Origin of the sequence: Verrucosispora sp. NA02020, assembly GCF_013364215.1 — a bacterium.
Classification (GTDB): domain Bacteria; phylum Actinomycetota; class Actinomycetes; order Mycobacteriales; family Micromonosporaceae; genus Micromonospora.
In genome coordinates, this window is record NZ_CP054923.1 from 2,117,759 (window position 1) to 2,348,444 (window position 230,686).

Genomic DNA, 230,686 nt, shown 5'->3' on the forward strand with positions numbered 1-230,686 from the left:
AGCAGCTCGTCGGTCATCTGCGCGAACGCCTCGACCAGCGTGACCCCCGGATCGGAGACGTTGTGGTCGGTCCACTCCGGGCAGCGCTGCTGGATGAAGCGTTTGGCGTCGTCCACGAGGTGCTGGAAACGCCGGTCGTCGAGGTGGGGTGCGGGCAGGACCATCAGTACGTCGCCTCCACCTCGGCCCCGTCGTGCGACGGGATCACGTAGAACGGGAAGACCAGGTTGCGGGGATCGTTGGTCCCGCGCAGCACGTACCGCAGGTCGATGTAGAGGGTGCCGGCGGTCACCTCGTCGAAGCCCACGAGGACGTCGGTGACCTCGATCCGGGGCTCCCAGCGGTCGAGTGCGGCGCGTACCTCGAAGGCGACCTGCCCGGCGGTGTTCTCGTCGGCCGGCGCGAAGACGTAGTCGTGGATGGCGCAGCCGAACTCGGGGCGCATGGGTCGTTCGCCGGGGGCGGTGCCGAGGATGAGCCGGATCGCCTCGACGATCTCCCGCTCCCGGTTGACCAGTGCGATCCCGCCACCGGCGTCGAACCGGAGCGGGAACGCCCATCCAGCGCCGATGAACTGCTCCGCCACCTCGCTCAGCCCCCGATCGTGACGTTCAGGGCACCGGTCAGGATCGTCGCCGAGCAGGTGGTGCGGTCGCCGACCCGGGCGGCGGGGAAGCCGCCGATCAGCACCAGCCCGCCCGCCCGTGGCGGGCTGGGCATCACCACGTTGCCCGGGCCGAGGACCAGGTGCGGTGGCGGGACCGGGCAGGTGCACACGGTGCCGACCACCGCCGCCGGTCGGCCACCGATGAGCACGCTGGCCACGCCGAGCAGGGGACCGGGCGTCGGCGGTGGCACCCCGGGCAGACCTGCGGCGGGCGGGCCGACGCTTCCGGTGGGTACGCCGTGGCCGATCCTGTCCCCGACGCGGGCTGCTGCTGGCATCGCGTTTCCCTCCTCAGTTGATCCGGACGATCTGGCCGGAGATCGACACGCTGCCACCGGTGAGTTTCAGCTCGCCGCCGCCGGCGTCCACCGACACGCCCCGACCGGTGACCGAGACCGGCCCGCTCGACTCGACCGAGACACCCCCGGTGCCCCGGACGGTGAGGTCGGTCTTGGCCTCGATCACCACGCTGCCGTCGCTGCGGACGATCACCGAGGTGCCGGCCCGGTCCAGGTGCACCAGCAGGTTGTCGGTGCCGCTCTGGGTCCGCAGCCGGACCCCCTGGGCCGCTGCGGCGACGGTCGGCCCGTCGAGCAGTTCCACCCAGTTGCCGGTGGTCCGCCCGCCGGCCGCCCGGCCCTGACGGGAGGCGAACGAGAGCCGGTTCACCGCCCCGCTCGTCGGGTCGACGAGTGGCCCGTCGTGCGGCGACGGCTGGTCGACGCCGTTGTAGAGCCCACCGATGACGTACGGCCGGTCGAGTAGTCCCTGCTCGAACCCGACGAGCACCTCGTCGCCGACCTCGGGGCAGCAGACCCCGCCGCCGCCGGTCCCGCCCAGTTGCACCGTGCGGACCCAGTCGGTCTCGTACTCGTCGTCGAGCCAGGGGAAGCGCAGCTTGACCCAGCCCCGGTCCCGGCGTTCCGGGTGGTTGCGGTCACGGGTGGCGTTGGCGTCGGTGACCACGCCGATGGCCAGCCCCGGCATCCGTGACCGCAGCGCCGCCGGGGTGCCCCCGGTCAGGCCGCCGAGCGACCGGTCCTGGGCGCCGCTGACCGTCAGCCAGGTCTCGTAGAACCGCGCCGGTCCGAAGACGTGTCGGCTGGCGGTCACCGTGTACTTGCCGACGAAGGGCTTCCCGACGCCGCTGAGCGTGAACGGCACGCCGGTGCGCAGCAGCGGGTTGCCCCGGACCGCCACCTCGAGTTCGGCGAAGCCGGTCGCCACCTGGGCGGCCAGTGAGCGGGACACGGTGTCGACCTCGGCCGCCGTCTCGTACGGCACGTCGGCGACCAGCATCTCGGCGGTGCCGAACCCCTCCGCCACCTCGCCTGCGGTCACCGGCAGCCGCACCTCGTCGCTGTCGCGTACCCGGGTGCGGCCGATCACCGGCTGGCGGGTACGGCGGTCCCAGCCGCGTACCTCCACGTCGGTGAACTGGCCGACCGAGGTGACGGTGGCGTGCATGGTGAGCACGTTGCCGTTCACCTCCGCCACGAAGTCGCTGCGTTCGGCGGGTGTCTGCGGGCCGGGGGCGGAGGCGGCGCGGACCGGCCGGCGGAACTCGAACTCGCCGTCGACCATCGCCACCTCGGCGTCGTTGTCGGCGGCCAGCATCCGGAGGAACTCCCAGTCGCTGACGTTGGGCTGCGCCACCACCTCGTAGACCACGGTGGTGGGATCGATCCGGCCGATCGGCAGGCCGGCGAACCGGGCCAGCTCCCGGGCGATGTCGGACGCCTTCCGGTTGAGGTAGCGGGCCACCCGCCGGCCGCGCCGCAGCCGGTGTGACAGGTCCAGGGCCCGGATCGTGGTGTACGTGCCGGTGCCGTCGAACTCCGTCTCGACGGTGACCACCTCGCCGGTGAACAGCGCGGTCTCGCCGTTGCGGTCACCGGGCCGGACCGCCACGGTCACCTGCTGGCCGATCGTGATGCCGACCTTCTGCACCAGCAGCGAACCGGGGTCGCGGTAGCGCAGGGTGGCCACCGCCGGCATGTTGACGCCGTCCTCGACGCAGCCGTACGCCAACTCGTCCGGCCAGGGGTCGGGGAGTTCCGCCGAGGGCAGGCCGATTTTGAGGATGTTGGTGAGGGTTCCGGTGGGCACGGGCTACCTGCCTTCCGTCGCGGAGCCGGACCCGACGGGTGCCCGGGACAGTGCGGCGGGGACCTCGTCGGGGGCGGGCAACAGCAGCTCGGTGCCGGGCGGCAGCCGGCTCGGGTCGTCGATCTCGTTCGCCTCGGCGATCACCCGCCACACCGTCGGGTCCCCGTATTCACGATGGGCCAGCAGCGGCAACGAGTCGCCGTCCACCACCCGGTGCACGCGGCGCGCCGACCGGGTGCCGGAGGTCGGGTTCTGGGCCGGCTTGCTGCCGCTGATCTCGGTCAGGTTCACCGCGCAGGTCGCCCGCAACGGGGTCCCGGAGCTGTCGAACAGCGTGTACGTGGCGGTGACCTGGCTGACGTACGAGTAGAACGAGACGGTCTGGAACTGACCCCAGGTGAACTTCACCCACGGTGGCGAGGGCGCCTTCGCCGCGATGCTGGCGGTCGTCGGCGTACAGCAGGAGAGCAGGCTCTCGACCCGCTGCTGCACCGTACGGCTGTGCGTGTCGGTCACGTCGAGGAAGACGGTCAGCGCGAGGCTGCGCGGCTCCGAGCCGGTGAACTCCGGGATGCCGACCTGCTCGGCGCCCCGGACCACGTGTGGGATCCAGGAGGCCGACTTGGTCAACGTCAGCTCGTTCGGGTTGAACATGAAGGTGATCGGGCCGCCGAGCGACCCGCCGGGGCGGTTACCGCCGCCCAGCGGTGGGTTGTAGCGCTGGAGGAACGCGGAGACCTTGCCGGTCGGCACGTCAGCCCACCTCCAGGAAGCCGTGGTAGGCGAGTTCGATGCTCTCCGTCGCCGTCTCCGACCGGGACGGATCGAAGGACGGGCCGGTCCAGCGGACCAGGACGACATCGGCCAGTCCCCACTGGACCAGCAGGGCCCGGTCCGGCCGCAGCGCCGCGATCTGGGCGGTGCCCCGGGTGACGCCCTGCGGCAGTTTGGCGAGCATCCGGGCCACCTTGGCGGTGTCCGGGATCAGCGGTCGGGTGAGGGTGACGTTGGTGTAGCGCACCCGCGACGGCAGTTGCCAGACGAAGCCGTTGTTGCCGCCCTCCTGGTGCTGCTCCACCTCGACCTCGCAGCCGAGCCCGTCGCACGAGTTCCAGTCGCCGAGGTCGATGCCGTCGATGCGGAGCCGGAAGTGGACGCTGGTGCCGGGATCGATGTCGCTCACCGCCCACCGTCCAGCCACCGGCCGGAGCGTTCGCGTCCCCGTCGGAGTTCGGTCCGCAGCAGCCGGGAGATCGGTTCGACGAGGCGGTGGGCGAGTTCGTCCAGGGCCCGCCGGTCGAGGTGGTGGAACCGTTCGGCGCTGTCGCGGTCCTCGCGTCCCCCGTCGCGCCCCGTCTGGGTGGTGGCGTCCCGGGTCGTACCGGTCGAGCCGGCGGCGGCCGTCGCGGTACGGGTGGCGGTCGAGGAGCCGGCCGTCACCGGTCCGGTCCGTTGGACCGTCCGGGCGGGATGCGGCGCCGTCGACGTGCTGCCGCGCGGGGTGCGCTGGACCGGTGCCGCGGTGCCGGTGGACGTGCTGGTACTCGCCGCGCGGGTCACGACCGGGCGCGGAACCGGGCCGGCGGGCACCGACGCGGCGACCGTGAAGGGTGCCGGGCTCGGTCCGGCGACCTGTCGGGCCGGTGGTCGGCCCGGGGGCGGCGCGGTGGCCGCAGTGGTCCGGGTGCCGTGGCCGGCGACTGGTGCGACTGGTGCCGCCATCGTGGGCGCCTCCCTGGTGCTCGCCGGAGTTCGGCTGGTCGTGGTCGCCGGTCCGCCGCCGGGTGACCGCGTCCAGCGGACCGGCACCGCCGGTCCGGCCGAGGTGCGGGCTCCGGTCGGCGTTCGGTCCGGGCCGCGTCGGGGCGCCGCGCCGAGCCCGGACCGTTGCAGGACCGGTGTCAGGGGCCGCTCGCCGAGAAGCGGGGCGTGACGCGCCCGCCGGTGCGTCGGGCCGGGTGCTCCGTCCGTCGCACCGGCCCGCGTCGGCGCCGGACCGGCACCCGGAGCCGTCGGACCCCCTGCCGTCGTCGAGGCGGCGACCGGGGCGTGCGGTCGGACGACCGGCGTCCCCGGCACGACGGTCGGCGATCCGGGGCGCGGTCGCCCGGCCGCCGCCGGAGCGGACGGCTCGGCGGGGTACGACACGGGGCGCGTGGCCTGCTGTGCGCCGCCGGGACGGTCCGGGTGTGCCGGGGACATGTCCGTGGACGTACGGGCCGCCGGTGACGTGCCGTGTGGGCGGACCTGGGCCGTGCCCGCCGACGGCGTGATCGCGGCCGGTGCGGAGACCGCCGGCGGTGCCGGACGGTGGGCGGTGCCGCCGGAGCGGGGCGAGGGATCGGCGGTGGCCTGCCGGGGCGGGGCCGACGTGGCGGCTACCGGCCGGGCCACGATCCGTGGTGGGGGCGCGTCCGGGGCGAGCGGCGTCCCGAGGCCCACCGGCGGGTGGGGGGGAGGTACCGGCGGACCGCTCCGACCCGCCGGTACCTCCCGGAGCGGTGACCGACCCGGGCCGGACGGCCCCGCTCCGGCTTCCGACCTCGACGCTCCCGCACCGGGTGGCCGTGCCGCCGGATCGGTTTCCGGTCGGCCGGTCACGGTCCGGTCGGCCGGTGCGGCGGTCGGGGACTGCGGACCGGCCCCGGCGCGTACGGCGGGGCCGCCGTGCCGGTGCACCGGTGGTGTCGCGCCGCCTCGGGGCGCGGCCGGAACGGTGCCGGCCGCCGAACCTCCATGGTGGCCGGACGTGGACCGCTGTACGGCGGGTGCCGGGGTGCCGCCGGTCGTGCCGGACGGCGCGGCACCGGAGCCTCGCCCCCCTGCCCGGGGCCGTGGCTGGTCCGGGGCGGGACGACGCGCGGACAGCACCGCCGGTGGCGCGTCCGGATCGGGCGCCGGCATCACGACGGGCTCGCCGAGGCCGATTCGCGGGGGAGCACCACCGACCCGGGGCTCCCGCGAGACCGGGCCCGACCCAATCGACGGGCCCGACCCAATCGACGGGGCAGACCCGGCCGACGGGGCAGACGGCGGGCCGTGGCGGGTCGGTGTGGCAGTCGACGGGTCGCGGCGGACCGGTGCGGCGGGGGCCGGCGCGTTACCGGACGGCGCGGTGGGTGCCGAGGCAGCACCGGCCGGCGCGGGGTACGTCGAGGCGCTGCCCGTTGACGCGGGCGAGACGAAGACGCTGCCGGTCGGTGTGGGCGAGGGCGCGCCGCCGCCGGAGGGGGCGGGTGAGGGCGCGCCGCTGGCGGTCGACGTGGCAGTCGGCAGGTCCCGACGGGCCGGCGCGGTCTGCACCGGGACGCCTCCGGTCCGCGCGGCGGCGGGCAGCGGGTCGTGGTGGCGCGGCGCGGTCGGTGCCGGGGCGCGGTCGGTCGACGCGCGGGGCACCGGAGCGAGACGGGCCGACGCGGCACTGGTCGACGCGGCACTGGTCGACGAGGCGGCGGTCGGCGCGACGGTGGTCGGTGTGACGCTGGTCGTTGCGGTGCTGGTCGTTGCGGTGCCGGTCGGCGCGGCAGTCCTCGGCGAGGCGGAGGCCGGTGCTGCGGAGGTCGGTGTGGCCGAGCGGGGCACGGCGGGGGCGGTGCGCGCGGCGGTGCCGGGAGCCGGTGCGGCGGAGCCGGTGGAGTCCGGGCCGGACCGGGAGGCGGTGACGGGCGTTCGGGCGAGGTCGGTGGGGCCGGACTGCCGGGCGGGCACTCGACGCGGTGGCGTGGTGGCCGGGGCGAGCGTCAACGGCGTACCGGCGCGGCGGGCCGGGGCGGGGCGGACCGGTCGGGGCGCCACGGCGGTGGCCGGCGTCCGGGCCGGGCCGTCGGGCGACGGACCGTCCGCTCCGGGCGGCGAACCGGTGGCGGAGGCCGACGGTGTCCGCAGGTCCGCCGGGAGCGCCGGACCCGGAGCGGCCGGGGAACCGGCGGCGGCGTGGCGTTGCACCGGCAGGGCGGGACCGGCGGTGGCCGGGTGCTGCCCGGACCGGGGGGAGGCGGTGGCACGGACCGGCGTCGCCGCCGTCGCGGGCACCGGGCGGAGCAGGTCGTGTGCCAGCCCACTGGGCGCGTCGGGACTGACCAGGTGGTGCAGCGGACGTCGGGCGGTGGGGTCCTGCCAGGTGGCCAGCCGGTGCCGGAACCCGACCGGGTCGCTGATCGGCATCTCGACGCCGGTGACCAGGCCGTCCATCGGCGGTACGCTCCGCCAGCCCCGGCCGTCGACAACCGCTGCGGGGGGCGGGTCAGCGACCGGGGTCGGGTCGACCGCGAGGGGGTCGGGCCGGTCCGCTCCGCGCCACCGCCGGAGCAGGTCGCGTACGCCCATCGTCGATCACCGCCCCTCGTTGACACGCGTGTTGATGGCGGCGATCTCCGCGACGTAGCGCCGCCGTTCGTCGTGGCGCAGGTCGAGGATCTCGTCGCGGGACCAGTGGAAGTGGTAGGCGACGTACGCGACCTCCTCGTAGAGCCGGTCGGTCGCGTACGTCACGATTCCCCCGGGCGACCACCGGCCAGGTCCACCTCGAAGTCCGAGGTGCAGTGCGGGCAGGTGACCGCGGCGCGGGTGTGCCCCTCGGCGTTGATGCGGCGGTAGAAGTCCTGGAGGAAGGTCAGGTCCGAGGCGAACAGCCGTTCCACGTGTTCGGCCCGTACGTCGGTGATCGTGCCCAGCCGGGTGACGACCATGCTGAGCAGCACCACCGACAGGTATGCGGGGTTGTCCTTGACCCGCAGGTCGACCAGCGGACCGAGTTCGTCGCGGGCGGTCGCCAGCCGCATGGTGCCGTGCCGGTGCAGGGTGCCCGCCTCGTCGACGTAACCCCGGGGGAGTTCGAAGGAGAACTCGGTCTGGAGCCTCGGCGGCTCGGGCGGTGGTGCGGCCCGGCCGACCGGGGCGGCCCCGGGGTCGGAGTCCGAGCCGTCGAGCGGCTCCTCCGGGGCGGTGTACGAAACGGTTCGTCGTCTCATCCGACCTCACGGCGTGCGGACCCGGCCCGAGTCGGGCCGGGAGTGGCCGCCGCTACCTCCCTTCACGCGGTCCGTGGCGGTGCACCTCAGGAACTGGTGATTTCCTCGAAGACGATGGTGATCTTCTCGGTGGCCGGGGACGTGTCGCCGGCCCGCAGGCTGGGGCCTTCCCACCGGCTCACCCAGGCGTTGCTCAGGTCCCAGCGGCGCTGCTCAGAGTTCTCCGCGTCCACCACGATCACGCTGATGTTCTGTCGGGCCGTGTTGATCGCGCCCTTCTCGTACGTGTCCTTGATCCATTCGGTGAAGGCGCTGCTCTTGTCCAGGCCACGGGTGATGGTCACCTCGCCGCCCTTCCGGGCCCCCGGGATCTTGCGGATGATGTACTCCCCGGTCGGGGTGACCTGGGTGACCTCGATCGCGTCGAGTTCCACGGTGAGGCCGCTGACCTCCTGGACCGATTCGACCCGTGCCTTGCCCAGTTCCACCTGGAACCGGTGGGTTACGAAGGTGTCGCCCGTCTCCGCCATCGCTGGCTACCGTCCTTTCCTTGCCGTCACTTGGGTGGGTACGCGTCGGGTCATTCGGAGACGAGGCTGGTGCTGTCGGAGTACTGCGACATCCGGAAGACGACGAACTCGGCGGGCCGCACCGGGGAGACGCCGACCTCGCAGACCACCCGGCCGAGATTGACCGACTCCGGCGGGTTCGTCTCCCGGTCGCACTTGACGTAGAACGCCTCGGAGGCCGTGCTGCCGAAGAGTGCCCCGCCGCGCCACTCCTCGGTGAGGAAGGCGGCGATGTTGCGCCGGATCGTGCCCCAGAGCCGCTCGTCGTTCGGCTCGAAGACGGCCCACTGGGTGCCGAGCAGGATGGACTCCTCGATGTAGTTGAACAGCCGGCGCACGTTGATGTAGCGCCAGGCGGGGTCCGAGGAGAGGGTGCGGGCGCCCCACACCCGGATGCCGCGACCGGGGAAGGTCCGGATGCAGTTCACGCCGACCGGGTTGAGCAGGTCCTGCTCGCCCTTCGTCACCGAGTTCTGCACCTCGATCACGCCCCGGAGCACGTCGTTCGCCGGTGCCTTGTGGACGCCGCGCTCCGCGTCCGTACGCGACCACAGGCCGGCGACGTGCCCGCTCGGCGGCAGGAACCGGTGCTGCCCGCTGGCCGGGTCGAACACCTTGACCCAGGGGTAGTAGAGCGCGGCGAACCGGGAGTCGTACCCGGCCTCCTCCTGCCGCCAGGTGAGCACCTGCCGGGCGGTCAGCTCCGGCGGCGGATCGAGCAGCGCCATCCGGTCGCCCATCTGCTCGCAGTGCGAGATGACCGCCAGTTGGACCGCCTTGACGTCCTCCAGGCTGATCCGGCCCTGCTGGTACGCGCTCATCAGGTCGGGTACCGCGATCATGGTGATCTCGTCGACCGCCTCCAGCCCGCCGAAGCCGGTCCGGGCGTCGGCGTCACCGACGTAGTCGTCGGCGGAGATCCGGGCGGGCAGGCCGGCGTCCTCGGCCGGCACCGGCGGTACGCTCACCGACTGTTTGGAGGGCCGGGCCAGCGAACTCGCCGGTGCCGCCTCCTCGACCGCGATCAGCTTCGACCGTTCCCGCACCTGGTTGACCACGTACGCCTTGGTGTTGCGCTTCGCGGAGACGTCGAACGCCTCCCGTTCCGTGCCGCCCTGCCGGACGACCAACCGGAACCGGTCCTCCGGCACGGACTCGCCCTCGACGTCGGCCACCTCCACGGTCAGCTCACCGGCGTCACCGGAACCGGGCAGCGCGGTGACGGTGAAGGTGCCGAGCGCCACCGACGGCCCGGTGACCGTGCGGCCCGCCCTGGTCGACCCGGTCGCCTCGGTCGCCGCCTCCGGGGCACCGACCCGCACCACGTAGCAGATGCCGCCGCCGTTGGCGAAGTAGCCGTACACCGCGTGCGCGAGGTAGGCGTCGTCGAGCGCCTCCCCGAACGTCTGGACGAACTGGCTCCAGTTGGTCACCAGGGTCGCGGTGTGGAACGGCCCCCTGGCGGCGAAGCCCACGAAGGCGGCGACGGCGGTGCCCACACCCTCGATCGGGCGCGAACCGCTCGGCACCTCCTCCACGTACACCCCGGGTGACAGGTACGACGGCATGACACGCTCCCTCGGGCACGACGGCGATCCGTGAGGAGAAGTCTGGTCACGCCCGGTGGCGGCAACCATGACTCGACGGGCGGGCGGCGGGGAAGCGGCCACTACCCGAAGGGGCAGTCCACCGGGAGTGCCGTCAGATGGCGGATGTCTTTCCGGACGGGGGCCGGAGAGGCTCCGCGTACCCGGGGGACACCCCGGAGTCTCCGCCGCGTTCGCGGCCCGGATCCCGGGAGTGGTCGGATGCCCATCCTCAGGCGAGACGTCCCCGCCGGGATCGTGCTGGAACCCGCCGCCCGACGGTTCGCCGAGGCGACCGCGCGACCGCCGTACCTGCACGAGCTCGGGCCGGAGCGGGGCCGGCGGGTCCTGGACGACCTCCAGTCCGGGAACCTCGCCAGGCCCGACGCCGACCTGGACGAGCGGGTGGTGCCCGGCGGGCCGGGCGGCGAGATCGCGGTCCGGGTGGTCCGACCGGCCGGTGCCATCGGCCGGCTGCCGGTGATCCTCTATCTGCACGGCACCGGCTGGGTCCTCGGCAACTGCGGCACCCACGACCGGTTGGTCCGGGAGTTGGCCGTCGGCACCGGTGCCGCCGTGGTCTTCCCGTACTACAGCCTCGCGCCCGAGGCGTGCTACCCGGTGGCGGTCGAAGAGTGCCACGCGGTGCTGCGCTGGCTCGCCGGACCGGGTGCGGCCGACCTGGACGGTGAGCGGATCGCCGTGGCCGGTGACTCGGTGGGCGGCACCCTGGCGACGGCGGTGACGCTGCTGGCCAAGCGGCGCGGCACGCCACGACCGGTCGGGCAGGTGCTGTTCTATCCGGTCACCGACGCCCGCTTCGACACCGCGTCGTACCGGATGTTCGCCGAGGGCTTCCACCTGCGCCGGGACACCATGCGCTGGTTCTGGGACCAGTACGCGCCGGACGAGGCGGTGCGGGCCGAGGTGGCCGCCTCGCCGCTGCGGGCAGCCCCGGAACACCTCGCCGGACTGCCGCCTGCGCTGGTCGTCACCGCCGAGGCCGACGTGCTGCGGGACGAGGGCGAGGCGTACGCCCACCTGCTGCGGTCGGCCGGTGTGCAGGTCTCGGCGACCCGCTACCAGGGGGTCATCCACGACTTCGTGATGCTCGACGCGTTGCGCGGCACCGAGGCGGCCGAGGCGGCCATCCACCAGGCGGTCACCTTCCTCAAGCGGGTGCTGCGGCTGGCCTGAGCGGTGCGCCGCCGATGCCCGCCCGCGTCGCCGGCACTTCCCGATCCGACCCGGGTGCCTTTCCCGGAGATGTGCCCTCGCGGTCACCGTCACCTGCCCGTCCGGCCGCGAGACTTGTGGACGGCAGGACGTCCGGCGGGCCGGAAGGAGCACGATGCGGGCCGGAGAGTGGCGCCAGGACCAGGGCGAGCGCGGTACGGGAGGGTCGGTCCGTCGCGGTGGCACCGCGTCCGGTGCCCGGCCGGAACATCCGATCATGGCGCTTCAGCACGCCGCCGGGAACGCGGCCGTCGCTGCGGCACTCTCCGGTGAGCACGGCGGCGCACCCGCCCTGCCGGTGCAGCGGGCGCCTGGCGGTGCCCAGTCGGCCGCGACCGAGCAGGCGGCACCGGACTACACCCCGCGCCTGTCCCGGGGACCGCTGCTCAGCCCCGCTGAGCGGGATGCGATCGAGGCGGCCGGTCCCGGCAGTGCGGTGCAGGCCGAGACCGGGTCGCTCGAGGAGGCGAACAGGTACCTGGACACCGGCAAGTACTACGACTGGCTGCAACTGCCGCCGGGAAGGCGGCTGTTCGCCGCGACCGTGGCCTGGGATCGGCGGACGCAACCCGGGAACCGTCGCGACACCCCCGCGTACGTGCTGGCCCGGGGCATCAAGATGCGGTCCGTACCCGAGGGTGACCCGCTGCGTGCGGAACTGGAAGCGGAACTGACCACCGACGTGCGCGACACGTTCGCGGCCACCCTCGCCGCCCCGGATCTCCAGGCCGGCCAGGAGAGCACCGAGGGACTCAGTGCGCAGGAGATCGAGGCGTTCAACCGAAAGAACCAGCAGGCCAACACGCTGCTCCGGCGGCTGTTCGTGATCATCCAACAGGGTCTGGAGGTGGCCGGCGCCGAGGGCAAGTACTCGGCGGACCGGCAGTGGCGTCACCACACCGGAGCCGTGGCGCGGGCCCTCGCGCACGGCGGGCGGGTCAACGTCCGGGTGGAGATCCCCCGGGAGGAGACGGCGGAACCGATCGGTGGCAGGTCGCTGCCGGAGTGGTTGGGGATGCGGAACCTGCCGAAGCGGGCGTTCAGCACGCACGACATGACCGGCGGCAGCGAGGAGACGCTGCGCGAGGTCGGCGCTGTGAAGGCGACGGCCGGCAAACTCTTCAAGTACCCCCGTCGCGACGAGCGTGGCGCGGACATCGCGGCCGGTGGGATCGGCAGCCGTGACTTCAACGGTGACGTGGTGCTCCCCAACGGCGTGCACGGCCACATCCTGCTCGTCTACAAACCGCCCACCAGCAGCGATATCGGCTGGCTCCAGATCGGCCTGGAGACCACCGCCCCCGAATCGGTGGCGGACACGTTGCTGCATGCGATCGGGCTGTCCAAGTCGGATCCGAACGCCCCGCGGAATCCGGTCGGATACCGCCACACCGCCAAGTCCACCGAGGCGACCGCCAACCCGGCGTCCAGTGTCGGCGGGCTCAAGCAGGACAAGATCGGGGTGGGCAAGCTGGACACCATGCGGGTCACGCTCGGCGGCGACTGGCTGCGCAAGCTCAAGGCGGAGGACGCCAAGCTGACCGCGCAGATCAACCGGGCGGGCCAGGACGAGCGCCGGCTGCGGGAGATCTTCACCGCGCTGGTCGGCACCGGCGACGACTACGCACAGCTCGTCGCCGACGAGCCGACGGTCGCCGCGCCCGAGCCCGACGACCCGGACGAGATCAGACCCGCCCCCAGATGAGGCCGGACCGGCCGGACACCTTCGTCGAGGGGCCCAGGCCCCTCGACGAAGGTGCGCGGATCAGATGGCGCGGAATCCCTTCCTACCGTCCATGTTGTCCTCCAGTCGCACGGCGGGCACGTCGAGCAGTTCGTTGATGCCGGGGAACTCGTTGGGCAGTGCCGTGCCGCCCGCGACCGCCGGGGTCCCCGGGGAATTGGTGTGGGCTTTGGCGTGTGACTCGCCGGCCTGCATCAGGTACTTGCCCGGGTCGCCGCCCGAGGCGACGGTCTTCGCCCGGTCTCGCCGGACCACCTGTTCACCGTAGGTGTTCAGCAGGACGGCGCGATTGTGGATGTTCATGCCGACCTGGCGCGCGGGCCGACCGCCGGTGCCCTTGACCCGCATGCCCGTGCTCCGTGCCTCGGCCAGGAATCCGGCGAGGTCGACGGCGTGTGACCGCTGGTAGGTGTTGCAGAAGTTGGTCAGCTCCCGGCTCATCACGCCGCTGCCGAGATAAGCGTCGACCAGGTTCTGGTGCACGTCCTCCCGGAGCGACTCCAGATAGAGCGTCCGTACCCCGTTCTGGCGTAGCCGGGCCATATGGTCGACGGCCCAGGCGAAGAACGGCTCCGCACGGTGCGCTCCGCCGATGACCAGACCGTCGTTGAAGGTCAGCAGCATGTCCGTCGCGTCGGCCGCCGGCATCTGGATCCCGCGTAGCAGGGCCGTCGTGACATCCCGTCGGGCCTGCGCGTTCTCGGGCCCGGATTCGTTCTGGTACTGCGCCTCCCTGTTCACCGCGTCGGTGGCGAGCTGTTGGTCCCTGCCGTCCTGGGCCTGCCAGTACGGCAGGGAGGCCGGATCAAGACGACCAAGCTCCTCCATCATCTCCGCGTTGCTACGGGCACCTGTGACCCCGCCCGCCAACGTGATGCCCACCTGTTGCGCCACGTTGGTAAGCGCGGTGCCGAGCTGGTATCCCGTTCCCGGTGGACTCATCTCGCTCAGCGAGGTGAGGTCGGTGTCGAGGCGGATCCGCTCCTTGTGCGGGATCTGCCCGGTGGCTGCCCGGTAGGCGGCGTCCAGTGGGGTCCAGGCGGCCGCCTGGTCCACCTGGGTGGCGGGACGCCGGTTCGAGCGTGACCGGCGCGGCCCGCGCACCTGCACCGACGGACCGGGCGGCTCCCGGTGCAACTCGTCGGCGCTGACCCGCTGCACCGAGGGGGAACCCGCCGACGACTCGGTGGGCGCGGACATGCCCGCCTGCGGTGCCTGCTGGACGTCGTGCGCTGGCGGCGGCGCGCTCAGGGCCCGGTGGGCGTTCGCCTCGGCTGCCCGTTCGAAGGCGTCACCCGGGTCGGAGACCCGCTGGCCGTGACCGTTGTCGGTGCCGGCGACCGGGCCGGAGCGTTGCTGGATGACGTGGGTGAGTTCGTGGGCCAGGGTGTGCCGGTCGCTCCCGCCCCGGCCGATCACCACGTGCGATCCCGACGTGAAGGCGCGGGCCTCCACCTCCGCCGTCGAACGCTCGGCGAGCGCGCCGGTGTGCAGGCGTACGTCGGAGAAGTCCGCGCCCAGCCGGGCCTCCATGTCCTGCCGTACCGGCCCGGCCAGCGGGCTGCCGGCCGAACGCAGCACCTCGTTCACCGCCGACCGCTGGATCGGCTCCGACTCGTGGCCGTGGTCCGGGTCGGCGCACCGCATCCGCTGCACCGCCCGGGTGGCCGCCGCGTTGCCGGCCCGCTGTTGCAGGTCCAGGATGGTGGCCGCCGCACCACTCGGCCCGACGCCGACCGGCCCGACGGGCACCGCACCCGTCTCCGTTCGGGCCTGCTCGGCACCGGTGGTCTCCGGTTTGGCGGGCGTGACGGGGCGGGCCGAGACGTCGCGGCCGGCCGGGTCGTGTGCTCGCATCGCTGCCCCCTCGTCAGTGGACCCGCGCGGGTTCCCCGCGTGGTTGGTGCGCGCCGAACTCGCTCTCCAACAGCAGTCGGCCGAGCTTGCGGTACTCGCGCTGCACCGCACCGACCAGGTCCGCCATGCGTACCGGCCGGCCGGCCTGCGCCGCCAGGTAGGCGGCGGTCACCACGCAGGCCCGGATGCTGCCACCGGCCAGCTCGAAGCTGCCGGCGCAGAAGTCCAGGTCCAGGTCGGGGTCGCGGGGCAGCTCGGTGCCGAGGCAGCGGTCCCACAGCGCCCGCCGCTGCGCCACGTCCGGCATGGCGAAGTCGACGATCAGGTCGAGCCGCCGGGTGAACGCCTCGTCCAGGTTGGCGCGCAGGTTCGTGGTGAGCACCGCGACGCCGTCGAAGGACTCCATCCGTTGCAGCAGGTAGGCGCTCTCCAGGTTGGCGTACCGGTCCCGGGCGTCCTTGACCTCCGACCGCTTGCCGAAGATGGCGTCCGCCTCGTCGAAGAGCAGCAGGCCGTTGACACCGGCCGCCTCGGTGAAGATCCGCTCCAGGTTCTTCTCCGTCTGGCCGACGTACTTGTCCACCACCGTGGACAGGTCCACGACGTACAGGTCCAGGCCGAGATCGGCGGCGACCACCTCCGCCGACATGGTCTTGCCGGTGCCCGAGTCACCGGCGAACAGCGCCAGCACCCCACGCCCCCGCCCGCCGCCGGGACGCATCCGCCACCGGCCCAGCACCCGGTCCCGGTACCGCACCCGCAGGGCCAGCTCCCGCAACTGGTCGTGCACCCGGTCGGGCAGCACCAGATCGGGCCAGCCCACGCCGGGCTCGATCCGCCGGGACAGCCGGGCCAGGCCACCGGCGTTCTGTCCGCGTACCCCCGCGCGCAGGTGACCGGCGTCCACCCGGTCCGCGCCCTCGAAGAGCGCGAGTTGGTCGGCGGCCTGCGCGGCCCGCCGGATCTGGTCCGGACCGAGCAGGTACGCGGCCAGCTCGCGCGCCGGGTCCACGCCGTCGGTCCAGCCCTCGGGCCGGTCGGCGGCCCGCGCGGCACCCGCCGTGTGCCACAGTCGGGCCCGGCCCTGCTCGTCCAGGGGTGCGGCGGTGACCAGCAGCGGCGCCTGCCGACTCCAGTGCGGATCCCACTCGACCGTCCCGGTGAGCAGCACCGGCACCGGCTGCTCGGCGACCCGACGCAGCAGCCGGGCGTGTGCCGGCTGCCCGATCGGGTCGAGTGCCTGGACCGGCCCGGCGACCAGACCGCCACCACGCAGTCGGGCCTCCCGCGCCGCCGCCGTCAGCACGTCGGCCGGGGCCGGATCCGCCACCAGCGCGTCCAGGTCCAGCCGGAGCACCGCCCAGCCGGCCGAGAGCAGCGCCGCGACCCCCAGGTCGTCGGCGACGGCGCCGGGCTGTTCCCGCAGGTAGGCCAGGCGCACCCCGGCGCGTACCGCCGTGCCGAGGCGGTGCGCGGTGTCGGACGGCGGGGTCGTGTCGTCCCCGACGGGCCACGCCGACCCGGTGAGCCGGGCGTCGACGGTGTCGTCGCCGAGCAGGTACCCGGCCACCCGGTCGGGCACCCGCAACGGCCGGGACAGGTACGGCTGGTCCGGCTGCTCGACCAGCACCAACCCGCCACCGACCAGGGGCGCGGAGCCGGCGAACCGGGACCGTCCGGTGACCGCCGAGGCGGGGATCCCGCAGAGTTCCAGGGCCAGCCCGATGGTGGCCCGACGCCGGCTGACGTCGTCGTGGAGATAGCCGTAGAGCTTCTCGTACCGGGCTTCGACGTCGGGTAGCAGCGCGACCAGCAGGAAGTCCACGTCTAACGGGGTGAGTCCGAAACGGCGGGCCAGCCGGAGCAGTCGCGGCTCGTCCCCGCCGGGATGTAAGGAGGGGTCCCCTGCTAACGCCTCGTGTATAGCAGGGGACCCCTCCTTACATCCCACCCCGGTGCTCGCGACGGCGGCGAGGCGTTCGGCGTGGTCCGCTGACACGTACAGCCCTCGGAAGGCGTCGTCCGGATCGGGGTCGTTCCGGCGGCGCTCGGTCACCGCCTGCCGGACCCGGGCGGCGACCAGCGCGAGCCGCTCCGACAGGTACGCCGTGTCGTCCGTGCCGCTCACCGCAGACCGCCCGGCCCGGGGGACCGACCGTCGCCGTCCCGGCGGGGATCGGTCACCGTGTGCGTGCGCCGACTCACCCGTGCCCCGGTGAGGTCGCCGACCTGGACGGTCCGTTCCCGCACCGGCGGCGCGGCCGGCGACCGGCGGGTCGACACCGGGGCGGTGACCACCAGGTCCAGCGACGGTTTGAGTTCGCCGCCGAGCGCGGTCCACACGTCGGCCAGCGCCCGCCCCTCGCCGGGTGGTGCGGCGACCGACATCGGCACCGAGAGGCCCAGCGCGGCCAGCGAGCCGGTCATCCGCTCGGCCGGCAGCTCGTCGTACCGGATCAGACCGGCGAGCAGGGTGGCGAGCAGGCGGTGTTCGTCGGTGGGCCGGTTGGTCCACGCGGTGACCAGGTAGGACAGCGCGAAGAAGTGCGGCGAGTCGTGCCAGGCCACCGTCTGGCCGGTGGCGTCCCGCTCGGCGACCCGGCCCTGGAAGTACCGGGACCGGTCCTCCCGGATGTCGTAGAGGAACAGGTTCACCGTCGGTGCGTTGCGGCGGGTCGCCCAGTCCCGGGTGGGTGCGTCGAACGACACCTCCACGCCGGTGCCGGTCAGCTCCTCGGTGGCGACCAGCCCGCGTAGGGCCTCGTCGATCTCGTGTATCACGCGCCCGCTCCCATCGTCGTCACCAACTGCGGCGCAGCAGTCCGGGCGGTTGCTGGGCCGGCAGCACCACCAGGAACGGTGTGCTCACCGGGCGGAACCCGGTGCCGGTGGCCACCGCCCGGCGTTGGCCCAGCCGGTCCTTCGGCAGCACCAGCACCTGGGCGGTGAAGGTGCCGTCGGCGGCCGGTCGGACCGGTGCGGCGGTGGCGGTGATGCCGACGTCCCAGGCCAGGCGGACCGGTTGCCGGGGTGGGAAGTCGACTCCCCGGATCGCGGCGACGAAGCCGGGCGGCCCGATCTCCGGCACCGCCACGATCCGGGGCTGGAGCACGCGCAGCCGCGCGGTGGCGGTGTCGTTGTCGAGGTCGGCGTTGCCGCCGGTGGTGGAGACGGTGCCCCGGACGGTCGTGTCGAGGGCCGCGCCGGGGGCGAGTGTGCCCCCCACGGTGGCGGCGGCGCCGGGGGCGAGGTCCGGCACCGGGCAGCCGTCGTCGCGGCAGTCGGGCAGGAGCCCGCCGGCCGGTACCCCGTCGGGCAGGTCGGCGCGGACCCGCAGGCCGGTCGCGGTGGTCCCGCCCGCGTTGCGCACCGTGTAGCGGACGGTGACGACACCGCCGACGTATCCCGGCTGCGGGTCGACCGAGACGGTGATCGTCGGGTCGGCCGGGCTGCCCGCCGGCGCGGGCACGATCCGGACGGTGGTCACCGTGGCGTTGTCCGAGGGGTCCGCGTCGGTCGGGCTGGTCTCGACCGACCAGCCCACCTCGAAGCTGCCGGGAGCAGTACCCACCAGGTCGACCCGGACCTCGACGGTACGTCCCACCTCGACGCGGCCCAGCGCGCAGCGCAGGGTGGCGAGGTCGCACTCGCCGGCCGGTGTGTCGAGGCCGGTCACCGACAACCCGGCCGGTACGCGGAGGGTGCCCCGCACGTCGTCGGCGGCGGTCGGCCCCTGGTCGGTGACGGCGAGCCGCAGCGCGGTCCGGCCGCCGACCGTGGTGGTCGGCGCCGGTGCCGACACGGTGGTGGCGACGTCCACGCGACGCTGCCAGCTCGGCTCCTTCTGCCGTCCGGGCAGGTGCGCGGTGAGCGGGCCGACCGTGCCGTCGGCCAGGTCGTAGCTCCACAGTGCCTCGGGTGCGTTGTTGCCCTCGGCGCGGCGGGCCGAGAAGGCGAGCCGCTCGCCGTCCGGCGACCAGGCCACGTCGCGGGGCTGGTGCGGGGCGTCCTCGGAGTCGGGCACCGGCAGGGCGCAGGATCCGCCACCGGCGGGCAGCAGCAGGCGGCAGTCGCCGTCGTCCAGGTCGAGCAGGACCAGACCGTCGGCCTCCCGGTTGAAGACCAGCCGGGTGCCGTCCGGGGAGTACGCGGCGCTGTCGTCCACCACCGGGCATGCGACGCCGCAGATCGTCTCGGTCAGGTCGGTCTGGTCGAGGCCGTTGCCGGCGTTGGCGGTCCAGATGTGGGTGGACACCTCACCCCGGTAGGTGCCCCGGGTGAAGGCGATCTGGGTGCCGTCGGGCGACCAGGCCGGCTGGGTGTCGTCGAGTCCGGCCAGCGGGGCCGGGACCGGCAGGTCCAGCAGGAGTTCCCCGTCGACGGCGTCGACCACCTCGATCCGGGACGGGGTTCGTCCCCCCGGGCCGTCGCCCGGCGAGTTGCGGACCAGGGCCAGCCGGGTGCCGTCCGGCGACCACGCCGGGTCGGTCTCCCGGTCGCCGCTGCCCCGCCCGGCGATCGGCAGCAGGCGGGGTCGACCCCCGTCGGCGTCGACGATCCAGAGCCGTTCGGTCCGTACGCCGTCGACCGTCTCGAACCGCGTGACGGCGATCTGTCGCCCGTCCGGGGAGTACGCCTGCCGCTCGAACCACGGGTCACCGTCCTCCGGCTCCCAGAGCAGTAAGGAGTTGTCGAGCGCCCCCGGGTCCTCGCGGAGCACCGGTACGCCCAGGTCACGCGGGTCCACCCCGTCCGGCCGGATGTCCTGGAGGGTGGCGGTGGTCCGGTCGAGGGCGCTGGTCCGGCCGACCAGCAGGGACTCGGTGTCGCTGCCGGGGACGGTGTACCAGGTGGGATGAGTGACGTCCCGGTTCTCGTCGAGTCGTTGCACCACCACGCACTGGCACACGTCCTCCTGCACCAGCACCGAGTAGAGCCGGTCGACGTCTCCGGCCGATCCGCCGTCCGGCAGCGTCCGGCTGACGAACGCCACGGTCGCCCCGTCGGCGGTCCACGCGGGCTGTCGGGCCTGCCAGCCGCCGGGCAGCATCTGGGCCCGACCGGTGCCGTCCGGCGCGATCAGCCACACCTCGGGGGCCGGTTCGGCCGGTCCGACGGTGTAGGCGAGGCGCCCGTGCGCCGGGATCGGATCCCAGGCCGGCTCGGCGGCCCCGGTGGGCTCGGTGGTCACCTGCACGGCGGGGCCGCCGTCGGCGGAGATCCGGTAGACCTGCGGGACGGTGGCGTCGCCGCGCAGCCCGGCGAAGGCCAGCGTCGTACCCGCCGGCGACCAGGTCGGCCACCTGTTGTCGCCGGTGCCGTCGGTCACCCGTCGGCTGTCACCGCCCGCGACGTCGACCACGAAGACGTCGTGCGCGCCGTCGGCCCGCCCGGCGGCGGAGCTGTACGCGATCCGGGTGCCGTCGGGGGAGAGGACCGGCCGGGACTCGTCGGTCGAGTTCCGGGTGACCCGCTGCACCGGACCCGTGCCCCGGCGCAGGTAGACCTCGGTGGTGCGGGCGTCCCGCCGACCCACCCAGGTCACCGTCGACCCCCGGGCCGAGACCTCGTCGTCGAAGTGGCCCGGGCCGGGGCCGAAGAACGGTGCCGCCGTCGCCGCTGCGCCCTCGCCCGTGACGACACCGAGGCTGCGGTGCCCGGTGCCGGCGTACGCGATCCGCTGGCTCAGGGCGTCGTTCGGGGCCGGAGCGGGTGGCGTGGTCGGGGCCGGCGCGGGCGCGGCGACGGCGACCCCTGTGCCGGGTGGCGGCGCGGCGACGAGCAGCACGGCCAGGACGACAGGGATTCCGATCATGCGTCGCACGTGGACCTCGCGAGGCGGACGTCGTACGGGATGGCCACCGCCATCCTGCGGTGCCCCGGCGGCCGGCCGCCTCGGCCGGTGGGGCACCCGAGGGGGCAGCGGGGCCCGCCCGTTGAGGCAACCACGTCCTAGATCAGGCCGTTGCGCAGCGCGTACGCCACGGCGTGCGCCCGGTTGCGCAGTTGCAGCCGACTGGTGACGTCGTGCAGGACGTTCTTCACGGTCCGCTCCGAGTACGACAGCTTGCCGGCGATCTCCCGGGTGTCGAGCCCGTCCGCGACGAGCCGCAGCACGTCCACCTCGCGGGTGCTCAGCCCGAGCAGGGTGAGCCCGCGCGGTTCGAGGACCTGGCGCTGCAACCGCCCCATCTGGGCCATCAGCCGACCCAGCAGGTCCGCCGGGAGCGCACCCTCACCACGGGCCACGGCCAGCACGATGTGGCTGAGCCGTTCGGCGCTCGCCTCGGTGCGGCGGACCAGCCCCACCACGCCGTGCTCCACCGCCTGGGACAGGCCGGCGTCGTCGATCCGGGCCGGCACCAGCACCAGTTTGGCCGGGCCGGTGCGGTGCAGGCGGCGCAGCAGCCGGATGGCCGACTCGTCGAGCACGTCGACGACCACCAGCGAGACGCTCTCGGGCGTCTCCCGGCCCGGCTCGATCACCCACAGGTCCGGTCGGGCACGCAGTTGGCTCTCCACCCCCGACCGCGAGATCGGGTCCTCCGCGTGGACGCTCACCGTGACACGCTGCATCTCCAGCCTCCCCCACACCTCGACACCCGGTCCCGGTGGTCCGGCCCGGACGGCGCGGCGCAGCGGGTGCCACGCCGGTACGCAGAGCATGGTCGGTGTGACTTCGCGTGCACCTAACGTGGACCTAACGGGCAACCGTTCTGCCCGTGCCGGTTCCCCGCCGGACGGTAGGCAGGCGTCGACGCCCGCCTACCGTGGGCGGACATGAGCGTCTCGTTGGGCCTGGTGGACACCCCGACGGTGGTCGTACCGGGAGAAAGCGTCGACATCCCGGTGACGATCCGCAACTCGGGTGACGTCGTCGAAGCGTACGACCTCACCATCGTCGGCGTGCCCGACGCGTGGGCGACGTTCGATCCGCCCCGGGTCTCCCTCTATCCCGGCGCCAGCGAGACCGTCGTGCTCACCGTGCGCCCGCCCCGGTCCTCCGAGGTCCGCGCCGGGGACCTGCCCTACGGCGTACGGGTGGTCCCGTCCGAGGCGCCGGAGACCGCGACGGTCGAGGAAGGTCTGCTGACCATCGCGCCCTTCTCCGAGGTGGCCGCCGAACTCCGGCCGCAGGTGCGGCGGGCCCGGCTCGGTGCCCGCTACCGCCTCGCCGTGCTCAACGGCGGCAACATCGGGGAGGAGTTGACCGTCGCCGCGACCGACGGGGCGGAGCAACTGCACTTCGCGGCCCGCCCGACGGCGATGGTCCTGGCGGCGGGCGAGCAGTTCGAGGCCGGACTCCGGGTACGGGCGAAGCGGTTGCTCTGGCGCGGCACGCCCCGTCACCTGCCGTTCCGGGCCCTGCTGACCGACCGGGACGGTCGGGCGATCACCCTGGACGGCACCCTGGTGCAGCAGCCCGTCCTCTCCGGGTGGCTGCTCAAACTGTTGGCGCTGCTGTTGGCGTTGCTGCTGCTCCTGCTCGCGCTCTGGTTCGGCCTGCTGCGTCCGGCGGTGCAGTCGGCCGCCCAGGAGGCCGCCGACGAGCGGGTGGCGCAGGCCGCGACCCAGATGGAGGCGTCCGCGAACGAAGCCGCCGGCGAGGCGGCCCGGGAGGCCGTCGCGCAGGAACGCGCCGAGAACCCCGCCGCCCCGCCGTCGAGTCCGTCACCGACCCCGGCGGCCGCGACCGGCGGTGGACAGTTCGCCACCGCGCTGACGTTGCGGACCAGCCCCGGCAGCACGGCGTCCCGCAGCTACACCGTGCCCCGCAACCGGGTCCTCCTGCTCACGGACTTCCTGGTCGACAACCCGCAGGGGGACACCGGAACGTTGACCATCACCGCCGACGACGTGCGGGTGGTCACCTACGGCCTGGAGAACTTCCGTAACCAGGACTACCACTCGGTCACCCCGATCCGGGTACCGGCCGGATCGCGGGTGACCCTCACGGTCGAGTGCCGGCAACCCGGCACCCCGGTCGGTGCCGCCACGCCTGGGACCTGCCAGGAGGGGCTCTATCTGAACGGCGTCCTGAACCGGACCAGGCCCTAGTGCGGACAGCGACGGCGGCCACCGTTCCCGGTGGCCGCCATCGTCATGTGTGCCGGGCGACCGATCAGCTCCCTCGGCCGCCGCGCCGATCGTCGGGCGCCGCTCACAGCGGCGGCGCGACGTCCCGGCGCTCCTCGACCCGGCGGTACTCGGCCGGCTGCTCGGTGGCGACCACCTGGCGGCGGCGTCCCCAGACCAGGGTGGTCATGATCAGACCGAGTACGCCGGCGGCCATCAGGATCCAGCCGACCACGTCCAGGTCGAGACCACCGATGCTGGCGTTGACCGCGAAGGTGAGGATCGCGCCGAGCGCGAGCAGGAAAACACTGGTTCCGATACCCATGACAGCCTCCTTCTTCCAGGGGCGCGGGTGTGCTGTCGGGAAGGTCTGTACCCCGACGGTGACCGGCACAATCACTCCGGGAAGTGGGGTGGCCGATCGAGCGATCTTGTCATCGGGTAGAGTTGGCGCGTCCCCGGCACTTCGCGGGGGCACGCGGACGTAGCGCAGCTGGTAGCGCATCACCTTGCCAAGGTGAGGGTCGCGGGTTCGAATCCCGTCGTCCGCTCGCAGTCTGCCCGCACCTCTGGTGCCGGCGGTCTCCACGGGCGATTGGCGCAGTGGGAGCGCGCTTCCTTGACACGGAAGAGGTCACTGGTTCAAACCCAGTATCGCCCACCAGCCCGATCGGGCGTCAGCCGGTGACGGCCAACGCGAGCAGTCCCTGATCCAGCCCCACCATCAGCGTGTCCTCCACGGTGCAGCAGGCGAGCGCCGGGTGATAGACGGGGATGGTGCGGACCAGTCGACCCGTGGCCGGGTCCCAGATCCGCACCGTGCGATCCCTGCTGGTCGAGGCGAGCAGGTCACGACCGCCGATCCGGACGAGGCTCAGGCCGGTGACGGCTGCGGTGTGCCCGGTGAACCACCGCACCGGCTCGCCCCACTCGGCGTCCCACATCCGGATCGAGTGGTCCGCGCTGGCGGAGACGAGCATCGGGCGGCCGGCCACCGGGACGGCGCAGAGCGCGGTCACCGCGTCCTGATGACCCTGTCGGGTCCAGATCGGGGTGTCCCCGCCGGCCCAGAGCATCACGGTGCCGCTCTTGTCCGCCGAGGCGAGTGCCTCGATACCGGGCCAGGTCACCGTGGTCAGGGCCGTCACCCACGCCCGCGTGACATGTCCGAGCAGGACCCCGCGCACCGAGCCGGTGTGCGGATGCCACAGCCGGATGGCCTGGTCGTCGCCGGCCGAGGCGATCACCGTCTCGCCGTTGACCACGAGCGGGCAGACCGCCGCGACGGGGGCGTGGTGTTCGCTCATCTCGTGCACCGGCTGATCGTCCCGGGAGCCCCACGACCCGACGGTGGCGTCGTCCTGAGCCGTGAAGATGAGCGGCTCCTCGTCGTCCGCGATCGCGCACATGGCGTTGACCGGCCCGCCCGACGTGGTGAACTCCCGCACCCGCTCGCCGGTGCCGGCGTTCCAGACACGTACCCGGCCGTCGACACCACCCGAGGCGACCAGGACCCCCTGCGTGCCGGGCACCGGGCAGAGGGCGGCGACCGGACCGAACCGGTCCTGGTCGGCGACCGTGTCCGGCTGGCCGCCCGCCGGATCCCACAGCCGTACGGTGCCGTCGTCTCCGGCGGTGGCGAGCATCCGGTCCTTCGCCGTGCGCAGCTCGCACACCGCGCGGACCCAGTTCGCGTGTCCCCGCAGGCTGGGGCGGCTGGCCCAGGTCGGCACCTCCCACAGCCGGATGAGTCCGTCCTCGCCGGTGGACACCAGCAGGAGCCCCCCGTCGACCTCGACCGTGCAGAGGTCGGTGAGCGGCCCGCCGGTTTCGAGGACCTGCACCTGCCGGCCGGTCAGCGGATCCCAGAGGCGGACCGTGCCGTCGTATCCGGCCGAGGCGAGCAGCGTGCCGTCGGGTGTCCGGACCGCATAGAGAGTCGTGACCCAGCCGACGTGACCGGTGAGGGTCAGAGTCGGCCGGTCGTCGACGGTCGGCTCCCAGATCCGGATCACGCCGTCGTAGCCGGTCGAGGCGAGCAGGTGGCGGCCGGCGGCCGGCACGTACGTCACCGCCGTCACCCAGCCGGCGTGGCCGGTCAACTCGTACCGCTGGGTGCCGCTCACCGGGTCCCACACGCGGACGGTCCGGTCGTCGCCGGCCGAGGCGAGAAGGTCACCCGTCGGCAGCGGAATGGCGCAGATGTTGCGTACCCAGTCGTCGTGCCCGCGCAGCTCGTGCCGACGGTGGCCGGACCGTGGTTCCCAGAGCCCCACCGTGCCGTCGTGGCCGGCGGTGGCGATCAGCACCTCGCCGGCACCGGTGCGGACGGCGCACACCCCACGGACCGTGTCGTCGTGGCAGGTGAAGACCGACTCGACCTGGTTGGTCAGGGGGTCCCAGAGCCGGAGGGTGCCGTCGTCACCGACGGAGGCGAGGAGCCGCCGGTTGTCGATCTCGATGGCGGCGACGTCGTAGACGGCCTGCGAGTGGCCGTCCAACACGCTGCGTTCCTGGCGGGGCGGTGTGTGCGCCCACCGCGCCTGGTAAGGGGCCTGTGCCGCCGTGATCCCGCTGCGCAGACCGTCGAGGCGATCGACGACCGAGAAGAGCGCGGCCCGTTCGGCCGGTTCCGCCGCGACCGCCAGCGGGGTGCGTTGCAGCAGGCGGGCTCGGGCCTGCGGCAGTGGGGCCGTCGGGAGCTGTTCCGTGTCGACCACGGTGAGCAGGCGATCCAGGTGTGCGTGGAGCAGGTAGCCCTCGTCGGCGAGCAACCGGTCCACGAGCCCGGCCCGCGCGGCGTGTGGTGGCAGCGACCGGAGGAGGTAGTCGGGGGCACGGTCCCAGCCGTCGGCGGCGGCCCGGTCGACCCACGCGGAGACCAGTCGGCGTTGGTCCTCGCGTCGTGCGTCGCGGGCGTCGCGCTCGGCCAGCAACGCGTCGTTGAGGGCCTGGTGGAACAGCCGGTACGCGGGCTGCGCCCCGCCACCGGTCTCGACCAGGAAGTTCGCCGCCGAGGTGCGGGCGAACGCGAGCAGTTGCGCCTCCGTGACCCCACCGCCCAACGCCGTCACCGCCGTCTGCCACAGGGCGAGCGGCAGCCCCGGGGTCTCGGCGTACGCCAGTGCGGTGAGAGCCAGCCGGGCCGAGGTCGAACCCGCCGCCGGCAGACCCGCGAGGTACGCGTCCAACGCGTACGCCACGGTCGCCGTGAACGACACGGTGGCGGGATCGACCGCGTCGATGTCGCGCAACGCGTGCGCCCGTGCGACGAGACCGGCGACGAGGAAGTTCCCCTTGGCCAGGGCCGCGATGCGACGGGCGAGTGGCGCGGCGGCACCGGGTGCGGCGTACGGGTTGGCGGGCCTCTCGGCACCGAGGAGTTGCAACGTCGCCTCGGCGTAGTTGACGAGATCGGACTCGGCGAAGTACTCGGAGGTGTCCAGGTCGATCAACTCGGCCTGGTCGCCGAAGCAGGCGATGAGGTCACCACGGTCGTCGGAGCGGCGGGTGCCGACCACGACCCGGGCACCGTACCGGCCGCACTCCTGTGCCATCGGCAGCAGGATCTCGTCGATGATCTGGCGGGCGTGGCCGGGGTCCACGGCCTCGTCGAGCGCGTCGACGACCAGAGCGAAGGGGACGGGCCGGCGCTCCAGTCGTCGGCGTACCGCCGGGACCAGGTCGGCGGGCGCGGCCGGCAGGTCGACGGCGACCGCGCGGGCGATCTCGGTCGCCACCTCGTCGGCGGTCTTGCCCTTGACGTGCACGGCGCACGAGACGGAGCCGACCGTGGCGGTGACGGCGACGTCGTCGGCGGGAAGCGTGGCGCGGATCTGTCGGTCGGCGGTGGTGACGACCCGTCCCAGGACCGCGGACTTGCCGACGCCGGGTGACCCGGTGACGATCAGTGGACCGGTGACCGCCGTCGCACCGTCGATCCAGTCGACGATGCGACGGAGGGCGGTCTTCCGTCCCCGGAAGCGGGTGCCGCCCTCGGTGTCGACCGCCACTCCCCGGGCGCGGGGGAGCCAGTGCCGGCCGGCTTCGCCGTCGCCGCTGAGTGCCCAGCCCCAGGCGGATAGCGCGGTGTCGTCGGTGTCCTCGATCCGCCAGGCCGACAGCGTCCCGAGCTTCATCTCGGGTATCTGCTCGTCGGCGTAGTGGAGCGTCACCGCCTGTCCCCGGCCGTTGCCGTCGGCGGAGACGACGACGCCGATCACCGCCTGGTACTCCGGAGACCAGACGGCAGCGCCGCTGAACCCCTTCTTCAACGCTCCACCGGCACCGCTGTCGATCATGACGTGGCCGTATCCGCCGGTGTCGGTCACGGAGCCGGTGGCCGAGGTGCCGCCGATGATCTGTGCCGGGAATCCGAACGCCCAGAAGGGGCGATCCACCAGGGGCTTGGGTTCCAGGCAGCGCAGCCGTGCGGGGACGACGGTGGGCGGCACCGGCTCGACGAGTTCGAGCAGGACCAGGTCGACGTGGGCGGTCTGCCTGCCGTCGTGCAGGCACTGTCCGACCTTGCGCCGGTCGAAGTACGTGACCTTCGGGGCGAGCGGGAAGGCGACGTACAGGTCGTCGTGAAGGGTGCCGTCGGCGGCGAACGCCACGTGGTGACAGGTGAGGACGAGGTTCGTGTCGATGACGATGCCGGTGCCGACCGGGTGCTGCTGGTTCGCGCCGCGATGGAGGGCAGCGACCCAGGGGCTGTCGTCAGGGGCTGTGGTCACGGGTCGCCCGTTCGTCAGGGCCGCAGACCGGCGCCGAGATCCGGATTGTCGTGCGCGTGCCAGGCGAGGGTGACTTCGAAGTTCGCCTCTCCGGTCGCCTTCGCCACCACCCAGTTCGCCGTTCCGGTCGCCTTGATCCCGAACCGGACTTCGACCGAGTCGGGCGCGACGGATTTCACCTGTTCCAGCAGTTCCTTCGCAGCGGCGACCGCAGGGGCGGCCGATTCCCGCACCCAACCGGCGACATCGCCGAACCCGGCGGGCTGGAAACCTGCCGGCGGTTCGACCTCGATCAGTGCGACGGTCTGGTCATCGACCTGGTAGCGGACCACTTCAGACTGCACAGGTCACCTCCGTTGCCCTCTCCCCGGAACGGCAGGAGAGGTCGCGGCGTCACCCAATTGCCGGCGGGCCTCTCGCCGAACAGCCATGCTGCCTGTTGTCGTGGACATTTGGCAACGGCCGCTTAGTCGATCACGACTGGCAGCTCCGAACTGGTGTTCCAGTCATGCCGTCCACGCTGGACCGCTGAAGATCGACTCAGCCGGGTTGTCGGTTATCGGCAGCCCGATTGCTGACCTTGCGCTCGCTGGCCGCCGTCGGCAGAATCGGCCCGTGCGCGGGGCGAACCCGTTGCGGAACCTGGACCACGGCCACCCCTTCCGAGTCTTCGATCATCACCGTCAACGTGGTGAAAGCTCGTGCCACAGAGGAGCATCCGCATGCCGGAAAAGGAACTGACCCTCGTTGACCGGTGCATTCTCGTCACACTTATGATCAAGGCGGCGCCGCTGCCGCAGACCTACTTCACCAATGTCGCCGGGATCGGCCTGAAAGCGGATCATCGGCGTCGACTCCTCGCTCTCGACCTGATCGAGGTCTCCGAGAAGCCGATCACCCTGGCCCTGACCGACAAGGGATGGAGCCGGGCCGCCGAGGAATTGGGAGCCGAGGCACCGAAGGGCGCGGGTACGGCGGGCGGCACGCTCTATGTCGTACTGGACTTCCTGCGGCGGCTGATCGATCACTCGGGTACCCGTGCCGACGATCTGTTCCGCCTGCAGATCAAGGAGGACGACGTCGTCTCGGCCGTGGCCGTGTCACCGACCGGCACCGATCCGGCGAACTCCACGGTCGACGTGGTCTCCCTGATCCGGCAGGCGTACCAGGGACTAGCAGCCCGTCCCGGCGACTACGTCATGCTGGCCGACCTGCGCGCTGCGGTCGCGGATCTGCCCCGTACGCAGGTCGACGCCGCGTTGGTGCAGCTCAACCGGGAGCGCGACGTCCACCTGGTGCCGGAATCCAACCAGAAGGTGCTCCGGCCGGAGGAGCGCGCCGCCGCGGTGAGTATCGGCAACCAGGACAAGCACCTCATCGCCATCTCGTCATGATGGCCGCCGAGCAGCGGCGGGCCCTGGCTGCGCTGAGGTTCAACTGGGCGCCGACACCGGACGACGTCTGGAAGCCGACCCCGTTCCACGTCGAGGGTCTGCACCACGACGTCGTGCAGACGGTGCTGGACAGCTTCGCCGAGGCGGAGCAGAGCCCCGACTCCAGCCCGGTGGGCGTCGCCATCCTCGGTCAGCGTGGCACCGGCAAGACCCACCTGCTCGGTACGGTGCGTCAGGAGGTGCAACAGCGCGGCGGCTTCTTCTTCCTGGTGGAGTTGCTGGAGGCCCGGGCGTTCTGGCACAGCACCGCGATGTCGATGCTGACGGGCTTCGCCAGGGCGATGCCGGACGGGACGACGCAACTGCGGGCGTTCCTGCGCCGGCTGGCGGACCGCGTCGACGCGCCGCGAACGGTCCGCCGGGCGGTCACCGGTGAGACCGAACTCAGCCGATCGGCGCTCGACGCCTTCGTCGACCTGATCCGCAAGACCGATCGCCAGATCGGGACCGAGTGTCAGGACACCGCGCGGGCGTTGGTCCTGTACGCCGCCGAGCAGTCGGCCCCGCAGGACATCGGCTTCGACTTCCTCTGCTCCAGCGACGAGGAGGAACCGGGTCTGCGCGCCGGCTGGGGGCTGCGACGCACGCGGCGAGCGCCTCAGGAGGTGGTCCAGGACACCAGCCGCCTACTGGCCATGGTCGGCCCCACGGTGATCGCGGTCGACCAGATCGACCTGATGGTCGCGCAGTCGGTGAAGGCGACCAACCACGAGGTGCGAGGCGAGACCGACTGGCAGACCTCGTTGTTGCTGGAACAGGTGGCCAGCGGACTGATGGCCCTGCGGGAGACCACCCGTCGCTCGTTGTCGGTGGTGTCCTGTCTGCCGCAGACCTGGCAGAACATCAAGGAGCAGGCCACCGACACGGTGCAGGACCGGTTCCGGGAGGCCGCCTGGCTCAAGCACATCCCCTCCGCCGAGGTCGGGCGGGAACTCGTCGAGAAGCGATTCTCGATGTTGTTCGACGGACTCGGCTTCACCCCGCCGTATCCGTCCTGGCCGGTCCACCCGTCCACCTTCGAGGAGGTGGAGGGCTTCACCCCGCGCGAGTTGCTACGGAGCATCGACGCGCACGTCCGGGCCTGCCTGGCCGCCGGTGAGGTGCGGGAACTCCGGCATCTGCTGCACGCGGCGGCGGACCGACCCGGCGTCCCGAGCGGATCACCGGCGGGTGGTGCGTCGGCGACGGGTCGCGCGGACGAGTTCGGCAAGATCGACCTGAGGTACGCGGAACTCGTCGCCGGGGCCGATCCCGAGCCCGCCGTCCGCCAGAAGTCCGAGGACGCGCGGGTCCCGGAACTCCTCAGGGCCGGGCTGACCGCGTGGATCGCCGAGCAGGGCTCCGCGGTGGAGGCGTTCAGCCTCGACCCGATCCCGGCCGGGGGCAAGCCGGCCCTGCACGCCCGGCTGCGACACAGCCTCGACGAGGAGAGCGAGGACGAGGAGCACTGGTCCTTCCGGGCGATCTGCGCCCCGCACCACATCGCCGCGCTCAACCGGATCCGCAACGCGGTGACCACGGCCGGGCTCACCGAGGGCATCGCCAAGCGTCGGCTCTTCCTGCTGCGGAGCGCGGCGTGGTCGACGGGGGCCCGTACCCGGGAGGTGCTGGAGGCGTTCGAGCGGGCGGGCGGGCGGACGCTCGACTTTCCCGCCGCGGACATCCGCCGCCTGGCCGCCCTGGAGCAGCTCATCCAGACGTACGGCCTGGAGACCCTACGGCCGTGGTTCGCCGACCGCCGACCGGTGGCGGACATCGGTTGCCTGCGAGAGGCACTCGGTGTCCGGCCGGCCGATGCGCCGGTCACCGGTCCGCCCGCCGGTGCCGTTCCTGCCGGCGCCGTGCCCGCCGCTGTCGTGCCCGCCCTCGACGTGGCGCCGGGACCGGCGTCCCGGCCGGAGGCACCGCCGGACCGGGTGGTCGGGCGGGCTCCTGTTCCTGCGTCCCCCACCAGCGCGCCGTCGACGGCGGCGTACGCGGCGGTGCCGCAGACACCTGTCGCCGGTCCACCGCCCGTCGCCGGAGTCGACCCGCACCAGGTGGTTCTCGGTGTCGTGCCCGGTCGGCCGGGCCCGGTGCGGATCGGCCTCGAATCGCTGCGCCGGCACACCGTCGTCTTCGCCGGCTCCGGCTCGGGCAAGACCGTGCTGATCCGCCGGCTCGTCGAGGAGTGTGCCCTGCGCGGCGTCTCCGCCATCGTCCTGGACCCGAACAACGACCTGGCCAGACTCGGCGACGCCTGGCCGGCACCGCCGAACGGGTGGGGTCCGGGGGACCCGGACCTGGCTGCGGCGTACCTCTCCGGGACGGACGTGGTGATCTGGACGCCGGGCCGGCAGTCCGGGCGGCCGTTGACGTTCCAACCGTTGCCCAGGTTCGCCGATGTGCTCGACGATCCGGACGGCTTCACGGCCGCGGTGAACGCCGCCGTCGCCACGTTGGCCACGCATGCCCGGGTGGACGGCGGAACGGACAAGGCGCGCCTCGGACGGGCGGTGCTTCGTGAGGCGCTGATCAGTTACGCCCGGACCGGCGCCAACGACCTGCACGAGTTCACCGAGGTGCTCAACGAGCTACCCGACGGGGTCAGCCAACTCGACAGCGCGCCCAAGTTGGCGGCGAGCATGGCGCAGTTGCTCAAGGCGGCGCTGATCAACGACCCCTTGTTCGGTGGGGCCGGAACCCCGGTCGACCCCGGTGAGCTGCTCACGCCTCCGCCGGGTCGACGGGCCCGGATCTCGGTGATCAGCTTCGTCGGGCTTCCCGAGGACCAGCAGCGGCAGAGCTTCGTCAACCAGCTCCAGTTGGCACTCTTCACCTGGATCAAGCGCCATCCGGCCGGTGACCGGCCCCTGGGCGGGCTGCTGGTGATGGACGAGGCGCAGACGTTCGCACCGTCCGGTGCCGTCACCGCCTGCACCCAGAGCACCCTGGCGTTGACCTCGCAGGCCCGCAAGTACGGCCTGGGCCTGGTCTTCGCCACGCAGTCGCCGAAGGGGCTGCACAACCAGATCCCGGGCAACGCGGCCACCCAACTCTTCGGACTGCTGACCGCTCCGGTCCAGATCGAGGCGGCACGCGAGGTGGCCAGGGCGAAGGGCGCCGACGTGCCGGATGTGGGGAAGATGCGGACGGGGCAGTTCTACGCCGCCGTCGAAGGTGCCCGGTTCGTCAAGATGCAGGGCCCGATGTGCCTGAGCCACCATCCGCCCAGCCCGTTGACGACGGAGGAGGTCGTGCACCGTGCGGCCGTTGCCGACTCCGGCGTCTAGGTCGCCGGGTCGTCACCCCGCTGGTCCGTCAGCGACTCACGGTGCTGCCGGGTAGGGCGAAGGTCCACCCTGCGGTACGCGCCAACGGCACGAAACGGTCGACAGCGTCGACGGTCTGGCTCCGGTCTCCGCCCCCGTCGTGCAGGAGCACCACCGCGCCGGGTGCGGCACCGTCGGTGAGTCGCCGCAGCAGTTCGTCGGTGCCGGGCGGCTCCCAGTCGGTGACGGCGAGCCGCCAGCCCATCGGCCGCATGCCGAGCGCGGCGGCGACGGTGGGGGTCTGGCCCCAGGCGCCGTACGGGGCACGGAAGTAGCCGACGCGGGCGTACGGGACGGCCTGCCGGATCACCGCGTTGGTCTCCAGCAGGTCCGACGCGATGCGACCGGCGGCCCAGTCACTCATGTCGTCGTGCCGCATCCCGTGGTTGCCGAGCACGTGGCCCTCGGCGGTGATCCGGCGGACCACCTCGGGATACCTCACGACCTGGTCGCCCCGGAGGAAGAAGACCGCCCGGACGTCGTGGTGGGCCAGCACGTCGAGCAGGCGTGGGGTGTGCACCGGATGCGGCCCGTCGTCGAAGGTGAGGCAGAGGACCTGCCCGGTGTCGATCACCTCGACCGGTCGAGCCGGTGGGGGCCCGATGCCCGACCGGAACGTGACGGCGGGGTAGGGGGCGTGGCGGGGCTGGGTGGACGGTGGCATCACCGGTGGCCTTCCGACAAGGTGGTGCGGCGAGTAGGTCGCGTGGGGCGCGAACCCGCCCCACCTGGCACGGCGACGATGCTGCGGTGGCGATGCGGTCGTTCCGGGAGCGTCCGGTAACTTGGTCGAAACGTTACGGCCGTCGATGCCGAGGCGTCAATGGTCGATACGTCCGACTCTCGGCATCTTGCCTGTTCAGGGCGCTGGAAAGCGATATCGAGAACTTTCCGGACGCCGCGCAGGTCAGTGGTCGAGGTAGGTGGCGTGGTCGAAGTCCGCGTACCGTCCGTCGCCACCGATGTCCTGCACCCAGAGTCCGAGCAGTGACCCGGTGAAACCCCAGGCGGTGAACTCTCCGCCGACCATCTCGGTGGCGTGCTCGTCGGAGAGGATGGTGGCGTCCAACTCGACCGGCACCTGCTGCCAGCCGGCACCCAGGTCGTACTCGAAGCGCAACACCGGGCCGTCGAAGGTCACCCGCAGGCCGACCTGGCGGGCGCCGCCGGTGTCGACGGTGAGCTGCGGGTACGCGGTACGTCGTCCCCGGTCGCAGCTGAGCACCTCCAGCACCACGCGCCCGTCGTCGGCCCGGGTCAGATAGAGGTGGTGCCAGTTCCGGGTGTTGTAGTACCCGGTCACGCCGGCCAGGTGCCGGTGATCACGCGGGTCGAACTCGACGACCGTCTCCAGCGAGCAGTGCGACGTGCGGACCCGGCGGGCGACCAGGCTCGGGGTCTGCTTGCCGGTCGGCGACTGTCCACCGTGCACGCGCAGGTACGAGGGGCGCGAGCGCAGGTCGATCCAGTCGTCGTCGGCCGGTCGGCGCAGCGTCGACCAGCACACCGCCAGTTCGGGCGCGTCGAAGTGGTCGACGGCCGGCTCCGGCGGCCACGGCTGTGTCGGCAGGTCCGGGGCGGGGGTCTCGTCGGCCGGGATGCCGCCGTCGACGCGGGGCCACCCGCCGGACGGCCAGTCGACCTTCTGCAGCGCGGTCTCCCGCCCCAGCACGCACGCGCCGAGCGGGGTGTACGGGCGGCCGACGAGGTGTGCCATGTACCACTCGCCGTGCGGGGTCTGGACCAGGCTGCCGTGTCCGGCCTTCTGCAACCTGAGGTCGGGGCGGCCGACGGAGGTGAGCATCGGTCCGGCCGGGTCGACCTCGTACGGCCCGAACAGCTCGCGCGAGCGGGCCACCGTGACCTGGTGTTCCCAGCTCGTGCCGCCCTCGGCGGTGACCAGCCAGTACCAGCCGTCACGGCGGTACAGGTGCGGTCCCTCGGTGAGGCCGACCTCGGTGCCGGTGAAGATGATCCGCGGCTCACCGAGCATGCGCCTGCCGACCGGGTCGTACTGCTGGATCTCGATGCCGCCGAAGCGGTCGCGGCCCGGACGCCACTCGGCGCTGAGCGCGAGCACCCAGGTGGTGCCGTCGTCGTCGTGGAAGAGGGCCGCGTCGAAGCCGTGCGAGTGCAGCCGGACCGGCTCCGACCAGGGGCCGGTGATGCTCGGTGCGGTGGTGAGGAGGTTCTGTGCGTCCCAGTAGCCGCCCGCGAAGCTGGCCACGTCGCTGTAGACGAGGTGGAACAACCCGTCGTGATGGGTCAGGTCGGGTGCCCAGATACCGGCGGCGTCGTCGCAGCCGCGCAGGTCGAGCAGGCGGCGGTCGGTGACGATCCCGCCCGTGTCACGCCAGTGCACCAGGTCCGTGGAATGGTGCACGCGCACGCCCGGATACCACTCGAAGGTCGAGGTCGCCAGGTAGTAGTCGTCGTCGACGCGCAGGATCGACGGATCGGGATGGAATCCGGCGAGGATCGGGTTCCGGATCGACCGGGTGGTGGCCACGTCCGCGGTCTCGGCCGACATGCGCTGCTCCTTCAGGCTTCGAACCCGGTGGATTTCCGGAAGTGGGCTGCGGGAACCTCCCAAGATTCGGCTCACCGTAGCGGGTAGTGTCTGCATACGACAGCCCTCTTGACCGCGTACGTCGACGCGTCGTAACGTGCCGGCCATCACGACGAAAATACCGGCAACGGGTTGAAACTTTCGAACTGCCATTCGCGGCCTGTCGCCGATCGCAGTGCCTCTATGCGTACGTCACCGGTTGTCGAAGGGATACAGATGACAGCGCCCGTCTCCCGCAGGTCACTACTCGGCCTGGCCGGTCTCGGCGCCAGCGCCTTCCTGCTCGGAGGATGCGGAGGGGACGATTCCGACAGCCCCGGCACCCCGCAGACGGTCAAGTGGTGGCACATCCAGAACACCGAGCCGATGCTGCCGGTCTGGGCCGACCTGGCGCGGGTGTACTCGGGCCGGCACCCGAACGTGACGTTCGAGATCGAGCCGCTGGAGAACGAGGTCTTCAAGACCGAGCTGGCCGAGATCACCAAGAAGGGCACGCCACCGGACCTGTTCCAGTCGTGGGGCGGTGGCCTGTTGCAGCAGCAGGTGGAAGCGGGCCTGGTCAAGGACATCACCGCCGAGGTGGAGCCGTGGATCGGGCAGTTGCTGCCCGCCGCGTTGCAGCCGTACACGATCGACGGACGGATCTACGGCATCCCGTTCGACGTCGGCATGACCGGCTTCTGGTACAACCGGGACCACTTCTCCGACGCCGGCATCACCTCGCCGCCCACCACCTGGGCCGGGCTGCTGGAGGCGGTCGGCAAGCTCAAGGCGCGGGGCATCACCCCCATCGCGCTCGCCGGCAAGGACAAGTGGCCGGGGCACTTCTACTGGGCGTACCTCGCGATGCGCGTCGGTGGCCTGGAGGCCCTGCGCGTCGCGGGTGAGACCGGCAACTTCGACACCCCGGAGTTCGTCGCCGCGGGGGAGCGCCTGAAGGAGCTGGTCGATCTCAAGCCGTTCCAGCGGAACTGGCGCTCCGCGGAGTACGGCACGGCGGACGGGCAGGGCGCGGCGATGGGCAACGGCGAGGCCGCCATGGAGCTGATGGGCCAGTGGGCGCCCTCGATCCAGGCGTCGTCGTCGAACAGCAAGCTCGGCATCGGCAACCAGCTCGGCTTCTTCACCTTCCCGACGGTGGAGGGCGGTAAGGGTGCCGCCACCGACGCGTTCGGCGGCGGCAACGGCTTCGCGGTCGGCCGCGACGCTCCGCCCGCGACGGTGGACTTCCTGCGCATGCTGCTGCGGTCGGAGAACCAGCGCCGGGCCGCCGAGACCGGTGCCGTGCTCCCCACCAACCTGGCCGCCGTCGGCCGGATCAAGGACCCGAACAACCAGGTGGTGGCGGCGCACCTGGCGGTCGCGACCGGGTTCCAGCTCTACCTCGACCAGGCGTACCCGCCGGCGGTCGGTCAGCAGGTCAACAACAGCGTCGCCGAGCTGATGATCGGCCGTAAGCGGCCGGATCAGATCCTCAAGGACATCACCGCGGTGGCGAAGAGCCAGCAGTGACGCCTCCGTCGGCGGCGTCCATCGAGCGAGCAGATGGAGGCGCCGCGTGGCTGCCAGTGACAACCGCACAGTGACCATCGCGGCGATCGCCCGTCTGGCCGGCGTGTCGGTGCCGACCGTGTCGCGGGTGATCAACGGGCGTTCGGACGTGGCTCCGCAGACGCGTCAGCGGGTGGAGGAGTTACTCACGCGGCACGGGTACCGGCGGCGTCCGCCGAGTATGCGGGCGAGTTCGGGGTTGGTGGACCTGGTCTTCAACGATCTGGACAGTCCGTGGGCGGTGGAGATCATTCGGGGTGTGGAGGATGTCGCGCACGCCGCCGGGGTGGGCACGGTGGTCTCCGCCATCCACCGCCGTACCTCCTCGGCCAAGCAGTGGCTGGACAACATCCGGACCCGCTCCACCGAAGGGGTCATCTTCGTCACCTCCACCCTGGAGGCGCCGCAGCAGGCCGAGTTGCGTCGCCTCAACATCCCGGTGGTGATCGTCGACCCGGCCGGTGTCCCCGCCCAGGACGCGCCGACGATCGGTGCCACGAACTGGGCCGGCAGTCTGCGGGCCACCGAGTATCTGATCGGGCTGGGACACCGCCGGATCGGGTTCGTCGCCGGCCTGCCGCAGTTGATGTGCAGCCGGGCCCGGATGGACGGCTACCGCGCGGCACTGGAGACGGCCGGTATCCCCGTCGACGACCGGTTGATCCAGGTCGGTAACTTCTATCACGAGGCCGGGTTCTCCGGCGGGGTGCGGTTGCTCGGGCTGGCCGATCCGCCGACCGCGATCTTCGCGTCCAGCGACCAGATGGCGTTGGGGGTGTACGAGGCGGTCCGGCAGCGGGGTCTGCGGGTGCCGGACGACGTGAGCGTGGTGGGTTTCGACGACCTTCCCGAGGTGCGCTGGTCATCGCCGCCGATGACGACGGTGCGTCAGCCGTTGGCCGAGATGGGGATGCTGGCGGCGCGTACGGTGCTGCGGTTGGCCAAGGGCGAGAAGGTGGAGAGCCCCCGGATCGAGCTGGCCACCGAATTGGTCGTCCGGGACAGCGCGGCGGCACCGAGGAGCTGACCGCCGACGGCCCGACGGATCTGCCCCACCTCCCGGTATGCGGGTGAAAATTCCGGCACTAGGGTGGGGGTTGTCGGCTGCCTCGCCGGGTGGGTCGCCGTACCGGGTTGGGTGGGTGGAGCTGTGGTTGCCAGAGAGACCCCCAGGGTCACGATTTCGGCGATCGCCGATCTGGCCGGCGTGTCGGTGCCGACCGTGTCGCGGGTGATCAACGGGCGTTCGGACGTGGCTCCGCAGACGCGTCAGCGGGTGGAGGAGTTACTCACGCGGCACGGGTACCGGCGGCGTCCGCCGAGTATGCGGGCGAGTTCGGGGTTGGTGGACCTGGTCTTCAACGATCTGGACAGTCCGTGGGCGGTGGAGATCATTCGGGGTGTGGAGGATGTCGCGCACGCCGCCGGGGTGGGCACGGTGGTCTCCGCCATCCACCGGCAGGCCGCCTCCGCCGAGCAGTGGTTGACCAGCCTGCGCGGGCGGGGCACCGAGGGCGTCATCTTCGTGACCTCGATGGTCGAAGCGCCGATGCGGGCCGAGTTGCGCCGGATGGACGTCCCGGTGGTGATCGTCGACGCCGACGGCCTGCCGCCGCAGGACGCGCCGACGGTCGGCGCCACGAACTGGGCCGGAGGGCTGCGGGCCACCGAGTATCTGATCGGGCTGGGACACCGGCGGATCGGGTTCATCGCCGGGCCGCCGCAGTTGATGTGCAGCCGGGCCCGGATGGACGGCTACCGGGCGGCGCTGGAGGCCGCCGGGTTGGGCTTCGACGACGCGTTGGTCTGCCCGGGCGACTTCTATCACGAGTCCGGTTTCGTGGGCGGCACCCGGCTGCTGGGGTTGGCCGATCCACCGACGGCGATCTTCGCGTCCAGCGACCAGATGGCGTTGGGGGTGTACGAGGCGGTCCGGCAGCGGGGTCTGCGGGTGCCGGACGACGTGAGCGTGGTGGGTTTCGACGACCTTCCCGAGGTGCGCTGGTCATCGCCGCCGATGACGACGGTGCGTCAGCCGTTGGCCGAGATGGGGATGCTGGCGGCGCGTACGGTGCTGCGGTTGGCCAAGGGGGAGAGGGTGGAGAGCCCCCGGATCGAGCTGGCGACCGAGTTGGTGGTCCGGGACAGCGCCGCCGCCCGACCGACGATCGGTTGATCTACCGATATTTTTCCGGAAGTTGTTGACGGGCGTCTCGGTGGCGACGACGATTTAGCGTGCCAACCTTCGATGAAGGAGCCGGCCAGGGGTGCCCGCCGTGCCCGCGGCACCGCCCTGCCGAAGCCCGTGCCCGGCGCACGCCACTGGCGGACGCCGGGCACGGCACTGTCACGTCGGGCACGGTGCGGTCCGGCTTCTGCCCAGGGCAGATCCGCTGAGGGTGAACGATCTGTCCCACCACGCCCGACACCCGGCAGGGTGGACCACATGAGAATGCTCATGCTGGGCGGCAGCGGGTTCGTGGGCCGGGCGACGGTCGCCGAGGGCGTCCGTCGTGGATGGACGGTGGCCGTGTTCAACCGGGGGCGGCACGGGGCTCCTCCGGACGGCGTACGGCACCTGACCGGCGACCGCACCACAGCGGACGGGCTGGCCGCGCTGGCCGACGGCGAGTGGGACGTGGTGGTCGACACCTGGGACGGTGCGCCCCGGGACGCCCTCGCCGGCGCACGGATGCTCGCCGGGCGGGTCGGGCACTACGTCTACGTCTCCTCCGGATCGGTCTACGCGCCGCCGGTGCCCGCCGGGGTGACCGAGGACGACGCGGTGGTCGACGCCGACCCGGCCGCCGCCGACGGCGACTACCCGACACTCAAGCGCGGCAGCGAGCGGGCGGTCCAGGAGGTCTTCGGCGACCGGTCGTTGTTGGCCCGGGCCGGGCTGATCCTCGGCCCGGGCGAGGACATCGGTCGGCTGCCGTGGTGGTTGACCCGTGTCGCCCGGGGCGGTGACGTGCTCGCGCCCGGTCCCGCCGACCTGCCGGTGCAGTACGTCGACGTGCGCGACCTGGCCGTCTTCCTGCTCGACGCCGGGGCCGCCGGCCTCGCCGGCCCGGTCAACGTGGTGGACCGTCCCGGGCACACCACCATGGGTGGACTGCTCGCCGCCGCCGTCACGGCGACCGGTGCCGACGCCTCGCTGCGGTGGGTCGCGCCGGAGCGTCTGCGCGACGCGGGCGTGTCCCCGTGGAGCGAGTTGCCGGTGTGGCTGCCGCCCGGCCACGAATACCGGTGGATGCAGCAGATCGACGTCAGTCGGGCGTACGCCGCCGGGTTCACCGGTCGGCCGGTGTCCGACACCGTCACCGACACCTGGGAGTGGTTGCGCCGAGTGGGCGAGGTGCCCGCGCGGGCGGGGCGGCCGGCCCGAGAGCCGGTGGGTCTCGACCCGACCCGGGAGGCCGCCCTGCTCGCCGAGTTCGGCACGGGCGACCCGGCCCGCTGAGTGTCGGCCCGCTGAGCGTCGGCCCGGCCCTCCCCGCGACGTCGCCCGGTCCACCCCTCGTCGGCGGTCAGCCGAGGTGCACCGGCAGGTCCAGCGTCTCGTCGACCGGGCGGCGTGGGGTGGGCCGGCCGGGCCGACCGAACCCGATCCGCATCACCATCTGCGGGGTGCCGAACCGGCCCAACGACATCCGGAGCTGCTCACGGGCCGAGGGCACCTCGATCGGCTGGGACAGCATCGACACCGACAGCCCGGAGTCGGTGGCGGTGAGCAGGACCCGCTGCAACGCCTGTCCGGCGACGACCTGGTCGACGGCGGTGTTACCGGCCGAACCGAGTACCGCCACCAGGGGCTCCGGCTCGAAGTCGCGGCCGGGTGCGCGCGGGGCGCCGCCGAAGCCACGTGACGGCAGCAGGTCCTGCGGTTCGGCCTGCGGCCCGCCGGCCAGTGCCGGCACCCCGTCGGGCGCGGGCTCGGCGCGTACCCAGGTGAGGCGTTCGGCCCGGTAGGCGGGATCACGTTCGAGGACGCGGTGCGCGCCACGGGCGATCTCGGCGAAGGCGGTGACCGCGCTCACCCCGATCAGCAGTTCCAGCCAGCAGTACTCGGCGCGGGCCGCCTCGCCGAGGCGCCAGCGGGTGTCGGCGGGCACCGGGTCGGGCCAGAACCGGGCGCGGTTGCTGAACCGGCGGTGGATCGCCGCGTGCAGGTTCTGCTCGGTCGGGGTCGGTCGGCGCGGCAGGTCCGGCACCAACCGGGCCAGCACGGTCGGTTCCGCCGGGTACGGCCGCAGCCGGACGGTGGCCGGGTTTCCCGCCACCGCCAGCGCCAGACGCAGGTTGAACAGTGCCGCGCCACCGGCGACCCGGGCACCCCAGCCGCTCGGGTCGGTGGCGGGTAGTCCGCGTCGCGGGTCGAGAAGCACCTCGATGCCGCCGTCGCGCAGCCGGAACCGCCAGGGCTGGACGTTGTGCAGGGACGGCGCCCGCACCGCGTCGGCCGCGGCGACCCGAAGCTGCTCGACGGTGTAGCCGGTCTCCATGGTCCTGCCCCCTCACGCTCGCCGGTACCACCCCACGGTGCGCCTCGGCGACCCCCGCCCAGCAGGGCCACACGTCCCGAACCCCCGGGACACCCCGCCCCTCACCCGGGACCGTGCACCGGCGTCGACTCCATCTCCGACCAGGGGACGGTGGCGGGTCGGGACCTTCGGCCCGTGCGTGCGGTGGGGGAGAACGGGTAGAAACGAAGGATGATCCGGGTGTTCCTGCTCGACGACCACGAGGTCGTCCGTCGTGGCCTTGCCGACCTGCTCCAGGCCAGCGGCGACATAGAGGTGGTCGGCGAGTCCGGCTCCGCGCCGGAGGCCGCCCGCCGGATCCCGGCGCTCCGCCCCGACGTGGCGATCCTCGACGCCCGGCTACCCGACGGCAACGGCATCGACGTGTGCCGGGACGTGCGGGCCGTGGACTCCTCGATCAAGGGCCTGATCCTCACCTCGTACGAGGACGACGAGGCGCTGTTCGCGGCGATCATGGCCGGTGCCTCCGGGTACGTGCTCAAGCAGATCCGCGGCACCGACCTGGTCGACGCGGTGCGCCGGGTGGCGGGCGGGCAGTCGCTGCTCGACCCGGCGATCACCACCCGCGTCCTGGACCGCATCCGCAGCGGGGTGGAGCAGCCACGCGAGTTGCAGTCCCTCACCGAGCAGGAACGGCGGATCCTGGAGTACGTCGCCGAGGGCCTGACCAACCGGGAGATCGCCGGCAAGATGTTCCTGGCCGAGAAGACGGTCAAGAACTACGTCTCCAGCGTGCTGGCCAAGCTCGGCCTGGAACGGCGTACCCAGGCCGCTGTGCTCGCCACCCGGCTGCTCGGCAAGTCCCGCTGACCGTACGCGGGCACCCGCCGGTCAGTCCCGCAGCGGGATCGACCAGCGCAGTTCGGTGCCGTGCGGACGGGCCGGGCGTACCTCGAAGGTGCCGTCGTGGCGTTCCGCGCGCTCGCGCAGGTTCACCAGCCCGCCCCGGGCGGCGGCCGGGTCGCATCCCACCCCGTCGTCGGTGACGAGCACGGTCACCCGACCGCCGTCGACCCGTACCGACACCGTCACGGCCGACGCCTCGGCGTGGCGTACCGCGTTGGACAGGGCCTCGCGGAGCACGGCGGTGAGATCGGGGCGGACCGCGTCCGGGACGGCGCTGTCGACCGGGCCGTTCAGCTCCAGCCGGGGACGGAAGCCCAACGACTCGGCCGCCACCTCCACCGCCTCGCGGATCTCGGTGCGCAGCGCCGCGCTCACCGGACTGCGCAGCTCGAAGATGGTGCGGCGGATGTCGGAGATGGTGGCGTCCAGGTCGTCGACCGCCGCGTTGATGCGTTTGGTCAACTCGGGCCGCGTGGCCAGCGGCACCGCGCTCTGCAGGTGCAGGCCGGTGGCGAACAACCGCTGGATGACCACGTCGTGCAGGTCACGGGCGATGCGTTCGCGGTCCTCCAGGACCACCAACTGCTCGCGTTCCTCCTGGCCGCGTGCGCGTTCCATGGCCAGCGCGGCCTGCCCGGCGAAGCTGCCGAGCAGCGCCACGTCCTCGTCGGTGGCGCCACCGTGCTCGACGGCGTGCGCGATCACCAGGACGCCGTGCAGGGTGTCGGCGGTGGCCAGCGGCGAGATCACCGCCGGGCCGGTGTGCAGCACCGCCGGCCAGGGAGCGGCGTGGGCGAGGTCGTCCACCGAGTCGTGCCGGCCCTCGGCGATCGGCCCGGCGAAACTGGTGTCCGCCGCCGGCAGCACGGTGCCGACCAGCGCGCGGGCCTGGCTGCCGGCACCGTCGACCACCTCGACCGTGAAGTGGTCGGCCTCGTCGTCGTAGAGCAGCACCAGGGCCAGCTCGGCCTCGGCGACCTCGCGGGCCCGTCGCGCCACCAGCGTCAGCGCGTCGGTGCGGCGGACCTCGCCGAGCAACAGTGAGGTGATCTCGGCGGTGGCGGCGAGCCAGCGTTCCCGCCGGTGCGCCAGCGCGTACAACCGGGCGTTCTCGATCGCCACCCCGGCCGCCGCGGCGAGGGCCACGACGATCTCCTCGTCGTCGTCGGTGAACTGCGCGCCGCCCTGCTTCTCGGCCAGATAGAGGTTGCCGAAGACCTGGTCGCGGATGCGGACCGGCACGCCGAGGAAGGTGTGCATCGGCGGGTGGTGCGGCGGGAACCCGTAGGAGCGCGGATGCTGGGTGATGTCCGGCATCCGCAGCGGCTTCGGATCGTCGATCAGCAGGCCGAGCACGCCCCGGCCGTGCGGCAGATCACCGATGGTGGCGTGCAGCTCGGGGGAGATGCCGTGGGTGATGAAGTCGTGCAGCGTCCGGTCGGTGCCGATCACGCCGAGCGCGCCGTACCGGGCGCCGGCCAGGTCGCAGGCGGACTGCACGATCCGTTGCAGCGTGCTGCGCAGGTCCAGGTCGGTGCCGATGCCGACCACCGCGTCGAGCAGGGCCCGCAGCCGTTCCCGGCTGGTCATCACCTCCCCGACCCGGTCGAGCATCTCCTGGAGCAGCTCGTCCAGGTGGACGCGGGAGAGCGGGCTGAGGCCGAGGGAGGGCGGCTCGTGCCGGGGGTGGGGTTCGCCGACGGTCACCCGGCGATGCTAACCGGCGGGCGGCCGTCGGCTCATCCCGCTGTTCCCTCCACCGCCGAGGTGTCCACCACCTGCGCGCGATCCAGTCGCTGCGTGTGCGGCGGACCCGCGTGCGCCGGGTCCGCGACGCCGAGTCGCAGGACGAGGTACGGGTGGCCGAGCCCGGCCAGCACCCCCCGCAGGACCTGCCGGGTCGCCGGCACCTCGACCACCCCGCTCAGCGGCACCACCGAGACACTTAGCCGGGTGGCGGTCAGCCAGGCGGCGGAGAGCGCCTCACCGGCGCGCAGCCAGTCCACCGGCTCGTCCTCGTCGCCGTAGAGCACCGCGTACGACGCGGCCCGGTCGTGGCCCGGCCCCACCGGCAGCGTCCCCGGGCGTCCGAAGTCCCGGCCCGGCACGGTGGTCTGCGGGGCCTGCTCGGGCAGCACCTCGGAGGTCAACCCGGTCCCGGCGGCCCGGCTGGTCCAGTAGTCCAGTTCCTCGCGCAGCCGGGAGTCGTCGGCCTCGACGGTGGCGGCGCGCGAGGCGGCGGCGGCCAACTCCAGCACCTGGTCGCGATCGAGGATCTCCAACCGGGCGCCCTCCTGGCGGGCGGCCGTGCTGACCGCGTCCAGTCGCTCGTCGCCGACCGGCTCGTCGCTGACCGGTCGACGGTCGGTGTGCCTGACCTGCATGCACTGGACGGTCCGCATGGCGTCCGGGTCGGCCCCGCTGGGCCGCAGGTCGGTCAGCCGGGCGAGCAGCTCCGGCTCGGCCGGGTCGGGCATCCGCCGTACGGTCGCCGTCCACCCCTCGGCGGCCAGCGCCAACCGGGCGTGGTGCAGTGCCGCCCCGCAGCTCAACCGGACCAACTCGCCGTCCGGGTCGGTCGCCGCCAACTGCGGGTCGTGGACCATCCGCAGCTCCAGCGCGTCGGGCAGGACCCGCCAGCGCCACGGCTGCGCGTTGTGCACCGAGGGCGCCCGACCGGCCATCGTGGCGGCCTCCGCGAGCGCGGTGGGCAGCGGGCGATGCGTGGCCGGCGTCTGGTGGCTCATTGTCACGACCTTTCGTCTCTGCTCATCGTGCCGCACCTCGGTGCGGCCGTGGGCCGGGTCTGGCCCATCATGCGACATCCGCCGGGGGCACGCACGGTCCCAACGTCCCGGCACCGAGGGGTAGTTCGGCCCGGGATCTGGCCGGAGTGCCCGACGGTGGGGCGCGGTGCCTGCGACGATCCGCGCATGGCGGAACCGACGTCGAACGCGCCGGACCACGGTCCCCGCGAGTGCCTGGCGCCGCGCCCCGTGCCGTCGGGTGGACCACGGTGGTGGTGGCTGTGGGCGCCGCTGACCGCACTGACCGCGTTGGTCCTGGCCGGAGCGGCGGCACGACTGGCGGGACGGGTCGGGGTCGCTGACGCGCTGTGGGCGGCGGCCACTCTCGTCGCGTTGCTGCCGGCGGCCGCCTCGATGCTGCGCGAGCTGTGGCGGCGACGTTTCGGCGTGGACGTGATCGCCGTCCTCGCGTTGGCCGGGGCGCTCGTCGTCGGCGAGTACCTGGCCGGTGCGGTGGTCGCGCTGATGTTGGCGACCGGCCGGACGCTGGAGGCGTACGCGCACCGGCGGGCGACCCGTGACCTGCGCTCCCTGCTCGCCCGTGCCCCGCGTACCGCCCGTCGGCGTACCGCCGACGGCGGCGTCGAGGTGGTGCCGGTGGACCGGCTGGCGGCCGGGGACCGGTTGCTGGTCGGCCCCGGTGACGTGGTCGCCGTCGATGGTGTCGTGGAGTCCGCGGCGACCCTCGACGAGTCGGTGGTGACCGGGGAGTCCCGGCTGGTCGAGCGGGCGTCGGGCGAGCGGGTGGCCAGTGGGGTGGTCAACGCCGGGGCGGGCTTCGGACTGCGGGCCACCGAGAGCGCCACCCGCAGCACGTACGCGGGGATCGTCCGGTTGGCCGAGGAGGCGACCGCCCGCAAGGCGCCGACGGTGCGGCTGGCGGACCGCTACGCCGCCGCCTTCGTGCCGTTCACCCTCGTCGTGGCCGGTCTGGGCTGGTTGCTGTCCGGTGAGTTCCTGCGGGCGGTGGCGGTGCTGGTGGTGGCGACCCCGTGCCCGCTGCTGCTGGCCACCCCGATCGCCATCGTCAGCGGGCTGTCCCGGGTCGCCCGGCGGGGGATGCTGGTGCGCGACGGCGGTTCGCTGGAGGTGCTCGGTCGCGCCCGTACCCTGCTGGTCGACAAGACCGGCACGCTCACCCTGGGCCGACCGAGGGTGGCCGACCTGGTGGTGGCCCCCGGCGGCGACGCCGACGAGATGCTGCGTTCGGCCGCCTCGGTGGAACAACTCTCCCCGCACGTGTTGGCGGCGGCGCTGGTCCATGATGCCCGGGGACGCGGGATGCGGCTGGTGGCGCCGACGGAGGTGACCGAGGAGGCGGGCCGGGGAGTGCGCGGGCGGGTGGGTGGACGACGGATCCGCGTCGGTCAGCTCGACGCCGACCCGCCGCCGTGGGCGGTGCCGGTCCGGACCCGCGCCGAACAGGCCGGACACAGCGTGGTCTGGGTGTCCGACGAGACCGGGCCGTTCGGCGCGGTGGTGCTGGAGGATCCGGTACGCCCGGACGCCCGCCAGGTGGTGGACCGGCTGCGGAAGGCCGGGATGACCCGGATCGTGATGGTCACCGGCGACCGCCCGGAGACGGCGCACCGGGTCGCGCGGGACGTCGGCGTGGACGACGTGCTGGCCCGGTGCACCCCGACGGAGAAGGCGGCCCGGGTCCGCGCCGAGGCGGGGCGGGCGGTCACCGTGATGGTCGGCGACGGTGTCAACGACGCGCCCGCCCTGGCGGAGGCGCACGTCGGGGTGGCGATGGGCGCCACCGGGGCCACCGCCTCCGCCGACGTCGCCGACGCCGTGCTGAGCGTCGACCGGCTCGACCCGCTCGCCGACGCGGTGGAGGTGGCGCGTCGCGCCCGGCGGATCGCGGTGCAGAGTGCCACGGTGGGGATGGGCCTGGCGGTCGTCGCGATGGGGTTCGCGGCGGCCGGGAAGCTGCCACCGGTGGCCGGTGCGTTCCTCCAGGAGGGCATCGACGTGTTGGTGATCCTCAACGCCCTGCGGGCGCTGGGCGGCGGGCCGCGCCGACCGGCCTGACACCGGTCGGCGCGGATCGCCTCAGCGTTCCCGGACGACCGCCACCGGGCAGTGCGCGTGCTGGATGAGCTGCTGGCTGACCGAGCCGAGCAGCATGCCGCGCAGGCCGCCCCGGCCCCGGGTGCCGACCACCACCAGTTGCGACCGGCGGCTGGACTCGATCAGCAGCCCGGCCGGTGCGGAGGTGCCCGTCTCGACGCTCACCTCGACGTCGGGGAAGGTCTCCCGCCAGCGGCGCACCGCCTCGTCCAGTTCCGCGCGGTCCTCGGCCATGGCCGCGTCCCGGGCCTGCTCTCCGGTGAGGTTCGCCTGCTCGCCCCTGGGCTGCCAGGAACGCAGCACCCGCAGCGGCACCCTGCGCAGGGCGGCCTCCTCGACGGCGTAGCCGAGGGCCACCAGCGAGGGTTCGGAGCCGTCCACCCCGACGGTGACGTGCCCGGACCGGGCGGCGTCGGCGGTGTCGCGGCGAACCACCACCACCGGGCAGTGCGCGTGCGCGGTGACGCTGACCGCCGTGGATCCGGCGAGCAGGCCGGCGAAGCCGCCGTGTCCCCGGCCGCCCAGCACCACCAGGTCGGCCTCCGCCGAACTCTCCTCTAGCACCAGGGCGGGCGGGCCGTCGCGGACCTCACCGTGCACGGTCAGCTCGGGGTTGGCCGCACCGGCGTCCGCGGCGGCCTTGCCCACCAACTCCTCGACCTGCTGACGGGCCTGCTCGTCGGGCCACATGCCGGGCGTGACTCCGGGACCGACCCAGCCGGCCACGGTGAGCCACTCGAAGACGTACACCAGCCGGACCGGTCGGCCGGACCGGCGGGCCTGGTCCAGCGCCCAGTCCAGGGCCGCGGCCGCGTCCGGCGAGCCGTCGTAGCCCACCACGATCTCCGCGCCGTTCGTACTCCCGGTCATGGTGTCTCCTTCTCAGGGGTTGGTGGGGTCGGTCTCGCGGACCCAGCGCCACTCGGCGACCCGGGGGTCGTCCTCACCGAACCGGCGGGTGTGGTCGCGGGCCGCGTCGCGGGCGTCGGCCATCTCCTGCCGCAGGTACGCCACCCGGTCGCCGAGCCCCGGCACCCGGTCGATCACGTCGATGACGAGGTGGAACCGGTCCAGGTCGTTGAGCATCACCATGTCGAAGGGCGTGGTGGTGGTGCCCTCCTCCTTGTACCCGCGTACGTGCAGGTTGCGGTGGTTGGTGCGGCGGTAGGTGAGCCGGTGGATCAGCCACGGGTAGCCGTGGTAAGCGAAGATGATCGGCTTGTCGCGGGTGAACAGCGTGTCGAACTCGTTGTCCGGCAGGCCGTGCGGGTGCTCGCTCGACGGCTGGAGCCGCATCAGGTCGACCACGTTGATCACCCGGACCTTCAGGTCGGGCAGGTGCCGGCGCAGCAGGTCCGCCGCCGCCAGGGTCTCCAGGGTGGGCACGTCACCGGCGCAGGCGAGGACCACGTCCGGCTCGCTGCCGCCGTCGGTGCCGGCCCAGTCCCAGATGCCCACCCCGCGCCGGCAGTGCTGCACGGCCTCGTCCATGGTCAGCCAGTTCGGCGCGGGCTGCTTGCCGGCCACCACCACGTTGACGTAGTGCCGGCTGCGCAGGCAGTGGTCCATGGTGGAGAGCAGGGTGTTCGCGTCCGGCGGCAGGTACACCCGGACGACCTCGGCCTTCTTGTTCATCACGTGGTCGATGAAGCCCGGGTCCTGGTGCGAGAAGCCGTTGTGGTCCTGCCGCCAGACGTGGCTGGAGAGCAGATAGTTCAGCGATGCCACCGGCATCCGCCAGGGGATGTCCCGGGTCACCTTGAGCCACTTCGCGTGCTGGTTCACCATCGAGTCGACGATGTGGATGAACGCCTCGTAGCTGGTGAAGACGCCGTGCCGCCCGGTCAGCAGATAGCCCTCCAGCCAGCCCTGGCACAGATGCTCGGAGAGCACCTCCATCACCCGGCCGTCGGGGGAGAGGTGGTCGTCGCCGGGGACCGTGGCGCCCATCCAGGCCCGGTCGGTGACCTCGAAGGCCGCCTGGAGCCGGTTGGAGGCCACCTCGTCCGGCCCGAACAGCCGGAAGGTCTGCGGGTTCGCGGCGATCACGTCCCGGATCCACCGGCCCAGTACGCCGGTGGCGCCGGTGGCCGTCGCACCGGGACGTGGCACGTCCACCGCGTAGTCGCGGAAGTCCGGCAGGACCAGGTCACGCAGCACCGACCCGCCGTTGGCGACCGGGTTGGCGCTCATCCGCCGATCCCCGGTGGGCGGCTGGGCGGTCAGCTCCGGGACCGGGGCGCCGGTGGCGTCGAACAGCTCCTCCGGGCGGTAGCTGCGCAGCCAGCGCTCCAACTCGGCCAGGTGCTCCGGGTTGCTGCGGACGTTCGACAGGGGCACCTGGTGGGCGTGGTACGTGCCCTCGACCTGCTTGCCGTCGACCTCGCGCGGACCGGTCCAGCCCTTCGGCGTACGCAGCACGATCATCGGCCAGCGCGGACGCTCGGTGGTGGCTCCGGACCGGGCCCGACGCTGGATCTCGGCGATCTCGTCCAGCGCCCGGTCCAGAGTGGCGGCGAGTGCCTCGTGCACGGCGGCGGGTTCGTCACCGGCCACCACGTACGGCTGGTAGCCGAAGCCGCGCATCATGGCGAGCAGGTCGGACTCGGGGATCCGGTCCAGCACCGTCGGGTTGGCGATCTTGTAGCCGTTGAGGTGCAGGACGGGCAGCACCGCGCCGTCCCGGGCGGGGTTGAGGAACACGGTCGACAGCCAGCTCCCGGCCAACGGGCCGGTCTCCGCCTCGCCGTCCCCGATGACACAGGCCACCAGCAGGTCGGGGTTGTCGAACGCGGCACCGTAGGCGTGGCTGAGCGCGTACCCCAGCTCGCCGCCCTCGTGGATCGAGCCCGGCACCTCCGCCGCCACATGGCTGGGGATGCCGCCGGGGAAGGAGAACTGGCGGAACAGCCGGGCCATGCCGGCCTCGTCGCGGCCGACGCCCGGATACCGCTCGCTCCAGGTGCCCTCCAGCCAGGTGTTCGCGACGATCGCCGGACCGCCGTGACCGGGGCCGGTGACGAAGAGGGCCGACAGGTCCCGGTCGACGATCACCCGGTTCAGGTGGGCGTAGATCAGGTTCAGGCCGGGCGAGGTGCCCCAGTGCCCCAACAGCCGGGGCTTGACGTGCTCCGCCGTCAGCGGTTCGCGGAGCAGGGGATTGTCGAGCAGGTAGATCTGCCCGACGCTGAGATAGTTCGCGGCCCGCCAGTAGGCGTCGAGGCGGCGCAGTTCCTCGTCGGTCAGGGTGCTCGGGATGTCCACGGCCGTGTCCATACTGCTTGAGCCTCTCGCGGGTCGGTGGATTCTGCATCCGCAGCGCGGGTTTCCTGCCTCCAGCTTTCCGGGATCGGCGGGCGTGGATCAGGGCCGTTGGTCCCGCCCGGCCGGGTGTCCTGGCCCGTCGTCGGCGGGCGGCCCGGAGACGCCCCGGACCACCAGCACCGGGGCCGGGGCGTGGTAGAGCAGCGACTGGCTGACCGCGCCGAGCATGCCGCGCCACGGTTCGTCACCGCGCGCGGCGACCACCACCAACTGCGCGGCGCGCGACTGTTCGACCAGGACGTCACCCGGTTCGCCCCGGACGACCCGGCACTCCACCATGACGCCGCGCTGCCCGGCACCGTGTCGGGCCACGAGCGCGGCGAGCCGGTCGGCGGCCTCACCCACCGCCGCGTCGGACTCGACCACCCAGACCACCAGCAGGTGCGAACGGTGCCGGCTGGCGCAGGCGTACGCCCAGGCCAGGGCGATCTCGGCGGACGCCGAGCCGTCCACACCGACCAGGACCGGCCCGGTCGGCGGGGGTTCCTGGCGGGCGACCAGCACCGGGCAGTCGGCGCGGGCGGCCACCTGGACGGCGGGACTGTCGGCCGGGATGCAGCGGTCGCAGTGGGCCATGCCGCCGTCCCCGACGGCCACCAGGAACGCCGTCTCGGACTTGCGGACCAGCGTCGCCACCGCCGAACCCTCGATGATCTCGGCGGTGACCGGGACGTCCGGCTCGCTCTGGTTGGCCGCCACGGTGGCCTCGGCGAGTAGTTCCTCGGCGTGCGAGCGGGACGCGGTGACCGCGGGCGCCTCCATCGCGGCCCAGTTGAACGCGTGCATCAGGTGCAGCGCACGGCCGTGGGCGGCGGCCACCCGCGCGGCGGTACGGGCCACCGGCAGCGCGCCGTCCGGACCGACGCCGACCAGCACCGGCGTCGTCCCGCTGCCTAGGGCCATCCGCCATCACCCCCGCAGCTGCGTTCGGCCTGCTGTTGAGGCTAGTCGCGCCGGTGCGGCCCCGGGGCGTGATCGCCCGACGGCCGCCCTGCTCAGGACGCCGATCCCACCCGGAGCACGACCGCGCTGGCGGGTGGCGCGGACCGACGCCGGGTGTCAACCGGGATTGACAGGCTCGGGCTTGTCAATGTAAGTTGACGCCATGAGTCAGGCGACGGAACTCGCGGCCGCAGCGGGCAGCACCGACCCCAGGGTCGGGCTACGCGCGGTCCGCGCCCTGCGCCGGCTGCTCGAACGGCTCGAGGTGGTCCAGGTCGACAACGCCCGCCGACAGGGCTGGTCCTGGCAGGAGATCGCCGAGGCGCTCGAGGTCAGCCGGCAGGCGGTCCACAAGAAGCACGCCGGGCGACCGGCGGTCGGATCCTCCCGGGAGGCATGATGTTCGAACGGTTCACCGACCGCGCCCGCACCGTGGTGCGGCACGCACGCGACGAGGCGCGGGCCGAGGGGCGAGGACCCGTCGGCACCGAGCACCTGCTGCTCGGCATCCTCGCCGACGGCGACGCGCTGGCCGTCCGGGTGCTCCGCGACGTCGGGGTCACCGGTGACGACCTGCGGGAGCGGGTACGCCGCCACACCGTCCGGGGCGACGACGGGCTCGCCGAGGCCGACGCCGCCGCGCTGCGGGAGATCGGCATCGACCTGGCCGCGATCGTGGCCCGGATCGAGGAGTCCTTCGGCCCGGACGCGTTGCGTGAGGCCGTGCCGGCACCGCGTCGCCGCTGGGGTCGGCTCCGGCGGCACCCGGGCGGGCCGTTCTCCGCCCGCGCCAGGAAGGTGCTGGAGCTCTCCCTGCGCGAGGCGATGCGGCTGCGGCACCGGCACATCGGCACCGAGCACCTCCTGCTGGGGCTGCTCCGCGAGGGCAACGGGCTGGCCGCGCTGGTGCTCACCGAGGCCGGGGTGGACCTGGCCGACGTACGCCGCCGGGTGGAGACCGCGCTGCGGGCCGCCGCCTGAGCCGCCACGCCACGGGTCGGCGTCACACCTGTCGGGTGGGTGAACCTGGTCACCCGGCGTCGGGTCGCCGAACCGCCTACCGTGCCGCACACTGACGCCGTGGAAGCTGGACGAGACGGACAGGCCCTGCGCAGTGCGGTCGTGGTCAACCCGGTCAAGGTGGAGGATCTCGACACGTTCCGCCGCACGGTCGTCGACGCGCTCGCCGCCGCCGGCTGGCCCGAGCCGCTGTGGCTGGAGACCACCGTCGACGACCCCGGGCGCGGCCAGACCGAGCAGGCCCTGGCCGAGGGCGTCGACGTGGTCTTCGCCTGCGGCGGCGACGGCACCGTGATGGCCTGCGTCAGCGCGCTGGTCGGCACCGAGGTGGCCCTCGCCGTCCTTCCCCAGGGCACCGGGAACCTGCTCGCCGCCAACCTGGGACTCTCCACCGACCTGGCCGCCGGGATCGAGGTGGCCGTCGAGCGCGGACGGCGTCTGCTCGACGTCGGCGAGGTCGACGGGCAGCACTTCGCGGTGATGGCCGGCATGGGCTTCGACGCCCAGATGCTCGCCGCCACCAACGAGACGACGAAACGGCGGATCGGCTGGCCGGCGTACGTCGTGGGCGCCGCCCGGCACCTGCGCGACCGCCCGATGCGGGTGTCGATCTCGCTGGACGACCAGCCGCCGCTGCGCCGCCGCGCCCGCTCGGTGCTGGTCGCCAACGTCGGTCGGCTCCAGGGCGGCGTACGCCTGCTCACCGAGGCCGAACCCGACGACGGCTACCTCGACGTCGCCGTGCTCACCCCGCACCGGTTGCGACACTGGATCAGGCTCGGCTGGGCGGTGGTACGCCGCCGCGACCGGGTGCCCCGGATGGAGGTCTTCCGGGCCCGCCGGGTGACCATCACCAGCAACCGCCCCCAGCCGCGCGAACTGGACGGCGACCTGATCGAGCCCGGCCACGAGCTGAGCGTGCAGATCCGTCGACGGGCCCTGTGGCTGTGCGTACCGCAGCCGGAGAGCACACCCGACCTGGCCGAGGACGCGTCCGGCGCCGCCGAGCGGGGTGAGCGGCTCATCGAGGAGGGCCGGGGTGAGTAGCACCAAGATGGTGCCGGAGACCCGGCTGATGGCCGACGAGCAGCTCTGCGCCGACCACGCCTGGCAGACGCTGCGCCGCGAGGGCGGCTGGCACCTGCTGCACGACGCCTTCGTCCGGTTCCGCTACGGCGACGGGTTCAGCCACGCCCGCGCCTTCGCCTTCCAGCTCTGCCTGGCCGTGGTGCCGTTCCTGATCGCGCTGACCGGGCTCATCTCGGAGCTGGGGGCGGCCGAGGGCGGCGAGGTGGTGGCCGACACCGTCCTCGCGCTCACCCCCGGCGCCAGCGAGGCGGTCGTCGCCGATCTGCTCGGCGAGGGCGCGGGCGGCGAACGCGTCGAGGACATCGGCGAGGTGGCGCTGGCCCTCGGCCTCGGCACCGGGCTGGTCGCGCTGACCAGCACGATGGCGCAGATCGAGCGGGGCGCCAACCGGATCTACGGCGTCGAGCGAGACCGCCCCGCCCTGCGGAAGTACCTGCGCGCCGCGGTGCTCGCCGTCGTCGCCGGCATACCGGCGCTGACCGGGTTCCTCATCCTCGTCGGCGGCGGCCCGATGGGCGACTCGGTGGAACGCCGCTACGCCTGGGGCGAGTGGGCCGCCATCCTCTGGGACGTGGTGCGCTGGCCGCTCAGCCTCGCGCTGACCGTGCTGGCCGTCGCGGTGCTGTTCCGGTACGCCCCACGTCGCCGTCAACCCGGCCTGTCCTGGCTGCTCTTCGGCGCCGGCATCGCCACCGCGCTCTGGTGGCTGGCCAGCCTGCTGCTCGCCGGCTACGTGCGGTTCAGTGAGGACTTCGGCCAGACGTACGGCGCGCTGACCGGCATGATGGCGTTGTTGCTCTGGGCCAACCTCACCGGCATGGCGCTCTTCGGCGGGCTGGCCTTCGCCGCCCAACTGGAGGCGGTCCGCATCGGTGTGTCCGAGCCCGCCAAGCCGGACCTGTGGAAGCCGAACGCCCCACGTGCGGGTCTGCACGACACCGGCGAGATGACCGCGCTCTAGACGCCCGCCGTCCGGGCCGGAACGTCCTTCTCCACCCGGGCGGGTGTACGCACCCATCGACGCGGGTACAGCGCCACGCCAGAAGGCGTCGCCGTCGGTCGACGCCCCTGGCGAAGGAGGCTGCCGTGGGCGCGGTCCGGGACGTACTGCGACGACCACTCGGTCACTTCACCGAACGTACCCTCGCCGGGCTGCTGCTCGTCCTCGGCGCCGGGGTCGGTTTCGGGCTGCTCCTGGTGCTGGTCCGGGTGCAGTGGACCCCGCTATACGACGTGGACCACGGCGTGGCGGTCTGGCTCAACGAGCGGATCTCACCCATCGGTCCGCTGGTGACGGTGCTCACCGCCATCACCGACCTCGGCGGTCGACCGGTGATCGTCTGGCTGGTCACGGTGGCCGTGGTCGGGCTGCTGATCCGCAAGCAGGGTCGGCTCGCGGTCTTCCTGATCGTCACCGGGGCGGGCGCGCTGATCCTCGACCCGTCGCTCAAGACGCTCGTCGACCGGCTGCGCCCCGAGGTGGACGTGCCCATCGGCACGTACGCCGGGCAGAGCTTCCCCAGCGGACACGCCCTCGGGTCGATGGTCGCCTACGGCGCGCTGCTGCTGGTCTTCCTGCCGGCCATGGCGCCCCGCTGGCGCAAGCCGGCGATCGCCCTGGCCGCCACCGTCGTGGTCCTGATCGGATTCACCCGGGTCGCGCTCGGCGTGCACTTCCTCTCCGACGTGCTCGGCGCCTGGCTCCTCGGCGCGGCCTGGCTCGGCGTCACCGCGTACGCCTTCCGGCTGTGGCGGTTGGAACGCGGCCGCCCGGCCGTCCCACTGACCGACGGCCTGGAGCCCGAGGCGGCACACGAGGTGGCCCTGGCACCGGAGGAGGAGAAGCTGCTGCCGCACGCCCGTGCCGGCGTCGCCGAGATCGTGGTCGGCTGGGTGCTGGTCTTCGGCGCCCTCTACGGCTTCGGCATGCTCGTCAGCTACCACGCCGACGGCACCTTCCTGGCCCGGCTCGACGAGACCGTGCCGCAGTGGTTCGCCGACCGGGGCACCCCGTTCCTGGACGACCTGAGCTGGGTGTGGAGCAAGGTCGGCGACACCCACGCCATCCTGCTCATCTCGATGGTCTTCTGCCCGCTGGTGCTGGCGATCTGGCGACGCTGGCGGCCGGTGCTCTTCGTGGCGCTGACCATGTTCGGCGAGCTGACGCTCTTCCTCGCCTCCGCCGCCGCCGTGGACCGGCCGCGCCCGCCGGTGGAGAACCTGGACGGCCCGATGCCGACGTCCTCCTTCCCGTCCGGCCACATCGCGGCCACACTCTGCCTCTGGGTGGCGATCGCCGTGGTGGTCTTCCCGCGTACCGACCGGTGGTGGCGTTGGCTCTTCGTAGCGGCGGCGGTGATCATGCCGGTCGGTGTGGCAGTGTCCCGGATGTACCGGGGCATGCACCACCCGACCGACTTCATGGGCGCGATCATGCTGACCGGGCTCTGGATCGGGCTGCTCTACTGGGTGATTCGCCCCAACGAGGACGTACGGTCCGGCAACCAGCCGGAGATCGAGTCCGAGGACGTGGACACCCTCGACGACGAGCTGGCCAAGGCCGGCCAGCCGGGCTGAGGCGACCGTGTTGCGGATGATGACCTGGAACATCCGCAACGGCGGACAGGACCGGCACGGCCCGGACCGGCGCACCCTGCTGGCCCGGGTCGTCGCCGCACACCGCCCGGACGTCCTCGCCCTCCAGGAACTGCGCGGCCTCGACGTGGCCCGCTTCGCGTCGGACGCCGGCCTGACGCCCCACCTGGCCCGGTCGCCCTTCGGCCAGCCGGTCGCGTTACTCGTGCACCCGCGCTGGCCGACCACGGCGACCGGGCCGGTCCGTCGACCGTTCCACCACGCGGCACAGCGCGTCACACTGTCCACCGACGCCGGGCCGCTCGCCGTCCTCAGCACCCACTTCTATCCGTACCGTGGTGGCCGCCGCCTGGTCGAGGCCGGCTGGGCGGCCGCCGCGCTACGCCGGTCCCGCGCCGACCTCGCCCTGCTCGCCGGAGACCTGAACACCCTCGCCCCGTACGCCGACCACGCCGATGGTGTTGATCGCGCCGACCGTGCCGATGCAGTCGATCGCGCTGATCACGCCAGGAGTCTGGCCCGGCTGGCACCCGCGTACCGCCGTCGGCACCTGCGCCGCGACGGACGGACCGTGGACACCCGGGCGGTGGCCCGCCTGCTCGCCAGCGGTCTGGTCGACCTGGCCGCCACCGCCGGCCCGACCGTGCCCACCGGCTACGGACACACGCCGGAGTTCGCCGAGATGCGCCTGGACTACCTGCTGGCCACCCCCGCCCTGGCCGCCCACCTGGTCGACGTCCAGGTCATCCGCACCCCCGACACCCACCGGGCCTCCGACCACCACCCCATACAGGCCACCTTCACCCTCACCCCACCCACGTAGCGCCGCGTCGCCTCGTCCAGCCCCGCTCGCCTGTGCCCACCTGGCTCCTGCCCTGCCCCATCTCCGTAGTGGTCCCCACGTCCGGCACACCCCTACCTGTTCCGGTGCAGTGCGGAGGCACCCGCACACACGACGTCCCACGTCCCACGCCCCCGGCTCTCGCCCGCCCTCGCCTGCGGTGATCAAGGAGTTTTGGTCACGGAGAGGTCGTACGAAGGCACAAGCTTCTTGGTCATCGCCGGTGGACGCGGGCGGGATCCGGGAGTGCGTAGCGCTGGGCTACGGCGCCGAGATGGCCAGCGGCTACGGCGTCGGGCTGGTTGGCGGGAAGCGGATACGGTGTGGCCGTGATCGACTCGTCACCGCGCGATCGTGAGGCCGACACCAGGTCGGTGGTGTCCTCACCGGGAAGGGTTGCCGCACGGGCCGTCGCGCTGGTGGTGGTGTTGCCGTTCCGGCTGGCCTGGGAGTTGCTGGTCGCCGTCGGCGGGCTGCTGCACCGGTGGCTGGTCACGCCGACCCTGTGGTTCCTCGACCGGTGTGTATGGCGTCCGATCCACTGGCTGCTGCGCCACCTGGTCTGGATTCCGCTGCTCTGGACGCTGCGGGCCCTCGGATGGCTCTGGCACACCCTGGTGTGGACCCCGTCGAGCTGGATGTGGCGTCGTCTGGTCGAGTTCTGGCACGGCGTACTGTGGCCGCCGCTGCGCTGGTGCGGTCAGGGACTGGCCCGGATGCTGCGCTGGTGCGGCCGGGCGGTGGGCTGGCTGGTACGGGTCGTCGTGCTGGTGCCGTCCTACTACCTGGTGTGGGTGCCGCTGGTGTGGACCGTGCGGGTGTTCACTCCGCCCGCCCGACTGCTGGGCCGATGGCTCGCGGTGGTAGCCGGGCTGCTCGCTGCGGTGGTGGTCTGGGCCTGGCGGACGGCGGGGCGCATCCTCTGGTGGTGTGGGGTGTGGACGGTGCGCCCGGTGTTCCGGGCCGGGCTGTGGGTGTGGACGCACCTGCTGCTGCCCGTCTGCCGAGCCGTCGGTGCGGTCTGGCATGCGACGGTCGACTGGCTGCGTCGTGGCGTCCTGGACCCGATCGGCCAGGCCACCCGCGAGGTCCTCGTCGGCCTCGGCCTGCGCCGCTGACCGCGCAGGCGGACCGGCAACGCCGCGCGATCCTGCCCTCGGCGGCGCGCAGGCGAGCCGGCAACGCCCGCGCGATCATGCCCTCGGCGGCGCCCGGATGTTAGGAGGGGTCCCTTCCTATACACGAGGCGTTAGCAGGGGACCCCTCCTTACACACACAGCAGCAGCAGCGGGTGGTCAGAGCACCAGGTTCAGCAGGACGGTCAGCACGATCGAGGCGACGATCGAGAAGAGGATCATCAGAAGGCAGCCGAGGCCGCCGCCGGCCGGTCGGATCTCCGTGTTGCCGATACGCATCGCTGAATCACCTCCTGCCGGTCACAGTTCGCGCAGCCGGGGCAGCAACTGCTCCTGCGCCCAGTCGAGGAACATCGGTTGGTGGTCGCCGCCGACCTGCACCAGCGCCACGTGCGTGAAGCCGGCGTCGACGAACTTCTTGAACGCGGCCACGTGCGTGTCCACGTCCGGACCGCAGGAGATGCCGGCGGCCACGTCCTCTTCGCGTACGGACTGCGAGGCGGCCTCGAAGGCGTCGGCGTCGGGCAGTTCGGCGTTGACCTTCCAGCCGAGCCCGAACCAGCGGAACTGGTCGTGCGCGATCTTGCGGCACTCGGACTCGTCCGGGCCGTAGCAGATGGCCACCTGGCCGTAGCGGGGTTGTCCGGCGCCACCGGCCTCCTCGTACATCTCCACCAGGTGCGCTTCCGGCTCGGTGGCGATCATGCCGTCGGCGTACTCGGCGGCCAGGGTGGCGGACTGCCGTCCGGACGCGGCCACCGCCATCGGCACCGGCGTGTCGGGTCGGTCCCACAGGTACGCGTCGGGCACGTCGTAGTGGTTGCCGGAGAAGGTCAGCGTCTCGCCGTTGAGCAGCGGCCGGATGATCTGCAACGCCTCCTCGAACATCTCGTGCCGCTGCTGCACGTGCGGCCAGGCGCCCACCACGTGCTCGTTGAGGTTCTCCCCGGCGCCGAGGCCGAGGGTGAACCGCCCGTCGGAGAGGAGTCCGACGGTGGCGGCCTTCTGTGCCACCACGGCCGGGTGGTACCGCCGGATCGGGCAGGTCACGAACGACATCAGCTCCGCGCGGGAGGTGGCGTGGGCGACCGCGCCCAGCACCGACCAGGCGTACGGCGAGTGGCCCTGCGACTCCAGCCAGGGGTAGTAGTGGTCGGACATGACGAGCTGGTCGAAGCCGGCTGCCTCGGCCCGTACCGCGTGGTCGACGAGTTGCTTCGGGCCTGCCTGTTCGCACATCAACGTGTATCCGATGCTGACCATGCTGTCTCCTTCGCTACCCGGCGGTCCGTTTGCGGATACCCGGGCCCGGTTGGGTCAATCCTCATCGACGCTTGACGCGCTCTTCGGCGGCTGCCTACGGTTATCTGAACCGGTTCAGATGCAGGCCGGGAGCCCATCCTGTGGTGGGGATGGTCCGCCCGTGGTGGCCCGGCTTCTCATGGGTCACCACGGGTCGCCGCCCGTCGGCCGAGTTACTGAACCGGTTGCTTCCGAGGCTTCATCGGCCTACGCTGATGCCTGCCTCGCCGGGCCTCTCGCCGCGCGGCTGCCGGGCTACAGCCGCCGCATCTGCCACTCACCGCACTCCCTCCTGGGCACGGGGGAGAGAACTCCTGCGAGGAATCGATGAGAAGACTTTTCGGGGCCGTCGGCGCCGTGCTGCTGGCGACCGTCGCCGCAGTGTTCGCCTTCGGCCCGTCGGCGCACGCCGCCACCGGCTTCACCGTCAGCGGCGGCAAGCTGTACGACGCCAACGGCAACGAGTTCGTCATGCGCGGCGTCAACCACGCGCACACCTGGTACGCGAACCAGACCAGTTCGTTCGCGAACATCAAGGCGCTCGGCGCGAACACCGTCCGGGTGGTGCTCTCCAGCGGTGACCGGTGGACCCGCAACAGCGCCGACGACGTGTCGAACGTGATCCAGCTCTGCAAGACCAACCGGCTGATCTGCGTGCTGGAGGTGCACGACACCACCGGCTACGGCGAGCAGAGCGGTGCCGCCACCCTCGACCAGGCGGTCGACTACTGGCTGAGCATCGCCGGCGCGCTCAACGGCCAGGAACGGTACGTGATCGTCAACATCGGCAACGAGCCGTACGGCAACCAGAACTACTCGTCCTGGGCCACCGACACGTCGAACGCGATCCGGCGGCTGCGTACCGCCGGCATCGCGCACACGATCATGGTGGATGCCCCGAACTGGGGCCAGGACTGGTCCTTCACCATGCGGGACAACGCGCCGACGGTGTTCAACGCCGACCCGGCCCGCAACACCGTCTTCTCGGTCCACATGTACGGCGTCTTCGACACCGCCGCCGAGATCAGCGACTACCTGGGCCGATTCCGCAGCCGGGGCCTGCCGATCGTGGTCGGCGAGTTCGGCCACTACCACTCCGACGGCGACCCCGACGAGGACGCCATCCTCTCCTACACGCAGGCCAACGGCATCGGCTGGCTGGGCTGGTCGTGGAGCGGCAACAGCGGTGGCGTGGAGTACCTCGACATGGCCACCTCGTTCAACCCCAACCAGTTGACCAGTTGGGGCCAGCGCCTGTTCAACGGCACCAACGGCATCCGGCAGACCGCCCGGGAGGCCAGTGTCTTCGGCGGTACCCCGCCGCCGACCACGCCTCCGCCCACCACGCCTCCGCCCACCACGCCTCCGCCCACCACGCCTCCGCCCACCACGCCTCCGCCGACGACCCCGCCGCCCACGACGCCTCCGCCGACGACCCCGCCGCCGGGTGGCGGCTGCACGGCGACGTACTCGATCACCGGGCAGTGGCAGGGCGGCTTCCAGGGCGACGTCCGGGTGACCGCCGGCAGCAGCGCCATCACGGGCTGGACGGTGCGCTGGACCCTCGCCGGTGGCCAGTCGGTGAGCCAGTCCTGGAATGCCACGGTCACCAGCAGCGGTACCACCGTGACCGCTCGCAACGTCTCCTACAACGGCCAGCTCGGCGCCGGTGCCAGCACCAGCTTCGGCTTCCTCGGCAGTTGGAGCGGAAGCAACCCGGCCCCTGCGGTGACCTGCACCGCGAGCTGACGACCGCACCCCTGACGGTGGCCGGGCTCGACGCGGGCCCGGCCACCCGGGTCGCGCTGCCGGTAGTCCACCACGCCGCCTTTGCTCTGCTTCACCCCACGCACCGATGTGGCGTCCGAACCGTTGCGTCGGTTGAAGCAGAGCAAAGGGGGCCGAGGGGACACCTACCCGCGACGGCAGACCGGCACCGCACCTGTGGGCCGGACCGACAGCTTCCGCGTCCGGCTTCCCAGCGACCTTTCAGGGCCGCCCGATACGGTGCCGCCGTCAGCGTCCGTTCCTAAAGGGAGCCCGGGCACCAGACCCCGCAGGAGAACTGAATGGTCTTCAAGAAGATGTTGAGCGCGTTGGGCGTGGGCGGTCCGAGTGTGGACACCGTCCTGGCCAACCCGAACACCAGGCCCGGGTTGGCCCTCGACGGTCAGGTCAACCTGCTCGGCGGGGAGGCGGCGGCGAACATCGAGCAGATCGTCATCGGCCTGGTCACCCGGGTCGAGGTCGGCGAGCAGGCCGGGGTGATGGAGTTCCACCGGCAGGTGGTCAGCGGTCCGCTCCAACTCGCCGCGAAGCAGGCGCTGTCCATCCCGTTCCAGCTTCCGGTGCCGTGGGAGACCCCCATCACCGGGCTGTACGGCCAGCGGCTGCACGGCATGACGATGGGTCTGCGTACCGAGCTGGCGATCGCCCGCGCGGTCGACAAGGGCGACCTGGACGAGATCAACGTGCACCCGCTGCCGGTGCAGGAGCGGATCCTGGAGGCGTTCCTCCAGCTCGGCTTCCGTTTCAAGAAGGCCGACCTGGAGCGCGGCAGGATCCAGGGCGTACGCCAGACGCTGCCGTTCTACCAGGAGATCGAGTTCTTCGCCGCGCCGCAGTACGCGCAGACCGTCAACGAGCTCGAAGTGACGTTCGTGGCCAACCCGCACGGCGTGGACGTGGTGCTCGAATGCGACAAGCGGGGCGGATTCCTCGCGCCCGGCCAGGACGTGTTCGGCCGGTACCAGGTGGCCCACTCCGACGCCGAGCGGTCCGACTGGGTGGAGACGGTCGACGGCTGGATCCAGGAGACGATCGGGCGTTTCGGTGCACTGCGCGCCCAGGGGTTCGGCCCGCAGGGCTACGGCGCCCCCGGCTACGGTGCCCCCGGCTACGGCCCGCAGGGTTACGGCCAGCCGGGGTACGGGCCGCAGGGCTACGGCGCCCCGAACAAGTACGGCCAGCCGCAGCGGCGGGGCGGGGTCGGCATGGGCGGTGTGGTCGCCGGTGCGGCGCTCGGCGCGGCGGGCGGCATGCTCGCCGGTCACATGATCGGCAACGCCTTCGACGGTGCCGAGGAAGAGGTCACCGAGGCGGCCGGCGACTTCGGCGGTGACTTCGACGGCGGCGGTGACTTCGGGGGCTTCGAGGAGTTCTGAGCACGACGCCGCACCCCGCTCGGCGGGGCGCGGCGAGACAGGACGGTGGCCCTCCGGGAAGACTCCCGGAGGGCCACCGCACGCAAGGGGTCAGCGCCGCCCGCGCTGCTTGCGCTCCGCGGCCGAACGCCGCTGGCTACCGGCCTTGGCCAGGCCACGGCTACCCAGGTAACCGATGGTCAGCAGCGTGATGAAGAACCACGCCTGGCCGGGGTTGTTCAGGTTCAGGCCGTTCGCGGTGGTCCCGCGCCAGAAGGCAGAGATCACCACGAGGGTGACGGCTGCCGCGTAGATCCAGAACTCGGTCGTCAGGAACGACTGCTTGGTCTCCGTACCCGGAGACGGCATCTCCTCCCGGTGCCCGTCGTGCATCATCGGCATCGGGCGGGTGGCGGCCTCTTGCATGGCCTGCCGGTTCTGGGCGTCCTGCGCCGGACGGTTCATCGGCCTGGTCGATGCAGCCTGCGTGCTCATCTGTCCTCCTCAGGATGTGATGAGTCGTCACCTGCGGCCCTCGCCCCGCTACCGCGTGTCGGCCACGGCACGGTTCGCGCACCTGGCGGGGGCACCCGCCGTCTACCCCGCCGCCGGGAGGCAGTAACCCCCGGCGACCCGGCCGAATCCGTCCGGCGTGGGGATACCTGCCCGGCCCGGCGAATGCCCACCCGAACGGGCCCGATGTCCCGTTCCGACCGTGCCCGGACCACCATCGCTCTCCGCACCACGCGCGGCCGGTGGTTGCGCGACCGGATGCCGGCGCGCGGGCCCGGTGGACCGGTGGTGCGGGTTTGTCGGGCCGGTCACCGGGCACGCCATCAGGACCGACGCTTCTGCGAGGTGATGGATCGTGCGTGAGGACGACATGCGACAGGACGCCGCCCGCCGGGCCGAGGAGCGGATCGCCGGCGGCGTGTACGGCGAGGGTGCCGTGGACGAGGTGACCGTGCCGCCCACCGATGTGGAGAGTGAGATCCAGCGCGACGACCGGGACGATCCGGCGCACGTGCCGATCGACCCCACCGTGCTGCGCGACGGCGGCCCCACCCGGGGTCAGGGCGCGCTCACCACGACGGGCGGTACGGCCGGACCGGCCAGCGCCCGACGGGTGGCCCGCCAGCCGGAGCGGCACCGGGGCAAGGTGGCACCGACCACCACCGGCGACGCCACCACCGGCGGGATGAGTACCCCGTCCGGCGGCAGCACCAGCGACCAGTCCACTCCCGCCACCCACGTGGGCAGCTTCGACTGACCGACCACCCACCGCCCGGCCCGGCCCTCACGAGGGCCGGGCCGGGCGGTGGTCAGGGGGTGGGGGTGAGGGTGGTGAGGCGTTGGGTGGCGCGGGTGAGGGCCACGTAGAGGTCACTGCGCCCCCGGGGGGACTCGGCGACGATGCGGTTCGGGTCGACCACGATCACCGAGTCGAACTCCAGGCCCTTGGCCTCGGCGACGGTCAGCACCACCACCCGGCTCTCCAGGTCGGGCTGCTCGCCGACGGCCGCCTCCGGTAGCGCGGTGGTGAGCGCGGTGCCGAGGTCGTCGACGCGACCGGCCGGCACGATCACGCCGAGCCGTCCGTCGGTGAGCCCGGCGGCCTCGTCGGTGGCGACCTCGACCAGCTCCGTGGCCAGCCGGTCCGCCGGTACGTCCCGCGTGCCGGGCGGGAAGCCGCTGGCGCGTACGGCGCGGGGTGGGCGCAGGGCCGGGTCGATCTCGGCCAGTACGCGACCAGCCACCTCCATGATCTCGGCGGGGGTGCGGTAGCTGACGGTCAACTCGGTGAGCCGCCACCGGTCGGCCACGTACGGTGCCAACGCCTCCGACCAGGACGGGGTGCCGGCCAGGGCCCCGGTCTGGGCCACGTCGCCGACGATCGTCATGGAACGGCTCGGGCACCGGCGCATCAGCAGTCGCCAGGCCATCGGGGAGAGTTCCTGCGCCTCGTCGATGATGATGTGGCCGAACGCCCAGGAGCGGTCGGCGGCGGCGCGCTGGGCGGTGGTGAGCCGGTCGGCCTCCTCCTGCCGTTCCAGCAGCCGGTCGGCGTCGAGCAGGTCGGTCACGCCGAGGATCTCGCCGCCGTCGGCCTCGTCCTCGACGTCGATGGACCGGGAGCCCCGGGCGATCTCCAGTACGCCCTCGGCGTACTCGCGTTCCATGGCGCGGATGCGTTCCCGGCGGGCGGCGGCGGCCCGGTCGTCCTCGCCGAGCAGTTCCGCCGCCTCGTCCAGCAGCGGTACGTCGGCCGGGGTCCAGCCGCCGGGCTCGCGGTGCAGGGCGGCCCGCTCGTCGGCGGTGAGCATCGGCGCGGCGGTGGCGATGCGGTCGGTCGAGGCGTACAGGTCGGCGAGCAGGCGTTGCGGGGTGAGGACCGGCCACAGCTCGTCCAGCGCGGCGGTGATCTCGGGTTCTTCGCGCAGTTCCCGGCGGATCTCGGCGCGGTCGGCCTCTTCGAGCAGGTTGTCGCCGCCCAGCGGGTCGGCGCCGATCCGTTCGGCGATCTGGTCGGCCAGCGCGTGGATGACCTCGACGTCGAAGAGGGCGCGGGCCAGGTTGTGTGGGCGGTCGCTGTGGCGCACGCGGTCCCGGGCGGCCCGGACGGTCGCCGGGTCGAGCACGAGGACCTCCTGCTGCGGCAGCGTGATCTCCAGCGGCTCGTCGGGCACCCGCTGCCGGTCGCGGACCGCGTTGGCCAGCACCTCGGTCATCACCGGCCGTCCCTTGAGGGCTGCGGTGGTGGCCGGCTCCGCGCGCCGGGCGCTGACGCCGGGGAAGAGGTCCCCCTGGGTACGCAGCAGCACGCCGGTCTCGGCCAGCGCGGGCAGCACCTGCGAGATGTACCGCAGGAAGGTGACGTTCGGGCCGACCATCAGGACGCCCCGGGTGGAGAGTTCCCGACGGTGCGTGTAGAGCAGGTACGCGGCGCGGTGCAGTGCCACCGCGGTCTTGCCGGTGCCGGGGCCGCCCTGCACCACCAGTACGCCGGACAGGTCGGACCGGATGATCCGGTCCTGTTCGGCCTGGATGGTCTCGACGATGTCGCGCATCCGGCCGGTACGCCCGGCGTTGAGCGCGGCCAGCAGCGACGCCTCGCCGGTCAGCTCCTCGTGGGCGGTGGGGGAGGCGGTGGTCAGGTCCAGCACCTCGTCGTTGAGGGCGACCACCTTGCGCTGCCGGGTCCGCAGGTGACGCCGCCGCCGGATGCCCTGCGGGTTGGCGGCGGTGGCGAGGTAGAAGGCGCGGGCGGCGGGGGCCCGCCAGTCCATCAGCAGCGGGTCGTAGTCGCCGTCGGTGTCGAAGATGCCGATCCGGCCGATGTAGTGGCGCTCGTCGTCGTCGGTGTCGAGTCGACCGAAGCAGAGACCGTTCTCCACCGCCGCGAACTGCTCGACCTGTTCGGCGTACATGCGGACCGCGCTGTCGCGCTCGGAGCGTGCCTGGAGGGTGCCGCCCGCCGCCCGCAGTTCCTCGGTCAACCGCTGTGCCGCCTGGTCCCGCAGGTCGTCGAGGCGGTGGTAGAGCATCGAGACGTACTCCTGCTCGCGGCCGATCTCGTCGTCGGACGGCGAACCGCCGGAGTGCCTTGACAATCCGTCTCCCGGTGGGTTAGAGTTCGTTTAGGAACGGCTTTTACAGCCGTTCTTTTTTGTTGCCTGAACTGCCAAAGATACCGCGCGACGACCGCCGGAGCCAAGGCGGTCGGGCCCCGTCACACCACGGTGTGCGACGCCCGTGCCCCGACTCCGGGCGGTGTGGTCACCGGCGTTCGGTGCAGACCTCGTCGGATCGCGCGACCATGTCGGTGGACCAGGCGACCGCGACCGTGAAGCAGTAGTCGAGGCTGCGGTTGAGGCCGTAGACCACGAAACTGTCGGTGCCGGCGGGCAGGTCGGCGAAGGGGCTCTTCGGCTGCCCGGTCCGACCACCCGAGATGATCACCGGTCCCTCCGCCCCCGCCGGGTACGCCCAGCGCAGCGTCACGCTGTCCCGGTTGTCGCGCAGCGACAGCTCGGTGGGCGGCGCGCCGGGCGAGGCCGGTGGTGCCTCCGGTGCCGACGCGGACGGAGTCGCCGCCCCGCTCGGGGCGTCCCCGGCGGTGGGGGAGCCCGGTTCGCCCGGCCCGTCGACCCGGGACACCCCGGCGATCACCGCGGCGGCACCGAGCAGCACCACGACCACACCCGCCGCGATGATCGGCACCAGCCGGTTCGGGCGGGGGGAGGGCGCGGCCGGCGGCCGGCGTACCGGCACCGGCAGCAGGCGGGACGACGGACCGGTGCGTTCCGGTTCCAACCGGCGCAGCCGGTAGACCCCCGGCGCCTGCGGCGCCGGACCGGTCAGACCCATCACGCTCGGCGGTACGGCTGCCCCGCTCGACTCGGCCGACGGCGTCGGGGTGGGCCGGGCCGGGTGGGCGGGGTCGGGCGAGGCCGGCTCGGTCGGTTGCCCGGTCCACCAGTCCTGCGGCGGCCCGGCCGGACCGTCCGCCGGCTGCCGTGGGGTCGGCACCGGCGACGCCGCCCCGGCGGGCTGCTGACCGGCCGGGTGGCCCTGACCGGGGTGGTAGCCCTCGGGCGGGTGCTGCTCCCCGGCGTACCGGGCATCCGCCGGGTCGCCCGTCGCCGGCCAGCCCGCCGGACCGGTGCTCTCCGTGGGCCAGTCCGCCTGGTATCCCGCCGGCCAGGTCCGTCCGTCGGTGGCCTCGGCGGGCCAGCCCTGCGGACCGCCGGTCCCGTCCCACGCCGCGTCGTCGGCGGTCCAGTTCGGGGTGGCTCCCGTCGACGTCGTCCAGTCCCGGTCGACGTCGTCCGGGTCGGGCCAACCGCCCGGGTCCGCTCCGGACCCCGCAGGCCCGGACGCCGTCCAGTTCGGGGTGGTCCCGGCGTCGGGGGGTGCGGACGCCGTCCACGTCGGGTCGGGTGCCGGCGCGGACGATGCCGCCGTCCAGGTCGACGCCGGGCCGGAGGCCGGTGGGGTGGCGGTCGGCGGCCGGGTGGGATCGGTCCCGGACCAGTCCGCGCGGGGATCGTCCGGCCGGTCGTCGGTGTCGTGGTCGGACCAGTCGGGCGGGGCGGCGGCGGTGGCCGCCCAGTCGCCGCTGGGCGGGGCGTCACCCTGCGACGGGGTCCGCGCGGCCGGTACGACGGAGCCCTCCGCGCCCACCGGCGGGGTGTCGGCGCAGACGTGGTCGGGGTTGGCCGGGGCCCGGGACAGCGACGCCACCTGGGCGGTCAACGGGTCGTCCGGGGCGAGGTGCCGACGGGCGAGTTCCCGGGCCAGCGCGAGGTGGTCCTGCGCCTCGGTGAACTGCCCGCAGTCGCGTTGCATCGAGCCGAGCCGGGCGAGCATCTTGATGCCGCTGGGCTGCCCGTCGCCGTAGACCTCGCGGTGCAGCTCCCACGCGTCCTGGAGGCGGTCGCGGGCCACCTGGCACTGGCCACGGGCGTACTCCACGGTGGCCAGGTCGGCGTGTGCGGCGAGGACCCGCAGGGACTCCGGCCCGTCCGAGGCGGTCAGCTCGATGATGACTTCCTGGTACAGCCGGGCGGCGCGGGACCAACTGCCGACCCGGTGCAGCACCGCCGCGAGGGTGGCCGCGGCGGCGACCGTACGCGGGTCGGAGCGGCCGTGCAGACGGGTGGTGGCGGCGTACGCGTACGCCGCCCAGCCTCGTGCGGAGTGCGGCTCGCCGAGGGCGACCAGCACCCGCGCGTGCAGGCCGGCCGCCTCGGCCATCTCGGGTGTCGCGTTGGCCGGGCGCGGGTCGGCGCCGGTCAGCGCGTCGGCGAGGAGCCGTTGAGCGCCGGCGAGATCGCCGGAGGAGACCAGGTCGTGCGCCTGATCAGTCAGTTCACCGAAGCCGGAGGGCACGCCCCATCGTGCTCATCCGACGACGTTATGTACAAGACCCGCGCCGGAGTGGTTCGGTCAGGATCCGGTCAGGGGCGGGTCAGGCGATCGGCCAATGCCTCGCTGATCCGGCGTAACTGGTCGACCTGGGCGGGGCTGAGCGCGTCGAAGAGGTGGCGGCGTACCCCCTCGACGTGGCCAGGTGCGGCGGCGGCCAGTGCGGCGAAGCCGTCGTCGGTGAGCAGGGCGATCTGCCCTCGCCGGTCGGTCGGGCAGTCCTCCCGACGGACCCAGCCGGCGGCCTCCAGGCGGGCCACGGCGTGCGAGAGCCGGCTGCGGGAGGAGCCGCTCGCCTCGGCGAGGTCGCTCATCCGCAGTCGCCGCTCCGGGGCCTCGGAGAGTCGGACCAGGATCTCGTAGTAGGCGTGCGGCATCCCGGCGTCGCGTTGCAGCTCGCGGTCGAGCGCCTCCATCAACGCGCGGGACGCGGTCAGGAACGCTCGCCAGGTGCGCTGTTCGTCCGGGTCCAGCCAGCGGGTCATGACGCCCATCATAGCGGAGATAGTTGAACGTTCAACTAAAACGCGCTAGCCTCGGTGGCATGGGAATCCATCGCCTCAACCACGCCGTCCTCTACGTCAGTGACCTGGAGCGCAGCGTCGCCTTCTATCGCGACGTGCTGGGCTTCCGCCGGGTGCCGATGACCCCGGAGGGGTTCCGGGGCGCTGCCTTCCTCCAGGCACCCGACTCCACCAACGACCACGACCTCGGCCTCTTCGAGATCGGCGCGGGTGCCGGTCGGTCGACCGCCGGCCGGGCCACCGTCGGCCTCTACCACCTGGCCTGGGAGGTGGACACGCTCGACGAGCTGGCCGCCACCGCCCGCCGACTGGCCGGGGCCGGTGCCCTGGTCGGCACCTCCGACCACGGCACCACCAAGAGCCTCTACGGGCAGGACCCGGACGGGCTGGAGTTCGAGGTGGTCTGGCTGGTGCCGGCCGACCGGCTGGACGACGCCGCGCTCGACGCCCGTACCCGGATCGGCCGTCTCGACCTGGCCGCCGAGATCAGCAGGTACGGCGGCGAGACCCGGGGCGGCATCGGCATCTCCGTCCCGGCCGCCGCGTCGCACTGACCCGTCCCGGCCGCGTCGCGGCCGGGCGGTGCGGTAGAACGGCAGGGTGGCAGATGAGGTGGGGCGGCAGGTGGTGGTCCGGCACCTGAGGGTCTGGGTGCCGGGCGCGTTGCGACGCGCGCGCCGGGCGACGGTGGTCCTCGGGTACGACGGGCGTGACCCCGCCCTGGCCGAGGAGGTCGTCCGGGTGGCCGGCGAGTGCGCCGGTGACGTCCGTGGTGCCCGGTTGACCGTGCTGGTGCTGGCCGGCGGCACCGAGGAGCTGCCGGCGCGGCTGGGTGCCGCCGAGGCGGGGCTGCCGACCGAGGTCACGGTGCACCTGATGCCCGGCCCGACGGCCCTGCTGCCGGTGGCGCTGCGCGCGTGCGGGGCGTCCGGCGCGCCGGTGCTGTCCTACCTGGAGGTGGCGGACGCGGTCGATCCGGTGGCGCTCTCCGCCGCCGCCTCCGGTCGACCCGGCGAGGTGCTGGTGCCGGCCGGTCCGGGTACGCCGCTGCGGCCGGCGCTGGCCGACGCCGGCTTCCCGTTGGTCGCCGAGGTCGAGTTGTCCTCCGGTCGGCGGATCGGCTTCGGCACCGCCTCGGACCGCAGCCTGGAGTCGTTCAAGGAGAGTCTCTGGGAGGCGGGTGCCGGCCGGGTCGACCCGGCGCCGCTGGGCCGGGCGCTGCTCGCCGAGTTGTCCCGCACCGGCCCGCGTACGGTGACCGAGCTGCGCCGGTACGCGGTGACCGACACGGCGTACCGGGCCGTGGACGCGGTGCGGGCCCTGGACGCGTTGCTCGACGCGGGCGAGGTGCGGCGTGACCCGGAGCAGGGGAGGCTCGGCGGGGACGTGGTGATCACGGCCGCCGCTCGGTGAGCCGTTTGACCGCCAGCGACGCGCCGGTGGCGATCACCCCGATGCTGAAGACGAGCTGCGCGCAGACCAGCACCCGGGCGAACTGTCCCTGGGCGTGCACGTCGCCGTAGCCGACGGTGGTCAGCGTGGCGAGCGCGAAGTAGAGCGCGTCCACCCGGGTGTGCAGCGCGACGAACTGCTCCGGAGCGACCCGGGCGACGACGTAGTCGGCCAGGGCGAAGGCGAGCAGCCCGGCGACCAGGGCCACCACCAGGTGCAGCACCGAGGGTGGCTGCCGACCTCGCGCGACGGCGACGAGCTGTCGGCGTACTTGGCCGGTGACCAGGGCGGCGACCCCGCCCAGCAGCAGCAGGGTCAGGGCGACGCGCAGGCCGAGGCGGGCACCGTTCGGATCGGCCTCGACCGGGACGACGAAGTACACGACCAGGAGCAGCAGGCCGGCCAGCCATGCCCGCCGACGTTCGCGCCGATGGTCCGGTGTCGATTGCATGTCGCGATTGTCCGGTCCGGCGCGCCGCCGACCGGGCGGATCCGTCGATTCCGGGGGTGGCGGGCCGGGGTCGGGGTGGGCCGCCGGCACGTGCGAACGGGGCGTCGGAGTGCTCCGACGCCCCGCGCGACCTCCGGGCTCACGCCCGGGACTTGTCCTGCTTCCAGGAGAGCGGGCCGGGCAGGTCGACGCGGTGCGCCTTGGCCCGCGAGTTCCACGACCAGCGACCGATCTTGATGCTCCAGGACGAGAAACCGTTCTCGGTGAAGTTCAGGATCAGCGGCCCGTACTTCTTGCGTTTGCGGAACATCAGACCCATCGTGGGCCTCCCTTCGTCATCCCCGCGCGGCATCGAAGATTCCCGTATCGACGATCCGCCAAACCATGTCGTGCACAGTGGATGTGAGACGTCCCCGGTGGCCCGAATATCCTATTCATCAGATGGGTGTTGTCGGGCTCAAGATCCTGGTTGAATCATCAGTGTGTGGAGTGAAAGAGCGTTCATCCCAACTCATGGGAGGCGCGGAGTTGCCGACTCCACCTGGCGTTTCGGAGAGGACCCCGCATGCACCGCACCCCTCACCCCGTCGCACCGGCCACGCCGACCCGCCGCACGGCACCGGTGACGGCGTGACCACCGCGCAGCGCAGCCGCACCGACGAGCTGCGGCCGGTGGACCCGGAGCTGTTCCGCACGCTGCTGCGCCGCCAGGCCAGCACGGTCACCGTGGTCACCGCCGTGGCCCGGGGCACCCGACCCGCCTGCCTCGGTGACGTGGGCGCCCCGCTGCGGGCCGGGTTCACCGCGACCTCGTTCACCTCCGTGTCGCTGGACCCGCCGCTGGTGTCGTTCTGCCTCGGCGCGACCTCGTCCAGCTCACCGGTGCTCGACCGGGCCGAGCACGTCGCCGTGCACCTGCTCGCCGCGAACCAGACCGAGGCCGCCCGGATCTTCGCCGCCAAGGGCGTGGACCGCTTCGCCGCGTACCCCTACTGGGAGGCCGGTCCGTTCGGGCTGCCGCTGCTGACCGGGGTGCTGGCGCGGCTGCTCTGCCGGGTGGTGCACCGGGTGCCGGCGGGCGACCACTCGCTGGTGATCGCCGAGCCGCTGGCGCTCGCCGAAGGCGTCGACGGCGCGCCGCTGCTGCACCACCGGGGCGGCTACACCACGGCAGCCGCCGCGTGACCGACCGCGCCCGGCGCGGACCGCTGCGTCAGCGAGGTTCCCAGGCGTCGGGCGCGGTGGTCAGCCGTCGGACGTGGGCGGGCAACCGGCCGCCCACCACGTCGGCCAGGCTCACCTCGTCGACCACCCGGCGCAACGAGGCCCGCACCGCCACCCACAACCCGGGCAGGTGCTGCGCCACCCCGTCGTAGCTGGTCTCCTCCGGGCGCAGCCCGCGTACGCCGGCCAACGGTCCCTCCACCGCGCGCAGCACCGCCCCGATGGTCACCTCCCGGGGCGGCCGGGCCAGGGCGTACCCGCCCTCGGCGCCGCGCTGGGCGCGGACCAGGCCGGACCGACGCAGGTCAGCCAGGACCGCCTCAAGGAATTTGCGCGGCATGTCCTGCTCCGCGGAGATGGTCTGGGTGGACAGCAATGACGGGTACGCGGCGGCCAGGCTCAGCGCCGCTCGTACCGCGTAGTCGCCACGCGCGGAGATCTGCACCCTGCCATCATGCCCAACCGGCCCGTGCCTGGGCGTCGCCGGGCTGACGGAGTGACCGACCGGACGGGCGCTCTCACGCCTGACGGGCCTCGACCGGCGGGTGGGGCCGCAGCATCGGGGTCGGCTCGGCGGGTGACCGGGGACGGACGACCGGGCTCGGTCCGGGGTGTTCGCGGGCGGCCCGGAACGCCCCCGGGCTGACCCCGACCTCGCGGGTGAAGAACCGGCCGAAGTTGGTCGGTTCGGTGAAGCCGAGCTGCCGACCGATCCGGGCGATGGGCTCGTCGGTGGCGGCCAGCAACCGGCTGGCCTGGAGCGCGACCCGCTCGTCCACCACCTGCTTGGCGCTGCGCCCGGTCACCGCCAGGCAGGCCCGGGTGAGGGTACGCACCGAGCAGTTCAGCCGCTCGGCGTAGTCCTCGACCCGACGGGTGCGCTGGTAACCGCGTTCCACCTCGCGACAGAACCGGCGGAAGGTCTCCTCCTCGGGGCGACCCGCGCGGTGCGCCTCGGACGGCAGCATGCTCAGGCGCAGCAGCAGCACGGTGAGCTGGTGGCGCAGCAGACTGCGGCCGGCCGGCACGTCCTGGTGCCGACGGACGTCCACGGTCAACTGGGTCACCTCGTTGATGACCGCGTCCTCGTCCTCACCGGCGAGCTGCACCCGGGTGGGTACGTCGTCCACGTCGACGTCGAGCCCGCGCACCGCGTCCGGGTGCCAGCGGACCACGGTGGCGTCGAGACGGGGTGGCGGGCAGCGCAGCACCTGCCCGGCGCGTACGCGCAGTAGCGTGCCGGGCCGGCAGGGCTGGGCGCGGAAGTCCACCTCGGCGATGCCGTGACCGCCCGTGCTGAGCACGATCAGCTCGCGGTCGAGCAGGACCGGACGTCGCCACCGAGTGTCGGGCGCCAGATCACGCAGCGTGATCGTGTCGATCTCGGCCGGACCGGAGGCGGCGTCGGGCAGAACCCTGTCGAGGTGACCGGAAGGGACCATCACCTGCGACGTTAGCCCGCGACCGGCCGGTACGCACCTCTGGTGACGGGCGCGTCGCCGAGCCCGTGCCGTCGGCGTCCACCCCTCGACCGACCCGGATGGATGGCGCGCTCTTGTCGGCGTACCGGCCGGCGGTTACGTTACCGATCGGTAGTCATCTGGTCGCCGTGGCGGGCGAACCGTCCGCGTCGACGGGCCGGCCGCCGGGAGGTCGCGGCCGGCTCGCGAGGGGATGCGCATGCAGGATCTGTTCTCGGTCGACGGCAAGACTGTCCTGGTGACCGGCGGTTCGCGGGGAATCGGGCTGATGATCGCCCGAGGTTTCGTGGCGGCCGGCGCGCACGTCATCATCTCGTCCCGCAAGGCCGCCGCCTGCGAGGCGGTCGCGGCGGAGCTGTCCGCGCTCGGCCACTGCACCGCGATCCCCGCCGACCTCGGCAGCGACGACGGCGCACGGCGGTTGGCCGCCGCCGTCCGGGACCGGGTGGACCGGCTCGACGTGCTGGTCAACAACGCCGGGGCGACCTGGGGGGCGCCGCTTGAGGAGTATCCGGAGAGCGCGTTCGACAAGCTCTGGGCGGTCAACGTCAAGGCCGTCTTCCGACTCACCACCGAGCTGCTGCCGGTGCTGCGCACCGCCGCCAGCGCCGACGACCCGGCCCGCGTGATCAACATCGGCTCGGTCGACGGCATCCGGGTCCCGGCCATGGAGGTGTACGCCTACTCGGCGACGAAGGCGGCCCTGCACATGCTGACTCGCACCCTGGCGCACCAACTCGTCGGCGAACGGATCACCGTCAACGCGGTCGCCCCGGGACCGTTCGAGAGCAAGATGATGGCGTTCGTCCTGGACGACCCGGATGCCCGGGCCGCCGTCGAGGCGCAGGTGCCCCTCGGTCGGATCGGCCGCCCGGAGGACATGGCCGGCGTCGCGATCTTCCTGGCGTCGCGGGCCGGCGCGTACCTGACCGGCGCCGTGATCCCGGTCGACGGCGGCATCACCACGCACGGCTGACCGTCCGTGGTGCGGCCCTGGCCGTGGACCGGGTCGCGTGGCGCGGGCGGTGCGGGTGGTGTGCGTACCGCCGGACGAGCGGGGGCCGCGCGGACTCGGCAGATCCGCGCGGCCTCCGCCTACGTCGGTGGTCAGCGACCGGCGAGCAGCCGGTTCACCGCCGTGTCGACGTCCAGGTGCTCGGCCTCCCGGCCGCGCGGGACGACGACGTAGGTCCGCCGCAGGAAGCGCACCAACACGCTGCGCGGCACCTCGAACAGGGCGTTGCCGTCGGGCGACGACAGCGCCAGCGCGACGAAGTCGCCGCGCGGGGTGGCCCACGGCCAGACCCGCACATCACCGATGCCGGCCGGTTCGTCGAGGCCGGTGACCAGCAGTTCGCGAGCGAACGACCAGCTCACCGCCTCGCCACCCGCCGATTCGGCATGGAACAGGACATGGACCGCATACGGGTCAGCAGGGTCGTAGCGCAGACTGGCGCGCACCGGCAATGCGGTGGCGTCAGGCGCGACTAGCCTTAGCGACGTCTCGACCTCAACGGTCGTCGGTCGGATGACACTCATGGACGTTCTCCCCCCGGCACCGCGTGCGGAACGCGCGTGTCCCGCTTTTCCCATACTCAGGCGCTACCTCTGGCTACGCTCCGCCATACGCTGACTTCACCCAGTGGTGGGAGAGGGTTCGGAAAGGCCGCGAGAATGTGAAAATTCATCTAGGATTTCCGGTTCTGCCCAGTGCCTTGATCCCGCCCGATCATCGGGTAGCTCAGTCGTCGACTTACTCCGGTAACGTCCAGTCGGCCGTTGCAGTGACGGTCCCGCGCCACACTGGGCGTGAAATGATCGGTGAGCGATCCTCAGTGGATCAGCTGGCGAGGCGGGACCCGTCGAACGGCGCGGCCCGCAGAGCCGAACAGCGGGGGTACGGGTGCCGAACGAACAGCACGACTGGCACGGTCGGTCAGTAGTCGACCACGAACCGGTCGACAATCGCCGAACCGGCCGCAACGAACGAGGCTTCACCGATGGGAATAGCCCCGCCGGACGGGGAAACCCTCACCGCATGCGGAACGAGCGAACCGAGACGGACCGGACCGACGCCGGGCCGGACGCCACCGGCGTACCCGGGCGGCCCCGCTGGCGGCAACGCGTCTCCACCACCCTCGCGCTGATCCGCGCCAACCCCACCGGCCGCCTCGCCCTCCGGGTCGTCATCGGCATCCTCGGCGCACTCGTGGTCACCATCGGCATCGTGCTCATCCCGCTACCCGGCCCCGGCTGGCTCCTGGTGATCGCCGGCCTCGGCATCTGGGCCGTCGAGTTCCACTGGGCCAAACGCCTGCTCGCCTTCACCCGCCGCCACGTCCACGGCTGGACGGCCTGGGTGAAGCGACAGTCCCTGGTCCTCCGCCTGGTCATCGGCTCGGTCGGCCTCGTCTTCGTCGCCACCGTCGCGCTGCTCTCGATCAAATACAGCCTCGGCATCGACGTGATCGCCCAGGTCCTGCGCTACCTCGCCACGAACTGACCCCGGATTCGCGGGTCGGCCGCACGATCGGGTAGAGTCAGCCGCGCTGAGGGCGATTAGCTCAGCGGGAGAGCGCTTCGTTCACACCGAAGAGGTCACTGGTTCGATCCCAGTATCGCCCACAAGTCCCCAGGTGCCCCCTGTCCGCAGAATGCGCGGACCAGGGGGCCTTGTCATTTCTGCTCCGGGGGCCGAGCCCCCGGATACCCCGCGGTGCGGTGGGTGCGGTGCGTCGGTCCGCGCGGGGGCCGCGAGTTGATTTGCGTGGGTGCTGCGCGTTGGTTTGCGCGGGTGTGTCGGGCGTTGTGGACGGTGATCGGCTTCGTTGCCGCCTTGTCGCAGCGGGTCTGCCAGGAGCGCTGGAAGTTGCGCGGCTCGATGGGCGTGCCGTAGCGGGTGGTGAACACCAGGTCGTTGTCGTGCCACGCCTTAACGGCGGCTGCCCGTGCCTCGTCGCGCTGCTCGTTCCTCAGCTTGAGTGCGGCCAGGCAGATGTCGGGCAGGGGCAGGGTGGCGTCGGATGCCTGGGTCTTGGTGTCGCGGTGCAGGAGCTTTCCGCGTACGCGTTGCAGTTGGCGGCTCACTAGTATCGCCCACAAGTCCCCAGGTGCCCCCTGTCCGCAGAATGCGCGGACCAGGGGGCCTTGTCATTTCTGCTCCGGGGGCCGAGCCCCCGGATACCCCGCGGTGCGGTGGGTGCGGTGCGTCGGTCCGCGCGGGGGCCGCGAGTTGATTTGCGTGGGTGCTGCGCGTTGGTTTGCGCGGGTGTGTCGGGCGTTGTGGACGGTGATCGGCTTCGTTGCCGCCTTGTCGCAGCGGGTCTGCCAGGAGCGCTGGAAGTTGCGCGGCTCGATGGGCGTGCCGTAGCGGGTGGTGAACACCAGGTCGTTGTCGTGCCACGCCTTAACGGCGGCTGCCCGTGCCTCGTCGCGCTGCTCGTTCCTCAGCTTGAGTGCGGCCAGGCAGATGTCGGGCAGGGGCAGGGTGGCGTCGGATGCCTGGGTCTTGGTGTCGCGGTGCAGGAGCTTTCCGCGTACGCGTTGCAGTTGCCGGCCGATGGTCAGTTCCCCGGCGTCGAGGTCGACGTCGGCCCAGGTGAGGCCGAGGGCTTCGCCTTTGCGTAGGCCGGTGACGAGGACCAGGGCGTACGCGGCGTAGAGCGGATCGGCGTCGGCGCGGGCGGATTCGAGGAAGCGGCGTGCCTCGTCGCTGGACCAGGACTTGCCGCGTCGACGGCGGACGGTGGCGAGGGTGACCGGTACGGCCGGGTTGCGGGTGATGAGGTCTTCGGCCTGGGCGTGGGTGAGGGCGGCGCGCAGTGCGGCCCGGATGTCGCTGACCGTGCGCGTCGACGGGACCGCCTGGCAGCACCGGCCGACCGCGCAGCAGCGCCGTTTCTCCTTGCGGCGGGCGGCGTCCTTGCCCTGGGCGCAGCACTGGCAGGTGCGGGCCACCTGGTTCAGCCAGGTCTGCACGTCCCGCGCCTGGAGCCGGTCGAGCCGCTTGGACCCGAGGCCGGGGGAGAGGTAACGCCGGACGAACGTCTCGTAGGTGGCGAAGGTGAGCGGCGCCCGGTTCGGCTCGATGATCTCGGTCAGCCAGTAGGCGAGGAAGCTGCCCACGGTCGGCACACTGGTCGCCACCGGTCCGGCCTTGGCCTGCTGGTGCAGCTTGATCCACTTGTCGTGGACGGCGTCGCGGGTCTTGCCGTAGACGTACTTGCGGGTGCGTTTCCCGTCCGGCTTGGTCACCCAGACGTACGCGGCGAAGCCGTTGCGGTACGGGAAGATGGAGCCTTCGCCGTTGGCGCGGGCACGGGCGGGCATCAGGCGGCCTCCTGCCGGTCGATTTGCTCGCGGATGTAGTCGTCGACCCATTCGGGCAGGATGCGGCGGTACTTGCCGTCCTTGATGGAGCGCAGCTCGCCGGTGGCGATCTTCATCTTGACCTTGGAGATGCCGAAGCCGAGCAGCACGGCGACCTCGGCGGGGAAGTACCAGCGCGGGGTGAGGGGTCGGGTCACGCCGCCACCCCCGACCACAGCTCGTGGGCGAGTTCCTCCCGGCCGACGCGGCGGCGTTCCCGGTGCTGGGCGGCGGCGGTGTTGGCGAGCAGCGCGTCCCCGTCGGTCAGCCAACCGGAGCCGACGAAGGCAAGGGTGCCGACGGTGACGGAGCCGCCATCGGCGCGGCGGTAGGTGGCGCGGGTGTCGCGGAGCAGCCCGAAGGTGACCGAGTACCGGCGGGCCTTGGTGAGGAAGTGACCGCCGTAGCCGAGCATGTGCGCCCACCGTCGCAGCCCGGCGTAGACATCGGGTGTGGTGTCAAGGTCGCCTTGACGGTCCTCGGCCTGGGCGGCGGTGTCGCTGGTGCGGTGCCGGGTGGGGCGGCCGAGTCGCCAGCAGGCGTCGATGAGCCGGGCCAGGTGGTCACCCTCCGGATCGGCGTAGGCGTCGACAGTGCCCGGGGTGAGCCGGGTGGAGCAGTAGCCGGTGACCTCGGTGGCCTTGGTGGCGTACTTGGCCAGGTAGGCGGCCACCCTGGCGTCGGTCACGTCCCCGTCACCGGTGCCGATGCGGCGCACGTCGACCTGCTCACCCCAGGCGATCGACCAACCCTGCGGCCGGTCGGGATGCGGCGGGGTAGCGAAGACGATCTGCCGGGCGGCGGCGTGCACGGCGGCGTCGAGGTCATCCACGGTAATCCCGACCGGTGGCGGGACCAGGGCGTACCGGTCACCGGAATCGACCCCGTCGAGACGCAGCAGGACGTGGAAGTGCACCGCCCCCCGGCGCTGCATCTCGGCGACCTTCCCGTGCGACACCCGCACCGGCGGTACCCGCCGCACCCGGCCCGAGTCGGTGACAACCTCGACCCTCGGGATGCCGCGTCGACGGCAGAGCGCGGCAAGGTACCGCTCGACGGCCTGTTTGGTGCGTCGCCACAGCTCACCTGCGAAGACGTTCCAGACGACCTGGTGATCGTGGTCGTAGCAGTCCAGGCAGAGCGGCCGACCGAGCTGCGGATCGGCACCGTCGTGCCGGGCGAAGCAGGCCCCGGGCCGCCCGTGTGGGCAGGTGACAGCATCACGGCGAGCGTGGCAGGGGGCCGGTCGGCAGTCGCAGCGCCGCCGGTCGGTGCAGGTGTGGAGGGGTACGTGCCGGTGGTGGACCGGGCCGAACGACGGCGCGGTGAAGGTGGCGAAGACGACCGGGTGCCGGGCCACCGTGGCGGGGACGGTCTTGCCGCCGGTCAGGCCACAGCGGACGACCTGGAAGGCGTCACCGGCGTAGACCCAGGAGCAGTCCGGGCACTGGGCGGCCCGCCGGTTGCCGCACGCCTTGTAGAGCACCCGATCGGGCAGCTCGTCGGTGTGCTGCTCGCCCAGGACCCGCCCGGTGTCCCGGTCGACGGCGGTCATGGTGCCGGTCAGCCGGACAGGACGGGCACAACCGCCAGCGGACCGGGTGTGCTCCAACCAGCCGAAGTAGTCGGGGGTGGCGGCCCGGTGCAGGGCCTGGGCGGCACGACCGGCGGCGACGCCGGGACGGTGCAGGGTGGACACGATCTCTCCTCAGGGCGGGTGGCAGGGACGGGCGACGAAACGCCACCGGTCGCCGGAACGCCGTCCGTCGGTGGTGTTCGTGGTGTCTCCTGGCACCGCCGTGGAGGGCGGCTGACGCCGGAGGGCGGATGTGGTTGACCGCCGTTGGGGTGTGGTCCTTCCGGTTGCTGTGCTGGGTGAGGCCGGGACGGGTGGGGTGCCTGGGAGTCGGCATCCGGCGGGTTGCCGCAGGCGAACCCCACCCGTCGAAGAAAGCGAATCCGGGCCATCGTGACGGCGGGAAGACCGTGCTTGGCCACTCAACGGATTCCGGGGCCGACATCGCGGCCAAGGTGATCGAGAACTGGCGGGATCTGGCCCGCATCAGCGGCAGGAAGGCCGCTCAGCATCTCCGTGGTCAAGCCCAGCGATCCGGCAGGAAGGCCGCACTGGCGTGCTCGACGACCGCCAGAGTAGCACCGGGTACCGACTCGTCAACCCGTCGTGAACCCCGGTGCCGAGCGGGGGCGAACCGGCAAGCGGCCGGGGTGGGAGGACTTTCTGTACGTCTATCAAGGCGGCCCTGAACGGGCCGCACGCGCCGCCGCCAGGGCGAGCGTCCGTCGCTCCGCTGGCGCTCCGACTCCGGCCACGCAACACGCCCGGCGGCTGGCGCGGAGGGCGGGAAGCCCGGGGGCCGCCGCAGACGGTTACCTCCGAGTGGTGGAGGTTGCCGCCGGCAGATGGCCGCGCCGCGCCCGAGCAGCGCGGCGCAAGAGTGTGCGCGGCGGGTCTGCGCGGCAAGCACCAAGCATGGGGGCGGTGACCGCCGCGCGAGGCGTGCCGGTCGTCCAGGAGCCGGCTCCGTAGCCGCTTAGGGTCAGGTCAACTGCTCACCTGGGAGGGGAAGGTGCCCGCCGGTGGCCAGCTCCGTCCCGGGAGCCGGGTCCGTGCTGGTCGAGGTTTGGTCAACTGCGCCACTGTGGCGGTGTCCGCCGGGTGCGCGGCCCGTGACACGAGAGCCGACTCCGTCCGTCTGGCGGCGTCCGTACGTGTGTCAAGGCCGTCTTGACGTTGCGGACCTGGTGGCGCCCTACTCTCCAGGAGCATCGGCTTATGTCGCGGAACGCGTAGTCTCACAACGTGCGTCGCCTACTCCTGGACTCAAACGCCATCGATCCCTTTGCCGATGTTCCCGGCGCGTACGAGGCCGCAGAGAAGGCCGTAGTCGATGGTTCGCACGAGCTCATCTTCACTCACGTGAACGTCGACGAGCTGGCAGAGACCCCGGACGTAGACCGCAGGCAACACTTGCTGTTGGTGATGGTTGGCCTCGGTCGACTTGTTCCCACCGGCGCTACCGCCGTTGGCTACTCTCGCGTCAGTTGGTGCCGAGTCGTCGACGATGCAGACGTGTTCGATGCAGTGCAGTCCGGTAACATCGATCACACCCGAGACGCCCTGCTCGCAGCGACCGCCGTCTTCGAACGATGCCCGCTTGTGACCAACGACAAGAAGCTCCGGAACCGGGCAACTGGCCGTGGAGTACAAGTCTTTACGACCACAGAACTACTGGCCGAGCTTGGTGTCACCGTAGGACAGGTTGGCTGACTAACTGAGTGATGACCGAGGCCTAACTGAGTGATGACCGAGGCGAGCGACGCCGAGACACCCGTAGACCACCCGCGCAGGTAAGCTCCGCCACTCGCCCACCTTATCGACGGCTGACCATTCCCTTGGGATGAAGCGGCAATCGATAGGAAGTAGGCGCGAAGGAGAAAGATGGACGTCGGAAATTCAATACGTATCGCAATCAATGACTGGACAGTCGGCGAGTATGAGGCAGCGATGCTCCACGCCTGCAATGCGGTCGACGGTACCGCCAGGAAAGAATACCCAAACGAGGGAAGCAATTCCCGCTTCACTCGCCTACTTCGTGAAAACTACTTCATTTTTGGACCTATGGGAGTGCCTGGAATAGATATCGAAGCAACACGCTTCCCTGTCAGGGTCCCTCACCCGAAGGCTCCGGGCGGCCAGCCGGATATTGCAGATGTGATTTACGGTATCCATCGCTGCTCGCATGGTCATGGCGACGAACTTCCCGACGGCTTCAGCCTTCTCCCTGATGCTGCGGGATCAGCTCGAATCACTCGCATGGCCATCGAGGAAGGCAAGGTTCGGTTGAGTGATCGAACCATATTCGGATTGCTTGCCGTGGCTGCCTTGTCCCCAGTGAACGTTGGCCAATCTGTCCCGCTGGGATACTTCTTATCCTATGAGGATCGGATGTTTCCTATCAACGACTGGTGGGGCCGTCGGGACGATTTTAGAACGCTCATCGCGCCAGAGGGCTCATTGCCCTGCGTCAAGATGGACTTTGGTGATTGGATGCAGCAATGAGCAAAGCTTACTATCAGCTACTCGTCGCGACTGGTTGACTATTTGAGTGACGACCGTAGCTGACAGCGGCGGACAACCGTAGACGCAGAGGGATTCCGTCCGCAGCTCACCGGTGCAGGAAAGCAGGTCAGGTAGCTGCGTTGACCGCCCGAGGGTTAAGGGTCGCGTGGTTGACATCCACGGGAGCGCTGGGATGGCCACCAGGCCTGCCGCCCGCCGCCGCGCCTCTGGCCTTCGGCCGCCAGCACGCGGGTTCCAGCCCGCCGGCGACGCGATATACGACGAAGCCCCGGGCGGCCATGGGTACTGGCAGATCCGAGGCTTCGATTCTGGTCGTCACAAGGGCAGTGCCTCCGGCGGGGCCCCCGGGCGTTCCAGGATGGCTAGCGGGCGTTGCTGGCGACGGGCCGGGTCAAGTGTTGTGAGCAGGCAGCTGATACCTAGCTAGACGGCAGCTCACGGGGTGGCGGTCCGCTGCAAAAAGATCGGACTCGGGTCTGTGAACAGGGACTTGTCCAGCGGCAGCGCGTCGAACCCGTCAGCCTTAACCAAGATGATCGTCATGGGTGGGACTTCATCCGCCGAGTCGCGTGGATACAATGCTCGTTCGATCTCGACAAAGGCAGCATCTCGTAGCCTAGAGTTCTGTAGGTCAGACGAAACGAAGAAAATGACCGGACGAAAGGGTCCGTTAAATTCCTTGTGAGTCGAATAGCTTGCGGCTCGCGCCCATTCGATCGCCTGCGAAACCCGCCTGCGTACGGCTGTCGTGCTCGGGCCGCTGATTGTGGCAACGTCTACGGCCAAGTGTGGCATTTCGTCGGTGTCAGAGGTGACCACAAAATCTGCCCTGTCGCGACCGATCCGAACACCGCGAACGTAGTCGAGTTTGCCCTCGTATAGGCGTTCCAAGTATAGCAGGGCTTCTTCCTGCGCTTGGATATAAGCAAGCATTCCGCGGATTTCTTTAGTGCCTGCGTTCTTCTTGACGATCTGTAGCGCTTCAATGTTGGCGCGAGTGCCGCTCGATATCGTGGGGGTGGCGATGTCTTGACTCGCTGTATCGGAGTGCCTCCGAGGGTTGGGCACCTCCTCGGCCGTGCCGCTCTGTGGAGTGTTCTCGGTCGGCGCAATCTCTGCTACCTCTGAAGACTGACCGATCGCATCGACTGTCTCCTCGTCGGCCTCCTTGTTCTGGCGGATCAACGCCCGAATCTCGTGCCTGGTTCTCTCCTGTTCCAGATTTACTGACTTCAGGTCTGCGGACTCTCGTTCGTTCAGACGGTCTTGTCGTCTCTTCCATACGGTGCCGCCGACGAGAATCAGCACGACTCCCACTCCCGCGAGAAATATTGATGCACGGGGCCAGTGGTTAATCACCCACAAGGCTTGCCTCTGTTGTTCCAGGATGGCTGACTTGGAATCTGGGCTCAAATCGGAAAGCTGTTCTGGTGTCACCATGATCGCTCTTTGGGACCGCAGCAACAGTACGGGGAGCGCAACTGCCGAGGCTAGCGACAAGCCGTCAGCGCTCACGAGGAACTTGTGAAATTCGCTGAACTGAAGGCTAGGAAGCACGAGGCACAGTATCCTGTCCGCGGCCGGTCCAGTAACCTCGGTGGGTAGACGCTGGAGGTGAGGCCTCCTGCGGGTTGGCTCGGGTCGCATCAGGAGGGCCAGGGGCATGCCGAGTTCGGTGGGACATGTGGCCGCTGATTGCAATGTACGGCGGTGATGTACAGCAACCGACGGTGCCAAGCGAAACCATGGTGACCACCAGTAGACCGTCGACCAGCGATGGAACCCGAACGGACCGTGCTTCCTATCTCTGGGGGTCAAGGGTCCGATGCCGACGGCGTAACCCCGGCTAGCATGCACCTTTGGTCCATGCCGACGCCTACACTGTTAGCTAGTCCTCTTCCCTAGCCTGCCGCTTCTGGATGTTAGGGAGCGAGTTCGGATGCGCCTCTAAATATTCCCCGAGCTTATCGGCTGGAATAGTGGCCGCGCTAAGTCTTGCATATCGTTCGTTGTGAGTGTCCCAGTCTTGCTCTAAATGTGACCAGTTCGCATTGTGTACGTCGCTTGCGAGCTGCGCGAGGCCCTGTAGCCACCATCCGGGAAGAAAGTCCTGAGAAGCCATCGCCCTGCGCATCGCGAACAGCGTGAAGAGAGTCACGCCTGCGATCTCATGCAGTGTGTGTGCAGCGAAGTCAGCGTTGTATTGAGGATGCAATAGTGGCCTGAATTCTTGCGATGTTGGCTCGAACGCCAGATATGCTGAGGTTCTTGCGGTGGGGTGAGCGTTCGCTGATGACATTTTGTAGAAGGCCTGATACGGCGAGCCGCCGACAGGGTCTATTTGGCTCTCTATGTAATCGCGTGCGAGCTTGTCGGGAAACCAGTCGCCTTTGACGAGCCATTTCTCTGCCTTGTCGGGTAATTTGGCCAGCATCCGGGCAAGGCCCGCAGACTCGTATACAGTGCGAACAAGAGCGCGCGCATCGACGTAATACCCATGAACGGCGACGACTGTTGCAGCGCGTATTGCGCTAAACGCCCGAGTAAAGGCCACGCATGAGGCCACCTCGTTTACGCCTGCAGCGGCGACGTCTTCAATAGGGTTCTCGAGAAGGATGTGTGCAGCAAGAAAGAGTCCAAAGTTGATCTGATCTAGGTGGGCGGCGGAGACGTTGTCCGCAACTGTGGCATCAGTGTTTTCTGAGTGGTTGTGGGTCAGGTAGTTGGTCTCGTCTGCCGCGTCTGACATGCCCATGATTGTTGCAGCCTTGGGCATTGTCTGGGCACGTGCGAGCCCGGTTCCCGGGTCCTGCTGACGGGAGGGCCGAGGATCAGTTGAGAGTCGAAGCCAGCTCCACGACGGATCAACGCTCGACGTCGGGGACGTGCGCGGACAAGCCCCGCCAGAGCGCCCAGAACTTACAAGCGAGGGGTCCATGCCGAGCAGGTTGGGTGTAGGAGCCTCACTCGGCGACGAAGACGCCCACGCCTGGCAGTGTCTCGGTCATTCCCTTGATCCGTAGTACCTGCATGGCGCGGTCGATCACCGGCTCGGTGACCTCGTAGTGCTCGATCAGCTCTCGTCGGCTGGGCAGCTTGGAGCCCGGTGGGAACTCGCCGGATGCGATGCGTTCAGCGAGGTCGTCGGCGATCTGCTCGTAGCGGTAACGCGGTGGCACGTGGTTCTCCTCGGTTGGCAACACGAGTAGACCACCTACGTCAGCCCTTGACTACCCAACGCTACCCATGGGAGGTTGGTGGGGAGGTCGATTCCCTCGGTTGGCGCTGTTGGGCCGTCCTCGCCGACGTGGATGTCCGGCGCATTCCCCCGCGTTCGGGCATCCACGTCTTCAAGTAGCTGCGGCACAAGGAGGTGGCGGTGCTCCCTTCGACATGGCCGAGAGGAACGCGCTTGGACCGGGCGCGCAACGAGCCGGTCAATCGGGTCTCCTACGACGAGTACGTCCTAGCCGTCGCGCTGACCCTGGCCCGCCGACATCGGCCAGTGTGGTCCTGGCAGCACTGGCGGCGCATCTGTCAGTGCGGAGCCGACCTGCCGTGCCGTGCCCGGCACCGATTACCGATCAATCGTGGGCACTGGCCGCAGGCGGGTGAGCAATGAGCGGCGGATCGGAGTGGGTGATCCTCGCGGCGCATGTTCAAGGGCTCGCCGGCTTGTGTGTCGGTTGCCGGGTGGCTCACGCGAGCGTTGTCCGATTTCTGGGCGGTGCGCGATGACCACCCACGGCCCGGTCATGCCGATCTGGAGCTGTGGCGGCTGCGACCTGCCGTGGCCGTGTCCGACGCGGCGACGGGAGCTGCGCGCGGAGTACGCAGACGCGCCGGTGTCGCTGGCTCTCTACCTCGGGGCCTACCTCGTCCAGGCCGCCGAGGACATGCCCTGGGCACCAGCCGGCACCCTGCACCGCCGCTTCATCGGCTGGACCAGGCAGCCGTCGGAAGTACAGCAGCGAAGTACAGCAACCGTGCCAGCCGAACCCGACCGGAACGAGCGCCACCAGGTCGGATGACCTCGTACGACACCCGATCCGACCGGCCTGCCGTGAGTTCACACCGAAGAGGTCACTGGTTCGATCCCAGTATCGCCCACAAGTCCCCAGGTGCCCCCTGTCCGCAGAATGCGCGGACCAGGGGGCCTTGTCATTTCTGCTCCGGGGGCCGAGCCCCCGGATACCCCGCGGTGCGGTGGGTGCGGTGCGTCGGTCCGCGCGGGGGCCGCGAGTTGATTTGCGTGGGTGCTGCGCGTTGGTTTGCGCGGGTGTGTCGGGCGTTGTGGACGGTGATCGGCTTCGTTGCCGCCTTGTCGCAGCGGGTCTGCCAGGAGCGCTGGAAGTTGCGCGGCTCGATGGGCGTGCCGTAGCGGGTGGTGAACACCAGGTCGTTGTCGTGCCACGCCTTAACGGCGGCTGCCCGTGCCTCGTCGCGCTGCTCGTTCCTCAGCTTGAGTGCGGCCAGGCAGATGTCGGGCAGGGGCAGGGTGGCGTCGGATGCCTGGGTCTTGGTGTCGCGGTGCAGGAGCTTTCCGCGTACGCGTTGCAGTTGGCGGCTCACTCGCCGGTGGGGCGTACTCGGTCGACGCCGACCTGTTCCTGCGCACCCCGGCCGACGTGGCCGCGGGCGAGTACACCTCGACGCTGACCCTGTCCCTGTTCGAGTGATCCACCGGGTGGAGGCCGCCCGGCGTGGTGGCCTCCACCCGTACCCCTGCGGGGTGAAGGGCTCGTCGTGAGCGTGCCCAGGATCCCGAGGCGGCGCCGGCGCGCGGCGGCCGGGCGTCACACGCGCAGGGGCAGGCCGTCGTGATGAAGCCGGAACGCGTCCAGGTCGGTGGCGTCGACCGCCAGCCGCAGGCCGGGCAGGTGCCGTGCCACCCGGTCGAACAGGATACGGCTCTCCAACCGCGCCAGGTGCGCGCCGAGGCAGAAGTGGATGCCGTACCCGAAGGCGAGGTGCCGACGGACGTCGGTGCGCGCGATGTCGTACTCGTGCGGCCGGTCGAAGACCGCCGGGTCCCGGTTGGCCCCCCACACCGACAGCCCCACGCGGTCGAACGCGGGGATCCGCCCACCGGCCAGCTCGACGTCCGCGAAGGCGAACCGTGGCGGCACGATCTCCACCGGCCCCCGGAACCGCAGCGTCTCCTCCACCACCGCCTCGGCCAGGGTGGGATCGTCGCGCAGCGCCTCCCACTGCGCGGGGTGGGTGAGCAGCAGGCGGAGTCCGTTGACGATCAGGTCGACGGTGGTCTCCTGCCCGGCGATGAGCAGCAACTGCACCAGCGCCACCAACTCGTCGCGGTCCAGCCGGTCCGCCCGGTCCTCCGCCGCCACCAGCTCGGAGATCAGGTCGTCGGCCGGGTAGGCGCGGCGGCGCGCCGCCAGGTCGTCGAGGTACGCCGCGAACTCCAGGGTCGCCGTCGGGCCGTCGAACCCGGCCGACACGATCGCCGCCGACCAGGCCCGGAACTGCGGCCGGTCCGCCTCCGGTACGCCCACCAACTCGGCGATGACGTTGACCGGCACCGGATCGGCGAGGTCGGCCACCGCCTCCACGTGACCCCGCCGACGTGCCCGGTCGACGAGTCGGTCGGCGAGGTCACCGATCCACGGCTCCAGCCGGGCCACCGCCCGCGCGGTGAATCCGCCGCTGACCAGTCCCCGCAGGCGGGTGTGGTCGGGCGGATCGAGGCTGATGAGCTGCCGGGACTCGATCCTCGCCACCTCGGACAACGCCTCCGGGGCCGGGGCGGGGCCGTCCGGGCGGTGCCGGTGCACCTCGTGCCCGATCATCGGGTGCCGCAGGCCGTGCAGCACGTCGGCATGACCGGCGACCACCCACAGCCGGTTGCCGGCGGGGTCGATCTGGAGCACCGGTCCGCCGCTGTCCCGCACCCGGTCGTAGAACTCGTGCGGGTTCCGGCGTACCACCGGGTCCCACAGCTCCGAAAGGCCGAACGCGACCGCCACCTGGCCTCCTCGGATGAAAGGAAGGGTCCCCTGCTAACGCCTCGTGTATAGCAGGGGACCCCTCCTTACATTCGGGCAGCGAACGTTTCGGGGGAGTTTTCGGGAAGGGAGCACCGACGGGCCTTCCTGAGCCGAGTCGACGGGACGCATCGGTGTAGTGTTCCGCGCAGGTACGAGCGACAGTGCGGGTCGGGCAACGGTCCGAAACAACGCCGAAAACGTTTACAAGATCACGTCCACCGGGAGTGCCTGTACGGGCTTCCGGGGCAGCCTGTCGCCGCTGCGTCGCATCCGTGCCGGTCGTTGGGAGGGAGCACCGCATGACGTCCGAGCCCGAGGTCCCCGCCAACCGCACACCCACCCTCACCGACGTCGCCAAGCTGGCCGGTGTCTCGGTCGCTACCGCCTCCAAGGCCATCAACGGACGTGGCGAGGTGCGGGCGACCACCCGGGTACGCGTGCTGGAGGCCGCCGAGCTGCTCTCCTTCGCGCCGAACGCCCTGGCCCGAGGGCTGCTCAGCGGCCGGACCGGGACGGTCGGCCTGCTCACCAGCGATCTGGAGGGACGGTTCTCGATTCCCATCCTGATGGGGGCCGAGGACGCCTTCGGGGCGGGGCAGGTGTCGGTCTTCCTGTGCGACGCCCGGGGTGACGCGATCCGGGAGAAGCACCACGTCCGCGCGCTGCTGTCGCGCCGGGTGGACGGGCTGATCGTGGTCGGCTCGCGGACCGATCCCCGGCCGCCGCTGGCCGGCAACATCCCGGTGCCGGTGGTCTACGTGTACGCCCCCTCCTCGGACCCGGCCGACATCTCCATCACCGTCGACAACGTCGGTGGTGGCCGCCTCGCCATCGAGCACCTGCTGGCCTGCGGCCGGCGCAACATCGCCCACATCACCGGCGAGCCGGGGTTCCAGGCGGCCCGGGACCGGGCCGAGGGCGCGGCGGCGGCGCTCGCGGCGGCGGGCCTGGGCATGGTCGGTGACCGGCCCTACTACGGGTCGTGGGACGAGTCCTGGGGGCGCGCCGCCGCACGCATGATCGTGGAGCAGCGGCCCGAGGTGGACGCGATCTTCTGCGGCAGCGACCAGATCGCCCGGGGCGTCCTGGACGCGTTGCGTGATCTCGGGCGGGACGTGCCGGGGGCGATCTCGGTGATCGGATTCGACAACTGGGAGGCCATCTCCGCCGACTGCCGCCCCCGGCTGACCAGCGTCGACATGAACCTCCAACACCTCGGCGCGGTGGCCGGGCAGCGCCTCTTCGCGGCCATCGACGGTGCGGTGACGCACTCCGAGGAGTTCGCCAGCCGCCTGGTGATGCGCGAGTCGACGCTGCCCGTGCGCTGAGGGAGCCGGAGGTCCGGGGCTGAGGCGGCGGCCGACCGTCCGGGCGCTGAGGTGGCCGCCGGTGGATGGTGGCCCGGGTGGCTACCGGGTGGTGAGCCCGAGGCTGATCGTCTTGGTCAGCGTGGCGTTGTCGTCGTCGCCGTCGAGCGACCAGATCATCGCCCCGCCGAGCCCGGCGGTCCGGATGTAGAGCATCTTCTGGAGCACCACCGCCGGGTCGTCATACGTCCACAGGGTGGTGCCGTCGAACAGCCAGGCGTGCCCGGCGCGCAGGTCGCGGTGCACCGTGAATCCCTTGCCCGGCAACGTCTTGAGCTGCTTGTAGTCCTCGTAGCCGGCGGCGTGCGTGGCCGGTGCCGGGCCGGTGGCGGGGCGGAACAGGCCGGTGCCGCCGCCGGTGACGCCGGTCCAGCCCTGGCCGTAGTACGGGATGCCCAGCACCAGCTTGCCGCGTGGTGCGCCACGGGCGATCCAACCGTCGACCGCCACCTGTACGGAGAAGTCGGGGTCGTCCGGCGCGCCCCTGGGCACGCGCAACGCCGACTGCTGGTTGGTCACCGAGTCCCAGCTGCCGTGGAAGTCGTACCCCTGCACGGTCGCGAAGTCCAGGTACTTGAAGATCTTGCGGCCCTCGAATCCGGCGTCCATCGCGGCCGGGTTGGCCGGCAGGAAGGCGGTCAGTGGGTAATGCGTGCGGGTGGTCCGGCCGTGCGCGTCGAGCTGCCGACGGAACTCGGCGAGCAGCTTGGTGAAGTTCTCCCGGTCCTGCGGGCGGACCACGTTGCCCGGCTCACCCGGCGAGCCAGGCCACTCCCAGTCCAGGTCGATGCCGTCGAAGACCCCGGCGGCCGAGCCCGGTCCGCCGCTGCCGCCGTCCAGGATCGGCAGGTCGCCCTTGAGGTAGAGGTCGATGCAGGAGGCGACGAACGCTTTCCGGGAGGCGTCGGTGCGGGCCGCGTTGGAGAAGTACGTCGACCAGCTCCAGCCGCCCAGCGAGATCATCACCTTGAGGTGCGGGTGCTTGGCCTTGAGCTTCGCCAACTGGCCGAAGTTGCCGTTGAGCGGCTCGCCCCAGGCGTCGGCGACCCCGTCGACGCTCTCCTGCGCCGGGACCGGGCGCTGGTAGTCGGCCCAGGCGTCGCCCTCACCCGGCCCACCGTCCACGAAGCAGCGACCGTCCTCGCTGACGTTGCCGAAGGCGTAGTTGATGTGGGTCAACCGACTCGCCGCCCCGGAGGTGTCCAGCTTCTGCACCGGGAACGCCCGGCCGTAGATGCCCCACTGGGTGAAGTAGCCGACCCGGTGGTAGCCGGTGCCGCGCTGCGGAGCCGCGTTCGCGGCGACCGGTGGTGCGGCGGTGACCAGCAGCGTGGTCAGCGCCACGAGGGCGGTGAGGCGGCGGGGACGGAACGGTCGCATCGGCACTCCCGGGAGGTCCACGGCGATCAGTAAAGACACTTGCCTGATTGACGAAGTTAAGCTGATCACCGTTTCCGGTCAAGGGTTGGTCCGGTTCCCGTCGCCGCGCTCACGCAGGTCCCGCTCGGCGGCGGCGACCACCACCGGATCGGCGCATCCGGCCGCGTAACCGGCGATCCGGCGGCGGATGTCCCGGCCGAGCAGCCAGGTGCCGATCCGGTCCGCGAGCGGCCGCAGCAGCGCCGGACGGCAGCGGAAGTGGTATCGCCAGGTGGCGACCGAGTGGCCGGGCTCGGCGGCCGGCGCGAACCGCCAGCCGCCGGCGAACATCTCGAAGAACCACGGGCCACGCACCATCTTCATGCCAACGGTGGTCGGCGGTGCGTAGGAGACGTACTCACTGACCATCGAGAAGCCGTGCCGGGACCGGGTGAACGTGCGGACGCCCTTGTCCGGCCGGACGGCGCCGTCGACGAAGTGCTGACTGCGGACGAACGGGTCCCACCGCCGCCGGACCGGCATGGTGGTCTGCGAGATCGCGAACGCGAGATTCGGGGGTACGGGGACGACGGCCACCGCCTCAACCACGGGCATCGCCCCATTGTCCCCCGGTGCGACCGGTTCGGCCCGGGTGGCCGGGTGCCCGTCCGGCCCCGGGTGGATCGACTGGTCGTCCCTTGTATCGATGGTTCTCGAATGAAAAACTCTGCGTAGTCGCGTCCGGGGCCGGCGTGCGAACCATCGTCAGGGCGTGCGGGAATGCCACCCGCGCAGGGCAGCCCGTTTCCAGGCACCGGCCGCCGTGCTGCGCCCGGTGCTCCCACCACCCCGGAGGAGACACCGCATGTCGAAGAAGTACGCCCTGGCGACGATCGCCGCCGCGACGCTGGCCCTGGTGGGCGCGGCCGGCGTGGCGAGCAGCGCGGGCGCCGCCACGTCCCCGCCCGTCCCGCTCACCACCTCGCAGTCGCCGACGCCGACGGTGACGGTGTGTCCGCCCGCGCTGCCGTTGGCCGGAATGGTGGCCGGCACCACCACCACGACCGTCACCATCCGTTACTCGCTGACGTTCCGGCCGCCGTGCGGGTACGACCTGCCCATCACGGTGCACCTCTTCGCCACCCGGGAGGACGCCGAGCAGTGGCACAACCCGGTGGCCTCGGCGGACACCGGGCTGGAGAGCTACGGCAACGTAGTGGTCGAGGGGCTCACCCCGGACACCGAGTACTGGTTCCGGTTCAGCGATGCGAAGGGCCGGCGGGACCCGTACATCCTCGGCGGGCCGGCGCGCACGCAGGAGGTGCCGGTGTGTGCCGCGACGGCGACGATCGGCAGCGGCTGGGGGAGTGGCTTCGTCGCCACGGTCACCGTGCGCAACACCGGGACCGAGGTTCTCGACGGCTGGCGGGTCTCCTGGACCTGGCCCGGTGACCAGCGGGTCCAGTCGCTCTGGAACGGGACGGTGACCGAGGCGGGTAGCGAGGTGACCGTCCGCGACGCCGGCTGGAACGGCCGACTCGCCCCGGGCGGGTCGACGACGTTCGGCCTGCTCGCGTCGACCACCTTGGTGCCGGAGGGCTTCGCGCTCGCCTGTGGTCGCTGAGGCGGACGGCGGACCCCGGCCGCATGGAGGATTGTGAGTGCGTTACCGGGTGGTAACGATGTCGTGTCATGGACTCTGCCCTGACCCTGATCGGACTGCCCGTCGCCCTCGGCATCATCATGCTCGGTCTGGGTCTCGGCCTGACCGTCGCGGACTTCCGGCGGGTGGCCCAGCACCCGAAGGCCGCCGTCATCGCGCTGGCCTGCCAGGTGCTGCTGTTGCCGGCGCTCTGCTTCGGCCTGGTGCTCGCCTTCGACCTGCCGCCGGAACTGGCCGTCGGGATGATGCTGCTCGCAGCGTCGCCCGGCGGCACCACGGCCAACCTCTACAGCCACCTGTTCGGGGGACACGTGGCGCTGAACATCACCCTCACCGCGATCAACTCGGTGCTCGCCGTGCTCACCCTGCCGATCGTGGTCAACCTGTCGGCGGGCTACTTCCTGAGCGACGCGACGAGCATCGGCCTGCAGTTCGACAAGGTGGTGCAGGTGTTCGCCATCGTGCTCGTGCCGGTCGCGATCGGCATGCTGGTGCGGGCCCGGGTGCCGCGCGTCGCCGACCGGCTCGACCGGCCGGTCCGGATCATGTCCGTGGTGGTGCTCGTCGCGGTGATCCTCGGCGCGGTGCTCGGCGAGCGGGAGAACATCGCCGACTACTTCGTCGCGGTCGGTCTGGCGGTGCTGGCGTTCAACCTGCTCAGCCTCGCGATCGGCTACGGGGTGCCCCGTCTGGCCGGGATCGACCCGACCGCCGCGAAGGCGGCCGGTTTCGAGATCGGCATCCACAACAGCACCCTGGCCATCACGATCGCGCTCAGCCCGGCGCTGCTGAACAACACGCAGATGGCGATCCCGGCCGCCGTCTACGGCATTGTCATGTTCTTTACCGCAGCGGCTTTCGGATACCTGGTCAACCGCGTCGACGCGCGGCCCCGCAGCACTCGCGACGGTGCCACGACGACCTGAGAAAAGGGCGCTGAGCAGTCAGGACACGACGATCACCGGTCGCCGTGCGGGCACCGTCCACGCGCGATGCCGCATCGACGACTGGATCTGCCGTCGCGTTCCCTGCCTGTGCAACGATCGTTGAGCGTCATGCCGACCGCCCGGTCCCGCCGGCCTGCCTGTGCCTCGGTCACCGGCAGGGCTCGGCGGAACGGCGCCACACCTCGTACCCCTTGGAGAGCACGATGTCCTTCTCTCCGGCTCAGGTCTTCGCCGCGCTGAACGCGGTGCGGCCGCCCGACCAGCCGTCCCCGGTGCTCGGCACGGCCGTGGTGATCGGCGGCAGCGTCGCCGGTCTGCTGGCCGCCCGGGTGCTGTCCGACCACGCGGCGAGCGTGGTCGTGATCGACCGCGACGACCTGCACGTGCCCGGCGGACGGCCGGGCGTGCCACAGGGGACGCAGTTGCACGCGCTGCTGCCCGGCGGCTTCCTGCAACTGGAGCGTCTCTTCCCCGGGTTCCGGGAGCAGGCCCTGGCCCAGGGTGCGGTCGAGGCGCCCCCCGCCGCCCGGCGCAACTACCTCGACGGCCGTCCCAAGGTGACGGTGCCCGACGACGCAGACAGCCTGGCCGGGAGTCGGCCGCTGCTGGAGGGGCTGATCCGTCAGCAGGTTCTGCGGCTGCCCAACGTCAAGACGGTGACCGCCCGCGCCACCGGCCTGGTCGTCGACGGTTCGTCCGTGGTCGGGGTCCGCTGCGCCGTCGACGCCGCGTCCGGTGTCGAGAGCGCCGACCTGGTGGTGGACGCCATGGGCCGGTCGAGCCGGCTCTCCGACTGGTTGGTGGACGCCGGTTGGGAGCGACCCGCCCTGCGGCGGATGCCGGTGCACCTCAACTACGCCACCGCCCTGTTCCGCCGTCGCGAGGCGCACCCGGAGCACACCGTGGTGATGGCCCTGAACAGCATCAAGGCGTCCTCGGACGTGGCCGGGGCGGCGTACTTCGCCATCGAGGACGGCCGATGGATGGCGATGATGGCCGGTTACGGTGACAACCGTCCCGGCCGCACCGCCGAGGACTTCGTACGCCGGCTGCGCGAGCAGTTCCCACCCGAGTTCAGCGAGGTCGCCGACAGCGAGATGCTCGGCGAGGTGCAGACCTACCGCCACGCCGACAGTCGGCGGCGGGACTACCACGCGCTGCGGCGGATCCCGGCGGGCCTGGTCAGTGTCGGTGACGCGGTCGCCTCGTTCAACCCGGTATACGGCCAGGGGATCACGGCTGCCGCGCTGCACGCGGCCTGCCTGTCGGCGTACCTGCGCTCCGGGCCGGACCTGCGCTTCCCGGCCCGCCGCTTCTTCGAGCTGCAACGGGTGGTGGTGGACGCCGCCTGGTCGATCTCGACCTCCGCCGACCTGGCGTTGCCGCACGTCGACGGTCCCTATCCGCGCGGGTACCGGCTGTCGAGCTGGGTGAGCGGCCAGATCGTCCGGGCGACCATGACCGACGTGACGACGGCCCGCCGCTTCAACGACGTCGTCTCGATGCGGGAGCACCCCCGTGCGCTGGCCCGCCCCGGCGTGGTGCTGGGCGCGCTGTGGGCGAACTGGCGGGCACGCTGACCGCGCCCGACATCTAGCCCGAACGTCGGACCTGTCCGGTTAGCCGGACGCGGCACCATAGTTGCATCTATTGCAATGTCAGCATATGTTGCTGGTGGTGAGCGGAAGGAGTGCCGGATGGGTGCCGGGCACGATCACGGGCAGCAGGTCCTGCGCGCGGGGGAGAAGCACCGGGGGCGGCTCTGGGCGGCCTTCGCCCTGCTGGCCGTCTTCATGGTGGTCGAGGCGATCGGTGCCTGGGTGACCGGTTCGCTGGCGCTGCTGTCGGACGCCGGGCACATGTTCACCGACGTGCTCGGCATCGGCATGGCGCTGGCCGCGATCACGGCGGCGAGCCGGGCCTCCCGGGACGGGCAACGCACCTTCGGGCTCTATCGGATGGAGGTCCTGGCGGCGCTGGCCAACGCCGTGCTGCTCTCCGGGGTGGCGCTCTTCGTGCTGGTCGAGGCGGTACGCCGGCTCGGCGAACCGCCGGAGGTGCTGGTCGGGCCGATGCTGGCGGTGGCGGTGGCCGGGCTGATCGCCAACATCGTGGCGTTCCTGCTGCTGCGCTCCGGTGCCGAGGAGAGCCTCAACGTGCGGGGCGCGTACCTGGAGGTCTTCGGTGACCTGCTCGCCTCGATCGGGGTGATCGTCGCGGCCGGGGTGATCGCGCTGACCGGCTGGTGGTACGCCGACCCGATCGTGGCCGTGGCGGTCGGCTTCTTCATCCTGCCCCGCACCTACCGGCTGGCGCGGGCCGCCCTGCGGGTCCTGGTCCAGGCCGCGCCGCCGCACCTGGACGTCGCCGAGGTCCGCGACGCGCTGCGCGAGGTGGAGGGCGTGGCCGACGTGCACGACCTGCACGTCTGGACGCTGACCTCGGGCATGGAGGTGGCCTCGGCGCACCTGACCCTGGCCGGCGGGGCGGACCTGGCCCGGGTGCTCGCCGCCGCGCGCCGGCTCCTGCACGACCGCTTCGGGATCGAGCACGCCACGTTGCAGGTGGAGCCCGGGGACGCCGAGGACGTCTGCCACGGCGCCCATTGGTGACGGCCGGGAACCCGGAGCCCCGCCGCGCCGACTACCTGGGAAACCACCCGCACCGGGAGCCGTCGTTGAACCGCCCGCACCACCTCGTCCCGACCCTGATCCTGCGCCGTCCGGTGCTGGTGCCCGCCGCCATGGTCCTGGTCGCCGCCGGTGCCGCCGCCGTGCTGCTGTGGTGGGGCGGCGGCAGCGTACCGCCGACTCCGCCGGGGCTGCCCGACCCGGACCCGACCGCTGCCTGGCTGTTGCCGGCCGCCCGGCTCGGCATGCAGATCGGCGCGGTGGCCACCGTGGGACTGCTGGTGGCGGTCACCGTGCTGTCCCCGCGCGACGACGGCGGTCGACTCTCCGCGCTGGGCTACCGGCGGCTGCGCGCTGCGGCGTGGACCGCCGCCGCCTGGGCGGTGTCCGCCGGTGTCGCGGTCTGTTACACGCTCGTCGACCTGTTCGGGCTGCCCGCCACGCAGGTGTTGTCGGCCCGCGCGGTGCTGAACTTCGTGCGCAGCGTGTCGCTGGGCCAGTCCTTGGCGCTCAGCGGAGCGCTGGCGCTGGTCGCGGCCGTCGTCGCGGCCCGCAGTCTGCGTCCGTCCGGGGCGGTGGTGGCGCTGCTCGCCGCGCTGGCCGCAGTGGTGCCGCCGGTCTTCACCGGGCACGCCGCGTCGGCCAGCAACCACCAGGTGGCCGTCTCGGGCCTGCTGCTGCACGTGGTGCCGGTCACCGTCTGGGCCGGTGGCCTGTTCGCCCTGGCGATCACCGCCCGGGGCACCGCCGCCGACCTCGCGGTCGCGGTGCGCCGGTTCTCCCCGCTGGCGCTGGTCTGTCTGGTCGCGGTCGGTCTGTCCGGACTGCTGTCGGCGAGCGTACGACTGACCGGCCCGGCCGACCTGACCGGCACCGGGTACGGGCGGCTGGTGCTGGTCAAGACCACCGTGCTGGCCGTGATCGCGGTGCTGGGGCAGTGGCACCGGCGATCCACGATGCCGGCCCTGGCCGCCGGCCGGCGACGCCCGTTCGTGCGGGTCGCAGTCGTGGAGACGCTGCTGTTCGGGGCCGCCGTCGGGGCCGCCGTGGCGCTGTCGCGTACCCCCGTGCCGGCCGTCGGCGCCGACGAGGACGTGGCGACCGCCCTGCTCGGCTTCCCGATGCCGCCGCCGTTGAGCGTGGCCACGGTGGCCCGCCTCTGGCTGCCGGAACCCCTGGTCATCGCCGCCGTCCTGGGCGCGGCCGGACTCTACCTCGCGGGGGTGTGGCGGCTGCGGCGGCGCGGCGACGCCTGGCCCGCCGCGCGTACCGCGTTCTGGCTGCTCGGCTGCGTGGTGATCGTCGTCGCCACCTCCAGCGGCCTGGCCCGGTACGGCCCGGTGCTGTTCGCCGTGCACATGGTGCAGCACCTGCTGCTGATGATGGTCGCGCCGATCCTGCTGGTCCTGGCCGGACCGGTCACCCTCGCCCTGCGGGCGCTGCGACCGGCCACCGACCCGCGTTGGCCGGGTCCCCGGGAGTGGCTCCAGGCGGGCCTGCGCTCCCGGGCGTCCCGCGTGCTGACCCACCCGGTGGTGGCACTCGTCGTCTACGTGGCCAGCCTCTACGTGCTCTACTTCACCGGCCTGTACGAGCTGGCGGTCCGTTCGCACGCCGCCCACCTGGCGATGGTCGGGCACTTCCTCGCCGTCGGGTATCTCTTCTTCTGGGCGGTCATCGGCGTCGACCCGGCACCCCGCAAGGTGCCGTACCCGCTGAAGATGGTCCTGGTCCTGATCAGCATGGTGCTGCACGCCTTCCTCGGCGTCGCGCTCATGCAGTCGGCGACCGTGCTGGCCGCCGACTGGTGGATCGCGCTGGACCGGCCGTGGGGGCCGACCCCGCTGGCCGACCAGCAGGCCGCCGGGGGCATCGCCTGGTCCTTCGGTGAGCTGCCCACCGTGATCGTGATGGGGGCGCTGATGTTCCAGTGGATCCAGGCCGACCGGCGGGAGGCCCGTCGCCGCGACCGGGCCGCCGACCGTGCCGAGGCGGAGGGACGCGAGGACCCGGAGCTGGCCGCCTACAACCGGATGCTCGCCGAGCTGGCCGAACGCGACCGCCGGGTCCGCCGGTGAGGTCCCGTCCAGCCTGCTCCCAGCTATCTGCCAGCCGACCGGTGCAGCATGGGCTGCTCCCGCAGAGAAGGTTGACGCCCGCATGACGAGGAACCTGCGACTGACGTTGGCGATGATCCTGGTGGTGATCCTCGTCATGATCGGCCTGACCGCGATCAACCGGAACTCCGGCCCACGCGCCAGCGGCGAACCGGTCGATCCGGCCGTGCTGGTGCGCGACGACAGCCACCGGCTCTCCACCGCCACCGACGGCAGGGTCACCCTGGTGGAGTTCCTCGACTTCGAGTGCGAGGCGTGCGGCGCGGTCTACCCGGCGGTGAGCGAACTCCTGGACACCTACCAGGACCGGATCACGTTCGTCGTGCGGTACTTCCCGATCCCCAGCCACCCCAACGCCGAGCTGGCCGCCCGGGCCGCCCAGTCCGCCGCCAACCAGGGCCGGTTCGCCGAGATGTACACCGTGCTGTTCGAGAACCAGGAGACGTGGGGGCACCAGCGGACCCCGCAGACCGAGGCGTTCGTCGGGTACGCGCGCACCCTCGGCCTGGACGTCGAGGCGTTCCAGCGCGACCTCGACGCCCCGGCCACCGCCGAGCGGGTGGCCCGGGACCGCGCCGACGGGGAGGCCGCCGGGGTGCAGGGCACGCCGACGTTCTTCCTGAACGGTCGGCAGTTGACGAACGTGCGTACCCAGGCGGACATGGTGGCCGCCATCGACGCCGCGCTCGCCGGATGAGCGCCGACGCGGCGTGCCGGCCGACGGACACCGACGCACCGGACGCGGGATTCCTCGCCCGGGTCACCGCGTGGGTGCTCGCCGTCGGCGGTGCTGTGGGCCTGCTCGCGGCAGCCACGCTCACCGTCGAGAAGATCAACCTGCTGAGCGACCCGGACTACGTGCCGACGTGCAGCATCAACCCGATCCTCTCCTGCGGCTCGGTGATGACCACCCCGCAGGCCGCCGCCTTCGGCTTCCCGAACCCGCTGCTCGGCATCGCCGGTTTCGCGGTGGTCGCCACCGTCGGCGTGGTGCTGCTCGCCGGGGCGCGGCTGCCCGGCTGGTTCCGGGCCGGTCTCCAGGTCGGTGTCACGTTCGGCGTGATCTTCGTGCACTGGCTCATCTACCAGAGCCTGTACGTCATCGGCGCGCTCTGCCCGTACTGCATGGTGGTCTGGGTGGTGATGATCGCGATCTTCGTCTACACCACGCTGCACCACCTGCGCCGGGTGCCGCCGTCGTCGCCACCGGCCCGGCTGGCCGGGCTCGCCGGCTACCACAGCTTCGTCCTGGTCGCCTGGTACACGGTGATCCTGCTGGCGGTGCTGGTGCGCTTCTGGGACTACTGGTCCACCCTGCTCTGACCCCGGCCGCGCCACCGGGTCGACGGTGGCGCGGCACCGGCCGCGAGCGTCACGGCGCGGGGACGACCTCCTGCCCGAGCGGCCAGATCGCCGCCGGCACCAGCTTGAAGTTGGCCACCCCGAAGGGGATGCCGATGATGGTCAGGCAGAGGCTCACCCCGGCGACGATGTGCGACAGCGCGAGCCACCAGCCGGCCAGCACGACCCAGATCACGTTGGCGACGCCGGAGGCCACCCCGACACCCGGCTTGGGCACCAGGGTCCGGCCGAACGGCCACAGCGAGTACGACGCCAACCGCAGCGACGCGACGCCGAACGGGATGGTGACGACGAGCACGAAGCAGATCAGGGCCGCGATGCCGTACCCGACCGCCAGCACGATCCCGCCGCCGAAGATGAGCCACAACACGTTCAGCACGAATCGGATCATGACTCCATGATGACCGGTGGGTGCCACCGACCGCGAAGGGCGGCCGGTGGCACCGTCGTTCGGCCGGTGAGGCAGGTACTCAGCCGGTGACGCCGGTCACCGTCGTGCCGGACCTGGTGACGCGGTAGGTCGCCTGGGCACCGCTCCAGAAGTGGAAGGTGAGGGTGACCGGGGCACCGTCGCGGACCTCACCGAAGAAGGTGGAGGTCAGCGTGATCCGGTTGGCGGCGTAGTCAGGCGCGAAGGCGACGTCGAACTCCTTGTACGACGTCCAGTCGTGCGGGCCGGCGTTGCTGCCGTCGGCGTACCTCGCCTCCATGGTGGCGAGCTGGTCGCCCCGGAACTGGGTCGGGATGGCGAACGCGCCTGTCGTGCCGGTGGCGTTGGAGAGCACCGGCGGGTCGTACGTGACGATGTCGATCCGCCACGGCACGCCGGTGGAGAAACGGGCGTGCAGGGTGGCGTTGACGCCGTACGCCCGGCTGCCGACCAACCGGGTCAGCGCACTCGCGGTCAGCGTGAGCTGGTTGCCGGAGACGGTGTAGTCGGTGCCCTGCGTCAGGTTGGTGGTGCCCTGCCGCAGCCCGGAGAAGGTGGTGCCGTTCAGGTTCAGCGTCAGCGACTTGGCGGTGACCGCGCCGGTACGCGGCACGTACACCTGGTCTGCGGAGGCGGTGCCGGAGCGGGTCGTCCAGCTCGACTTGATCTGGGCGAACAGCTCCGCGTCCTTCCACCGGAAGGCGACCCGGTCGAAGTGCTGGCCGTTGTCCCAGAGCTGGGTGGTGAGCCGCTTGGTGCGGGCGTAGTGGCCGAGGAACTCGAAGAACTTGAGTTTCTCGCCCTGCTGCACGGTGCCGGTGTGCCGGTCGAAGCCGAGCAGCCCGTACTCGCCGATGACGACCGGGATGTTCCGGGCGACGAAGGCGTTGTGCACCCGGTCGAACCGGTCGACGAGGTCCTGCTGGGTGACCGCGTCGAACCGGGTGCCGCCGGCGACGTTCACGCTGAACGGCCAGTAGCCGTAGAAGTGCACGGTGGCGATCAGGTTGCGGTCGTTGAGCTGGGTGAAGGTGCTCACCAGCTCGTCGATGCGGGGCTGGTCGGAGGAGGTGTGCAGGGTCGGCAGGACCAGCATCCGGGTGGCGTTGTTGCCGCCGGAGGCGCGCACGATCCGGTGGAACGAGGTGTTCAGCTCGTGCAGGAGCTGCGCGTTCTGGGCGTCGCCGGAGCTGTTGGCGAACTGCGGCTCGTTGACGCTCTCGAAGTGCAGTTTCGGCCCGGCGTCCCGGAACGCGGCGGCGATCTGGGTCCAGAGCGCATTGTAACGGTTGAGGACCGTGGTGCGGTTGGTCGGCATCTCGTGGATCCACTGCCACGAGTCGTGGTGAATGTTGATCATCACGTAGAAGCCGTCGTCCAGGGCCCAGCCGACGACCTCCTTGATCCGGTTCAACCAGGCGGCGTCGATCGTGTACGAGGGTGCCGCGCCGTGCCGGTTGCTCCAGGTCACCGGGATGCGGATGCTGTTGAAGCCCTGGGCCCGGATGGCGTCGAGCTGTGCCGGGGTGACCCGGGGGTTGCCCCACGCGGTCTCGTCGGCGCCGACCGAGTCGAAGGTGTTGCCGAGGTTCCAGCCCGGCTGCATCGCGTCCACGTACGCCATGGCGTCACCGGCGGGCGGCGGGGTGGTCGGCGGCGGCGTGGTGGGGGGCGGGGTGGTCGGCGGCGGGGTGGTCGGGCCGACGCTCCCGGTGCAGGTGACCCCGTTGAGGGCGAACGAGGTCGGCGCGGTGTTGCTGGTGCCGGTGTAGGTGCCGTTGAAGCCGAACGAGACGCTCTGGTTGGTGCCGAGGGCGGCGTTGTAGCCGACGTTGGTGGCCGTCACGTCGTTGCCGGCGGAGGTGACGGTGGCGTTCCATGCCTGCGTCACCCGCTGGCCGGAGGGAAACGTCCAGGTCAGCCGCCAACCGTTGACCGCGTCGCCGAGGTTGGTCAGGTCGACGTTGGCGGTGAAGCCGCCGGGCCACTGGCTGGGGGCGGAGTAGACCACCCGGCAACCGGCGGCGGCGTGTGCGGCGCCCGCGTTGACCAGGCCGACGCCGGCCAGTAGGACCGCTATCCCGCTGGTGACCAGGCCGAACCGCCATCGTGTCCTGCGTAGTGTGCCTCTCAGCCCGGCCATGACGCTCCTCGGTGTGGTGATGGTGTCGACGGGTGCTGGCCGAGCGCCGCCGGGACCACCGGAAACGTCCGGCCGGCTCGCACCATAAGTTGGGATCAACAACTTTGTCAATCGACTGAGGCTGATATTGGCTGCTTCTGCGCAGGTAGGGGCGTTGTGTCGGAACGAGTGCCTCGCGGGTGTGAGTACCGGACTGTCGGACGCGTACCGGCGAATGAGCGCAGCCCGGGCGGGTAGTCGGCGGCGTGACGGCGACGGACGAACGGGACAGCGGATGGCTGCGGGGCGCCGTCGGGCGGGTGATCGGGATGGTCGCCCGCGTGGTCGGCGGGATCAGTGGACGGATCGGCTGGCGGGAACGGCGCCGGACGCTGGAGCTGTACGCCATCCTCGCCGTGCAGGCCGGAGCAGCCGCCGCCGTCGCCTGGACGGTCGCGCACCAGGTGCTCGGGCATCCGTCACCGGTCTTCGCGCCCAGCGCGGCGGTGGGCACGATCGCCGCCGCGATCGGCCGGCGGACCCGCCGCACCGTGGAACTGCTGATCGGCGTGCTGGCCGGGATCGTGGTCGGCGACGCCCTGATCTGGGTCATCGGCACCGGACCCTGGCAGATCGGCACCGTCGTGACGCTGGCCATCCTGCTCGCCCTCACGCTGAGCCGGGGCGGCCAGGTGGTGACCCAGGCCGGCGGCACGGCGGTCCTGATCGCCACGCTCGCGCCCGTGCAACGCGGGCTGGAGGTGCCCAGGATCATCGACGCCACGATCGGTGGGCTGGCCGCCGTGCTGGTGGTGGCCGTCCTGCCGGTGAACCCGGTGCGGCTCGTCCAGCGGGCGGCCCGTCCGCTGTTCACGGTGCTGATGGAGCAACTGCACGTGGGCGCGGACGGCTTGTCGGCCGGCGACGCCGAGGAGGTGGCCCGGGCCCGGGACGCCCTGACCGCCCTCGACCCGCAGGTCAAACTGATCTCCGACGCGGTCGCCGGAGCCCAGGAGGCGGTGGCGATCTCACCGGCCCGATGGCACCGCCGGACCGACTTCGAGCACTACGAACGCGGCGTCCGCTACCTCGACCTGGCCGTGCGGGGCTGCCAGGAGATGCTGCGTCGGGCCGCCACGGCGGTCCGCGACGACGAACCGGTGCCGGCCGGGCTGCCCGCGGCGGTGCACTACTTCGGCGACGCCCTCGCGCTGATGCAGATCGCGGCGGAGAGCGGGCACCACACCGGTCGCACCGAGCGGCTGATCCTCAAGGCGGTGGACCGGGCCGCCGAGGCGTACCACGAGGGGGTGGGCTTCTCCGGCAGCGTGGTGGTGGCACAGATCCGGACCGTCGCCACCGACCTGCTGCGCAGCCTCGGCCGCTCGGAGTCGCAGGCCAGCGAGTCGGTCCGGGAGCGGTTCGGGCGGCGGCAGGAGGAGGGCCGGCCACCCGGGGCGCAGCCCGATCGCGCGTGACCGGGCTGCGGCCGTGTCACAACCGCCCGGCCACCGTCCGGGCCACCTCGGTGAGGCGTCCCACGTACCCGGCCGGGTCGTCCAGCCGGACCAACCGGACGGCCACCCAGGTCCCGGAGACGCTGACGAACACCGCCCCCTCCTCCAGGTACGCCTCGTCGCCGATGCCGGAGAGCGTCTCGAACTCGTGGTCGAGTTCCCGGTCGATGTCGAGGATCTTCTTCGCCCCGTCGCCGACGAAGACCTCCACCTGGGCCAGCGGCCCCGAGACCGGCCCGGTGTACGTGCAGGTGTCCGCCACCGGCACCGGGTCCTCCAACGGCGTACCGGCCAACTCCTCGGCCTCCGCCCTGGTCACCAGCGCGCAGGCGTCCACCTCGGGCGGGTCCGGCGGCGCGGGCGTCTCGTTCGGCGGCTCCGGCGTTCCGGCCGGCTCCGGTGCCCCGGCCGGCGCGGGTGGCGGTGCTGCCGCCGGCTCGGCGGCCCCGCCACAGGCGGTGAGCACGGCCGCCAGGACCACCGTCCCGATGAGCCGGGCGGTGCTGGGCAGGTGCCTCATCGTCGTCTCCCTTCGCCGCGCCGTCACCGGGGCAGGGCGTCGAGCAGCCGACGTAGCGCCTGCGCGTACCCGTCGGGACGGGCACCGAGGCGGGCGAAGCTGCTCAGCGTCACGGTGTAGGCGCCGCCGGCGCCGACCAGCACCGCCTCGGCGCCGATGTCCTTGACGGCCAGGTAACCCTTCGCGCCGTTCCCGATCTCCGTCACCGTCGAATAGATCTGCCCGGCCTGCTGGCGCTGGTAGTCGTAGGTGCCCTCGCCGGTCGACCGGGAGGCCGTGGTCACGGTGAGCTGGGCCACCCCCTTGCCGTCGCCGAAGCTGCACGTGCCCTGGTCCACCATGGACTCGCCGACGAACTCGGAGACCTGTGCCGCGGTGAACGGGCAGGGCGGGCGTACCGTGTCGGCCGCGTCGACGGGCAGGTCGACGTCGGTGTCCGCGTCCGCGCCGGCTCCCGTGTCCGGCGCCGGTGCAGCCTCGGTGCCGCCGTCGCCGCATCCGGTCAACGCGAGCACCACCACGCAGAGCGCCGGCAGGATCTGTCGCCGCACGTGTCCTGCTCCCTTCTTCGGCCGACCACTGACTGTCTCGACGCTACGGTCGGCGGACCGGGAAGGAATCCGGTGTTTCCCTAGCTTTCGACGCCCGCCGCCGACGTCCGGGTGCCGGTCGCCGTGCGGGCGAGAGCGGCACCGAGCTCGGCCCGCCGGGAGATGCCCAGCTTCCGATAGACCCGGGAGAGGTTCGTCTCGACCGTCTTCGGGCTGACGAACAACTCGTCGGCGATGGCCCGACTGGTGCGCCCCTGGGAGGCGAGCCGGGCCACGCGTTCCTCGGTCGCGGTGAGGTCCGACGGCGCGGGCGGACGCCCACCGAGCCGGGCGGCCTCGGCGCGGGCCCGTGCCGCGAACGCCGCCGCCCCCAACGCGTCGAACTCCGCCGCCGCGGCCTGCAACGCCTCCCGGGCCTGCCGCTTGCGGCGCGACCGGCGGTGCACCACCCCGGCGACCAGCAGACACCGGGCGCGGTCCAGCGGCAGGACGTCGGGCGGCACCGTGGCCCGCGCGCTGTCGATCTCCGCCAGCGCGGCCGACGGGTCGACCCCACCGGCGCTGTCCACCAGGGCCCGGCTGCGCGCCAACCCGAGCAGCGTCCAGGGGCGCGGCAGCCGCCGGTGTCGCTGCGCCAGCCGCGCCAGCGTCGCCGCTGCGGTGACCAGGTCGCCGACCCCGACACACGCCTCGATCCAGTCCGGCTCGAAGCGTTGGGCCAGCGGCTCGGTCAGGCCCATCCGGTCGAACACCGCGGCGAGCCGCCGGAACCCGGCGGCGGCGTCGGCCGTCCGCCCGGCACTGAGCGCGACGAACGCACCCAGGTGCAGGTGGATCCGGCGGCACCAGTCGTCGTCGAGTTCCTCGCCGAGCCGGGCACCCGTCTCCGCCACCCGGGCTGCCGCGTCGAGCCGGCCCCGCAGCGCGTCGAGGAACGCGGCCAGCCAGGTCTCGGCGGTGAGTTCGGTGCCCAGCAACTCACCGAGCTCGCGGGCCGCCGCGATGTGCCGCTCCGCCGCCGCCCAGCGTCCGGCCAGCAGCTCGGTCTCGCCGAGGTGTTTGAGCAACTCGTGCTGGGACGGCTCGTCCCCGCGTGCGGTGGCCCGGTCCAGCAGCCCGGCCAGGCGCTGTCGGGCCCGGTCCAGGTCGTCGATGCCCTTCCACCAGACCGCCGGGATCGTGCCGGCCAGCCAGGACGGCTCCGCACCCTCCATGGCCAGCGCCCGGTCGAGCAGTTCGACGCGGGGCGGCACTCCGGCGCGTACCTCGTTGAAGAAGAGGTTCATCAGGGCGGCGGCCAGCAGCGGACGGTCGCCGCCGGGCCCGGTGAGCAGCCCGACCGCCGCCTCGGCGTGCGTGCGGGCCGGATCCGGCAGGTCGACGAAGAGTGCCAGGTGGGCGTGGATCCGGCCGGACAGGGGAGAGCCGGGTCGGGTCGCGGTCAGTGCCCGCGTCGCGGCCTCGACGGCGGTGCCGCCCGGCTCGTCGGCGCTCCACGCCACCACGGCCCGCAGCAGCAGCGCCTCGGCACGGACGTCGCCGCCGAACCCGTCGGCCACCGCCTCGGCGGCGAGTCGGGCACCCGGATGGTCACCGCAGTCGAACCGGCACCGGGCCGCCGCCAGCCGTCGCCGCCCCTGGGCCTCCCGGTCGTCCGCCGGAGTGAGCCGCGCCGAGGACTCGTAGAGCGTCACCGCCGCCTCCGGCGCGCCGCGCGCGTGCTGCCGTGCCGCAGCCGCCGCCAGGGCGTCGGCCACCACCGGGTCGGGCGTGGTGGTGCAGAGCGCCAGGTGCCGGACCCGCTCGTCCGGATCGGCCACCACCTGGGCCAGCCGGCGGTGCAGGGCACGCCGGACGCCGGGCGGGATGCCCGTGCGGACCGCCGCCGCGTACACCGGGTGGGTGAACTCGACCCGCTGCGGTGTCACCACCAGCAGCCCCGCCTCCTCGGCGGCGTCGAACGCGCCGGGACCGACGCCGGCGGCGGCCAGATCCCCGAGCAGCGGTACGCCGAGCAGAGCGGTCAACCGCACCGCGTCCCGGCAGCGGGGCGGCAGCCCGGCGAGGACGTCGTCGAGGAGATGGTGCATGGAGGCGGCCACCGGCAGGTCCTGCCCCGGCTCGGGCGGCTGCGGCAGGCGCTGCACCGCACGGGCCACCTCGATGGCGACCAGCGGGTTGCCGGCGGCCTCGCGGGCGATCCGGGCGAGCAGCGGACGGCTCAGCGGGGCACCGATCCGGTCCCGCAGCACGTGGTGCAGCGCGGCCACGTCGAGCGGGGCCAGGGCCAACCGCGTCAACCGCCGGGGACCGGTGTCGAGCCCGAGCGGAGCCGTCCGGGGCGCCGGCCCACCGGGAACGCGGCAACTCACCAGCGTGGCCGGCACCGGGTCGAGTCGGCGCAGCGCGAACCGCAGCGCGCGTTCGCTCGGCCGGTCCAACCAGGGCGCGTCGTCCACGGCGACCAGCACCGGCCGACCGGCGGCGAGCGCCGCCTCCAGCAGCGTCCGGGTCGCCGCGCCGACCACGCGTTCGTCGAACGTCTCGTCGCTGTCGCCGGTGAGCAGCACCACCTCGGCGGCGACCCGCTGCGGACGCGGCAGGTCCACCACCAGGTCGGCCAGCGGGCGGAGCAGGTCGGCGAGCGCGGCGAACGGCAGGTCGGTCTCGCACTCGGTCGGCGCGCAGGTGAGCACCGACCATCCGGCCCGGGTCGCCTCGGTGACCAGGGCCCGCAGCAGGGTCGTCTTGCCGATCCCGGCCGGACCTTCCAACAGCACCGGGCCGGGCTCGCCCAGCGTGCGCCAGGCCAGGTCGAACAGGTCGTCCCGGCCGACGAGCGAACGCGGCATGTGGCGATTGTGGCACCGGCCGGCGTCGATGGGCATCAGGCGCTCGGCGCGCCGGGGCGGTCGGTCGGCCGGGGTCCGTTCAGGCGTGTGGCGTCCGGCTCGGCGGGATGCCACAGGCGGTTCGTGCGTCGCGTCGGCCGGTGCTCGATCGTTGCCGAAGACGGGAGGCGTCGTCGTCGGGCGGCGCACCACGCCTCCGGGCGTGCGGTGCACGCGGCTGGATGATCACGATGGGTGTCCGAAGGAGAGGTAGCGGCACGACGTACGCCGGAGAGGGGTGGGGTGTTGGAGGGTAGTGATCCGACTGACGTCGTCCGCCGGGCGACGGCTGAAGCGCTCCGGCGGATCGCCGGGGAGACGGTCCTGATCGGCATCGTGGGGAGCCGGCTGGGGGCACTGGGGGACGGCCTGCGGGACGTCCTGCGCGCGGCGCTGGTGACGCAGCGGGTGGCGGCGCCGCTGCGGCTGATCGGGCTGTGTCGCGAACTCGACCTCGGGCCCGACGCGTTCGACCTGCTGGGACACCATCTGCTGGGAGCGCTGGTCGGGCACCGGCCCGGACCGGACGCACTGGTACGCGCCGGCGGTGCGCTGGGGTTGGCGCGACGGGAACTCTTCGTCCCCCACGGTGCGGAGTCGGACGACACGGTCCGGGTGCTCCGTCCGCACACCGGTCGCGGCAACAGCGCGAACGCCCGCTACCGCGCGACGAAACCGCCGGAGCACCTGCCCTCGCCGCCCGCCTGGACCTGCACCGGCTGCGGCCAGGAATGGCCGTGCCCGGTCAAGCAGAGCCAGTTGCTGGCGGAGTTCGGGGGAGCGCGGGCCGCGCTCGCGGTCTATCTGGGGTCGTGTCTGCTCGCGGCCGCCCGGGATCTGCCCGGGTTACCGCCGGCCCACGCCCGAGACCGGTTCCTCGGCTGGTTGCCGCGCCGACCGTGCTGAGCACGGTCACCGGTCGGGCCGGAGCGGAGACATTCCCGCACCGACCCGACCGGGTCTCTCAACGTGCGGTGGGCTCGGGCGCGGTGCCGTTGGCCGCGACGACCGGGTGCCCGGCCTCGTCCTCGGCGGGCGGGCCGGCGAACCAGTCGATGCCGCCCTTTCCGCCGGCCGCGACCACTGCCGCCGCCCGCGCCACCGGGTCGGTCAACGCCGCCGGGTCGGACTGCGTCGGCCCAGGGCCGGACCGGCCGGCGTCCGGGCCGCCGCCGGAGTCGACGCCCTCGGCTCCGGTCGGGGAGGCGGTGCCCTCCGGGCCCTGGGAGGACGTGTCCGCCGGGCCATCGGCGGAGCTGCCCGCCGGGCTGCTCTCCGCGCCGGCCTCGGCACGGGCAGCGTCCGAGCCCGCGCCGGAGCGGGGAGCGTCGGTGCCGGCACGAAGATCGCCCGCGCCGGGACGGTGGGCGTCGCCGCCGGGACGGTGGGCGTCCGCGCCGGGGCGCAGAGTGTGCGGACCGGCGGTGGTGCCGTCCTGGCCCGAGGCGACGGCACCGTTGGCCACCGGCCGCGCCGGACCGCCGTACTCGGCACCGGCCGCCTCGGCGCGACCGTCCCCGTTCCCGGTGGACGGCTGCGCGCCGGTCGCCGGGGCCGGCTCGCCGTTGACCCGGGCGGCCGGGCGGGCACCCACCATCGGGTACTCGGCGGTCTCGGTGCCGCCGGCCGCCGCGGCCATGACCGCCGCCGCCGCCAGGTCGGCGACCCGCTTGGCCTCCCGCTGCACCCGCGCCCGGGTCTCCTTGGCGTGCCGCTCGGCCGCCTCGACGGCCCGGCGCACCTCCTCCAGCCGCTGAGTCTCCGCCGCGAGGTCGCGTCCGGTCTCCTCCAACTGCCGGCGCAGCCGGGTCAGCTCGGCGTCGGTGGCGTCCCGGTCCCGCCGGGTCTCGTCGAGCTGCCCCCGGGCGCCGTCCAGTTCCTCCTGCAACCGGGCCAGCGCCTCCTGCTGCTCGCCGACCTGGAGCTGGACGGTGTGCAACTGCTCCTCGGCGGCGGCGGCCTGCTCGTCGCTGAACGTGCGGGTCTCGGCCGCCTGCTCGTCGGCGCGCTTACGGATCTCGGCGGAGTACTGCTGCGCGTCCGCGATCATCGAGCTGACCCGCTGCTCGGCGGCGGACCGCTGGGCGGCCAACTCGCGCTCGACCGACGCCCGCTGCTCGGCCAGGTCCTCCTCGGCGTTGGAGCGCCGCTCCGCGAGCTCCTCCTCCACGGTGGTCCGCCACTGGGTCAGTTCCTGCTGACTCTTGGACCGGGCCGCCTGGATCTCCTGGTGGATCTGGGTACGCGCGGACGTGGTGAGCGCCTCGGCCGCCGAGCGGGCCTGCTCGACCTGCTGGCGGCACTGCTCGCCGATGCGCTGCGCCTCCTGCTGGGCGCGCTCGTGCGCGGCCTCGCCCTCGGTCCGCAGCTTCTCGGCGCGTTCGCGGGTCTCGGCCAGTTCCGCCTCGGCCGTGGCGCGCTTCTCCTCGTACGTCCTGTCGTGCTCGGCCCGCCGGGAGGCCAGTTCCTCGTCGAGGTCGGCCAGCGCCTTGACGGTCCGCTCGCGCGCGTTGGCGAGCGTCTTCTCGGCCTCCGCCTGGAGCTTGGTGGCCCGCTGGGTGTGGGTGTCCACGATGGCCGTCGCCTGCTTCTCGGCGAGGTCCAGGATCTGGTCGACCATCGGGCCCAGGTCGCGGAAGGACGCCCGGTCCATCTGGGTCGGCCGCTGGCGCAGCTCGGTCACCTCGATCTGGAACGCCTGGAGCTTGCCGGTCAGGTCCCGTACGTGTGACGTGGCCCGGTCCCGGTCGGCGGCGACCGCGGCGATGCGGGCGTCGGCCTGCTCGACGTAGCGATCGACCTGCCGCTTGTCGTACCCCCGCATGGTGACCTCGAAGTTCGGCCGCGAGGCCAGGTCGTCGCGGGACGCGAACGGTTCCTCGCCGATGGACATGCCCATCCTCCGTACGATCGCGAGCGCCACACCGGCCGCCCGGCTGCGATGACGCGCAACGCTACCGCTGCTCGCGTTCGTCTGTCGTCCCACCCCGGTACCGATTACGCACCGGCTTGCGGGGTGCGCACGTCCCTCGGCCGCGCGGGCGGTCGGCGGGGTGTCCGAGTGGCCTGTCCCGGCGCTACGCCGGCCGGTTTTCATCGAGTCGCGTCGACCCGCGCCGGTGCGGTGACCGGCGTCAGGGGCCCCATCTTGACAGCGAGTTAGGTTAGGTTAGCCTAACCGCATGTCGAGCGCACTGGCGTCGGGTGACGTCGAGCAGAGCCTGCGTGGAGTCGATCTCCACCTGGGCTACCACGGCACGTCGGTGGTGCACGGTGCCGCGATCACGCTCCGCCCCGGTGCGGTGACGGCCCTGGTCGGGCCGAACGGCAGTGGTAAGTCCACCCTGTTGCGGGCGCTGGCCCGACTGCACCCGATCGACAGCGGCACGGTGCTCTTCGCCGACGGCTCCGCCGCCGCCGGTCTGCCCGCCAAGGAGTACGCCCGCCGCGTGACCCTGCTCGCGCAGAGCCGGCCGGTCCCCAACGGAGTCACGGTCCGTGACGTAGTCGGCTACGGTCGGCACCCGTACCGGGGACGCTGGCGCGCCGACGACCCGGACGGTCCCGCCGCGATCGGCCGGGCGATGGAGGTCACCGGGGTCACCGCGATGGCCGACCGGCCGGTGGACGAGCTGTCCGGCGGCGAGTTGCAGCGGGTCTGGCTGGCCACCTGCCTGGCCCAGGACACCCCGGTGCTGCTGCTCGACGAGCCGACCACCTTCCTCGACCTGCGCTACCAGGTCGAGATCCTCGACCTGATGCGTGACCTCGCCGACGACCACGGTGTCGCCGTCGGTGTGGTGCTGCACGACCTCAACCAGGCCGCCGCGGTGGCCGACGAGGTGGTGCTGCTGCACAGCGGCCGGGTCCGGGCCACCGGCACCCCCGCCGAGGTCTTCACCGAGCACGACCTGACCGATACCTACGGGATCCGGATCGAGGTCGTCGTCGACCCGCTCAGTGGTCTGGTCACCACCCGCCCGGTGGGCCGCCACCTCACCCGCGTCCCGGTCTGATCCCGGACCGACCCGAACAACCCATCCCGAGAAAGAACATCATGTCCCGTACCCGTGTCACGGCCCTGGTCGCCGCCGCCACCGTTCTGGTGCTGGCCGCCTGCGGCACCACCGAGAACACCTCTGATCCCGCCTCCACCCCCTCCGCCGCCGGCGGGCCGGTCACCCTGACCGACAGCCGGGGCAAGGAGATCACGCTCGACCAGCCCGCCACCAAGGTCGTCGGCCTGGAGTGGGGCGAGGTCGAGATGCTCGTCGGCCTCGGTGTCATGCCGGTCGGTGTCGCCGACCCCAAGGGCTACGCCACCTGGGTGACCGCCGCCAAGCTCGACGCGGACGTCAAGGACGTCGGCACCCGGGGCGAGCCGAGCGTCGACTCCATCGTCGCGCTGGAGCCGGACCTCGTGGTGATGACGGACGACCGTGGCGCCGGCACGATCGCGCAGCTGGAGAAGTACGTCCCGGTCGTCGTCACCAAGGGCAGCGACGCCAGGGACAACATCGGCCGGATGCGCGCCGACCTGAACATGATCGCCGCTGCGGTCGGCAGGACCGCCGAGGCGGAGAAGCTGCTCGCCGACTTCGACACCGCGATCGCCGACGGCAAGAAGAAGATCGCCGACGCCGGTGCCGCCGGCAAGCCGTTCGCCATCGCCGACGGCTGGAAGGAAGGCAGCACGGTCAGCATCCGGATGTTCGGTCAGGGCGCGCTCGTCTCCCAGATCGGCATCCAGCTCGGCCTCACCAACGCCTGGCAGGGCGAGGTCGACGAGGCGTGGGGCCTGGGCCAGACCGACGTCGAGGGCATGACCGTCCTCAAGAGCCCGGACCTGCACTTCTTCTACAACGCCTCGGACGGCGTCGACGTCTTCGCCGACGGCCTCGCCGACAACGCCATCTGGAAGTCGCTGCCCTTCGTCCAGCAGGGCAACCTGCACCGGATGCCGGACGGCATCTGGACGTTCGGCGGGCCGCTCTCCGGCAAGCAGTACATCGACCAGTTCGTCAACACCTACGCGGTGTGACCACCCTGTCCGCACCCCCGCGTTCGGAGCCGGCCCTCGGGCCGGCTCCGGCCGGGCGCGTCTCGGCCCCCCGCGTCGTAGGGGCCTTCGTCGCCGCCATCGCGCTGCTGCTGGTGGTCGCCGGTGTCCACCTCACCCAGGGCACCTCCGCCGTCGGCGCGCTCGACCTGCTGCGGCTGCTCACCGGCGGCGACGACGAGACGGCCCGGGTGCTCGTCGCCTCCCGGGTGCCCCGACTGCTCGCCGGGCTGGCCATCGGTGTCGCCCTCGGCTTCGCCGGTGCGGCCCTCCAGTCGATCGCCCGCAACCCGCTGGCCTCGCCGGACACGCTCGCCGTCAACGCGGGCGCCCACCTGGCCATCGTCTCGGTCTCCGCGTTCGGCATCGCGCTGCCCGCGCTGCCCGCCGGTGGCCTCGCCTTCTGCGGCGGGCTCGCCGCCGCCGGCCTGGTGATGGCGATGTCCTCCGGCGGGCAGGCCGGCACCACCCGGCTCATCCTCGCCGGTTCGGCCACCGCCATGGCGCTCAGCTCGGTGACCATGCTGCTGCTCCTGCTCTTCGAGCAGGCCACCATCGGCCTGTTCGCCTGGGGCAACGGCTCGCTGGTGCAGAGCGACCTGAACGCGCTCACCCAACTCGCCCCGGTGCTCGGCATCGCCGTCGTGGCCCTGATGCTGCTCGGACACCGCCTCGACATCCTCGCCCTCGGCGACGACACCGCCACCGTGCTCGGCCTGGACGTACGCCGTACCCGGCTGATCGTCACGGTGCTGGCCGTCCTGCTCGCCGCTTCGGCGGTGACCCTCACCGGGCCGGTCGGCTTCGTGGGCCTGTGCGCGCCGGTGATCGTCCGGCTGCTCGGCTCGGTGGTGCCCGGGGTGCACCGGCACCGGGTGCTGCTGCCGCTCTCCGGCATCGCCGGAGTGATCATCGTGCTCGGCTCCGACGTGCTGCTGCGGGCCGTCATGGGTGGCCAGGCCGGGGTGGACATCCCCACCGGCGTGGTGACCACCCTGCTCGGCGCGGCCGTGCTGATCTGGCTGGCCCGGCGGCACCGCGACGCCGGACCGACCCGCCGCCCGCCGGGCGGGCACGCGGCCGTACGCTCCGCCGGCTTCCACCGCACCGTGGTCGTCGTGGCGGCCACCGTCACCGCTGCGGCGGTGCTGCTCGGCATGCTCGCCGGGGACACCTGGGTGCTCGTCGGCGACATCGTCAACTGGTTCAACGGCACCACCGGGCCGGGGTACACGTTCGTGCTGGACCAGCGCTGGCCCCGGGTCGCCGCGGCGATGCTGGCCGGTGCGGCGCTGGCCGTGGCCGGCACCACCGTGCAGGCGGTCTGCCGCAACCCGTTGGCCGAGCCCGGCATCCTCGGCATCACCGCCGGAGCCGGCCTGGGCGCGGTCTCACTGCTCACCTTCGTGCCGCTGGCCGGGGTGTGGGCCGTCTCCGGGGTGGCCGGGCTGGGCGCGATGCTCGCCTTCGCCCTGGTCTACGGCGCGGCGTGGCGCGGCGGGCTCAGCTCCGACCGGCTGGTCCTGATCGGATTCGGGGCCTGGCAGGGCGGCATGGCGCTGATCACCTTCATGATCGTGGCCTTCGACCCGTGGAACACCGGCAAGGCGCTCACCTGGCTCTCCGGCTCCACCTACGGGCGTACCGCCACGCAGGTGCTGCCGGTGGTGATCGCGCTGCTGGTGCTCACCCCGGCGGTGGTCGCCGCCCGCCGCGAGCTGGACCTGATGACGCTGGACGACGACACTCCCCGGGTGCTCGGCGTCCGGCTGGAACGCACCCGGCTGATCGCGCTCGGCGCGGCGGCGCTGCTCACCTCGACCGCCGTCTCGGCCGTCGGTGTGATCGGCTTCGTCGGCCTGGTCGCCCCGCACGCGGCCCGCGCGCTCGTCGGCGGCCGGCACAGCCGGGTGCTCCCGGTCGCCGCGCTGCTCGGCGCGGCACTGGTCAGCCTCGCCGACACCCTCGGCCGCACCGTGATCGCCCCGGCACAGATCCCCGCCGGTCTGGTCACCGCCATGATCGGTACCCCGTACTTCGTCTGGCTGCTGTGGCGTTCCCGCGCCGCCGCGCCCCGATCCCGGTGACGCGCCGCCGCGCCACCGGTCCGCACCAGAGAGGCACCATGACCAACACCCTGCCGATCACGCCCTGGCGGTTGTTCGCCGTCGAGGTCCGCGCGGTACGCCGGCTCAGCCCCTCCTTCGTCCGGGTCACCTTCACCGGCCCGGACCTGGACCGCTTCGCCGACAATGGCTACGACCAGCGGATCAAGCTGGCGTTGCCGTTGCCCGGTCAGCGTGGGGCGGACCTGCCGCAGGGGCCGGACTGGTACGCGCAGTGGCGGGCCCTGCCCGAGCCGTTGCGCAACCCGATCCGCACCTACACCGCGCGGGCGGTCCGGCCCCACCTCAACGAGGTGGACGTCGACCTGGTGCTGCACGGCGACTCCGGCCCGGCGACCCGGTGGGCGCGGCGGGTACGCCCCGGCGACGAGATCGCCATCGCCGGCCCGGACGCCGGGTACGACGGCGACCACGGCGGACGGGAGTTCCGACCCCCGTCCACCGGTCGCCTGCTGCTCGCCGGGGACGAGACGGCGGTGCCGGCGATCGGCGGGATCTGCGAGCGGCTGCCGTCCGACGCCCGGGGCCGGGTGCTGCTGGAGGTGCCGTCGACGGCGGACGTGCTGCCGCTGGTGGCGCCGCCCGGCGTCGACGTGACCTGGCTGCCGCGCGACGGCGACCCGTACGGCGCCCGGCTGGTCCCCGCCGTGGCGGAGGCCGCCGAGGAACTGCTGGGCCGGGCGCTGCCGGTCGGGGCGGGCGTGTCGGGGGCGTACGCGTCCGGCGGTCAGCTCGTCGACGACGTGGACGTGGACCGCGCGATCCTCTGGGAGGTGCCCGACGCCCTGCCGTCCACGCCGCTGTACGCGTGGCTGGCGGGGGAGGCGGGTGTCATCCGTACCCTGCGCCGGCACCTGGTCGCCGAGTGCGGCCTGGACCGGCGGGCGGTGGCCTTCATGGGCTACTGGCGGCACGGCCGCGCCGACCCCTCCAGCTGAACCCGGGCGGCGCGGCGGTCAGGCCAGCGGGTGCGAGATGCCCCGGGCGTGGTCGGTCAGGGCCGCACCGACCACCGTCGCCTCCAGCGGCAGGACCTCCAGGCAGCGGCGGACCGCGATCGCCATCAGCGTGTTCGGCACCCGCATGGAGAGCGTGCAGTGCGGCACCCAGTGGCCCGGCCGGTAGTGCTCGACCAGCTCGACCCCGGCACCGGTGAGCCGGTCGTGCACCAGCCGGTGATGCGTCAGCAGCTCCGTGGTGGGTGTCGGACCCAGCCAGAGCACCCGGCCGACGAACTGACCGGCGTGCTGGAACGACAGCCGCAGCGGCGCCGCCACGACGGTCCCGGCCAGCGCCGCCGCCACCTGCTCCGGGTCGAGACGGGGCGCGACCGCCAGCGAGACGTGCGGCCGGTGCCGCTGCTCCAACAGGGACCGCAGGCTCTGCACCCCCTCGGCCTCCAGGGCGTCCCAGAGCACCCGGATGCGGCGGGTGGCGACGGTGTCCAGATAGAGCTCCAGCGCGGCGACCACATGATCACTGTAGGCGGACCGTCCCTCACGGCACGATGACCGCCCGACCCTCCAGCGTGCCGTCCTGCATCCGGCGGTACGCGTCCATCGCGTCCTCCAGGCCGAACGTGGTGGTCTTCGGACGGACCAGTCCGCGTGCCCCCAGGTCGAGCACCTCGATCAGCTCCGGCCGGCTGCCCCAGTACGTGGTCTGCACACTGGCCTCGTACGGGACCGTGAAGAAGCCCACGGTCAGCGAGCCGCCGCCGATACCCACGACGGTCAGGTCGCCGACGGTCCGCACCACCGAGACGGCGAGCTTCAGGGTGGGGTCCGCCCCGACGAAGTCGAGCACCACGTCGGCGCCCCTGCCTCCGGTGATCGTCCGGATCTCGTCGGCGGTGCCCGCACCGGAGCGCAGCGTCAGGTCCGCGCCGCACTCCTGCGCGAGCCGCAGCGCCTCGTCCCGGGTGTCCACCGCGACCACCCGGGTCGCGGTGGTGGCCTTGAGGATCTGCACCCCCACGTGCCCCAGACCGCCCACGCCGATCACCACCGCCGTACTGCCCGGCACCAGCTTCGGCCAGGACCGACGGATCGCGTGGTATGGCGTCAGCCCCGCATCGGTCAACGGTGCCGCCTGCGCCGGGTCCAGCCCGTCCGGCAGCGGCACCACGAGCCGGGCGGCGGGCACCAACTCGTACTCGGCCATGCCGCCGTCCAGACCCAGACCACCGCCGCCACCGGGCACCGGCGCGGCAGCCGGGTTCTCGCAGTAGTTCTCGGCGCCGACCCGGCAGCGGGCGCAGGTCCCGCAGCCCCACGGCCCGTACACCGCGACCGGCTGACCCACCTCCAACCCGGTCACCCCGGCACCGAGGGCGTGCACCCAGCCGGCGTTCTCGTGCCCCAGCACGAACGGCGGCCCCCACGGCAGGGTGTCCGAGTCGAAGTCGTGCATCAGGTGCAGATCGGAGTGGCAGGCACCGGCACCACCGATCTTCACCACCACCTGACCGGGGCCGGGCGTCGGCTCGTCGATCTCGACCAGTTCCGGCTCGCTCTTCCAGGCGGGCAGCCTCAGCGCGCGCATCTGTCGCCTCCTTCGTCCACCGGCTGCCTCCCCGGCGCGCGCCGGAACAAACCCGAGGACGACCGCGCGCCCCACCGGCTTGCCGAGCGGTCCGTGCCGTCCTGACCGGACGCTCCGGTGCCCGCCGCGTCGGCGACGGGCACCGGGACGCGGTGCGGTACTCAGCCGTGCCAGGACCCTTCGGTGTGCATGCCGGTCGCCTCTTCCAGCGCGTTGTCCGGCAGATCCTCGCCGGCCACGTCGTCCGGGAACGGCCGCCTCGGCGGCGCCGGGTCCGGAGGTGCGCCCGGTCCGGCCTCGGGCGTACGGGTCGGCTCCACCGACCCGAACCCGTGCCGACCCTCGGGCCACTGCCCGGCCCCGTCCGCCGCCCGCCGTTCGCCCCGCCGTCCCTCGGGCACCGCGGTCTCCTCGCTGCCCTCGTCCATCGGCGAGTGCTCGCCGGCACCCCACGGCGGGTCGGCGTCGAAGCCGTCGGTGGTGCCCCAGGGCGCGACGCTCCCCGGTCCCCGGTCCTGCCTGTCCCTGTCGGTCATGGCCACCTCGCCTGTCGGTACGCCCGGCGGTCGCGGTCGGAACGCGCGTCGTGCCGGTGGGCCGTCAGCGGCCGTTCATGGCCATGTGCCGCCGGACCGCGTGCATCGCCGCCATCCCGCCGGCACCCTTGCCCATCCGGCCCGGCGCGTGCGCCAGGCCGTTCGCCCGGCCGAAGATGCCGCGCAGCACCTGGCCGGGCTTCTGCTGCTCACCCATGTACGCGGTGACCACGATCAGCGCGCCGGTCAGCGCCGGGATGGCCCACTGGAGCATCCGCAACTGGCGCTGGCTGGCGGCCACGTGCGCCGGGGTCTGCCCGTTGGGCTCGGTGACGCCCTGCACCGACGGCGCACCGGCCTTGGCCAGACGCATGCCGAGCAGCCGGCTGTAGCCGGTCACCGCCAGCGCGCCGACGGTCAGCGCGGTCTTCACCGCGCTGGCCCGGCCGACGCCCCGCTGGGCGGCCATCCGCGGGCTCTCGGTCACCAGTTCACCGACCGCGCCGGCCAGGTGCGCGCCGATCGCGGCGGCGTTGACCGGCGTCCACCGGGTCCAGCCGGTCGAGGCCGTCGGAAGTCGTTTGGTCGAGTCGTCGATGCGGGCCGCGGCGCCGTTGACGCCGAACGCTCCCATCAGGGAGCCGCCGAACCAGGCCGCCAGGCCCAGGTCGTGCATCGAACGTAGTGCGGTGTGGTTGTCAGACATCAGGTCCCCCTCCGCCGTGTCGGGCGCAGCGGCTTACCCCGGTCCGCACCGGCTAATCCACGCCGGACGGGGCCGCCCCGACGCGCGGGTGGTCGCGTCGGGACGGCCCCTGGTGGTGACTCAGGAGACGCTGATTGTGCCGTTCGAGGCGCGTACGCAGGCCACCGAGCGGGCGGCGGTGGTGGACGCCCCGGTCAGGCACTGGCCGAGCACCTGGTGCCCGGCGGCGTTCGGGTGCCACGACTCCTGGCAGGTCTGGAAGTGGGTCACGCAGGTGTTGGCGATCCGCTGGATGGCGATCTTGTCCTTGCCGGAGAGGCTGGTGACGAAGGTGCCGTTGGGCGGGTTGTCCTGCAACCGGATCGGAGTGGCGAGGGTGCCGGTCGGGCTGTTGGTCCGCTCGCAGAGCCGGGCGCCGTCGAAGGCCCGTTGCACGTTGAGATAGACCAGGTCGGCGCCGGGGAACTCGGCGGCCAGCGTGCTCCGGGTGGAGCCGACGATGGTGCCGAGGCCCTGCGAGAAGCGGTGCCCGGGAGCCAGGCTGGCGCGGTGGATCGGGCAGCCGGCCGCGTACCGCTCGGCACCCAGCGCGCGGAACTTGTCCCGCGTGTCGTCCCGGCTGTCCTCGGAGTGGTACCCGGCCTCCAGCTCCAGCGGCAGCGGGTTGGTGTAGTCCTGGAGCACCACCCGGTGCTGGCCGTCGGCGTCCACCTCGCGCAGCGTGGTCAGGATCTGCCGTACGGCGGCGGTGGTCTCGGCGGTGGCGGCGCTGAGCTGCGCCGGGGTCGCCAGGTCGGCGTCGGTGCACGGCTTCTGCTCCACCGGCCCGTTCAGGTACGCCCAGAACTCCCACCAGCCCGTCCAGGCGTCCGCGATGAACCGGTTGGCGCACTTCTCGGCGACCCCGCCGAAGGTGAAGGAGCTGTTGTTGGAGCCGAGGCCGATCAGCACCAGGTCGATGTCGTGGGTCTGGGCGACCGTGCGGAGCTGGTCGAGCTGCGCGGCGACCTGACGCCCGTTGGCGCGGGCCGACGAGGCGGCGGCGATGTCGTGCGGCTGGCCGCCGGAGCAGGCCAGGTTGAACCGGGCCTGGATGCCGGGCAGTGACGCCTGGTGCAGCGAGGCGTTGCCGGAGCGGTGGCAGAAGAAGGCGTCACTGTTCGGCGCGGTCCACCCCGGGAATCCGCGCGCGACGCCGGTCGAGTCGACCACCGGCTGGTAGGCCCCGGCCCCTTCGCCGCTGATGAAGCTGTCGCCGAGGGCGACCGCCGCGGTGGGTAGGGCCGCCGCGGCGGGGGCGGACGCGGCGACGGTGGTGGTGAGGGCCGCTGTGGCGATGGCCAGGGCCAACGCGGCGGTACGACGCAACCCGGACATGGCTTCCCATCCGTTCATGGAAATATGAAAGATTCTCTTGAGCGGTGATGACATCACGCGGGTGTGACGCACGTCAACCATGGGAAACATGAGTGGCACCGGGACGCCAGGGACGGCGTGGGCGGACCCCCGGACCACCCGCACCGGCGGCCCGGGCATAACACCGGAGACCCGGACGTTGACCGCGGCAAGGTCCACCAGCAGCACCGCCACGCGGCGTGCCGCGTGGGTGTCCGCTCGGCTTGTCGGGGCGTGCGGCTACGCTCGCTGCGGCGTGCCCGCGCCGGGCCGACCGCCGACGGTGCGGTGCAGCACATCGCCGAGACCGGGGAGTACGACCAGTTGACCGCAGAGCCTGAGACCCTGTACGGGGCCGACGACCTCACCCACCTCGAGGGGCTGGACGCCGTTCGCAAGCGTCCCGGCATGTACATCGGTTCCACCGACAGCCGTGGCGTGGGCCACCTCGTCAACGAGATCCTCGACAACTCCACCGACGAGGGTGTGGCCGGTCACGCCACGAAGGTCGAGGTCATCCTGCATGCCGACGGCTCGGTGCAGGTCGACGACGACGGGCGTGGCATCCCCACCGACGTGCACGCCCGCTCCGGCATCTCCGGCGTCGAACTGGTCCTCACCCGGCTGCACGCCGGCGGCAAGTTCGGCGGCTCCGGCTACAAGACCTCCGGCGGCCTGCACGGGGTCGGCGCCTCGGCGGTCAACGCGCTCTCCCGCCGCTTCGACGTCACCGTCCGTCGGGGCGGCAAGGTGCACACCATGTCGTTCCGGCACGGTGTGCCGGGCATCTTCGACGGCGACGGCCCGGACGCGTCCTTCACCCCCGGCCCGGGGCTCCAGGTCGTCGGCGGGGTCAAGCGCGGCCAGCGCACCGGCACCTCGATCCGCTACTGGCACGACCCCCGCTACTTCGAGACCGGTGCCGCCCTCGACCACGACGCGGTCCGGGCCAAGCTGCGCCACACCGCGTTCCTGGTCCCCGGCGTCAGCTACCTCCTGCGCGACCACACCGGCGAGCAGCCCACCGAGGAGCGGTTCCACTACCCGAACGGGCTCACCGACATGGTGGACTTCCTCGCCCCGACCGGTGACCGGCCGGTCTCCGGCACCCTGCTGGTCACCGGCGAGGGGACCTACCGCGAGAACGCCGCCGACGCCAACGGTGTGATGCAGTCCAACGTGCAGCGGCGCGCCGAGATCGAGGTGGCCTTCCGCTGGGGCACCGGATACGAGCGCACCGTCGAGTGCTTCACCAACACCATCCGCAACGCGCACGGCGGGACACACCGCAAGGGCTTCGAGCGGGCGCTGGCGCGTACGCTCGCCGACGCCGTCCGCAACACCCGGGGTCTGCTCAAGGCCAAGGAGGACGCGCCCACCCTGGACGACGTCCTGGAGGGCATGACCGCGGTGGTGCACGTGCGGGTGCCCGAGCCGCAGTTCACCTCGCAGACCAAGGACGAGCTCTCCACCGCCGGTGTGGTCAAGGTGGTGCAGGGGCTGGTCGAGCAGCACGTCAAGTCCTGGCTGGACGACCGCAGGACCAAGACCGAGGCGCGGACGGTCCTCCAGAAGATCGTCGATGCGGCCCGGGTGCGGCTGACCCAGAAGCAGCAGAAGGACGCCGCCCGGCGCAAGACCGCCCTGGAGGGCGCGTCCATGCCGCCCAAGCTGGTCGACTGCCGCGCCGCAGGTATTGACAGGAGTGAGCTTTTCATCGTCGAGGGCGACAGCGCATTGGGCACAGGGCGACTTGCCCGCTCTGCGGAGTATCAGGCGCTACTGCCGATCCGGGGCAAGATCCTGAACGTGCAGAAGGCCAACCTCCAGCAGGTGCTGGACAACGCCGAGTGCGCCGCGATCGTGCAGGTCCTCGGCGCGGGGTCGGGGCGTACCTTCGACCTGTCCTCGCTGCGGTACGGCCGGGTGCTCATCATGGCCGACGCGGACGTCGACGGCGCGCACATCCGGACGCTGCTGATCACCCTCTTCGCCCGCTACATGCGACCGTTGATCGAGTCGGGCCGGCTCTACGCCGCGATGCCGCCCCTGCACAAGATCACCACCAAGGGGCGCAACCCCGAGACCATCTACACCTACACCCAGGCGGAGATGGAGGCGACGGTCCGCAAGCTCGCCTCGGCCGGCAAGCAGATCGTCACCCCGGTGCCGCGCTTCAAGGGTCTCGGTGAGATGGACGCCGACGAGTTGTGGGAGACCACGATGAACCCCGCCACCCGGTCGGTACGCCGGATCACCATCGACGACGTCGACGCCGCCGAACGGATCCTCGACCTGCTGATGGGGGAGAAGGTCGAGCCGCGCCGCAACTGGCTGATCGACTCCGCCGACCGCGTCGACCGCGACGCCATCGACGCCTGACCACCGGGTTCTGGAAGGAAAGCTGAGCCATGGCACGCCGCAAGGACACCAAGGTCGACCACTCCGCGTTCGACCGGGCCGGCGCGCGGATCGTCGACAACCCGCTGGTCACCGAGGTCTCCGACTCCTACCTGGAGTACGCCTTCTCGGTCATCCACTCGCGCGCCCTGCCGGACGCGCGGGACGGCCTCAAGCCGGTGCACCGGCGCATCCTCTGGTCGATGTACGAGCAGGGCTACCGGCCGGACCGGGCGCACGTGAAGTCGGCCCGCATCGTCGGCGACACGATGGGTAAGTACCACCCGCACGGCGACAGCGCCATCTACGACGCGATGGTGCGGTTGGCGCAGGACTTCTCGCTGAACACCCCGCTCATCGACGGGCATGGGAATTTTGGGAGCCCGGACGATGGACCGGCAGCGTCGCGTTACACCGAGGCTCGGATGTCGCGGGAGGCGATGCTGCTCGTCGGCGAGCTGGGTGAGGACACCGTCGACGTCGAGCCCAACTACGACGGCTCGCTGACCCAGCCCACCGTGTTGCCGGCCGCCTTCCCGAACCTGCTGGTCAACGGCGCCTCCGGCATCGCGGTCGGGATGGCGACGAACATGATCCCGCACAACCTCGGCGAGGTGGTCTCGGCGGCCCGCTGGCTGATCCGGCACCCGAACGCCACCCTCGACAAGCTGATGGAGTTCGTGCCCGGTCCCGACCTGCCCACCGGTGGTCTGCTGCTCGGCCTCGACGAGGTGCGCCGGGCGTACGAGACCGGGCGGGGTGTGGTGCGGATGCGCGGCAAGGTGGAGATCGGCCCGCTGGAGGGCAGCCGGGGACGGCAGGCGATCACCGTGGTCGAGCTGCCGTACGGCGTCGGTGCGGAGAAGGTCATCGCGGCGATCACCAACGAGGTGAACAAGACCAAGCGGCTGACCGGCATCGCCGACGTGAAGGACCTGACCGACCGGGAGAGCGGCACCCGCCTGGTGGTGGAGTGCAAGGTCGGGGTCAACCCGCAGGCGCTGCTCGCCGACCTCTACCGCCTCACCCCGCTGGAGCAGTCCTTCGGCGTGAACAACCTGGTGCTGGTCGACGGCCAGCCGCGCACCCTGGGGCTCAAGGAGCTGCTGGAGGTGTTCCTGGCGCACCGGTACGAGGTGGTGACCCGGCGCAGCGCGTACCGCAAGCGTAAGCGCGAGGAGCGGCTGCACCTGGTCGACGGCCTGCTGATCGCGCTGCTCGACATCGACAAGGTGGTCAAGCTGATCCGGGCCAGCGAGGACGCCCCGGCGGCCAAGAGCGGCCTGATGCGGCAGTTCACACTCTCCGAGATCCAGGCGACCTACATCCTGGACACTCCGTTGCGCCGGTTGACCAAGTTCGACCGGTTGGAGCTGGAGGCCGAGCAGGAGAAGCTGCGCGGGGAGATCGCCGAGCTGTCCACCATCCTGGACGACGAGAACGTGCTCAAGAAGGTCGTCTCCGACGAGCTTGCCGCGGTGGTGAAGCAGTTCGCGGCGCCGCGTCGGACGACGCTCGTCGACGGTGACCTCAAGGAGGTGCTGGCGGCGTCCGTGCCGGCCGGGCCGCTGGAGGTGGCCGACGACCCGTGTCAGGTGATCCTCTCCGCCACCGGGCTGGTGGCGCGTACCGCCGCCGAGTCGGAGGAGGCCGCCGAGGGGCGGCGTCGGCACGGCCGGGTCAAACACGACGCGGTACGCGCGCTGGTGCACTCCACCGCCCGGGGTCGGGTGTTGCTGGTGACCAGTGCGGGGCGGGCGTTCAAGGTCGACGTGCTGCCGCTGCCGGTGCTGCCGGAGCAGGCGGGCACGGTGTCGTTGCGGGGCGGGATGTCCGCCGCCGAGCTGGTGCCGTTGGCGCCGGGGGAGACGGTGGTGGGGCTGGCGCCGCTCGGTGCGACCGCCGAGGGTTCGCCCGGTCTGGCGCTGGGGACCCGGCAGGGTGTGGTCAAGGTCTGTGCTCCCGACTGGCCGGTGCGCTCGGACGAGTTCGAGGTGATCGGGCTGCGTGCGGGTGACGAGGTGGTCGGAGCGAGCTGGTTGACCGACGGTGCGGAGACGTTGGCGTTCCTGACCAGTGCGGCGTCGCTGCTGCGCTTCCCGGCGGGCACGGTGCGTCCGCAGGGGCTCAAGGGCGGCGGCATGGCGGGGATCGCGCTGCCGGGTGACGCGCAGGTGGTGTACTTCGGTGCGGTGCGCACCGACGATCCGGAGCACGGTGAGCCGATGGTGGTCACCTCCACCGGCGGCACGGTGAAGGTGACGCCGTTCGCGGCGTACCCGGTGAAGGGGCGGGCGACCGGCGGGGTGCGGGCGCAGCGGTTCCTCAAGGGGGAGACCGACGTGGTCGTCGGCTGGATCGGTCCGCGTCCGGTGGGTTCCACGGTGAACGGGGAGCCGGTGGAGTTGCCGGCCGCCGATCCGCGCCGGGACGGCTCCGGTTTCGCCGTCATGCTCGGCCCCACGGTCATCGGTCACCAGATCGACCGCGACTGATCCGCGCCGCCGGGTGCGGGTGAGCGGAATCTACGGCACCACCTCCACCGTGTGGAGGTGGTGCCGTGTCAGGTACGGCCGCTGTCGAGCTGAGAGCGCCAACGGATCGCGTTGCCCGGGCCGTCGGTGGGGCATCCGCGTCGCGTCCCTGACCTGCTGGTCGGTCGTCACCGGCCCCTGATAGCACGTACGGCTCAGCTCGACAGGGACCGAAGGAGACCATCCCCCCACACCTTGCTCCTGTCGGGATGCGGCGCTACGGGACCTGTGCGATCCACTGGTGGTCGAGGGCGTCGAGCATCGCGTCGACCACCCGACCCCGACCGCGCCCGTCCACGGCCGCGTGGGCCCGGGCCGAGAGGGCGGCCCGGTGTACGCCGCTGGTGAGCAGCTCGTCCAGGGTCCGGAGGGCGGCGGTCCGGGTGGTGTCGTCGGTGCGGAGGTCCGGCAGTTCGCCGAGTCCGGCGGCCAGCCCGGCGGCGGCCACCCGGCGGTACGACTCGCGTTGGTTGTCGACCACGCAGACCAGCGCCGACGGGGCACCGAGACAGCAGAGTTCCCAGGTCGAGGTGCCAGCCGCGCTGACCACCAGGTCGGCGGCGGCGATCATCTCCGGCAGGGCGCCGGTGGGCGGCACCGGCCGCAGCGACTGGCCCGGTCCGGTGGTCAGCGCGGTGAGTCGCCCGGTGACCTCGGGGCGCCCGACGACGACGGTGAGCGTCATCGGCCGCCCGGTGGCCAGCAGCAGCTCGGCCAGGACCGGTGCCGCTGCGGCCGCGTCGGTGCCGCCGAAGAAGGCCAGCACCGAGGGCCGGTCCACCTGCCTCGCCGGGCGGGGCGTCGCCGGCCGGGCGGCCAGCACCGAGTCGCGCAGCAGGGCGTACGCGCTGCCGGCCAGCAGCCGTCCGGAGGTCACCATGTCGGCGCCGAAGTTCTGGTCCAGGAACAGGTCGGCGTCCTGCCCCCGGGTGTCGCCGTCGACGACGGCCAGGGTCAGCACCCCGGCCCTCCGCAGCGCGTGCGCACCGGCCGGGTCGAGGTCGTACGAGTCGAGCACCAGCACGTCCAGGTCGTGCCGGCGGGCCGCGCTGACCAGTCCGTCCGGGGTGTCCGGGCCGGGACGCAGCGGGATGCCCCGGGCGGCGAGGTGACCGGCCGCCCAGCCGACGGTCACCGTGCCGAACACCTCGACGGTGGCACCCCGGGCCAGGAGTTCCTCGCCGAGGGCGAGACAGCGGACCAGGTGCCCGACGCCGCGTTGCGGGTCCGCGTCGCAGCGCAGACCGACTCGTACCGTGCTCAGCATTCCTCCAACCGCTTCTGCCGCACGTCGGCGTTGAGTGCCCGCACCTCCGGTCGCCGGTCGAGCCAGTCGGCGAGCGTGGCCAACGGCACGGCGACGTCGCCGAAGTGCGCCGCCACGGCGCTGACCAGTTGCCAGTCCGGCTCGGTGTCGAGGGTGAGCCGCAGCCGGGACCGGTCCGGTGGGAGGGTGACGCCGAGCACCCGGAAGCGCTCCGGATGAGCGTACGCGTACGAGGTGACGTGCACCCGGTCATGGCCGGTGGCGAGCGTGTCCACGGTCCGCAGCGCCTCCGTGCGGATGATCTCCACGTCCAGGCCGCGTGGCAGCGTACGGGCGATCGACGTGCTGGCGTAGTCCAGGCCGGGCACCGCCCGGTACACCGAGGCGACCAGCGTGACGATCTGCGGGTCGAGCAGCGGGCAGTCGGCGGTGAACCGCATCACCGCCTCGCCCGGGTGGGCGTCGAGCGCGCCGACGAAACGGGCCAGCACGTCGTCGACGGGTCCCCGGTGCCAGGCCGCCCCGAGCCGTTCGCACTCGGCGACCACCGCGTCGTCGCCGGGGTCGGTGCTGGTGGCGACCACCAGGTCGGCGAGGACTCCGCTGTCCTGCGCGGCCCGCACCACCCGGCCCAGTACGCTGCGTCCGGCGAGGGGACGCAGCACCTTGCCGGGCAGCCGGGAGGAGCCCATCCGGGCCTGCACCACGCCCACGATCCGTTCGGTCACGACTGGTCCGTCCGCTTGGGTTGCTGGGGCGTCAGGGCGGCACGGACGCGCCGCTTCGCGGCCCCCGCGCCCCGGCGGGCCAGCCGGGCCGGGGTGACGGCGAGCCGACCCACCCGGTAGCTGAGCGAACCGCTGAGCAGGTTGATCGTCGCCTCGGTCCGGCGCAGCGCGCGTTCCCGCGAGGTGAGCAGCTCCTCGGTCCAGGCCAGCAGCGCGGCCATCCGGGTGTTCTCCTCGCGCTGGCGTCGCCACGCCTCGTGGAGCTGCTGGTAGCTGCGGGGACCGGGCGGCGGGTCGGTCGGGGAGACCGCGCGCAGGTGGGCGTCGAGGTCGGCGCGTCCGGCGGCGTCCAGCCCCCGTCGCGCGGCGCCCACCGCGGCCTCGGTCTCCACCGCCGCGTCCACCACCGTGCGGTCGAAGTCCCGTCCGGCGACCCCGCCGAGCACCACGGTCAGGCCCGCCACGTCCAGCGTGGAGGTCCACGGGTGGGCGTACCCGCCGGTGACCAGTTCGGTGGCGAAGCGCCACAGCGTCCGGGCGAGGACCACGTCGACCGGGAGCGGGTCGCCGGCCCGCCAGCTCGGATCGAGCACCGCGAAGCGGTCACCGGCGACGACCAGGTTCTCCGCCCCGGCCAGCGCCACCGCCCCGCCGAGCCGACCCTGCTCGGCCTGCCCGGAGAGCCAGTCGGCGTACCCGCGCAGGAGGCGACGCAGCAGGCCGGTGTCGCGGCGCAGACAACCGTCGAGCAGCAGGGTCCGCAGCAGCCGCCCCGCCGGGACCGGCCAGTCCGGTGCCGCCGGGTCGCGGTGGGCGGCCTGTCGGCTCGCGTACGGTGCGGTGGCGGGTGTGGTCCGTCCGGTCGGTGCCGTGCCACGCCACCGCCAGCCCTGCGGGCCGTCGACCACCTCCAGGACCGTGTCGTCCGTGCCGTCGGAGCACACCAGCGCCACCGGCAGCCCGTCGGAGCGGGGGGCGGGTGTGTCGGTGCCCCGCTGGGCGAGCACCAGCCAGCACGGGGCCAGCTCGGCCGCCTTGCCGGCGTGCAACGCGTCCACGGCCAACCGGGCCGGATCGGCCAGCACGAACCGGCCGTCGAACCCTTCGGCGCAACTGCGCTGCAACACCGCGTCGAACAGCCCCGAGTCGGTGTGTCGGCTGAGTCGGTCGGTGGCGAGCAGCGCGGTGGTCAGGTCCGGCCGGGGATATCCGGCATAACAGCCGTCCACTCGCAGTCCGGCGTCGACCAGCCGGACGTGGAGCTGGTCCAGCCCGGCCGGGCGGTCCCCGTCGAGCGCCCCGCCGACGGTCCACGCCGCGTCGGCGCGGTCGGCGTACCAGGGGGAGTCGGCCACCAACCGGTGGACGCCGAGCGGGTTGTCCAGCCGCAGCAGCAGCGTCCCGCCGGGGCGCACGGCCGTCGCCAGGCGCCGCAGCCGGGCGTCCCACCCGAGCCGGGGCCCCTCGACCGACTCGATCGCGTCCAGCCCGGCGGCGGCGAGCACCAGGTCGTACTCCTCGTCGTCGGGCAGCCCCGACACACCGGCCACCACCACCCGGTCGACCTGACCGGCGAGCGCCGCCGCGTCGGGGTAGCCCCGCAGCAGCGCGGTGAGCCGGGTGTGCGCCAGCGCCGTGCGTACCGCCGGGTCGTGCGGCCCGGCCAGCAGCACCCGGGCGCCGTCGGGTGCCAGCCCGGCCACCAGCGTGGCGAGCGGGCCGGCGTCGGCGGCCCGGTCGGACCAGGCCGGCATCTCGCCGCCGGGCAGCGTCACGGCCGTCTCGGTCGTCACGTCGTCTCCTCGTCCGGGGTCGCCCAGCCCAGCAGTTCGCGCAGGGCGGCGGGCGGGTAGCGGTGGTCGGTGCCCAGTTCCGCGCGGGTGATCTCCACGGCGGTGGCCAGGTGCACCCGTTCGCCGTGCAGCTCCGGCCACTGGCGGCGGATCCGGGCGGTGCCGCCGAAGGTCGGGTCCTCGTCGGCCAGCGTCATCGGGTCGCCGTACACGGCCGGTTCGCACCCGGCCGCGACGCCGTAGAAGATGGCGCTGGTCAGCCGGTTCGACGCGACCCGCCGGTGGCGGCGCAGCTCGTCGAGCTGCCGGTCCAGGAACGACGGGTCGGTGTCTTTCCACCAGTGCCCCCGGTAGCCGTGGCAGACGACCCGGAACCCGGCGTTCTCGTAGAGCCGGCGGACCCGACGCATCCGGTGCTCGTGCCAGTAGAGGCAGACGGTGACCGGGCCGGGCTCGGTGTCCCGGATCCGGGCGATCAGCTCCCGGTGGTCACCCTTGACGTGCTGCCCCTCCCACCCGTGGAACGGGTACCAGATGGTGCCCTCCCGCTCGGGCGCGGGCTCGGCGGCCCGCATCGCCAGCAGGTACGCGAAGGGCGCCCCGATCACGGTGACGTTGCGTCGCCCCACCGACCAGGCCCGCCGCCGGGTCTGCTCGGACCAGAGCAGGCTGGGGGCGCGGTCGGCGTACGGGTGTCCGGGCGCCAACCCGTCGCCGATGTTCCAGCCGTGCTGCACGTACCCGTCGATCCGGGGCGGATGCCCGTCGCCCAGTCCGGCGTAGCGGGCCAGCACGTGCGCGTGCCCGTAGAAGTGGTTCGCGTGGTGCATCGGGTCCTCTCAGGCGGCCGACCGGACCCGGGTGCCGCGCAGCGCCGCAGCCAGCGCGTCCACGACCCGGTCCTGATCGGCGTCGCGCAGCCCGGGGTAGAGCGGCAGCGACAGTTGCTGGGCGTAGAACGCCTCCGCGACCGGGTGGGTGCCGCGCCGGTGGCCGAGGTCGGCGAAGACCGGGTGCCAGTGCACCGGGATGTAGTTCACCTGTACGCCGATGCCGGCGGCGCGCATCCGGTCGTACACCTGTCGACGGCGGCCGTCGCGCACCCGGATCGGGTACAGGTGCCAGGCCGGTGCGGCCCAGTCCCGCCGACCCGGGGTGAGTACGCCGGGCAGGTCGGCCAGGGCCTCGTCGTAGCGGGCCACCAGCTCGGCCCGGCGGGCCAGGAACGCGTCGAGGCGGCGAAGCTGGCTGCGACCGAGCGCGCAGAGTACGTCGGGCAGCCGGTAGTTCAGCCCGTACGAGTGCACCTCCTGGTGCCAGCCGCCCTCGTCCGGCCACCGCTGCTCGTCGGGTTCCCGCACCAGCCCGATGTTGCGGAACCGGCGGGCCCGGGTGAGCAGCTCCGGATCGTCGGTGACGACCGCGCCGCCCTCGGCGGTGGTCATGTTCTTGGTGGGGAAGAACGAGAACGTGGTCACGTCGGCGAGCGTGCCGACCGGCCGACCCCGGTAGGCGGCCCCGATCGAGTGCGCCGCGTCGGCGAGCAGCGTGGCGCCCGTACCCTCGATCGCGGCGCGCAGCGCGTCGTAGTCGGCCGGGTGTCCGGCGTAGTCCACGGCGGCGACGACCTTGGTCCGCTCGGTGACGGCGGCGGCCACCGCGGCCGGGTCCAGTGTGTACGTCTCCTCCTCGACGTCGGCGAAGACGATCCGCGCGCCCAGCGCCAGCGCGCTGCTCGCGGTCGCCACGAACGTCGTCGGCGGCACGATCACCTCGTCGCCGGGGCCGACACCCGCCGCCGCGTACGCCACGTGCAGCGCCGCCGTGCCGTTGGAGACCGTCGCCACCCCGGTGCCGCCGGCCCACCGGGACAGCTCCGCCTCGAACGCGGCGACCTCGGGGCCGGTGGTGAGCCAGTCGCTGCGCAGGGCCGCGACCACGGCGGCGACGTCCTCCTCGGTCACCGACTGTCGGCCGTACGGCAGCATGCTCATGCGGCGAGGGCGGTGAGGCCGAGCATGGCGCGCAACTGCGGCACGGTGAGCCACTCGTCGTTGGTGTCCGACTGGTACGCGAAGCCGTCCGACACCGGCTCGCAGTCGACGGGCGGCTGGTAGCCCCAGGTGGCGATGGTCGGCTGCACGATGAAGCGGTCCTTGGCGATCAGCGTCCGGCGGCTGTCGTCCGGCGCGATCATCTCCTCGTGCAGCTTCTCGCCCGGACGAATGCCGATCTCGTGTGTGGTGGCGTCCGGCGCGACGGCCTCGACCAGGTCGAGGATGCGCATGCTGGGGATACGCGGCACGAACAGCTCGCCGCCCTGCATCTGGTCGAACGAGTCCAGGACGAACTGCACCGCCTGGTCCAACGTGATCCAGAACCGGGTCATCCGCTTGTCGGTGATCGGCAGGCTGCGGCCCTCGGCGGCGAGGCGGCGGAACAGCGGCACCACCGAGCCCCGGCTGCCGACCACGTTGCCGTAGCGCACCACCGAGAAGCGGGTGGGGTGCTGGGCGGCGTAGTGGTTGGCGGAGACGAAGAGCTTGTCGCCGACCAGCTTGGTCGCGCCGTACAGGTTGATCGGGCTGGACGCCTTGTCGGTGGAGAGGGCGATGACCTTGCGTACGCCGGCCTCGATCGCCGCGTCGACGACGTGCTGCGACCCGGTGATGTTGGTGGCGATGAACTCCGACGGGTTGTACTCGGCGGTGTCGACCTGCTTGAGCGCGGCGGCGTGCACCACGTGGTCCACCCCGTGCATGGCCCGGGTCAGCCGGTGCCGGTCCCGGATGTCCCCGATGAACCAGCGCAGTCGCGGGTCGTCGCCGAGTTGCTGGCGCAGCTCGTACTGCTTCAGCTCGTCACGGGAGAAGACCACCACCCGGGCCGGGTCGACCTCGCTGAGGAGGTGCCGGAGGAAGGTCCGGCCGAAGGAACCCGTGCCCCCGGTGACGAGGATGGACGATCCGTTCAGCTCGCTCAATGTGGTGCTCCCGTGGTCGTCGGTGAGCCGGCGACACCGCAGCCGGTCGGGTGGGAACGCTAGGGGCGGTGGGTTAACGCGCCGACGCCCGGTGGTTAACCCGGGCCACTGCGGCCGTGAATGGCGGGCACCGTCGGGCTTGATTCCGGCGGTGTCGGAAACAGTCGTCGAACATGTCGTGAACGCGACGTGGACGGCATGCAGAATCAGTGTCGACGGCGATTTCCGCGCTCCAGTGAAATGGGGATCACGGTGATTTCCCGCCCGTCGTGCACCTCCGTGCGGCCCACGCCCTCCACGAACCGGAGACGACGGTTCATCTGCCGTACCACGGTGTTGTGGGCGAGCACCTCTCCGTCGAGTCGGTCCAGTGTCAGCACGTCGAAGGCGTACCCGAGCGCCGCCCGCGTCACGGCCAGCCAGACGGGCAGCGTCTCGCCCCGCTCGGCCAGCCCCTCGGCGTCCAGACAGAACCCCCACGACCCGGTACGCGGACCGTCGAACCGCAGGTCGAAGAAGGTGACCGCACCGCAGGGCACCCCGTCGTGCAGGTAGGTCAACACCCGGCGGGAAGGGTCGGTGCGGACTGCCGCCCACCACCGCCGGTGCTCCTCGACACTGATCACGTGACTGGTCTTGCTGGCCTGTCGATTGACGTCCTGATTACGCCAGGACAACATCAGGTTAACGTCGTCCCCGGTGGCGTCTCGCAGCACGTAACGCTCACTTTCTGTTCGCATTTCCAGGGTCATCGGGCACCCTAATCACGATTCATCCGGCTGTACACTCCGCGGCATGACGGAATTGAGTCGCGCGCAGATTCGCGACCTCATGGGGCAGGTGCTGGCCAATCAGGGAAAGGTACTGCCGGACGACGACGCGGCGGATCTGCGGGAGATCGGTTTCCGGTCGCTGGACTTCTCCGAACTGGCCCTGCGGGTCGAGGACGCCACGGGCGAGGAGTTGAACTTCGACGCCCCCGGGTTGCGGCGCATCGCCACCGTCGGCGACGTCCTCGACTTCCTCGCCGAACTCCAGCGGCAGTGAGCGTCCGGACCGCCGCCCGCCTCGGCCCGTACCCGGCCGGTGTGGACAACCGCGTCGTGGTCGGCGGCAGCGCGCTGACCTGGCGGGACCTGCCCGAACCGGTCCTGCCGGACCCGGTGGCGGTGCTCGCGCACTCCGCCCGCGACGCGCTCGCCGCCGCCCGGCACCACGCCGTGCACGGCACCGAACTGCTGCTCACCAGCGCCGGTCGGGTCGACACCGGAATGCGGGACGACCTGCGCGCCGCCGGCTTCACCCTGACCGCCGCCGACCCGACCCCGCTGGGTCATGGGGCCGCGCTGGGGGACGGTGCCGTCGTGGGCGGGGACGGCCTCGTCGTCCTCGCTCCGACCCGGCCCCGACCGGCCGAGCGCGGCCGGCTCTGGCTGTTGACCTCCGGCACCACCGGACGTCCGAAACGCGTCGGGCACACCCTGGAGTCGGTGACCACCGTCCGGGGTGCCCAACCGGGCCGCACCTGGCTCTGCCCGTACGCCCCCGGCACGTACGCGTGGTGGCAGGTGGTGACGCTGGCGCTGACCCAGCCGGGACAGCACCTGGTGGTGGTGGAGCCCGAGCGACTCGACGACTGGCCGGCGCTGGCCGCCGCGCACGGTGTCGACGCGGCCTCCGGTACGCCCACCTTCTGGCGTCGGGCGCTGCACCGCGACCCCGAGGCGCTGGCCCGGGTGCCGCTGCGTCAGCTCACCCTCGGCGGCGAGCCGGTCGACCAGGCGATCCTGGACCGGCTGCGCGAGGTCTTCCCGGCCGCCCGGATCTCCTGGATCTACGCCTCCTCCGAGGTCGGCGCGGCGATCGTGGTGCACGACGGGCGGGCCGGGTTCCCGGTCGAGTGGCTGGACCGCAGCGCCCCGGAACGCCCCATCATCGGGCTGCGCGACGGGGAACTCGTGATCACCTCGCCGCACCACGGGGTCGGGTTGGCCGGACCGGTCCGCACCGGGGACCGGGCGCAGGTCGTCGACGGCCGGGTCCTGATCAGCGGGCGGCTCGACACCGACGAGATCAACGTGGGCGGCAGCAAGGTCTCCGCCGGGCTGGTCCGTGACGTGCTCACCGCCCACCCCCGGGTGGCCTGGGCCCGGGTCACCGGCCGACGCGCTCCGCTACTCGGTCACATGGTCGTCGCCGAGGTCGTACCCGCCCCTCCGGTGTCCGGCGCGACCGGCCCGGACCTGGACGAGGCGGCGTTGGTGCGCTGGTGCACCGACCGGCTGCCCGAGTACGCCGTGCCCCGCCGGATCCGGCTGCACGCCGAGATCCCCGTCAAGGAGACGTTGAAGAGCGATGTCTGAATCCGCCGTCCCCGTTCCGCCCTCCACCGTGGTGCTCGTCTCCGGCGGTTCCCGGGGCCTGGGCCTCGCCATCGTCACCGACCTGCTCGACGCGGGAGTGAAGGTGGCCGCCTTCGCGCGTACCGTCACCCCGGACCTGGCGAAGCTCGCCGAGGCCCGTCCGGATCGGGTCCACGTCGACCCGGTCGACGTCACCGACCGGGCCGCCACGCAGGCGTTCCTCCGGGCGGCGGAGGAGCGGCTCGGGCCGGTCGACGGGGTGGTCAACAACGCGGCGGTCGGGCAGGACTCGCTGCACGTACACACCGCTGACGCCGACATCGCCCGGATCGTCGAGACCAACCTGACCGCCCCGTTGCAGCTGACCCGGCTCACCGTGCGGCGGATGCTGGCGCAGGGACGGCGCGGGCGGATCGTCAACGTCACCTCGATCTGCGCGCAGCGCGGCTTCCCCGGCCTGGTCGCGTACTCCGCCACCAAGGGCGGGATGGACGCCGCCACCCGCTCGCTGGCCCGGGAGTTGGGCGGCCGGATGCTGGTCAACGCCGTCGCTCCGGGCTTCTTCGCCTCGGAGATGTCAGCGGTGCTCGGCCCGACCCAACTCGACCAGATCGTGCGCCGCACCCCGACCGGCCACCTGACCGAGCCGCACGAGGTGGTACCCGTGGTGCGGATGCTGCTGCGCGACCAGACGAACATCAACGGCCAGGTCATCGTGGTCGACGGTGCCGCCTCGATCTGACCCGCGCGCCCCGTCCGCCCGCGTCGCCGTGGACGCGGGCGGACCGTCCGTGGCCACGCTCCTCGCCGCCGCGCCGCGACACCTGCGGGTCGCGTCGGCCACCGACTCGGGCGACGCCGTCACCCGCAGCCACCTGGCCGACGGACGGTGCGTCGGCTGGTACGCGCCACCGATCCCGGGTTGGCGGGTCGCGATCGACGCCGAGTACGCCGCTGCCGAGGTGCCGCCGATGCTGGCGCACCGGTTCGGCACCTCGAACTTCTGGGCCCGGTGGACCCGCACCGAGTGCGTGGCCAAACTCGCCGACGTGCCGATGGTCGCCCTCTGGCGCCGGTACGGCCTGAGTGTGCCCGCCGGCACGGTCTGGCTGTGGCGCACACTGGTCCTCGACCTCGACCTCGACCTCGATCTCGACCTCGGGCTCGACCTCGACCTCGGTCCTTCGGGCCTCGCCCGCGAGGTCGGCTCGGCGGACCGGGAGGCACTCTCCGACCTGGTCGTCACCGTCGCCTTCACCGTAATCCCGGGCCTGCCGTCTCCCGGTCCGGACCTACCGCCTCCTGACCTGGACCTACCGCCTCCTGGTCGGTCCCTATCGAGCTGAACCGTCTGCGCCGTCGTGCCGCCGACCGGCCCGGGCCTGCCGTCTCCCGGGCCTGCCGTCTCCTGGTCGGTCCCTTTCGAGCTGAACCGTCTGCGCCGTCGACGCCCCGACCGCCTCGCCCCATCCGATCGAGTCCAGAGCGGCCTGCCGGATCGCGGCATGTCGCTGGCTGCCGCTTCGGGGTGGGTAGATTTGTTGTCGCCCCAGCGACAACAAATCTACCCACCAACCGTCGGGGCGTTGTGCGGGACACCGACCGTCGGGGCGTTGTGCGAGGGACCGCAACGGCCGACCACATGCCGAGCTGGTGGCGGCGAGGGCCAACGCTCAGATCAGGTCCCAACTCAGCGGGGTGCCCCGGGCGACGTCGGTGGTGAAGTGGCGACCGAGGACCCGGTCGATCTCCACCGGGTGCAGCCCGCCGGCCGGCCGGATCGAGCGTACGGTGGCGGCGGTGACCTCGTCCCCGGCGCGCACGTCGGCCACCACGTAGAGCGAGCGGCGGAAACGCAGGCCCTCCCGTTCGGCGGGGGTGGGGCCGACTGCGGTGCCGCCGAGCGCCGCGTACGCCCGCTCCGATTCGACCACCAGCGCGGCAAGCTCGGACGGGTCCAGCGAGAAGTCGGAGTCCACGCCGCCGTCGGCGCGGTCCAGCGTGACGTGTTTCTCGATGAAGCATGCCCCGAGGGCCACCGACGCGACCGGCACGCCGATGCCGGGCGTGTGGTCGGAGAGACCGACGGGTACCCCGAACGCCTCGGCGAGCACCGGGATGCGGCGCAGGTTGCTGTCGGCGGGCGGGGCCGGGTACGAGGCGGTGCAGGCCAGCAGCACGATCCCACCGGCACCACCGTCGCGGGCGGTGCGGACGGCGGCGTCGATCTCGGCCAGCGTGGCCATCCCGGTGGAGATGACCATCGGCTTGCCGGTGGCCGCGACGAGCCGGATCAGCGGCAGGTCGACCAGCTCCGACGAGGCGATCTTGTACGCGGGCGCGTCCAGTTCCTCCAGCAGCTCCACGGCCGAGGCGTCGAAGGGGGAGGAGAAGACCGTCAGCCCGTGCTCACGGGCCCGTTCGAAGATCGGCCGGTGCCACTCGTACGGGGTGTGTGCCCGCTCGTAGAGCCGATAGAGGTTCTGCCCGCCCCACAGCTCGTGCCCGCCGGAGATGCGGAACGCCGGGGTGTCGACGTCGATGGTGATCGTGTCGGGCCGGTACGTCTGGAGCTTGAGCGCGTGTGCACCGGCCGCCGCGACGGCGTCCACGATGGACAGTGCCCGCCCCGGGTCGCCGTTGTGGTTGCCGGACATCTCGGCCACCACGAAGGGGCGCTCCCCGGCGCCGACCAGATGCGGGCCGATCTTCAACGTGGTCATCGTGTTCCGTTCTGACGAGTCCGCACCAGCGGGCGGGGTGACGTGGGGGCCGCTGCGCCGTCGGGCGGGGGCGGGGACGCGGCGGTCGCCGTGGCGGTCGGGGCCGATGCGTCGGGCGGGGGCGGGGCGGCGGGCGCCGCAGCGCGCAGCCGGGTGGCCATCCGGTGGGCCCGGCGCAGCGCGGCGTACGCCAGGTAACTGTCCCGGCCGACGAGGAGGTGCTTGAACCCGGCCACTCCGCCGGGCCGGGGGTACCCGCTGCCCGGCAGGTACCGGCGGTAGTGCTCGGCGACCCGGCGGAAGAAGTCGCGCCGCAGGTGCGGGTGCAGTCGGTCGTCGTTGCCCACCACCACCAGGAAATGGTTCACCATCAGGTCGAACAGCTCGCTGTGCCAGCGCCCGTCCGGGTGCCGCTCGTGCCGCCAGGTGAAGAGCCGGTCGTACTGGTCGAAGGCGTCGAAGTGCCGGCCGCTGCGGGTGGAGGTGATGGCGCCCTGGCGGCCCTGGCGGTACAGGTAACAGACCCGGTCCAGCACCGAGATGCGTGCCGCGCCGATCAGCAGCGGGTGGCTGAACGGGATGTCCTCGTACCAGCCGGGGTGGAAGCGCAGCCCCAGCTCGGCCAGGAACTCACGGCGGACCACCTTGTTCCAGGCGGTGTGCTGCACCCGCAGCAGCCGGGGCCGGTCGGCGAGCCGGAACACGCCGGGTGCGTCCCGCAGCAACCGGCTGCTGGGGTCCACCTCCCGGCGGCCACAGTCGTGCACCCGCAGGTGGTCGACCATCATCACGTCGGGGCGGTCCGCCCGCAGCCGGTCCAGCACCGCCGGGATCGTGCCCGGCGGCAGCCAGTCGTCGCTGTCGACGAACCAGACGTACCGGCCGGTCGCCACGTCCAGCCCGGCGTTGCGGGCCGGGCCGAGGCCGACGTTGGTCGCCAGGTGCCGCACGCATACGCCCGAATGCTCGGCCGCGTACGCGCGCAGCAGATCGCCGCACCCGTCCGGCGACGCGTCGTCCACCGCGACCAGTTCCACCTCGGCGGCCCGGTCGGCGGGCACGTCACCACGGATCGAGTCGAGGCACTGCCGCAGGTACGCCTCGACGCGGTAGACGGGTACCACGATGCTCAACAGCGGCGCGTGCGTCGGCTGAATGACCACGCCGCAACCATCGACCGCCCGGATGGACGGCCCTGGAACCCGACGTGGCCGGCGGTGGTGGAGTTTTTGAACAGCCGGGCAGCGCGGGGTTAACGGTTGAGCATGCGGCGCACCGAGCCGGGGACGGCCTTCTTGATCCGGGTCCGGATCCGCTCCGGCCGAGGCATCGCCTGTGACGCCTGCTCGCGAAGTACGGCCTCCTGGTCACGAAGCCACTCGATGCGCTTGACCAGCACCTCGGGCGAGGTGGCCAGCGCCGGGCGGACGGCCGGCGGGAAGGCGGTCGCCTGCCGGGTGGCGTCGAACACCGCCGCGCTGTCGGCGTCGTTGAAGGAGTTGCCCAGGTTGTGCTTGGTCAGGAACTGGAGCATCGTGTCGTACCGCTGCTTGTGGCCGTTGACCATGCCCGAGTAGTCGGCCTCGTCGTAGAGCTGGGCGGCGTCCACATCGGCCGGCACGTCGCGCATCACCCGGTGCGGGATCTCGAAGTAGCGGGCCAGCTCCAGGGTGCGCGAGTCGTGCGCGAAGAGGAAGCCCGGCGTGCCGGCGAGCAGCGAGACGATGGTGCCGTGGATGCGGGTGCCGAAGTTGAAGTCGAACCCGGAGAGGTAGTCGATCCACGTCCACGGGTCGACGAACATCCGCACCTTGTCCTCGGTGAACAGCGGGTGCGTGGTGTGGATCGGGATCTCGCTGGTCTTGCCACGGTCCTCGGGGGCGTCACCGAAGAGCAGGGTGCCCAGCGTCTTGAGGTCCTGCGGGATGTAGCGCAGGTTCTCGTAGCGCTGGTGGTGCGTCTTGATGATCTTCGCCATCGACTTGACGTACGGCGAGACGGTCAACGCGATCTTGTCGTACGGGCCGATGAACGTCTTGCGCTTCTCCACCGGCAGGGTGTCGCCGTGCAGGAACATCGACGGGCAGCCGATCACGTCGACGTTGGAGAAGCCGATCGTCCGCAGGTAGTCGGCGGTGATCTCACCCCGGACGCCGATGCTGGGCGAGCGGTCGAGGACGGCCCGGCAGAAGCGACTGACCTGGTCGTCGATCGGACGGAGGTATTCCCGGTCACCGTCGACGTTCGTCTGCACACCCACCCCGAGCACCACGACCGGGATCTTGAGTCGCTCGATCAGCCGGCTCATCGCGTCGAGCCGGTGGGCGTAGCTGCGCCGGAACGCGTTCGCCAGCGGGACCACGAAGACGTCGTACTCCTCGTTGATCCGGTCGCTGTCGCGCATGTTCACCGTGAAGCCGTTGGGCGTGATGGTGGCGGCGCGGGTGGCCAGCAGCTTGTTCGCGGCGTGACTGAAGACCAGGTTGCCCGCGTTCTCACCGATCAGGTTCCGCTCGAACGTCTCCTCGGGCGAGTTGACGTCGAAGGGACCCTTTCGGGCCCGCATCAGGATCCGCTGGTGCATCGCTGACTCTGCCTCTCGTCGGTGCCGGCCCCGCCTCGGCATGCCCGGCGCACCACCGAGCCGGATGGCGGGGTGGGTGCTCATCCAAGTCCCGGGAATACTAGGCCACCGGAGGACCGGTTGACACCTGCGCCGCATCCGCCCCTCCTGCCTCGCGTCGAGTGGGTGTGCCCGCACCGGTATGGTGCCCGGAATGACCAGCGCCACCGTCGTCGATAGGCAGCCCTCCACCACCCGACGCGGTGACGCCAGCCGATTGCCCTCGTTGACCGGACTGCGCTGGATCGCCGCGCTGCTGGTCTTCGGTTTCCACGCCGGCACCATGCGCATCATCGCCGAGCCCGGTCACCAGGCGGTGGTCAGCGAGATCTTCACCCTGGGCCTGTCCGGGGTGCAGTTCTTCTTCATCCTCAGCGGCTTCGTGCTGGTCTGGTCGGCCCGGGTCGGTGACTCCCGCCGCCGGTTCTGGCGTCGTCGGCTCGCCAAGATCTATCCGAACCACCTGGTGTTGTGGGCGCTGGCCATGCTCGCGGCGCTCTGGTTCGCCGACCCGATCAACCCGGTGGCCGCGCTGGAGAACCTCTTCCTGCTCCAGGCATGGGACCCGCGACCGGGCTACTTCTACAGCGTCAACAACGTGAGCTGGTCGCTCTCCTGCGAACTGTTCTTCTATCTGTGCCTGCCGTTGGCGTTGCCGCTGATCCGACGGGCCAGGCCGTGGATGCTGTGGGCCGTCGTGATCGCCATGCCGTTGCTGATCCTGGCGCTCTGGCCCGGACAGCAGTTGGTGCCGGAGCAGAGCCGGTGGTGGTTCGCCCAGATCTTCCCGCTGGTGCGGTCGCTGGAGTTCTGGATGGGTGTGGCCGCCGCCGAGCTGATGCTGCGCGGTCGCTGGCGCGGGCCCCGGCTGCCGCTGGCCACCGTTATCTTCGTCGCGACCTGGGTGGCGGCCTCGCAGTGGATCCGGGCCGAACTCTGGGCGGCACTGCTGTCGGTGGCGTACGTCCTGGTGATCGCGGCGGCGGCCGACGCGGACGTGCACGGTCGCCGTTCGCCGCTGCGTTCCCGGCTGATGGTCTGGCTGGGCGAGGTCTCGTTCGCCTTCTACCTGGTGCACGTCTTCGCGATCATGACGATCCTGCGGCTCACCGGAGACTGGGGCACCGGCCTGCCCGGCTGGTGGGGAGTACCGGCGGTGATCGGGTTCCTGCTGCTCACCCTGGCGCTGGCCGCGTTGCTGCACCGCTACGTGGAGCAACCGATGATGCGCCGACTCGCCCCGAGCCGCGCTGCCGCCGGCCCCGCCGCCCCGCCTGGTGGCGGGTCCGCCGAGCCTGCGGGACCGTCCGCAGATCCGCCCGCCGGATCGCCCGCTGGCCCGCCCGCCGGGCCGCCGAGGCAGCGGGTGCCGGGTGACGAGCCGAGTACGGCAGGTCTCCGCGACCGGGACCGCTGAGTCCACCGTGGACCGTTGTCGTCGACGCCCCGACCTGCTGTTTCGTGTGCCGATTACGGCGCGTCGTCTACCTGACACGCCCGCCGCCGATGCGGTGCGACAGTGGTGGCGGTAGCGTGACCGGGTGCTTCCCGTCGCGCCCGCCCGTCCCCTGTGGTGGCTGGCGCGCTGGGCGACGCGACTGCTGACCGGGTTCGCGGTCGCCGCCGCGTTCACCCTCGGCACCTGGGCGATGCCCGCACTGGCCGCGCCCGCACTGGCCACCCCCGCACTGGCCGCGCCCGCACAGGCCGCGCTCGTCGGGCACCCCGTCGCCGGCCGGTTCGGGTCGGCTCCTCTCCTCGTGCCCTCGCCCCGTGCCGACTGGCGCCCCTCGTCGACGGGTGCGCTGGTCACGGTGTCCGCCACGGGGGCCGTCGACCGCGCCGACGCGCTCGGCGTACCCGGGCTGCCGCCCGAGGCGGGCCTGGCGCAGCGGCCCGCCGTGACGGCGGTGGTGGGCGGCCCGGCGGCGTCCCTCCCGACGGCGGTCCCGCCGGGTGCCCACGGTGCCCGCGCCCCACCCGGCGACTGACCTCACGCCCCGCTGCGGCACACCGACCGGACTCCGCCGCAGCCCGTCCCGCAACGCCCGGGACCTCTGCCCCGCGAAACATCCCGTCACCGCCCCGCCCGGTTCCGACGCGCCGCCGTCGGGGGACCGGGTGCCGGCGGCCCGCTGTCAGCGCACCACGGCCCACGAGGTACCGCCATGGAGAAGACCGTCCTCTACCAGTTCCTGATCGAGGTGCCCCGGGCCGCCGCCATCTGGTCGGTGCTGCTCGTGCTCGCACTGGGCGTGCTCACCGTCCTGGTCGCCCGGCCCGAACCGTCCGGCCCCGACGAGACCGGCCCCGCCGACGACCCCGCCGAGGCCGAGACGGCCGACCTGCGCCGCTACGCCGGTGAGGTGGCGGTGGCCGCCGCCGGGGCCGCACAGAACGCCGCCCGGCGGCGGGACGCGTGGCGTACCGCCCAGACCGCCCTCGACCGTGCCTGGGCCCGCTTCGACGAGGCGGAGAGCCGGGCCCGACGGCTCGCCGGGACCACCGCGCTGCCCGCCCCCCGCACCCCCCGCACCGCCAGCGAGTACGCCGCCCGGGAACGCTGGCTGCACCACGCCGCGATGGTGGCGCACTGGCGCGGTGACCTGTCGGCGCGGCAGCTCACCGACGTGCTGGCCCGGCGGGCCGGCTGGGACCCCCGCCTGCACCCGGCCGCACAGGAGGTCGTGCTGGCCCGGGTCGTCCGGGACAACCACCGGGCCACCTACCGGGCCGCCGCCGAGCGGGAACGGGCCGCCTGGCGGGAGACGGAACGGGCCACCGAAGCGGCCCGGGTGCTCTCCGCCGAGGCGTACGCCGCCGCGCAGCGCCTGCGACCGAACCCGGTGCCGGCACCCGCCGTGACCACCGCCGCGCGTCCGGCCGCTGCGGCCCTGCGCTGGCGTCCGGCGCGCGTGGGGTGACTCGGGCGAGACGCGCGGAGCCCCGGTAATCCAGCCTGATCGGGTGAGCCCGGTCACACCGATCGCCGGAACGGACGGTGGTGCCGCAACCGCCCGAGACGTGACGTGATGTCCGGAGGCATTGTCCGGGGGTGGTCCGGTTGTCACCGCCCGTTACGTCGATCACCGTCGGTCCTGTTGCGGGACATCGATGACCGAACGCCCGAAAATCACTGAGCTGGATCATGTTTGCGCAGGTCAGAGCGGGTTGGCAGGGCAATGACCGACCAGTAATGTCGGCCCGTCCGATGCGGTAACCGATCGCAGGAGGCGACGCCGCATCGACCCGCCTAATCGTGGTCTCACGAACCGGGGACCCACCGCACCTCTGGGGTGAATCCGCGAGCCTCGGCTCGCGGTAGGGCCAACTTCCCGCCCGAACCCGTCAGCTAACCCGGTCGGCGGTGTCGGAAGGAGCTTTCCTCTCGTGCATCCCCTTGTGATACCCCTCTTGTTCCTCCACGGCACTGCGGTGCCCGCGCTCACCGGGCCGTCGGCCGCGAGCTGACTGCGGCCCCCGCCCGGCCCCGACCGGGCGAAGCCCCTCGCACGGCCCGTCCGCCCACTCGGGCGGTCCTCGGCATGTCCTGTCGAGCTGACCGCCGGAGCGGATCGCCGTGCCTCCCCGAGCCCCCGTGGAGGACTCCGTGAAGCAGACCCTGACGCGCCAGCTACGCCGGCTGGCCACCGAACGCCCCTACCAGGTCGTCGCCGCCTCGGCCGCCGCGCTGGCGCTGGCCACCGGCACCGGTGCCGTACTCGTCGGCACCGATGACGCCCCGACGACCGCGCACACCACGACCGCCGTCGCCGAGATGCGGGGCGACACCGTCGCCTCCCGCGCCGACACCCGCGCGGAGCCGACCCCGTCGACCCCGCCGGGCAGCGCGGCCCCGAGCAGCGCCGCACCGTCACCGTCGCCCTCGCCCACGCCGAAGGCCACCTCGGCGGCCCCCTCGCCGGTGGCCGTCAGCGAGAAGACCGCACCGAAGCCACCGACGCGCAAGGTCCTGGACTACGACTTCCAGGCCCAGACCACCGGCTACTACTGCGGCCCGGCCGCGGTACGCAACGCGCTCAGCGCCGCCGGGGTCGACCGTGACCAGGACACCCTGGCCGCCCAGCTCGGCACCACGTACGCCGGCACCAACTCGGCTCTGGACACCACCCGGGTGCTCAACGCCACGCTCAAGGGCGAGCCGTACTCGACCACGATGCTGCGGGGCGGCTCGGCCACCCCGACGCAGATGGACCAGCTCCAGGCCGACGTGGTGGAGGCGATCACCGACGGGCGCGGTGTGGTGGTGAACGTGGCCGGCAGCGCCACCGACACCGACGGTGGCTGGCACTCCTTCCCCGGCGGCCACTACGTCGCCGTGGTCGGTTACGCGGACGACGGTCGACTGGTCAAGATCGCGGACTCGGCCGACGCCTCGTACTACTCGTACTGGATGAGCACCACCGACCTCGCCCACTGGGCCGCCACCCGCGGCTACTCCTCCTGAGATGTAAGGACGAGATGTAAGGACCGGATGTAAGGAAGGGTCCCCTGCTATACACCAGGCGATAGCAGGGGACCCTTCCTTACTTCTCGGTCTACAGGTCTGACCGAGTACGCCCACCGCTCACCACGGCCGCTGCTGCGCGCTCAGGGGGCGGTCGGCAGCGCCGCGTCGTCGGTCGTGGTCCGTGGCGCCGGGGCGGTCCAGGCCGGGTCCAGTTCCCGCCGGGCGGCGGAGAGGAACGCCTCGGCGTACGAGTCGGCGGGGAAGTCGCCCAGGTAGCGCCGCCGGGTCGCCCAGCGTGCCTCGGCGAGCGGATCGGTGTCGAGCAGCCGCGTCAGCACGTCGTCCAGGTCGGCAATGTCCCGCCGCAGCACGTAGCCGGTGGCGGCGAGGGGGAACCGTTCGACGAACCGGTCACCGTCGACGCCGGTGTCGGTGACCGCGTAGGGCTTGCCCGAGTACAGCCAGTCGGAGACCACCCCGGAGACGTCGGAGACCAGCGCGTCCGCCCGGTTCACCGACTCGGCCAGGGTGAGCCGGCTGGCGGCGGCGCCGAAGACGTGCTGGCGGCCGGTGCGGGAGCGGTCGGCGGCGAGCAGTTCGTGCAGCCGGGCCAGGCGTCGGGCCGAGCCCGGGTGCTGGTTGGTGTAGGGGTGGGCGCGCAGGATCACCGTGGCGCCCCGGTCGAGCAGCCGCCGCAGCAGCGTCTCGGCCATCGGCAGGGAGCAGTAGTCGGCGTCGGCGTGGTGGCCGGTCCAGGTGGGGGTGTAGAGGACCGTGGGGTTCGTCAGCCCCCGGGTCGGCTGGTGGCGTACCTCGATCGCCTCGACCTGCGGGCGGCCCACCACCACGAACTTCTCGGCCGGGATCTCCACCCCGGCGCGGGCGTACCGGTCGACGGCGGCCTCGCCGGCCACGAAGATCCGGTCGAAGATCGCCGACACCGGGTTGGCGCTGGGCGCCTTGTCGCTGTCGCCGTGGTGCAGTTGGACGTGGGTGAGCTGGGTGAATCGGATGCAGTGGCTGTTCTTCGCGCCGTGGTTGACGTAGAACGCCACCCGCAGGCTCGGCACCAGCACCTCGTCCATGGTGCGCAGGGTGGGGCAGTAGACCACCGGTGCGGTGGTGGCCGCCGCGACGGCGGGCAGGAACTCCGGTTCCCGCAGCATCACCACGAACGGCCGTCCGATCCGTTCCAGGTACGGCAGCCACATGGTGACCTGGTACTCCGAGCCGGGCGGGGCGGAGAAGTGCAGCACGAACTCCGGCTGGTGCCGGCGTAGCGCCCGGGTGACCGCCGACCCGCCGGCCGTCGGCCGGAACCGGCGGCGGGCCAGGTCGAGGGCGACCGCCCCGGCGGCGGCACCGACCGGCAGGCAGACCAGCAGGGCGACCACGGCGGGCAGCCCGGCCAGGGCGGCCACGGCCAGGGCGGCGAGCAGCCCCGCCACCGCGTCGTCGAGCCGGGCGGCGACCTGCGGCACCCAGGTGCGTACCGGCAGGTTGGCGGCGCGGATCTCCAGGTTGCCGGCGGTCCGCAGCGGCCCGGTGACCAGCACCAGCCCGAGCAGCACGAGGGCGGTGACCGCCAGGATCGGGTCGAAGCCGCCGTCGAGCTGCCGGGCGTAGCCGACCAGGATCCCGGCGGCGAGCAGGGCGGTCTCCGCGACGCTGTCGGCGCCCGGTCGGACCCGGCGCTCCCAGACCGTGGCGGCGAGCGCGGCCACCGCCAGCCCGAGCCCCCAGGCGGTCGCGCCGGTGAGCGCGAGCACCAGGAACGCCAGGACCGCACCGCCGGTGGCCAGGCCCCGGGCGGCCAACTTCGTGACCAGGTCACCACGCATCTCGGCGCTGCCTTCGTGCTCGTCGTCGGCGGGTCAGCCGACGCGGGTGCCGCTGCGGGGGGCGTCGGCCTGGGTGGGTACCGGGGCGGGGGTCGACGCCTCGCCGGGCGGCCGGCGTACGTCGATGACCTGGCCGGTGAGTTCCGAGATCAGCACGTCCAGCGAGGCCTGGGCGACGGTCTCGGCGGCGAGCAGGGTGTTCTCGGGCTCCGCGCCGAACGCCTTGGTCCGCATCGGGGTGGCGGTCCGCTCCGGGTTGATGATGTTGACGCGTACGCCGAACTCGGCCCACTCGTCGGAGAGCGCCTGGGTGAGGTTGACCAGCGCGGCCTTGGTGGCCGAGTAGAGCGCGTAGTCGGCCCGGCCCCGGGTGTACGAGCTGGAGGTGTAGAGCAGGAGCTGGCCCTTGGTCTGCTGGAGGTAGGGCAGGGACTGCCGGGCGACGGTCACCGGGCCGACGAAGTTGACCTGGAGCACCCGGTCGATGGTCTCCTGGTCCATCTCGGCCAGCGCGCCCTTCTCCAGGATCCCGGCGGTGACCACGACGTGGTCGATCCGTCCGGTGGCCTCGAAGGCGGTCCGTAGCGCGGCCTCGACGTCCTCCGGCCGTTCCACGTGCGTGCCGGTGCTGGAGCGGCTGAACGGGAAGACCTGGGCGCCGTGGCGGCGGGCCAGCTCGGTCAGGTCGTGGCCGATGCCGTAGCTGCCGCCGAAGACGACGATCGTGCGGCCGGTGACCTCTTCGCTGTACGACCGGTGGTCGGTGAGCCGGGGCACCTTGGCGGCGGCGAGCTGGAACAGCTTGTCCGCCAGGTGCACGTCGACCGGGTGGGTGACCTTGATGTTCTCGTCCGAGCCGTCGATCACCTTGATCGGCACCTCGGGCAGGTAGCGCAGGACGACACCGCAGTCGTCTGTGGCGGCGAAGTTCGGGTCACCCTCGGCCAGCCGGTACGCCTCCCGGATGGTGGTCGACCGGAACGCCTGCGGGGTCTGGCCCCGGCGCAGCGTGGCGCGGACCGGGATGTCGGTGATGCACTCGTCCTCGTCGACCTGGATGATCGTGTCGGCCGACGGGATGGCCACGTCGACCGCCGCGTACGTCCAGAGGGCGTTCACGCACTCCCGGACGATCCGGCCGCTGAGCAGGGGTCGTACCGCGTCGTGGAAGAGGATGTTGCAGTCGGCCTCGCCGACGGCGTCCAGCGCGACCCGGGTGGTGGCGTTGCGGGTGTCGCCGCCCTCGATCACCTTGGTGACCTTGCGGAAGCCGGCCTTGTCGACGATCCGCTGCGCCTCGTCGACGTGCCCGGTGGCCATCAGCACGATGATCTCGTCGATCTCCGGCGCGGCCTCGAAGACGGCCAGGGTGTGCTCGATGATCGGCTTACCGGCGATCTTGAGGAGCTGCTTGGGGATGCCGAGGCCCAGTCGCGTGCCGGTGCCGCCGGCCAGCACCACGGCCACCGTCCGCGAGGGTCGCCACGGTGCCGGGCTCTCCGGCGGGCTGCCCGGGTCGGTGGTCTGGTCCTGCGTCATTGCCGGTCCTCGCTCTCGGGGGTACATGGCTCGGTGAGGTGGTGTGGGGTGGGGGGTGTCGCCGGCGCCGGCGACGGGTTGAACCTTAACGCGCGGACCGCGCCACCCCAACGGGCCGACGCGGTCCGCGCGACGCCGCACGGGCGTCGGACGTTCGCCCGGACTCTACTTGCCGTTCGTGAACGCCTCGTAGGCCTTCAATACCTCGGCGGTCGGTCCGTCCATCCGGATCAGGCCCGATTCCAGCCAGACTGTCCGTTCGCAGGTGTCCCGGACCGAGGAGAGTTGGTGGCTGACCAGGAACACCGTGCCGGCGCTCTCCCGCAGCTCGCGGACCCGCTTCTCGCTGCGCTTGCGGAACGCCTTGTCGCCGGTGGCCAGCGCCTCGTCGATCAGCAGCACGTCGTGCTGCTTGGCCGCCGCGATGGAGAAGCGCAGCCGGGCCGACATGCCGGAGGAGTACGTCCGCATCGGCAGGGAGGCGAAGTCGCCCCGCTGGTTGATCCCGGAGAACTCGATGATCTCCGGGAGCTTGCGCTGCACCTCGTCCGGGCGCATGCCCATGGCCAGGCAGCCGAGCGTGACGTTGCGCTCCCCGGGCAGGTCGTTGAGCAGCGCCGCGTTCACCCCGAGCAGCGACGGCTGCCCCTGGGTGTAAATCGCGCCGCGCTCCACCGGCAGCAGACCGGCGATGGCCCGCAGCAGCGTCGACTTGCCGGAGCCGTTGGTGCCGATCAGCCCGATCGCCTCACCCCGGTATGCGGTGAAGGTGACCCCGCGCACCGCGTGCACCTCGCGCACGTTCGGCGCCGAGGAGCGGCTCATCATCCGCTTGAGCGCGGCCACCGGGCTGGTGTTGCCGGCGGCGCCCTTGTGGATCCGATAGACGATGTGCGCGTCGTCCACCACCACGGTCGGGATCCGGTCCTGGATCCGGGGGAGGGTGACCGTCACGTCGTTGGACATCTCGAGGTGATCAACCACGACCGTACTCCTGTTCGCCGCGCCAGAAGTAGAGGTAACCGCCGATGCCCATCACGACCGCCCAGCCGACCGCGATCAGCCAGGTCAGCGGCAGCGAGTCGTTGAGCAACGGGGTCTCCTCCAGCAGGGCGCTCCGGGCCAGCTCGATGTAGACCAGCATCGGGTTGAACTGCACGATCCCGGTGGCCCAGCCGGGAAGGTTCTCGGAGAACAGCGTCACGCTGTAGAGCACCCCGGAGCCGTACATCCAGGCCCGGAGCACGAAGGGCATGACCTGCTTGAGGTCGGTGGCCTTGGCGCCCAGCCGGGCCACCACCATGGTCAGCCCGGCGTTGAAGACCGTCTGGAGCAGCACCGCCGGCACCAGCATCAGCCACATCAGCGTGATCGGCTCGCCGGTGGCCACCACGATGCAGACCAGCACCACCAGCGAGCCCAGGAGTTGCTGGAACTGGGTGGTGGTGATGGCCAGCGGCAGGCAGGCCCGGGGGAAGTGCAGGGCCCGGATCAGGCCGAGGTTGCCGCTGATCGCCTGGGTGCCCTGCTGCACCGTGGTCTGGGTGAAGTTGAAGATGAACAGACCGGTGGTGAGGTAGGCGATGAAGTTCGGGATGCCCCGGTTCTGCTCCAGCACCACGCCGAAGATCAGGTAGTAGACCGCCGCGTTGGTCAGCGGGGTGAGCACCTGCCAGAGCTGCCCGAGTCGGGCGTTGCTGAACGAGGCGGTCAGCTTGGCGTTGGCGTACGCGGCGATGAAGTGCCGGTAACGCCACAGCTCACCGCTGTAGCGGCGCAGTGAGGGCCGCTCGCCGGCCACCCGCAGGCCGTGGCGGGTCGCCAGCTGCGCGGGAGTGAGGCCGGAATCGGGGTCGGCCAGCGCGGTGTTGGCCATGGGGATGGGCGCTCCGATCTGTCGTGCGGCGGATACGTTCGCGACGATGGAATCTAGCGTGGAGCGCCGCCTCGCCGCTGCGTGGACAGTAGTCCGAAAGACGTCGGGACGCAACCGTACCGTCGTTGCGCTACATTGTTCCTCGTGACAGTCGAGAGAAGTCCCAGGTGACGACCGGGAAGAGGCGTACGCCGGCCGGTGCGGCAGTGCTCCGTGGCGAGATCACCACGGCCATTCGCCGTGCCCTCATGCAGGAACTCGCGGCGGTCGGCTACGGCCGGCTCTCCATCGAGGCGGTGGCGCGCCGGGCGGGCGTCAGCAAGACCGCCATCTACCGCCGGTGGAACTCGAAGCTCGACCTGGTGCTGGAGGTGGTGGCCGCCGCAGCCGGTGGTCGGCTGCCCGCGCTGGACACCGGCAGCCTCCGCAGCGACCTGGTGTTGCTGTTCCAGGTGGTGGCGCACGCCCTGCGACATCCGCTCGCCGTGCAGATCATCCCCGACCTGCTGGCCGAGGCGGCCCGCAACCCGACCATCGACGAGACCCTCCAGCAGGTGTTGCGCGCCCGGCAGCACGAGGTCGTCGGCCGGTTGATCGGCCGGGCGGTCGAGCGCGGCGAGGTGTCCGCCGACATCGACCGGGACGCCGCGGTCGACCTGATCGTGGGTCCGCTGTACTGGCGACTCGCCGTCGCCCGCGCCCCGCTCACCGACAGCTACCTGGAGACCCTGGTCGAGTCGGTGGCACGCGGGCTCGGCGGCCCCGACCCGCTGCCCCGGCCGAGGGCGGCCCCGACCGGGGGTTGAGCAGGCCCGACCCGGGGTACCGCTGGCGGGAGTCGGGCATCGGGTCCGCGCGTCGCTGCGCGTCGCCTCGACTCGACATCCGGGATGACTACGCTCGGTGTGGTTCGCGGGGTCTGCCAGGCGGCCGTGGAGTGTCCAGCCGCACCCGCCCGTACGACGACGACAAGGACGCAGTGTGTCGATGACCGACCAGACCGTCGCCGAGCCCGCTCCGGCAGCGGCCGACGGACCGACCGGTCCCGCCTCCCCACCACCCGGCCCGCAGCCGTCGCCCTGGCGGCACCTCCGGGCCGGGCTGCGCGGGCTCGGGGCCGGGATCGCCGCGATCCCGGCCGTGCTGACCGACGTCGCCGTGCTGGCCTTCGCGCTCTGGACGCTGCTCTATCACCTCGCCCTGCCGCTCGGCTGGGCCCCGTCGTCGACCCTGCGGATCTGGCTGGTGACCGGCCCGGCGCTGGCGCTGCTCGCGGTGCTGGTGCGGGTGGGCCAGTGGGCCTGGCGGCGTCGGGCCGTCCGGGCCGCGATGCCCACCGACGCCACCACGGATCCCGACGGCACGCCGGATCCGGACACCACCACGGATCTCGATCCCACGCCGGATCCGGAGAGCACGACCGGCGCGGACGCGCCGACGCGCGCCGGGACGACGCCGGCCGAGGGCGCGGACGGGTCTGCCGGTACGCCGACGGACCGGCCCAGCCGGATGCCGGTCGCCCAGCGCCTGGCGACGGCGGTCGTCCTGCTCTTCGGCGTGGCGGCGGCGGTCACCGCCGGCCTGGCCGGCACCCCGGCGGGCGAGAACATCTCCTGGTGGTGGCCCGCCTCGACCGGTGCGGTCGCCGCCGTCGGCATGGCGGTGCTGACCGTGTGGACCTGGCGGCGGGTGCCGCCGAGCCGGCCCTCGGCGCCCGCCCCGAACGCCTGGCAGGCGCTGTACGCGTTGCTGATCTCCGGTGTGGCGGCGGCGGCCTCGCTCTACATCGCCCGCAACACCCCCGACGACGTCTACTACGTGGGCCGGTCGGTGTGGGTGGCGGAACGCGACATCGTGCCGCTCAACGACTTCCTGTTCAGCGAGAACGTCCTCCCGGCGATGGCGTCGCTGCCGCCGACCGCCAGCATCGAGGTGCTGGCCGGCGCGCTGGGCCGGTTCCTCGACATGCACGCCTCCTCGGCGACCTGGTTCCTGCTGCTGCCGGTGATGGCGGTGCTCGCCGTCCTCGCGCTCTGGCGGGTGGTGCACCGGTGGGCGCCGCGCCGTCCGGTGCTGGCCTTCACCGTGGCCGCCGCGTTCCTCGCGCTGGTCGCCGGCTCGGACGCCGCGCTGGGCACCTTCCACCTGCCCCGGCTGTACGAGGGCAAGGGCATGTTCGTGTCGGCTGTCGTGCCGTTGATGTGGTACTACCTGACCCGCTGGTTCGAGGACGGGCGCAAGCGTCACCTGGTGCTCGTCTTCGCGCTGTCGGTCACCGCCATCGGGCTGACCACCACGGCGGCGATCATCCTGCCGATGCTGGTCGGCGGGGCGGCGCTGATGATGCTGTTGGTCGGGCGCTGGAAGTCGGCACTGCTGGTCGGCGTCGTCGCCCTGGCGTACCCGGTCGGCTCGGTGGTGTTGACCCAGATCGTGCTGGGGCAGGGCACCGCGGACGGGGCGGACGCGGTCGCCTACGACGCCGCGTACACCTACCGGCGCACCTTCGAGATCGGCATCGTCGGCGTGATCGGCGGACTCGCCCTGTGGTGCGGTCCGCTGCTGGCCCGTCGTCGTACGGCGGGGCTGCTGGCCGCCGGTGGTGCGCTGACGCTGAGCGTGCTGATGGTGCCCGGGGTGCTGGAGTGGCTCGGCTCGCTCACCGGCATCTCGGTGGTGCTCTGGCGGGTGCCGTGGCTGCTCGCCCTGCCCGCGCTGATCGGGCTGCTCTGCACGGTCTGGCTGCCTACCCGGTTCCGTTCGGTACGCGCCCTGGTGGGCGTGGTGCTGGCCGGCTCGATGATCGCGTCGTTCGCCGTCTACGCCACTCCGATGTGGTCCGAGCGGAGCTGGGTGGAGATGCGCGACCGGCCGAGCTGGAAGATCCCGGAGCGGCGGCAGGTCATCGCGGAGTGGATCGTGACCCTCGACCGGCCGGACGGCTTCCTGCTCGCGCCGGCCACCATCATGCGGGCCATGCCGATGGTGACCAGTCAGGTCCGCGTCGTGCTGCCGCGCGACTTCTACCTGGTCGAGTACGACCTGGAGTCGCAGTTCGCGAAGGACCGGCTGCTGTTGACCCGGTTCTCCGACGGGGGACCGGCGGAGGGTCGACCGACCCGGGACGAGGTGGCCGAGGCGCTGGAGCGGCTGGACGTCGGGACGATCTGTGTCTACAACGGCAACCGGTTCGCCCGACGGACCGCGGCCCGACTCGGGTACGCCGAGTTCGCCGAGTTGCCGCCGCCGGTGCCCGACCAGCCGGGCGGGGTCACCTGTCTGCGTCGGAACTGACGCGTCCGGCGGATTTCGGGTCGGTTACGTGGACCGTCCGTTTCGAGTGATCGACGGTTTGGGCGAAAGATGCCGGATACCCGAGCGTTGTCCCGGCGAGGTTTCGCGTTAAGGTCGCAGCTACGCTGGCGGCCGTTCGAGGCGTATCCAGCCGGTCATCGATCTCGTTAGGGAGCGTACTCGTTGTTCGGCATGTTGAGTTCACGCGTGGGCGTCGCCGCGCGTGGCGCCCTGCTGGTGGCGTCCTACCTGGTGTTACTCGCCGCTGGCGCGTTCGGGTGGGTGGCCCTCTTCGCCGTCGCCGGAATGGCGGCGGTGTTGGGCGAGTTCGCCGTGGAACGGTGGTCACCGGCCACCGCGACCCTCCTGCAGAAGGTCGGTATCAACCGGGTCTACCGGCAGTTGGGCCGGGACCTGTCGGTGGTGGTGCTGGTCGCCTCCCAGGTGTCGCTGACCGGCACCGAGCTGACACTGCTGCTCCTGCTGCCCGCCGCGGTCTGGTTGGTCGCCGTCTTCGCCGGGGCGTTCAACCGGATGATCGACCGGCGCAACCCGGTCTCGGCCCTGGTCCGCAACATCGACCTGGGCCGGATGCGGTCCGCCCCCCGCCCGCCGGAGTGGGCCTCCGAGGTGGCCGGTGACCGGTTGCCGTGGGCGAACGTCCTGCTCATCCCGGCCGCCGTGGTGGCCGTCGTCGCCGACGACGTGACGCCGGTCTTCGTGGCAGGTCTGGTGGCCGTCGGGCTGGCCGGGGTGGTCGGCGGCATCGTCGCCTTCACCTGGCTGCGCGGCCGGGGCACCGGGCAGAGCCCGCAACTGCCGGCCGTGCAGAACTGGCTCAACAGCTACCGCCCGGAGGTGGCGCTCTACTTCGCCGGCCCGGCCAAGGACGTCTACCAGGCGAACATGTGGCTGGCGCCGATCGAGGCGCTGGGCCGTCGCGGGGTGGTGCTGATGCGCAGCCGGGACGCCTTCCTGGAGCTGGCCGACACCCGGCTGCCGGTGATCTTCGTGCCGGCCGCGCCGGATTTCATGAACCTGGACAAGAGCAGCATCCGGGCCACCCTGTACGCCGCCAACGTCGGGCCGAACATCCACATGCTGCGTGAGCCGGGCATGAAGCACGTCTTCGTCGGTCACGGCGACAGTGACAAGGCGGCCAGCGTCAACCCGTACAGCAAGGTGTACGACGAGGTCTGGGTCGCCGGCCTGGCCGGTCGGGAGCGGTACGCGCGGGCCGGGGTGGGCGTGCTGGACGCCGACATCGTGGAGATCGGCCGCCCGCAGTTGGCCGGCCTGCACACCTTCGGCTCGGAGGCCGTCGAGCGCCCGTTCACCGTGCTGTACGCGCCGACCTGGGAGGGGTGGCTCGACGACGACCCGTACCACACCTCGCTGATGCTGATGGGCGACCGGATCGTGGCCACGCTGCTGGCCACCCGTCCGGCGGTCCGGCTGATCTACAAGCCGCACCCGTTGACCGGCACCCGCTCCAAGCAGGCCAAGGCGGTGCACCAGCGGATCGTCGAGCGGATCCGGGCGGCTGGCGGCGACGTCGACGCGTCCAGCCTGGACGGTCCGGCGCACCGGGTGGTCACCGGTCGGGTGCCCGCGCTGTTCGACTGCTTCAACGAGACCGACCTGCTGATCAGCGACGTCTCCAGCGTCGTCTCGGACTTCGTGCAGAGCCAGCGGCCGTACGTGGTGGCCAACCCGGCCGGGCTGCCCGAGGACGAGTTCCGGCGGACGTTCCCCACCTCGCGGGCGGCGTACCTGCTCGCGGCGGACTGCGGTGAGCTGGAGAAGATCGTCGCGGTGACCCGGGCCGGTGACGACCCGATGACCGAGGCCCGCCGGGACCTGAAGACCTATCTGCTCGGCCCGGCCGAGGCGAACCCGATGGACCGGTTCGCCGAGGAGATCGGGCGGCTCTGCCGCTGACCCGCATCACGACCGCCACGCGCCCGGGACGACCTGTCGTCCCGGGCGCGTCGCCGTCCGGCATCGGCGGGCCACCGTCCCGGGCCGCCGAGCGCCGCCGTCCGGGTCGGCGGCGGCACGCCGGGACCGGTTTTGTCCGGTACGGGCCCGGCCGGGCGTGCGGACGGGCATGCTCGGAGGCAGGCCGGTGGAGAGGGGATGGGCGTGGAGAGCTACCACGAGGACTGGACCGACAGCCAGCGGGCGCTCTACGACGAGTGCTACCGGGCCGGTACGGACTGGGCCGCCGACCCCGACACCGCCGCCGAGGACGTGCAGCAGGTGATCAACCTCGGCCAGGCCGACGACGACACGCTCGCCGACGCCGAGATCGACTTCCCGCCCCTGGTCGACGCGGTCACCGAGGCCACGGGTGAGCTGGTCACCACCGTGCCGGCGAGCCACGACGACCCGGCCTTCCGGGGTTTCGTCGACGGCGTACGCGACGCCACCGCCGACGAGGTCTTCGGCCTCTGAGTCACCGTCACCCGCCCTGGGCCTGTCACCCGGGGCGGTTGTCTGCCACCATCTAAGGTCAGTTCCGCCGACCGTGACGCCACGGGGCGGTGGAGTCGACCGGGACCATGCGGGGTCAGCGGGCAGACCGAACGGGGAGGCCGGGTGCGCATCCTGCTGGTCGAGGACGACCGTCGGGTGGCCGCCGCGTTGTCGTCCGCGCTGACGCGTCGCGGCTACGAGGTGGAGCACGCGGCGACCGTCACCGCCGCCCTGTCCGCCGCGCCGTGCGACCTGGTGCTGCTCGACCTGACCCTGCCCGACGGCGACGGCACCGACCTCTGCCGTGAACTGCGTCGCCGCAGCAACCAGCTCGGCATCATCGCGGTGACCGCCCGGGGCGAGGAGCGGGACCGGGTGCTCGGTCTGCGTCTCGGTGCCGACGACTACGTGGTCAAGCCCTTCTCGATGGTGGAGTTGCAGGCCCGCATCGAGGCGGTGCTGCGGCGCGCCTCGCACGCGGCACCGGAGCGCAACCTGATCGAGGCCGGGCGGCTGCGCATCGACGTGGCGGCCCGTACGGTCACCGTGGCCGAACGCCCGGTCGCGTTGACCCGCAAGGAGTTCGACGTGCTGGTCTCACTGGCCCGGCAGCCCGGTGTCGCGGTGCCCCGCGACCGGATCCTGCTCGACGCCTGGGGGACCACCTTCGCCGACCGGCACACGGTCGAGGTGCACGTCGGGTCGCTGCGGAGCAAGCTCGGCGACGCGCGGCTGGTGGAGACCGTGCGCGGCGTCGGCTACCGACTGCGGAGCGAGTGAGTGCGCCGCCGGCTGGTGATCAGCTACCTCCTGCTGATGGTGTTGGTGCTGGCCGCGTTGGGCCTGCCGCTGGGCATGACGCTGACCACGCGGGAGACCGAACGGGTCCGGGCGGACCGGATCGCCGACGCCACCCGGTTCGCCTCGCTGGCCGGTCCGGCGTTGCGCAGCGGTGTCTCCGGCCCCCTGGACGCCGAGTTGAGCAGCTACGACGAACTCTTCGGCATCGGCGCGGCGGTGGTCGACCGGGACCGGCGGGTGGTGGTCGCGTCGGGCGGCTTCCGTCCGGGTACGGGCACCCGCGAGGCGTTGGACGTCGCCCTCTCCGGCCAGCAGACCAGCGGACCGGAGTCGGTCTGGCCCTGGGTGCGCGGGCCGATCGTGGTGGCGGTGCCGATCAACGACGGTGGCGAGGTGCTCGGCGCGGTGGTGACCGCGACCCCGTCCGACGGGGTGCGCCGTACCGTGGTCACCTGGTGGCTGCTGCTCGCCGCGCTGGGCACGCTCGCGGTGCTGGCCTGCGTGCTCACCGCGTTCGGGCTGGCCGGTTGGGTGCTGCGCCCGGTCACCGAGCTGGACGCGGTCACCCACGAGATCGCCGAGGGGGACCGGGGTGCCCGGGTGCAGCACCAGGTGGGCCCGCCGGAGCTGCGGCGCCTGGCGGCGAGCTTCAACCACATGGCCGACGCCGTCTCCGACGTGATGGACCGTCAGCGCGCGTTCGTCGCGCACGCCAGTCACCAACTCCGTAACCCGTTGACCGCGCTGCGGCTGCGGGTCGAGGAGTTGGGCCCGAGCCTGACCGACGAGGACGGCCGCGCCGAGCACCGGTTGGCCCTGGAGGAGACCGACCGGCTGGCGCTGCTGCTCGACGCGCTGCTCACCCTGGCTCGGGCCGAGCGGCGGGAGAACCAGCGGGTGACCGTCGACGCGGTGGCGACGGCCGCGTCCCGGGTCGCCGCGTGGGAGCCGTTGGCCCGGCACCGCAAGGTGGCCCTGCGCCTGGCGGCAGACCCGACGCCGACGTACGCCCGGACCGTGCCGACCGCCATCGACCAGGCGCTGGACGCGCTGATCGACAACGCGGTGAAGTTCAGTGGCGTGGGCGGCGAGGTGACGGTCTCCGTCGCGACCCGGGAGGGCGGGATCGCCCTGGAGGTACGCGACACCGGCCCGGGTATGACCTCCGACCAGCTCGGCCAGGCGACCGAACGGTTCTGGCGGGCACCGGAGGTGCAGAACGTCGACGGCGCCGGGCTGGGGCTGACCATCGCCGCCGTGCTCGTCGACGCCTCCGACGGCCGGTTGACCATGCACCCGAACTCGCCACGGGGCCTGGTGGCCGCGCTGTGGTTCCCGGCGGCCACCGAGCCGGCCGACCTCGCCGCACCGGACGCGCCGCCCGGCCCGACGCCCACCGAGCCGGTGCCGCCCGCCTCGGTGGCCGGCGAGGGTCAGGGCTTGCTGGCGCGGTAGTAGTCGGCGGCGCCGGGGTGCAGCGGCAGGGGTGAGGTGGCGATCGCCGAGCGGGGGCTCATCCGTCCGGCCGCCGGGTGGGCGCTGGCCAGCTCGGAGCGCCGTTCCATCAGCAACCGGGTCACCTCGCGGACCAGCGGTTCCGGCAGGTCGGCGCGGACCAGCAGATAGTTGGGGTTGGCCACGGTGGTGACCGCGTCGATGCCGTACACCGAGCGGGGGATGTCCCGGGGCACGTACACCTCCGGGTTGCCCACCCGCAGCGGAGCGGTCCACTCGCCGAGATCGACGATGCGGGTCGGGGTGTCCTGGGCGAACTGGGCCACGGCCCGCACCGGCAACCCGCCGGAGAAGAAGAACGCGTCGATCCGCCCCTCCCGCAGCGCGGCCACCGAGTCGTCGAGGCCGAGCCGTTCCTGGCGTACCTGATCGCCGTCGAGTTCGGCGGCGGTGAGCAGCCGCTGCACGGTGATCTCGGTGCCGGAACCGGGCGCGCCCACCGACACCCGCCGCCCCCGCAGGTCGGTGAGGGTCTGCACCGGGCTGTTCGCGGTGGTGACCAGGTGCAGCAGATCGTCGTAGACCCGGGCGACGGCCACCACCTGCGGGTGCGGGCCGGGATCGGCGGGCAGCACGTCGGCCTGGGTGAAACCGAGTTCGGCCTCGCCGGCACCGAGGAGCCGGACGTTCTCCGCCGAGGCGGCGGTGACCATCACCTCGGCCCGGACGTCGGGTAGCTCCCGGTTGAGGATGGCGGCCAGGGACTCGCCGAAGGCGTGGTACACGGCGGTCGGGCTGCCGGTGGCGATCCTGATATGAACTGTCTTATCTGGAGATTCCCGGCAGGCGCTGAGGCCGGGCAGGGCCAGCAGCACGGTCAGCGCCAGCGTCGCGCGGGCGCCGCGTCGCCGGGCTCGGGCGGTGTACCGGGTACGGCTCACGGGCAGCACTGTGCGCCGCCGGACCCCTGTCACGCAAGCCCAGAGGCGGCGGAAGCGCTCTCCGGACGGCCCCGGCAGGTCTGCCGGGGCCGTCCGGGTGGGTCCGACCGGTGGCCGGCGAGCCGTTCCAGCCGTCCGGTCGGCCACGGATCAGGCCACGGGGCGGTGCGCCGCCTCCTCTCCGGCGTGGCGCAGGATCTGCTCCCGGTCCCGGCCGTGCGCGACACTGACCAGGAAGCAGCCGGTGCCCGGACGCAGCAGCGCCGGCACGTCCAGCAGTGCGGCGCCGCGCACCAGCACGGCGGCCAACTCCCGGTCGGTGATCCGGACGCCGAGGATGTGTCGGCGGACGTGCCGGCCACCGGCCAGCAGCGCGGACCGCCAGGCGGCGGCGGCCAACCGGGTACGCCACAACCGCCGGGCCGTCGAGGCACCGGGCACCGGGCCCCCGAGCAGCTCCCGGCGGCCGCGCCGCCAGCCGTTCTCCACCATCGCCGCGTACGCCGCACGGTGCTCGCGGGCGATGTGGATCTGGTGCAGTTCGTAGCGGCGGCGCAGCCCGCCCACCGCCGTCTCGTGCCGGACCGGGATGTGCAGGCGGTCGAGGAGTTGTCGGGTACGCCGCGCCGCCTCCTCCCGGTTGAACTCGATCGTCGCCGGGATGGCGGGCTGCTGGCCCACGTACCGGTGACCGGGAGCCGCCGGAGGCGGCATACAGCGCAGCAGGCAGGCTGTCTCGAACGCGTCGGCCAGCGTGGTCCAGTCCAACGGCGGGAGCGTCGTCGCCTGGCGATGCCGGTCGAGCAGAATGGGTGCGGCAACCACCGGAGTGCCTCCTTGTGGTGTCGGGTCCTCCTTACGGTGACCTGTGACACCCGTGGGTGGTACCGATCCGGCTCAGCCTTGAGGAAATCTTGCGCCTGGTTACAGTTCGGAAACCACAACGTCGATCTGACGTGGACGGCCCGGTGCGCCGGGCTGCTCGCACACCGTGTACTTGAGGTCCCGTACCGCTGCGACCAGCGCGTCCGTGCTGCGGGGCCGGGCACCGGCGAGGAGCAGGTCCCGCACCAAACGGCCCTTGGTGGCCTTGTTGAAATGACTGACCACCGACCGCACTGGCTGCCCGTCCACCTCACGTTCGTGCAGCACCCGCACCGTCACGACGCGCTCCGCCGACGCACCGCGCGGCGCCCAGGTGGCGGCGTACGCGCCGGACCTCAGGTCGAGCACCGGAGCGGTGCCGGCCGCCTCGGTCAACACCGGCCCCAGCACCCGCCGCCAGTACGCCGACAGCGCACCCGGGCCGGGCAGGCGGGCCCCGATGGCGCAGCGGTACGGCGGGATCCGGTCGGTGAGCCGGACCGCCCCCCACAGGCCGGAACTGACCAGCACCTGCCGGTCGGCCGCCCGTCGGGCGGTGGGCGGGAGCGTGGCCAGGTCGAGGGCCTCATAGAGCACGCCGGTGTAGATCCTCCCGGCGGGGGCGGTGGCCGCCACGGTCAGCCGGGTGTTGCGCCGCAGCTCGCCGTGCTGGCCGGCGCTGAGCCCGAGCGCGTCCAGTGCCGCCTCCGGTGGACCGGCGGAGAGTGCCACCAGAGCGTCCAGCACCTCCCGGCGGGCGGGGGTGAGCGCCGGCAGCGAGAGCCGGTCCAGGTCCAGCTTGCGGCCGGTGCCGGCGTCGGCCTTGCCCTCGGAGGGCGGCAGCAGGATGAGCATGGGTGACTCTAACGCCAGGGGCGCAGCGGCTCCGGCGGGTGGTAGACGCGGAAGCCACCGATCTCGGCGAGCAGGCTGCCGTCCGCGCGGTCGCCGAGCAGTTCCCGCAGCCGCCGGTCCGCCGGCGCGTCGGTCGCCAGCACGTACCCCGGCCGGGTGGCGCGGGCCAGCCGCCACCAGTACGCCGGATAGCGGTTCTGGCCCGGGTGCAGGTCGCCGTCGAGCACCCCGCAGACCACCTGCTCGGCGGTGTTGAAGATCAGCCGGTTGCAGGTCCAGTACTCGCCGTACACCTCGTGCAGACCGGCCGCCTGGACCGTGGCGGCGAGTTGTCGCGCGTACCGTTCCTCCCGCCGGCCGGGGTCCGCACCGGCGGTGGCGAACAGGACCGTGACCACCAGCGACGCCGCCGCCAGGGCGGCCAGGACGGCGGTGGCGAACGCGCCGGCCAGCCGTCCCCGCGCGCCGACGGTGCCCCGCCAGGCGGCCACCGCCGTCGACCAGAGCGGCCAGAGCACCGCCGGCAACGACAGTTGCAGCACCGACAGGTAGCGCGCGTTGCCCAGCGGGTCGGTCGCCGCGAGCGAACTGCGCACGTACGCCAGCAACGTCAACGCCGCACCGCCGAGCAGCGCGAGGTGCAGCACCGGCCCGACCCGGTCGGCCCGCCCGGCGGCCCGGCGGTACGCGAGCCCGGCGAGCACCGCCGCGACGACCAGCAGCACCGGATAGAGCAGCGCGAACCACTCCTGCCAGCGGGCGCAACCGGCGAGCGGGCAGAGTCCGCCCGCCAGCGACACCCCCTCCAGCAGTCCGCCGTCCAGCCGCTGCGGCCACGGCGGCGGCGCTCCGGTGGCACCGCTGATGGTGCGCAGCACCGAGAGGGAGTCCTGTCCCGGCGGCGCGACCAGGTTGTCGCGGATCATCGGGGCGATCCCGACGGTGAAGCCGACGAGCAGCAGCAGCCCGGCCCCGCCGAGCAACTCCCGACGCACCGCCCACACCAGCGCCAGCCCGGCCACCGCCAGGTACGGCACGATCAGCCAGTCCGACCAGACGGCCACCCCGGCGAGCAGCCCGAAGGCGCCGACGGCCAGCCGACGGTGGCGGACCGTGCCCTGGGCCAGCCCGGCGACCAGCAGCAGCATCGCCAACACCGCGACCTTGACCTCCGGACGGCCGCCGACGGTCGTCACCTGGTCCCGGATCACCCGTTCGGAGCCGAGCGCCAGCAGACCGACGACCAGGGTGGCGAACCAGGGCGACCCGATCCGCCGGGTCAGCCGGTGAATCAGCCAGAGGAACACCGCGTAGAGCGCGAGCACCGGCAGTCGCAGCAACGGCCAGCTCGGTCCGCCGACGGCGAGCAGGGGAGCGGCCAGGTACGACTGCAACATGCCCATGTACCGCTGGCCGTACAGGAAGACCGGGTGCTCCCGACCCTCGGCGATGTGCAGCGCGGCCAGGCCGAACGTCGCCTCGTCGCTGTTGGATACCGGCACGGTGTGCAGCACGAGGTACAGGCGGTAGCCGACCCCGGCCAGCCCGAGGAGCAGCGCGACGAAGGCCGGCCGGTCGAGCCGGAACCATCCCCGTCCGCGCTGTCGCCCTGATTGCGACCCTGCACGTGGCACGACCATCGCCCCCGTCGTCGTCCCGACCGGAGTCTCGCACGGTCGGACGCTGCTACGGGCCGGTTCGCCGCAGCCCGGCGGGGTGGGTCGTGCGGGGTGACCGACGGGGTGCCGGGGCGGCTCTCGCGTGGCCGTGGTCGCCGACGTGTGGCAGGGTTGCACCCGTGCCACCCACTCCCGCCGGCCAGTTGGCCATTCCGAACCTGCACCGGGCCGCACGGATCGAGGACGCGGTGCACGCCGTCGTCGAGCGTCGGCTCCGTCGGACGGGCTGGCGGATCAACATCATCGCGTACACCGGGTACGGCGCACCCGGCTGGGCGCGGGTGATGTGCCGGGTGCTGCTCGGGCGACCGGACACCCGCCAGCGGGGCCGGTTGGAGAAGGTCCGGGGCTGGCGCAGCTTCACCACGCTGCCCGCCAAGCACGTCACCGTGACGATCGAGACCGGTGGGGTGACCCACGAGGTGCGGGCCGACCGCAGCGGCTTCGTCGACACCGTCGTCGAGACGAACCTGCCACCCGGCTGGGGAACGGTACGCCTCAGCGTCCCGGACGCCGAGCCGGTCGAGGCCCCGGTCCGCATCCTCGATCCCGAGGTCCGCTTCGGCGTCCTCTCCGACATCGACGACACGGTCATGGTCACCGCACTGCCCCGTCCGCTGCTCGCCGCCTGGAACACCTTCGTGCTCGACGAGCACGCCCGGATGGCGGTACCCGGCATGGCCGTGCTCTACGAGCGCCTGGTCACCGCGCACCCCGGCGGACCGGTCTTCTACCTCTCCACCGGTGCGTGGAACGTCGCCCCGACGCTCACCCGCTTCCTCTCCCGGCACCTCTATCCGGCCGGGCCGCTGCTGCTGACCGACTGGGGCCCCACCCACGACCGCTGGTTCCGCAGCGGCCGGGAGCACAAACGCGCCACCCTGGCCCGGCTGGCCAAGGAGTTCCCCGACGTACGCTGGCTGCTCGTCGGCGACGACGGCCAGCACGACCCGGAGATCTACCGCGAGTTCGCCGCCGCCCACCCGGACAACGTGGCGGGCGTGGCGATCCGGCGGCTCTCACCCACCCAGGCGGTGCTGGCCGGTAGCCTCCCCGTCCCGCACGACAGCCCCACCGAGGGGCCGATCGGGCAGAAGTGGCTCTCCGCCCCCGACGGCGCGGGCCTCTGGACCCTGCTGCGCGGCGCCGGCCTCGTCTGAGCGGCCGTGCTGCTTCTCCCGAGCCTGCCGGATGCCAGCCGCCGGGCGTCAGCCGCCGGGCGTGAGCGTCACCTCGCCCGTGCAGCCGGCCAGGTGTCGGCGGTCTTCGAGCAGGTCGATGACGGCCTCCCGGTTGGCGATCCGGGCCTCCGACAGCGCATCCGGGTTCTGCCGCTGACCGGCGATGAAGGTCAGGTTGTTACGGACGGCGGTGTCCAGGCCGTCGCAGTTCTCCGCCGCGCCGCCGTTGAGCGCCGCGTTCGGGTCCGCGTCCGGCACCTCGACCTCGCCGGTGCAGCCGGCCGCCGCGCGCCGCTGTTCGAGCTGGTCGAGGACGGCCTGACGGTTGGCGATCCGGGCCTCCGACAGCGGGTCGGGGAAGACCAACTGGTCGGCGATGAAGGCGAGGTTGCTGCCCACGGCCGTGTCGAGACCCTCGCAGTTCTCGCTCGCCGAACTGGTCCCGGTCGCCGTCGCGAAGGCCACGCCGAGGGTCACCCCGATCGCCACGACCCCCGCGATCTTGCGCTGTCGCGGTGAGGTCCCGCGCCGACTGTTCCGGGTGGTACGCCTACTGCTCGCCATCGATTCTCTTCCCCTCGTCGTCAGCTACCTCGGAGGTACGGGCGCGCGGGCGCCGACGGTTCACCGCTCGGTGATCTACGTGCGAGCCCGGCGGATTGTTACCGACCTGGTGAGCGAGCTGTCACGCAGACATGAGGCGGTGCGGGTCCCGCGCCGCCCGCCCGCCGCCCGCCGTCCGCCCACCGCCCACCGCCCACCGCCCGCCGCCCGCCGTCCGCCCACCGCCCGACGGCCTGCCCCCGCGCGTGGCATGGCTGCGCGTGGCAAGGTCGGGGCCCGGCTGTGTGCAGCAGGGTCGGGTCTGACTGTGTGTAGCAGGGTCCGGGCCGGTCCTGTATAAGGTCTGGGCCCTTTCGAGCTGAGAGCAGGAACGGATCGCGGAAGGTGGCCACCAGGCTGCGGCATGTCGTGCCTGGCGACGCGATAGCGCGAACGGTTCAGCTCGACAGGAGCCGAGGAGGTATCCAGGGCCGAGGCCCGCAGGCCGTGATGGCCACGCCCTCGACGACGGCCACGTGTCACGACGGCCACGCCGTGACGGCGGCCATGCCGCACCGCGGCCATGCCGCACGACGGCCATGCCGCACGACGGCCATGCCGCACGACGGCCATGCCGCACGACGGCCATGCCCCGCAACGGCCATGCCCCACAACGGCTACGGCCGTGACGGCCACGGCCGCGACCGTCACGGCGGCCCGAGCAGGGTCAGGCCGGGCGGAGCCAGAGAGCGCCGAGCGGGGGGACACGCAGTGCCACCGAGGCGGGCAGCCCGTGCCAGGGGATGTCCTGGGCGTAGACGGTGCCGAAGTTGCCGACACCGGAGCCGCCGTAGTGGTGGGCGTCGGTGTTGAGCACCTCGGCCCAGGCGCCCGCCGCAGGCAGACCGACCCGGTAGTCGTCCACGGGCCGGGCGGAGAAGTTGGCGACGCAGACCAGGGTCGCGCCGTCGGGAGCGATCCGGACGAACGAGACGGTGTTGTTGGCGACGTCGTCACCGGCGAGCCAGCGGAAGCCGGCGGGCGAGGTGTCCTGCGCCCACAGGGCGGGAGTGTCCCGGTAGACCCGGTTGAGGTCGCCGACGAGGCGTTGCACGCCGGCCCGGGCCGGGTCGTGCAGGAGGTACCAGTCGAGGCCGCGCTCCTCGCTCCACTCCCGCTCGTCGGCCAACTCGCAGCCCATGAAGAGGAGCTGCTTGCCGGGGTGCGCCCACATGTACGCCAGCAGTGCGCGCACGTTGGCCAGGCGCTGCCACTGGTCGCCGGGCATCTTGGCGAGCAGCGAGCCCTTGCCGTGCACCACCTCGTCGTGGCTGATCGGCAGCACATAGTTCTCGCTCCAGGCGTACGCCAGGGAGAAGGTGAGCTGATGGTGGTGGTGCTGCCGGTAGATCGGGTCCTTCGAGGTGTAGAGCAGGGTGTCGTGCATCCAGCCCATGTTCCACTTGAAGCCGAAGCCCAGCCCGCCGTCGCTGGTCGGGCGGGTCACCCCCGGCCAGGCGGTGGACTCCTCGGCGATCATCACCACGCCGGGGTGGTGCTTGTAGACCGTCGCGTTGGTCTCCTGCATGAACGCGATGGCCTCCAGGTTCTCCCGGCCGCCGTACTGGTTGGGCACCCACTGCCCGTCGGCGCGGGAGTAGTCGAGGTAGAGCATCGAGGCGACCGCGTCCACCCGCAGCCCGTCGACGTGGAACTCCGCCAGCCAGTAGTGCGCGTTGGCGACCAGGAAGTTGCGCACCTCGCGGCGGCCGAAGTCGAAGACGTACGTGCCCCAGTCGGGGTGCTCGCCGCGACGCGGGTCGGGGTGCTCGTAGAGCGGGGTGCCGTCGAAGCGGGCCAGCGCCCACTCGTCCTTGGGGAAGTGCGCCGGCACCCAGTCCAGGATCACCCCGATGCCGGCGGCGTGCAGCCGGTCCACGAGGTAGCGGAAGTCGTCCGGGTCGCCGAACCGCGACGTCGGCGCGAAGTAGCCGGTCACCTGGTAGCCCCAGGAACCGCCGAACGGGTGCTCCATCACTGGCAGGAACTCCACGTGGGTGAAGCCCAGCTCCACCACGTACGCGGTCAACTGCTCGGCCAACTCCCGATAACCGAGGCCCGGCCGCCACGAGCCGAGGTGCACCTCGTACACGCTCATCGGCTCCTGGTGCGGCTGCTGCCTCGCCCGCCGGGCCAGCCAGTCCGCATCCGTCCACTCGTACGTCGAGCGATGCACCACCGACGCGGTGGCCGGCGGCACCTCCGCGTACGCGGCGAGCGGGTCGGCCTTGTCCCGCCAGTACCCGTCCGCGCCGAGGACGCGGTACTTGTACCGGGCGCCGGTCGACACCCCGGGCACGAAGATCTCCCACACGCCGGTGGAGCCCAGCGACCGCATCGGCCAGCCGTCGTCCGGTGCCCAGCCGGTGAAGTCGCCGACCACCCGGACACCCCGGGCGTTCGGCGCCCACACCGCGAACGCCACGCCGTCGTCGCGTACCCGGGCGCCGAGCGCCTCCCAGAGCCGCTCGTGTCGGCCCTCGCCGATCAGGTGCAGGTCCAGTTCGCCCAGGGTCGGCGGATGGCGGTACGGGTCGTCGTGCGGCTGCCCGTCCACCTCGATGCGGTAGTCGAGGACCTCGCCGGGGACGGTCGCCTCGAAGACGCCGACGTCGTGTACCCGGGTCATCGGGTACCGCCGTTCCCCGACCAGCAGACACGGATCGGCCGCGCCCCGACGCATCGTGCGGACCACCGTGCGCCCGTTCGCCGGGTGGGCCCCGAGCACGGCGTGCGGGTCGTGGGTCTCCCCGGAGATCAGCTGGTCCATCGGGCGTCGTCCTTCGTGGCGGAGTCGGTGCCGCTGCGGGGACGGGCGGCAGTGGTGGGGACGGTGGTGGCGATCGGAGCGGCGGCCGTGGCAGTGCCGGTGGTGCCGGGCGCGGCCGTGGCGGTGCCGGCCGTGTCGGGTGCGGTGGCGTCGGGGCGGCGCAGCACCAGCACGTGCGCGGGTTGCAGGTACGGGTCGAGGCGGACCGCGTTGCGTTGTCCCCAGTCGTAGGTGGCGCCGGTCAGCGCGTCGTGCACAGTGAACCGGTCGTGCCAGTCCAGGCCCAGTGCCGGCATGTCCAGCGTGGTGTTGCCCCACTGCACGGTGTGCGAGTCGAACGAGCAGACCACCAGCACCGTGTTGCCGGTCGTCGGGTCGTGCTTGGACCAGCAGAGGAGCGCCGGGTTGTCGATGTCGTGGAAGACCAGGTTCCGCAGCCGGTGCAGGGCCGGGTTCTCCCGGCGGACCTGGTTCAGGGTGGCGATGAACGGCGCCAGCGACCGCCCCTGCGCGAGCGCGCCGGCCCAGTCGCGGGGGCGCAGCTCGTACTTCTCGTTGTCGATGTACTCCTCCGCGCCGGGGCGCGCGACGTGCTCGAAGAGCTCGAACCCGGCGTACATGCCCCAGGAGGGGGAGAGCAGCGCGGCCAGCACCGCCCGGATCTTGAACATCGGCGGTCCACCGTGCTGCAACGAGGCGTGCAGGATGTCCGGCGTGTTCGGCCAGAAGTTCGGCCGCATGTAGTCGGCCGCCGCCACCAGTTCCTCGCAGTACTCCCGCATCTGCGCCGCCGAGGTCCGCCAGGTGAAGTACGTGTACGACTGGGTGAAGCCGACCTTTGCCAGCCCGTGCATCATCGCCGGTCGGGTGAACGCCTCGGCGAGGAACAACACGTCCGGGTCGACCTGCTTGACCTCGCCGATCAGCCAGTGCCAGAAGTCGACCGGCTTGGTGTGCGGGTTGTCCACCCGGAAGATCTTCACGCCCTCGCCGACCCAGTGCCGCACCACCCGCAGCACCTCGGCGCGGATGCCCTCCGGGTCGTTGTCGAAGTTCACCGGATAGATGTCCTGGTACTTCTTCGGCGGGTTCTCCGCGTACGCGATGCTGCCGTCGGCGCGGGTGGTGAACCACTCCGGGTGCTCGCTGACCCAGGGGTGGTCGGGGGCGCACTGCAACGCCAGGTCCATCGCCACCTCCAGGCCGTGTTCGGCGGCGGCGGCGACGAAGGCGCGGAAGTCCTCCGGCGTACCCAGATCGGGGTGGAGGGTGTCGTGCCCGCCCTCGGCGGCGCCGATGGCCCACGGCGAACCCACGTCGTCCGGCCCGGCGACCAGCGTGTTGTTGGGGCCCTTGCGGTTGACCCGGCCGATCGGGTGGATCGGCGGCAGATAGAGCACGTCGAAGCCCATCGCGGCGACCCCCGGCAGCCGCTGCGTGGCGGTGGCGAAGGTGCCGGAGCGGGCCGGCGCGTCGACGGTGGCCGGGATCGCGCCCTCGGAGCGGGGGAAGAATTCGTACCAGGCGGAGAAGAGGGCCCGCTCACGGTCCACCCAGATGCGGTACTCCTCGCCGGTGGTGACCAGCTCGCGCACCGGGTGCGCCCAGAGCAGATCGGCCAGCGCCAGCGCCGGAGCCACCCGCTGCGGCAGCGGCAGCGCGGTGTCGCGCAGCGCGCGGACCGCCTCGTCCAGGCCCGCCCCCTCGGCGGCCGGGACCAGGTCGGCGGCGGCCCGCAGCACGCGTACGCCCTCGGCCAGGTCGTTTGCCAGCTCGGTCGGCCCCTGGCCCGCGGCGATCTTCTTGGTCACCGCGTTGTGCCAGGTCAGGTACGGGTCGCTGAACGCCTCGACGGTGAACATCCACTCGCCGACGGCGTCCGGGACGATCGTGGCGTGCCACCGGTCCCGGCCCGGCTCACCCGGTCTCATCCGGGTGAACGGTCGCGCCAGCCCGTCCGGGCCCAGCCAGACCACGTTGCAGCCGAGCGCGTCGTGCCCCTCGCGGTAGGCGACTGCCGACACCGGCACCACCTCGCCGACGACCGCTCGGGCCGGGTAGCGACCGCAGGAGACGACGGGGGAGACGTCTTCGATCGGGAACCGTCCGCTCACCGCCTCAACCTACTGTGCGAGATCGGCTCGCGCTCGTTCGACCGCCGTACCGTGCCCCACTTGCCCCGCCGACGGCCGCGCAGTATCCGGCATCAGATCGGCGGTTGACTCGCCACGAACGAGCCCTTGCCCTGACGGGTGACGATCCAGCCCCGTTCCTCAAGAATGCGCAAGGCGTATCGGACCGGCCAGGCGCTCGACTCGTACTGCTCACGCAGCTCGGCGATGGACGGCAGCTTGTCGCCGGGCTTGAGCGTGCCCGCGCGGACTGCGGTCGAGACATCGTTGATGATCTGCTCGTAAAGCGGTGCTTGCGGCATGGGCGCGCCACCTCTCGTCAGCGCCTCGATCTTCGCACTCCGAGTGACACGCCGTGCATGCTCTGTTGACTGTGACGGCATAGCCTTCTAAGTTGAAGTTGCCGGAGGTTCTCTCGTCAGCAACGGAGTGCCTTTGACCAGGGCGGGGCGGTCCCCCCGGTGCCGCCCCGCCCTGCCTTCACCTCCCCGTCGTGCTCGTTCTGCCCCACCTCCCACTCGCAAGGAGGCACGGATGCGCCAGCCCCCGCCCGACATCCCGCGTCCGGTGTTCAGTCGTCGATCATGGAGTTGTGGCAGCAGGTTTGTGGCTATACGCGGCCTTTGGACGAACCGCAACTCCATGATCGGCGCGGTGGGTGGGGTGGGGTCGGGCGGCGGGGGTGTGGGGCGGTGAGTGAGGTGCCGGTGGGGCGGCGGATCGCGCAGTGGCGGGTCCGGCGGAACATGACGCAGCAGCAGTTCGCCGACCGGCTCGGCAAGTCCAAGAGCTGGGTGGACAAGATCGAGCGTGGGGCGCGCCGGGTGGAGCGGGTGTCGAACCTGCGGGAGGTGGCCGAGGCGCTGCGGATCGACCTGGCGACCCTGCTGCCGGACCGGGCCGGGCGGTCCGCCCCCGCAGTCGCCGGTGTGGAGCGGGTTCGGGCGGCCCTGGCCAGATACCACGTTCCGGCGTCGTCCCGGCCCGTCGACGTGGCACAGGTGCGGGCCCGGCTCGACCATGCCGAGCAGAGCTATCGGCATGCCCGGTACCCGGCCCTGCTCAGGCTGCTACCGGACCTGCTCGACGAGGTCCGGCAGGTACGGGTCGACCGTCCGGATCCGGCCGGCGACGAGTTGCTGGTCGGCGCGTACGGGCTGATTGCTCTGGCTTTGATCAAGCTGGACCAGCGGGAGTCGGCGTGGCTGGCGGCGGACCGGGGGATGGCCGTCGCCCTGGGGACCGGGAACGCGCTGCTGGTCGCCGTCGCGACCGTACCGCTGAGTCAGGCGCTGCGGGCGGTCGGGCGGCGACGGTCCGCGATGGATGCCACGGTGGTGGCCGCGCAACGGATCGCGCATCGGGGCGGCGACGCGGCGGCGCTGCGCACGACGTTGCTGGTCCAGGCGGGTCTGGCCGCCGGTGGGCGGGGCGACGGCCGCAGCGCACGCGAGCTGATCGACCAGGCTGCGGCGATCGTGCCCGAGTTGCCGGACGGCTACGGTACGGCGGCGGTGGAGGCGGCGCGGGTGGTGATCGCGGCCGACCTCGGGGACGTCGGGGTGGCGGCGGCCCGACACGTTCGGCTGACGGCGGGCAGCGGGTGGCGGTGGCTGCCGACCGAGCATCGGGCGGCGTACCTGCTCGACGTGGCCCGCGCGCACGCCCGCTGTGGCGACATGCTCCAGGCGGGGCGGGCGTTGTTGGACGCCGAGCGGACCGCTCCCGGTGAGGTACGCGACCGCCCGTCCGCCCGCGCCCTGGTCGCCGTGACGGCTCGCGCCGCCGCCGCTCCCGCCGCGCTCACCCGCCTCGCCACCAGCCTGCACGTCGGTGGCGACGGTGCGGGGTGAGCTGTGTCGGACGGTGCGGGGTGAGCTGGTGGGGGTGCGGGGTGAGCTGTGTTAGCAGGGGACCCCTGCTATGCACGAGGCGTTAATAAGGTGCCCTTCCTTACATCAAAGCCTTACCCCAGCAGCGAGCCGTACAGCTCCAGCGTCTGGCGCGCGATCGCGTCCCACGAGAAGTGCTCCACCGCGCGCCGTCGGCCGGCCCGCCCGAGTGCGGCGGCCTGCTCCGGGGCGGCGAGCAAGGTGTTCAGCCGGTCCGCAAGGTCGGCCTCGAAGCGGGCCGGGTCCAGCGGGCGGCCCGATCCGTCGGTGGCCTGCTCGATCGGGACCAGCAGGCCGGTCTCGCCGTCGGCGACCACCTCGGGGATGCCGCCGGTGGCGGTGGCGACGACGGCGGTCTCGCAGGCCATCGCCTCCAGGTTGACGATGCCCATCGGCTCGTACACGGACGGGCAGACGAAGATGGTGGCGTGGGTGAGCACCTGGATCACCTCGGACTTGGGCAGCATCTCGGCCACCCAGACCACCCCGGAGCGGCCGGACCGCAGCTCGGCGACCAGGCCCTCCACCTCGGCGGCGATCTCCGGCGTGTCCGGAGCGCCGGCCAGCAGCACGAGCTGCGTCTCCGGCGGCAGTTCGCGGGCGGCGCGCAGCAGGTGCGGCAGGCCCTTCTGGTGGGTGATGCGCCCGACGTAGACCACGCTGGGCAGCGCGGGGTCGATGCCGAGTCGCGCCAGCACGTCGGTGCCGGGGTCGGGGGCGTACTGCGCGGTGTCGATGCCGTTGTAGATCACCTTGACCCGGTCCGGGTCCACCGACGGGTACGCGGCCAGCACGTCCCGGCGCATGCCGGCGCTGACCGCCACGACCGCGTCGGCCGCCTCGTAGGCGGTGCGCTCGCACCAGGAGGAGAGCGCGTAGCCGCCGCCGAGCTGGTCGGCCTTCCACGGTCGCAGCGGCTCCAGGCTGTGCGCGGTCACCACGTGCGGCACCCCGTACAACAGCTTCGCGGTGTGTCCGGCCAGGTTGGCGTACCAGGTGTGGCTGTGCACCACGTCCGCGCCGGCACACCCGGCGGCCATCTCCAGGTCCACGCCCATGGTCCGCAGCGCGGCGTTCGTCCCGGCGAGGGCCGGCGGGTCCGCGTACGCCCGGACTCCCGGCTCGGTGCGCGGCGCGCCGAAGCAGTGCACCCGGACCTCGGCGATCCGGCGCAGTTCCCGGGCCAGGTACTCGACGTGGACCCCGGCGCCGCCGTACACCTCGGGCGGGTACTCGCGGGTGAGCAGGTCGACGCGAAGGTGGGCGGAGTCGGTCATGCCCGGCACCCTAGTGCAGAAGTGTGCCCGTACGAGTGGTGAAGCGGCACGGGGATGGATAGCGTCTGGTCATGGCTGCCAAGGTGCTCGCGATCGTCCTGGCCGGCGGAGAGGGCAAGCGCCTGATGCCGCTGACCACGGACCGGGCCAAGCCGGCCGTCCCGTTCGGCGGGATGTACCGCATGGTCGACTTCGTCCTCTCCAACCTGGCCAACGCCGGCTATCTGAAGATCGTCGTGCTGACCCAGTACAAGTCCCATTCCCTCGACCGGCACATCACCAAGACCTGGCGGATGTCGACGCTGCTCGGCAACTACGTGACGCCGGTGCCCGCGCAGCAGCGTCGGGGCCCCTGGTGGTTCGCCGGTTCCGCCGACGCGATCTATCAGAGCTTCAACCTGATCTACGACGAGCAGCCCGACTACGTGATCGTCTTCGGTGCCGACCACATCTACCGGATGGACCCCCGGCAGATGGTGGAGGACCACATCGCCTCCGGTGCCGGGGTGACGGTGGCCGGCATCCGGCAGCCGCTGCACACCGCCGACCAGTTCGGCGTCATCGAGGTCGGTGAGGACGGTCGGCGGATCCGGGCGTTCCGGGAGAAGCCCACCGACGCGATCGGGCTGCCCGACGCCCCCGACGAGATCTACGCCTCGATGGGCAACTACGTCTTCACCACCCGCACGCTGATCGAGGCGGTGGAGCGCGACGCCGAGGACAAGACCAGCAAGCACGACATGGGCGGCAGCATCATCCCGATGCTGGTGGAGCGCGGCGAGGCCAACGTCTACGACTTCCGCGACAACGAGGTGCCGGGCAGCACCGACCGGGACCGGGGCTACTGGCGCGACGTGGGGACGCTCGACTCCTTCTACGACGCCCACATGGACCTGATCAACGTCCACCCGGTGTTCAACCTCTACAACTTCGACTGGCCGATCTACACCGACCAGCCGCCGTACCCGCCGGCCAAGTTCGTGCACCAGTGGGGTGAGCGGGTCGGTCGCGCGGTCGCCTCGATGGTGTCGCCCGGCGCGGTGATCTCCGGCTCGCTGGTGGAGAACTCGATCGTCGCGCCGAAGGTCAAGGTGCACTCCTGGGCACACGTGGACGGCGCGGTGCTGATGGAGGGCGTCGAGGTCGGCCGGCACGCGGTGGTGCGCCGGGCCATCCTCGACAAGAACGTCTACGTGCCCGAGGGCGCGGAGATCGGCGTGGACCTGGAACGGGACCGGCAGCGGTACACCGTCTCGGACAACGGGATCGTGGTCATCGGCAAAGGACAGAAGGTGGAGCCGTGAGCAGTCACCCGCGCGCCGGTCAGCCGGCCCAGCCCGCCGACCTGGTCGACGTACCGCGGCTGGTGACGGCCTACTACGCCGAGCATCCCGACCCGGCCGACCCGGCGCAGCAGGTCTCCTTCGGCACCTCGGGGCACCGTGGGTCGAGCCTGCGCAACGCGTTCAACTCCGACCACATCCTGGCGGTCACCCAGGCGCTCTGTGACTACCGGCGGGAGCAGGGCGTCGACGGGCCGCTGTTCCTGGGCCGGGACACCCACGCGCTCTCCACCCCGGCGACCGTGGACGCCCTGGAGGTGCTCGCCGCCAACGAGGTCACCGTGCTGCTGGACAGCCGGGACGGCTACACCCCGACCCCGGCGGTCTCGCACGCCATCCTGACCCACAACCGGGGTCGCACCAGCGGGCTCGCCGACGGCATCGTGATCACCCCGTCGCACAATCCGCCGGGCGACGGCGGGTTCAAGTACAACCCGACCCACGGCGGTCCGGCGGACTCCGACGTCACCCGGTGGATCCAGGACCGCGCGAACGCGATCCTCGCCGCCGGGCTCAAGGAGGTGCGGCGCATCCCGTACGCGCGGGCCCGCGCCGTCGACACCACCGGCACGTACGACTTCCTCGGCGCGTACGTGGACGACCTGCCGGCGGTGATCGACCTGGACGCGATCCGCGACGCCGGGGTGCGGATCGGTGCCGACCCGCTCGGCGGGGCGAGTGTCGACTACTGGGGCGAGATCGCCCAGCGGCACCGGTTGGAGTTGACCGTGGTCAACCCGACCGTGGACCCGACGTGGCGGTTCATGACGCTGGACGGCGACGGCAAGATCCGGATGGACTGCTCGTCGCCGAACGCGATGGCCTCGCTGATCGCGATGCGCGCCGACTACCAGGTGGCCACCGGCAACGACGCGGACGCCGACCGGCACGGCATCGTCACGCCGGACGCCGGACTGATGAACCCGAACCACTACCTGGCGGTGGCGATCGCCCACCTGTTCCGGACCCGGGAGCAGTGGGGTCCGGACGCCGCCGTCGGCAAGACGCTGGTCTCCTCCTCGATGATCGACCGGGTCGCCGCCGACCTCGGGCGTCCACTGCTGGAGGTGCCGGTCGGCTTCAAGTGGTTCGTGCCCGGGCTGCTCGACGGCGCGGTGGGCTTCGGTGGCGAGGAGAGCGCGGGCGCCTCGTTCCTGCGTCGCGACGGCGGTACGTGGACCACCGACAAGGACGGCCTCCTGCTCTGCCTGCTCGCCGCCGAGATCATCGCGACCACCGGCCGGACGCCCAGCGAGCACTGGGCCGAGTTGGCCGACCGGTTCGGTGCGCCCGCGTACGCCCGGATCGACGCGCCGGCCACCCGGGAGCAGAAAGCCGTGCTCGGCAAGCTCTCCCCGGAGCGGGTACGCGCCACCGAGCTGGCCGGTGAGCCGATCACCGCCACGCTCACCTCGGCACCCGGCAACGGTGCGCCGATCGGCGGGCTCAAGGTGACGACCGCCTCGGGTTGGTTCGCCGCCCGCCCGTCGGGCACCGAGGACGTCTACAAGATCTACGCCGAGTCGTTCCAGGGGCCCGAGCACCTGGCCCGCGTCCAGCAGGAGGCGCAGGAACTGGTCACCGAGGTGCTGTCCGGCGCCTGAGGGCCCCGCGGGTACGCCGCGTGCCGTCACCCGGTGTGGGTGACGGCACGGTGGTGGCGCGTTCAGCGGGCCAGCGGGATGCCCGGCTGGCGTTCGCGGGCCGTACCCGGCAGGACGCCGCAGAGCGCGGCGAGTTGGTCGACGATCAGGCCCGGGTCGCCGAACGGGTCGAGGGCACTGACCTCAAGTGGGTCGAGGGCCGGCACCGTCACGTGCGAGATCAGCGGGTGCAGCGGCCGGTGGTCGGTCTCGCCGTGGCCCAGCAGGTCCTCGTGCAGCTTCTCGCCGGGGCGCAGTCCGGTGTAGACGACCTGCACCGGGCTGGCCGCCTGGGCGACCATGCGGCGTGCCAGGTCGTCGATGCGGACCGGCTCGCCCATGTCGAGCACCAGCGCCTCTCCGTCGCGTCCGATGCTGGCCGCCTGGAGGACCAGGTGCACCGCCTCCTGCACGGTCATCAGGTACCGCGTCACGTCGGGGTGCGTGACGGTCAACGGCTGTCCCGCCTCGATCTGCCGCTGGAAGGCGGTCACCACGGAGCCTCGGCTGCTGAGCACGTTGCCGAACCGGACGCTGAGGAAGGTGCCCGGGTGGGTCGCCGCCGCGTGGGCGGTGAGCATCTCGGTGAGGCGCTTGGAGTAGCCGAGCACGCTGATCGGGTTGGCGGCCTTGTCGGTGGAGATGTTGACGAAGCGGGCGACGTCCCGGCAGGCGTCGAGGACGGTGAGCGTGCCCCAGACGTTGGTCTTGATCGCCTCGCCGGGGTGCCGTTCCAGCAGGGTCAGGTGCTTCAGCGCGGCGGCGTGGAAGACGATCTCGGGGCGGCGGTCCCGCATGATCCGCCGGATCCCCTCGTCGTCGCGGAGGTCGGCGAGGATGAGTTCGGGGCCGTCGAGCAACGCCCGTCCGGTGAGGGACATCTGGAGGCTGTGCAGCGCGGACTCGTCCCGGTCGAGCATCATCAGCTCGCCCGGGTTGGCACGCATGATCTGTCGGCAGAGTTCCGCGCCGATCGAGCCCCCGGCGCCGGTGACCAGCACGCGGCGGCCGGCCAGGCCGTTGTCGTCGAGCGTCAGGTCGCCGACCACCTGGCGGCGGCCGAGCAGGTCACTGATCTGCACGTCGCGGACGTCGCTGACCCTGATCCGGTGGTCCACCAGTTCCCGGACCGGCGGAATGATCTTGAAAGCGGCGCCGGTCCGGAGGGTGATCTCCCGGATCTCCCGGATCAGCGTGGCGTCGGCGTTCGCCACCGAGAAGATCAGCGTGGTCGCGCCGGTGCGGCGGACCGCGTCGGCGAGATGCTGCCGGCCGCCGAGCACCGGGACACCGGCGATGCGCAGGTCACGCCGCTCCGGGTCGTCGTCCAACGCGCCGACCGGCAGGTAGCGTCCCTTCGGGTCGCCGAGCATGGCCCGGACCAGCCCCTGACCGGCCTCGCCGAGGCCGAAGAGGAGCACCGGCGTGGCCGAGCGGGCGTCCGGTCGCATCGCCCGGTCCCGGCGATGCCGGTGCAGCAGGCGCGAGCAGAGCATGAACAGCAGTGCCAGCGCGCCGCCGACAACCGGGATGCTGGCCGGAATCGGGCGGTCGCCGACGGCGAGCAGGGCGAGCAGTACCACTGCCGACGTGGTGGCGGTCGTGCCGGCGAGCCCGCGGACCTCCTCGATGGTGCCCAGCGGCTGCCGGCCGGAGTAGATCCGCCGTAGCGCGCTGATGCCGACGTGCAGCACGGCGGTGGCGGCACCGAGCAGCATCACGTCGGCGGCATGGTCGGCGGTGAGTACCTGTCCGTACCGGGCCCAACCGGCCACCGTGAAGCCGCCGACCCAGGCGAGGGCGTCGGCGGCGAGGAAGACGGCGGTACGGCGTCGGTTCACTCTGGTCCGGTCCTGGGGCGTCGGCGTTATCTCGGGTGGCATGACGATCTCCCCTGTCCTGTCCGTGGCCGGTGGAGACCCACATCAGGTCAGGAGCCACGTACGTCCCCTAACTGCTTAGTCGAATTAAGGTCGTGCGATTCCCTGTTTCACGTTTATCTGTCCGGTCGTTCATTTCCGGAAGCGCGAAGAATTGTCGCGTGCGGGGAAACGGGAAACATTCTCCTGATGCGGAGGCGTCAAATTCACTCCGGAGGTGGTATCCGGCGGTCGAGGCGGTGACGCAGTTCCTCGGGGAGTAGCTCCCGCAGTTGCTCGGGCAGCAGCGGCAGGTCCAGCAGGCTCAGCTTGAGCTGGCTGCGCTCCTGGAAGCGACCGGGGTCGAGGCGTACCACCAGGCCCGCGTCGTGCCGGTAGCGGATGTCGACCGCGCCGGAGGTCGACCTCTCGCGGATCAGCAGCCCGTCGACCTCCACCGCCACCGGCCCGGAGCCGGGCCGCAGCTCCAGCCGCACGTTCTCGTCGGGGGAGAGCACCACGGCACGGGAGATGCCGGACATCGGCGCGCTCGGGGTCACCACGACCGCCCGGGTGGCCGGGGAGATCAACGGCCCGCCTGCGGCATAGCTGTAGGCCGTCGACCCGGCCGGCGTGCTGACCACCACCGCGTCGCAGCGGTAGTAGCCGTAGCGGCGCCCGTCGACGGCCAGGGTGGCGGTGACGAAACCCTGGCCGGGCGCGCGGATCAGCGCGATGTCGTTGAACGCGACCACGTCGTCGCCGCACACGTCGCAGGCCAGGCAACTGTGCCCCGCCACGGTGTAGTCCCGGGTCAGCAGCCGGTCCAGTGCCGCCGGCACCTCCGGCGGCTCCACCTCGACCAGGAACCCGACCTTGCCCAGGTGCACGCCGAGCACCGGCTTGGGGTCGTTCACGGCCATCCGGAGCGCGCCCAGCATGGTGCCGTCCCCGCCGATGCTGATCAGCACGTCGGAGCGGGCGACGAGGTCCGCCGCCGACATCGCCTGGACCGAGTCGGGGACCCGGTGGCGGTCCTCGACGCGTACGGCCAGGGTGGCGTCGTGCCGGACGGCCCAGGCCGCGATGGTGTCCACCACGGGCGAGGTGTCCCGGGTGGGATGGAGCACCAGCCCGAGCCGGATTCCGTCCATGTGCTCAGCTCACCACAGTCCGGTCGGTCGCACCGGGCCTACCGGCCCACGTCCGTCAATTGCGTATGCGAGTTCTGTTGCCCGCGATGTGACGACCATTCGCGAATTCGCCTCGCGGTGTCGCCTGTCTGGCATTCGTCGACCACGATGCTATTTTGGCTATTCCGTCTCGACCCCGAACGAATATCGCGGAGGCCGACGTATGAGTGGTGAGCCGGGCCAGGTTCGCGTTCGAGAGGCGACGTTTCCACCGCCCGGTCGGCAACCGGCGGGTCATGGTGCGAACGGACGCCGTCCCGTCGTGCCGCCGCGCCGACGGGTCGCCCTGGTGACGCACGGACTGCACCGCAACGGCGGGGTGGGCTCGGTGGTCGACTGGCTGTACGAGGGGTTGACCGCCTCCGGCCGGTACACCGTGGACGTGCACGACCTGGCGACGTCCGTCCGGGACACCGCCAGCCGGCGGTTGCTGGCACCCCGGTCCTGGCGGCGCGCCAGCCTGCTGCGTCGATGCGACACGGTGCCGCACGAGCGGTACTGGGGCGCCAACGCGGTCGAGGTGGAGGCCATGCGGTACCGGCCCCGGTCGGAGCTGACCGCCGCGTTGTCCGGATACGACTGCATCCAGGTCGTCTGCGGTACGCCCGCCTGGGCTGCTCCGGTGCTCGCCGCCGGTCCGCCGGTCGTGGTGCAGATGGCGACGCTCGTCGCGTGGGAACGGGCCCACCGTCCACTGCGGCCCTGGCGTCCGGCGGACCTCTGGCGCGCGGCGATGACCCGGCTCACCTCCCGGATCGAGCGGTCGGCGCTCGGCGCGGCGGACGCGGTCCTGGTGGAGAACCAGGTGATCTTCGACTGGGTGGAGTCGCTCGGACTGCCGAACGTGCTGCTCGCGCCCCCCGGCGTGGACACCGCCCGGTTCGTCCCGTCGCCGTCCGGCTGGCGTGCCGACGGATACCTGCTCTCGGTCTGCCGGCTCGGCGATCCCCGCAAGGGGCTCGACCGGATGGTCCGGGCCTATACCGAGGCCCTACGACGTCGGCCGGACCTGCCACCGCTCGTCCTCGCCGGCAGGGGGCGCCTCACCCCGGGCGTCGCGGCGCTCGTCGCGGGGACCGGACTGGGTGATCGGGTCCAGGTACGGGCCGACGTCCCCGCCGACGAACTCGTGGCGTTGTACCAGGGCGCGTCCGTCTTCCTCCAGACCTCCTACGAGGAGGGACTCGGCCTCTCCGCCGTGGAGGCGATGGCGTGTGGTCTGCCGACGGTGATCACGGCCACCCACGGCGCGCGCGAGTGCGTCGCCGACGGCCGGACCGGCTGGTTGGTACCCCTCGAACCCGCCGACGAGGTGAGCGACGCCGTCGCGGCCCGGCTGCTGGACATCCTGGACACCTCCGGTCCGGCGATGGCGGAGGCCGCACGTCGTCGCTGCGAGCGACTCTTCTCCCGCCGGACCGCCCTGCGCCGGTTCACCGACACCTACGATCGCCTGCTGGCCGACGGGACGGCTGACCGGTGACCTGCTCGACGTCGTACCGCGTGGCCGAGGACCGACCCGCGACTCCGGCGACGGACCCGACGAGGCCCCTGCGCGGCCGTCGCCGCAAGCTGCCCCGGCTGAACTGGCTCCTGCAACTCTTCCCGGTGAGCACGATGGTGGTGGCCCCGTACGCCGTGCTCGTCGTCCCGATGGCGGTGCTCAACGGCAATCCGGACCTCGGCTTCATCGTCATGCTGCTGGCCCTGGCATTGCCGGGGTGCCTGCTCGTCGAACTGGCCTTCCTGCGGCGGGTGGGCCGGCGCGGTGAGTGGCAACGCGGCCTGAACCGGGCCAGTGCCGGTCACCCCCGCCTGTTCACGATCGCCCGGGCGGTGACGCTGGGCAGTGTCTCCGCCGACCTCGTCGGCGTCTGGGCCGGTCGTGGCACGATCTTCAGCCAACTCACCGGTGAGGTGGCTTCGTCCCCGGCGGCCATGCTCAGCTCCCTGTTCATGGGCTGGCGGTACCTCGCCTTCGCCCTGCTGGTCGCGAGCCTGCTCGCCGGACAGGCTGGTCGACTCGCCTGCCTGCGCTGGGCGACCTGTCTCATCGGCACCCAGGTGGTGGTGGCGGTGACCACCGCGTTGACCGCTCCCCTGATGGGCTACCTGACCTTCGTGGTGGCGCTGGCGGCGCTCTGCGGGTTGCTGCACACCCGTTTCGTGGTGATCGCCGTCGTCGCGCTGTTCCTGATCTGGCCGACGATGTACGCCGCCCGCAACGAGATCCGGACCGACGGTGGCGTGGCGGTCGACGAGGAGGTCACCTCCGCCGACCGGCTCCGCTTCGACCTGCAGGTGACCCGCGCGAGCGAGTACGACGTGCCGGTCGACATCGAGCGTCCCGGCCCGTCCGAGATTGTGCGGTACGGACTGCTGCCTCGGGCACTCGACCCGGACCGGCCGGCCCTGTCGACCGGCGCGCGGATCAACGAGTATCTCGGTGGGACGTCGACGTCCGCGTACACCTTCCTCGCGCTCGGCACGATCTACTTCCTCGACGGTCCGTGGGGTGTGGTGGTGTTCTACACCGGTTGGGCGCTCGTCGGGGTCCTGCTGCTGCGGGCCGGTGGCCCACCCGGACCGATCCGTCTCGCGCTCTTCGGTTTCGTGGTGGCCAGTCCACTGATGTGGTCGAAGGTCTATCCGGAGTCGATGATCTCGTTCGTCCAGTTCTCCGTCGCCGCGCTGCCGGTGCTGCTGCTCCTGCGGCTGACCCGGGACCGGACGCCGACGTCGGCGCGAACGCCGCGTACCCGGCTCCCGACGTGACGACCCGCGCGGCGTCGCGGCCCGGCCCGCCGGCCGGGAACGAGATCACCCGGGCGGGCGGGCGGCGGGCGTTCGTCCGGCGCACGGTGGTGGCGCTGTCGGTGAACGGGCTGTCCAGCGTGGGCAACCTGATGGTGTCGGTGTCCGTCGCGCGCGGTGAGTCGCTGTCGAGACTGGGGCAGTTCGCCCTGGCCTTCTCGATCTACGTACTCGTCATCGGCCTGGTGCGGACGGCGGTCACCGAGGCGGTGCTGGCCGCGCGGACCGGGCCGGCACGGCACGAGATCACGCGGGGGGCGCGTCGGGCAGGTGCCGTCGCCGTGCTGGCCGGGTTGCTCACCGCTGGCACCGGAGTGGTGGTCGGCGCCGACTACCTCACCGTCACCGGCCTGGCTCTGCCGGGACTGGTGGTCTACGACTACGTCAAGGCGATCAGCATCGGTGTCGGCGGTGCCCGGGTCGCGCTGGCCCAGGAAGGTGTCTGGCTGGGCTGCACCGCGCTGGCCGTCGGGGCGGCCGTGGTCGCCTCGGTGCCGCCGTTCATGATCTTCGTCTGCTGGGCGTTCTCCGGTGCCGTCATCGGCGTCGTGGTCGCCCTGCGGCTGCGGTACGACGTGGTGCCCGGCTGGGGGCTCGACCGTCGTGGCACCCGCGTGGCCGCCTCCTTCGCCGCGCAGTTCCTGGTCACCACCGGTTCGGCGCAACTGGCTCTGAGCGCGCTGGCCGCCACGGCGGGGGTGGCGGTGGTCGGCGCCCTCGGCGCGGCCCGGACGGTCTTCGGGCCGGTCACCCTGCTGATGACGACGCTCTCCTCGCTGATCGTGCCGTACCTGGCCCAGACACGTCCGGAGACGGGACGGGCCCGGCTGCGGGTGGCCGGTTCGGTCGTCGCGCTGACCGTCGGCGTGATGCTCCCGCTGGTGCTGATGGTGTGCCTGTTGCCGGACGACATCGGGCGGGCCGTGCTGGGCGACAACTGGCACGCGGCCCGTCCGCTGCTGCCGCTGCTCTCCGTCGAGGCGTTGCTGGCCCCCATCGCCCTCGTCGCCTTCGCCGGGCACCGGGTGGCCCACGCCGGTGGGCGCGCGTTGGCGATCGGTGTGGTCCTCGGACCGCTGCGGATCGCGACGATCGTCGCCGGTGGTGTCCTGTTCGGAGCCGGTGGCGCAGCCGGCGCCCTGGCCGTACTCGCCCTGGTCAGCGCCGTGTGCTGGTGGTCCAGCTATCTGCGGCTGGGCGGGCGGAAGGGAGTTGTGCGGTGACCCGTACAGTCGGACTGGTCTGCCTCGGTGAGGCCGGCAACTTCGGTGACGACCTGATCCTGATCGCCGCGGTGGCCGCCGCCGGCGAGGTGGACGAGGAGACCGAGGTGCGATATCTCAGCTTCGGTCGCCCCATCGACTGGACGGCGATCTCGGCCCGGCTCGGTGCCGCACTGCGCCCGCGACCGGTGCGTCCGGGACGGGACCTGCCCGGTTCCCGCCGCAGCGAACTGAGCTTCCAGGGCTGCCACGCGGTGCTGTTCGGCGGCGGTGGTCTGCTCCAGACCAGCCACCATCCGCACACCCCCTACCGGTGGCTGAGTTTCCTGCCCCGACACCTGCCGGCGGTGCCGGTGCTCGCCGTCGGACTCGGACTCGGCCCGCTCAGCGCGGACTGGGAACACCGGCTGCGGGCACTCGGTTCCCCGTTCGACGAGTGCTATCTGCGCGACGGCGACTCGGTGACCCTGGCGGAGCAGCGGCTGGGGTGGCGGGCCCGGCGCTGCCGGGACTTCGTCGACCGGACCTTCCTGGACGGGTTGGGGGTACGCCCCGCGGCCGCGCCCGACCGCCCGAAGGTGCTGGGTGTGGCGCTGCGACGGTGGCCGGGGCTGGACGTGACCGTCACCGCCCGCCACGTGGCCCGGGTCGCCGAGCGGTACGGCGTCGACGCGGTGCGCCTCTTCGTCCTGGAGGCGGGGACCGGGGGACCCGACGTGACCTTCACCGAACAGGTGCGCCGGCACCTGGCCGGCGCAGACGCGACGGTGCTGCCGTACGAGGGCGTGGACCTGCTCGACTTCGCCGCCGCGATGGCCGAGTGCACGGTCGCCGTCTCGATGAAGCTGCATTCGAGCGCGCTCTGGGCAGCCCTGGACGTGCCGATCCTGCCCATCTCGTACGCGCCGAAGACGGCGGCCTTCTTCGACCGTCCCTTCGACGGGCTGCGGATCTACGACCGGGTGCTGCCGCCCGCCGTCGACCCGGACGCGGTGCCACGGGCGGCCGAGGTGGTCGGACCGTGGTTGCGGCGGGCGTTCGCCGGGCGGGTGCCCGGCACCCGCGCGATGTTGAGCACCGGGGACAGGCTCAGGTTCCAGACCTCCGGCACGGCGGTCAACATCTACCGGCGTCTCGGTCGTACGGTCCGGAGCACGATCGGCGCCGGCTCGCGGTAGCCTGCGCCGATCGTCCCGGCCGGATCCGGGCGCTCAGTCGGCCAGGGCGGCGCGGACCCGCTCCACCACCGTCTTGACCTCCGCCTCGCCCAGTTCCGCGTGGGTGGGCAGGTTGATGCCCCGACGGCTGAGGTCGGTGGTCACCGGGCAGTCCGCCGCCGGATCGTGGTGTGCGGGCAACTCGGGGATCGGCACGAAGAAGGGTCGGGTCTCGACTCCGCGCCGGTCGAGCGCGCGGGCCAGCGCGTCCCGCGACGTGGCGTCGCCCTCGGCACCGACCAGGAACGCGGCCATCCACGCCCCCCGGCGTACCCCGGGCAGCACCGGTTGGCGGGTCAGCGCCGGCTCGTCGGCCAACTGCTCCTCGTAGCCGGTGATCACCCGGTCGCGCCGGGCGATGATCTCGTCGGCCCGGTCGAGCTGGGCGCAGAGCAACGCCGCGCTCAGGTTGGTCATCCGGTAGTTGTAGCCCAGCACCGGGAAGTAGTAGCGGCGGTGCGGGTCCATGCCCTGGTTGCGCAGCAGACGCATCCGGTCGGCCAGGGCGTCGTCGGAGGTGGTCACGCAGCCACCCTCGCCCGAGGTGATCACCTTGTTGCCGAAGAACGAGAACGTGGTGACGTCGGCCAGCGACCCGGTGGGATGCCCGTCGAGCGTGGCGCCGAACGACTCGGCCGCGTCGGCGACCAGGAGCAGCCCGTGCCGGTGGCAGAGATCGCGCAGGGCGGGGTAGTCGGCCGGGTGGCCGTACAGGTCGACGGCGATGACCGCCCGGGTACGCGGGCCGATCGCCGCGCGGACGGCGGCCGGGTCGACGCACCAGCTCTGTGGCAGCACGTCCACGCAGACCGCGCGGGCACCGCAGTACGCGACCGCGTTCGCCGTCGCCACGTAGGTCAGTGCCGGGACGATCACCTCGTCGCCCGGCCCGATGCCGGCGGCGGCGAGCGCGAGGTGCAGGGCCACCGTGCCGTTGCCGGTGGAGACGGCGGCGTCCACGCCGCAGCGGCGCGCGAAGCGTTCCTCGAACTCCCGCAGGTAGGGGCCGTGCGACGAGATCCAGCCGCTCCGGATCGCGTCGACGACGTAGCGCTCCTCCAACTCGGTGATGCTGGGCCGGGCGACCGGGAAGCGCTCCGGCGCGCTCACGACACCACCTCCGGATCGAGGGCGGTGGCGAACGCGGACCGGGGCACCGGGCCGGGCTGCCCGTCCGCCGCCCAGCGCAGCACGTCCAGGTAGTCGCGGCCGGTGGCCGCCCAGGTGCGGGTGGCGAGCCGACCGTCGGCCCGGCGGGACGCGGCGGCGTAGTGCGCGCGGTCGTCCGACAGCCGGCGGACCGCGTCGGCCAGCGAGGACGGGTCGGTGGCCCGGAACACCGCCGCCTGCGCCCCGGTGAACTCCAGTTGGGCCAGCAGCGGTTCGGCGTCGGCACAGGCCACCGGCAGCCCCCAACTGAACGCCTCCAGCATCGTCCCGCTGGCCGCCTCCCAGAGCGAGGGCACCACCACCGCGTCGGCGCGGGCGTAGAGCGCGTTGAGGTCGTCCAGGCTGACGAAGCCGGGGAACGACACCCGGCCGCGCAGGTCCGGCTGGGCGGCCCGCGCGAGCAGGCGACTCGCCTCGGGCTCGACGAGCGGCCCCGGACAGACCAGGCGGTACTCCGGCAGCAGTGCCATCGCCTCCAGCAGCGTCGCGTGGTTCTTGTGCGTCGCGGTCGACGACGGATAGATGAGCAGGCCCGGTTCGGGTCGGGCGCTCGCGCGCTCCGGCGCGGGCTGGAAGGTGGGCGTCGGGATGAGCACGGTGCGCTGCGCCGCCTCCGGGAACAGGCGCAGCGCCTGCCGGTACGGGTGCGGCCAGGTCACCACGACGGCGCTGGCCCTCGCCACGTTCTCGCGGACCACGGCCGCGTACCCGGGGGAGTGGAAGTCGGCGTGCAGGTGCCGCAGGTCGTGCAGGACGACCACCGACCTGCCGGACCCGGTGGGCGCACAGTGGAACGGGTACAACGTCACGTCCGCGCCCGACGACGGCGGTTCGGAGCGCTGACGCAGCAGGTTGACCGTCCGCCGGACGGTCACCGAGTTGCGGACCCGGGTCGGGGTCCAGCGCCGCAGCAACTGTCCGGCCGGGTTGTCCGACCGCAGCGGCTGGGCCACCTCGGTCCAGTCGATCCGGTCGGTGGGCAGGTGCCCGCGCCACTGGTCCAGGGTGCCGCGCAGGACGGTGACCCGCAGGTCGCAGGAGTCGTCGGCGGCCATCCCGGCCAGCAGGCCGTACGCGAACGCCTCGACACCGGCCGCGTGGCCGGGCCGGATCGGGGTGGCCTCGACGGTGACCCTCATCGGTCCACCCGCACCAGACGTCCCATCCGTTCGTCCTCGAGCAGTTGACGGTCGGCGTCGACCATCACCCGCACCAGGTCCCCGAAGAGGGTCTTGGGTGCCCAGCCGAGGCGGCGGCGGGCCTTGCCGTAGTCGCCGATCAGGGCGTCGACCTCGGCGGGCCGGTAGTAGGCCGGGTCGATCTCGACGTACTGCTCCCAGTCCAGGCCCACCTGGTCGAAGGCAGCCTCGACGAACTGGCGGACGGTGTGTCCCTCGCCGGTGGCGACCACGTAGTCGTCCGGGCTGTCCTGTTGCAGGGCCAGCCACATCGCCTCGACGTACTCCGGGGCGTAGCCCCAGTCCCGTACCGCGTCGAGGTTGCCCAGGTAGAGCCGGTCCTGAAGGCCCGCCTCGATGCGGGCGACCGCTCGGGTGACCTTGCGGGTGACGAAGTTCTCGCCGCGCCGGGGGCTCTCGTGGTTGAACAGGATGCCGTTGACGCAGAACATGTCCCACGACTCGCGGTAGTTCACCGCCGACCAGTACGCGTAGACCTTGGCGCACGCGTACGGACTGCGCGGGTGGAACGGTGTCTCCTCGCGCTGCGGGGGCGGCGTCGAGCCGAACATCTCCGAGGAGGACGCTTGGTAGTAGCGGCAGTCGATGCCGGCGGCGCGGACGGCCTCCAGCATGTGCAGGGCGCCGAGCGCGGTGACGTCGGCCGTGTAGCCGGGGATGTCGAAGGAGACCCGGACGTGGCTCTGCGCGCCGAGGTTGTAGATCTCGTCCGGCCGGACGTCGCGGATCAGCGAGGTCAGCGTGGCCGGGTCGGTGAGGTCACCGTAGTGCAGGAACAAGCGGGCGTCCGAGTTGCGCGGGTGCACGTCGATGCGGTCGAGCCGATCGGTGTTGAACGACGACGAGCGCCGTTTGATCCCGTGCACCGTGTATCCCTTGTCGAGCAGGAACTCGGTCAGGTAACTGCCGTCCTGCCCGGTGATTCCGGATATGAGTGCCACTCGTGACATTAAGTCCCCTAGTGCTGTGTCGGCGGTGTGGTCGCCTGGCTTTTATAGCGTTTTTCGGGGTCTGGATTTCCTGTTTACGCATACTGTTCGGAAGGTGTCGCCTGCCGCCTTCGGCAGTCACCGCTAAAGCGTTCGATCGTTGGGCCAAGCAGTCCCGTGCGCCGGCGAGGAGCTGAAGATGGTCAACGACACCACCCCCGTGTCGCAATTCCGGGAAGAACTCTCGGAATACGACGAGAAACAATTCCGTGTTCTCGTCACGGCGGAGTACTTCGTTCCCGGATGGCGGGCCGGCGGCCCCGTACGCTCGATCTCGGACGTGCTCGCCAAGGCCAGCGACGACATCGAGACGACGATGTTGACCCGCGACCACGACCTCGGTTCGCCCGACCCCTATCCCGGTCTCTCCGGCCGGTGGGCGCGATTCGGCCGCACCAACATCTTCTACCTCGGAGTACGCCGTCCGGCGCACTGGCGACAGCTCTGGCGTGCGTTGCGCACGGTCCGGTTCGACCTGCTCTACGTGAACAGCGTCTGGTCGACCTTCTCCATCCTTCCCATCGTCGCGGCCCGGCTCGGCCTGCTGCGGGTGCGGCGCGTGCTGGTGGCCCCCCGGGGCGAGTTCGGGTCGGCCGCGCTGCGGCTGCACGGCCTGCGCAAGCGGATCTTCCTGGCCGGCTGGCGGTGGATGCTCGGGCAGCCGCGGGTGCTGTGGCACGCCACCACTCCGGCCGAGGCCGCCGACATCCGGCGGGTGCTGCCCCGGGCCCGGATCGGGGTGGTCGCCGTCGCCAGCGGCCCCGAACCGGAGCCGGAACCGGTCGCGCTGCCGCCGACCGCGCGGGCGCGGCTGGTCTTCATCGGACGGATCTCCCCGATGAAGAACCTCGACCTGGTGCTCCGCGCGCTCGCCCACGTGCCGGTGCCGGTCCGGCTGGACGTCTACGGTCCGGTGGAGGACCCGGGGTACTGGCGGCGCTGCCAGGAGCTGATCGCGGCCCTGCCCGAAACGGCCACCGTCTCCTATCGCGGGGAGCTGCATCCCGACCACGTCCGCGAGACCTTCTCCCGGTACGAGGCGTTCGTGCTGCCGACCCGGGGCGAGAACTTCGGCAACGCCATCGCGGAGAGCCTGTCGGCGCACTGCCCGGTGGTCTGCTCCGACCGCACCCCCTGGACCGCCGTGCTGCGTGACGGCGGCGGGCTGGTGCTGACCGAACTGACCCCGTCGGCCCTGGGTGCCCTGGTCACGCAGGTCGCCACCGCCGCGCCGGAGCAGCGGTACGCGGCCCGGGTGGCCGCCGGGGCGGCGTACCGGCGCTGGCGGGCGAGCCTGACCCGGGTCAGCGTGCTCGACCAGGCGCGGCACGTGATCCGTGACCCGGCGTACCGGGTGCCCCCGCAGGGGCGTACGTCCTGAGCCGGTGGCCCTGCCGCCCACCGCACCGTTCATCTGCAAACCGCTGTGAGGAGATGCCCGTGACCCGGGTGATGACCGTTGTCGGGACCAGGCCGGAGATCATCCGGTTGGCCCGGGTGATCGACGCGCTGGACCGGACCGTGGAGCACACGTTGGTGCACACGGGACAGAACTGGGACCCGGCCCTTTCCGACATCTTCTTCACCGAGCTGGGTGTCCGCGCACCGGACCGGTTCCTGCGGGCGGACACCAGTTCGCTCGGCAGTCTGCTCGGTGCGGTCCTGGTCGGCACCGAGGCCGCGATCGCCGAGACGCGTCCGGACGCGCTGCTGGTGCTCGGTGACACCAACAGTGCGATCTCGGCGCTGATGGCCCGGCGGATGAAGGTGCCGGTCTACCACATGGAGGCCGGCAACCGCTGCTTCGACCTGAACGTGCCGGAGGAGACCAACCGGCGGATGGTCGACCACGTCGCCGACTTCAACCTGGTCTACTCCGAGCACGCCCGGCGCAACCTGCTCGCCGAGGGTCTGCACCCCCGGCGCATCCTGCACACCGGTTCGCCCATGCGCGAGGTGCTCGATCACTACCGGCCGCAGATCGACGCCTCCACCGTGCTGGCACGGCTCGACCTGGAGCCCGGCGGCTACGTCGTGGTCAGCGCCCACCGGGAGGAGAACGTCGACCACCCGGACCGGCTCCGACGACTGCTGGACTGCCTCTGCGCCGTCCGCGACGAGTGGGGCCTGCCGTTGCTGGTCTCCACCCATCCACGCACCCGCAAGCGGCTGGAGTCCCTCGCCGTGGACGGTACGCGGCTGGAGTCGATCGCCTTCCACGAGCCGTTCGGCTTCTTCGACTACGTCACCCTGCAACGGCACGCCCGGTGCACGCTCTCGGACAGCGGCACGGTCAGCGAGGAGTCGGCGATCCTCGGCTTCCCGGCGGTGACCCTGCGCGAGTCCATCGAGCGTCCGGAGGCGCTGGACACCGGGGCGATCGTGATGACCGGTCTGGACCCGGCCGGGGTGGTGGAGGCGGTCCGCGTCGTGGTGGCGCAGGCCGCCGCCGGTGCCGCCGGGTGTCCGCTGGACTACCAGGTCCCGGACACCTCACGCCGGGTGGTCGACTTCCTCCTGTCGACCGTGCGCCGCCATCACGACTGGGCGGGCATCCGGCACTGAGGACGGCGTCGGCCGGGCCGGTACGCCGGTGACCACGACACCGGCCGGGACGTCGCGGGTCACGCAGGCCCCGGCTCCGACGACGGCGTCCCGGCCGACCGTCAGCCGGGGCAGGACGGCGGCGGTGGTGCCGACCATCACGCCCTCGGCGAGGCGACAGTGGCCGGAGACGGCGGCCAGCGGGTTGACCGAGACGTAGTCGCCCAGCACCGCGTCGTGCCCCACCGTGCAGTTCTGGTTGAGATGGACGTGTCGGCCGAGGACGACGTTGGTCGTCACGCGCGCGCCGCCGGCCGCGAACAGTCCCTCGCCGACCACGCAGTCCGTGCCGATCTCGGCATCCGGGTGGATCACCGTGGCGGCGGTCAGCCCGTGGTGGGCGATGGCCTCGGCGGTCTCCCGGCGCAGCCGTGGTCGGCCGACGCCGAGCGCCACCCGTGTCCGGGTCGGAAGTTCGCCCAACCGGCGGGTCGGGCCGAGGAAGGGCACCCCGAGACGGTGCACCAGGGCCACGTCGGGCTCGGTGGGGTAGTCGTCGACGAATCCGAGCACCCGCCATCGCGGCGAGTCGGACACCGGCGTGTTGAGTAGACAAATTACCCGATATACCTCACGGCCCATCCCGCCGACTCCTACGATCACTACGTCGGTCGTCACCCGTGGCTCCCTCGCCCGCGGAGAACGCCGGTCGCTCTCCGCCATCTGAACCGTCCCGGCGCGTCGATGGTGACGGCCGTGCCGGCATCCGGCCCCAGGGTCCACTTCGGACCGGACGGCGCGGCTGCGGCCTGCGGTGACGGCATCCGCTCTCTGAAGGTGAGCCACACAGTGACCAAGCTGGTGAGGACCCGTCCGCCCGACGTCGCCGGCATGCCCCGGTCGGCGTCGCGGTCCGCCGTCGAGGCGGCGGGCTACCGGGTCGTCGCGACCGCCGGTGTGTTCGAGCCCGGTTTCCGGGGCGGCGGGCCGATCCGCTCCCTGCGGTACATCCTGGACACCCTGCCGGAGGGGATCGACGTCACCCTGGTCACCCGGGACCGCGACCTGCGCTCACCGGTGTCCTACCCGGGGCTGTCCGGGCGGCTGCTGCACCGCGACGCCCGCGCCGCCGTGTTCTACCTCGACCCGTTCGCCCTCCGGCACTGGGCCCGGCTGCTGCGGCACGTCCGCTCCCGGCCGGTCGACCTGCTCTATCTCAACAGCCTCTGGTCGGCGTTCTCGGTGGTGTCGATCCTCGCGGTCGCCTCGGGCGTGCTGCGCGCCGGGGCGATCCTGCTCGCGCCGCGCGGTGAACTGGCGCCGGCCGCCCTCGACATCAGGTCGCGCAAGAAGCGACTCTTCCTGTCGGTGTGGGCGCCGCTGCTGCGTCGGCTCGACGTGCGCTGGCAGGCGTGCAGCCGGCGGGAGGAGGAGCAGATCCGGGCGGCCGTGCCGTGGGCCCAGGTGATGGTCAACGGCAACGAGTGCGCCGTGCCGGAGGATCCCGCCCCACCCGCCGAGCCGCGCGAGGGGCCGCTGCGACTGGTCTTCGTCGGCCGGATCTCGCCGATGAAGAACCTGGTCACCGCGCTGGAGGCGGTGGCCGGTACGACCCGGCCGATCGAGTTCGACATCTTCGGGCCGGTGGAGGACGAAGAGTACTGGGCACGGTGTCGCGGGATCGTCGAGTCGATGCCCGGACACGTCCGGGTCGCCTACCGGGGCGAACTCCCGGCGGCGCAGGTGCTGGACACCTTCGGCCGGTACGACGCGTTCCTCTTCCCGACGCTGGGCGAGAACTACGGTCACGTGATCGTCGAGAGTCTGGCCGCCGGCTGCCCGGTGATCTGCTCCGACGAGACGCCGTTCAGCGCGCTGATCGCCGAGGCCGGGGGAGCGGTGGTACGCCCCGCGACACCGGCCGCGTTCAGCGCCGTGCTCGACCGGCTCGCCGCCCGGCCGGTGGCCGCTCGTGCCGAGGCGAAACGGCTCGCCGCCCGGAAGTACCGGCTGTGGCGGCGGCAGAACCGGGAACTCCACGTGCTGGAGCACGCCCGTCGGTTCTGCCGCTGATTGTCGAGTCGCCGGGTCCGTCACCCGTACCCGGTCCGGCTCGTTAAGAGGGTGTCCGGCGGTGCGGGCGCGCCCGCCCGTCGCCGCGTACTTCGTCAGGTGAGGACGTCAGGTGTCTCGTCGCGTTCGTACGCTGGTCCAGCGGGTGCGGGACCATCTCGCCGCCACCCGTGACCCGGAGGCGTTCGCCCGTTCCCTCGGGGTGAACCTGACCGGCCGGGTCCGGTTCTATGGGATCAGCCGGGCGATGTTCGGCTCGGAGCCCTGGCTGATCACCATCGGCGACAACGTCTTCATCACCTCCGAGGTGCAGTTCGTCACGCACGACGGCGGCACGCTGATCCTCCGCAAGGAGCACCCGGACCTCGACTGGACCGCGCCGATCGTGATCGGCGACGACGTCTACATCGGGATGCGGTCGATGATCCTCGCGGGGGTCACCATCGGCAACCGGTGCGTGATCGGGGCGGGCTCGATCGTCACCCGGGACATCCCGGACAACACCGTGGCCGCCGGGGTGCCGGCGCGACCGCTGCGGACGACCGACGAGTACCTCGCGCGGTTGCAGGCCAAGTCGTTGGGGATCGGCCACCTGCCGGTGCCCGCCAAACACGAGGCGATGAAGCGGATCTACGGGGTGACCACGGTCTGACGGCCGTCAGGCCCGCCGGTAGGCCACGCGGGGTGGCGGGAACTGGTGTACGCCGCCGACCGTGATCGCGCCCAGGACGCCGGTCACGCCGGACACCTGGTAGCCGTACCGGTCGCCGGACATCGCTGTCCGGTCGGTGCCGATGTTGAGCGCCGTCTCGCCCGCCGCCTCGGCCAGCAGCGTCGGCGCGGTGCTGCCGGTGCCCTGCCAGACGAGTGCGTACCAGTGCCAGCCGCCGGGCAGCATGACCGGCGTGCTCAGCACCGACTCCTTGATCCCGGAGGTGGTCACCGCCAGCGTGCCGAAGTCGGCGATCGGGCCGAGGAGCGCGGGCCGCCCGGTCGTCGGGTCGTGGGCGTACACGCCGTGGCGCAACACGCCGGTGCCGGCTGTGGTCACCTCGACGCAGGCCCGGTCGACCGGCGTCGGCTCGGCCAGGTAAACCGGGTGCAGCAGGAGTCGCTGGAACGCGCCGGTGTACGTGCAGGTCCGGGTCGGACCGGCCAGCGGCAGGAAGTAGCTGCCGACGCCGAGCGTCACGCCGGGCACCTGCGGTGGTGCCGGCGGTGCGGGCTGGGCGCGCCACATGCCGTAACCGGGCGAGACCGGTACCGAGTACGGGATGCCGTCGACGGCGACCCGGTCCGGCACGGCGAGGTTGGTCGGACCGTCCGCGACCAGTCGCCGGTGGAACAGTTCGGGCGCCGCCATCCGGGTCTGGGCGGCCGGGTCGACCCGCTCGATCACCACCACGTCGTGGGTGCCGGTGGAGACGACGATCTCGGTGGCGGTCGAGGGCGGTGCCAGGTAGCGACGGTACGCCGTGCCGGTCACCGAGTCGTTCGGCTCCAACGTCCGTCCCCACACCAGTTGCGGGTAGTTCTTCTTGAGACTGGAGCTGACGAACCAGCACTTCGCCGTGGTGTGCCGGGCCCGCGTCGCCGGCTGCCCGTCGTCGAAGGGCAGCAGTCCGACGGCGATGCCCCACTTCTGCACCCCACCGGAGTCCACCACCCACTGGGTCATGCTGGCGGCCGGTGTCAGCGGGTCCCGCAGCGTGGCCGGGGTGATGTCGGTGAGGACGGTCAGGGTGTCGAGCTTCGCCCAGGTCGACCAGTTGAGTGAGCCGGCGACCCCCACGTTCGCCATGAACTGCCGGCGGCTGCCGCCGGTCGGCACGGTCAGCGCGGAGCACTGGGTGACCCCGGCGTTCAGGGCGAAGCGGCTCAGCGCGGTGACCGTCTGCGAGATCAGCAGCCCGTCCGTGCTCCAGCGGTACAGGTTGTCGATCCGGCACAGCGACGGGATCCGCGACATGATCGTGGCGATCGGCGTGCCGATGTTCGCCTGGGCGGTGTCGATCATCCCCTGGTAGGAGGGGATCAGGTACGACTCCCGGATCCGCAGTTCCTGGCCGGTACGCCGACCGTCCGGCAGCGCCCGACCGTCGAGTTCGACACTGACCACGTGGGTGTGGGTGGCCGGACGGATCTGCACGTCCGGCGTGAGTCCGGTGATCGGCACGGTGGTGCGGTTCGTGGCGCCAGAAAGGTGGGTCAGGGGTGCCGCCGGCCGGACCCGCGCGCCCTGGGCGATGCCGTCCACGATCACGTACGGGTTGCCGAAGAGCAGGCTGTTGGCGTTGGTGATGGCGAGCAGGGTGAACACCCGGGTGCCGTCGGTCCACCGGGAACCCACGTCGGCGGTGGTCTTGCCGTGGTTGGTCACGGCGATCTGGTTGCCCACGTTGTACCCGTGGTTGCCGCCCACGTACGACCAGCCGGTGTTGATCGGGCAGTTGTCGTCGGAGGTGTCGTGGATCGGGGTGCCCACGGCCGACGGGGAGGGCCACACCTGCGCGTCGGTCGCCGTCGACGGGACGAGCGTGACCTGCGGCAGGCTGGAGTGCCACATGCCGACCATGCCCAGGGGATAGGCGATGTTCGCCGGCATCAGCACGTCCCGGGTGGCGTCGAATCGCGACCGGACGGTCATCAGGGCGTTGGAACGGTAGACGATCAGTTCTCCCATGGCCGGCACCTCCGCCGTGATGCGTACCGATGATGTCACTGTGCGCCACGTATCCCCTGGTCGGCGGCGCACGGTCGGCTCCCGGACAGCAGTACGGAATTCCGCGAACGCGGGACGCTGACCCAGATGAGTGGATATACATAGCTTCGACATTCATTCGGGGGTTTTGTCCATGCGCATTCTGGTCACCGGCGGGGCCGGTTTCATCGGATCCAATCTGGCCCGCGCCGCGTTGGCGGATCCCGCCGTCAAAGAGGTGACCGTCCTCGACGACCTCTCCGTCGGGCTCCCCGGCAACCTGGACGGACTCGGCGTCGACCTGGTCGAGGGCTCCATCCTGGACCCGGTCGCCCTGGACACGGCGATGGCGGGCCGGGACGCGGTGGTCCACCTGGCCGCCCTGCCGAGCGTGCCCCGCTCCCTGCGGGACCCGGTGGCCTCCCACCACGCGAACGCGACCGGCACGCTGATGGTGCTGGAGGCGGCCCGCCGACACCACGTCGGACACGTCGTCGTCGCCTCCTCGTCGTCGGTGTACGGCACGAATCCCGCGCTGCCCAAGGCGGAGCTGACCTGGACCCGCCCGATGAGCCCCTACGCGGCGAGCAAGCTCTCCGCCGAGGCGTACGCGTTGGCGTACCAGGCGTCGTACGGCCTGTCCACGCTGGCCTTCCGGTTCTTCAACGTGTTCGGGCCCGGGCAGCGGCACGACCACGCGTACGCGGCGGTGATCCCGCGCTTCGTGTACGCCGCCCTGCACGGCGAGCCGGTCGTGGTGCACGGCGACGGCACCCAGTCCCGCGACTTCACCTACGTCGGCACGGTCTGCCAGGTCATCCTGGACGCGCTGCGCCGTCGGGTGCAGCACCCGCACCCGGTCAACCTCGCCTTCGGGGCGCGAGCCACCCTGCTGGAGGTCGTCGACGAGCTGGAGGGCCTGCTCGGGCGGCCGATCGCCCGCGAGTACGCCGCACCGCGCGCCGGCGACGTGCCGCACTCCCTGGCCGACGACGCCCGCCTGCGGGACCTGTTCCCCGACGTGATCCCGGTCGACCGACTCGACGGCCTGCGCGCCACCGTCGAGTGGATGTCCGGGCGGCGCGACGTCGCTTCCGCCGGGACCCGGTGAACCGGGCGGCGAGCCGGACCGGACCGGGGCGGTCGACCGCCCCGAGCGTCCCGGTCGACCCCGCCACGACGCCGCCCGCCGTCGACACACCGCCCGCCGTCGAGACTCTGGCGGCGGCGGGTGACCGGGACCGCCGCGTCACGGTCGGCATCGCCACCGCGATGGCGGCGAAGGGGATCGGCCTGGCCGCGCCGCTCGTCGTCACCCCGGCCTGCTTCGGCTACCTCGGCGACCAGCGGTACGGCCTCTGGATGGCGGTCACCGCGCTGACCGGCATGGCCTGGTTCGCCGACCTGGGGCTGGGCAACGGTCTGCTGACCCGGCTGAGCCACCACGTCCACGACGTCCGGGCGCAGGCGCGGGAGATCTCCAGTGCCTTCGCCACCCTCGGCGCGGTCGCCGTGGTGCTGGTCGTCGCGCTGGTGGTGGTCGTACCCACGGTGGGATGGGCCGGGCTCTTCGGCGTGACCGACGCCCGGGTCGCCGCGGACGCCACCACGATGGTGCTGCTCTGCTTCGGGGCCTTCGCCGTCAACATCCCGCTCTCGCTGATCCAGCGGATCCAGTACGCCCGGGGCCAGGTGGTGCAGAGCAACGTCTGGCAGTCGGCCGGTGCGCTGGTGGCGATGGGCGCGGTGCTCGGCGCCATCGCCGCCGGATGGAGTCCGCTGGTGGTGATCGGCTGCGCGGTGCTGGCCGTCCCGCTGACCAACCTGCTCAACACGGTGGCCTACTTCTGGTTCCAGGAGCCCGCGCTGCGGCCCGGTCCGGCCCTGGTGGACCGGGCCACCGCCGTCGGCCTGCTCCGGCTCGGCCTCCAGTTCTTCGCGCTCACCACGATGTCGTCGATCGCGCTCAACATGGACAGCCCGCTCGTCGCGTACCTGCTCGGGCCCGTGGTGGCGGCCCACTACGCGGTGGTCGGGAAGCTCTTCGGCGTACTGTCGATCTTCGTCGGGCTGGTCGGTATGACGATCTGGCCGGTCAACGGCACCGCCCTGGCCCGGGGCGAGGTCGCCTGGGTACGCCGCAACACCCGGCGCATGGTGCTCCTCTACGGCGTCGTCGTCGGTGTCGTCGGCGGTGCGCTGGTCGGCGTCGGCCCCCGGCTGGTCGAGCTGTGGGTGAGCGACATCGACCGCGCCTCGGTGTCGGTCGCGCTCCTGGCCGGGCTGGCCGCCTGGTCCTTCCTGGTCGCCGTCACCTCCCCGTTGATCATGGTGCAGAACAGCGTCGGCCTGCTCCGGCCGCAGTTCGTCGGCTGGGCGACGTTCCTGGTGCTGGCGGCCGGGCTCAAGGTCTGGGGACTGCGGCAGTTCGGGCTCGTCGGCCTGCCGGTCGCAGCCTGCCTCGCGTACGTGCTGACCATGTGGCCGGCGGTGTTCGTGGGCTACCGGCGGGCGCTCGCCGGAGACCGGCCCCGTCGACCGGCCCGACGAGCGAAGGAGCCCGCAGGTGTCCAGCTTCCCGGATGACCCGACGACGCCGGGTACGCGCCGACCCGACCGCCCGTGCCGGGTGCTGCGGATCGTCGGTGAACTGAACTTCGGCGGCACGGAGATGCGCACCGCCGAGCTGCTGCCCCGGCTGGCCGCCGCCGGTGTCGAGGTGCACCTGGTGACGCTCAGCGACCGGATCGGCCCCGGTCCGCTGGCCGAGACGGTCACCCGGCACGGCGGCACGGTCACCCCGGTCGCACTGGACGCGCACTTCGTCCCGCGCCTGGTCGGGCTGCTGCGGCGGTGGCGTCCGGACGTGGTGCACGTCGACTGCGCCAACTTCTCCGGCGTACCGCTGGCACTGGCCCGGCTCTGCGGCGTACCCGTCCGGGTGGCGCACTTCCGGGGCGACGACAACGTCCGCCGCAGCCTGCGGCGGCGCGTCTACCGGCGGCTCTGCGGTCGCCTGCTGCGGCACAGCGCCACCGACATCCTCGGCGTCTCGCCCAGTTCGCTCACCTTCGGCTACGACCCGCGGTGGCAGCACGACCGGCGTTGCCGGGTGGTGCTCAACGGCCTCGACCTCGACCGGCTGCGGGCACCCGGCCGCGACGACCTGCGGACGCTGGTCGGTGCCGAACCGGGCGCCCTCGTCTGCGTCAGCGTCGGGCGTGCCTCGCCGGAGAAGCGGCGCTGGCTGCTGCCGCCGATCCTGGCCGAGCTGCGGTCGCTGGGCGTGCCGGCGCACGCCGTCCTGGTCGGTCCCGGCGACGGCGCGGACGACGACGCACGGCTCCGCGCCGAGGCGCACGCCGCCGGCCTCGCCGACCGGGTGCACCTGCTCGGTGCCCGGGACGACGTGGGTCACCTGCTGCGTCAGGCCGACGTGGTGGTGCACCCCTCCTGCCTGGAAGGGCTGCCCGGGGGAGTGCTGGAACCCGTCGCGCTGGGCGTCGGCACCGTCGCGGCCGACCTGCCCGGGGTGCGGTTCATCGAGGCGCACCTGCCCGGCGTGACGGTCGTCGACACCGACGCGCCGCCGGGAGTCTGGGCCGAGGCGGTGCGGACCGCCGCCGCGTACACCGCGACGACGACACCGCAGACGGCCGCCGCGCGCTTCACCGACAGCGTCTTCGCCATCGACGCCGCACTCGCCGCCCACCTCGCCGTCTATCGACCTCAGGAACAACCGACAGCGCAGCGGAGCCGGCAGACCGCCGGCTCGGAACGGTGATCGAGATGAACGACAGGATCCTGGTACGCGGCCCGGAGCAACGCCGTCCGGCGACCACCCGGGTACGCCCGGTCCGGCCACTGCTCGTCGGCGCGTACGCCTTCCCGTACGGCGACGCCACCTCCAACCGCCTGCGGCAGCTCGCCCGCAGCGCCGCGCCGGAGGGGGAGCGGACCCTGGTGGTGAACGACTGGCCCTGCGAGGTCCCCTTCCCCGGCCCCTTCGGCGACGTCGCCGGCATCGACCTGATCACGCTGCGGGTCCGGGGCGGCAACCGGCTCACCCGGATGGCGGCCCGCCTCGCCCGACCGGTACGCGTGCTGCGTGCCCTGCGTCGCGAGGGTGTCGACCGCGACGACGTCGGCGTGGTGCTGCTGCCGATGGCGATGATGACGCTCGGCAACTGGGCGGTGCTGCGGCTCGTGCTGCGCGCACCGGTGGTGGTGGACGCCAGCGAACGCCACGACCGGCACCAGTTCGCGCACGGCTGGCTCACCCCGTACTTCGTGCGGCACCGCTGGTCCACCTTCCTGACCACCCGGCTGGTGCGCCGGGCCACGGCGGTGACCGGTGCACTCGCCGACCACCTCGGCGCGTACGGCCTCGACGTGCTCGTGGTGCCGCCGCAGGTGGACTGTGCCGAGTTCGCGCCACCCCGGACACCGTCGCTGGCCGACGGGCTACGGCTGCTCTACGCCGGCACCCCGGGTCGCAAGGACATGCTCGACGTGATCGTGCGCGGCATCAGCCGGCTCGCCCCGGCGGACCAGCGGCGGGTGAGTCTGACCATCGCGGGCATCACCCGCGAGCAGGCCGCCACCGGGTCGGACCTGGACCCGGCGCTGCTGGACCGGGTCGCCGCCGAGGTGACCTTCCTCGGCCGGGTGCCCCGCGACACCGTGTTGACGCTGCTCGGCGGCGCGCACTTCTCGATGCTGGTCCGGCCCACCGGCGGGTACGCCGCGCACGGCTTCCCGTCGAAGGTGCCGGAGAGCCTCGCCGCCGGGTGCCCGGTGCTGCTCAACCACACCAGCGACCTGGCCGCGTACGTGCGGGACGGCGTCGAGGGTCTGGTGCTCGACGGGAACGGTCCGGACGACGTGCGTCGCGGGATCGAGCGGGCGCTTCGCCTGCGGGACGAGGACTGGACGGCGATGAGCCGGGCCGCGCTGTCCCGGGCCCGTGAGTCGTTCGACCACCGGGCCTGGCAGTCCCGGGTCACCGCGTTCCTGACCGCCGAGGGCCGTCGCTGATCAGCCGGGCAGCCCGGCCGGTGCCCGCCGGCCGGGCCGGGTGCGTACGCCCTCGGTGACACCGGCCTTCTCGTCCGGGTCGGCGGTGGGCCGGTGCAGCAGGGCGGCCACGGCGAGCCAGAACACGTACGGGTACGGCTGCCCGGTGCCGAAGATGGCCGACTCGGTCAACTGCACCATCACCCCGCTGACCACGAGCCAGACCAGGCCCGAGTTGGCCCCGCGCACCGGTGCGCGCAGCGCGCCGCGCCCGGCGGCCAGCAGCAGTGCCACCAGCGGGACGACGGCGGTGAGCCCCAGCTCCAGCAGCAGTTGCAGGTAGCTGTTGTGCACCACGCTGACGCCCGCCCCGAAGAACTCGTCGTAACTGGCGAGTTCGAACAGGTGGTTGCGGGACGCGTACCCGAAGCCCAGCGTGGGCCGGTTCTGCCACCACAGGTCGACGGTGGCCTGCCACATCTCGGTGCGGCCGTTGGACAGGTCGGCGCCCTCGGGATCGGTGAAGCGCAGCACGATCCGCTGCATCCACGGCGCCGAGAAGATCACCGGCAGCAGGTTGAACAGGTGCGCCACCAGCAGTGTCGCGGCCAGCGCCGTGACGGTGCGGACCACCGGCCCGAGCCCGTGCCGCAGCAGGACCCAGGCGGCGCCGACGAGCACGGCGACGATCGCGGTCCGCGACTGCGACAGCAGCAGGCAGACGCCGGCCGGCAGGACGCCGAGCAGCAGGACGGGTCGGCGGTACTCCTGGTACACCGCCCAGCCCAGCGGGATGGCCAGGGCGCACACGATCCCGAGCATGTTCGGGTTGTTGTAGATGCCCTGGAACCGCTGGCTGCTGGACAGCGCGGCGGTCAGCACGCCGCCGCTGACCCCGTACCCGAGGCTGACCAGGGCGGAGACGCTGAGGACCAGGTAGACCGTCCGCAGGTCGGCCAGCATCACCCCGCGCGCGGACCACCGCCTGCGCACCAGTACGTGCACCAGGGCGGCAAGCAGCACCAGGGCCACACCACGCTGGAAGGTCTCCATCGGGACCACCGACCAGACGGTGCTGAGCGTGGCGAGCCCGGCGACCGACCAGAGCGCGACGACGAGGACGCCGGTCCACGGCGCGAGCCGGACCGGGGCCCGGACCGGCCGGCACAGCCCCCACACCACCAGGGCGGCGACCGCGGCGTAGCGCGGATAGAAGCTCAGCTCGACCAGGGCCGGGAGGTCCGACGAGGCGCAGACCAGCAGCGCCGTGGTCAGACCCAGCAACCACCGCCAGCCGTCCACCCGACGGACCAGGGCGACCAGCAGGAGAAGCAGGGTCAGTCCGATCGCGACCAGCGGGGCGTCGACCGCGACGAGGGTCGTGACCACGACGAGTGCCGCCGCCCCCGCGACGACGCCCCACTGGGCCAGACGGTTCAACACGTGGTGTCCTTCGGTTCGCGGCCGGCCCGCGCACCACGCGGCCGGCGGGTCGTCCTCGTCCGCCGTCAGACCCGGATGCCGGGCCGGTCCGTCGACGCCTCGGTCCAGCGGGTGCGGGCCGCGTGCATGGCCCGGACCATCTCCGGCCAGTCCGGCGGCCGGTAGCCGGTGGCTCCGGCGAGCGCGTCGGCCCGCATCGAGCGGTCGCAGACGAACCCGTCGTCCGGCACCAGCTCACCCGGCCATCCGTACACGTCGGCGACCAACCGCAGCAGGTCGTGCTTGGTGATCGGGTCGGCCGCGACGTGGTAGAGCCCGGTCAGGTCCTCGCGGGGCAGCACCACGGTGCGCAGCAGCCGGGCGAACTCGACGGTCGTCACGCCGGTGTAGACGGCCCGGGTGAAACCGCGTACCTGGCCCCGTTGGGCGAGGAACCAGTCCACCAGGGAACGGTGGGTGGCCAGCTCGTGCCCGACGATCGACGTGCGCAGGGTGAGCGCGGACGGCCCGGTCGCCTCGCCGAGCAGCTTGGACCGCCCGTACAGGTCGGGCGGATCGGGCAGGTCGTTCTCGGCGTAGCCACCCCGTCGACCGGAGAAGACACAGTCGGTGCTGACGTGCACCAGCCGGGCGCCGAGGTCGGCGCAGGCGTCGGCGAGCAGGTGCGGCAGGAGCGCGTTGAGCGTGACGGTCGGCACCGCCTCCTGCACGTCCGGCCGCTGCTTGATGACGCCGACGCAGTTGATCACCACGTCCGGCCGCAGCAGGTCGAGGAAGCGGCGGACCTCGGCGAACCCGGTGGCGTCGACACCCGTGGTGATCCGGTCGCGCAGGTGCGCCGGGAACCACCCCGCGTCGTCGTCGACGCGCCGGGCCAGGCCGTGCACGTCCAGGTCGGGGTCCTCGCTCAGCTCGCGCAGGAGAGCGTGGCCGAGCATGCCGGTCACCCCGACGACGAGTACCCGCCGGGTGGCCGGGCGCGACGCGGCGTCGGCCTGGTCGCGCCGCCGGGGCACCCGTTCCGTCGCGCCGCCGCCCGCGACCGGGTCGGCACCGCGCCGCTCGGTCATGCGGGTACGACGGCGGCCGCCGCGGCCTCGAGCTGCGCCCGCACCTCGGGCAGGGTCCGCAACAGCGCCTCGATCTCCGGTACGGAGAGCCGGCGGGCGTTGTGCGAGTGGAAGTCGGCCAGCGCGCCCCGCTCGACGTTGCCCTCCTCGAAATAGAGGGCGTAGTTCAGGTCGCGGCTGTCCACCGGCACCCGGAGGAATTCCCCCAGGTCCTCGGCGTGGGCGAGTTCCTCCCGGCTGGCCAGGGTCTCGTAGAGCTTCTCCCCGTGCCGGATGCCGAGCACGTCGAACTTGGCGGGCACCCCGAACAGGTTGCACAGGGCGGTGGCCAGGTCGCCGATGGTGCAGGCGTCGGCCTTGCGGATGAACACGTCGCCCGGCTGTCCGTGGCGGAAGGCGTGCTCGACCAGGTCGACCGACTGCGCCAACGACATCAGGAAGCGGGTCATCGACGGTTCGGTGACGGTCGGCAGCGCGCCCCGGCGGATCTGCTCGATGAACAGCGGGATGACCGAGCCGCGCGAGTACATCACGTTGCCGTAGCGCACACAGCAGACCCGGGTCCGGGCCTGTGCGTTGTTCCGGGCGTGCGCCTGGGCCACCTTCTCCATCAGGGCCTTGGTCATCCCCATCGCGTTCACCGGGTAGACGGCCTTGTCGGTGCTGAGCAGCACCAGCGTCTCGACGCCGACCCGTTCGCAGGCCTCGACCACGTTCGCGCTGCCGAGCACGTTCGTGCGCAGCGCCTCCAGCGGAAAGAACTCGCAGGACGGGACCTGCTTCAGGGCGGCGGCGTGGAAGACGAACTCCATGCCCCGGGCAGCCTTGAGCACACTGTCGTAGTCGCGGACGTCACCCACGTAGTAGCGGACCCGGTCGTCGCGCAGACGGTGCCGCATCGCGTCCTGCTTGGATTCGTCGCGGCTGAGGACCCGTACCTCGGTGGCGCCGGCGTCGAGCAGCCGGGAGACCATCGTCTGGCCGAATGACCCGGTGCCACCGGTAATCAGAAATCGCCTGTCCGAAAGCGAGGAAATCACATCTGGCCCTGCCTGTTCCCTGTCGAGTGTTCCGCGGTGAGTCGGGACAGCATCCACCGGCGAACATACCGATTCACGAACTGGTCCGGGTCGGCTTTACCGAATTTGAAAAGGAGTCTCGTTCGGATTTCCGGAGTGGGTGGATCAAAGCGAGCGCCATTCATTCCACCGTACGGTCCGAACCGCGCGCCACAAAATGTGAAAGCGCGATCCGGTGCAGTGGAGAATGATATGCGTATCGCATGCCAAAAGTTGCTCTCCATGCGACGCACACGCGTGCCGGGGCTCCCGGCGAGGCCAGCGACCGGCGCGGAATCGCCGAGGACCCGGCGCTCCGGCGACCCTACGACCGGTGGAAGCGGCTGCTCGACGTCGTGGGCGCCCTCCTCGTCCTGGTCCTGGGCGCACCGTTGATGGCCCTGGTGGCCCTCGTGGTGCTGATCGCCCACGGTCGGCCGGTGCTGTTCCGGCACAAGCGTCCCGGCCTGCACGGCGAGCTGTTCGAGATGGTCAAGTTCCGGACCATGCGGCACCCCGACCCGGACCGGGGGCTGGTCACCGACGCGCAACGCCTGACCCGGGTCGGCCGCTGGCTGCGGGCCAGCAGCCTGGACGAACTGCCGGAGTTCTGGAACGTGCTGCGGGGCGAGATGAGCGTCGTCGGCCCCCGCCCGCACCTGGTGCAGTACCTCGACCTCTACAGCCCGGAGCAGGCCCGCCGGCACGACGTACGGCCCGGCATCACCGGGCTCGCGCAGGTCCGTGGCCGCAACGCGCTGGAGTGGCAGGCCAAGTTCGCCCACGACGTCGAGTACGTCGACCGGTGCTCCTTCCTGCTGGACCTGAAGATCGTGCTGGCCACCGTCTGGGTGGTGGCAAGCCGCCAGGGCATCTCCGCGCCGGGGGCGGCCACCTGGCACGAGTTCACCGGCAATCCACCACAGTCGTCGGTCTCCGAGGCGGATCCCGCGTACCGCCGATGAACCGGGTCCTGCTGCTCGGTGCCGGCGGGTTCCTCGGGCGGCACGTCCGGGCCCTGCTCGCCGCGCACGCCGACGTCCGGGCGCCCGACCGGATGGCCTGCGACCTGGTCCGCATCGAGCTGCCGGCGCTGATCGCGCTGCTGGCCCGGGAACGGCCCGACGTGGTGGTGTCCGCCGCCGGCCGGATCGTCGGCTCCGGGTACGACTTCGTGCGCGCGCACGTGCTGGCCACCGCCAAGCTCGTCGAGGCGATGGCCGAGGCCGTACCGGCGGCCCGGCTGGTCCGGATCGGGTCGGCCGCCGAGTACGGTGCCGTGCCGTACGGCCTCGCGGTGTCCGAGGACCACCCGTGCGCGCCGGTCAGCGAGTACGGGCTCAGTCACCTGACCGCGACCCGGCTGGCGGAACTGGCCGGTGCGGCCGGCCGGGTCGACACGGTCGTGCTGCGGGTCTTCAACCCGGTCGGACCCGGCATCCCCGCAGGCAACGTGCTCGGTCGGGTCACCGGGCTGATCAGGTCGGCGCACGCCGCCGGGGACGACGGGATCGCGCTGGGCCTGCACGACACGTACCGCGACTTCGTCGACGTGCGGGACGTGGCGTCGGCGGTCCTGGCGGCGGCGCGCAGCGCGCCCACGACCGACCGCGTCGTCAACGTCGGCAGTGGCCGGGCGGTGGCCGTCCGCGACGTGGTCCGCCTGCTGGCCGAGGTGGCCGGGTTCACCGGTGACATCCGGGACGGCGGCTTCGCCGCCGACGCCGGGCGCTCCGCCACCGTGCCGTGGATGTGCGCGGACACCACACGTGCCGGGCGGGTGCTCGGCTGGGCGCCCGCGTACGACCTGCGCGAGTCGCTGACCGCGCTGTGGCGCACCGACGGTGCCGCGCCGCCGGTACGCCCGCTGGCCCAGGTGGAGACGGGATGAGGCACATGCGGATCGGCCTGCTCACGCAATGGTTCGACCCGGAGCCCGGCCCGGCCGCACTGCCCGGGATGCTCGCCACCGCCCTCGCCGGCCGGGGGCACGAGGTGCAGGTGCTCACCGGCTTCCCCAACTACCCGACCGGGCGGCTGGCCCCTGGCTACCGGATGGCCCGCCGCCGGGACGAGACCGTCGGCGCGACCAGGATCCGGCGGGTCGCGCTCTATCCGAGCCACGACCGTTCCGCGCTGCGCCGGGTGGCCAACTACGGCTCCTTCGCGGTCTCCGCGCTGGCCTCCGGCACGCCGGTGCTGCGCGGGCTGGACGCGCTCTGGGTGGGCAACTCGCCGATCAGCGTCGCGCTCCCGATGTGGTTCGCCCGGTACGCGCACCGGGTGCCCGTGCTGCTGCACGTCCTCGACCTCTGGCCGGACAGCGTGGTGGCCAGCGGCTTCCTCGGCACCGGGCGGCTGTCTCGGACCGTCGAGCGGGGCATGGCCGGCTGGTGCGACGCGATGTACCGCAGCGCCGCCCGCGTCGCCTGCGTCTCGCCCGGCGCCGTGGACCTGCTCGCCGGTCGTGGCGTACCCCGGGAGAAGCTGCGGCACATCCCGATGTGGGCCGACGAGACGCCCCGGCCCCGCGCCGGTGACCTGCGCGCGGAGCTGGGCCTGCGACCCGACCAGGTGGTCCTGGTGTACGCCGGTGCGCTCGGCGAGGCACAGGGGCTGGACTCGCTCGTCGACGCCTGCGCCCGGGTGGCCGACCCCCGGCTGGTCTGCGTGATCGCCGGCTCCGGCACCACCGAGGAACGGCTGCGTCGCCGGGCCGAGGAACTGGGCGCGGCCCACGTGCGTTTCCTCGGGCAACTGCCCCGGGAGCGGATGCCCGCGCTGATGGCCACCGGCGACGTGCACTACGTGAGCCTGCGGCCGGGCGGCATGTCGGCGTACACGATGCCGAGCAAGGTGCAGGCCACCCTGGCCGCCGGACGGGCGCTGCTGGTGGCCGCCGAGGGCGACGCCGCCGACGTGGCCCGCGACAGCGGAGCCGGGATCACCGCCCGGCCCGGCGACCCCGACTCGATCGCCGCCGCGCTGCGCGAACTCTGCGACCTGGGCCGGGAGAAGCTCGACCTGCTCGGACAGGCCGGTCGGCAGCACTACGAGCGGGTCTTCTCGGTCTCCGCCGGTGCGCAACGGGTGGAGCAGGCGCTCTCCGAGGTGGTCGACACCCACCGACGCTGAGAGGGTCGGCGGCGAGGAGCGTCAGGGCCAGTCGTCACCGGCGTCCAGGCGTCGGTCCAGCAGCTCCGTCAGGGGCAGCGACTCGCCGTCCCGGCCACCCCGGCCGACCACCAGCGGCGGTGGGACCGGCGGGCAGACCGTGCCGAACAGCAGCGCACGCAGACTGTTCGGCACGGTCAGCAGATAGAAGTTCCCCCTGGTGTCCACCGCCCGCGAGCGGCCCCGGTCGACGTACCAGCCGGTCAGCCCGGTGCGGTAGCGGTGCCGCCCGTCGTACGACGTCACCCGCAGCCGCTCCGGGCGCAGACCGCGCGCGGTCGCGTCGGCGGCGAAGCGGTGCACCAGCTCCGCCGCCGCGGCCTGCTCCACGGCCCGGGCCCGGGACTCGGCCTCGGCGTGCGCGTGCACCGCCCGCCGCCGCTGCTCCCGCCAGTCCTCGTCGCCCGCCATGGCGCTCACCGTACGCCGCCCACCGGGGGAGGGCTCAGGCCAGTCCGGCCCGACGCAACGCCTCGGCCATCGCGTCGTTCGCCGGCCCGGCCGGACCCCGGCCCTGCCGCTGCTGCGGCCCGCCACGCTGTCCACCCCGGTCACCGCGACCGCCGCCGCGTCCACCCTGGCCACCACTGCCCTGCCCGCCGCCGTCCCGGCCGCCCCGGTTCTCCCGACCGGCCTGGTTCTCCGGACGGCCCGGGTTCTCCCGACCACCGCGCTCGCGCGTGCCGCCCCGGGCGGCCTCCGCGTCGTCGTCCAGCCGCAGCGTCAACGAGATGCGCTTGCGCGGCACGTCCACGTCCAGCACCTTGACCTTCACCACGTCGCCGGACTTCACCACCTCGCGCGGGTCCTTGACGAAGGTGCGCGACATCGCCGACACGTGCACCAGACCGTCCTGGTGCACCCCGACGTCGACGAAGGCGCCGAAGGCGGCCACGTTGGTGACCACGCCCTCCAGCACCATCCCCGGCGTCAGGTCACCGATCTTCTCGACGCCCTCGACGAAGGTGGCGGTCCTGAACTCCGGACGCGGGTCGCGCCCCGGCTTCTCCAACTCGGCGAGGATGTCGGTGACCGTCGGCAGACCGAACGTCTCGTCGACGAAGTCGGTGGCCCGCAGACCGCGCAGGATCGCCGACCGGCCGATCAGCGTCCGCAGGTCCTGCCCGGTGGTCGCCAGGATCCGGCGCACCACCGGGTACGCCTCGGGGTGCACGCTGGAGGAGTCCAGCGGGTCGTCGCCGTCGGGGATGCGCAGGAAGCCGGCGCACTGCTCGAACGCCTTCGGCCCGAGCCGGGGCACCTTGCGCAGGTCGGAGCGGCTGCGGAACGGCCCGTTGGCGTCCCGGTGCAGCACGATGTTCTCGGCCAGCCCGGCACCGATCCCGGAGACCCGGGTCAGCAGCGGCGCGGAAGCGGTGTTCACGTCCACCCCGACGCCGTTGACGCAGTCCTCCACCACCGTGTCCAGCGAACGGGAGAGCTTCACCTCCGACAGGTCGTGCTGGTACTGCCCGACGCCGATGGACTTCGGGTCGATCTTCACCAGCTCGGCGAGCGGGTCCTGCAACCGGCGCGCGATGGAGACCGCGCCACGCAGCGACACGTCCATCCCGGGCAGCTCCTGCGCCGCGTACGCGGACGCGGAGTAGACCGAGGCACCCGCCTCGGAGACCATCACCTTGGTCAACCCGAGCTGCGGGAAACGCTTGATCAGGTCACCGGCGAGCTTGTCGGTCTCCCGGCTGGCCGTACCGTTGCCGATCGCCACCAGCTCCACCCGGTGCGCCGTGGCGAGCCGGGCCAGCGTCTCGATCGAGGCGTCCCACTGCCGGCGCGGCTCGTGCGGATAGATCGTGTCGGTGGCGACCACCTTGCCGGTGGCGTCCACCACCGCCACCTTCACCCCGGTCCGCAGACCCGGGTCCAGACCCATCGTGGGCCGGGCCCCGGCCGGCGCGGCCAGCAGCAGGTCGCGCAGGTTGGTGGCGAAGACCCGGACGGCCTCCTCCTCGGCCGCCTGCCACAACCGCATCCGCAGGTCCGCGCCGAGGTGGATGAGGATCCGGGTACGCCACGCCCAGCGCACCGTGTCGGCCAGCCACCGATCCGCCGGCCGCCCCTGGTCGGTGACCCCGAACCGGCCGGCGATCGCCGCCTCGTACCGGGTCGGTCCGGTGACCGTGTCGGCGTCGCCGTCGGCCTCCGGGTCCATGGTCAGGTCGAGCACACCCTCCTTCTCGCCCCGGAACATGGCCAGGATGCGGTGCGAGGGCAGCTTCGGGTACGGCTCGGCGAAGTCGAAGTAGTCGGCGAACTTCGCGCCGGCCGACTCCTGCCCCTCGCGTACCCGGGCCACCAGCCGGCCGCGCGACCACATCTGCTCGCGCAGCGTGCCGATCAGGTCGGCGTCCTCGGCGAACCGCTCGATCAGGATGGCCCGCGCCCCGTCCAGCGCGGCGGCGGCGTCGGCCACCCCCTTGTCCGCATCGACGTAGCCGGCGGCGGTCTCCCGGGGGTCCCGGGCCGGGTCGCCGAGCAGCGTGTCGGCCAGCGGCTCCAGCCCCGCCTCGCGGGCGATCTGCGCCCGGGTCCGCCGCTTGGGCTTGTACGGCAGGTAGATGTCCTCCAGTCGGGACTTCGAGTCGGCCGCCATGATCTGCGCTTCCAGGGCCTCGTCCAGCTTGCCCTGGGAGCGGATCGACTCCAGCACCGCCGCCCGCCGCTCGTCCAGCTCCCGCAGGTAGCGCAGGCGCTCCTCGAGCGTCCGCAGCTGGGTGTCGTCGAGCAGCCCGGTGGCCTCCTTGCGGTACCGCGCGATGAACGGCACCGTGGCGCCGCCGTCGAGCAGCTCCACGGCCGCGCGTACCTGGCGCTCGGCGACGCCGAGCTCCTCGGCGATGCGCTGATCAACTGAGAGGGTCACGATGGGCTCCGCCTTCTGGTGTGGGTTCCGTGGTGCATTCTGCCGGGCTACCGTGGCGATCATGGAACCACCTGTGGAGCCGCGCGCCCGACGTCTCTTCGGCGGCAGCGCGCGCACCCTCGGCGACCTCGCGAGCAGCCCGTTCCGCGCGGACCGGGACCGCATCGTCGGCTCGCCGTTCTTCACCCGTCTGGGCGGCGTCACCCAGGTGGTCAGCCCCGGCGGGTCCGGGCTGCTGGTGCACAACCGGCTCACGCACAGCCTCAAGGTCGCCCAGGTGGCCCGCGCGATCGCCGAACGCCTCACCGCCGACGGATGGCAGCGTGACCTGGTGGAGAAGCTGGGCGGCTGCGACCCGGACGTGGTGGAGGCCGCCGCGCTCGCCCACGACCTCGGCCACCCGCCCTTCGGGCACCTGGGCGAACGGGTGCTGGACCGGCTGGCCCGGCACCGGCTCGGCCTCACCGACGGCTTCGAGGGCAACGCCCAGTCGTACCGGATCGTCACCTCGACCGAGATCCGGGGCGCGGCCACCACCGGTCTGGACCTGACCGCGGCGGTCCGGGCGGCGATGCTGAAGTACCCGTGGACCCGACTCGACCACCCGGACCCGCACCCGCGCCTGATGGACCCGCCGCCGCGCGGCGCCACCCCGCCCCCGGACGACCCGGACAGCGGTTCGGCCAAGTTCGGTGCGTACCGCACCGAGCTGGAGGACCTGCGGCAGGCCCGCGCGCCGTTCGCCGGTCGGATCGCCGACTGGCAGCAGACCGTCGAGGCGTCGGTGATGGACACCGCCGACGACGTCGCGTACGCCATCCACGACGTGGAGGACTTCTATCGCGTCGGGGTGCTCCAGCAGGGCGCGGTCGCCGCCGAGCTGATGGCCTGGCAGCGGGAGGGCGGCAGCCTGCGGGCCATCACCGACGCGGCGTTGCAGACCTCGGCCCGCCGGCCCGGCTCGGCGATCGAGCGGCTGCGCCGCCAACTGCACCGCAAGGACGCCTGGATCGCCGACGACGACGCCTTCGCGGCGGCCGTCGAACACGTCCGGGAGGAACTGGTCGAGGGCCTGCTGGCGGTGCCCTTCGACGGCTCGATCGAGGCCGAACAGTACGTCGCCCGGTTCTCCGCCCGGTGGACCGACCGTTTCGTGGACGCGATCACCGTGGTCGAGCAGCCCGGCATGCGCTCCGGGCACGTGCTGCTGGCCCCGGCGCAGTGGCACGAGGTGCAGGTGCTCAAGTTCGTCCATCACCGGTTCGTGCTGGCCCGCCCCGACCTGGCACTGCACCAGCGGGGTCAGGCCCGGCTGCTCGGCACCCTGGTCGAGGCGCTGTTGGAGTGGCTGCTCGACCCGGAGGAGGAGTCCCGCCTGCCCCGGCGGCTGCACGACCTGGTCGAGTTGGCCGAGGCGGAGCTGCACCCGCGTACCCCGGACCGGCTCGGCAAGGCGCGGGGCCGCGCCATCGTGGACTTCGTCGCCCAGCTCACCGACGGTCAGGCGGTGGCGATGCTGGACGCCCTCTCCGGTCGCTCCGGCGCCCTCTGGACCGACGCCTTCGTCCTCTGACAGGTGCAAGGAGGGGTCCCTTCCTAACGCCTACGGCATAGGAAGGGACCCCTCCTAACAACAGCGAAGAGCTCAGGCGACCGCCTGCCACCAGCCGTCGACCGGCGGCGGGTCGTCCACCACGACCCGCTCGCCGGGTCGGGGCACGGCCAGCCGGACGTCGCGGGCCTTCGCCTCGGCCCAGAGCCGGTCCACCGGCTCGGACCAGTCGTGCAGCGCGAGGTTGAAGGTCGCCCAGTGCACCGGCACGAACAGCCCGCCGCGCAGGTCGAGGTGGGCGGCGACGGCCTCCTCCGGGAACATGTGGATGCCCGGCCAGGCCCGGTCGTACGCGCCGATCTGCACCAGCGTCGCGTCGAACGGCCCGTGCGCCGCCCCGATCTCGGCGTACCCGTCGAAGTAGCCGGAGTCCCCGGTGTAGTAGACCTTCCGCTGCCGACCGGCGACCACCCAGGAACTCCAGAGCGTGCCGTTGCGTCGCAGTCCCCGGCCGGAGAAGTGCTGCGCGGCGGTGCAGGTGATCTCCAGGTCGGCCACCCGGTGCGTCTGCGACCAGTCCAGTTCGATCACCCGGTGCGCCGGCACGCCCCACCGGTCGAGGTGCGCGCCGACGCCGAGCGGCACCAGGAACGGCGCCGACTGGCGGGCGGTCAGCTCCCGCACGGTGGCCATGTCGAGGTGGTCGTAGTGGTCGTGGGAGATCAGGATCGCGTCGAGCTGCGGCAGTTCGTCGAGGCGTACCGGCGGCTCGTGCAGGCGACGCGGACCGACCGCGTCCGACGGCGAGCACCTGTCGCTCCAGACCGGGTCGAGCAGCACCCGCCGGCCCTCGATCTCGATCAGCGTGGAGGCGTGGCCGTACCAGACGAGGTTCAGCTCGCGGGCCCGGTCGACGTCCGGCGCGGGCGTCGGGCGGACCAGCGGCACGGCACCGGTCGGCCGGCGCTGCTGCTTACCGAAGATCATCTCGCGGAACAGGTTGCTGTCCGGGACGGGCGCCGTCCGGGTGCTCGCCCGGTTGTGGAACGTCCCGTCGTGGAACTGCGGCGACCGGGCCGCCCGTTCCGCCCGCGCCCCGGCCAGTCGGCCACCGAGCGCGGCCGGTACGCCCCGGGCCGCCCACGCGAGTCCGGCCAGTCCGGCCAGCGCGGCCACCCCGGCCACCGATCCCGCGATCCGTCGGCCGGTGACTCGTCCCGTCTGCTCCTTCGGCGCGCGCATGGTTGCCCCCCTCTGCTGATCCCCGCCGTCCACGGTAGCCCTCGCCGTCCGGTTCAGCCGTGGATGCCGGGGCGGAGGGGGCGAGGCTCGCCGGGGCCCAGCCGGTCGGCCAGGTCCAGCAGCCGCCGACCCAACCGGGCCCGGGCCTGCACGGCGGGGTGGGTCGCCCCGAAGTCGTCCGCCCCCGGTTGGCCGGCAGCGAAGAAGGCGTACGTCAGCCGGGGCGTCCCGGCCGTGTCGAAGATCACCCCGGCCTCGTGCCGGGCGTCGCGGAACCAGCCGGCCTTGGTGGCGATCCGGGATCGCTCGGCCGAGGACATGGTGCGCCGGATGCCGTCGGTGAACGCCACCGGTGAGCGCAGCGACCGCAGCACGAACGCCGTCGAGGCGGGGGAGAGCAGGGTGCCGCCGACGAGCGCCCGCAGCAGGTCGTGCGTCTCGCGGGCCGTACTGGTGCCGAGGTGGAACCGGGGCGAGTCGGCCACCGGCTGCACGGACGTGTCCGGGAAGCCCTTCGCCACCAGGATCCGGTTGACCTCGACGGCCGGGCAGACCAGCGCGCAGAGCCGCACCGCGACGTCGTCGGAGACGGTCAGCAGGTTCGCCAGGACGAGCCCCACCGTCACCCGGCTGGGGTACGCGCCGGCCAACCCGAAGATGCCGTCGCCGCCCGGCGTGACGGTCTCGGCGGTCACCTCGACCTGCTGGTCGAGGGCGAGCCGGCCCCGGTCGACCGTGTCGAGCACCGCCGTCGCCACCGCGATCTTGTTGACGCTGTACGCCTCGACCGGCAGGCTCGCCGACTCGTCCACCGCGACCACCGGGCCGCCTGGTCCGGCGAGACTGACGTACGCCTGCCAGTCGCCGCCGGCCCGGACCCGCTCCCGCCGGTACGCCGCCCGGACCCGTGCCGCGATCCGGCTCAGGTCGGCCTGCGTTTCGTCCGGATCGCGAATGACCCACTCCCGTCGGCCCGGGGCCCGTCACGGACACCCTAGACCCGGCCCGTGGCGACCGGTCACGGAGTGAGGACCGCCTTGACGCAGCCGTCCTCCTTGCGCTGGAACATCTCGTACGCCTGCGGGGCCTGGTCCAGCGGCAGCCGGTGGGTGCGCAGGTCCGAGACACCGAGCGGGTCCTCGTCGGTGAGCAGCGGGACGATCTCGTCGATCCACCGGCGTACGTGGCACTGGCCCATCCGCAACTGGATGCCCCGGTCGAACATCTCCATCAACGGCAGCGGGTCGACCTCGCCGCCGTACACCCCCGAGATGGAGACCGTGCCGCCGCGCCGGACGGCCTTCAGCGCGGCCTTGAGCACGACCAGCCGGTCCACCCCGGCCTTGTCGATCATCGGGTCGGCCAGCTTGTCCGGGAGCAGCCCGGCGGCGGCCTGGGCGAACTTGCCCAGCGGCGCGCCGTGCGCCTCCATGCCCACCGCGTCGATGACCGCGTCCGGGCCGCGCCCGTCCACCAGCTCGATCAGGGCACCGGGTACGTCGTCGAGCTGGGACACGTCGAGCACCTCCACCCCGTGCCGACGGGCCATCTCCAGCCGCTCCGGCACCAGGTCCAGCCCGATCACCCGCTCGGCACCGAGCTGCCGGCCGACCCGCGTGCAGAACTGACCCACCGGGCCGAGACCGAAGACGGCCAGCGTGCCGCCGGGCGGCGTGTCCGCGTACCGGACGGCCTGCCAGGCGGTGGGCAGGATGTCCGACAGATAGAGCCAGCGTTCGTCCGGGCCGTGGTCCGGCACCGTGATCGGACCGAAGTCGGCGTGCGGCACCCGCAGGAACTCGGCCTGCCCACCGGGCACCGAACCGTAGAGGGAGGTGTAGCCGAACAGGGCCGCGCCCTTGCCCTCGGCGGTCACCTGGGTGGTCTCACACTGGGCGTACAACTGGCGCTGACACATCCAGCACGACCCGCAGGCGATGTTGAACGGCACCACCACCCGGTCGCCGGGCTTGAGCCGGGTCACCCCCGACCCGACCTCCTCGACGATTCCCATCGGCTCGTGCCCCAACACGTCACCCGGCTTCAGGTACGGCCCCAGCACCTCGTACAGGTGCAGGTCCGAGCCGCAGATGGCGGTGGAGGTGATCCGTACGATCGCGTCGGTCGGCTCCTCGATCCTCGGGTCGGGCACGGTCTCCACCCGTACGTCCCGCTTGCCCTGCCACGTCAACGCCCGCATGTCGGTACCCCCTGAGTCGTCGCCTGAGGGGCTGCTACCCGACCCGACGCGCTTCAACCGACCCCGACCCCGACCCCGCCTCCCTCCCGCTTCGTCATGATCCGCACAACTACCTGTCTCGCCCTCGTCGACCGAGGGGCGTCGATCATGGAGTGGTGGTGCCAGTAAAGCCGTCCAAATCGCCACAGAACCGCAGCCACAACTCCATGATCGGCGCATGCTGCGGGGTGTCGTGGTGCGGGTGCGGGGTGGGTGTGCGAACGGCCGCCGTGCCGGGGGTGGCAGGGCGGCCGTTCGACGTGGCCAGGTGCGGGGGCGGGCCCGACAGGTCGGGACCCGGCGGGTCAGGTGCCGGGGGTGTCGTTGCGCTTGGTGGTGGCGGCCAGGTAGTCGCGGTTCAGGCGGCCGATGGTGGTCAGCGGGATGCCCTTCGGGCAGACCACGGTGCACTCGCCCGCGTTGGTGCAGCCGCCGAAGCCGGCCTCGTCGTGCGCGTCCACCATGCCGATGACCCGGGTGTACCGCTCGGGCTGGCCCTGGGGGAGCAGCGAGAGCTGGGTGACCTTGGCGGCGGTGAAGAGCATGCCGGAGCCGTTCGGGCAGGCGGCCACGCAGGCGCCGCAGCCGATGCAGGCGGCCGACTCGAAGGCGGCGTCGGCGTCGGCCTTGGCCACCGGGACCGAGTGGGCCTCCGGCGCGCTGCCGGTGGGGGCGGTGATGTACCCGCCGGCAGCGATGATCTCGTCGAACGAGTTGCGGTTGACCACCAGGTCCTTGATGACCGGGAAGGCCCGGGCCCGCCACGGCTCGATGTCGATCGTCTCGCCGTCGGAGAACTGGCGCATGTGCAACTGGCAGGCGGTGGTGCCGCGCTGCGGCCCGTGCGCGTCACCGTTGATCATCAGGCCGCACATGCCGCAGATGCCCTCGCGGCAGTCGTGGTCGAAGGCGACCGGCTCCTCGCCGGAGAGGATGAGCCGCTCGTTGAGGACGTCGAGCATCTCCAGGAAGGACATGTCCGGTGAGACGTCCTCGACCTGGTAGGTCACCATCCGCCCCTTGTCCTGGGGGCTGGACTGACGCCAGATGCGCAGGGTCAGGTTCACTTGTAGCTCCGCTGCGTGGGGTGGACGTATTCGAAGTTCAGGTCTTCCTTGTGCAGCACCGACGGCTGCCCGGTGGCGGTGAACTCCCACGCGGCGACGTACGCGAAGTGCTCGTCGTCGCGCTGGGCCTCACCGTCGGGAGTCTGGTGCTCGGCGCGGAAGTGGCCGCCGCAGGACTCCTCCCGGTGCAGGGCGTCGATGCACATCAGCTCGGCCAGCTCGAAGAAGTCGGCGACCCGGCCGGCCTTCTCCAGCGACTGGTTCAGCCCCTCGCCGTCGCCGGGCACCCGTACCCGCTGCCAGAACTGGTCACGCAGCGCGCGGATCTCGTCGATCGCCTTGCGTAGCCCGGCCTCGGAGCGCTCCATGCCGCAGTGCTCCCACATGATCTGGCCCAGCTCGCGGTGGAACGAGTCCACCGTGCGGTCGCCGTCGATCGCGAGCAGCCGCTGGATCCGGTCCTCGACGTCGCGACGCGCCTCGACGGCCGCCGGGTGGCTGCCGTCGACCTGCTCGAACGGGCCGGCGGCCAGGTAGTTGGCGACCGTGTTCGGCAGCACGAAGTAGCCGTCGGCCAGCCCCTGCATCAGCGCCGAGGCGCCGAGCCGGTTCGCGCCGTGGTCGGAGAAGTTCGCCTCGCCGATCACGAACAGGCCGGGGATGGTGGACTGGAGGTCGTAGTCGACCCAGAGGCCGCCCATCGTGTAGTGCACGGCGGGGTAGATGCGCATCGGGACCGCGTACGGGTCCTCGCCGGTGATCCGCTCGTACATCTCGAAGAGGTTGCCGTACTTGGCCTCGATGGCCTTGCGGCCGAGACGCCCGATGGCGTCGGCGAAGTCGAGGTAGACGCCGAGCTTGGTCGGGCCCACGCCACGGCCCTCGTCGCAGACGTACTTCGCGGCCCGGGAGGCGATGTCCCGGGGCACCAGGTTGCCGAAGGAGGGGTAGATCCGCTCCAGGTAGTAGTCCCGCTCGTCCTCCGGGATGTCCTGCGGGTTGCGGTCGTCGCCCTTGGTCTTCGGCACCCACACCCGGCCGTCGTTGCGCAGCGACTCGCTCATCAGGGTCAGCTTCGACTGGTGGTCGCCGGAGACCGGGATGCAGGTCGGGTGGATCTGGGTGTAGCACGGGTTGGCGAAGTACGCGCCCTTGCGGTGTGCCCGCCAGGTGGCGGTGACGTTGCAGCCCTTGGCGTTGGTGGAGAGGTAGAAGACGTTGCCGTAGCCGCCGGAGGCGAGCACCACCGCGTCGGCGAACTCGGTGCTGATCTCGCCGGTGACCATGTCCCGGACGACGATGCCCCGGGCCTTGCCGTCGATGATGATCAGCTCCAGCATCTCGTGCCGGGCGTTCATCTCCACGTTGCCCAGGCCGATCTGCCGCTCCAGCGCCTGGTACGCGCCGAGCAGCAACTGCTGGCCCGTCTGGCCACGGGCGTAGAAGGTGCGCTGCACCTGGGCGCCGCCGAAGGAGCGGGTGTCCAGCAGGCCGCCGTACTCGCGGGCGAACGGGACGCCCTGGGCGACGCACTGGTCGATGATGTTCACCGACATCTCGGCCAGCCGGTGCACGTTCGACTCGCGGGAGCGGAAGTCGCCGCCCTTGACGGTGTCGTAGAAGAGGCGGTGCACCGAGTCGCCGTCGTTGCGGTAGTTCTTGGCGGCGTTGATGCCACCCTGCGCGGCGATCGAGTGGGCCCGGCGCGGGCTGTCCTGGTAGCAGTACGACTTGACCCGGTAGCCCTGCTCGCCCAGCGTGGCGGCGGCGGCACCGCCGGCCAGCCCGGTGCCGACCACGATGACGGTCATCTTGCGCCGGTTGGCCGGGTTGACCAGCTTGGCCTCGAAACGGCGGCGTTCCCAGCGGGTCTCGATCGGCCCGTCGGGAGCCCGGGTGTCGGCGACCGGGTCGCCCTCGGTGAACAGATCCATGGTCAGGACACCAATCCGGTGAGTACGGCGAACGGGACCAGGAGGTAGCCGGCGCAGAGCACGACGGCGAAGGTCAACGCCACCAGGCGGGCCCGCTGCTCGCCACGGGGCGTCTGCTGCCCGAGGCTGCGCAGCGCGCTGAAGATGCCGTGCCGCAGGTGGAAGCCGAGCGCGACGATCGCCAGCGTGTAGAAGAGCGTGACGTACCAGCGCGCGGGCGCGAAGTCGGCTACCACGTTGGCGTACGGCCGGGACGGGTCACCGACCGGGTTCAGCGTGCCGGTGGTCAGGTCCAGGATGTGGTAGATCACGAAGAGCAGGATGATCACGCCGCCCCAGCGCATGGTGCGGGCGGCGTAGCTGCCCCGGACCTTCTTGCGGTGGGCGTAGCGCACCGGGCGGGCGGCGCGGGCCCGCAGCGCGAGGACGGTGGCCGCCCAGATGTGGCCGAGCACCGAGACCAGCAGGCCGATCCGCATGATCCAGAGGAACCAGGCGTGCGGCAGCACCGGGCCGCCGATTCCGCGCAGCCAGTGCGCGTAGTCGTTGAACGACGTGTCGCCCGCGAAGACCTTGAGATTGCCCAGCATGTGCGCGATGAGGAAGAGCACCAGGAAGATGCCCGTCACCGCCATGACCGCCTTCAGTCCGACATTGGATCGGATGGGCGACCGCGTTCTCGTCGTGACTACCACGAGCCCGACGCTAGGAGCACTTTGATCAGTCGTCCAATGCATCGACACCGCAGTCTTGATAGCCATAAGCTATGTAGATGCAGCTCCATCAGCTGAAGTACTTCGTAGCAGTGGCAGAAGTACGACATTTCACCCAGGCAGCCGACATCGTCGGCATAACTCAGCCCTCGTTGAGTAAGCAAATTCACGCCCTGGAGGACAGCCTCGGTGCGCCGCTGTTCGAGCGGGTAAGGGGGAACATCACGCTCACCGCCGCCGGCGAGGTGCTGCTCCCGCTGGCCAAGCGGATCCTGGCCGACGTCGACACCGCCACCCGGGAGGTGCAGGAGCTGGTCGGCCTGCGGCGCGGCCGGGTACGCCTCGGCGCCACTCCCAGCCTGGCCACCTCGCTGGCCCCGCCGGTGCTGCGCCTGTTCCGCGACGCGCACCCCACCATCGACCTGCGGGTGGAGGAGGGCGGCTCTCAGGACCTGGTCCGTGACCTGCTCCGCGGCGACCTCGACCTGGCGTTGATCATTATGCCGGCCCAGGGCACCGACCCCGGGCTGCGCGCCGACCCGATCCTGCGGGAGAGCCTGGTGGTCGCCTCCGTCGACCCGCTGCCGACCGCCTCGACCGGCGACGACCTGCGCATCACCGACCTGCGCGACCAGCCGCTGGTGATGTTCCGCGAGGGCTACGACCTGCGCGACGCCACCCTCCAGGCGTGCCGTGCCGCCGGGTTCGAGCCGACGCTCTCCGTCGACGGCGGCGAGATGGACGCCGTCCTCAGCTTCGTCGAGGCCGGGCTGGGCGTCGCCCTCGTACCCGGCATCGTGGTGGCCCGGCGACCCGGCATCCGGGTCACCCGGCTCGCGCCCCCCGGGGTCCGCCGCACCATCGCGGTGGCCCGCCGCCGCGACGTGGTGCCGACGCACGCCGGCCGCGAACTCCGCCGCATCCTGCTGGAGTACGTGCAGACCGCCACCGCCGACGCGCAACTCCCGCCCGGCGTGGAACCCCTGGCCTAGCCGCTCTCCGCGTCGTCCATGGCGCGATAGATGCGCTGCTCGGAGACCGGGTACGGGGTGCCCAGCGCCTGGGCGAAGACGTTCACCCGCAACTCCTCGATCATCCAGGGGATCTGCCGCACCGCAGCCGAGGTCCGCCGGGCCACCGGCAGCGCCGCGACCATCTCGTCGTACTCCCGTTGCACCACCGCGACCCGGTCCTGCTGCTGCTTGTCCCGCTGCGGGTTCGCCGCCAGCCGGTCCATCCGCCGCTCGATCGCGGTCAGGTAGCGCAGCAGGTCGGGCAGGCGGGCGTACCCGGCCTCGGTGATGAACCCGGCGTGCACCAGGCGGGTGAGCTGGGCACGGATGTCAGCCAGGGCGGCCACCACGGCCAGGTTCCGGGTCGCGCCGAGCCGCTGCTGCACCGCGTACGCCGCGCCGAGCACCGCCCTGACCCGGTCCATCACCTCCACCACCGTGTCCACCAGCCCGGCCCGCACGGTGTCCCGCAGCGCGGCGAAACCCTCGGCGTCCCAGGCCGGTCCACCGGCGTCGCCGACCAGCTTGTCGATCGCCGCCCCGGCCGCGTCCTCGATCAACGCCTGCACCCCGCCGTGCGGGTTGCGGGACAGCGACAGCTTCGCCTCGTTGGAGAGCCGCCCCTGGAGGAACTTCGCCGGTGACGGCACGGTCAACCGCAGCAGCCGTCGGGTGCCCGCCCAGTGCGCGGCCTCCTGCTCGCCGGCCGAGTCGAAGACGCGTACGCCCACCGTGGCGCCCTCGTCCACAAGCGCCGGGTACGCGGTCACCGCGTACCCGGCCCGGACCTGCTCGATGGTGCGCGGCAGGGTGCCGATCTCCCACCCGGTCAGCCCGGTACGCGCCACGTCCGGTGCGGCGGCGGCCACCACCTGGCGTACCTCCGCCTTGAGCCGGCGTTGCAGCTCCGGCAGGTTCTTGCCCTCGGCGACCGGCTTGTCGTCCTCGCCGAGCACCCGGAACGTGACCCGCAGGTGTGCCGGCAGCCGGCTCAGGTCCCAGGCGTCGCGGGGGACCGTCACCCCGGTCATCCGCCGCAACTGCCGGGTCAGCGCGTCCAGCAGCGGCTCCTCGCCGGGGGTGATCGCGGCCAGCGCGGCGCGGGCGTAGTCCGGCACCGGTACGAAGTTGCGGCGCACCGGCTTCGGCAGCGACCGGATCAGCGCGATCACCAACTCCTCGCGCAGCCCCGGCACCTGCCAGTCGAAGCTCTCCGCCGGCACCTGGTTGAGCAGCGGCAACGGGATGTCCACGGTCACGCCGTCGGTCGGGGTGCCCGGCTCGAAGGTGTACGTCACCGGCAGGCTGACCCCGTCGGCACTCCACGAGTCCGGGAAGTCGGCCTCGTCCACCCCGCCCCGACCGGCGTTGACCAGCAGTTCCCGGGTGAACGTCAGCAGGTCCGGCCGCTCGCGCCGCGCCGTCTTCCACCAACTGTCGAAGTGCCGCCCGGAGACCACGTCGGCGGGGATCCGCTCGTCGTAGAACTGGAAGATCGTCTCGTCGTCGACCAGGATGTCCCGCCGCCGGGCCCGGTTCTCCAACTCCTCCACCTCGGTCAGCAGCCGCTGGTTGTCCCGCCAGAACTGGTGGTGGGTGGACCAGTCGCCCTCGACCAGCGCGTGCCGGATGAACAGCTCCCGGCTCAGCGCCGGATCGATCCGACCGAAGGTGATCTTGCGGGAGGTGACCAGCGGTACGCCGTAGAGCGTCACCTTCTCGTACGCCATCACCGCCGCCTGCTTCTTCTCCCAGTGCGGCTCGCTGTAACTGCGTTTCACCAGGTGCTGGGCGAGCGGCTCGACCCACTCCGGCTCGATCCGGCCGTTCACCCGCCCCCACAGCCGGGACGTCTCCACCAGCTCGGCGGCCATCACCCAACGCGGCGGTTTACGGAACAGCGCCGACCCCGGGAACAGCCCGAACTTCGCCCCCCGGGCCCCCAGGTACTCGTGCTTCTGAGCGTCCTTCAGGCCGATGTGGGAGAGCAGCCCGGGCAACAGCGACTGGTGCACCCGGGGCGTGTCGATCTCCTCCGGCAGGTCCGCGTTCGGCGTACGCAACACCTGGCGCAACTGGCTGACGATGTCCTGCCACTCGCGTACCCGCAGGTAGTTGAGGTACTCGGCCTTGCACATCCGGCGGAACGCGCTCGACGACAGGGCCCGTTGCTGCTCGCGCAGATGACGCCAGAGATTGAGGTACGCGACGAAGTCCGACTCGGAGTCGGCGAACCGGGCGTGCGCCTGGTCCGCCTGCGCCTGCCGGTCGGCGGGCCGCTCCCGGGGATCCTGGATCGACAGCGCCGCGGCGATCACCATCACCTCGACGGCACACCCGTTGCGCTCGCCCTCCAGCACCATCCGGGCCAGCCGGGGGTCGACCGGAAGCTGGGCGAGACGCCGCCCGAGCGCGGTCAGCCGGCGGTCCGGGTCGGACTCCGTCGGGTCCAGGGCACCCAACTCGTGCAGCAGGTTCACGCCGTCGGCGATGTTGCGCCGATCCGGCGGGTCGATGAACGGGAAGGCGGCGATGTCGCCCAGCCCGATGGCGGTCATCTGGAGGATGACCGAGGCCAGGTTGGTGCGCAGGATCTCCGGGTCGGTGAACTCGGGGCGGGCCAGGAAGTCCTGCTCGTCGTAGAGCCGGATGCAGATGCCGTCCGAGGTACGCCCGCAGCGGCCCTTGCGCTGGTTGGCGCTGGCCTGCGAGACCGGCTCGATCGGCAGCCGCTGCACCTTGAGCCGCTGCGAGTAGCGGGAGATCCGCGCGGTCCCCGGATCCACCACGTACTTGATGCCCGGCACGGTCAGCGAGGTCTCCGCCACGTTGGTCGCCAGCACCACCCGCCGCCCACCGTGCGGGGCGAAGACACGGTGCTGCTCGGCGATGCTGAGCCGGGCGTACAGCGGCAGGATCTCGGTGTGCCGCAACGCCGGGCGGTTCTCGACGAGCCTGCCCAGCGCGTCGGCGGTGTCCCGGATCTCCCGCTCGCCGCTGAGGAACACCAGGACGTCGCCGGGCCCCTCGGCGGCCAGTTCCTGCACCGCGTCACCGATGGCCTGGACCTGGTCGCGGACGTTCTCCTCGTCCGTGTCGTCGGCGTCCTCGTCGACCTCGACCAGCGGCCTGTACCGCACCTCGACCGGGTACGTCCGGCCGGACACCTCGACCACCGGCGCCGGCACCCCGTCCGGGTGCTCGGCGGTGGGCGGCCCCGCGAAGTGCCGGGCGAACCGGTCGGTCTCGATGGTCGCCGAGGTGATGATCACCTTGAGGTCGGGGCGACGCGGCAGGAGCTGCCGGAGGTAGCCGAGAATGAAGTCGATGTTGAGGCTGCGCTCGTGCGCCTCGTCGATGATCAACGTGTCGTACTGGCGCAGCATCCGGTCGGTCTGCAACTCGGCCAGCAGAATGCCGTCGGTCATCAGCTTGACCAGACTGTTCTCGCCCACCTGATCGGAGAAGCGCACCTTAAAGCCGACCACGTCACCGAGCTGCGTGCCCAACTCCTCGGCGATCCGGTCCGCGACCGTACGCGCCGCCAACCGCCTCGGCTGGGTGTGCCCGATCAGCCCGTGCACCCCACGGCCCAACTCCAGGCAGATCTTCGGCAACTGGGTGGTCTTGCCCGACCCGGTCTCCCCGGCCACGATCACCACCTGGTGATCACGGATCGCCGCCGCGATGTCGGCCGCACGCTCGCTGACCGGCAACTGCGGCGGGTACGTCACCGTCGGCACCGCCGCGCGTCGGGCCGCCAGGCGCGCCTCCGCCTCGGCCACCTCGACCACGATCTCGGCGAGCGTCTCCTCCCGACGCTGCGGATCGCGCACCTTCCGCAACCCGTCCAGCCGCCGACGCAGCCGACGCTGGTCGCGGAACATCAACGGCGAGAGACGACGGTGCACCTCGCGAACCGGATCGGTCGCGGCGGTGGTGGCTTGATTCTGCATGTCGTGCCCAAGGATAGGCAGCGACCCGCCGACCCGCCTCCTGGTTACCCACCCACCCCCTCCCACCCGCCCGCGTGAAAGGAAGGGCCCCTTCCTAACGCCTCAGGTATAGGAAGGGTCCCCTCCTAACACCGAGCGCGCCTGCGTCGTGCGTGCCCTGCGTCGTGCGTGCCCTGCGCCGTGCGCGCCTGCGTGGAGCGCGCCTGCGTCGAGCGCGTACAGCGCGGTGCGCGTCCTGCGTCATGTGTGCCTGCGCCGCGTGGGCGTAAGAGGAGCGGCGGTCTATCGTTGACCGCCGAGCCGGAGCGAGTACGGGAACGCCGATGACGATGCGTGACACCGACCGGGCGCTGGTGCAGGCCGCCAGCGCCGTGGCCAAGCTGCGCTGTCGCAGCGCCGCCCACACCCTTGCGGCGGCGGCCCGCACCGTCGACGGGCGGATAGTCTCCGGCGTGAACGTCGTGCACCCCACCGGGGGTGCCTGCGCCGAGGTGGTCGTGGTGGGCACCGCAGCGACCCAGCTCGCGGGCGACCTGGAGACCATCGTCACTGTGGGCGATCGTGGTCGGAGTCTGGTTGCCCCCTGCGACCGGTGCCGGCGGCTGCTCGCCGATCACTTCCCGGCGCTCCGGGTGATCGCCGGCCCGCTGGACGCCCCGCAGGTGTACGAGATCACCGATTCACCCACCACGCCCGAGTAACTCACGCGCCCGAGTCACCCACCTGGCCGCGCGAAGCGCGCATCGTCATGATCCGCGCAACTTCGTTGATACTGCTGCCTCCGGGAGTGGATGAGGCAGCAATATCGGTGAAGTTGCGCGGATCTTCGGAGCCTCGGAAGAGTCGCCCGCGTAGTTCCGGGGGCCGTCTGGGAGATACCGGCATCGGCACACCCTGGACGGGCGCGCGGCGTCTCCGCTGTCCCTGTGGACAACCTGTCGCCCGCTGACAGCCCCCGCCTGTGGACAACGGCAGCCGACATCGGAGCAACGTGGTGCCCTCGGCGGCCAGTGGACCTGTCGGCGGCCACTGCGTCGCCGGGCCTGATCCGCCGCTGGGCTGGATCCCGGTGGGCCGTGGCAGCGGTGCACCCCGACTCGGCGGGCGGGTGGTCCGGCACCGGCTGGCACCGGACCACCACCGAGTCCGAAGAGAAGCGGAGAACAGACCGACAACAACGGGATGATCAATTGCGGACGTGCGGACGTGCGGACGAGAGGGGTGGGGGAGGGGACGTCAGGCGGCGGCGGACCAGATGGCGCGGAAGGCGGCGGCCTCACCGGCCAGCCAGCGTTCGATCTCGTCGGGCTTGGCGCTGTCGGGCATCCGGTAGGTGGTGCCGCGCCGGACGTCGACCAGGACCGGCTTGGCGTGCGGCAGGACGGCGTCCATGTGGCGGGCGGTCAGGTGCAGGGCGGCCAGGGTCGCCTCCTCGCTGGGCGGCGCCTCGTCGAAGTGCAGGCGGACCGCTTGGGCGTGGCCGTCGGCGTACCGGATGCCGAAGTGGGGGTTGATCTTGATCGGTAGGTCGCCGAGCATGGCCAGGGCGTCGCGGGTCTGGGCCAGGTTGATGGTGGCCGGCTCGCCGAGCGAGTGCAGCCAGGCGGTCGCGCCGGGGATCAGGGCCTGGTAGAGCGGTCGCCAGCGGGGCTTGACCACGTCGACCACCTGGGTCAGGTGGGTGCCGCCGGTGTGGAAGGCGATGTCGGCCTTGAGTGCCTTGACGAACTGGCCGTGCGGGTTGAACCCGGAGCGGCTGGCCCGCTGCCGACGCAGGCCGCCGACGAAGCTGGCCTTGGTGGGCCCGGTGCGGCCGACGTACCGGGTGAAGCCGAGGAGGGTGGCGTACGGCGTGAGGGGGGCGGAGGTGGGCGCTGTCACGAGCATCCTCCCAGGTCAGGAACTAGATTAGTACATACATTCTAATCGACGGGTCTGACATCGCCCAGAGGAGATAAGGGGCTGATCGGACTGCTATGGCGGGTGCGTACCGGCCAGGTTCGGAACCCTGACCGGAGCGGCGCGAACGGAGCGGTCCGCACCGTGGGTCGACGCGGCGTGGGTGCTGTCCGGCGGGCCGGCGGCGGCGTCCGGCGCGGCCCCGCCGCCACCGGGGCCGGCATCGAGGCCGCTGGCGGTGCCGGCGTCGGTGCCGGGGTGGGCGGTCGGGTCACGAGCAGCAGCGCCACCAGCAACCAGACCACCGTCGCCACCCGGTTGACCGTGGTGGTGGGTAGTCCCAGCGACCCGACGACGACCACGACCAGCAGCCCGGCGCCGAAGCGCACCACCGCGCGGTCGGTCCGGCGGCGGGACCGCCACCAGAGTACGACCAGCATGGTCAGGATCGCGGACTGCGCCACCACGCCGAGGACGCCCGCCATCACCAGTGCCTCCACCCACACCGAGTCGTAGGCGACCCGCAGGCCGTCCATGCCGAAGCCGGTCCACGGCGAGTGGGTGAACACGATCCCGGCGGCGTCGGCGAGCGTCGAGTTCTCACCGAACCGGCGGGCCGAGTACAGCGACAGGAGGCTGCCGGACTGCTCGCCGGGGGTGAGCCACGCGTCGAGGAGCATGCCGCCGATCGGCGAGTCGGGCCGCCGCGCCTGATGATCGAAGACGGCCAGGACGCCGCCGACGGCGAGGGCGGCGCCGACGCGGGTACGCCACGGCGAACCGGCCCAGGTCTGCCAGATCGCCACCGGCAGCCCGACCAGCAGGAAGATCTTGGACGCGGTGAGGAGGCCGCCGATGGTGAGGAGCACCCCGGCGGCGGCGAGCGGGACGGGTCGGCGACGCAGCAGGAACACGGCGGCGACCAGCCCGAGGCTGTACATGACCCCGGCCTCGGCGGGCTGGTTGAAGACGCCCGAGTAGCGGCCCATCGTGGCGGCCCGTTCGGCGGTGGTCACCGTGCCGGCGTCGCCGCTCCACCAGGCGGTCAGGATGTGGTCGTACGCGCCGGGGTCCATCAGCATCGCGTACGCCAGGATCGCGTTGGCGGCGAGGACGGTGACGAGCGTCCCGGCGGCGAACCGCAGCAATCGCAGCCGGTCGACGTCGCCCGAGACGATCAGATAGCCGGCGGCCAGGACGATCGCCGGCAGGAGCAGGTTGTCCAGCCCGGCCCAGAAACCGACCGTGCGCATTCCGGTGGAGAGGTGGGCGTCGCCGATCGACGCCACGGCGGCGACGACCGGATAGGCGACGAGCAGGGCGGCGAGCGCCACGACCGGCCCGGGGGCGGTCGGTAGGCGTCGGGCACGGGCCAGGAACGCGAGCACCGCGACGGCGCAGACGGCGAGCTGCTCGGTGCGGACCCCGGAGACCACGTACGGGCCGAAGGACGCCGCCACGAGCACCACGACGGCGCTGTCGGCGGAGCGCTGCCCGGGTTTGATCCGTCGCCTATGTGATGGCATGTGAGCGTCGACCCCCACTGTTGAGGAACGCCCCATTTTGTGCCGACAATCCCTGGGCACGCCGACGCCCCGGAACGCTCGGCGCGTCGCGCTGCCGGTGCCCGTGGGATGGAGCGGATTCCTACAGTTGGCCGACGTCGGTGACGCGTACCACCGCTGCCCCCGCCTCGTCGGAGGCGACCAGGTCGACCTCGGCGCTGATGCCCCAGTCGTGGTCGCCGTCCGGATCGTCGAGGATCTGCCGGACGGTCCACCGCTCGCGGCCCTGTTCGATCATGAGCAACGCGGGCCCACGGGCGTTCGGGCCGGTGCCGATCTCCGGGTACGACTCGAAGTACGGCTCCAGCGCGTCCGCCCAGGCGTCGGCGTTCCAGCCGGACTCGACGTCCAGCTCGCCGAGGGCGTCCCAGTGCCGCAACGCCGCCAGTTCCACCCGCCGGAACAGGGCGTTGCGCACCAGCACCCGGAACGCCCGCGCGTTGCGGGTCACCGCGACCGGACGGTCGTCCAGGGCGGCGGCGACGTCGGGCAGGTCGCCCGGGTTGCGCAACCGCTCCCACTCGTCGATCAGGCTGGAGTCGACCTGCCGGACCAACTCGCCGAGCCACTCGATCAGGTCGACGAGTTCCTCGGTCTTGGCCTCCTCGGGCACCGTCTGCCGCAACGTCTTGTACGCGTCCGCGAGGTAGCGCAGCACCAGCCCCTCGGACCGGGACAGCCCATAGAACTGCACGAACTCGGTGAACGTCATCGCCCGCTCGTACATGTCCCGGACCACGGACTTGGGGGAGAGCTGGTGGTCGGCCACCCACGGATGCCCCTGCCGGTACATCTCGTACGCGTTCTCCAGCAACTCGGCCAACGGCTTCGGCCAGGTCACCTCGTCGAGCAGTGCGATGCGGGCCTCGTACTCGATGCCGTCGGCCTTCATCGCGGCGACCGCCTCGCCACGGGCCTTGAACTGCTGCGCGGAGAGCACCTGGCGCGGGTCGTCGAGGATCGACTCGATCACCGACAGCACGTCGAGCGCGTACGACGGGGACTCGGTGTCCAGCAGCTCGATGGTGGCCAGCGCGAGCGGCGACAGCGGCTGGTTGAGCGCGAAGTCCAGCTGGAGGTCGACGGTGAGTCGTACCCGTCGCCCGGTCTCGTCCGGCTCGGGCAGTTCCTCGACCACGCCACCGGCCCGCAGCGCCCGGTAGATGGCGATCGCCCGGCGGATGTGCCGGCGCTGCGCCGCCGCGTCCTCGTGGTTGTCGGTGAGCAGGTGCCGCATCGCGGCGAACGCGTCACCGGGGCGGCCGATGACGTTGAGCAGCATCGAGTGGCTGACCTTGAAGCTGGAGGTCAGCGGCTCCGGCTCGGCCGACACCAGGCGGTCGAAGGTGGGCTGGCCCCACCCGATCGACCCCTCCGGCGGCTTCTTCTTGACCACCTTGCGGCGCTTCTTGGGGTCGTCACCGGCCTTGGCGAGCGCCTTCTCGTTCTCGATCACGTGCTCGGGGGCCTGCACGACGACCCGGCCGAGAGTGTCGAAACCGGCCCGCCCGGCGCGGCCGGCGATCTGGTGGAACTCACGGGCCTTGAGCAGCCGGGTACGCACACCGTCGTACTTGGAGAGGCCGGTGAAGAGCACGGTGCGGATCGGCACGTTGATGCCGACGCCGAGGGTGTCCGTACCGCAGATGACCTTGAGCAGTCCCGCCTGGGCGAGCGTCTCCACCAGCCGGCGGTACTTGGGCAGCATGCCGGCGTGGTGCACGCCGATGCCGTGGCGGACCAGCCGGGACAGCGTCTTGCCGAAGCCGGAGGTGAACCGGAAGCCGCCGATGGCCTGGGCGATCATGTCCTTCTCGGCGCGGGTGCAGACGTTGACGCTCATCAGCGCCTGTGCGCGCTCCAGCGCGGCGGCCTGGGTGAAGTGCACGACGTACACCGGGGCCTGCTTGGTCTGCAGCAACTCTTCGAGCGTCTCGTGCAGCGGCGTCATCGCGTACGAGAAGAGCAGCGGGACCGGCCGCTCGGCCGAGCGGACGACGGCGGTCGGCCGACCGGTGCGCCGGGCCATGTCGTCCACGAACCGGGTGGTGTCGCCCAGCGTGGCCGACATCAGCACGAACTGCGCCTGCGGCAGCTCGATCAGCGGCACCTGCCAGGCCCACCCCCGGTCGGGCTCGGCGTAGAAGTGGAACTCGTCCATGACGACCTGCCCGACGTCGGCGCGGCTGCCCTCGCGCAGCGCCAGGTTGGCCAGGATCTCCGCCGTGCAGCAGATGATCGGCGCGTCGGCGTTGACGCTCGCGTCGCCGGTGAGCATGCCGACGTTCTCCGCGCCGAACACCTCGCAGAGCGCGAAGAACTTCTCCGACACCAGGGCCTTGATCGGCGCGGTGTAGAACGTCGTCCGGCTGTCGGCCAGCGCGGCGAAGTGCGCGGCGATCGCCACCAGGCTCTTGCCGGAGCCGGTCGGCGTATTCATGATCACGTTCGCGCCGGAGACGATCTCGATGACCGCCTCCTCCTGGTGGGGATAGAGGTCCAGACCGCGCTCGGACGCCCAGCTGGCGAACGCGTCGTAGAGGGTGTCGGGGTCGGCGGTCTTCGGCAGCGCGGCGGTGAGTGTCATGGCCGGTCCATCGTGCCTTCCGTAACCCCACAAACGCCAACCGGCCCCGACCCCCGCACCCGCGACGGCGGCGGCTCAGCGGCGGCGGTACATCAGGTCGGCGATCGGGCGTCCCGCCCGCAGCGCCCGCCGTTCGAACCGGGTCACCGGTCGGTGTGCCGGCCGGGGCGCGAACCCGTCGTAGAGGTTGACCAGGCCCGGGTCGGCGTCGAGCGTCACCCGCATCGACGCCGCGTACTCCGCCCAGTCGGTCGCGCAGTGCAGCGTGCCGCCCGGCGCCAACCGGGACCGCAGCACCGCCACGTGCGCGGGCTGGATCAGCCGCCGCTTGTGGTGCCGCGACTTCGGCCACGGATCCGGGAAGAACACGTGCACCGCGTCCAGCGAGTCGGTCGGCAGCAGGCGGAGAAGGTCCAGCGCGTCGCCCTCGGCGATCCGGAGATTGCCCAGCTCACGCTGGTGCACGAGGTCCAGGAGGTTCGCGATTCCCGGCGTGTGCACCTCGACCGCCAGATAGTCTCGATCCGGGTCGGCGGCGGCCATGTCGGCGGTCGTGTCGCCCATGCCGGACCCGATCTCGACCACCAGCGGTGCCCGCCGGCCGAAGAGGTCGACCGGGTCGAGTCGGTCGACGTCGGCCACCCGCAGGGCGTACCTCGGCCACAGATGCGTCAACGCCGCCGTCTGACGGTCGCTCATCCGGCCGCCACGCGGGTGGAAGGTGCGGATCGGTCGCGCCGGGTACGGCGGCGCGGACGCGGTGGGATGCGGGTCGGTGGAGGTCACAGCGAACCGAGCCTACGCGAGCTTCGCGCCGGATCGGATGTGAGGTACGACCGGGAGTGAGACCATCATCCCGTACGGCAGACCGGGTGTCCGCAGCGGCGCCCGGCGACTGCTCCGGCGCGCCGGGAGGGGGCATCGTGTCAGGGACGCGTACTCGTCGGGTGCCCTCGGTCGCCGCCCCGCTGCTGCTCGCCGCCGCCCTGCCACTGCTCGCGGCCGTCCTCGTCGCGCCGGTGCTGCCGGCCGGCCCCGCGCGGGCCGCCGCCCCACAGCCCGGCCCGAACGTCTTCGTCGAGGTCATGCCCAGCACCGTCGAACCGGGGCACCTGGTCGGCCTGCGGGCGAGCTGTCAGGACAACTCGGTCGGCGCGATCGTCGTCTCGGACGCCTTCGGCCGGGTCGCGGTGCAGCCGCAACGCGGCCTGCTGCACGGGACGGCCATGGTCAAGGACCGGGTGCTCCCCGGCAACTACCGGGTCAAGCTGGAGTGCCGGGGCGGCGAGACCGCGTCCACGATGGTCCAGGTGGTACGCCAGATGAAGCCCAGCCGAGGCCCGGCTACCGGATTCGGCGGCGGTGCCGGTGGGGTTGCCTCCGGTCTGCTGCTGCCCGGCGGGCTCGCGCTGACCGTCACCGGCATGGTCGTCTGGGTCGCCGCCACCCGTCGGCGCGGCGCGGGCGGGTGAGCCCGCCGTGCCCGCCCCTCGCGCGCCCCGACCCACCGGCTCCGGCGGTACGCCCCGAACCGGCCGTCCGTCGCCCGTCGCCGGTGCTCCGCGCACCCGACCGGTAGGCAGCCCGCCCCGTTTCGAACTCTTCGTGCCCGATCCGCCGCGTCCGTGGGCACGCCTTCCCGTCGACACCCCGCCGCCGGGTCCGGGCGTACCGCCGCCGGGCGTGCCACGGCCGGGTCCGGGCGTTCCACCTCCGGGGCGGGCGTACCCGACCGACCTGGACGGGCCGATCCCGCCGGATGTGGAGGGTCGGGCCCCGGTCGGCGCCGCCGCCCGCGTCCGGACCCGTCGCGTGGAACGGGTCGAGCGGTCCGGCCGTCGCCCGTGGTCGCTGCCGCTGGCCGTGGTGCTGGTGCTGGTCGGTGTCTTCGCCACCGGGGCCGGGTTGGGGCGGACCGCCGGTTCCCCGCTGGGCTGGGCCGCGACCGGCGGCGATCAGACGTCGGCCTCGGCACCCGTGGCGCGGACCGCGGCCCGACCGGTGAGCCTCTCGGTGCCCTCGATCGACGTCTCCGCCCCGGTGAAGCCGGTCGGCGACGCACCGGACGGCACGATCGGGGTGCCGCCGCTGAGCCGGCACCAGGAGACCGGCTGGTACGACCGGGGGCCGGTCCCCGGCGACCCCGGCCCGGCGGTGATCGTCGGGCACGTGGACACCAAGAGCGGCCCCTCGGTCTTCTACGACCTGGGCAGGCTCCGGGTGGGCGACACGGTCGAGGTGAATCGGGAGGACGGCTCGGTGGCGGTCTTCACCGTGGACTCCGTCGAGCGCTTCCCCAAGGACCAGTTGCCGGCCGACCGCGTCTACGGTCACGACGGTCCACCGACTCTGCGGCTGATCACCTGCGGCGGCGAGTGGCTCGGTGGGCCGGACGGCTACGCCGACAACGTGATCGCCTTCGCCAGCCTCACCACCACCCGCCCCGCCTGACCACTGTGCCGGCGTCGTCGTCGGCGCGGCCCGACCCGGCCTCGCTCTCCCTCGGTGCCACGCGCCAGAAAGCGGGCGGCTGCGGTCAGGGAACCTGCTGGACGACCTCGAACTCCAGGAGGCTGGCGCCGGAGGCGACCGGGGGACGCTGCTCGGAACCGGGCGGGGCGGCGTGGGCGGCACGGGCGGGACCGTTGGCCCAGTCCTGGTACGCCTGCTCGGTCTCCCACCGCGTGTACACGAAGTAGCGGCTCTCGCCGGCCACCGGGCGCAGCAGCTCGAAGCCGAGGAAACCGGGGGAGTTCTCCACGGCGCGGGCGCGGGCGGCGAAGCGCTTCTCCAGTTCCTCGCCGGCACCGGGTGGGACGTCGATCGCGTTGATCTTCACAACTGCCATGTCTTCACCCTAGACCTGGATGAGCGCAGCAGATCTTGGTACTCGGATGCCCCACGAGGGGCCGTCGCGTACCAGGATCGGCGGGAGAGGTCGCCGGGCGGTGGGGGAGGTCAGAAGGACTCGACCGTCGGGACGAGGTCGACGTCGACCACGATCGGCGCGTGGTCGGAGGGACCCTTGCCCTTGCGGGCCTCCCGGTCCACGTACGCGGAGCGGACCGCACGGGCCACCGGCGCCGAGGCGTACACCAGGTCGATTCGCATGCCCTTGTTCTGGTAGAACATCCCGGCCCGGTAGTCCCAGTAGGTGTACGGGTGCGGCCCCTTCATCGGGGTCGGCACGACGTCGGTGAGACCGAGGTCCCGCAGCGCCGCCAGCGCGGCCCGCTCGGCGGGCGTGACGTGGGTGGAGGTCGCGAACAGGGCCGGGTCCCACACGTCCTCGTCGGTCGGGGCCACGTTGAAGTCGCCGCAGACCGCCAGCGCCGGCCCGCCGGTGAGTTCCGCGTCCAGCGCGTCCCGCAGCGCCGCCAGCCAGGCCAGCTTGTACGCGTAGTGCGGATCGTCGGTGGCGCGGCCGTTCGGCACGTACACCGACCAGACCCGCAGCCCGTCG

At 72.3% G+C, this 230,686-nt stretch carries 188 protein-coding genes, 3 tRNA genes, 2 pseudogenes and 1 riboswitch (2 of these 194 cut by a window edge); of the genes and pseudogenes, 86 read left to right on the top strand and 107 right to left on the bottom strand.

Going from position 1 to position 230,686, the window contains the following annotated elements; all coding sequences use genetic code 11:
• The 11 genes from HUT12_RS09295 to HUT12_RS09345 all read right to left on the bottom strand — a co-directional run.
• Positions 1-164: the beginning of a putative baseplate assembly protein gene (locus HUT12_RS09295; protein WP_131055026.1), read on the bottom strand. It extends 1,786 nt beyond the left edge of the window; 164 of the gene's 1,950 nt are visible here — the first part of the coding sequence; it begins with the start codon at positions 162-164; the stop codon falls past the left edge of the window.
• Complete coding sequence (locus HUT12_RS09300; RefSeq protein ID WP_176093116.1) at positions 164-586, bottom strand: GPW/gp25 family protein; 423 nt, start codon at positions 584-586, stop codon at positions 164-166. Before HUT12_RS09300 ends, HUT12_RS09295 begins: the two co-directional genes overlap by 1 nt.
• A gap of 5 nt (positions 587-591) precedes the next feature.
• Entirely contained in the window at positions 592-945 is a 354-nt protein-coding gene (locus HUT12_RS09305) for a PAAR domain-containing protein (protein ID WP_176093117.1), read from the bottom strand.
• 13 nt (positions 946-958) lie between these two features.
• Complete coding sequence (locus tag HUT12_RS09310; protein WP_176093118.1) at positions 959-2,776, bottom strand: VgrG-related protein; 1,818 nt, start codon at positions 2,774-2,776, stop codon at positions 959-961.
• Positions 2,777-2,779: 3 nt separating this feature from the next.
• The gene (locus HUT12_RS09315; protein WP_217705965.1) at positions 2,780-3,529 is read right to left on the bottom strand and encodes a LysM peptidoglycan-binding domain-containing protein; all 750 of its coding nucleotides are present in this window, start codon (positions 3,527-3,529) and stop codon (positions 2,780-2,782) included.
• A gap of 1 nt (position 3,530) precedes the next feature.
• Positions 3,531-3,959: a phage tail protein gene (locus HUT12_RS09320; protein WP_131055016.1), complete on the bottom strand. Its 429-nt coding sequence runs from the start codon at positions 3,957-3,959 to the stop codon at positions 3,531-3,533.
• Positions 3,956-7,102 carry a hypothetical protein gene (locus tag HUT12_RS09325; RefSeq protein WP_176093120.1) on the bottom strand — a complete coding sequence of 1,049 codons (3,147 nt, stop codon included), beginning with the start codon at positions 7,100-7,102 and terminating at the stop codon, positions 3,956-3,958. The genes HUT12_RS09320 and HUT12_RS09325 overlap by 4 nt, the downstream gene beginning before the upstream one ends.
• Positions 7,103-7,108: 6 nt before the next feature.
• Complete coding sequence (locus HUT12_RS09330) at positions 7,109-7,267, bottom strand: DUF6760 family protein (RefSeq protein ID WP_162854369.1); 159 nt, start codon at positions 7,265-7,267, stop codon at positions 7,109-7,111.
• Positions 7,264-7,746 carry a hypothetical protein gene (locus HUT12_RS09335; protein WP_131054090.1) on the bottom strand — a complete coding sequence of 161 codons (483 nt, stop codon included), beginning with the start codon at positions 7,744-7,746 and terminating at the stop codon, positions 7,264-7,266. The genes HUT12_RS09330 and HUT12_RS09335 overlap by 4 nt, the downstream gene beginning before the upstream one ends.
• A gap of 86 nt (positions 7,747-7,832) precedes the next feature.
• Complete coding sequence (locus tag HUT12_RS09340) at positions 7,833-8,276, bottom strand: phage tail protein (protein ID WP_131054089.1); 444 nt, start codon at positions 8,274-8,276, stop codon at positions 7,833-7,835.
• Positions 8,277-8,326: 50 nt separating this feature from the next.
• Positions 8,327-9,883 carry a phage tail sheath subtilisin-like domain-containing protein gene (locus HUT12_RS09345; RefSeq protein ID WP_176093121.1) on the bottom strand — a complete coding sequence of 519 codons (1,557 nt, stop codon included), beginning with the start codon at positions 9,881-9,883 and terminating at the stop codon, positions 8,327-8,329.
• Between the two features lie 240 nt (positions 9,884-10,123).
• Between HUT12_RS09345 and HUT12_RS09350 the strand changes: the two genes are divergently transcribed.
• Both HUT12_RS09350 and HUT12_RS09355 read left to right on the top strand, forming a co-directional pair.
• Entirely contained in the window at positions 10,124-11,098 is a 975-nt protein-coding gene (locus tag HUT12_RS09350; protein WP_131054087.1) for an alpha/beta hydrolase, read from the top strand.
• Between the two features lie 256 nt (positions 11,099-11,354).
• Positions 11,355-12,842 carry a hypothetical protein gene (locus HUT12_RS09355; protein ID WP_217705966.1) on the top strand — a complete coding sequence of 496 codons (1,488 nt, stop codon included), beginning with the start codon at positions 11,355-11,357 and terminating at the stop codon, positions 12,840-12,842.
• A gap of 60 nt (positions 12,843-12,902) precedes the next feature.
• Here HUT12_RS09355 and HUT12_RS32580 read toward each other — a convergent pair whose 3' ends face one another.
• The 5 genes from HUT12_RS32580 to HUT12_RS09380 all read right to left on the bottom strand — a co-directional run bounded on the left by HUT12_RS32580 (position 12,903) and on the right by HUT12_RS09380 (position 21,299).
• Positions 12,903-14,738, bottom strand: coding sequence for a DUF4157 domain-containing protein (locus HUT12_RS32580; RefSeq protein WP_254876756.1), 1,836 nt, complete (start codon positions 14,736-14,738; stop codon positions 12,903-12,905).
• Positions 14,739-14,751: 13 nt separating this feature from the next.
• The gene (locus HUT12_RS33155; protein WP_176093123.1) at positions 14,752-16,866 is read right to left on the bottom strand and encodes an ATP-binding protein; all 2,115 of its coding nucleotides are present in this window, start codon (positions 16,864-16,866) and stop codon (positions 14,752-14,754) included.
• Positions 16,863-17,519, bottom strand: coding sequence for a DUF4255 domain-containing protein (locus tag HUT12_RS09370; protein WP_176093124.1), 657 nt, complete (start codon positions 17,517-17,519; stop codon positions 16,863-16,865). Before HUT12_RS09370 ends, HUT12_RS33155 begins: the two co-directional genes overlap by 4 nt.
• Positions 17,520-17,538: 19 nt before the next feature.
• Complete coding sequence (locus tag HUT12_RS09375; protein ID WP_176093125.1) at positions 17,539-20,553, bottom strand: DUF11 domain-containing protein; 3,015 nt, start codon at positions 20,551-20,553, stop codon at positions 17,539-17,541.
• Between the two features lie 137 nt (positions 20,554-20,690).
• Positions 20,691-21,299, bottom strand: coding sequence for a response regulator transcription factor (locus HUT12_RS09380; protein ID WP_217705967.1), 609 nt, complete (start codon positions 21,297-21,299; stop codon positions 20,691-20,693).
• A 219-nt stretch (positions 21,300-21,518) separates the two neighbouring features.
• Here HUT12_RS09380 and HUT12_RS09385 point away from each other — a divergent pair, with 219 nt between their 5' ends.
• Complete coding sequence (locus HUT12_RS09385; RefSeq protein WP_176093126.1) at positions 21,519-22,796, top strand: hydrolytic protein; 1,278 nt, start codon at positions 21,519-21,521, stop codon at positions 22,794-22,796.
• A 103-nt stretch (positions 22,797-22,899) separates the two neighbouring features.
• Here the strand turns inward: HUT12_RS09385 and HUT12_RS09390 are convergent, their stop codons facing one another.
• A complete protein-coding gene (locus HUT12_RS09390; protein ID WP_131051342.1) occupies positions 22,900-23,139 on the bottom strand; it encodes a DUF6458 family protein in 240 nt (79 codons plus the stop codon).
• A gap of 153 nt (positions 23,140-23,292) precedes the next feature.
• On the opposite strand from HUT12_RS09390, the gene HUT12_RS09395 reads away from it, so the two are divergent.
• Positions 23,293-23,365, top strand: a tRNA-Gly gene (locus HUT12_RS09395).
• Between the two features lie 38 nt (positions 23,366-23,403).
• Positions 23,404-23,478, top strand: a tRNA-Val gene (locus HUT12_RS09400).
• 13 nt (positions 23,479-23,491) lie between these two features.
• Here HUT12_RS09400 and HUT12_RS09405 read toward each other — a convergent pair.
• Together HUT12_RS09405 and HUT12_RS09410 are read right to left on the bottom strand one after the other, a co-directional pair.
• On the bottom strand, positions 23,492-27,550 hold the full coding sequence (locus HUT12_RS09405; protein WP_176093127.1) for a trypsin-like peptidase domain-containing protein: 4,059 nt from the start codon (positions 27,548-27,550) through the stop codon (positions 23,492-23,494).
• 14 nt (positions 27,551-27,564) lie between these two features.
• Positions 27,565-27,882, bottom strand: coding sequence for a CU044_2847 family protein (locus HUT12_RS09410; RefSeq protein ID WP_254876757.1), 318 nt, complete (start codon positions 27,880-27,882; stop codon positions 27,565-27,567).
• A gap of 441 nt (positions 27,883-28,323) precedes the next feature.
• On the opposite strand from HUT12_RS09410, the gene HUT12_RS09415 reads away from it, so the two are divergent.
• Positions 28,324-28,944, top strand: a complete 621-nt coding sequence (locus HUT12_RS09415; RefSeq protein ID WP_254876758.1) for a hypothetical protein — start codon at positions 28,324-28,326, stop codon at positions 28,942-28,944.
• A complete protein-coding gene (locus HUT12_RS09420) occupies positions 28,941-32,276 on the top strand; it encodes a DUF87 domain-containing protein (protein ID WP_176093130.1) in 3,336 nt (1,111 codons plus the stop codon). Before HUT12_RS09415 ends, HUT12_RS09420 begins: the two co-directional genes overlap by 4 nt.
• A gap of 28 nt (positions 32,277-32,304) precedes the next feature.
• Here HUT12_RS09420 and HUT12_RS09425 read toward each other — a convergent pair whose 3' ends face one another.
• On the bottom strand, positions 32,305-32,979 hold the full coding sequence (locus tag HUT12_RS09425; RefSeq protein ID WP_176093131.1) for a polysaccharide deacetylase family protein: 675 nt from the start codon (positions 32,977-32,979) through the stop codon (positions 32,305-32,307).
• Between the two features lie 243 nt (positions 32,980-33,222).
• Positions 33,223-34,845: a glycoside hydrolase family 43 protein gene (locus HUT12_RS09430; RefSeq protein ID WP_176093132.1), complete on the bottom strand. Its 1,623-nt coding sequence runs from the start codon at positions 34,843-34,845 to the stop codon at positions 33,223-33,225.
• Between the two features lie 255 nt (positions 34,846-35,100).
• On the opposite strand from HUT12_RS09430, the gene HUT12_RS09435 reads away from it, so the two are divergent.
• The 4 genes from HUT12_RS09435 to HUT12_RS09450 all read left to right on the top strand — a co-directional run bounded on the left by HUT12_RS09435 (position 35,101) and on the right by HUT12_RS09450 (position 39,898).
• A complete protein-coding gene (locus tag HUT12_RS09435) occupies positions 35,101-36,396 on the top strand; it encodes an extracellular solute-binding protein (RefSeq protein WP_131051335.1) in 1,296 nt (431 codons plus the stop codon).
• Between the two features lie 46 nt (positions 36,397-36,442).
• Positions 36,443-37,462, top strand: a complete 1,020-nt coding sequence (locus HUT12_RS09440) for a LacI family DNA-binding transcriptional regulator (RefSeq protein ID WP_176093133.1) — start codon at positions 36,443-36,445, stop codon at positions 37,460-37,462.
• Between the two features lie 123 nt (positions 37,463-37,585).
• Entirely contained in the window at positions 37,586-38,611 is a 1,026-nt protein-coding gene (locus tag HUT12_RS09445; RefSeq protein ID WP_176093134.1) for a LacI family DNA-binding transcriptional regulator, read from the top strand.
• Positions 38,612-38,881: 270 nt separating this feature from the next.
• Positions 38,882-39,898: an NAD-dependent epimerase/dehydratase family protein gene (locus HUT12_RS09450; protein WP_176093135.1), complete on the top strand. Its 1,017-nt coding sequence runs from the start codon at positions 38,882-38,884 to the stop codon at positions 39,896-39,898.
• A gap of 67 nt (positions 39,899-39,965) precedes the next feature.
• Here the strand turns inward: HUT12_RS09450 and HUT12_RS09455 are convergent, their stop codons facing one another.
• Positions 39,966-40,940, bottom strand: coding sequence for a nitroreductase (locus HUT12_RS09455; RefSeq protein WP_176093136.1), 975 nt, complete (start codon positions 40,938-40,940; stop codon positions 39,966-39,968).
• 210 nt (positions 40,941-41,150) lie between these two features.
• Between HUT12_RS09455 and HUT12_RS09460 the strand changes: the two genes are divergently transcribed.
• Positions 41,151-41,789, top strand: coding sequence for a response regulator transcription factor (locus tag HUT12_RS09460; RefSeq protein WP_131051330.1), 639 nt, complete (start codon positions 41,151-41,153; stop codon positions 41,787-41,789).
• A 21-nt stretch (positions 41,790-41,810) separates the two neighbouring features.
• Here HUT12_RS09460 and HUT12_RS09465 read toward each other — a convergent pair whose 3' ends face one another.
• Together HUT12_RS09465 and HUT12_RS09470 are read right to left on the bottom strand one after the other, a co-directional pair.
• Positions 41,811-43,439: a GAF domain-containing sensor histidine kinase gene (locus HUT12_RS09465; protein WP_236145563.1), complete on the bottom strand. Its 1,629-nt coding sequence runs from the start codon at positions 43,437-43,439 to the stop codon at positions 41,811-41,813.
• A gap of 125 nt (positions 43,440-43,564) precedes the next feature.
• On the bottom strand, positions 43,565-44,650 hold the full coding sequence (locus HUT12_RS09470; protein WP_176093137.1) for a nitroreductase: 1,086 nt from the start codon (positions 44,648-44,650) through the stop codon (positions 43,565-43,567).
• 108 nt (positions 44,651-44,758) lie between these two features.
• Here HUT12_RS09470 and HUT12_RS09475 point away from each other — a divergent pair, with 108 nt between their 5' ends.
• Positions 44,759-46,669: a heavy metal translocating P-type ATPase gene (locus HUT12_RS09475; protein WP_176093138.1), complete on the top strand. Its 1,911-nt coding sequence runs from the start codon at positions 44,759-44,761 to the stop codon at positions 46,667-46,669.
• Positions 46,670-46,690: 21 nt separating this feature from the next.
• Here HUT12_RS09475 and HUT12_RS09480 read toward each other — a convergent pair whose 3' ends face one another.
• The 3 genes from HUT12_RS09480 to HUT12_RS09490 form a co-directional block, all read right to left on the bottom strand.
• Positions 46,691-47,578: a universal stress protein gene (locus HUT12_RS09480; RefSeq protein ID WP_176093139.1), complete on the bottom strand. Its 888-nt coding sequence runs from the start codon at positions 47,576-47,578 to the stop codon at positions 46,691-46,693.
• A 12-nt stretch (positions 47,579-47,590) separates the two neighbouring features.
• The gene (locus HUT12_RS09485; RefSeq protein WP_176093140.1) at positions 47,591-49,984 is read right to left on the bottom strand and encodes a phosphoketolase; all 2,394 of its coding nucleotides are present in this window, start codon (positions 49,982-49,984) and stop codon (positions 47,591-47,593) included.
• Between the two features lie 87 nt (positions 49,985-50,071).
• Positions 50,072-50,935 (bottom strand): universal stress protein, encoded by an 864-nt coding sequence (locus HUT12_RS09490; protein ID WP_176093141.1) that lies wholly within the window; start codon positions 50,933-50,935, stop codon positions 50,072-50,074.
• Positions 50,936-51,137: 202 nt separating this feature from the next.
• On the opposite strand from HUT12_RS09490, the gene HUT12_RS09495 reads away from it, so the two are divergent.
• The 7 genes from HUT12_RS09495 (at position 51,138) to HUT12_RS09525 (ending at position 57,637) form a co-directional block, all read left to right on the top strand.
• Positions 51,138-51,374, top strand: a complete 237-nt coding sequence (locus HUT12_RS09495) for an HTH domain-containing protein (protein ID WP_176093142.1) — start codon at positions 51,138-51,140, stop codon at positions 51,372-51,374.
• Positions 51,371-51,955 (top strand): Clp protease N-terminal domain-containing protein, encoded by a 585-nt coding sequence (locus tag HUT12_RS09500; protein WP_254876759.1) that lies wholly within the window; start codon positions 51,371-51,373, stop codon positions 51,953-51,955. The genes HUT12_RS09495 and HUT12_RS09500 overlap by 4 nt, the downstream gene beginning before the upstream one ends.
• 99 nt (positions 51,956-52,054) lie before the next feature.
• Positions 52,055-53,041, top strand: a complete 987-nt coding sequence (locus HUT12_RS09505; protein WP_236145559.1) for a diacylglycerol kinase family protein — start codon at positions 52,055-52,057, stop codon at positions 53,039-53,041.
• Complete coding sequence (locus HUT12_RS09510; protein WP_131051320.1) at positions 53,034-54,044, top strand: YihY/virulence factor BrkB family protein; 1,011 nt, start codon at positions 53,034-53,036, stop codon at positions 54,042-54,044. The genes HUT12_RS09505 and HUT12_RS09510 overlap by 8 nt, the downstream gene beginning before the upstream one ends.
• A 125-nt stretch (positions 54,045-54,169) precedes the next feature.
• Positions 54,170-55,660, top strand: a complete 1,491-nt coding sequence (locus HUT12_RS09515) for a phosphatase PAP2 family protein (protein WP_176093144.1) — start codon at positions 54,170-54,172, stop codon at positions 55,658-55,660.
• A 16-nt stretch (positions 55,661-55,676) separates the two neighbouring features.
• Positions 55,677-56,501: an endonuclease/exonuclease/phosphatase family protein gene (locus HUT12_RS09520; protein ID WP_303393479.1), complete on the top strand. Its 825-nt coding sequence runs from the start codon at positions 55,677-55,679 to the stop codon at positions 56,499-56,501.
• A 347-nt stretch (positions 56,502-56,848) separates the two neighbouring features.
• A complete protein-coding gene (locus tag HUT12_RS09525; protein ID WP_176093146.1) occupies positions 56,849-57,637 on the top strand; it encodes a hypothetical protein in 789 nt (262 codons plus the stop codon).
• A 318-nt stretch (positions 57,638-57,955) separates the two neighbouring features.
• Here the strand turns inward: HUT12_RS09525 and HUT12_RS09530 are convergent, their stop codons facing one another.
• Entirely contained in the window at positions 57,956-58,918 is a 963-nt protein-coding gene (locus HUT12_RS09530; RefSeq protein WP_176093147.1) for a TIGR03557 family F420-dependent LLM class oxidoreductase, read from the bottom strand.
• Between the two features lie 366 nt (positions 58,919-59,284).
• Here HUT12_RS09530 and HUT12_RS09535 point away from each other — a divergent pair, with 366 nt between their 5' ends.
• Both HUT12_RS09535 and HUT12_RS09540 read left to right on the top strand, forming a co-directional pair.
• Positions 59,285-60,706, top strand: coding sequence for a cellulase family glycosylhydrolase (locus HUT12_RS09535; RefSeq protein WP_176093148.1), 1,422 nt, complete (start codon positions 59,285-59,287; stop codon positions 60,704-60,706).
• A 320-nt stretch (positions 60,707-61,026) separates the two neighbouring features.
• A complete protein-coding gene (locus HUT12_RS09540) occupies positions 61,027-62,121 on the top strand; it encodes a sporulation protein (RefSeq protein ID WP_176093149.1) in 1,095 nt (364 codons plus the stop codon).
• A gap of 90 nt (positions 62,122-62,211) precedes the next feature.
• Here the strand turns inward: HUT12_RS09540 and HUT12_RS09545 are convergent, their stop codons facing one another.
• Entirely contained in the window at positions 62,212-62,595 is a 384-nt protein-coding gene (locus HUT12_RS09545) for a hypothetical protein (RefSeq protein WP_131051311.1), read from the bottom strand.
• Positions 62,596-62,968: 373 nt separating this feature from the next.
• Between HUT12_RS09545 and HUT12_RS09550 the strand changes: the two genes are divergently transcribed.
• A complete protein-coding gene (locus tag HUT12_RS09550; RefSeq protein WP_131051309.1) occupies positions 62,969-63,370 on the top strand; it encodes a hypothetical protein in 402 nt (133 codons plus the stop codon).
• Between the two features lie 52 nt (positions 63,371-63,422).
• Here the strand turns inward: HUT12_RS09550 and HUT12_RS09555 are convergent, their stop codons facing one another.
• The 3 genes from HUT12_RS09555 to HUT12_RS09565 all read right to left on the bottom strand — a co-directional run bounded on the left by HUT12_RS09555 (position 63,423) and on the right by HUT12_RS09565 (position 68,522).
• Complete coding sequence (locus HUT12_RS09555; RefSeq protein WP_176095709.1) at positions 63,423-65,645, bottom strand: ATP-binding domain-containing protein; 2,223 nt, start codon at positions 65,643-65,645, stop codon at positions 63,423-63,425.
• A gap of 232 nt (positions 65,646-65,877) precedes the next feature.
• Positions 65,878-67,992: a tetratricopeptide repeat protein gene (locus HUT12_RS09560; RefSeq protein ID WP_176093150.1), complete on the bottom strand. Its 2,115-nt coding sequence runs from the start codon at positions 67,990-67,992 to the stop codon at positions 65,878-65,880.
• Positions 67,993-68,060: 68 nt separating this feature from the next.
• The gene (locus HUT12_RS09565) at positions 68,061-68,522 is read right to left on the bottom strand and encodes a MarR family winged helix-turn-helix transcriptional regulator (protein ID WP_131057363.1); all 462 of its coding nucleotides are present in this window, start codon (positions 68,520-68,522) and stop codon (positions 68,061-68,063) included.
• A 50-nt stretch (positions 68,523-68,572) separates the two neighbouring features.
• On the opposite strand from HUT12_RS09565, the gene HUT12_RS09570 reads away from it, so the two are divergent.
• A complete protein-coding gene (locus HUT12_RS09570; protein WP_176093151.1) occupies positions 68,573-69,106 on the top strand; it encodes a VOC family protein in 534 nt (177 codons plus the stop codon).
• A gap of 46 nt (positions 69,107-69,152) precedes the next feature.
• A complete protein-coding gene (locus HUT12_RS09575) occupies positions 69,153-69,965 on the top strand; it encodes a hypothetical protein (RefSeq protein ID WP_176093152.1) in 813 nt (270 codons plus the stop codon).
• Here HUT12_RS09575 and HUT12_RS09580 read toward each other — a convergent pair.
• Positions 69,946-70,455 (bottom strand): potassium channel family protein, encoded by a 510-nt coding sequence (locus HUT12_RS09580; RefSeq protein WP_131056658.1) that lies wholly within the window; start codon positions 70,453-70,455, stop codon positions 69,946-69,948. The genes HUT12_RS09575 and HUT12_RS09580 overlap by 20 nt on opposite strands.
• A gap of 139 nt (positions 70,456-70,594) precedes the next feature.
• Positions 70,595-70,774: a DUF4236 domain-containing protein gene (locus HUT12_RS09585; RefSeq protein ID WP_131056659.1), complete on the bottom strand. Its 180-nt coding sequence runs from the start codon at positions 70,772-70,774 to the stop codon at positions 70,595-70,597.
• 311 nt (positions 70,775-71,085) lie between these two features.
• Here HUT12_RS09585 and HUT12_RS09590 point away from each other — a divergent pair, with 311 nt between their 5' ends.
• Entirely contained in the window at positions 71,086-71,640 is a 555-nt protein-coding gene (locus tag HUT12_RS09590) for a flavin reductase family protein (protein ID WP_131056661.1), read from the top strand.
• Positions 71,641-71,668: 28 nt separating this feature from the next.
• On the opposite strand, the gene HUT12_RS09595 is transcribed toward HUT12_RS09590, so the two are convergent.
• Together HUT12_RS09595 and HUT12_RS09600 are read right to left on the bottom strand one after the other, a co-directional pair.
• Positions 71,669-72,124: an Rrf2 family transcriptional regulator gene (locus HUT12_RS09595; protein WP_131056663.1), complete on the bottom strand. Its 456-nt coding sequence runs from the start codon at positions 72,122-72,124 to the stop codon at positions 71,669-71,671.
• A gap of 73 nt (positions 72,125-72,197) precedes the next feature.
• A complete protein-coding gene (locus tag HUT12_RS09600; RefSeq protein WP_176093154.1) occupies positions 72,198-73,121 on the bottom strand; it encodes an AraC family transcriptional regulator in 924 nt (307 codons plus the stop codon).
• Positions 73,122-73,359: 238 nt separating this feature from the next.
• Between HUT12_RS09600 and HUT12_RS09605 the strand changes: the two genes are divergently transcribed.
• Complete coding sequence (locus tag HUT12_RS09605; protein ID WP_131056667.1) at positions 73,360-74,136, top strand: glucose 1-dehydrogenase; 777 nt, start codon at positions 73,360-73,362, stop codon at positions 74,134-74,136.
• 131 nt (positions 74,137-74,267) lie between these two features.
• Here the strand turns inward: HUT12_RS09605 and HUT12_RS09610 are convergent, their stop codons facing one another.
• Positions 74,268-74,699: an SsgA family sporulation/cell division regulator gene (locus tag HUT12_RS09610; protein WP_007457244.1), complete on the bottom strand. Its 432-nt coding sequence runs from the start codon at positions 74,697-74,699 to the stop codon at positions 74,268-74,270.
• 499 nt (positions 74,700-75,198) lie between these two features.
• Here HUT12_RS09610 and HUT12_RS09615 point away from each other — a divergent pair, with 499 nt between their 5' ends.
• The gene (locus tag HUT12_RS09615; RefSeq protein WP_176093155.1) at positions 75,199-75,663 is read left to right on the top strand and encodes a TIGR02611 family protein; all 465 of its coding nucleotides are present in this window, start codon (positions 75,199-75,201) and stop codon (positions 75,661-75,663) included.
• A gap of 50 nt (positions 75,664-75,713) precedes the next feature.
• A tRNA-Val gene (locus HUT12_RS09620) sits at positions 75,714-75,785 on the top strand.
• A gap of 174 nt (positions 75,786-75,959) precedes the next feature.
• Here HUT12_RS09620 and HUT12_RS09625 read toward each other — a convergent pair.
• The 4 genes and pseudogenes from HUT12_RS09625 to HUT12_RS09640 all read right to left on the bottom strand — a co-directional run.
• Positions 75,960-76,241, bottom strand: a pseudogene (locus HUT12_RS09625) (site-specific integrase); the annotation flags it as partial.
• A 69-nt stretch (positions 76,242-76,310) separates the two neighbouring features.
• The gene (xerC, locus tag HUT12_RS09630) at positions 76,311-77,489 is read right to left on the bottom strand and encodes a site-specific integrase (protein ID WP_254876761.1); all 1,179 of its coding nucleotides are present in this window, start codon (positions 77,487-77,489) and stop codon (positions 76,311-76,313) included.
• Positions 77,489-77,686, bottom strand: a complete 198-nt coding sequence (locus HUT12_RS09635) for an excisionase family DNA-binding protein (protein WP_176093156.1) — start codon at positions 77,684-77,686, stop codon at positions 77,489-77,491. The genes xerC and HUT12_RS09635 overlap by 1 nt, the downstream gene beginning before the upstream one ends.
• Positions 77,683-79,227: a replication initiator gene (locus HUT12_RS09640; protein ID WP_176093157.1), complete on the bottom strand. Its 1,545-nt coding sequence runs from the start codon at positions 79,225-79,227 to the stop codon at positions 77,683-77,685. The genes HUT12_RS09635 and HUT12_RS09640 overlap by 4 nt, the downstream gene beginning before the upstream one ends.
• 1,122 nt (positions 79,228-80,349) lie before the next feature.
• Here HUT12_RS09640 and HUT12_RS32730 point away from each other — a divergent pair.
• Positions 80,350-80,817, top strand: a complete 468-nt coding sequence (locus HUT12_RS32730) for a hypothetical protein (RefSeq protein ID WP_254876762.1) — start codon at positions 80,350-80,352, stop codon at positions 80,815-80,817.
• 171 nt (positions 80,818-80,988) lie between these two features.
• Complete coding sequence (locus tag HUT12_RS09650; RefSeq protein WP_176093158.1) at positions 80,989-81,609, top strand: hypothetical protein; 621 nt, start codon at positions 80,989-80,991, stop codon at positions 81,607-81,609.
• Positions 81,610-82,065: 456 nt separating this feature from the next.
• Here the strand turns inward: HUT12_RS09650 and HUT12_RS09655 are convergent, their stop codons facing one another.
• From HUT12_RS09655 to HUT12_RS09665, 3 genes are all read right to left on the bottom strand, one after another.
• On the bottom strand, positions 82,066-83,070 hold the full coding sequence (locus tag HUT12_RS09655; RefSeq protein ID WP_176093159.1) for a hypothetical protein: 1,005 nt from the start codon (positions 83,068-83,070) through the stop codon (positions 82,066-82,068).
• A 448-nt stretch (positions 83,071-83,518) separates the two neighbouring features.
• Entirely contained in the window at positions 83,519-84,379 is an 861-nt protein-coding gene (locus HUT12_RS09660) for a hypothetical protein (protein ID WP_176093160.1), read from the bottom strand.
• Positions 84,380-84,593: 214 nt separating this feature from the next.
• On the bottom strand, positions 84,594-84,809 hold the full coding sequence (locus tag HUT12_RS09665) for a winged helix-turn-helix domain-containing protein (protein WP_254876763.1): 216 nt from the start codon (positions 84,807-84,809) through the stop codon (positions 84,594-84,596).
• Positions 84,810-85,364: 555 nt separating this feature from the next.
• Between HUT12_RS09665 and HUT12_RS09670 the strand changes: the two genes are divergently transcribed.
• Positions 85,365-85,661 carry a hypothetical protein gene (locus HUT12_RS09670; RefSeq protein WP_176093161.1) on the top strand — a complete coding sequence of 99 codons (297 nt, stop codon included), beginning with the start codon at positions 85,365-85,367 and terminating at the stop codon, positions 85,659-85,661.
• A gap of 253 nt (positions 85,662-85,914) precedes the next feature.
• Here the strand turns inward: HUT12_RS09670 and HUT12_RS09675 are convergent.
• Together HUT12_RS09675 and HUT12_RS09680 are read right to left on the bottom strand one after the other, a co-directional pair.
• Positions 85,915-86,196 (bottom strand): annotated as a pseudogene (locus HUT12_RS09675) (site-specific integrase); the annotation flags it as partial.
• 230 nt (positions 86,197-86,426) lie between these two features.
• Positions 86,427-87,617 carry a cytochrome P450 gene (locus HUT12_RS09680; RefSeq protein ID WP_176093162.1) on the bottom strand — a complete coding sequence of 397 codons (1,191 nt, stop codon included), beginning with the start codon at positions 87,615-87,617 and terminating at the stop codon, positions 86,427-86,429.
• 320 nt (positions 87,618-87,937) lie between these two features.
• Between HUT12_RS09680 and HUT12_RS09685 the strand changes: the two genes are divergently transcribed.
• The gene (locus HUT12_RS09685) at positions 87,938-88,966 is read left to right on the top strand and encodes a LacI family DNA-binding transcriptional regulator (protein ID WP_176093163.1); all 1,029 of its coding nucleotides are present in this window, start codon (positions 87,938-87,940) and stop codon (positions 88,964-88,966) included.
• 81 nt (positions 88,967-89,047) lie between these two features.
• Here the strand turns inward: HUT12_RS09685 and HUT12_RS09690 are convergent, their stop codons facing one another.
• The gene (locus HUT12_RS09690; protein WP_176093164.1) at positions 89,048-90,385 is read right to left on the bottom strand and encodes a glycoside hydrolase family 18 protein; all 1,338 of its coding nucleotides are present in this window, start codon (positions 90,383-90,385) and stop codon (positions 89,048-89,050) included.
• Positions 90,386-90,463: 78 nt separating this feature from the next.
• Positions 90,464-90,979, bottom strand: a complete 516-nt coding sequence (locus HUT12_RS09695; RefSeq protein WP_176093165.1) for an SRPBCC family protein — start codon at positions 90,977-90,979, stop codon at positions 90,464-90,466.
• Positions 90,980-91,229: 250 nt separating this feature from the next.
• Between HUT12_RS09695 and HUT12_RS09700 the strand changes: the two genes are divergently transcribed.
• The 7 genes from HUT12_RS09700 to HUT12_RS09730 all read left to right on the top strand — a co-directional run bounded on the left by HUT12_RS09700 (position 91,230) and on the right by HUT12_RS09730 (position 99,044).
• Entirely contained in the window at positions 91,230-91,988 is a 759-nt protein-coding gene (locus HUT12_RS09700) for a cellulose-binding domain-containing protein (protein ID WP_176093166.1), read from the top strand.
• Between the two features lie 68 nt (positions 91,989-92,056).
• The gene (locus HUT12_RS09705; RefSeq protein ID WP_176093167.1) at positions 92,057-92,953 is read left to right on the top strand and encodes a bile acid:sodium symporter family protein; all 897 of its coding nucleotides are present in this window, start codon (positions 92,057-92,059) and stop codon (positions 92,951-92,953) included.
• 224 nt (positions 92,954-93,177) lie between these two features.
• Positions 93,178-94,554 (top strand): NAD(P)/FAD-dependent oxidoreductase, encoded by a 1,377-nt coding sequence (locus HUT12_RS09710; RefSeq protein ID WP_176093168.1) that lies wholly within the window; start codon positions 93,178-93,180, stop codon positions 94,552-94,554.
• Positions 94,555-94,671: 117 nt separating this feature from the next.
• Positions 94,672-95,586: a cation diffusion facilitator family transporter gene (locus HUT12_RS09715; protein WP_176093169.1), complete on the top strand. Its 915-nt coding sequence runs from the start codon at positions 94,672-94,674 to the stop codon at positions 95,584-95,586.
• A gap of 131 nt (positions 95,587-95,717) precedes the next feature.
• Positions 95,718-97,682, top strand: coding sequence for a cytochrome c oxidase assembly protein (locus tag HUT12_RS09720; protein WP_176095710.1), 1,965 nt, complete (start codon positions 95,718-95,720; stop codon positions 97,680-97,682).
• 82 nt (positions 97,683-97,764) lie between these two features.
• Positions 97,765-98,418 carry a thioredoxin domain-containing protein gene (locus tag HUT12_RS09725; protein ID WP_131051851.1) on the top strand — a complete coding sequence of 218 codons (654 nt, stop codon included), beginning with the start codon at positions 97,765-97,767 and terminating at the stop codon, positions 98,416-98,418.
• Positions 98,415-99,044: a vitamin K epoxide reductase family protein gene (locus HUT12_RS09730; protein WP_131051852.1), complete on the top strand. Its 630-nt coding sequence runs from the start codon at positions 98,415-98,417 to the stop codon at positions 99,042-99,044. Before HUT12_RS09725 ends, HUT12_RS09730 begins: the two co-directional genes overlap by 4 nt.
• Before the next feature lie 49 nt (positions 99,045-99,093).
• On the opposite strand, the gene HUT12_RS09735 is transcribed toward HUT12_RS09730, so the two are convergent.
• Both HUT12_RS09735 and HUT12_RS09740 read right to left on the bottom strand, forming a co-directional pair.
• Positions 99,094-99,474 carry a YccF domain-containing protein gene (locus tag HUT12_RS09735; RefSeq protein ID WP_131051853.1) on the bottom strand — a complete coding sequence of 127 codons (381 nt, stop codon included), beginning with the start codon at positions 99,472-99,474 and terminating at the stop codon, positions 99,094-99,096.
• 79 nt (positions 99,475-99,553) lie between these two features.
• A complete protein-coding gene (locus HUT12_RS09740; protein WP_176093170.1) occupies positions 99,554-101,656 on the bottom strand; it encodes a cellulase family glycosylhydrolase in 2,103 nt (700 codons plus the stop codon).
• 245 nt (positions 101,657-101,901) lie between these two features.
• Between HUT12_RS09740 and HUT12_RS09745 the strand changes: the two genes are divergently transcribed.
• Positions 101,902-103,113 carry an aromatic acid exporter family protein gene (locus tag HUT12_RS09745; RefSeq protein WP_131057688.1) on the top strand — a complete coding sequence of 404 codons (1,212 nt, stop codon included), beginning with the start codon at positions 101,902-101,904 and terminating at the stop codon, positions 103,111-103,113.
• Positions 103,114-103,129: 16 nt separating this feature from the next.
• Here HUT12_RS09745 and HUT12_RS09750 read toward each other — a convergent pair whose 3' ends face one another.
• From HUT12_RS09750 to HUT12_RS33160, 3 genes are all read right to left on the bottom strand, one after another.
• Positions 103,130-103,672 carry a DUF3558 family protein gene (locus HUT12_RS09750; protein ID WP_176093171.1) on the bottom strand — a complete coding sequence of 181 codons (543 nt, stop codon included), beginning with the start codon at positions 103,670-103,672 and terminating at the stop codon, positions 103,130-103,132.
• Positions 103,673-103,695: 23 nt separating this feature from the next.
• Positions 103,696-104,223: a hypothetical protein gene (locus tag HUT12_RS09755; RefSeq protein ID WP_176093172.1), complete on the bottom strand. Its 528-nt coding sequence runs from the start codon at positions 104,221-104,223 to the stop codon at positions 103,696-103,698.
• A gap of 80 nt (positions 104,224-104,303) precedes the next feature.
• Positions 104,304-107,075, bottom strand: coding sequence for a LuxR family transcriptional regulator (locus HUT12_RS33160; protein WP_176093173.1), 2,772 nt, complete (start codon positions 107,073-107,075; stop codon positions 104,304-104,306).
• Between the two features lie 282 nt (positions 107,076-107,357).
• On the opposite strand from HUT12_RS33160, the gene HUT12_RS32745 reads away from it, so the two are divergent.
• A complete protein-coding gene (locus HUT12_RS32745) occupies positions 107,358-108,020 on the top strand; it encodes a hypothetical protein (protein WP_254876764.1) in 663 nt (220 codons plus the stop codon).
• A gap of 58 nt (positions 108,021-108,078) precedes the next feature.
• Here the strand turns inward: HUT12_RS32745 and HUT12_RS09770 are convergent, their stop codons facing one another.
• The gene (locus tag HUT12_RS09770; RefSeq protein ID WP_176093174.1) at positions 108,079-110,007 is read right to left on the bottom strand and encodes a hypothetical protein; all 1,929 of its coding nucleotides are present in this window, start codon (positions 110,005-110,007) and stop codon (positions 108,079-108,081) included.
• A gap of 289 nt (positions 110,008-110,296) precedes the next feature.
• Here HUT12_RS09770 and HUT12_RS09775 point away from each other — a divergent pair, with 289 nt between their 5' ends.
• From HUT12_RS09775 to HUT12_RS09790, 4 genes are read left to right on the top strand one after another with little or no spacing between them, the layout of a single operon-like run.
• Positions 110,297-111,130, top strand: a complete 834-nt coding sequence (locus tag HUT12_RS09775) for an ABC transporter ATP-binding protein (RefSeq protein ID WP_176093175.1) — start codon at positions 110,297-110,299, stop codon at positions 111,128-111,130.
• Between the two features lie 41 nt (positions 111,131-111,171).
• Positions 111,172-112,155: an iron-siderophore ABC transporter substrate-binding protein gene (locus HUT12_RS09780; RefSeq protein ID WP_176093176.1), complete on the top strand. Its 984-nt coding sequence runs from the start codon at positions 111,172-111,174 to the stop codon at positions 112,153-112,155.
• Entirely contained in the window at positions 112,152-114,260 is a 2,109-nt protein-coding gene (locus HUT12_RS09785) for an iron ABC transporter permease (protein ID WP_176093177.1), read from the top strand. The genes HUT12_RS09780 and HUT12_RS09785 overlap by 4 nt, the downstream gene beginning before the upstream one ends.
• A 38-nt stretch (positions 114,261-114,298) precedes the next feature.
• Positions 114,299-115,237: a siderophore-interacting protein gene (locus tag HUT12_RS09790; protein WP_176093178.1), complete on the top strand. Its 939-nt coding sequence runs from the start codon at positions 114,299-114,301 to the stop codon at positions 115,235-115,237.
• Positions 115,238-115,255: 18 nt separating this feature from the next.
• Here HUT12_RS09790 and HUT12_RS09795 read toward each other — a convergent pair whose 3' ends face one another.
• The 5 genes from HUT12_RS09795 to HUT12_RS09815 form a co-directional block, all read right to left on the bottom strand.
• Positions 115,256-115,771, bottom strand: coding sequence for a 2'-5' RNA ligase family protein (locus HUT12_RS09795; RefSeq protein ID WP_131053753.1), 516 nt, complete (start codon positions 115,769-115,771; stop codon positions 115,256-115,258).
• A 25-nt stretch (positions 115,772-115,796) separates the two neighbouring features.
• Complete coding sequence (locus HUT12_RS09800) at positions 115,797-116,843, bottom strand: NAD(P)-dependent alcohol dehydrogenase (RefSeq protein WP_131053752.1); 1,047 nt, start codon at positions 116,841-116,843, stop codon at positions 115,797-115,799.
• 161 nt (positions 116,844-117,004) lie between these two features.
• Complete coding sequence (locus HUT12_RS09805) at positions 117,005-117,379, bottom strand: hypothetical protein (protein ID WP_131053750.1); 375 nt, start codon at positions 117,377-117,379, stop codon at positions 117,005-117,007.
• A 64-nt stretch (positions 117,380-117,443) separates the two neighbouring features.
• On the bottom strand, positions 117,444-118,085 hold the full coding sequence (locus HUT12_RS09810) for a hypothetical protein (protein ID WP_131053749.1): 642 nt from the start codon (positions 118,083-118,085) through the stop codon (positions 117,444-117,446).
• Positions 118,086-118,205: 120 nt separating this feature from the next.
• A complete protein-coding gene (locus tag HUT12_RS09815) occupies positions 118,206-119,462 on the bottom strand; it encodes a hypothetical protein (protein WP_176095711.1) in 1,257 nt (418 codons plus the stop codon).
• Between the two features lie 342 nt (positions 119,463-119,804).
• Here HUT12_RS09815 and HUT12_RS09820 point away from each other — a divergent pair, with 342 nt between their 5' ends.
• Complete coding sequence (locus HUT12_RS09820; protein WP_254877039.1) at positions 119,805-121,862, top strand: DNA topoisomerase IV subunit B; 2,058 nt, start codon at positions 119,805-119,807, stop codon at positions 121,860-121,862.
• 29 nt (positions 121,863-121,891) lie between these two features.
• Complete coding sequence (locus tag HUT12_RS09825; RefSeq protein ID WP_131053747.1) at positions 121,892-124,375, top strand: DNA topoisomerase (ATP-hydrolyzing) subunit A; 2,484 nt, start codon at positions 121,892-121,894, stop codon at positions 124,373-124,375.
• Positions 124,376-124,631: 256 nt separating this feature from the next.
• Here HUT12_RS09825 and HUT12_RS09830 read toward each other — a convergent pair whose 3' ends face one another.
• From HUT12_RS09830 to HUT12_RS09860, 7 genes are all read right to left on the bottom strand, one after another.
• Positions 124,632-125,678 carry a PseG/SpsG family protein gene (locus tag HUT12_RS09830; RefSeq protein WP_176095713.1) on the bottom strand — a complete coding sequence of 349 codons (1,047 nt, stop codon included), beginning with the start codon at positions 125,676-125,678 and terminating at the stop codon, positions 124,632-124,634.
• Positions 125,675-126,409 carry an NTP transferase domain-containing protein gene (locus HUT12_RS09835; protein WP_176093179.1) on the bottom strand — a complete coding sequence of 245 codons (735 nt, stop codon included), beginning with the start codon at positions 126,407-126,409 and terminating at the stop codon, positions 125,675-125,677. Before HUT12_RS09835 ends, HUT12_RS09830 begins: the two co-directional genes overlap by 4 nt.
• A complete protein-coding gene (locus HUT12_RS09840; protein WP_176095714.1) occupies positions 126,406-128,163 on the bottom strand; it encodes a class I SAM-dependent methyltransferase in 1,758 nt (585 codons plus the stop codon). Before HUT12_RS09840 ends, HUT12_RS09835 begins: the two co-directional genes overlap by 4 nt.
• Positions 128,164-128,198: 35 nt before the next feature.
• Positions 128,199-129,032: a hypothetical protein gene (locus tag HUT12_RS09845; RefSeq protein WP_176093180.1), complete on the bottom strand. Its 834-nt coding sequence runs from the start codon at positions 129,030-129,032 to the stop codon at positions 128,199-128,201.
• Positions 129,033-129,041: 9 nt separating this feature from the next.
• Entirely contained in the window at positions 129,042-130,190 is a 1,149-nt protein-coding gene (locus HUT12_RS09850) for a DegT/DnrJ/EryC1/StrS aminotransferase family protein (protein ID WP_176095715.1), read from the bottom strand.
• A gap of 2 nt (positions 130,191-130,192) precedes the next feature.
• Positions 130,193-131,185, bottom strand: coding sequence for a UDP-N-acetylglucosamine 4,6-dehydratase (inverting) (gene pseB / locus HUT12_RS09855; protein WP_131054456.1), 993 nt, complete (start codon positions 131,183-131,185; stop codon positions 130,193-130,195).
• A 206-nt stretch (positions 131,186-131,391) separates the two neighbouring features.
• A complete protein-coding gene (locus tag HUT12_RS09860; protein ID WP_254876765.1) occupies positions 131,392-131,925 on the bottom strand; it encodes a GNAT family N-acetyltransferase in 534 nt (177 codons plus the stop codon).
• Between the two features lie 55 nt (positions 131,926-131,980).
• On the opposite strand from HUT12_RS09860, the gene HUT12_RS09865 reads away from it, so the two are divergent.
• Genes HUT12_RS09865 through HUT12_RS09880 form a run of 4 tightly spaced genes read left to right on the top strand, consistent with a single transcriptional unit; the run spans position 131,981 to position 134,894 of the window.
• Positions 131,981-132,232, top strand: a complete 252-nt coding sequence (locus HUT12_RS09865; protein ID WP_162854373.1) for an acyl carrier protein — start codon at positions 131,981-131,983, stop codon at positions 132,230-132,232.
• Complete coding sequence (locus HUT12_RS09870; RefSeq protein WP_176093181.1) at positions 132,229-133,548, top strand: AMP-binding protein; 1,320 nt, start codon at positions 132,229-132,231, stop codon at positions 133,546-133,548. Before HUT12_RS09865 ends, HUT12_RS09870 begins: the two co-directional genes overlap by 4 nt.
• Entirely contained in the window at positions 133,541-134,290 is a 750-nt protein-coding gene (locus tag HUT12_RS09875) for an SDR family NAD(P)-dependent oxidoreductase (RefSeq protein WP_176093182.1), read from the top strand. The genes HUT12_RS09870 and HUT12_RS09875 overlap by 8 nt, the downstream gene beginning before the upstream one ends.
• A 49-nt stretch (positions 134,291-134,339) precedes the next feature.
• Positions 134,340-134,894 (top strand): hypothetical protein, encoded by a 555-nt coding sequence (locus HUT12_RS09880; protein ID WP_176093183.1) that lies wholly within the window; start codon positions 134,340-134,342, stop codon positions 134,892-134,894.
• A 327-nt stretch (positions 134,895-135,221) separates the two neighbouring features.
• On the opposite strand, the gene pseI is transcribed toward HUT12_RS09880, so the two are convergent.
• The 3 genes from pseI to HUT12_RS09895 form a co-directional block, all read right to left on the bottom strand.
• A complete protein-coding gene (gene pseI, locus HUT12_RS09885) occupies positions 135,222-136,271 on the bottom strand; it encodes a pseudaminic acid synthase (protein ID WP_176093184.1) in 1,050 nt (349 codons plus the stop codon).
• Positions 136,268-137,434 (bottom strand): glycosyltransferase, encoded by a 1,167-nt coding sequence (locus tag HUT12_RS09890; RefSeq protein WP_254876766.1) that lies wholly within the window; start codon positions 137,432-137,434, stop codon positions 136,268-136,270. Before HUT12_RS09890 ends, pseI begins: the two co-directional genes overlap by 4 nt.
• 89 nt (positions 137,435-137,523) lie before the next feature.
• On the bottom strand, positions 137,524-138,855 hold the full coding sequence (locus HUT12_RS09895; RefSeq protein WP_131057022.1) for a polysaccharide pyruvyl transferase family protein: 1,332 nt from the start codon (positions 138,853-138,855) through the stop codon (positions 137,524-137,526).
• Positions 138,856-139,048: 193 nt separating this feature from the next.
• On the opposite strand from HUT12_RS09895, the gene HUT12_RS09900 reads away from it, so the two are divergent.
• From HUT12_RS09900 to HUT12_RS09915, 4 genes are all read left to right on the top strand, one after another.
• Positions 139,049-140,311, top strand: coding sequence for an acyltransferase (locus HUT12_RS09900; protein ID WP_176093185.1), 1,263 nt, complete (start codon positions 139,049-139,051; stop codon positions 140,309-140,311).
• A gap of 124 nt (positions 140,312-140,435) precedes the next feature.
• A complete protein-coding gene (locus tag HUT12_RS09905; protein ID WP_176093186.1) occupies positions 140,436-140,885 on the top strand; it encodes a hypothetical protein in 450 nt (149 codons plus the stop codon).
• 177 nt (positions 140,886-141,062) lie between these two features.
• A complete protein-coding gene (locus tag HUT12_RS09910; RefSeq protein WP_176093187.1) occupies positions 141,063-141,818 on the top strand; it encodes a hypothetical protein in 756 nt (251 codons plus the stop codon).
• Positions 141,819-142,134: 316 nt separating this feature from the next.
• Positions 142,135-142,276, top strand: a riboswitch (cyclic di-AMP (ydaO/yuaA leader).
• Positions 142,277-142,492: 216 nt separating this feature from the next.
• A complete protein-coding gene (locus HUT12_RS09915) occupies positions 142,493-143,362 on the top strand; it encodes a C39 family peptidase (RefSeq protein WP_176093188.1) in 870 nt (289 codons plus the stop codon).
• A 143-nt stretch (positions 143,363-143,505) separates the two neighbouring features.
• Here HUT12_RS09915 and HUT12_RS09920 read toward each other — a convergent pair whose 3' ends face one another.
• The 4 genes from HUT12_RS09920 to HUT12_RS09935 form a co-directional block, all read right to left on the bottom strand.
• Entirely contained in the window at positions 143,506-145,206 is a 1,701-nt protein-coding gene (locus HUT12_RS09920) for a CDP-glycerol glycerophosphotransferase family protein (RefSeq protein ID WP_176093189.1), read from the bottom strand.
• Positions 145,207-145,239: 33 nt separating this feature from the next.
• A complete protein-coding gene (locus HUT12_RS09925; RefSeq protein WP_176093190.1) occupies positions 145,240-146,745 on the bottom strand; it encodes a bifunctional cytidylyltransferase/SDR family oxidoreductase in 1,506 nt (501 codons plus the stop codon).
• Positions 146,746-146,910: 165 nt separating this feature from the next.
• Positions 146,911-147,711, bottom strand: a complete 801-nt coding sequence (locus HUT12_RS09930; RefSeq protein WP_176095718.1) for an ABC transporter ATP-binding protein — start codon at positions 147,709-147,711, stop codon at positions 146,911-146,913.
• Between the two features lie 10 nt (positions 147,712-147,721).
• A complete protein-coding gene (locus tag HUT12_RS09935) occupies positions 147,722-148,621 on the bottom strand; it encodes an ABC transporter permease (protein WP_176093191.1) in 900 nt (299 codons plus the stop codon).
• 167 nt (positions 148,622-148,788) lie between these two features.
• Here HUT12_RS09935 and HUT12_RS09940 point away from each other — a divergent pair, with 167 nt between their 5' ends.
• From HUT12_RS09940 to HUT12_RS09965, 6 genes are all read left to right on the top strand, one after another.
• Positions 148,789-149,427: a TetR/AcrR family transcriptional regulator gene (locus HUT12_RS09940; protein WP_131056214.1), complete on the top strand. Its 639-nt coding sequence runs from the start codon at positions 148,789-148,791 to the stop codon at positions 149,425-149,427.
• 181 nt (positions 149,428-149,608) lie between these two features.
• Positions 149,609-151,915, top strand: coding sequence for a DUF6077 domain-containing protein (locus HUT12_RS09945; protein ID WP_176093192.1), 2,307 nt, complete (start codon positions 149,609-149,611; stop codon positions 151,913-151,915).
• A gap of 192 nt (positions 151,916-152,107) precedes the next feature.
• Positions 152,108-153,856: a CDP-glycerol glycerophosphotransferase family protein gene (locus HUT12_RS09950; protein ID WP_176093193.1), complete on the top strand. Its 1,749-nt coding sequence runs from the start codon at positions 152,108-152,110 to the stop codon at positions 153,854-153,856.
• Positions 153,857-154,054: 198 nt separating this feature from the next.
• Entirely contained in the window at positions 154,055-154,372 is a 318-nt protein-coding gene (locus HUT12_RS09955; protein WP_236146045.1) for a hypothetical protein, read from the top strand.
• Between the two features lie 144 nt (positions 154,373-154,516).
• The gene (locus tag HUT12_RS09960) at positions 154,517-155,173 is read left to right on the top strand and encodes a response regulator transcription factor (RefSeq protein WP_131057594.1); all 657 of its coding nucleotides are present in this window, start codon (positions 154,517-154,519) and stop codon (positions 155,171-155,173) included.
• Positions 155,174-156,649 (top strand): HAMP domain-containing sensor histidine kinase, encoded by a 1,476-nt coding sequence (locus HUT12_RS09965; RefSeq protein WP_176093194.1) that lies wholly within the window; start codon positions 155,174-155,176, stop codon positions 156,647-156,649.
• Here the strand turns inward: HUT12_RS09965 and HUT12_RS09970 are convergent.
• The 4 genes from HUT12_RS09970 to HUT12_RS09985 form a co-directional block, all read right to left on the bottom strand.
• Positions 156,628-157,590: a TAXI family TRAP transporter solute-binding subunit gene (locus HUT12_RS09970; RefSeq protein WP_254876767.1), complete on the bottom strand. Its 963-nt coding sequence runs from the start codon at positions 157,588-157,590 to the stop codon at positions 156,628-156,630. The two genes, HUT12_RS09965 and HUT12_RS09970, sit on opposite strands and share 22 nt — an antisense overlap.
• A 150-nt stretch (positions 157,591-157,740) precedes the next feature.
• Positions 157,741-158,415, bottom strand: coding sequence for a hypothetical protein (locus HUT12_RS09975; RefSeq protein WP_131057706.1), 675 nt, complete (start codon positions 158,413-158,415; stop codon positions 157,741-157,743).
• Between the two features lie 99 nt (positions 158,416-158,514).
• Positions 158,515-159,309: a peroxide stress protein YaaA gene (gene yaaA / locus HUT12_RS09980; protein ID WP_176093196.1), complete on the bottom strand. Its 795-nt coding sequence runs from the start codon at positions 159,307-159,309 to the stop codon at positions 158,515-158,517.
• 8 nt (positions 159,310-159,317) lie between these two features.
• Complete coding sequence (locus HUT12_RS09985; RefSeq protein ID WP_254876768.1) at positions 159,318-160,943, bottom strand: hypothetical protein; 1,626 nt, start codon at positions 160,941-160,943, stop codon at positions 159,318-159,320.
• Between the two features lie 164 nt (positions 160,944-161,107).
• Here HUT12_RS09985 and HUT12_RS09990 point away from each other — a divergent pair, with 164 nt between their 5' ends.
• Positions 161,108-162,148, top strand: coding sequence for an App1 family protein (locus tag HUT12_RS09990; protein ID WP_131057444.1), 1,041 nt, complete (start codon positions 161,108-161,110; stop codon positions 162,146-162,148).
• A 48-nt stretch (positions 162,149-162,196) separates the two neighbouring features.
• Here HUT12_RS09990 and HUT12_RS32585 read toward each other — a convergent pair whose 3' ends face one another.
• The 4 genes from HUT12_RS32585 to HUT12_RS10010 all read right to left on the bottom strand — a co-directional run bounded on the left by HUT12_RS32585 (position 162,197) and on the right by HUT12_RS10010 (position 167,976).
• Positions 162,197-162,733 carry a hypothetical protein gene (locus HUT12_RS32585; protein WP_201272523.1) on the bottom strand — a complete coding sequence of 179 codons (537 nt, stop codon included), beginning with the start codon at positions 162,731-162,733 and terminating at the stop codon, positions 162,197-162,199.
• A gap of 706 nt (positions 162,734-163,439) precedes the next feature.
• Positions 163,440-165,542, bottom strand: coding sequence for a 1,4-alpha-glucan branching protein GlgB (gene glgB, locus HUT12_RS10000; RefSeq protein WP_176093198.1), 2,103 nt, complete (start codon positions 165,540-165,542; stop codon positions 163,440-163,442).
• Entirely contained in the window at positions 165,530-167,656 is a 2,127-nt protein-coding gene (locus HUT12_RS10005; protein WP_176093199.1) for an alpha-1,4-glucan--maltose-1-phosphate maltosyltransferase, read from the bottom strand. The genes glgB and HUT12_RS10005 overlap by 13 nt, the downstream gene beginning before the upstream one ends.
• Before the next feature lie 92 nt (positions 167,657-167,748).
• Entirely contained in the window at positions 167,749-167,976 is a 228-nt protein-coding gene (locus tag HUT12_RS10010; RefSeq protein ID WP_176093200.1) for a winged helix-turn-helix domain-containing protein, read from the bottom strand.
• Positions 167,977-168,366: 390 nt separating this feature from the next.
• Between HUT12_RS10010 and HUT12_RS10015 the strand changes: the two genes are divergently transcribed.
• On the top strand, positions 168,367-169,527 hold the full coding sequence (locus tag HUT12_RS10015) for a helix-turn-helix domain-containing protein (RefSeq protein WP_254876769.1): 1,161 nt from the start codon (positions 168,367-168,369) through the stop codon (positions 169,525-169,527).
• Positions 169,528-169,640: 113 nt separating this feature from the next.
• Here HUT12_RS10015 and glgA read toward each other — a convergent pair whose 3' ends face one another.
• A complete protein-coding gene (gene glgA / locus HUT12_RS10020; protein WP_176093202.1) occupies positions 169,641-170,843 on the bottom strand; it encodes a glycogen synthase in 1,203 nt (400 codons plus the stop codon).
• A gap of 71 nt (positions 170,844-170,914) precedes the next feature.
• On the opposite strand from glgA, the gene glgC reads away from it, so the two are divergent.
• On the top strand, positions 170,915-172,147 hold the full coding sequence (gene glgC, locus HUT12_RS10025) for a glucose-1-phosphate adenylyltransferase (RefSeq protein WP_131054211.1): 1,233 nt from the start codon (positions 170,915-170,917) through the stop codon (positions 172,145-172,147).
• The gene (pgm, locus tag HUT12_RS10030; RefSeq protein ID WP_176093203.1) at positions 172,144-173,790 is read left to right on the top strand and encodes a phosphoglucomutase (alpha-D-glucose-1,6-bisphosphate-dependent); all 1,647 of its coding nucleotides are present in this window, start codon (positions 172,144-172,146) and stop codon (positions 173,788-173,790) included. The genes glgC and pgm overlap by 4 nt, the downstream gene beginning before the upstream one ends.
• 62 nt (positions 173,791-173,852) lie before the next feature.
• On the opposite strand, the gene HUT12_RS10035 is transcribed toward pgm, so the two are convergent.
• Both HUT12_RS10035 and HUT12_RS10040 read right to left on the bottom strand, forming a co-directional pair.
• Positions 173,853-175,712: a polysaccharide biosynthesis protein gene (locus tag HUT12_RS10035; protein WP_131054213.1), complete on the bottom strand. Its 1,860-nt coding sequence runs from the start codon at positions 175,710-175,712 to the stop codon at positions 173,853-173,855.
• A gap of 203 nt (positions 175,713-175,915) precedes the next feature.
• Complete coding sequence (locus HUT12_RS10040) at positions 175,916-176,842, bottom strand: NAD(+)/NADH kinase (protein WP_176093204.1); 927 nt, start codon at positions 176,840-176,842, stop codon at positions 175,916-175,918.
• Positions 176,843-177,170: 328 nt separating this feature from the next.
• On the opposite strand from HUT12_RS10040, the gene HUT12_RS10045 reads away from it, so the two are divergent.
• From HUT12_RS10045 to HUT12_RS10060, 4 genes are read left to right on the top strand one after another with little or no spacing between them, the layout of a single operon-like run.
• Positions 177,171-178,364 carry a glycosyltransferase gene (locus HUT12_RS10045; protein WP_176093205.1) on the top strand — a complete coding sequence of 398 codons (1,194 nt, stop codon included), beginning with the start codon at positions 177,171-177,173 and terminating at the stop codon, positions 178,362-178,364.
• Between the two features lie 20 nt (positions 178,365-178,384).
• Complete coding sequence (locus HUT12_RS10050) at positions 178,385-179,656, top strand: hypothetical protein (RefSeq protein ID WP_176093206.1); 1,272 nt, start codon at positions 178,385-178,387, stop codon at positions 179,654-179,656.
• Positions 179,653-180,918 carry a hypothetical protein gene (locus HUT12_RS10055; protein WP_176093207.1) on the top strand — a complete coding sequence of 422 codons (1,266 nt, stop codon included), beginning with the start codon at positions 179,653-179,655 and terminating at the stop codon, positions 180,916-180,918. The genes HUT12_RS10050 and HUT12_RS10055 overlap by 4 nt, the downstream gene beginning before the upstream one ends.
• On the top strand, positions 180,915-182,096 hold the full coding sequence (locus tag HUT12_RS10060; RefSeq protein WP_176093208.1) for a polysaccharide pyruvyl transferase family protein: 1,182 nt from the start codon (positions 180,915-180,917) through the stop codon (positions 182,094-182,096). Before HUT12_RS10055 ends, HUT12_RS10060 begins: the two co-directional genes overlap by 4 nt.
• Positions 182,097-182,129: 33 nt before the next feature.
• Here HUT12_RS10060 and HUT12_RS10065 read toward each other — a convergent pair whose 3' ends face one another.
• From HUT12_RS10065 to gmd, 3 genes are read right to left on the bottom strand one after another with little or no spacing between them, the layout of a single operon-like run.
• Positions 182,130-183,245 (bottom strand): DegT/DnrJ/EryC1/StrS aminotransferase family protein, encoded by a 1,116-nt coding sequence (locus HUT12_RS10065; RefSeq protein WP_131052494.1) that lies wholly within the window; start codon positions 183,243-183,245, stop codon positions 182,130-182,132.
• A complete protein-coding gene (locus HUT12_RS10070; RefSeq protein ID WP_176093209.1) occupies positions 183,242-184,444 on the bottom strand; it encodes a glycosyltransferase in 1,203 nt (400 codons plus the stop codon). Before HUT12_RS10070 ends, HUT12_RS10065 begins: the two co-directional genes overlap by 4 nt.
• Entirely contained in the window at positions 184,441-185,454 is a 1,014-nt protein-coding gene (gene gmd / locus HUT12_RS10075) for a GDP-mannose 4,6-dehydratase (RefSeq protein WP_131052496.1), read from the bottom strand. Before gmd ends, HUT12_RS10070 begins: the two co-directional genes overlap by 4 nt.
• Positions 185,455-185,632: 178 nt before the next feature.
• Here gmd and HUT12_RS10080 point away from each other — a divergent pair, with 178 nt between their 5' ends.
• Both HUT12_RS10080 and wecB read left to right on the top strand, forming a co-directional pair.
• Positions 185,633-186,874, top strand: coding sequence for a glycosyltransferase (locus tag HUT12_RS10080; protein ID WP_176093210.1), 1,242 nt, complete (start codon positions 185,633-185,635; stop codon positions 186,872-186,874).
• Between the two features lie 53 nt (positions 186,875-186,927).
• On the top strand, positions 186,928-188,058 hold the full coding sequence (wecB, locus tag HUT12_RS10085) for a non-hydrolyzing UDP-N-acetylglucosamine 2-epimerase (protein WP_236145662.1): 1,131 nt from the start codon (positions 186,928-186,930) through the stop codon (positions 188,056-188,058).
• Here wecB and HUT12_RS10090 read toward each other — a convergent pair.
• Complete coding sequence (locus HUT12_RS10090) at positions 187,987-188,760, bottom strand: acetyltransferase (protein WP_255446602.1); 774 nt, start codon at positions 188,758-188,760, stop codon at positions 187,987-187,989. The genes wecB and HUT12_RS10090 overlap by 72 nt on opposite strands.
• Positions 188,761-188,886: 126 nt before the next feature.
• Here HUT12_RS10090 and HUT12_RS10095 point away from each other — a divergent pair, with 126 nt between their 5' ends.
• Complete coding sequence (locus tag HUT12_RS10095) at positions 188,887-190,110, top strand: glycosyltransferase family 4 protein (protein WP_176093211.1); 1,224 nt, start codon at positions 188,887-188,889, stop codon at positions 190,108-190,110.
• A gap of 112 nt (positions 190,111-190,222) precedes the next feature.
• Positions 190,223-190,762: an acyltransferase gene (locus HUT12_RS10100; protein WP_131052501.1), complete on the top strand. Its 540-nt coding sequence runs from the start codon at positions 190,223-190,225 to the stop codon at positions 190,760-190,762.
• 6 nt (positions 190,763-190,768) lie between these two features.
• Here HUT12_RS10100 and HUT12_RS10105 read toward each other — a convergent pair whose 3' ends face one another.
• On the bottom strand, positions 190,769-192,793 hold the full coding sequence (locus tag HUT12_RS10105; protein WP_176093212.1) for a hypothetical protein: 2,025 nt from the start codon (positions 192,791-192,793) through the stop codon (positions 190,769-190,771).
• A 172-nt stretch (positions 192,794-192,965) separates the two neighbouring features.
• Between HUT12_RS10105 and HUT12_RS10110 the strand changes: the two genes are divergently transcribed.
• The 4 genes from HUT12_RS10110 to HUT12_RS10125 are packed head-to-tail and all read left to right on the top strand — an operon-like array spanning position 192,966 to position 197,848.
• The gene (locus HUT12_RS10110; RefSeq protein ID WP_131052503.1) at positions 192,966-193,922 is read left to right on the top strand and encodes an NAD-dependent epimerase/dehydratase family protein; all 957 of its coding nucleotides are present in this window, start codon (positions 192,966-192,968) and stop codon (positions 193,920-193,922) included.
• Positions 193,919-195,397, top strand: a complete 1,479-nt coding sequence (locus HUT12_RS10115) for a lipopolysaccharide biosynthesis protein (RefSeq protein WP_176093213.1) — start codon at positions 193,919-193,921, stop codon at positions 195,395-195,397. The genes HUT12_RS10110 and HUT12_RS10115 overlap by 4 nt, the downstream gene beginning before the upstream one ends.
• Positions 195,378-196,595 carry a glycosyltransferase gene (locus HUT12_RS10120; RefSeq protein WP_176093214.1) on the top strand — a complete coding sequence of 406 codons (1,218 nt, stop codon included), beginning with the start codon at positions 195,378-195,380 and terminating at the stop codon, positions 196,593-196,595. The genes HUT12_RS10115 and HUT12_RS10120 overlap by 20 nt, the downstream gene beginning before the upstream one ends.
• A 5-nt stretch (positions 196,596-196,600) precedes the next feature.
• Entirely contained in the window at positions 196,601-197,848 is a 1,248-nt protein-coding gene (locus HUT12_RS10125) for a glycosyltransferase (protein ID WP_176093215.1), read from the top strand.
• Here the strand turns inward: HUT12_RS10125 and HUT12_RS10130 are convergent, their stop codons facing one another.
• From HUT12_RS10130 to HUT12_RS10140, 3 genes are all read right to left on the bottom strand, one after another.
• Positions 197,849-199,270 carry an O-antigen ligase gene (locus HUT12_RS10130; protein ID WP_131052507.1) on the bottom strand — a complete coding sequence of 474 codons (1,422 nt, stop codon included), beginning with the start codon at positions 199,268-199,270 and terminating at the stop codon, positions 197,849-197,851.
• A 65-nt stretch (positions 199,271-199,335) separates the two neighbouring features.
• Positions 199,336-200,340: an SDR family oxidoreductase gene (locus HUT12_RS10135; RefSeq protein ID WP_176093216.1), complete on the bottom strand. Its 1,005-nt coding sequence runs from the start codon at positions 200,338-200,340 to the stop codon at positions 199,336-199,338.
• Complete coding sequence (locus HUT12_RS10140; protein WP_357212620.1) at positions 200,337-201,437, bottom strand: polysaccharide biosynthesis protein; 1,101 nt, start codon at positions 201,435-201,437, stop codon at positions 200,337-200,339. The genes HUT12_RS10135 and HUT12_RS10140 overlap by 4 nt, the downstream gene beginning before the upstream one ends.
• 185 nt (positions 201,438-201,622) lie before the next feature.
• Between HUT12_RS10140 and HUT12_RS10145 the strand changes: the two genes are divergently transcribed.
• The 3 genes from HUT12_RS10145 to HUT12_RS10155 are packed head-to-tail and all read left to right on the top strand — an operon-like array spanning position 201,623 to position 204,533.
• The gene (locus HUT12_RS10145) at positions 201,623-202,363 is read left to right on the top strand and encodes a sugar transferase (RefSeq protein WP_131056611.1); all 741 of its coding nucleotides are present in this window, start codon (positions 201,623-201,625) and stop codon (positions 202,361-202,363) included.
• Positions 202,360-203,289 carry an NAD(P)-dependent oxidoreductase gene (locus HUT12_RS10150; RefSeq protein ID WP_176093217.1) on the top strand — a complete coding sequence of 310 codons (930 nt, stop codon included), beginning with the start codon at positions 202,360-202,362 and terminating at the stop codon, positions 203,287-203,289. The genes HUT12_RS10145 and HUT12_RS10150 overlap by 4 nt, the downstream gene beginning before the upstream one ends.
• Entirely contained in the window at positions 203,286-204,533 is a 1,248-nt protein-coding gene (locus tag HUT12_RS10155) for a glycosyltransferase family 4 protein (RefSeq protein ID WP_176093218.1), read from the top strand. Before HUT12_RS10150 ends, HUT12_RS10155 begins: the two co-directional genes overlap by 4 nt.
• A 21-nt stretch (positions 204,534-204,554) precedes the next feature.
• Here the strand turns inward: HUT12_RS10155 and HUT12_RS10160 are convergent, their stop codons facing one another.
• The gene (locus HUT12_RS10160) at positions 204,555-204,983 is read right to left on the bottom strand and encodes a hypothetical protein (protein ID WP_176093219.1); all 429 of its coding nucleotides are present in this window, start codon (positions 204,981-204,983) and stop codon (positions 204,555-204,557) included.
• Positions 204,984-205,017: 34 nt separating this feature from the next.
• Positions 205,018-207,519: a Tex family protein gene (locus HUT12_RS10165; protein ID WP_176093220.1), complete on the bottom strand. Its 2,502-nt coding sequence runs from the start codon at positions 207,517-207,519 to the stop codon at positions 205,018-205,020.
• Here HUT12_RS10165 and HUT12_RS10170 point away from each other — a divergent pair.
• Complete coding sequence (locus tag HUT12_RS10170) at positions 207,518-209,029, top strand: deoxyguanosinetriphosphate triphosphohydrolase family protein (protein ID WP_131052870.1); 1,512 nt, start codon at positions 207,518-207,520, stop codon at positions 209,027-209,029. The genes HUT12_RS10165 and HUT12_RS10170 overlap by 2 nt on opposite strands.
• A gap of 72 nt (positions 209,030-209,101) precedes the next feature.
• Here HUT12_RS10170 and HUT12_RS10175 read toward each other — a convergent pair whose 3' ends face one another.
• The 6 genes from HUT12_RS10175 to HUT12_RS10200 all read right to left on the bottom strand — a co-directional run bounded on the left by HUT12_RS10175 (position 209,102) and on the right by HUT12_RS10200 (position 216,185).
• Entirely contained in the window at positions 209,102-210,250 is a 1,149-nt protein-coding gene (locus HUT12_RS10175; protein ID WP_176093221.1) for an MBL fold metallo-hydrolase, read from the bottom strand.
• A gap of 53 nt (positions 210,251-210,303) precedes the next feature.
• The gene (locus tag HUT12_RS10180; protein ID WP_236145747.1) at positions 210,304-211,071 is read right to left on the bottom strand and encodes a serine hydrolase; all 768 of its coding nucleotides are present in this window, start codon (positions 211,069-211,071) and stop codon (positions 210,304-210,306) included.
• 197 nt (positions 211,072-211,268) lie between these two features.
• Positions 211,269-212,450, bottom strand: coding sequence for a zinc-dependent alcohol dehydrogenase (locus HUT12_RS10185; RefSeq protein WP_131053377.1), 1,182 nt, complete (start codon positions 212,448-212,450; stop codon positions 211,269-211,271).
• Positions 212,451-212,794: 344 nt separating this feature from the next.
• Positions 212,795-213,556, bottom strand: a complete 762-nt coding sequence (locus HUT12_RS10190; protein WP_176093222.1) for a succinate dehydrogenase/fumarate reductase iron-sulfur subunit — start codon at positions 213,554-213,556, stop codon at positions 212,795-212,797.
• A complete protein-coding gene (locus tag HUT12_RS10195; RefSeq protein WP_131053379.1) occupies positions 213,553-215,490 on the bottom strand; it encodes a fumarate reductase/succinate dehydrogenase flavoprotein subunit in 1,938 nt (645 codons plus the stop codon). Before HUT12_RS10195 ends, HUT12_RS10190 begins: the two co-directional genes overlap by 4 nt.
• Positions 215,491-215,492: 2 nt before the next feature.
• Complete coding sequence (locus tag HUT12_RS10200; RefSeq protein WP_255446612.1) at positions 215,493-216,185, bottom strand: succinate dehydrogenase cytochrome b subunit; 693 nt, start codon at positions 216,183-216,185, stop codon at positions 215,493-215,495.
• 77 nt (positions 216,186-216,262) lie between these two features.
• On the opposite strand from HUT12_RS10200, the gene HUT12_RS10205 reads away from it, so the two are divergent.
• On the top strand, positions 216,263-217,195 hold the full coding sequence (locus HUT12_RS10205; protein ID WP_131053380.1) for a LysR family transcriptional regulator: 933 nt from the start codon (positions 216,263-216,265) through the stop codon (positions 217,193-217,195).
• Here HUT12_RS10205 and hrpA read toward each other — a convergent pair.
• Entirely contained in the window at positions 217,192-221,172 is a 3,981-nt protein-coding gene (gene hrpA, locus HUT12_RS10210) for an ATP-dependent RNA helicase HrpA (protein WP_176093223.1), read from the bottom strand. The two genes, HUT12_RS10205 and hrpA, sit on opposite strands and share 4 nt — an antisense overlap.
• 323 nt (positions 221,173-221,495) lie before the next feature.
• Between hrpA and HUT12_RS10215 the strand changes: the two genes are divergently transcribed.
• Complete coding sequence (locus tag HUT12_RS10215; protein WP_176093224.1) at positions 221,496-221,873, top strand: cytidine deaminase; 378 nt, start codon at positions 221,496-221,498, stop codon at positions 221,871-221,873.
• A gap of 535 nt (positions 221,874-222,408) precedes the next feature.
• Here HUT12_RS10215 and HUT12_RS10220 read toward each other — a convergent pair.
• From HUT12_RS10220 to trmB, 4 genes are all read right to left on the bottom strand, one after another.
• The gene (locus tag HUT12_RS10220) at positions 222,409-223,053 is read right to left on the bottom strand and encodes a hypothetical protein (protein ID WP_176093225.1); all 645 of its coding nucleotides are present in this window, start codon (positions 223,051-223,053) and stop codon (positions 222,409-222,411) included.
• Positions 223,054-223,094: 41 nt separating this feature from the next.
• Positions 223,095-224,597 carry a hypothetical protein gene (locus tag HUT12_RS10225; protein ID WP_176093226.1) on the bottom strand — a complete coding sequence of 501 codons (1,503 nt, stop codon included), beginning with the start codon at positions 224,595-224,597 and terminating at the stop codon, positions 223,095-223,097.
• A 121-nt stretch (positions 224,598-224,718) separates the two neighbouring features.
• Complete coding sequence (locus HUT12_RS10230) at positions 224,719-227,223, bottom strand: RNA helicase (RefSeq protein ID WP_176093227.1); 2,505 nt, start codon at positions 227,221-227,223, stop codon at positions 224,719-224,721.
• Positions 227,224-227,298: 75 nt separating this feature from the next.
• Complete coding sequence (trmB, locus tag HUT12_RS10235; RefSeq protein WP_131055958.1) at positions 227,299-228,009, bottom strand: tRNA (guanosine(46)-N7)-methyltransferase TrmB; 711 nt, start codon at positions 228,007-228,009, stop codon at positions 227,299-227,301.
• A gap of 233 nt (positions 228,010-228,242) precedes the next feature.
• On the opposite strand from trmB, the gene HUT12_RS10240 reads away from it, so the two are divergent.
• Together HUT12_RS10240 and HUT12_RS10245 are read left to right on the top strand one after the other, a co-directional pair.
• Entirely contained in the window at positions 228,243-228,695 is a 453-nt protein-coding gene (locus HUT12_RS10240; protein ID WP_254877041.1) for a hypothetical protein, read from the top strand.
• Positions 228,696-229,035: 340 nt separating this feature from the next.
• Positions 229,036-229,674 (top strand): class F sortase, encoded by a 639-nt coding sequence (locus HUT12_RS10245; RefSeq protein WP_176095720.1) that lies wholly within the window; start codon positions 229,036-229,038, stop codon positions 229,672-229,674.
• Between the two features lie 85 nt (positions 229,675-229,759).
• On the opposite strand, the gene HUT12_RS10250 is transcribed toward HUT12_RS10245, so the two are convergent.
• Complete coding sequence (locus HUT12_RS10250) at positions 229,760-230,071, bottom strand: antibiotic biosynthesis monooxygenase (RefSeq protein WP_176093228.1); 312 nt, start codon at positions 230,069-230,071, stop codon at positions 229,760-229,762.
• A gap of 110 nt (positions 230,072-230,181) precedes the next feature.
• Positions 230,182-230,686, bottom strand: partial view of an exodeoxyribonuclease III gene (locus tag HUT12_RS10255; RefSeq protein WP_176093229.1) — the 3' portion only. The gene runs 293 nt beyond the window's last position; only the last 505 of its 798 coding nucleotides appear in the window; its start codon lies beyond the right edge, outside the window; its stop codon occupies positions 230,182-230,184.

Coding starts and splice junctions, on each gene's coding strand:
- pseI (WP_176093184.1), bottom strand. CDS start 136,271: ATGACCACGTTGAAGATCGGCCCGCATCTGGTCGGCGCCGGGGAGCGC.
- HUT12_RS09650 (WP_176093158.1), top strand. CDS start 80,989: ATGGACGTCGGAAATTCAATACGTATCGCAATCAATGACTGGACAGTC.
- HUT12_RS09490 (WP_176093141.1), bottom strand. CDS start 50,935: ATGGCCCTAGGCAGCGGGACGACGCCGGTGCTGGTCGGCGTCGGTCCG.
- HUT12_RS10170 (WP_131052870.1), top strand. CDS start 207,518: ATGGAACCACCTGTGGAGCCGCGCGCCCGACGTCTCTTCGGCGGCAGC.
- HUT12_RS09585 (WP_131056659.1), bottom strand. CDS start 70,774: ATGGGTCTGATGTTCCGCAAACGCAAGAAGTACGGGCCGCTGATCCTG.
- HUT12_RS09800 (WP_131053752.1), bottom strand. CDS start 116,843: ATGCGCGCGCTGAGGCTGCCCGCCTGGAAGAGCGAGCCGGAACTGGTC.
- HUT12_RS10155 (WP_176093218.1), top strand. CDS start 203,286: ATGAGGCACATGCGGATCGGCCTGCTCACGCAATGGTTCGACCCGGAG.
- hrpA (WP_176093223.1), bottom strand. CDS start 221,172: ATGCAGAATCAAGCCACCACCGCCGCGACCGATCCGGTTCGCGAGGTG.
- HUT12_RS09735 (WP_131051853.1), bottom strand. CDS start 99,474: ATGATCCGATTCGTGCTGAACGTGTTGTGGCTCATCTTCGGCGGCGGG.
- HUT12_RS09670 (WP_176093161.1), top strand. CDS start 85,365: ATGACCACCCACGGCCCGGTCATGCCGATCTGGAGCTGTGGCGGCTGC.
- HUT12_RS09520 (WP_303393479.1), top strand. CDS start 55,677: ATGATGACCTGGAACATCCGCAACGGCGGACAGGACCGGCACGGCCCG.
- HUT12_RS09825 (WP_131053747.1), top strand. CDS start 121,892: ATGGCACGCCGCAAGGACACCAAGGTCGACCACTCCGCGTTCGACCGG.
- HUT12_RS09865 (WP_162854373.1), top strand. CDS start 131,981: ATGACGGAATTGAGTCGCGCGCAGATTCGCGACCTCATGGGGCAGGTG.
- HUT12_RS32580 (WP_254876756.1), bottom strand. CDS start 14,738: ATGCGAGCACACGACCCGGCCGGCCGCGACGTCTCGGCCCGCCCCGTC.
- HUT12_RS09390 (WP_131051342.1), bottom strand. CDS start 23,139: ATGGGTATCGGAACCAGTGTTTTCCTGCTCGCGCTCGGCGCGATCCTC.
- HUT12_RS32585 (WP_201272523.1), bottom strand. CDS start 162,733: ATGGCGAGCAGTAGGCGTACCACCCGGAACAGTCGGCGCGGGACCTCA.
- HUT12_RS09720 (WP_176095710.1), top strand. CDS start 95,718: ATGGTCCTGGTCGCCGCCGGTGCCGCCGCCGTGCTGCTGTGGTGGGGC.
- HUT12_RS09840 (WP_176095714.1), bottom strand. CDS start 128,163: ATGCCGGCCTGGTCCGACCGGGCCGCCGACGCCGGCCCGCTCGCCACG.
- HUT12_RS09850 (WP_176095715.1), bottom strand. CDS start 130,190: ATGCTGCCGTACGGCCGACAGTCGGTGACCGAGGAGGACGTCGCCGCC.
- HUT12_RS10160 (WP_176093219.1), bottom strand. CDS start 204,983: ATGGCGGGCGACGAGGACTGGCGGGAGCAGCGGCGGCGGGCGGTGCAC.
- HUT12_RS10145 (WP_131056611.1), top strand. CDS start 201,623: ATGCCAAAAGTTGCTCTCCATGCGACGCACACGCGTGCCGGGGCTCCC.
- HUT12_RS09935 (WP_176093191.1), bottom strand. CDS start 148,621: ATGGCCAACACCGCGCTGGCCGACCCCGATTCCGGCCTCACTCCCGCG.
- HUT12_RS09345 (WP_176093121.1), bottom strand. CDS start 9,883: ATGCCGTCGTACCTGTCACCCGGGGTGTACGTGGAGGAGGTGCCGAGC.
- HUT12_RS09545 (WP_131051311.1), bottom strand. CDS start 62,595: ATGAGCACGCAGGCTGCATCGACCAGGCCGATGAACCGTCCGGCGCAG.
- HUT12_RS09480 (WP_176093139.1), bottom strand. CDS start 47,578: ATGACCGGGAGTACGAACGGCGCGGAGATCGTGGTGGGCTACGACGGC.
- HUT12_RS09775 (WP_176093175.1), top strand. CDS start 110,297: ATGTCGAGCGCACTGGCGTCGGGTGACGTCGAGCAGAGCCTGCGTGGA.
- HUT12_RS09325 (WP_176093120.1), bottom strand. CDS start 7,102: ATGGGCGTACGCGACCTGCTCCGGCGGTGGCGCGGAGCGGACCGGCCC.
- HUT12_RS09350 (WP_131054087.1), top strand. CDS start 10,124: ATGCCCATCCTCAGGCGAGACGTCCCCGCCGGGATCGTGCTGGAACCC.
- HUT12_RS10175 (WP_176093221.1), bottom strand. CDS start 210,250: ATGCGCGCGCCGAAGGAGCAGACGGGACGAGTCACCGGCCGACGGATC.
- HUT12_RS09810 (WP_131053749.1), bottom strand. CDS start 118,085: ATGTCTGACAACCACACCGCACTACGTTCGATGCACGACCTGGGCCTG.
- HUT12_RS10215 (WP_176093224.1), top strand. CDS start 221,496: ATGACGATGCGTGACACCGACCGGGCGCTGGTGCAGGCCGCCAGCGCC.
- HUT12_RS09695 (WP_176093165.1), bottom strand. CDS start 90,979: ATGCCCGTGGTTGAGGCGGTGGCCGTCGTCCCCGTACCCCCGAATCTC.
- HUT12_RS09715 (WP_176093169.1), top strand. CDS start 94,672: ATGGGTGCCGGGCACGATCACGGGCAGCAGGTCCTGCGCGCGGGGGAG.
- HUT12_RS10185 (WP_131053377.1), bottom strand. CDS start 212,450: ATGCGGGCGTTGACGTGGCAGGGCAAGCGGGACGTACGGGTGGAGACC.
- glgB (WP_176093198.1), bottom strand. CDS start 165,542: ATGGACCAGCTGATCTCCGGGGAGACCCACGACCCGCACGCCGTGCTC.
- HUT12_RS09860 (WP_254876765.1), bottom strand. CDS start 131,925: ATGCGAACAGAAAGTGAGCGTTACGTGCTGCGAGACGCCACCGGGGAC.
- HUT12_RS09415 (WP_254876758.1), top strand. CDS start 28,324: ATGATCAAGGCGGCGCCGCTGCCGCAGACCTACTTCACCAATGTCGCC.
- HUT12_RS09705 (WP_176093167.1), top strand. CDS start 92,057: ATGGACTCTGCCCTGACCCTGATCGGACTGCCCGTCGCCCTCGGCATC.
- HUT12_RS09710 (WP_176093168.1), top strand. CDS start 93,178: ATGTCCTTCTCTCCGGCTCAGGTCTTCGCCGCGCTGAACGCGGTGCGG.
- HUT12_RS09580 (WP_131056658.1), bottom strand. CDS start 70,455: ATGCAATCGACACCGGACCATCGGCGCGAACGTCGGCGGGCATGGCTG.
- xerC (WP_254876761.1), bottom strand. CDS start 77,489: ATGCCCGCCCGTGCCCGCGCCAACGGCGAAGGCTCCATCTTCCCGTAC.
- HUT12_RS09925 (WP_176093190.1), bottom strand. CDS start 146,745: ATGACGCAGGACCAGACCACCGACCCGGGCAGCCCGCCGGAGAGCCCG.
- HUT12_RS09955 (WP_236146045.1), top strand. CDS start 154,055: ATGGGCGTGGAGAGCTACCACGAGGACTGGACCGACAGCCAGCGGGCG.
- HUT12_RS09540 (WP_176093149.1), top strand. CDS start 61,027: ATGGTCTTCAAGAAGATGTTGAGCGCGTTGGGCGTGGGCGGTCCGAGT.
- HUT12_RS10205 (WP_131053380.1), top strand. CDS start 216,263: ATGCAGCTCCATCAGCTGAAGTACTTCGTAGCAGTGGCAGAAGTACGA.
- HUT12_RS10035 (WP_131054213.1), bottom strand. CDS start 175,712: ATGCCACCCGAGATAACGCCGACGCCCCAGGACCGGACCAGAGTGAAC.
- HUT12_RS10165 (WP_176093220.1), bottom strand. CDS start 207,519: ATGATCGCCACGGTAGCCCGGCAGAATGCACCACGGAACCCACACCAG.
- HUT12_RS09805 (WP_131053750.1), bottom strand. CDS start 117,379: ATGACCGACAGGGACAGGCAGGACCGGGGACCGGGGAGCGTCGCGCCC.
- HUT12_RS09435 (WP_131051335.1), top strand. CDS start 35,101: ATGACAGCGCCCGTCTCCCGCAGGTCACTACTCGGCCTGGCCGGTCTC.
- HUT12_RS10040 (WP_176093204.1), bottom strand. CDS start 176,842: ATGGACGGAATCCGGCTCGGGCTGGTGCTCCATCCCACCCGGGACACC.
- glgC (WP_131054211.1), top strand. CDS start 170,915: ATGGCTGCCAAGGTGCTCGCGATCGTCCTGGCCGGCGGAGAGGGCAAG.
- HUT12_RS09605 (WP_131056667.1), top strand. CDS start 73,360: ATGCAGGATCTGTTCTCGGTCGACGGCAAGACTGTCCTGGTGACCGGC.
- HUT12_RS10135 (WP_176093216.1), bottom strand. CDS start 200,340: ATGACCGAGCGGCGCGGTGCCGACCCGGTCGCGGGCGGCGGCGCGACG.
- HUT12_RS09660 (WP_176093160.1), bottom strand. CDS start 84,379: ATGTCAGACGCGGCAGACGAGACCAACTACCTGACCCACAACCACTCA.
- HUT12_RS09725 (WP_131051851.1), top strand. CDS start 97,765: ATGACGAGGAACCTGCGACTGACGTTGGCGATGATCCTGGTGGTGATC.
- glgA (WP_176093202.1), bottom strand. CDS start 170,843: ATGACCGACTCCGCCCACCTTCGCGTCGACCTGCTCACCCGCGAGTAC.
- HUT12_RS33160 (WP_176093173.1), bottom strand. CDS start 107,075: ATGCCGCGTTCGCTCGTCGGCCGGGACGACCTGTTCGACCTGGCCTGG.
- HUT12_RS10250 (WP_176093228.1), bottom strand. CDS start 230,071: ATGGCAGTTGTGAAGATCAACGCGATCGACGTCCCACCCGGTGCCGGC.
- HUT12_RS09910 (WP_176093187.1), top strand. CDS start 141,063: ATGGAGAAGACCGTCCTCTACCAGTTCCTGATCGAGGTGCCCCGGGCC.
- HUT12_RS09430 (WP_176093132.1), bottom strand. CDS start 34,845: ATGTCGGCCGAGACCGCGGACGTGGCCACCACCCGGTCGATCCGGAAC.
- HUT12_RS09495 (WP_176093142.1), top strand. CDS start 51,138: ATGAGTCAGGCGACGGAACTCGCGGCCGCAGCGGGCAGCACCGACCCC.
- HUT12_RS10010 (WP_176093200.1), bottom strand. CDS start 167,976: ATGCCGCAAGCACCGCTTTACGAGCAGATCATCAACGATGTCTCGACC.
- HUT12_RS09815 (WP_176095711.1), bottom strand. CDS start 119,462: ATGTCCGGGTTGCGTCGTACCGCCGCGTTGGCCCTGGCCATCGCCACA.
- HUT12_RS09750 (WP_176093171.1), bottom strand. CDS start 103,672: ATGAGGCACCTGCCCAGCACCGCCCGGCTCATCGGGACGGTGGTCCTG.
- HUT12_RS09845 (WP_176093180.1), bottom strand. CDS start 129,032: ATGCACCACGCGAACCACTTCTACGGGCACGCGCACGTGCTGGCCCGC.
- HUT12_RS09530 (WP_176093147.1), bottom strand. CDS start 58,918: ATGGTCAGCATCGGATACACGTTGATGTGCGAACAGGCAGGCCCGAAG.
- HUT12_RS09790 (WP_176093178.1), top strand. CDS start 114,299: ATGACCAACACCCTGCCGATCACGCCCTGGCGGTTGTTCGCCGTCGAG.
- HUT12_RS09555 (WP_176095709.1), bottom strand. CDS start 65,645: ATGCTCTACCACCGCCTCGACGACCTGCGGGACCAGGCGGCACAGCGG.
- HUT12_RS09460 (WP_131051330.1), top strand. CDS start 41,151: ATGATCCGGGTGTTCCTGCTCGACGACCACGAGGTCGTCCGTCGTGGC.
- HUT12_RS10150 (WP_176093217.1), top strand. CDS start 202,360: ATGAACCGGGTCCTGCTGCTCGGTGCCGGCGGGTTCCTCGGGCGGCAC.
- HUT12_RS09655 (WP_176093159.1), bottom strand. CDS start 83,070: ATGGTGACACCAGAACAGCTTTCCGATTTGAGCCCAGATTCCAAGTCA.
- HUT12_RS09875 (WP_176093182.1), top strand. CDS start 133,541: ATGTCTGAATCCGCCGTCCCCGTTCCGCCCTCCACCGTGGTGCTCGTC.
- HUT12_RS10125 (WP_176093215.1), top strand. CDS start 196,601: ATGAACGACAGGATCCTGGTACGCGGCCCGGAGCAACGCCGTCCGGCG.
- HUT12_RS10110 (WP_131052503.1), top strand. CDS start 192,966: ATGCGCATTCTGGTCACCGGCGGGGCCGGTTTCATCGGATCCAATCTG.
- HUT12_RS09485 (WP_176093140.1), bottom strand. CDS start 49,984: ATGGACACGGCCGTGGACATCCCGAGCACCCTGACCGACGAGGAACTG.
- HUT12_RS09470 (WP_176093137.1), bottom strand. CDS start 44,650: ATGTCGCATGATGGGCCAGACCCGGCCCACGGCCGCACCGAGGTGCGG.
- HUT12_RS09690 (WP_176093164.1), bottom strand. CDS start 90,385: ATGCGACCGTTCCGTCCCCGCCGCCTCACCGCCCTCGTGGCGCTGACC.
- wecB (WP_236145662.1), top strand. CDS start 186,928: ATGCCCGTGACCCGGGTGATGACCGTTGTCGGGACCAGGCCGGAGATC.
- HUT12_RS09700 (WP_176093166.1), top strand. CDS start 91,230: ATGTCGAAGAAGTACGCCCTGGCGACGATCGCCGCCGCGACGCTGGCC.
- HUT12_RS10225 (WP_176093226.1), bottom strand. CDS start 224,597: ATGCCATCACATAGGCGACGGATCAAACCCGGGCAGCGCTCCGCCGAC.
- HUT12_RS09385 (WP_176093126.1), top strand. CDS start 21,519: ATGAGCGTCTCGTTGGGCCTGGTGGACACCCCGACGGTGGTCGTACCG.
- HUT12_RS09375 (WP_176093125.1), bottom strand. CDS start 20,553: ATGATCGGAATCCCTGTCGTCCTGGCCGTGCTGCTCGTCGCCGCGCCG.
- HUT12_RS09455 (WP_176093136.1), bottom strand. CDS start 40,940: ATGGAGACCGGCTACACCGTCGAGCAGCTTCGGGTCGCCGCGGCCGAC.
- HUT12_RS09535 (WP_176093148.1), top strand. CDS start 59,285: ATGAGAAGACTTTTCGGGGCCGTCGGCGCCGTGCTGCTGGCGACCGTC.
- HUT12_RS09610 (WP_007457244.1), bottom strand. CDS start 74,699: ATGAGTGTCATCCGACCGACGACCGTTGAGGTCGAGACGTCGCTAAGG.
- HUT12_RS09425 (WP_176093131.1), bottom strand. CDS start 32,979: ATGCCACCGTCCACCCAGCCCCGCCACGCCCCCTACCCCGCCGTCACG.
- HUT12_RS09335 (WP_131054090.1), bottom strand. CDS start 7,746: ATGAGACGACGAACCGTTTCGTACACCGCCCCGGAGGAGCCGCTCGAC.
- HUT12_RS09920 (WP_176093189.1), bottom strand. CDS start 145,206: ATGCGTGGTGACCTGGTCACGAAGTTGGCCGCCCGGGGCCTGGCCACC.
- HUT12_RS09570 (WP_176093151.1), top strand. CDS start 68,573: ATGGGAATCCATCGCCTCAACCACGCCGTCCTCTACGTCAGTGACCTG.
- HUT12_RS10070 (WP_176093209.1), bottom strand. CDS start 184,444: ATGAGGGTCACCGTCGAGGCCACCCCGATCCGGCCCGGCCACGCGGCC.
- HUT12_RS09615 (WP_176093155.1), top strand. CDS start 75,199: ATGCGGAACGAGCGAACCGAGACGGACCGGACCGACGCCGGGCCGGAC.
- HUT12_RS09900 (WP_176093185.1), top strand. CDS start 139,049: ATGACCAGCGCCACCGTCGTCGATAGGCAGCCCTCCACCACCCGACGC.
- HUT12_RS10195 (WP_131053379.1), bottom strand. CDS start 215,490: ATGGATCTGTTCACCGAGGGCGACCCGGTCGCCGACACCCGGGCTCCC.
- HUT12_RS10230 (WP_176093227.1), bottom strand. CDS start 227,223: ATGACACTCACCGCCGCGCTGCCGAAGACCGCCGACCCCGACACCCTC.
- HUT12_RS09500 (WP_254876759.1), top strand. CDS start 51,371: ATGATGTTCGAACGGTTCACCGACCGCGCCCGCACCGTGGTGCGGCAC.
- HUT12_RS09770 (WP_176093174.1), bottom strand. CDS start 110,007: ATGTCCATCGGCGAGGAACCGTTCGCGTCCCGCGACGACCTGGCCTCG.
- HUT12_RS10090 (WP_255446602.1), bottom strand. CDS start 188,760: ATGGCGGAGAGCGACCGGCGTTCTCCGCGGGCGAGGGAGCCACGGGTG.
- HUT12_RS09465 (WP_236145563.1), bottom strand. CDS start 43,439: ATGCTCGACCGGGTCGGGGAGGTGATGACCAGCCGGGAACGGCTGCGG.
- HUT12_RS09930 (WP_176095718.1), bottom strand. CDS start 147,711: ATGTCCAACGACGTGACGGTCACCCTCCCCCGGATCCAGGACCGGATC.
- HUT12_RS09950 (WP_176093193.1), top strand. CDS start 152,108: ATGTTGAGTTCACGCGTGGGCGTCGCCGCGCGTGGCGCCCTGCTGGTG.
- HUT12_RS10105 (WP_176093212.1), bottom strand. CDS start 192,793: ATGGGAGAACTGATCGTCTACCGTTCCAACGCCCTGATGACCGTCCGG.
- HUT12_RS09740 (WP_176093170.1), bottom strand. CDS start 101,656: ATGGCCGGGCTGAGAGGCACACTACGCAGGACACGATGGCGGTTCGGC.
- HUT12_RS09685 (WP_176093163.1), top strand. CDS start 87,938: ATGACGTCCGAGCCCGAGGTCCCCGCCAACCGCACACCCACCCTCACC.
- HUT12_RS09420 (WP_176093130.1), top strand. CDS start 28,941: ATGATGGCCGCCGAGCAGCGGCGGGCCCTGGCTGCGCTGAGGTTCAAC.
- HUT12_RS09340 (WP_131054089.1), bottom strand. CDS start 8,276: ATGGCGGAGACGGGCGACACCTTCGTAACCCACCGGTTCCAGGTGGAA.
- HUT12_RS09305 (WP_176093117.1), bottom strand. CDS start 945: ATGCCAGCAGCAGCCCGCGTCGGGGACAGGATCGGCCACGGCGTACCC.
- HUT12_RS09565 (WP_131057363.1), bottom strand. CDS start 68,522: ATGGGCGTCATGACCCGCTGGCTGGACCCGGACGAACAGCGCACCTGG.
- HUT12_RS09730 (WP_131051852.1), top strand. CDS start 98,415: ATGAGCGCCGACGCGGCGTGCCGGCCGACGGACACCGACGCACCGGAC.
- HUT12_RS09600 (WP_176093154.1), bottom strand. CDS start 73,121: ATGGTCCCTTCCGGTCACCTCGACAGGGTTCTGCCCGACGCCGCCTCC.
- HUT12_RS09450 (WP_176093135.1), top strand. CDS start 38,882: ATGAGAATGCTCATGCTGGGCGGCAGCGGGTTCGTGGGCCGGGCGACG.
- HUT12_RS09895 (WP_131057022.1), bottom strand. CDS start 138,855: ATGCACCAGCGGATCCTGATGCGGGCCCGAAAGGGTCCCTTCGACGTC.
- HUT12_RS10080 (WP_176093210.1), top strand. CDS start 185,633: ATGGTCAACGACACCACCCCCGTGTCGCAATTCCGGGAAGAACTCTCG.
- HUT12_RS09475 (WP_176093138.1), top strand. CDS start 44,759: ATGGCGGAACCGACGTCGAACGCGCCGGACCACGGTCCCCGCGAGTGC.
- HUT12_RS09780 (WP_176093176.1), top strand. CDS start 111,172: ATGTCCCGTACCCGTGTCACGGCCCTGGTCGCCGCCGCCACCGTTCTG.
- HUT12_RS09945 (WP_176093192.1), top strand. CDS start 149,609: ATGACCGACCAGACCGTCGCCGAGCCCGCTCCGGCAGCGGCCGACGGA.
- gmd (WP_131052496.1), bottom strand. CDS start 185,454: ATGTCACGAGTGGCACTCATATCCGGAATCACCGGGCAGGACGGCAGT.
- HUT12_RS09355 (WP_217705966.1), top strand. CDS start 11,355: ATGGCGCTTCAGCACGCCGCCGGGAACGCGGCCGTCGCTGCGGCACTC.
- yaaA (WP_176093196.1), bottom strand. CDS start 159,309: ATGCTCATCCTGCTGCCGCCCTCCGAGGGCAAGGCCGACGCCGGCACC.